Annotated in this window: 153 protein-coding genes, 1 tRNA gene, 4 pseudogenes and 1 riboswitch (1 of these 159 running past the window's edge); of the genes and pseudogenes, 82 read left to right on the top strand and 76 right to left on the bottom strand. The window is 71.5% G+C overall.

Features of this window, described 5'->3' with window-relative positions; genetic code table 11:
- The 3 genes from F7R91_RS13645 to F7R91_RS13635 all read left to right on the top strand — a co-directional run.
- The coding region (locus F7R91_RS13645; protein WP_150948029.1) for a DALR domain-containing protein at positions 1 to 816 on the top strand (816 nt) is incomplete at its 5' end.
- A gap of 111 nt (positions 817 to 927) precedes the next feature.
- On the top strand, positions 928 to 1,869 hold the full coding sequence (gene rlmB, locus F7R91_RS13640; protein ID WP_150948027.1) for a 23S rRNA (guanosine(2251)-2'-O)-methyltransferase RlmB: 942 nt from the start codon (positions 928 to 930) through the stop codon (positions 1,867 to 1,869).
- Positions 1,870 to 1,986: 117 nt separating this feature from the next.
- On the top strand, positions 1,987 to 3,729 hold the full coding sequence (locus F7R91_RS13635) for a DoxX family protein (RefSeq protein WP_191971471.1): 1,743 nt from the start codon (positions 1,987 to 1,989) through the stop codon (positions 3,727 to 3,729).
- Positions 3,730 to 3,893: 164 nt separating this feature from the next.
- Here the strand turns inward: F7R91_RS13635 and F7R91_RS13630 are convergent, their stop codons facing one another.
- The 3 genes from F7R91_RS13630 to F7R91_RS13620 all read right to left on the bottom strand — a co-directional run bounded on the left by F7R91_RS13630 (position 3,894) and on the right by F7R91_RS13620 (position 6,535).
- A complete protein-coding gene (locus F7R91_RS13630) occupies positions 3,894 to 4,625 on the bottom strand; it encodes a nucleotidyltransferase family protein (RefSeq protein WP_150948025.1) in 732 nt (243 codons plus the stop codon).
- A 90-nt stretch (positions 4,626 to 4,715) separates the two neighbouring features.
- Positions 4,716 to 5,171: a hypothetical protein gene (locus tag F7R91_RS13625; RefSeq protein WP_150948023.1), complete on the bottom strand. Its 456-nt coding sequence runs from the start codon at positions 5,169 to 5,171 to the stop codon at positions 4,716 to 4,718.
- Between the two features lie 227 nt (positions 5,172 to 5,398).
- The gene (locus F7R91_RS13620; protein WP_150948020.1) at positions 5,399 to 6,535 is read right to left on the bottom strand and encodes an ABC transporter ATP-binding protein; all 1,137 of its coding nucleotides are present in this window, start codon (positions 6,533 to 6,535) and stop codon (positions 5,399 to 5,401) included.
- A 230-nt stretch (positions 6,536 to 6,765) separates the two neighbouring features.
- On the opposite strand from F7R91_RS13620, the gene F7R91_RS13615 reads away from it, so the two are divergent.
- The 3 genes from F7R91_RS13615 (at position 6,766) to fxsT (ending at position 12,786) form a co-directional block, all read left to right on the top strand.
- Positions 6,766 to 6,839 (top strand) — tRNA-Thr (locus tag F7R91_RS13615).
- Positions 6,840 to 7,005: 166 nt separating this feature from the next.
- The gene (locus F7R91_RS13610) at positions 7,006 to 8,478 is read left to right on the top strand and encodes a VMAP-C domain-containing protein (RefSeq protein ID WP_150948018.1); all 1,473 of its coding nucleotides are present in this window, start codon (positions 7,006 to 7,008) and stop codon (positions 8,476 to 8,478) included.
- Positions 8,479 to 8,889: 411 nt separating this feature from the next.
- Positions 8,890 to 12,786 (top strand): FxSxx-COOH system tetratricopeptide repeat protein, encoded by a 3,897-nt coding sequence (gene fxsT / locus F7R91_RS13605; protein ID WP_191971470.1) that lies wholly within the window; start codon positions 8,890 to 8,892, stop codon positions 12,784 to 12,786.
- 213 nt (positions 12,787 to 12,999) lie between these two features.
- Here fxsT and F7R91_RS13600 read toward each other — a convergent pair whose 3' ends face one another.
- The 3 genes from F7R91_RS13600 to F7R91_RS13595 form a co-directional block, all read right to left on the bottom strand.
- Positions 13,000 to 14,799: an HEXXH motif domain-containing protein gene (locus F7R91_RS13600; protein ID WP_150948015.1), complete on the bottom strand. Its 1,800-nt coding sequence runs from the start codon at positions 14,797 to 14,799 to the stop codon at positions 13,000 to 13,002.
- A gap of 17 nt (positions 14,800 to 14,816) precedes the next feature.
- The gene (locus F7R91_RS41995; protein WP_161068704.1) at positions 14,817 to 14,984 is read right to left on the bottom strand and encodes a hypothetical protein; all 168 of its coding nucleotides are present in this window, start codon (positions 14,982 to 14,984) and stop codon (positions 14,817 to 14,819) included.
- Positions 14,985 to 15,115: 131 nt separating this feature from the next.
- The gene (locus F7R91_RS13595; protein ID WP_150948013.1) at positions 15,116 to 16,177 is read right to left on the bottom strand and encodes an effector-associated domain 2-containing protein; all 1,062 of its coding nucleotides are present in this window, start codon (positions 16,175 to 16,177) and stop codon (positions 15,116 to 15,118) included.
- Positions 16,178 to 16,472: 295 nt separating this feature from the next.
- Between F7R91_RS13595 and F7R91_RS13590 the strand changes: the two genes are divergently transcribed.
- On the top strand, positions 16,473 to 16,652 hold the full coding sequence (locus F7R91_RS13590; RefSeq protein WP_150948012.1) for a hypothetical protein: 180 nt from the start codon (positions 16,473 to 16,475) through the stop codon (positions 16,650 to 16,652).
- A gap of 8 nt (positions 16,653 to 16,660) precedes the next feature.
- Positions 16,661 to 18,373: an HEXXH motif domain-containing protein gene (locus tag F7R91_RS13585; protein WP_150948010.1), complete on the top strand. Its 1,713-nt coding sequence runs from the start codon at positions 16,661 to 16,663 to the stop codon at positions 18,371 to 18,373.
- Positions 18,374 to 18,597: 224 nt separating this feature from the next.
- On the opposite strand, the gene F7R91_RS13580 is transcribed toward F7R91_RS13585, so the two are convergent.
- Positions 18,598 to 19,077, bottom strand: a complete 480-nt coding sequence (locus F7R91_RS13580; RefSeq protein ID WP_150948008.1) for a GNAT family N-acetyltransferase — start codon at positions 19,075 to 19,077, stop codon at positions 18,598 to 18,600.
- A gap of 110 nt (positions 19,078 to 19,187) precedes the next feature.
- On the opposite strand from F7R91_RS13580, the gene F7R91_RS13575 reads away from it, so the two are divergent.
- Positions 19,188 to 20,594 carry an NAD(P)/FAD-dependent oxidoreductase gene (locus F7R91_RS13575; protein WP_150948006.1) on the top strand — a complete coding sequence of 469 codons (1,407 nt, stop codon included), beginning with the start codon at positions 19,188 to 19,190 and terminating at the stop codon, positions 20,592 to 20,594.
- Between the two features lie 64 nt (positions 20,595 to 20,658).
- Here F7R91_RS13575 and F7R91_RS13570 read toward each other — a convergent pair whose 3' ends face one another.
- From F7R91_RS13570 to F7R91_RS13560, 3 genes are read right to left on the bottom strand one after another with little or no spacing between them, the layout of a single operon-like run.
- The gene (locus F7R91_RS13570) at positions 20,659 to 22,161 is read right to left on the bottom strand and encodes an MFS transporter (RefSeq protein WP_225320631.1); all 1,503 of its coding nucleotides are present in this window, start codon (positions 22,159 to 22,161) and stop codon (positions 20,659 to 20,661) included.
- A 56-nt stretch (positions 22,162 to 22,217) separates the two neighbouring features.
- Positions 22,218 to 23,198 carry a zinc-binding dehydrogenase gene (locus F7R91_RS13565; protein WP_150948080.1) on the bottom strand — a complete coding sequence of 327 codons (981 nt, stop codon included), beginning with the start codon at positions 23,196 to 23,198 and terminating at the stop codon, positions 22,218 to 22,220.
- A gap of 44 nt (positions 23,199 to 23,242) precedes the next feature.
- Complete coding sequence (locus F7R91_RS13560) at positions 23,243 to 24,403, bottom strand: FAD-dependent oxidoreductase (RefSeq protein ID WP_150948003.1); 1,161 nt, start codon at positions 24,401 to 24,403, stop codon at positions 23,243 to 23,245.
- Positions 24,404 to 24,567: 164 nt separating this feature from the next.
- Here F7R91_RS13560 and F7R91_RS13555 point away from each other — a divergent pair, with 164 nt between their 5' ends.
- Positions 24,568 to 25,263: a pentapeptide repeat-containing protein gene (locus tag F7R91_RS13555; RefSeq protein WP_191971468.1), complete on the top strand. Its 696-nt coding sequence runs from the start codon at positions 24,568 to 24,570 to the stop codon at positions 25,261 to 25,263.
- Between the two features lie 33 nt (positions 25,264 to 25,296).
- Here F7R91_RS13555 and F7R91_RS13550 read toward each other — a convergent pair whose 3' ends face one another.
- Positions 25,297 to 25,830 (bottom strand): hypothetical protein, encoded by a 534-nt coding sequence (locus F7R91_RS13550; RefSeq protein WP_225320630.1) that lies wholly within the window; start codon positions 25,828 to 25,830, stop codon positions 25,297 to 25,299.
- Between the two features lie 4 nt (positions 25,831 to 25,834).
- On the opposite strand from F7R91_RS13550, the gene F7R91_RS13545 reads away from it, so the two are divergent.
- Positions 25,835 to 27,259 carry a M1 family metallopeptidase gene (locus F7R91_RS13545; protein ID WP_225320629.1) on the top strand — a complete coding sequence of 475 codons (1,425 nt, stop codon included), beginning with the start codon at positions 25,835 to 25,837 and terminating at the stop codon, positions 27,257 to 27,259.
- 43 nt (positions 27,260 to 27,302) lie between these two features.
- Here F7R91_RS13545 and F7R91_RS13540 read toward each other — a convergent pair whose 3' ends face one another.
- The 3 genes from F7R91_RS13540 to F7R91_RS13530 all read right to left on the bottom strand — a co-directional run bounded on the left by F7R91_RS13540 (position 27,303) and on the right by F7R91_RS13530 (position 29,383).
- The gene (locus F7R91_RS13540) at positions 27,303 to 27,764 is read right to left on the bottom strand and encodes a hypothetical protein (RefSeq protein WP_408056031.1); all 462 of its coding nucleotides are present in this window, start codon (positions 27,762 to 27,764) and stop codon (positions 27,303 to 27,305) included.
- Positions 27,761 to 28,726: a bifunctional GNAT family N-acetyltransferase/NUDIX hydrolase gene (locus F7R91_RS13535; RefSeq protein WP_150947994.1), complete on the bottom strand. Its 966-nt coding sequence runs from the start codon at positions 28,724 to 28,726 to the stop codon at positions 27,761 to 27,763. Before F7R91_RS13535 ends, F7R91_RS13540 begins: the two co-directional genes overlap by 4 nt.
- A gap of 81 nt (positions 28,727 to 28,807) precedes the next feature.
- The gene (locus F7R91_RS13530; RefSeq protein ID WP_150947992.1) at positions 28,808 to 29,383 is read right to left on the bottom strand and encodes a TerD family protein; all 576 of its coding nucleotides are present in this window, start codon (positions 29,381 to 29,383) and stop codon (positions 28,808 to 28,810) included.
- 173 nt (positions 29,384 to 29,556) lie between these two features.
- Between F7R91_RS13530 and arfB the strand changes: the two genes are divergently transcribed.
- The gene (gene arfB / locus F7R91_RS13525) at positions 29,557 to 29,991 is read left to right on the top strand and encodes an alternative ribosome rescue aminoacyl-tRNA hydrolase ArfB (RefSeq protein ID WP_150947990.1); all 435 of its coding nucleotides are present in this window, start codon (positions 29,557 to 29,559) and stop codon (positions 29,989 to 29,991) included.
- An 87-nt stretch (positions 29,992 to 30,078) separates the two neighbouring features.
- Positions 30,079 to 30,972: a sigma-70 family RNA polymerase sigma factor gene (locus F7R91_RS13520; RefSeq protein WP_150947988.1), complete on the top strand. Its 894-nt coding sequence runs from the start codon at positions 30,079 to 30,081 to the stop codon at positions 30,970 to 30,972.
- Here F7R91_RS13520 and F7R91_RS13515 read toward each other — a convergent pair.
- Both F7R91_RS13515 and F7R91_RS13510 read right to left on the bottom strand, forming a co-directional pair.
- A pseudogene (locus tag F7R91_RS13515) lies at positions 30,938 to 31,221 on the bottom strand (GNAT family N-acetyltransferase); the annotation flags it as partial. The gene F7R91_RS13520 and the pseudogene F7R91_RS13515 overlap by 35 nt on opposite strands.
- Before the next feature lie 61 nt (positions 31,222 to 31,282).
- A complete protein-coding gene (locus F7R91_RS13510; protein ID WP_150947986.1) occupies positions 31,283 to 31,867 on the bottom strand; it encodes a flavin reductase family protein in 585 nt (194 codons plus the stop codon).
- Between the two features lie 348 nt (positions 31,868 to 32,215).
- On the opposite strand from F7R91_RS13510, the gene cdgB reads away from it, so the two are divergent.
- Complete coding sequence (gene cdgB / locus F7R91_RS13505) at positions 32,216 to 33,868, top strand: diguanylate cyclase CdgB (protein ID WP_150947984.1); 1,653 nt, start codon at positions 32,216 to 32,218, stop codon at positions 33,866 to 33,868.
- Between the two features lie 122 nt (positions 33,869 to 33,990).
- Positions 33,991 to 34,944 carry a CBM35 domain-containing protein gene (locus F7R91_RS13500; protein WP_150947982.1) on the top strand — a complete coding sequence of 318 codons (954 nt, stop codon included), beginning with the start codon at positions 33,991 to 33,993 and terminating at the stop codon, positions 34,942 to 34,944.
- A gap of 45 nt (positions 34,945 to 34,989) precedes the next feature.
- Here F7R91_RS13500 and F7R91_RS13495 read toward each other — a convergent pair whose 3' ends face one another.
- The 3 genes from F7R91_RS13495 to F7R91_RS13485 all read right to left on the bottom strand — a co-directional run bounded on the left by F7R91_RS13495 (position 34,990) and on the right by F7R91_RS13485 (position 38,136).
- A complete protein-coding gene (locus F7R91_RS13495) occupies positions 34,990 to 35,919 on the bottom strand; it encodes a 1-phosphofructokinase family hexose kinase (protein ID WP_150947980.1) in 930 nt (309 codons plus the stop codon).
- A 121-nt stretch (positions 35,920 to 36,040) separates the two neighbouring features.
- Positions 36,041 to 37,192 carry an N-acetylglucosamine-6-phosphate deacetylase gene (gene nagA / locus F7R91_RS13490; RefSeq protein ID WP_191971467.1) on the bottom strand — a complete coding sequence of 384 codons (1,152 nt, stop codon included), beginning with the start codon at positions 37,190 to 37,192 and terminating at the stop codon, positions 36,041 to 36,043.
- Complete coding sequence (locus F7R91_RS13485) at positions 37,192 to 38,136, bottom strand: ROK family protein (protein WP_150947978.1); 945 nt, start codon at positions 38,134 to 38,136, stop codon at positions 37,192 to 37,194. The genes nagA and F7R91_RS13485 overlap by 1 nt, the downstream gene beginning before the upstream one ends.
- Positions 38,137 to 38,242: 106 nt before the next feature.
- Between F7R91_RS13485 and F7R91_RS13480 the strand changes: the two genes are divergently transcribed.
- The 3 genes from F7R91_RS13480 (at position 38,243) to otsB (ending at position 40,738) form a co-directional block, all read left to right on the top strand.
- Positions 38,243 to 39,517, top strand: a complete 1,275-nt coding sequence (locus tag F7R91_RS13480) for an ABC transporter substrate-binding protein (RefSeq protein WP_456243066.1) — start codon at positions 38,243 to 38,245, stop codon at positions 39,515 to 39,517.
- A gap of 17 nt (positions 39,518 to 39,534) precedes the next feature.
- A complete protein-coding gene (locus tag F7R91_RS13475; RefSeq protein WP_150947976.1) occupies positions 39,535 to 39,768 on the top strand; it encodes a DUF3263 domain-containing protein in 234 nt (77 codons plus the stop codon).
- 121 nt (positions 39,769 to 39,889) lie between these two features.
- Positions 39,890 to 40,738, top strand: coding sequence for a trehalose-phosphatase (otsB, locus tag F7R91_RS13470; RefSeq protein WP_150947975.1), 849 nt, complete (start codon positions 39,890 to 39,892; stop codon positions 40,736 to 40,738).
- Here the strand turns inward: otsB and F7R91_RS13465 are convergent.
- Both F7R91_RS13465 and F7R91_RS13460 read right to left on the bottom strand, forming a co-directional pair.
- Entirely contained in the window at positions 40,726 to 42,144 is a 1,419-nt protein-coding gene (locus F7R91_RS13465) for an alpha,alpha-trehalose-phosphate synthase (UDP-forming) (RefSeq protein WP_150947973.1), read from the bottom strand. The two genes, otsB and F7R91_RS13465, sit on opposite strands and share 13 nt — an antisense overlap.
- A gap of 120 nt (positions 42,145 to 42,264) precedes the next feature.
- The gene (locus F7R91_RS13460; protein WP_150947971.1) at positions 42,265 to 43,209 is read right to left on the bottom strand and encodes a glucosyl-3-phosphoglycerate synthase; all 945 of its coding nucleotides are present in this window, start codon (positions 43,207 to 43,209) and stop codon (positions 42,265 to 42,267) included.
- 163 nt (positions 43,210 to 43,372) lie between these two features.
- Positions 43,373 to 43,528, top strand: a riboswitch (SAM riboswitch).
- Positions 43,529 to 43,546: 18 nt separating this feature from the next.
- On the opposite strand from F7R91_RS13460, the gene thrC reads away from it, so the two are divergent.
- The 5 genes from thrC (at position 43,547) to F7R91_RS13435 (ending at position 49,098) form a co-directional block, all read left to right on the top strand.
- On the top strand, positions 43,547 to 44,827 hold the full coding sequence (thrC, locus tag F7R91_RS13455; RefSeq protein WP_150947969.1) for a threonine synthase: 1,281 nt from the start codon (positions 43,547 to 43,549) through the stop codon (positions 44,825 to 44,827).
- A gap of 42 nt (positions 44,828 to 44,869) precedes the next feature.
- Positions 44,870 to 45,145, top strand: a complete 276-nt coding sequence (locus tag F7R91_RS13450) for a MoaD/ThiS family protein (RefSeq protein WP_119103018.1) — start codon at positions 44,870 to 44,872, stop codon at positions 45,143 to 45,145.
- Between the two features lie 441 nt (positions 45,146 to 45,586).
- Positions 45,587 to 45,793: a cold-shock protein gene (locus tag F7R91_RS13445; protein ID WP_007493268.1), complete on the top strand. Its 207-nt coding sequence runs from the start codon at positions 45,587 to 45,589 to the stop codon at positions 45,791 to 45,793.
- 334 nt (positions 45,794 to 46,127) lie between these two features.
- Entirely contained in the window at positions 46,128 to 47,750 is a 1,623-nt protein-coding gene (gene groL, locus F7R91_RS13440) for a chaperonin GroEL (protein ID WP_150947967.1), read from the top strand.
- Positions 47,751 to 47,943: 193 nt separating this feature from the next.
- The gene (locus F7R91_RS13435) at positions 47,944 to 49,098 is read left to right on the top strand and encodes an NADH:flavin oxidoreductase (protein ID WP_150947965.1); all 1,155 of its coding nucleotides are present in this window, start codon (positions 47,944 to 47,946) and stop codon (positions 49,096 to 49,098) included.
- A 27-nt stretch (positions 49,099 to 49,125) separates the two neighbouring features.
- On the opposite strand, the gene F7R91_RS13430 is transcribed toward F7R91_RS13435, so the two are convergent.
- The 4 genes and pseudogenes from F7R91_RS13430 to F7R91_RS13415 form a co-directional block, all read right to left on the bottom strand.
- The gene (locus F7R91_RS13430; RefSeq protein ID WP_150947964.1) at positions 49,126 to 49,695 is read right to left on the bottom strand and encodes a hypothetical protein; all 570 of its coding nucleotides are present in this window, start codon (positions 49,693 to 49,695) and stop codon (positions 49,126 to 49,128) included.
- 263 nt (positions 49,696 to 49,958) lie between these two features.
- Positions 49,959 to 50,634, bottom strand: a pseudogene (locus F7R91_RS13425) (Uma2 family endonuclease).
- Positions 50,635 to 50,693: 59 nt separating this feature from the next.
- The gene (locus F7R91_RS13420; RefSeq protein WP_150948074.1) at positions 50,694 to 51,521 is read right to left on the bottom strand and encodes a hypothetical protein; all 828 of its coding nucleotides are present in this window, start codon (positions 51,519 to 51,521) and stop codon (positions 50,694 to 50,696) included.
- 252 nt (positions 51,522 to 51,773) lie between these two features.
- The gene (locus tag F7R91_RS13415) at positions 51,774 to 52,160 is read right to left on the bottom strand and encodes a MerR family transcriptional regulator (protein ID WP_150947962.1); all 387 of its coding nucleotides are present in this window, start codon (positions 52,158 to 52,160) and stop codon (positions 51,774 to 51,776) included.
- A 107-nt stretch (positions 52,161 to 52,267) separates the two neighbouring features.
- Here F7R91_RS13415 and F7R91_RS13410 point away from each other — a divergent pair, with 107 nt between their 5' ends.
- Entirely contained in the window at positions 52,268 to 52,735 is a 468-nt protein-coding gene (locus tag F7R91_RS13410; RefSeq protein WP_225320628.1) for a hypothetical protein, read from the top strand.
- Here F7R91_RS13410 and F7R91_RS13405 read toward each other — a convergent pair.
- Positions 52,666 to 52,935, bottom strand: coding sequence for a DUF397 domain-containing protein (locus tag F7R91_RS13405; protein ID WP_150947960.1), 270 nt, complete (start codon positions 52,933 to 52,935; stop codon positions 52,666 to 52,668). The genes F7R91_RS13410 and F7R91_RS13405 overlap by 70 nt on opposite strands.
- On the bottom strand, positions 52,916 to 53,758 hold the full coding sequence (locus tag F7R91_RS13400) for a helix-turn-helix domain-containing protein (protein ID WP_150947958.1): 843 nt from the start codon (positions 53,756 to 53,758) through the stop codon (positions 52,916 to 52,918). Before F7R91_RS13400 ends, F7R91_RS13405 begins: the two co-directional genes overlap by 20 nt.
- A gap of 133 nt (positions 53,759 to 53,891) precedes the next feature.
- On the opposite strand from F7R91_RS13400, the gene F7R91_RS13395 reads away from it, so the two are divergent.
- Positions 53,892 to 54,284: a hypothetical protein gene (locus F7R91_RS13395; RefSeq protein WP_150947956.1), complete on the top strand. Its 393-nt coding sequence runs from the start codon at positions 53,892 to 53,894 to the stop codon at positions 54,282 to 54,284.
- Here F7R91_RS13395 and F7R91_RS13390 read toward each other — a convergent pair.
- The 3 genes from F7R91_RS13390 to F7R91_RS13380 form a co-directional block, all read right to left on the bottom strand.
- Entirely contained in the window at positions 54,256 to 55,662 is a 1,407-nt protein-coding gene (locus F7R91_RS13390; RefSeq protein ID WP_150947953.1) for a PTS transporter subunit EIIC, read from the bottom strand. The genes F7R91_RS13395 and F7R91_RS13390 overlap by 29 nt on opposite strands.
- 16 nt (positions 55,663 to 55,678) lie before the next feature.
- Positions 55,679 to 56,614, bottom strand: coding sequence for an N-acetylmuramic acid 6-phosphate etherase (gene murQ / locus F7R91_RS13385; protein ID WP_150947951.1), 936 nt, complete (start codon positions 56,612 to 56,614; stop codon positions 55,679 to 55,681).
- A 69-nt stretch (positions 56,615 to 56,683) separates the two neighbouring features.
- Entirely contained in the window at positions 56,684 to 57,601 is a 918-nt protein-coding gene (locus F7R91_RS13380) for a MurR/RpiR family transcriptional regulator (RefSeq protein WP_150947950.1), read from the bottom strand.
- Between the two features lie 55 nt (positions 57,602 to 57,656).
- Here F7R91_RS13380 and F7R91_RS13375 point away from each other — a divergent pair, with 55 nt between their 5' ends.
- Positions 57,657 to 58,040 (top strand): hypothetical protein, encoded by a 384-nt coding sequence (locus tag F7R91_RS13375; RefSeq protein ID WP_150947947.1) that lies wholly within the window; start codon positions 57,657 to 57,659, stop codon positions 58,038 to 58,040.
- A complete protein-coding gene (locus F7R91_RS13370; protein WP_150947946.1) occupies positions 58,037 to 58,321 on the top strand; it encodes a DUF4031 domain-containing protein in 285 nt (94 codons plus the stop codon). Before F7R91_RS13375 ends, F7R91_RS13370 begins: the two co-directional genes overlap by 4 nt.
- 4 nt (positions 58,322 to 58,325) lie before the next feature.
- Here the strand turns inward: F7R91_RS13370 and F7R91_RS13365 are convergent, their stop codons facing one another.
- Positions 58,326 to 59,420: a GNAT family N-acetyltransferase gene (locus tag F7R91_RS13365; protein WP_191971466.1), complete on the bottom strand. Its 1,095-nt coding sequence runs from the start codon at positions 59,418 to 59,420 to the stop codon at positions 58,326 to 58,328.
- Between the two features lie 26 nt (positions 59,421 to 59,446).
- Positions 59,447 to 60,091: an HD domain-containing protein gene (locus F7R91_RS13360; RefSeq protein ID WP_150947944.1), complete on the bottom strand. Its 645-nt coding sequence runs from the start codon at positions 60,089 to 60,091 to the stop codon at positions 59,447 to 59,449.
- A 47-nt stretch (positions 60,092 to 60,138) separates the two neighbouring features.
- Here F7R91_RS13360 and F7R91_RS13355 point away from each other — a divergent pair, with 47 nt between their 5' ends.
- Complete coding sequence (locus F7R91_RS13355; RefSeq protein ID WP_150947942.1) at positions 60,139 to 60,813, top strand: maleylpyruvate isomerase family mycothiol-dependent enzyme; 675 nt, start codon at positions 60,139 to 60,141, stop codon at positions 60,811 to 60,813.
- Positions 60,814 to 60,893: 80 nt separating this feature from the next.
- On the top strand, positions 60,894 to 61,592 hold the full coding sequence (locus F7R91_RS13350) for a copper homeostasis protein CutC (protein ID WP_150947941.1): 699 nt from the start codon (positions 60,894 to 60,896) through the stop codon (positions 61,590 to 61,592).
- Positions 61,593 to 62,116: 524 nt separating this feature from the next.
- Here the strand turns inward: F7R91_RS13350 and F7R91_RS13345 are convergent.
- The gene (locus F7R91_RS13345; protein WP_225320635.1) at positions 62,117 to 64,081 is read right to left on the bottom strand and encodes a HelD family protein; all 1,965 of its coding nucleotides are present in this window, start codon (positions 64,079 to 64,081) and stop codon (positions 62,117 to 62,119) included.
- 383 nt (positions 64,082 to 64,464) lie between these two features.
- Here F7R91_RS13345 and F7R91_RS13340 point away from each other — a divergent pair, with 383 nt between their 5' ends.
- Entirely contained in the window at positions 64,465 to 64,650 is a 186-nt protein-coding gene (locus tag F7R91_RS13340; RefSeq protein WP_161068743.1) for a hypothetical protein, read from the top strand.
- A 17-nt stretch (positions 64,651 to 64,667) separates the two neighbouring features.
- Here the strand turns inward: F7R91_RS13340 and F7R91_RS13335 are convergent, their stop codons facing one another.
- Positions 64,668 to 66,311, bottom strand: a complete 1,644-nt coding sequence (locus tag F7R91_RS13335) for a DNA repair helicase XPB (RefSeq protein WP_150947935.1) — start codon at positions 66,309 to 66,311, stop codon at positions 64,668 to 64,670.
- A 210-nt stretch (positions 66,312 to 66,521) separates the two neighbouring features.
- Between F7R91_RS13335 and F7R91_RS13330 the strand changes: the two genes are divergently transcribed.
- Positions 66,522 to 67,073, top strand: a complete 552-nt coding sequence (locus F7R91_RS13330; RefSeq protein ID WP_150947933.1) for a hypothetical protein — start codon at positions 66,522 to 66,524, stop codon at positions 67,071 to 67,073.
- 52 nt (positions 67,074 to 67,125) lie between these two features.
- Here F7R91_RS13330 and F7R91_RS13325 read toward each other — a convergent pair whose 3' ends face one another.
- Positions 67,126 to 69,645: a helicase-associated domain-containing protein gene (locus F7R91_RS13325; RefSeq protein ID WP_150947931.1), complete on the bottom strand. Its 2,520-nt coding sequence runs from the start codon at positions 69,643 to 69,645 to the stop codon at positions 67,126 to 67,128.
- A 75-nt stretch (positions 69,646 to 69,720) separates the two neighbouring features.
- Positions 69,721 to 70,734, bottom strand: a complete 1,014-nt coding sequence (locus F7R91_RS13320; RefSeq protein WP_150947929.1) for a hypothetical protein — start codon at positions 70,732 to 70,734, stop codon at positions 69,721 to 69,723.
- Between the two features lie 151 nt (positions 70,735 to 70,885).
- On the opposite strand from F7R91_RS13320, the gene F7R91_RS13315 reads away from it, so the two are divergent.
- Complete coding sequence (locus F7R91_RS13315) at positions 70,886 to 71,518, top strand: HAD family hydrolase (RefSeq protein WP_150947927.1); 633 nt, start codon at positions 70,886 to 70,888, stop codon at positions 71,516 to 71,518.
- Here F7R91_RS13315 and F7R91_RS13310 read toward each other — a convergent pair.
- Entirely contained in the window at positions 71,497 to 71,745 is a 249-nt protein-coding gene (locus tag F7R91_RS13310; RefSeq protein ID WP_150947925.1) for a hypothetical protein, read from the bottom strand. The genes F7R91_RS13315 and F7R91_RS13310 overlap by 22 nt on opposite strands.
- A 164-nt stretch (positions 71,746 to 71,909) precedes the next feature.
- Here F7R91_RS13310 and F7R91_RS44040 point away from each other — a divergent pair, with 164 nt between their 5' ends.
- Positions 71,910 to 72,293: a cold-shock protein gene (locus tag F7R91_RS44040; protein WP_150947923.1), complete on the top strand. Its 384-nt coding sequence runs from the start codon at positions 71,910 to 71,912 to the stop codon at positions 72,291 to 72,293.
- A 61-nt stretch (positions 72,294 to 72,354) separates the two neighbouring features.
- On the opposite strand, the gene F7R91_RS13300 is transcribed toward F7R91_RS44040, so the two are convergent.
- The 4 genes from F7R91_RS13300 to F7R91_RS13285 form a co-directional block, all read right to left on the bottom strand.
- Positions 72,355 to 73,218, bottom strand: coding sequence for a 1,4-dihydroxy-6-naphthoate synthase (locus F7R91_RS13300; protein WP_150947921.1), 864 nt, complete (start codon positions 73,216 to 73,218; stop codon positions 72,355 to 72,357).
- Positions 73,202 to 73,915, bottom strand: coding sequence for a futalosine hydrolase (locus F7R91_RS13295; protein ID WP_150947919.1), 714 nt, complete (start codon positions 73,913 to 73,915; stop codon positions 73,202 to 73,204). The genes F7R91_RS13300 and F7R91_RS13295 overlap by 17 nt, the downstream gene beginning before the upstream one ends.
- Before the next feature lie 25 nt (positions 73,916 to 73,940).
- Positions 73,941 to 74,453 (bottom strand): hypothetical protein, encoded by a 513-nt coding sequence (locus F7R91_RS13290; RefSeq protein WP_150947917.1) that lies wholly within the window; start codon positions 74,451 to 74,453, stop codon positions 73,941 to 73,943.
- Between the two features lie 63 nt (positions 74,454 to 74,516).
- Positions 74,517 to 75,950, bottom strand: a complete 1,434-nt coding sequence (locus F7R91_RS13285; protein ID WP_150947915.1) for an MFS transporter — start codon at positions 75,948 to 75,950, stop codon at positions 74,517 to 74,519.
- A gap of 299 nt (positions 75,951 to 76,249) precedes the next feature.
- On the opposite strand from F7R91_RS13285, the gene F7R91_RS13280 reads away from it, so the two are divergent.
- Together F7R91_RS13280 and F7R91_RS13275 are read left to right on the top strand one after the other, a co-directional pair.
- Positions 76,250 to 77,176: a DUF3027 domain-containing protein gene (locus tag F7R91_RS13280; protein ID WP_150947913.1), complete on the top strand. Its 927-nt coding sequence runs from the start codon at positions 76,250 to 76,252 to the stop codon at positions 77,174 to 77,176.
- A gap of 141 nt (positions 77,177 to 77,317) precedes the next feature.
- Positions 77,318 to 80,464 carry a sacsin N-terminal ATP-binding-like domain-containing protein gene (locus F7R91_RS13275; protein ID WP_150947912.1) on the top strand — a complete coding sequence of 1,049 codons (3,147 nt, stop codon included), beginning with the start codon at positions 77,318 to 77,320 and terminating at the stop codon, positions 80,462 to 80,464.
- Positions 80,465 to 80,566: 102 nt separating this feature from the next.
- Here the strand turns inward: F7R91_RS13275 and F7R91_RS13270 are convergent, their stop codons facing one another.
- Positions 80,567 to 80,956 (bottom strand): hypothetical protein, encoded by a 390-nt coding sequence (locus tag F7R91_RS13270; RefSeq protein WP_150947910.1) that lies wholly within the window; start codon positions 80,954 to 80,956, stop codon positions 80,567 to 80,569.
- Positions 80,957 to 80,963: 7 nt separating this feature from the next.
- The gene (locus F7R91_RS13265; protein ID WP_225320627.1) at positions 80,964 to 84,620 is read right to left on the bottom strand and encodes an ALF repeat-containing protein; all 3,657 of its coding nucleotides are present in this window, start codon (positions 84,618 to 84,620) and stop codon (positions 80,964 to 80,966) included.
- A 507-nt stretch (positions 84,621 to 85,127) separates the two neighbouring features.
- On the opposite strand from F7R91_RS13265, the gene F7R91_RS42670 reads away from it, so the two are divergent.
- Both F7R91_RS42670 and F7R91_RS13255 read left to right on the top strand, forming a co-directional pair.
- A complete protein-coding gene (locus tag F7R91_RS42670; protein WP_225320626.1) occupies positions 85,128 to 85,562 on the top strand; it encodes a hypothetical protein in 435 nt (144 codons plus the stop codon).
- Between the two features lie 121 nt (positions 85,563 to 85,683).
- Entirely contained in the window at positions 85,684 to 87,249 is a 1,566-nt protein-coding gene (locus F7R91_RS13255) for an FG-GAP-like repeat-containing protein (protein WP_150947907.1), read from the top strand.
- 100 nt (positions 87,250 to 87,349) lie between these two features.
- On the opposite strand, the gene F7R91_RS13250 is transcribed toward F7R91_RS13255, so the two are convergent.
- Together F7R91_RS13250 and F7R91_RS13245 are read right to left on the bottom strand one after the other, a co-directional pair.
- Positions 87,350 to 89,746, bottom strand: coding sequence for a cation-translocating P-type ATPase (locus F7R91_RS13250; protein WP_150947905.1), 2,397 nt, complete (start codon positions 89,744 to 89,746; stop codon positions 87,350 to 87,352).
- 113 nt (positions 89,747 to 89,859) lie between these two features.
- Positions 89,860 to 90,144 (bottom strand): DUF2530 domain-containing protein, encoded by a 285-nt coding sequence (locus F7R91_RS13245; RefSeq protein ID WP_150947903.1) that lies wholly within the window; start codon positions 90,142 to 90,144, stop codon positions 89,860 to 89,862.
- Positions 90,145 to 90,295: 151 nt separating this feature from the next.
- Here F7R91_RS13245 and F7R91_RS13240 point away from each other — a divergent pair, with 151 nt between their 5' ends.
- Positions 90,296 to 91,747: an NCS2 family permease gene (locus tag F7R91_RS13240; protein WP_150947901.1), complete on the top strand. Its 1,452-nt coding sequence runs from the start codon at positions 90,296 to 90,298 to the stop codon at positions 91,745 to 91,747.
- A 48-nt stretch (positions 91,748 to 91,795) separates the two neighbouring features.
- On the opposite strand, the gene F7R91_RS13235 is transcribed toward F7R91_RS13240, so the two are convergent.
- Positions 91,796 to 91,978: a ribbon-helix-helix protein, CopG family gene (locus F7R91_RS13235; RefSeq protein WP_150947900.1), complete on the bottom strand. Its 183-nt coding sequence runs from the start codon at positions 91,976 to 91,978 to the stop codon at positions 91,796 to 91,798.
- 152 nt (positions 91,979 to 92,130) lie between these two features.
- Between F7R91_RS13235 and F7R91_RS13230 the strand changes: the two genes are divergently transcribed.
- Both F7R91_RS13230 and F7R91_RS13225 read left to right on the top strand, forming a co-directional pair.
- Positions 92,131 to 92,568 (top strand): MarR family winged helix-turn-helix transcriptional regulator, encoded by a 438-nt coding sequence (locus tag F7R91_RS13230; RefSeq protein WP_150947898.1) that lies wholly within the window; start codon positions 92,131 to 92,133, stop codon positions 92,566 to 92,568.
- Between the two features lie 27 nt (positions 92,569 to 92,595).
- Entirely contained in the window at positions 92,596 to 93,972 is a 1,377-nt protein-coding gene (locus tag F7R91_RS13225) for an MFS transporter (RefSeq protein ID WP_150947896.1), read from the top strand.
- A gap of 12 nt (positions 93,973 to 93,984) precedes the next feature.
- Here F7R91_RS13225 and F7R91_RS13220 read toward each other — a convergent pair whose 3' ends face one another.
- Complete coding sequence (locus F7R91_RS13220; protein WP_150947894.1) at positions 93,985 to 94,572, bottom strand: Uma2 family endonuclease; 588 nt, start codon at positions 94,570 to 94,572, stop codon at positions 93,985 to 93,987.
- A gap of 113 nt (positions 94,573 to 94,685) precedes the next feature.
- Between F7R91_RS13220 and thpR the strand changes: the two genes are divergently transcribed.
- Positions 94,686 to 95,258 (top strand): RNA 2',3'-cyclic phosphodiesterase, encoded by a 573-nt coding sequence (gene thpR, locus F7R91_RS13215; protein ID WP_150947892.1) that lies wholly within the window; start codon positions 94,686 to 94,688, stop codon positions 95,256 to 95,258.
- Positions 95,259 to 95,490: 232 nt separating this feature from the next.
- On the opposite strand, the gene F7R91_RS13210 is transcribed toward thpR, so the two are convergent.
- A complete protein-coding gene (locus F7R91_RS13210; RefSeq protein ID WP_150947890.1) occupies positions 95,491 to 96,486 on the bottom strand; it encodes an aldo/keto reductase in 996 nt (331 codons plus the stop codon).
- A 57-nt stretch (positions 96,487 to 96,543) separates the two neighbouring features.
- On the bottom strand, positions 96,544 to 97,221 hold the full coding sequence (locus F7R91_RS13205; protein WP_150947888.1) for an SGNH/GDSL hydrolase family protein: 678 nt from the start codon (positions 97,219 to 97,221) through the stop codon (positions 96,544 to 96,546).
- A gap of 89 nt (positions 97,222 to 97,310) precedes the next feature.
- Here F7R91_RS13205 and F7R91_RS13200 point away from each other — a divergent pair, with 89 nt between their 5' ends.
- A complete protein-coding gene (locus F7R91_RS13200) occupies positions 97,311 to 98,291 on the top strand; it encodes a WD40 repeat domain-containing protein (protein WP_150947886.1) in 981 nt (326 codons plus the stop codon).
- 64 nt (positions 98,292 to 98,355) lie between these two features.
- On the opposite strand, the gene serC is transcribed toward F7R91_RS13200, so the two are convergent.
- Positions 98,356 to 99,474 carry a phosphoserine transaminase gene (gene serC / locus F7R91_RS13195; RefSeq protein WP_150947885.1) on the bottom strand — a complete coding sequence of 373 codons (1,119 nt, stop codon included), beginning with the start codon at positions 99,472 to 99,474 and terminating at the stop codon, positions 98,356 to 98,358.
- Positions 99,475 to 99,560: 86 nt separating this feature from the next.
- On the opposite strand from serC, the gene F7R91_RS13190 reads away from it, so the two are divergent.
- From F7R91_RS13190 to F7R91_RS13180, 3 genes are all read left to right on the top strand, one after another.
- Entirely contained in the window at positions 99,561 to 102,473 is a 2,913-nt protein-coding gene (locus tag F7R91_RS13190; protein ID WP_150947883.1) for an FAD-binding and (Fe-S)-binding domain-containing protein, read from the top strand.
- A 42-nt stretch (positions 102,474 to 102,515) separates the two neighbouring features.
- Positions 102,516 to 103,637, top strand: coding sequence for a lipid II:glycine glycyltransferase FemX (locus tag F7R91_RS13185; RefSeq protein ID WP_150947881.1), 1,122 nt, complete (start codon positions 102,516 to 102,518; stop codon positions 103,635 to 103,637).
- Between the two features lie 127 nt (positions 103,638 to 103,764).
- Positions 103,765 to 104,694: an EamA family transporter gene (locus F7R91_RS13180; protein ID WP_408056029.1), complete on the top strand. Its 930-nt coding sequence runs from the start codon at positions 103,765 to 103,767 to the stop codon at positions 104,692 to 104,694.
- 99 nt (positions 104,695 to 104,793) lie between these two features.
- On the opposite strand, the gene F7R91_RS13175 is transcribed toward F7R91_RS13180, so the two are convergent.
- The 4 genes and pseudogenes from F7R91_RS13175 to F7R91_RS13155 all read right to left on the bottom strand — a co-directional run bounded on the left by F7R91_RS13175 (position 104,794) and on the right by F7R91_RS13155 (position 107,429).
- A complete protein-coding gene (locus tag F7R91_RS13175) occupies positions 104,794 to 105,567 on the bottom strand; it encodes an SDR family oxidoreductase (protein ID WP_150947876.1) in 774 nt (257 codons plus the stop codon).
- Between the two features lie 469 nt (positions 105,568 to 106,036).
- Entirely contained in the window at positions 106,037 to 106,303 is a 267-nt protein-coding gene (locus F7R91_RS13165) for a DUF397 domain-containing protein (RefSeq protein WP_150947874.1), read from the bottom strand.
- A gap of 47 nt (positions 106,304 to 106,350) precedes the next feature.
- The gene (locus tag F7R91_RS13160) at positions 106,351 to 106,617 is read right to left on the bottom strand and encodes a DUF397 domain-containing protein (protein WP_150947873.1); all 267 of its coding nucleotides are present in this window, start codon (positions 106,615 to 106,617) and stop codon (positions 106,351 to 106,353) included.
- Positions 106,577 to 107,429, bottom strand: a pseudogene (locus tag F7R91_RS13155) (helix-turn-helix domain-containing protein). Before F7R91_RS13155 ends, F7R91_RS13160 begins: the two are co-directional and overlap by 41 nt.
- A gap of 111 nt (positions 107,430 to 107,540) precedes the next feature.
- Here F7R91_RS13155 and F7R91_RS13150 point away from each other — a divergent pair.
- The 8 genes from F7R91_RS13150 (at position 107,541) to F7R91_RS13115 (ending at position 117,635) form a co-directional block, all read left to right on the top strand.
- Positions 107,541 to 108,335, top strand: a complete 795-nt coding sequence (locus F7R91_RS13150) for a TIGR03084 family metal-binding protein (protein WP_150947871.1) — start codon at positions 107,541 to 107,543, stop codon at positions 108,333 to 108,335.
- Entirely contained in the window at positions 108,332 to 110,014 is a 1,683-nt protein-coding gene (locus F7R91_RS13145) for an acyclic terpene utilization AtuA family protein (protein ID WP_150947868.1), read from the top strand. Before F7R91_RS13150 ends, F7R91_RS13145 begins: the two co-directional genes overlap by 4 nt.
- Complete coding sequence (locus F7R91_RS13140; protein WP_150947866.1) at positions 110,011 to 111,609, top strand: acyl-CoA carboxylase subunit beta; 1,599 nt, start codon at positions 110,011 to 110,013, stop codon at positions 111,607 to 111,609. Before F7R91_RS13145 ends, F7R91_RS13140 begins: the two co-directional genes overlap by 4 nt.
- 5 nt (positions 111,610 to 111,614) lie before the next feature.
- A complete protein-coding gene (locus F7R91_RS13135) occupies positions 111,615 to 113,459 on the top strand; it encodes an acetyl/propionyl/methylcrotonyl-CoA carboxylase subunit alpha (RefSeq protein ID WP_150947864.1) in 1,845 nt (614 codons plus the stop codon).
- A gap of 79 nt (positions 113,460 to 113,538) precedes the next feature.
- On the top strand, positions 113,539 to 114,705 hold the full coding sequence (locus F7R91_RS13130) for an acyl-CoA dehydrogenase family protein (RefSeq protein ID WP_150947862.1): 1,167 nt from the start codon (positions 113,539 to 113,541) through the stop codon (positions 114,703 to 114,705).
- Positions 114,706 to 114,742: 37 nt separating this feature from the next.
- A complete protein-coding gene (locus F7R91_RS13125; protein ID WP_150947861.1) occupies positions 114,743 to 116,308 on the top strand; it encodes a 4-coumarate--CoA ligase family protein in 1,566 nt (521 codons plus the stop codon).
- The gene (locus F7R91_RS13120) at positions 116,305 to 117,039 is read left to right on the top strand and encodes an enoyl-CoA hydratase family protein (RefSeq protein ID WP_150947859.1); all 735 of its coding nucleotides are present in this window, start codon (positions 116,305 to 116,307) and stop codon (positions 117,037 to 117,039) included. The genes F7R91_RS13125 and F7R91_RS13120 overlap by 4 nt, the downstream gene beginning before the upstream one ends.
- Entirely contained in the window at positions 117,027 to 117,635 is a 609-nt protein-coding gene (locus tag F7R91_RS13115; RefSeq protein ID WP_150947857.1) for a TetR/AcrR family transcriptional regulator, read from the top strand. The genes F7R91_RS13120 and F7R91_RS13115 overlap by 13 nt, the downstream gene beginning before the upstream one ends.
- Positions 117,636 to 117,675: 40 nt before the next feature.
- On the opposite strand, the gene F7R91_RS13110 is transcribed toward F7R91_RS13115, so the two are convergent.
- Positions 117,676 to 118,776, bottom strand: a complete 1,101-nt coding sequence (locus F7R91_RS13110) for a citrate synthase 2 (RefSeq protein WP_150947855.1) — start codon at positions 118,774 to 118,776, stop codon at positions 117,676 to 117,678.
- 232 nt (positions 118,777 to 119,008) lie between these two features.
- On the opposite strand from F7R91_RS13110, the gene pdxH reads away from it, so the two are divergent.
- The 4 genes and pseudogenes from pdxH to F7R91_RS13090 all read left to right on the top strand — a co-directional run bounded on the left by pdxH (position 119,009) and on the right by F7R91_RS13090 (position 123,621).
- Positions 119,009 to 119,677: a pyridoxamine 5'-phosphate oxidase gene (pdxH, locus tag F7R91_RS13105; protein WP_150947853.1), complete on the top strand. Its 669-nt coding sequence runs from the start codon at positions 119,009 to 119,011 to the stop codon at positions 119,675 to 119,677.
- 371 nt (positions 119,678 to 120,048) lie between these two features.
- Positions 120,049 to 120,507: a GNAT family N-acetyltransferase gene (locus F7R91_RS13100; protein ID WP_225320625.1), complete on the top strand. Its 459-nt coding sequence runs from the start codon at positions 120,049 to 120,051 to the stop codon at positions 120,505 to 120,507.
- Between the two features lie 97 nt (positions 120,508 to 120,604).
- Positions 120,605 to 121,913, top strand: a pseudogene (locus F7R91_RS13095) (IS701 family transposase).
- A gap of 301 nt (positions 121,914 to 122,214) precedes the next feature.
- Entirely contained in the window at positions 122,215 to 123,621 is a 1,407-nt protein-coding gene (locus F7R91_RS13090; RefSeq protein WP_150947849.1) for a PAS domain-containing protein, read from the top strand.
- A gap of 45 nt (positions 123,622 to 123,666) precedes the next feature.
- Here F7R91_RS13090 and F7R91_RS13085 read toward each other — a convergent pair whose 3' ends face one another.
- Entirely contained in the window at positions 123,667 to 124,422 is a 756-nt protein-coding gene (locus F7R91_RS13085; protein WP_150947847.1) for an SIS domain-containing protein, read from the bottom strand.
- A gap of 281 nt (positions 124,423 to 124,703) precedes the next feature.
- On the opposite strand from F7R91_RS13085, the gene F7R91_RS13080 reads away from it, so the two are divergent.
- A complete protein-coding gene (locus F7R91_RS13080; protein ID WP_150947846.1) occupies positions 124,704 to 125,396 on the top strand; it encodes a metal-dependent transcriptional regulator in 693 nt (230 codons plus the stop codon).
- A 533-nt stretch (positions 125,397 to 125,929) separates the two neighbouring features.
- Positions 125,930 to 126,796 carry an alpha/beta fold hydrolase gene (locus tag F7R91_RS13075; RefSeq protein ID WP_150947844.1) on the top strand — a complete coding sequence of 289 codons (867 nt, stop codon included), beginning with the start codon at positions 125,930 to 125,932 and terminating at the stop codon, positions 126,794 to 126,796.
- 12 nt (positions 126,797 to 126,808) lie between these two features.
- Here the strand turns inward: F7R91_RS13075 and F7R91_RS13070 are convergent, their stop codons facing one another.
- The 3 genes from F7R91_RS13070 to F7R91_RS13060 form a co-directional block, all read right to left on the bottom strand.
- On the bottom strand, positions 126,809 to 128,398 hold the full coding sequence (locus F7R91_RS13070; RefSeq protein WP_150947842.1) for a transporter: 1,590 nt from the start codon (positions 128,396 to 128,398) through the stop codon (positions 126,809 to 126,811).
- Complete coding sequence (locus F7R91_RS13065; protein WP_150947840.1) at positions 128,395 to 129,186, bottom strand: ABC transporter ATP-binding protein; 792 nt, start codon at positions 129,184 to 129,186, stop codon at positions 128,395 to 128,397. Before F7R91_RS13065 ends, F7R91_RS13070 begins: the two co-directional genes overlap by 4 nt.
- A gap of 113 nt (positions 129,187 to 129,299) precedes the next feature.
- Positions 129,300 to 129,953, bottom strand: coding sequence for a bifunctional DNA primase/polymerase (locus F7R91_RS13060; RefSeq protein WP_150947838.1), 654 nt, complete (start codon positions 129,951 to 129,953; stop codon positions 129,300 to 129,302).
- A gap of 316 nt (positions 129,954 to 130,269) precedes the next feature.
- Here F7R91_RS13060 and F7R91_RS13055 point away from each other — a divergent pair, with 316 nt between their 5' ends.
- Positions 130,270 to 131,655 (top strand): transcriptional regulator, encoded by a 1,386-nt coding sequence (locus tag F7R91_RS13055; protein ID WP_150947836.1) that lies wholly within the window; start codon positions 130,270 to 130,272, stop codon positions 131,653 to 131,655.
- Between the two features lie 737 nt (positions 131,656 to 132,392).
- Entirely contained in the window at positions 132,393 to 133,967 is a 1,575-nt protein-coding gene (locus F7R91_RS13050; protein WP_456243067.1) for a hypothetical protein, read from the top strand.
- 49 nt (positions 133,968 to 134,016) lie between these two features.
- Here F7R91_RS13050 and F7R91_RS13045 read toward each other — a convergent pair whose 3' ends face one another.
- Positions 134,017 to 135,324 (bottom strand): ABC transporter substrate-binding protein, encoded by a 1,308-nt coding sequence (locus F7R91_RS13045; RefSeq protein WP_150947834.1) that lies wholly within the window; start codon positions 135,322 to 135,324, stop codon positions 134,017 to 134,019.
- 117 nt (positions 135,325 to 135,441) lie between these two features.
- On the opposite strand from F7R91_RS13045, the gene F7R91_RS13040 reads away from it, so the two are divergent.
- Positions 135,442 to 135,942, top strand: a complete 501-nt coding sequence (locus tag F7R91_RS13040) for an SCO4402 family protein (RefSeq protein ID WP_150947831.1) — start codon at positions 135,442 to 135,444, stop codon at positions 135,940 to 135,942.
- A 47-nt stretch (positions 135,943 to 135,989) separates the two neighbouring features.
- Positions 135,990 to 136,871, top strand: coding sequence for a formyltetrahydrofolate deformylase (purU, locus tag F7R91_RS13035; protein ID WP_150947829.1), 882 nt, complete (start codon positions 135,990 to 135,992; stop codon positions 136,869 to 136,871).
- An 86-nt stretch (positions 136,872 to 136,957) separates the two neighbouring features.
- On the opposite strand, the gene F7R91_RS13030 is transcribed toward purU, so the two are convergent.
- Both F7R91_RS13030 and F7R91_RS13025 read right to left on the bottom strand, forming a co-directional pair.
- Positions 136,958 to 138,484 (bottom strand): maleylpyruvate isomerase N-terminal domain-containing protein, encoded by a 1,527-nt coding sequence (locus F7R91_RS13030; protein WP_150947827.1) that lies wholly within the window; start codon positions 138,482 to 138,484, stop codon positions 136,958 to 136,960.
- The gene (locus F7R91_RS13025) at positions 138,481 to 139,062 is read right to left on the bottom strand and encodes a sigma-70 family RNA polymerase sigma factor (RefSeq protein ID WP_150947826.1); all 582 of its coding nucleotides are present in this window, start codon (positions 139,060 to 139,062) and stop codon (positions 138,481 to 138,483) included. Before F7R91_RS13025 ends, F7R91_RS13030 begins: the two co-directional genes overlap by 4 nt.
- A gap of 319 nt (positions 139,063 to 139,381) precedes the next feature.
- Between F7R91_RS13025 and F7R91_RS13020 the strand changes: the two genes are divergently transcribed.
- Both F7R91_RS13020 and F7R91_RS13015 read left to right on the top strand, forming a co-directional pair.
- Entirely contained in the window at positions 139,382 to 139,762 is a 381-nt protein-coding gene (locus F7R91_RS13020) for an STAS domain-containing protein (RefSeq protein WP_150947824.1), read from the top strand.
- 149 nt (positions 139,763 to 139,911) lie between these two features.
- Positions 139,912 to 140,424, top strand: a complete 513-nt coding sequence (locus F7R91_RS13015; RefSeq protein WP_150947821.1) for an EF-hand domain-containing protein — start codon at positions 139,912 to 139,914, stop codon at positions 140,422 to 140,424.
- Here F7R91_RS13015 and F7R91_RS13010 read toward each other — a convergent pair.
- Positions 140,403 to 141,920, bottom strand: coding sequence for a class I adenylate-forming enzyme family protein (locus F7R91_RS13010; protein WP_150947819.1), 1,518 nt, complete (start codon positions 141,918 to 141,920; stop codon positions 140,403 to 140,405). The genes F7R91_RS13015 and F7R91_RS13010 overlap by 22 nt on opposite strands.
- Positions 141,921 to 142,089: 169 nt before the next feature.
- Here F7R91_RS13010 and F7R91_RS13005 point away from each other — a divergent pair, with 169 nt between their 5' ends.
- From F7R91_RS13005 to F7R91_RS12985, 4 genes are all read left to right on the top strand, one after another.
- Entirely contained in the window at positions 142,090 to 143,283 is a 1,194-nt protein-coding gene (locus F7R91_RS13005; protein ID WP_150947816.1) for an amidohydrolase family protein, read from the top strand.
- Positions 143,283 to 144,437, top strand: a complete 1,155-nt coding sequence (locus F7R91_RS13000) for an acyl-CoA dehydrogenase (protein WP_150947814.1) — start codon at positions 143,283 to 143,285, stop codon at positions 144,435 to 144,437. The genes F7R91_RS13005 and F7R91_RS13000 overlap by 1 nt, the downstream gene beginning before the upstream one ends.
- Before the next feature lie 71 nt (positions 144,438 to 144,508).
- A complete protein-coding gene (locus F7R91_RS12995; RefSeq protein ID WP_150947812.1) occupies positions 144,509 to 145,393 on the top strand; it encodes an acyl-CoA dehydrogenase family protein in 885 nt (294 codons plus the stop codon).
- A gap of 518 nt (positions 145,394 to 145,911) precedes the next feature.
- Positions 145,912 to 146,373 (top strand): ATP-binding protein, encoded by a 462-nt coding sequence (locus F7R91_RS12985; protein WP_150947808.1) that lies wholly within the window; start codon positions 145,912 to 145,914, stop codon positions 146,371 to 146,373.
- Between the two features lie 372 nt (positions 146,374 to 146,745).
- Here F7R91_RS12985 and F7R91_RS12980 read toward each other — a convergent pair whose 3' ends face one another.
- Positions 146,746 to 147,681 (bottom strand): cyclase family protein, encoded by a 936-nt coding sequence (locus tag F7R91_RS12980; protein WP_150947806.1) that lies wholly within the window; start codon positions 147,679 to 147,681, stop codon positions 146,746 to 146,748.
- A gap of 84 nt (positions 147,682 to 147,765) precedes the next feature.
- Between F7R91_RS12980 and F7R91_RS12975 the strand changes: the two genes are divergently transcribed.
- From F7R91_RS12975 to F7R91_RS12965, 3 genes are all read left to right on the top strand, one after another.
- Entirely contained in the window at positions 147,766 to 148,677 is a 912-nt protein-coding gene (locus F7R91_RS12975; RefSeq protein WP_150947804.1) for an SDR family NAD(P)-dependent oxidoreductase, read from the top strand.
- Between the two features lie 308 nt (positions 148,678 to 148,985).
- The gene (locus tag F7R91_RS12970) at positions 148,986 to 150,131 is read left to right on the top strand and encodes an acyl-CoA dehydrogenase family protein (RefSeq protein ID WP_150947802.1); all 1,146 of its coding nucleotides are present in this window, start codon (positions 148,986 to 148,988) and stop codon (positions 150,129 to 150,131) included.
- Positions 150,132 to 150,140: 9 nt separating this feature from the next.
- Entirely contained in the window at positions 150,141 to 151,190 is a 1,050-nt protein-coding gene (locus F7R91_RS12965; RefSeq protein WP_150947800.1) for a Zn-dependent alcohol dehydrogenase, read from the top strand.
- A 3-nt stretch (positions 151,191 to 151,193) separates the two neighbouring features.
- Here the strand turns inward: F7R91_RS12965 and F7R91_RS12960 are convergent, their stop codons facing one another.
- Positions 151,194 to 152,189 carry a GlxA family transcriptional regulator gene (locus tag F7R91_RS12960; protein WP_150947798.1) on the bottom strand — a complete coding sequence of 332 codons (996 nt, stop codon included), beginning with the start codon at positions 152,187 to 152,189 and terminating at the stop codon, positions 151,194 to 151,196.
- A gap of 72 nt (positions 152,190 to 152,261) precedes the next feature.
- Between F7R91_RS12960 and F7R91_RS12955 the strand changes: the two genes are divergently transcribed.
- Positions 152,262 to 153,569 (top strand): MFS transporter, encoded by a 1,308-nt coding sequence (locus F7R91_RS12955; protein WP_150947796.1) that lies wholly within the window; start codon positions 152,262 to 152,264, stop codon positions 153,567 to 153,569.
- Between the two features lie 35 nt (positions 153,570 to 153,604).
- On the opposite strand, the gene F7R91_RS12950 is transcribed toward F7R91_RS12955, so the two are convergent.
- From F7R91_RS12950 to F7R91_RS12935, 4 genes are all read right to left on the bottom strand, one after another.
- Positions 153,605 to 154,204 (bottom strand): flavin reductase family protein, encoded by a 600-nt coding sequence (locus F7R91_RS12950; protein WP_150947794.1) that lies wholly within the window; start codon positions 154,202 to 154,204, stop codon positions 153,605 to 153,607.
- Between the two features lie 79 nt (positions 154,205 to 154,283).
- Positions 154,284 to 155,075 (bottom strand): enoyl-CoA hydratase/isomerase family protein, encoded by a 792-nt coding sequence (locus F7R91_RS12945; RefSeq protein ID WP_150947792.1) that lies wholly within the window; start codon positions 155,073 to 155,075, stop codon positions 154,284 to 154,286.
- Between the two features lie 47 nt (positions 155,076 to 155,122).
- On the bottom strand, positions 155,123 to 157,348 hold the full coding sequence (locus tag F7R91_RS12940) for an acetate--CoA ligase family protein (RefSeq protein ID WP_150947790.1): 2,226 nt from the start codon (positions 157,346 to 157,348) through the stop codon (positions 155,123 to 155,125).
- 152 nt (positions 157,349 to 157,500) lie between these two features.
- Positions 157,501 to 158,730 carry a flavin-containing monooxygenase gene (locus tag F7R91_RS12935; protein ID WP_150947788.1) on the bottom strand — a complete coding sequence of 410 codons (1,230 nt, stop codon included), beginning with the start codon at positions 158,728 to 158,730 and terminating at the stop codon, positions 157,501 to 157,503.
- 201 nt (positions 158,731 to 158,931) lie between these two features.
- Between F7R91_RS12935 and F7R91_RS12930 the strand changes: the two genes are divergently transcribed.
- From F7R91_RS12930 to F7R91_RS12920, 3 genes are read left to right on the top strand one after another with little or no spacing between them, the layout of a single operon-like run.
- Positions 158,932 to 159,381 (top strand): DoxX family protein, encoded by a 450-nt coding sequence (locus tag F7R91_RS12930; protein WP_150947786.1) that lies wholly within the window; start codon positions 158,932 to 158,934, stop codon positions 159,379 to 159,381.
- Complete coding sequence (locus tag F7R91_RS12925) at positions 159,381 to 159,800, top strand: Zn-ribbon domain-containing OB-fold protein (protein WP_150947784.1); 420 nt, start codon at positions 159,381 to 159,383, stop codon at positions 159,798 to 159,800. The genes F7R91_RS12930 and F7R91_RS12925 overlap by 1 nt, the downstream gene beginning before the upstream one ends.
- Positions 159,800 to 160,402 (top strand): GNAT family N-acetyltransferase, encoded by a 603-nt coding sequence (locus tag F7R91_RS12920; protein ID WP_150947782.1) that lies wholly within the window; start codon positions 159,800 to 159,802, stop codon positions 160,400 to 160,402. The genes F7R91_RS12925 and F7R91_RS12920 overlap by 1 nt, the downstream gene beginning before the upstream one ends.
- 11 nt (positions 160,403 to 160,413) lie before the next feature.
- Here F7R91_RS12920 and F7R91_RS12915 read toward each other — a convergent pair whose 3' ends face one another.
- Positions 160,414 to 161,079, bottom strand: coding sequence for a pyridoxine/pyridoxamine 5'-phosphate oxidase (locus F7R91_RS12915; protein WP_150947779.1), 666 nt, complete (start codon positions 161,077 to 161,079; stop codon positions 160,414 to 160,416).
- Between the two features lie 50 nt (positions 161,080 to 161,129).
- Positions 161,130 to 162,308 (bottom strand): thiolase C-terminal domain-containing protein, encoded by a 1,179-nt coding sequence (locus F7R91_RS12910; protein ID WP_150947777.1) that lies wholly within the window; start codon positions 162,306 to 162,308, stop codon positions 161,130 to 161,132.
- Positions 162,309 to 162,418: 110 nt separating this feature from the next.
- On the opposite strand from F7R91_RS12910, the gene F7R91_RS12905 reads away from it, so the two are divergent.
- Together F7R91_RS12905 and F7R91_RS12900 are read left to right on the top strand one after the other, a co-directional pair.
- Positions 162,419 to 163,609 carry an acyl-CoA dehydrogenase family protein gene (locus tag F7R91_RS12905; RefSeq protein ID WP_150947774.1) on the top strand — a complete coding sequence of 397 codons (1,191 nt, stop codon included), beginning with the start codon at positions 162,419 to 162,421 and terminating at the stop codon, positions 163,607 to 163,609.
- 17 nt (positions 163,610 to 163,626) lie between these two features.
- Entirely contained in the window at positions 163,627 to 164,091 is a 465-nt protein-coding gene (locus tag F7R91_RS12900) for a nitroreductase family deazaflavin-dependent oxidoreductase (RefSeq protein WP_150948064.1), read from the top strand.
- Positions 164,092 to 164,094: 3 nt separating this feature from the next.
- Here F7R91_RS12900 and F7R91_RS12895 read toward each other — a convergent pair whose 3' ends face one another.
- Positions 164,095 to 164,718 (bottom strand): LysE family translocator, encoded by a 624-nt coding sequence (locus F7R91_RS12895; RefSeq protein ID WP_150947773.1) that lies wholly within the window; start codon positions 164,716 to 164,718, stop codon positions 164,095 to 164,097.
- An 82-nt stretch (positions 164,719 to 164,800) separates the two neighbouring features.
- On the opposite strand from F7R91_RS12895, the gene F7R91_RS12890 reads away from it, so the two are divergent.
- A complete protein-coding gene (locus tag F7R91_RS12890) occupies positions 164,801 to 165,280 on the top strand; it encodes an Lrp/AsnC family transcriptional regulator (protein WP_150947771.1) in 480 nt (159 codons plus the stop codon).
- Between the two features lie 68 nt (positions 165,281 to 165,348).
- Here the strand turns inward: F7R91_RS12890 and F7R91_RS12885 are convergent, their stop codons facing one another.
- Positions 165,349 to 165,984 (bottom strand): TetR family transcriptional regulator, encoded by a 636-nt coding sequence (locus F7R91_RS12885; protein WP_150948062.1) that lies wholly within the window; start codon positions 165,982 to 165,984, stop codon positions 165,349 to 165,351.
- A 134-nt stretch (positions 165,985 to 166,118) separates the two neighbouring features.
- Between F7R91_RS12885 and F7R91_RS12880 the strand changes: the two genes are divergently transcribed.
- The 3 genes from F7R91_RS12880 (at position 166,119) to F7R91_RS12870 (ending at position 170,013) form a co-directional block, all read left to right on the top strand.
- Complete coding sequence (locus F7R91_RS12880) at positions 166,119 to 166,850, top strand: VOC family protein (protein WP_150947768.1); 732 nt, start codon at positions 166,119 to 166,121, stop codon at positions 166,848 to 166,850.
- A gap of 190 nt (positions 166,851 to 167,040) precedes the next feature.
- Complete coding sequence (locus F7R91_RS12875) at positions 167,041 to 169,392, top strand: outer membrane protein assembly factor BamB family protein (RefSeq protein WP_150947766.1); 2,352 nt, start codon at positions 167,041 to 167,043, stop codon at positions 169,390 to 169,392.
- A 102-nt stretch (positions 169,393 to 169,494) separates the two neighbouring features.
- The gene (locus tag F7R91_RS12870; protein WP_150947764.1) at positions 169,495 to 170,013 is read left to right on the top strand and encodes a hypothetical protein; all 519 of its coding nucleotides are present in this window, start codon (positions 169,495 to 169,497) and stop codon (positions 170,011 to 170,013) included.
- Positions 170,014 to 170,025: 12 nt separating this feature from the next.
- Here F7R91_RS12870 and F7R91_RS12865 read toward each other — a convergent pair whose 3' ends face one another.
- The 3 genes in view from F7R91_RS12865 to F7R91_RS12855 are tightly spaced (at most 1 nt apart) and all read right to left on the bottom strand, a layout consistent with a single transcriptional unit that may run on beyond the window.
- Positions 170,026 to 170,799, bottom strand: a complete 774-nt coding sequence (locus tag F7R91_RS12865) for an enoyl-CoA hydratase/isomerase family protein (protein WP_150947762.1) — start codon at positions 170,797 to 170,799, stop codon at positions 170,026 to 170,028.
- Positions 170,796 to 171,212 (bottom strand): Zn-ribbon domain-containing OB-fold protein, encoded by a 417-nt coding sequence (locus F7R91_RS12860; RefSeq protein ID WP_150947760.1) that lies wholly within the window; start codon positions 171,210 to 171,212, stop codon positions 170,796 to 170,798. Before F7R91_RS12860 ends, F7R91_RS12865 begins: the two co-directional genes overlap by 4 nt.
- 1 nt (position 171,213) lies before the next feature.
- On the bottom strand, positions 171,214 to 171,877 hold the 3' portion of the coding sequence (locus F7R91_RS12855) for a lipid-transfer protein (RefSeq protein WP_150947758.1). The gene runs 485 nt beyond the window's last position; the window shows 664 of its 1,149 coding nt (coding positions 486-1,149); the start codon falls outside the window, past its right edge; its stop codon occupies positions 171,214 to 171,216.

Genomic DNA, 171,877 nt, shown 5'->3' with positions numbered 1-171,877 from the left:
ACGCCGTGGGGCCGCGGCCGTCCGGGCTGGCACCTGGAGTGCTCGGCGATGGCGCACCGGTACCTGGGTTCCGCCTTCGACATCCACGGCGGCGGACTGGACCTGGTCTTCCCGCACCACGAGAACGAGATCGCCCAGGCCAAGGCCTTCGGCGACGACTTCGCGCGGTACTGGGTGCACAACGCCTGGGTCACCATGAGCGGCGAGAAGATGTCCAAGTCGCTCGGCAACTCGGTCCTGGTGAGCGAGATGGTCAAGCAGTGGCGTCCGATCGTCCTGCGCTACTACCTCGGCACCCCGCACTACCGCTCGACCATCGAGTACAGCGAGGAGGCCCTGCGCGAGGCCGAGTCGGCGTTCGCGCGCATCGAGGGCTTCATGCAGCGCGTGGTGGAGAAGGCGGGCGTCGTCGAGCCGTCCGCCGAGGTCCCGCCCACCTTCGCCGAGGCCATGGACGACGACCTGGGCGTCCCGCAGGCCCTCGCCGTCGTCCACACCACGGTCCGGCAGGGCAACAGCGCCCTCGCGGCTGACGACAAGGAAGCCGCGGTGGCCTGCCTCGCCGAGGTGCGCGCCATGCTCGGCGTCCTCGGTCTCGACCCGCTCGACCCGCAGTGGGCCGACGAGGAGAGCTGCGGCGAGGATCTGCACGGCGTCGTCGACAGCCTCGTAGGACTCGTCCTCGAGCAGCGCGAGGCCGCCCGCGCCCGCAAGGACTGGGCCACCGCGGACGCCATCCGCGACCAGCTCAACCAGTCGGGACTCGTCATCGAGGACGGGCCGCAGGGACCGCGCTGGAGCCTCGGCCCGCGCTGAGGCCGTCCCGCTTCAGGTGATCGATTGTGCCGTCCGGGCCTCCGGGCGGCACACTTCATAGACGTACGTACTCCTCCAAGCGTCAGCACGCTTCTCACAGACAGGTAGGTCATGGCCGCTAACAACCGCCGCATGTCCGGCAAGAAGGGCGCGCAGGTCGGCAGTGGCGGCCAGCGGCGCAAGGGCCTCGAGGGCAAGGGCCCGACGCCGCCCGCCGAGATGCGCAAGGGGCACAAGAAGAACCGCATCGCCACCGCCAAGGCGAAGCAGACCGCGCGTCGCCCCGCGCCCCGGGGCCGCGGCGGCAAGTCGACCTCCGAGCTCGTCGTCGGGCGCAACCCCGTCGTCGAGGCGCTGCGCGAGGGCGTGCCCGCCTCCACGCTGTACGTCCAGCAGTTCATCGACAACGACGAGCGCGTCCGCGAGGCCCTCCAACTCGCCGCCGAGCGCGGGGGCATCAACCTCATGGAGGCCCCGCGCCCCGAGCTCGACCGCATGACGAACGGCCTCAACCACCAGGGCCTGGTCCTGCAGGTTCCGCCGTACGAGTACGCGCACCCCGAGGACCTCGCCGACGCCGCCTACGACGAGGGCCAGGACCCGCTGATCGTCGCCCTCGACGGGGTGACCGACCCGCGCAACCTCGGCGCCGTCGTCCGCTCCGTCTCCGCCTTCGGCGGCCACGGCGTCGTCGTGCCCGAGCGGCGCGCGGCCGGCATGACCGCCGGCGCCTGGAAGACCTCCGCCGGCACCGCCGCCCGTACGCCCGTCGCCCGTGCCACCAACCTGACGCGCGCCCTGGAGGCGTACAAGAAGGCGGGCATCGTGGTCGTCGGCCTCGCCGCCGACGGCGAGGCCGAACTCGGCGAGCTGGAGGCCCTGGACGGGCCCGTCGTCATCGTCGTCGGCAGCGAGGGCAAGGGGCTGTCCCGGCTGGTGGGCGAGACCTGCGACGTCCGGGTGCGGATTCCGATGCCGGGCGGTGCCGAGTCCCTCAACGCCGGTGTGGCGACGGGGATCGTGCTGTACGAGGCGGCGCGCCGACGCGCCTGAACAGACATCCGCCGCGTCACCTGTGCGGGTCAATCCCGGCGTACAGGGCAAGCTTGACGCGGTCCGGACACTTCCGGCCGGTCAAGGCAGTGTCCTAACCACACATCACTCGGTTAGATGAGTGTGGACACCAGAACACCCCGCACACCCACGGGGGACCGCTCGTCGGGATTCGACGACGCTCCCGCGCTGAGCATGGTGAAGGTGCCGAGCGATCCGGCGCAGATCATCGTCAATCACGCGAGCTTCCGCGTGCAGTTGGGCGCGTCGACGCGGCGCACCCAATCCCTGCGGATCGCACGGCACTTGAGCGGCGCCGACGGCACCGCCCGTATCCCCGTCGTGGGCGCCGCGGCGGGCAGAGCGGGGGCGCCCGCCGGCGCCCGCCGCCGGCCCCTCGTGTGGAGCGGCAGGTCCGCCCCCGACGACACCGGCGCCCACCGGCTGCTCCAGGCGGCGCGGGGCGGCAGCGTCCGCTGGGGCGAGGACCCCACCCCCGACGGAGCCACGCAGGTCATCCCCCGTGTCGACGTCGGCGGCGGATACCACGGCCAGGGGTACGGCGACCCGGACCGGACCGCCGAGAACCCCGCCGTCGGCGCCCAGCGCACCCACGACCCGAGCGGCACCCGCCTCCTGCCGCACATGCGCACCGTGGGCAGCGCCTACGACGAACCCGCCTACGGGGACGAGCGGTTCGCGGACTCCTCGGGCTACCCGGCCTACAGCGGCTACGAGGGATACGAGGGCCACGCCGGCTCCGACTACACGTACTACGCGGATCACACCGACCAGGAGGGTCACGAGGAGTCGCCCGGAACGGCGGCCGAGGACCGGCCCGGCAGACGCCACGCCGACGACCCGGCCGCCCGGCACGCCTACTACCCGAGCCGGCGCCTGAACCTCGGGGTCGTCCTGCTTCCGCTGCGCGTCTTCCTCGGCTTCATCTCCATCTACGCCGGTATGGGCAAACTCTGCGACCCCGTCTACTTCGACGGCGGCGAACGCGGGTCCATGGTCAAGTGGCTCAACACCCTGCACCCCTGGGAAGTGGCCGAGCCACTGCGCCAGTTCGCCCTCCAGCACCCTGTCGGCTCCGGCCTCGTCATCGCCTTCCTCCAGGTCATCGTGGGCGTGCTCACGATCCTGGGCTGCTGGCAGCGGGTCGCCGCGGCGTTCGGCGCGATGCTCTCGGCGGCGCTCATCGTCACCGTCAGCTGGAAGACCGCCCCGGTCTACGACGCCCCCGACATCATCTGCCTCGCCGCCTGGTCCCCGCTGATCATCGCCGGCGCCCCCGTCTACTCCGTCGACGGCCGCCTGGCGGGCAGTGCCTGGCGCCGCCTCGGACCCCGCGCCGACCTCTGGGACCTGCGCCGCTACGTGCTGCGCCGCGGTGCCCTGGTCACCGCGGTCACCATCGGACTCACCCTGCTCATCGGCTCGCTGCTCGGCGGCGCCGTCCGCGACGCCGACCGCGTGGTCGTCCCCGGCCCCGGCGAGGCCCCGCGCAACGAACTGCCGGGCTCGCCCCTGCCCGAGAAGTCCGGCAAGCGGCACAAGAAGACCCCGTCGGCCTCCGGCTCGCCCACCGAGGGCGCCGCGTCGGGTGGGGCCACCCCGTCGGCGGACGCGACCACCCCGGCCGTCACCGGCGGCGCCGGTGCCGTCACCGGCGGCTCGCCCAGCCAGACCCAGGGCACGGTGGGCCAGGTACCGCCCCAGCAGTCCTCCCCGGTCGGCCAGGCCCCGAGCACCAGCTCGGGCCCGACCTCCGGCGGCACGGCCACGGGCGGCGCCTCCGGCACCGGAGGCTCGTCCTCGGGCGAGCCGGGCCTGGTGGGTGGCTTGTTGGGCTAGGCACCCAAAGGAACACCCAAAGGAACACCCAAAGGAAGGGTCCCGCACCACAGGGTGCGGGACCCTTCGGCTTGCGTGAGGGTGGCGCCCTGAAGGGGCGCGGGGAACTGCGCGCCCCGCCCCCACAGCCCGTGCGGTGAGGACGACAGAACCCGCCCGAACGGTCAGCGGCCCAACGCCGCCAATTCCTTCGCCGCCTCCGTGAGGTCCTTGGCCGTGTCGATGGCCCGCCAATAGGCGCCCTGCGGAATAGGGAAACCGGCCAGCCTCCGCTCCCGCGCGAGATGCGGAAACGTCGTCCGCTCATGATCTCCCCGCTCGGGAAGCAGCCCCGCAAACTCAGGCGAGAAGACATACACACCCGCGTTGACCTCGTACGTCGTCGGCGGCGCCTCGATGAAGTCCGTGATGTGACCGAACCCGTCCGTCTTCACCGCCCCCCAGGGAATGCGCGGCCGCGCCAGCGCGAGGGTCGCGACGGCGTCGCGCTCGGTGTGGAAGTCGGCCATGTCGCGCAGCGAGAAGCGCGTCCAGATGTCGCCGTTGGTGGCGTACCAGGGCCGGTCCGGGTGCGGGAGGTGGGCGGCGGCGTACTTGAGGCCGCCGCCGCGGCCCAGCGGCTCCGTCTCGACGACGGTCCGGACGCTGAGCGGCAGGTCGGCGGAGTCCAGCCACTTCTGCAGGACGTCGGCGAGGTGGCCGCAGCTGACCACGACGTCCGTCACACCTTCCTCGGCGAGCCAGGCGAGCTGGTGGCCGATGATCGGCGTCCCCGTGCCGGGGATCTCGACCATCGGCTTGGGCCGGTCGTCGGTGTAGGGACGCAGCCGGGAGCCCTGGCCACCGGCCAGGACAACGGCTTGAACGGGGCGGGACGCGGCGTTCGGATCGGTCATGACCGAACTGTACGTGGCGCCCCGCTCGGGGTGGTGATCGGCAACCGTCCCTTAACCAGCCGTTACCGTGCCGCGCGCGGGAACGGGCGGTCAGCTGCGCGTTGCCGCGACGCCCGCGGCGAAGGACGTGTCGCAGACGGGGCGGGCGTAGGACTGGGCGCGGGAAGGGCCGTACACCTGGACCGCGGCGCGGCCGAGGGCACGGGCGATGGAGACGCAGTGCTCGGCCATCGAGGGGCGGCCGTTGACGGCCCGCTGGAGGTGGGTCAGGGCGACGCCCGGGTCCTTCTCCTGGAGTTCGGTCAGGAGGCGGTCGCGCAGGACGTCCTCCGGGGCACGGGAGGCCGTACGGGAGGAGACTTCGGCGGCCGAGACGTCCGAGGCCGTGAGGATCGAGTCCGAGGGGTTGCCGGACCAGTTGACCCGCGTGACCGCGAGGGTCCCGGAAAGCACCAGGACGACGGGCAGGACAAGGGCGAGCGAGCGGCCGATCCGGCGGGCGGGGCCCCGGCCGCGTCGCGTCTGCTGGTTAGTGGAGTGCTTCACGCGTGTGAGGGTAGCGCGGGGTAATGATTTGGCGACATTTAGTCACCGGTTCGGGGGATGTAGCGGTGCCATGTTTTGGGTAAAGGGTTGACGCACGCCGCTCGAAATGCCCGGTCTGCCGGGGTATTTGTCGACAACGGTCGATACCGGCCGACAACGAGAAGGGCCCCGCAGCAGCCTGCGGGGCCCAATTCGTGTCAGCCGGCGTCAGCCGGCGACCGTCGCCGTCAGTCGGACAGCCGCTCGCCCGTGGACGTCGAGAACACGTGGGTCTCGCCCGGCCGCGGTACGACGTGCAGCGTGGCGCCCTTCTCCGGGACCGAGCGGCCGCTGACGCGGACGACCAGGTCCTTGAGGTCGTCGCCGACCCGCGCGCTGCCGTAGACATAGCCGTCGGCGCCGAGCTCCTCGACGACGTTCACGGAGACCGCGAGACCGGCCGGGGCATCCTCGGTGTCCTTGGAGAGGGACGAGGCGGCGGTGCCGCCCAGCTCGACCACGTCGAAGTGCTCGGGGCGGACGCCGACGGTGACGGTGCGGTCACCCCGGTCGGCGGCGGCCTTGAGGGCCTCGCGGTTGACCGGCACCACGCTGTTGCCGAACTTCACGCCGCCGTCGGTGATCGGGACCTCGACGAGGTTCATGGCGGGCGAGCCGATGAAACCGGCCACGAAGAGGTTCGCGGGCTTGTCGTACATGTTCCGCGGGGTGTCGATCTGCTGCAGCAGACCGTCCTTCAGCACGGCCACACGGTCGCCCATCGTCATGGCCTCGACCTGGTCGTGGGTGACGTAGACGGTGGTGATGCCGAGGCGGCGCTGGAGCGAGGCGATCTGCGTACGCGTGGACACACGGAGCTTGGCGTCCAGGTTGGACAGCGGCTCGTCCATGAGGAACACCTGCGGCTCACGCACGATGGCGCGGCCCATGGCGACACGCTGGCGCTGACCGCCGGAGAGGGCCTTCGGCTTGCGGTCGAGGTACTCGGTGAGGTCGAGGATCTTCGCGGCCTCCTCGACCTTCTGCCGGATCTCCGCCTTGTTGACGCCGGCGATCTTGAGCGCGAAGCCCATGTTGTCGGCGACCGTCATGTGCGGGTAGAGCGCGTAGTTCTGGAACACCATGGCGATGTCCCGGTCCTTGGGCGGCAGGTGGGTGACGTCGCGGTCGCCGATGCGGATGGCGCCGGCGTTCACGTCCTCGAGCCCCGCGAGCATCCGGAGCGAGGTGGACTTGCCGCAGCCGGACGGACCGACCAGGACGAGGAATTCCCCGTCCTCGATCTCGATGTCGAGAGCGTCAACGGCGGGCTTGGTGGAACCCGGGTAAATCCGGGTCGCCTTGTCGAACGAGACAGTGGCCATGGTGAATGGACCCCTTCTACCGGCAGGAACGTGCCGGACGATCCGTTGTGGAAGGTGGTGGGCCACGTCGGGCGGACCCGGCGTGGTGTAGTCCACGAGAGTGAACTGGCTCAGGACGGTACCTGGCGTTCACCTTGTCTGTCAGCACCCCCCGCCCTGTGAACTTCGCCGAAATTTTCGACCGGGGGCCCCTGTGACGTGGGTACACTGCACGGGCACACCACGTGCAGGCCTCCTTAGCTCAGCTGGTCAGAGCGCCGCTCTTGTAAAGCGAAGGTCGTCGGTTCGAATCCGACAGGGGGCTCTTTTGTGTGACCTGGGTCACCTCCCCCTGCGGCCGAGGCCGAGGTGGCAAGAACCGATGGGGGCCGCGACAGCAGAGGGTGACGTTCCTCTGCCACGCCCCGCCCCTCGGCCGTACGCTGGTCGGCACCATCAGGGAACCGCGCCGGTGTCTGGAGGTAACGGGGTTGAGAGCGCGTAGTCCGGAACGGGTCCGCAACGAGCTGGTCGTCTCCATCGTGGACGCGCTTCAGGGCTCGGCGACCGTGAACCATCCGAGCAGCCGGGAGCTGTGGCGGCAGATGCTCGCCGACGAGCTGGGCCTGCCCGTGGAACCCTTCGGGGGAGAGCGGCTGCGGCCCTGGCTGCTGCAGGTGGTCAAGCAGTGCATCGCGGTCGGCGACGGCCTGGCCTGCCTGGTGCGGTCGCTGGAGTACGTGGAGCAGCAGTCCGCGACCGTGGGTGAGATGTGGCCGCTCGTGGACGAGTGGGAGGCCGCCGACTTCTTCGCCGGAGCCGATCTGCGGGACCTGCGGCCCGTACTGCTCTCCATGCGGCATCCGGACCTGTCGTCCATGGCCCGTCGGGCGAGCCGGTCCCGGGTGCAGGAACTGCCCCCCTGGTGCCAGACGGCTTGGCAGGTCTTCCTCCATCTGGCGGGCCAGAACACCCCCGCCGGTGATCTCCCGCCCAGCATGGCGTTCCTCGCCCTGTCCGCCGACCGGCTGGTGGAGGACGGCCGGGCGGACGCCGCCGAGCAGCTGCGCCGCTTCAACCGCCACCAGGCCGTCGGCCTGCACCTGGAGAGCCCGCTGGCGGACTGGCAGCACTCGGAGTTTCCGCAGCCCGCGCCGTCGCTCGTCCCCGCCTATCTGATGATCCAGTTCGATCCGGACCGGATCGAGACCGACCGCTACTACCTCTCGCACTGGCGCCAGTCCGACTCCGAGGGCTGGCACCCCGTGCGCGGCGAGACCGAGCATCTGCACCGCGACGACCTGCCGGGCGCGGTGGAGCAGCTGATCGAGGAGGCCGAGGAGCGGTGGGCCGATCTGCGGCAGCCGGTGATCCTTGAGTTCGTCCTGCCGTGGGAGCTGCTCAACGAGCCCGTCGAGTGGTGGCCTAAGGAGTCCGACTCCGAGGCTCCGACCCCGCTGGCCCTGGACTATCCGGTGGTGGTGCGCAGCCTCGAGCGCTTACAGCGGGCCGCCTGGCACCGGCCCTGGCACACCAAGTGGCGCCAGTTGCGGGAGCGCCCCGCGGACAGCCACTCCCACTGGAGCCGTCCGGCGCAGGACGGGTCGTACTTCTTCCATCTGGAACGTGAGTTGAAAGAGGACCGGCACGCGGTGTGCCTGGTGCTCAGTCAGCCCCCCGGCGACGACTCGGGCATCGGCCGCCGTGAGATCCTCGCCGGGCTGCGGGCCGGGGTGCCCGCGATGATCTGGCACCGCAGCGACTGCGCCGACCCGATGTTCCGGGACGCCATCGGCGAGATCCTCCAGGACCGGGGGCTGGGCAGTCTGGCCGAACGGGTCGGGAAGTGGCGCAAGGAGGCACTGGCCCTCGGCCCCGACGGCTGGGAGCAGCATGTGGGCCGCCATATGGCCATCCTGTTCGACGATCCGGAGCACAAGCCGAGCCCGCCGGGACCGGTGTAGGCCGCCATGGCCCCGCAGCAGGAGGCGCGCCCCGGGACGGGCCCGTTACCGCCGCACGCCGGCCGTCAGGGGGCGGTCTTGCAACCGGCTTTCCGGAGTGCCACGCTGGTGGCGAGACAGGCCCTCGGGCCGTCAGGCTTGCTCGACATCACGCCAGGGGGGCGCGTACCACCCGCCGTTCGACTGTCCTTGCCCTCCCTTCGTCCCCCGTGGCCTGCCGTCTTGCACCGCACGCAGACCACTGCCAGGCTTGGCACGTGGATGTCACGCATGCCCGCGGACTGCGGGACTCCTCCTCGGCACTCCCTCCGTCCTCGGGCACTACCGGACGCTCTGAGAGCGCATATGCAGTGTGACGACGGCCCACGAACAGCACCGGCAACGGCACCTGACGACACGTCGATCGAAGCGGTGCCGCACGCCCTGAACGGACTGGTGCTTCCCGACTCCGCGGACCTGCCCGCGGTCCTGCTCGTCGTGGACGACCACGTGACCATGCGTGTGTGGGACGAGACCGTCGACCGTCTGGCCGACGACCTCGCCCGCCAGGAACGGCTGGGCCCGGTCTCCCGGGTACGGCTGCTGAGTTCGGACGACACCGAGCCGGCCCGCATCCGGCTGGAGCAGCTGCCGCCCGTCGAGACCGGGCACCGGGTGGTGCTGGTGCTGACCGACGGTCTGGCCGCGGGCTGGCGTTCGGACGCGGTGCTGCCGCTGCTGCGTGAGCTCGGCCGGGCCGAGCCGCTGGCGGTGCTGCACATGCTGCCGCAGCGCCTGTGGTACCGCACCGGCCTGGACCCGCACCGGATGCGGCTGCGTGCCGGCGAACCCTGGGCGCCGAACACCTCCCTGACATGGCGTCTGCGCACCTCCCCCCTCGAACCGGTCGAGGACGACGCGGCCGCGCGGGCCGGTGTGGTGCCCGTGCCCGTCCTGGAGCCGGCCGAGCGTTCCCTCACCGCCTGGGTCGGCATGGTGGCCGGGCGCCACGACGACTGGGTGGAGACATCCGGGGTCCGGGCCCGTGACTGGAAGCTGCGGGCGGACGCGGCGCGCGCCGTGCCGTGGATCGACGACGTGCCCGACCCCGCCAGTGCCGTGCCGCCGTGGGAGCGGGTCTCGGAGTTCCGGGCCGCCGCCTCGCCCACCGCATTCGCGCTGGCCACCCGTCTGGCGGCGGCCCCGCTGACGCTGCCCGTGATGAGCGCGCTGACCGCTTCCGTGCCGGGTGCCGGGCCCGCCCATCTCACCGAGCTGCTGATGAGCGGCCTGGTACGGCCCGCCGGCGGGGAAGCGGAGCGCGCGGCCGAGGTGGTCTTCGCCTTCGGCCCGAACATCCGCCAGGAGTTATTGGCGCTGTCCCGCCGCCGGGACACCGCACGTGTGCTGCACGACGTACGGGCGGTGCTGGCGAGGGGGGCGCAGGGCTCCGAGCCGGTGCTGCCGTCCGCCGACGAGCTGTCCGAGACGACCGCGGTCCCGCCGGTGACCCGGCGCAACGTGGCGTTCCTGCGGGTCGAACTGACCGCGCTGCGCGCCCTGTCGGGACGCTTCCTGGCCCGCGCCGAGCGGCTCGCGCGGGCGCTCGCGGAGTACGACCGCCGCCACACCCTCAGCCTGCGCAAGCGCGCGGGCACCCGCACCGGGCGCCGGGACCCTGCCCCCCGAGTCCGCCGGGCTGTCGAACACGTTCCCGGGGGGCCCGAGACAACTCCAGAAGGAGCCAGTGCCATGGCCACCACGCAGCAGCAGCCCGCGGTGGAGAGCGGGCGCTCGACGCAGCCGCGCATCTGGGGCAACATCCCGCCCCGGAACCCGAACTTCACGGGCCGCGTGGACCTTCTGGAACGACTGAGCGAACGCCTCAGGGAAGGCACGACCACCGTGCTGCCCGAGGCCATCCACGGCATGGGCGGCGTCGGCAAGACCCAGCTGGCCATCGAGTACGCCTACCGGCACCAGGCCGAGTACGACATCGTCTGGTGGATCCCCGCCGAGCGCCCCGGCCAGATCGGCCAGGCCCTGGTGGAGCTCGCCCAGCGGCTCGGTCTCGGCACCAGCGCCGAGGCCAACATCGCCGGACCCGCGGTGCGTGAGGCGCTGCGCGAGGGACGGCCGTACTCCCGATGGCTGCTGATCTTCGACAACGCCGACAGTCCGGAACGCGTCCGCGACTACTTCCCCACCGGCGGCAGCGGCACCATCCTCGTCACCTCCCGCAACCGCCGCTGGAGCGTGGTGGGTCACTCGCTCGAGGTCGACGTGTTCACCCGCGAGGAGAGCAAGGAGCTGCTGCGCCGCTCCGGTCCCGCCGGGGACGACCTCGACGACGCCGAGGCGGACCGTCTCGCCGACGCGCTCGGCGACCTTCCGCTCGCGCTGGAACAGGCCGCGGCCTGGCGTGCGGAGACCGGGATGCCGGCGTCGGAGTACCTGCGTCTGTTCGAGCACAAGCGCAACGAACTCCTCGAGGTCTCGCCGCCGCCGGACTACCAGCTTCCGGTCGCCGCCGCGTGGAACGTCTCCCTCGACCACCTGGAGACCCGCAGTCTCACCGCTCTGCGTCTGCTCCAGCTGTGCTCCTACTTCGCGCCGGACCCCATCTCCCGCTCCATCTTCTCCGGCCTCGGTGGCTCCAGCATCGACCCGGAGCTCGACCGTGCCCTCAACGACCCGATGCGCCTCGCCCGCGCCATACGGGAGATCAACCGCTACTCGCTGGCTCGCATCGACCACCGGACCAACTCGATCGAGATGCACCGCCTCGTCCAGGCCGTGCTGATCAACCGCATGACCCCCGAGGAACAGAACCGCATGCGCAATGGGGCCCACACCCTCCTGGCCGCCTCCGACCCGAAGGGGCCCAACCAGGCTGCCAACTGGCCCCGTTACGCCGAGCTGTACGGCCATGTCATCGCCTCGGACGCGATCGAGTCCGACCAGCCGTGGGTGCGCGAGCTCGTGCGGAACGTCGCCCGGTACCTGTGGTACTGGGGTGACCACAAGGTCGCCGTCGAGTTCTCCGAGCAGGCCTGGGGGACCTGGCAGCGGCTGTTCGGCGAGGAGGACCAGCAGACGCGCCTGATGGGCTGGTGGCTGTGCTTCCTCTATCTGAAGGTCGGCCGCCATGCCGAGGCCTCCCGGCTCGTGGCCCAGCTCAAGGACGTCTACGCCCGTACCGCGCCGGAGGGCCGCGAGGACACCCGCGAGGACGCGCTGGAGACGATCAACCTCGAAGCCGCGGTACGACGGGTGGAGGGCGACTTCGCCACCGGTGCGGAACTCGACGAGATGGCCTACGACCGGGCCCGCCGGGCCTTCGGTGAGGACGATCCCACCACGCTGGTCACCGCTCACAACCTCGGCGTGAGCCTGCGCATGGTCGGCAACTTCCAGCGTGCGCTGGAACTCGACCGGCACACGCACGCGATGAAGGCACGGCTGTACGGCCGCGACCACACGCAGTCGCTGATGACCGAGGCGAGCATCTCCATCGACGTGCGCGAGACCGGCGACTACGTCGGCGCGCGATCCCTGCAACAGGCCGTCGTCGACGGCTATCAGGCGGTCCTGGGCGCCGGTAACCCCTCCACCCTGCAGGCCGTCCGGCAGCTGAGCGAGGCCAGCCGCAAGGAGGGCGATCCCGAGACCGCGCTGGAACTGGCGCGCGAGGCGTTCAGCCAGTTCACCCGCCGCTACGGCGACACGCACCCGGAGGCCCTGATGGCCGCGCTCGCCCTGTCGGTGGCGCTGCGGCACAACGGCGAGCTGGAAGCGGCGCGTGATCGTGGCGAGAAGGCGTGCGACCGGTTCCGGAAGATCTTCCTGCCCGACCATCCGCACGTCCTGGCGGCGGACATCGACCTGGCGGTCACGCTGCGGCTGCTGGGCCGGGTGGAGGAGGCAAGGGAGCGGGACGCGACCGCGTTCCGGTCGCTGACCGAACGCCTCGGGGAGAACCATCCGACGGTGCTGTCCTGTGCCATCAACCTGGCGAGCGACCTGAGCGCGCTCGGGCGGGTCGCGGAGGCCCGCGAACAGGGCGAGACGGCGCTGGAGCTGTGCCGGACGAGCATGGGCGAGGACCACCCGACGACGCTGGTGTGCGCGGCCAATCTCGCCCTCGACCTCATCGCCCTCGGTGAGGAGACGGAGGGCGAGGCACTGCACGCGGACACGGTGGAACGCATGGAACGCGTCCTGGACGCACCACGTCTGCGCGCGTCCCAGTCCACGCCCCACCCCGCAACGCAGCAGACACGCTCCCGCGTACGGGCCAACTGCGACATCGACCCACTGCAGCTGTGAACCGGCGCTGAGCGCACCGGAGCTGAGTTTTTTTCATGCCGGGCCGGCCTCCGGTCACGAGCGGTGCCCGGCGCTGCAGGCTGTGCCCACCCGTTCCGCCTTGCGGAACGACTGCCCACAGCGGTGCGGTGCGTGGTTGCGCTGTGGGGACGGGGCGTCCGGCGCGCACCGCGGCCGGGCCTTCCGCCATGGCGGAAGGCCCGGCCTTCCGTGTCACGCCCCTTCCGGCTCCGTCGAGCCCAGCCACGTGGCGAGGGCGAGCGGGTGCGGAGGTGTGGTCATCGCTCGGGACAGGGCCGTATGGACTGTGCGGGCGCGTTCGGGGTGGTGGCCGAGTAAGTGGGCCGCCGTGGGGTGCGTGCCTGTTGACTGCAGGGCTTGGCCCAGGCCTGCCCAGGCCCCCGCGCGGTCGGGGTCCGCCGCCAGCTGGGCCAGGTAGGCGTGCCCCGCGGCCGTCGCGTCGCCCGCCGCCAGCAGCGCGTCGCCGGGCAGGGCGCCGGTGACGTGGGACGCCGCCTTCTCGGGGTCGTCACCGCCGAGGCGGTGGCGGACGAGCATCGCGAGGCTGTCCAGCCAGCGGGCGGAGGGGTCGGGTACGACATCGGGTTCGGCGGCCAGGGACGCGGGCGGAGCGCTCGCACCGTCCAGCCATGCGCGGACGGTCTCCTCCACCGCCGGTGCGGCCGGCCGCAGATGGTGGGCCCGCCAGCGGGCGGCGTGGTCGGCGGCGCACATCCGGGCCAGGGCGAACGGCTCCTCGGGAACCGGCTCCTCCAGCCACCGCGCGCAACGGTCGCGGAGCGTGTCCAGCAGGGCCGAGCCGAGCGGTGTGAAGAGGGGATTGCCGTGGACCTGGTCCGTCGCGGCCCTCACATGGGCCCGCCACAGCGCGAACTCGAAGTGGGCCATGGCGTCCTGCGCGCCGGCGCCCGCGCGGTGGTCGTGCCAGAAGCGGGTGATCCCCACGAACGCGTAGATCCCCTGGAGCAGCCCCCGGATCGGCCTGGGGTCGTCCCGCCAGGGCGCGTACCACCGCTCCGCCCCGCTCTCGGGCCCGTGCGCCACGAGCGGTGTCAGATGCAGCAGCCCGCCCAGTTTGGTGTGCTGGAACTCGTGCACGAGCGTCACGGCCAGCTGGACGGCGTCGTCCGGTTCCGAGACCTCGATACCGCCGAACGCGTCCCCCGTCGTCACGCTGCGCGGCCGAAACCTTTCCCTTGCCGGGGTGGGACTGAGGGAGAACACGCCCCGCCGTATGGCCTCGGCCGTCGCGGGCTGCTCCCGCAGCAGCACGGTCCACGCCCGCTCCAGTACCCGCCGCCACTGCGCCGCCGCCTCGTCGGACAGCGGGCGGGGTTCGGTGGGCTGCGGATACGTGCGGTACGGGTCCACATCGTCCAGCACCACGTCGAGCTCCCGCTCGGCCGGCCCGACCGTAACCCGGCGCACGGCGTGCCATCCCGGTCCCGAAGAGCCCGGCGGGAGCGGTACGGCGACCGTGGCGTCGGCCGTCTCCACCGCTGCGCGGCCGGACTCGGCCCGTACCGTCGCCGTCGTCCACGGCCCGGTCGCCGGAACCGTCGCACAGCCCAGGGTCGGCAGCGGCACCCGGCCGTGCCGCACCGGCACCTCGATGGTGAAGTCCAGTCCCGCGCGCAGCGCGGCCGCGGCGGCGAGCGCGGAGACGTGACCGATATCCACCCACAGCGGCGGCTCGTCGGAGGGTGTCGCGGCACGCAGCCGTCGCAGTGTTCCGGCGAGCCACATGCCCGTCTGCGGATACATCAGCACGTCGTCGACGACGGAGGGAGAGCGCCGCTGTGCCTCGCTGAGGAGGTCCCAGGCGGGGCCGAGGGGGGTCGCGTCGTCGAGGATCCGTAACAGCAGCAGACGGCGGCTTCGTTCGGCTCCGAGGATGTGCTCCACGGCGGCCGGTCCCCCCTCGCCGCGGGCCAGTTCGGCCAGGCTGTCGTGCGGCAGGGAATGACGGGGAAGGGAATGCTCAGCGCGCATCGGCGACCCTGGGGTCGTCAGTCGAAGCGCTGCGCCTCGCCGAAGCCATTGACGCTGGCCATGGGTTGATCGATCCTTTGAAGCAGCTCCTCGAGAGAAGCGGCGAGAATCCGACTGTCCATGGAGCGCAGCGTTTCAAGGGACACCCCCGCGAGATCGACAAGGTTGGACTCGACGGCGGCCACAGATGGCTCCATGACGGCCAAACCCCTTTCCCCCGGCTACATGTGTAGATGCGGGCTGCCTACATCCTCCTGATGATGGCCCGCGGCACCGAGGATGAAACCCCGTACCCGCGCGGCCGTGCCAGATCAGGTCAGCGCCTCTCATCGGCTGGGCGGTGGCGCCGGGCCAACTCCACCGCCTCCTGGTCCATGCGGGCCACCCCGGCGGAGTCGCCCTCCAACAACCGTATCGCTTCTAGCAGTTGGTCCAAGGTTCCCGGATATCGCAAGCACGTCCCGAGGACGCCGAACACATCCGGCCGCAGCGCCGGTGAGCGGGGACTCATCGCCGAGACCATGGGGTCGATGCTGCCCAGGACCAACGCCAGCCCGGCGGGGTCACGCACGGTGGGCAGCATGGTCAACGCGTCGACCAGTCCGCTCAGTTCGCGCAGGGGCAGACGGTCCGGGAGGTGGGTCAGGGCGACCGGTCCCGGTGCGGAGCTTTCCGGGGAGCCGAAGCGGACCAGTTCGGGGGCCGAGCCGGGCAGTCCGGCGCACCACCGCAACAGGTCCAGTTCGGAGCCGGTCAGCAGCTCGTACCAGCGCTCCACGCGGACGGCGGCGAGGCGGCCGAGCCCGTCGTTACGGTGGTGGGCGGCGACGAGTCCGATGAGCGTGCCGTCGTGCCAGACGGCCGCCCCGGACATCCCCTCCCAGGGCGAGCGGTCGGGCTCCGTGTCCGACTCGGGCGGGGTGACCGCGAGTTCGAGGGTGCCCTCGCGACGGTTGGACAGCACGGAGGTCATCCCGGTGGCATGGCACGAGTCGCGGTACTGGGAGGGCGAGCCGTCGTCGAGCAGCCGCATCCGGTCCTCGCGCAGCTTGAACCGCGGAAAGCCCAGGGCGGTGCACGGCAGCACGACGTCCGCGTCGGGCACGGCCCCGTACACGGGCGGCTCGATCCCGACCGCGTGGACGCTCCCGGGCGGCGGCTCCGCGATCTCCAGGAGTGCCACGTCGGCCTTCTCCGCCGCGAGGACGACCCGGGCGGGCACCGTCCACTCGTCGGTCCGGTCGGCCTCGAACCGTACCCGTACGGCGTCCGGTCCGGCATGCCGTACGACATGCGCGGCCGTGACCACCCACCGCGGCCCGACCCAGTATCCGGAACCGCGTCGGCCGGGGCCCCCGGCCGCGGGCGGCCCCACCATGACCTCGGCCACCCGCCGCGGATCCAGTCCGCGCCCTCCGTCTGCCGTCGGCACTCTGCTCGGCCCGCCCTCCTGTGCAACTCCTCGTTCATCCAGGGGAGTTCGACAACCCGGCTCCTACCCTGTTCGGTCATCCGTCACTCGATTCGGGCGGATTCCGGGCTGTGGTCCGGTGTGACGCCTGTGGTGCTGTACGGTTCACTCAAGTGGCCTGAAAACCGCCTGAAAGCGGTGTTTCCGGGCATGTTCGCGGCATTATGTGCAACACCACCTTCACTGTCACGGGGACGGCGCCATGGAGAAGTCCGGAGTCGAGTCGGAGCTGATCGACCTCAGCGACATCCCGTTGGGCGCCTGGCCCTCCCTCGACCTCGGCTCCGCCGGCGACTCGATGCGGCGCCTGCTCGCCCGGATCGACGACCCCGCGAGCAGCCTCGGGGGCTACCAGCCGCAGCGTGACGCGTACGACGAGTAGGTCCTTCCTTGCCTTCCCTGTTCCCCACGCCCCGCTCCCACGTCCTGACCCCGCGGTCCTTCGACGAACTGCTGGGCGGTGGAGGAGGCCCGGCGACCGTGGGCGCGCTGCGCGCGAGTGAGCGCAGCTGGCGGCTGCTCGTCGTACGGGCGCTGCTCGACACGGCCGCCACGGCACCGGTCGGCCCCCTGCCCCCGCCGTCCGACGCCTGGCGCCTGCTGACGCGGGCCTGGGAGGCGTCGAGGCAGGCGGTGGAAGCGCTGCTCGCCTATCCGGCCGTCGGGGTGTGGGCCGCGCACACGCTGCGCCGGCTGCGTGGAAGTGCCGAGGACGACGCGCCCCTGTGGGCGGACACCGGCCACCTCCACGCGCTCGCGACCGCGGCCGCCGTACGGGCGGGGCTGGAGTTCCGTACCGACGTCCCCGTCCGGCACGGGTGGGCGGTGCTGCCCTCGCTCGGGGCGATGCGGGTGCCGGAGGCGGGGGAGTGGGGCGTGGCCGAGGCCGCCGCCCGCGCCGGAGGTGTGCGGATCGCGGGGCGCCCGCTGGAGGGGCCGGACTGGCATCCCCTCGCTGAGCTGCGCGCCGACGGATGCACCCTGCTCCTGGACCCCGTCGACCCCTACCGTGCCCTGCGGAAGAACCTCGCGGCCGCCCCCCTCGACTCGTCCGCCGGCTGGCAGGAGCTGTTCGGCGAGGCCTGGGAGATCCTGCGCGGAACCGACCCCGAGGCGGCCCGGGCCCTCGCCGACGGGCTGGTGGCGCTGGTGCCCCGGCCGCGCAGCGAGCGGTTCCGGCCGCACAGTGCCTCGTCGGGCGACGCGTTCGGCGCGGCGCTGACGTCCTTCCCGGACGACGGCGAGCAGTTCGCGTCGACGCTGGTGCACGAGTTCCAGCACAACAAACTCAGCGCGTTCATGCACCTGTTCACGCTGTACGACGACCGCGGCACGGCCGGGCTGCACTACGCCCCCTGGCGTGACGACCCCCGGCCGCTCGGCGGGCTGCTCCAGGGGGTGTACGCCTTCTTCGGCGTCACCGCGTTCTGGCGGCGCCGCCCGCACCCGCTCGGGCAGTTCGAGTTCGCGCTGTGGCGGTCCCAGACGGCGTACGCGCTGCGGGCGATCGGCCGGTCGGACGCGCTCACCGACCTGGGCCGGCGACTGGTGGCCGAACTGTCCGGCCGACTGGAACCCTGGCTGGCGGAACCCGTGGACCCGCGGGCCCGGTCGGCGGCCGACCTGGCGATCGCGGACCACCGCGCGACCTGGCGCGCCTACCATCTGCGGCCCGGCCCGGAGGAGGTCCGCGCCCGCGTCGAAACCGGCCCGTCTCCCGCCGAGCCGGCACTCGTCCCGGGCACCCCGGAGCGCGGCTTCGACACACGTGCCGTGCTGCTGCGGTGGCTGCTGGCCGACCCGGCGGGTTTCGAGGCTCTGCGCGAGGATCCGGGCGCCACGGTGGACGGGGCCCGCCCCGAGGACGTCGACCTGGTCACGGGCCGTACGACACCGGCACTCGCCGCCTTCCGCGCACGCATCGCCCGGGGCGACGGCGACCCCGAAACCTGGGTCGGCCTCGGCCTCGCGGCCCGAGCGGAAGGCGACCCCGCCGGCGAGGCCCTGCTCGCCCGCCCGGAACTGGCGATGGCGCAGTACGCCGACGCCGGCGGCCGGCCGGATCCCCTGGAACTGGGCCGTCGGCTGGCGTCCCGGGTGTGATCTGGCGTTGCCGCCCGGCGGTGCGCCTTGTGGGGGTGATGGTGTGCGCAGGCGGGCGCGGGCGCAGGCGCTGGGGTCGGGCTCGTTCTCGCGGGGCGGGCGGTAGGGGACCCGCCCGGGATGTCCTGCTCGCGGGCTCGGAGCGGGCGGTGGCCGTGTGCGTCGGCGCCGGCGCGCGGGTCGATTTGCTGGGGCTGGGCCGTCGGCTGGTGTCTCGGGGCCGATCAGGCGCTGCTGCCCAGCCGCTCCAGTGACTCGTCCGTCAGGCGGTACACCGTCCATTCGTCCTGCGGGCGGGCGCCGAGCGATGCGTAGAACTCCATTGCCGGGGTGTTCCAGTTCAGGACGGACCACTCCAGGCGTTGGTAGCCGCGGGTCACACAGATGCGGGCGAGTTCGCCAAGGAGGGCCTTGCCGTGGCCGGCGCCGCGTGCGGCGGGGCGGACGAACAGGTCCTCCAGGTAGATGCCGTGGACACCGCGCCAGGTGGAGAAGTTGAGGAACCAGAGCGCGAAGCCGACCGCCTCGCCGGTCGCGTCGTCCTCCGCGATGTGGGCGTAGGCGGCGGGCCGCTCACCGAAGAGGGCCTCGTGGAGCTGTTCCGGGGTCGCCCTGGCCTCGTGCGGGGCCTTCTCGTACGCGGCGAGTTCGCGGATCAGCGCGTGGATGACGGGGACGTCGGCAGGAGTCGCGGTTCGGATCACGGTGGCAGGCTAACCCGAGCGCGCTCGGCTGTTGTCCGCTGGTCAGAGGCATGGAAAAGCACGGAATCCGAAGGAGACAAGGGCCGTCCCGAGAGGTTAGGTTCCCGGCCATGAGCAGCTCGGCCGGCAGTGTCGTCAACGGCGGTGTCTCCTTCTGGTACGCGGACGACGGTCTCCCGGCGGTGCGGCAGCCGCTCGCCGGGGACACGGCGGCGGACGTCGTGATCGTCGGCGGCGGGTACACGGGACTGTGGACCGCGTACTACCTGAAGAAGGCGGCCCCCTTCCTCCGTATCACCGTCCTGGAGCAGAAGTTCTGCGGGTACGGGGCCTCCGGTCGCAACGGCGGCTGGCTGTACAACGGCATCGCGGGCCGCGACCGGTACGCGAAGCTGCACGGCCACGAGGCGGCCGTACGGCTTCAGCGGGCGATGAACGACACGGTCGACGAGGTCGTCCGGGTGCTGGCCGAGGAGGGCGTCGAGGCCGACGTCCACCAGGGCGGGGTGCTCGAAGTCGCCCGCACTCCCGCGCAGTTGGCGCGGCTGAAGGCCTTCCACCGGGCGGAGCTCGCCTTCGGGGAGAAGGACCGTGAATTGTACGACGCCGGGCAGACCGCCGAGCGGATCAAGGTCGCGGACGCGGTCGGCTCCACCTGGACCCCGCACGGGGCGCGGGTGCACCCGGTGAAGCTGGTGAAGGGGCTCGCGGCGGCCGTGGAGGCGCTCGGGGTCACCGTCCATGAGCTGACCCCGGTGACGGAGATCCGGCCCCAGCACGCGGTGACCCCGTACGGAACCGTCCGCGCGCCCTACATCCTGCGCTGCACGGAGGGCTTCACGGCCGGGCTCAAGGGCCACAAGCGGACCTGGCTGCCGATGAACTCCTCGATGATCGCGACCGAACCGCTGACCGACGCGCAGTGGGAGTCGGTCGGCTGGGACGGGCGGGAGACGCTGGGCGACATGGCGCACGCCTATATGTACGCGCAGCGCACCGCCGACGGCCGGATCGCGCTCGGCGGGCGCGGAGTGCCGTACCGCTTCGGATCGCGGACCGACAACGACGGCCGGACCCAGGAGACCACGATCGAGGCGCTGCGCGAGATCCTCGTCGGTTTCTTCCCCTCGCTCGCCGGGGTGCGGGTCGAGCATGCGTGGTCGGGCGTGCTGGGCGTGCCGCGCGACTGGTGCGCGACGGTCACGCTCGACCGGTCGACGGGGCTCGGCTGGGCGGGCGGATACGTCGGCTCGGGCGTGGCCACCGCGAATCTGGCGGGCCGCACCCTGTGCGACCTGGTGCGGCTCGACTCCGGGCAGGGCGGCCGGACCGAGCTGACCGAGTTGCCATGGGTGGGGCACAAGGTGCGCAAGTGGGAACCGGAGCCGCTGCGCTGGCTGGGCGTGCAGGGCATGTACGCCACCTATCGCACGGCGGACCGCCGCGAGACGGCCACGCACAGCGCCGAGTCGTCGCGGCTGGCGCGGTGGGCGGACCGGGTGGCGGGGCGGCACTGACAGCACGTGGGCGGGGAGGGGCTCCGCGGTCCCCCGGAGGTCCGCGGTCCACGGTTCCCCCTTCTCAGGCCACCGACTCCGGCACCGGCGCACCCGCCGGCGCGCCCTGCTGCGGAGGCCTCGCCGTCACCATCAGGCCCGCGATCAGGCCCGCCAGCAGCATGATGCCGGCGGCCCACCAGATCGCGACCGTGTAGCCGTGGACGATGCCTTCCCGCGCGACCTGGGCCTTCTGCGAGGGGTCGTGGAGGTGGGCGGTGAGGTAGGCCGCGCTGCTGGTGGTGGCGATCGTGTTGAGCAGGGCCGTGCCGATCGAACCGCCCACCTGCTGCGAGGTGTTGACGGTCGCCGAGGTCACCCCGGAGTCGTGCGGGGCGACACCCGCGGTCGCGGTGGCGAACACCGGCATGAAGGTCAGGCCCATGCCGAGGCCCATCAGGAGCAGGGCGGGCAGGATCTCCGTCGTGTACGCGCTGTCCACGGTCATCTGCGTGAGGATCAGCATGCCGCCGGCCGCCAGGATCATGCCGGGGACCATCAGCATGCGCGGCGGCACACGGCTCATCAGCCGGGCCGAGATCTGGGTGGAGCCGATGATGATCGCCACGGTGAGGGGGAGGAAGGCCAGTCCGGTCTTCAGCGGCGAGTACTCGAGGATGACCTGGAGGTAGTAGGTCATGAACAGGAACAGGCCGAACATGCCGATGATCGCGAGCGCCATGGTCAGGAAGCAGCCGGCGCGGTTGCGGTCCTTGACGATGTGGAGCGGCAGCAGCGGCATCGGCGCCCGGGACTGCCACCACACGAACGCCACGAGCAGGGCGACTCCGCCCGCGAACAGGGCCAGCACCAGCGGGTCGGTCCAGCCGCGCGGCTCGGCCTCGCTGAAGCCGTAGACGATCGCGACGAGGCCGCCGCAGCCCAGCACGGCGCCCGGCACGTCGAGGCGGGCGCCCGCGTGGCCGGGACGGTCGTGGAGCAGGGCGAGGGCGCCGAGGAACGCGATGATCGCGATGGGCACGTTGACGTAGAGGCACCAGCGCCAGTTCAGGTACTCGGTGAGCAGCCCGCCGACGATGAAGCCGATCGCGGCGCCGCTGCCCGCGAGGGCGCCGTAGATGCCGAAGGCCTTTCCGCGTTCCTTGGGGTCGGTGAAGGTGGTGGTCAGCAGCGACAGGGCGGAGGGGGCGAGGAGAGCGGCGAAGGCGCCCTGGAGGGCGCGGGCGCCGAAGAGCATGCCCGGGGTGGTGGCCGCGCCGCCGAGCGCGGAGGCCGCGGCGAAGCCGACGAGGCCGATGAGGAAGGTGCGTTTGCGGCCCACCAGGTCGGCTATGCGCCCGCCGAGCAGCAGCAGGCCGCCGAAGGCCAGGGTGTAGGCGGTGATCACCCACTGGCGGTTGCCGTCGGACATGCCGAGGTCCCGCTGGGCGGACGGGAGCGCGATGTTCACGATCGTCGCGTCGAGGACGACCATCAGCTGTGCGAGGGCGATGATCACCAGGCCCCACCAGCGGCGGGGGTCGGCGTCCTCGGCGGCGACCGGTTCACCTTTTCGGGTGACGCTCACCCCGCCAGAAGACCATGGTTCGGGATGCGACGCATCCCCTGCCGCTCCGTGCCTGGTCATGGTTCCAGTACCACCTTTCCGGTCGTTCCGCGCGTTTCCAGCGCCCGGTGCGCGGCCGCCGCCTCGGCGAGCGGGAAGCGCTGCACCGCCGGGGTCAGCCGGCCCTCGGCGGCCTCGGTCAGGGCGCGCAGCTCCAGGGTGCGCAGCGGGTTCGGCCCGCCGGCCTTCCGCAGCATCACCGGGCCGAGGACCCACTCCGACACGCCCTCGACGAAGTAGCCGCTGCCGCCCCGGATGCCCTCGGCCGACCACCCGAAGACGAGGTGCCTGCCGCCCGGTGCCAGCAGCGCGACGGCCTCGCGGGCCACGGCACCGCCGACGCCGTCGAGGACGACGGTGACACCCCGCCCGCCCAGGTGGGCGCGGACCTTGTCCGGCCAGTCGGGGTCCTTGTAGTCGACGGCCAGGTCGGCGCCGCCCGCCTCGACGCGGGCCGTCTTCTCCGGGCCGCCCGCCAGGCCGACGACGGTGGCGCCGGCGTTCCTGGCGTACTGCACGAGCAGGGTGCCGATGCCGCCGGCCGCAGCCGGGATCACGACGACCGAGCCGGGGCCGAGCTCGGCGAACTGCACGATCCCCATCGCCGTACGGCCCGTGCCGATCATGGCGACGGCCTGCGCGGCATCCAGGTTCGCCGGTATCTCATGGACGCGGTCGACGTCGGTGACGGCGAGCTCGGCGTAGCCGCCCGGGGCGAGGCCGAGATGCGCGACCACCCGCTTGCCGAGCCACAGCCCGGCCACGCCCTCGCCGAGCGACTCGACCGTGCCCGCGACCTCCCGGCCCGGGATGGTGGGCAGGGCCGGCGGTTCGGGCAGCGGGCCCCGCTCACCCTCGCGCAGTGCGGTGTCCAGGAGGTGGACACCCGCGGCCTCGACGGCGATACGGACCCGGCCCGGGCCCGGGAGGGGAGCCTCGACCTCCTCGTAGGTGAGGTTCTCGGCCGGGCCGAAGGCGTGGAGGCGGACGGCGTGCATGGCGGCTCCCTGGGCGATGTCCATGAGAAGTCCACTCTTCGACCTCAAGCGTGCTTGAGGTCAAGGCTGTGCCGGCCGAGCGCCAGCGACACCGCGGTGAGGGCGCTGTTGAAGGAGACCTCGGACAGCACACCCGGCGCGGCGACCTGGTCGCCCGCGAGATAGACGCCGTCGCCGCGGTCGATCGCGGGCCGGTCGCGCCAGCTGGTGCCGGGCACATCGACCGCGCCGGTACGGCCACTGGCGACGGCCTCGCGCCGCCAGGTGACACGGGAGCGCCAGCCCTCGAAGGCGAGGTCGAGGAGTTGCTCGGCGCGGGCGGTGCCGTCGGCCTTCGACTCGTGCGGGGCGATGGGGATCTGACCCTGGACGAGCTGCTCGCCGACGGGTGCGAGGGTGCGGTCCTGTGCGGTGAACCGCTCGATCCAGCCGGGAGCGTCGAGATCGGAGACGGCGAAGGCGTCGCCGCGCCGGGTCCGCAGGGCGAGGTCGACGAGGACCGTACGGCCGCTGGTCCAGGTCAGCGAGTCGTCCTTCAGGAGGCGGCGGGCCGCGTCCAGGGAGGTGGCGACGACGACGGGGGTGTCGGTCGGGAGCGTGTCGACCCGGGAGAGAGTCTCCATCCGCACCCCCAGATTCCAGGCCCGGGCGGCCATCCGGTCGATCACGGTGGCCCAGCCGCCGCGCGGATAGTGCGCCTCGGGCGGAAGCTTGGTGGCACGGCGCAGGCGCTCCTGCACGAACGCGGCGGACAGCGCGCCCGGATCGTGGTGGAAGAGGGCGACGGCGGAGTAGTGCGCGGCGGCGCGGGCGCCCTCCTCGCCCGCCTGCTGGGCGGCCCAGGTCAGGAAGTCGGCGTCCTCGGGCGCCTGCCGGGCGCCCCGGCGCAGCAGCTTGAGCATCGCGAAGGGCGGGGTGCGCCGCAGCACTCCGTGGTGGCGGAGTCTGAGCCGGGCCGCCTCCAGGGCCGGGATCGGTGCGAGCGGTCCGATGAGGTCGCGCTGCCGGAGCCAGGCCCAGTGCGGGCCGCCGCTGTAGAGGGCGTGCGGTCCTTCGTTCGTGCGGTACGGGCCCTCGGCGGTCCGCGCCCGCCCGCCGAGGGTGTGGTGGGCTTCGAACACGGTGACCTTGGCGCCTGCCTCGGCGGCGGTGACGGCCGCGGTGAGTCCGGCGAAGCCGCCGCCGATGACGGTGATGCGGTGCATGGCTGGGGGTCTCCCTCGCGTCGGGGTCGCCTTTCACCGAGTAGGACCGCCGGAGGGCCCCGGAATGTGACATGGGGCGGGTTTGCACAGGTCAGAGGGACAGGTCAGAGGGGCCAGAGGGACAGGTCACAGGGATTGTCAGTGGCGGGGTGCAGGATGGGTGCATGGCGAGGAGAGCGACGGGCGGGGCCGGTGGGACCGGCGGAGCCGGAGTGAAGGGGGCGCGGCGGCCGGAGGTGCGGCTGCCGCCGCTGGAGCCGTTCGGCGGCGGTGAGCTGGAGCCCGACGGGGACTACGACGGGCTGGCGTTCCGGGAGGCGGACCTCGCCGGGCAGGACGGCAGGGGCGCCCGTTTCATGGACTGCGCGCTGACGGGGTGCGCGCTGGACGAGACGTCCCTGCACCACGCCCGGCTGCTCGACTCGGTCCTCACCGGCATACGGGGAGTGGGCACGGACCTCGCCGAGGCGACCCTGCGTGATGTCGAGCTGGTCGACGCCCGGCTCGGCGGGGTGCAGCTGCACGGCGCGGTGCTGGAGCGGGTGTGGATCCGCGGCGGCAAGATCGACTACCTGAATCTGCGGTCGGCCCGCCTCAGGGACGTCGTCTTCGAGAACTGTGTGCTGGTCGAGCCGGACTTCGGGGGCGCCCGTCTGGACCGGGTCGAGTTCATCGACTGTGCCCTGAAGGGAGCCGACCTGGCCGGCGCGACACTGACGGACGTCGATCTGCGCGCTGCCGCTGCGCTGGAGATCGCGCGCGGGGTGGACCGGCTGGCGGGAGCGGTGATCAGCACCGGGCAACTGCTGGATCTGGCACCGGTGCTGGCGGCGCAGATGGGGATTCGTGTGGAGGAGTAGGAGGAGGAGTGGGAGCGGGTGGCCCGCGCGGGCTCACCTCAAGCGCGGAAACCGGGCCTGAAGGGTCCAGATCGCCGGGTTCTCGCCCAGGTCCTCGTGCAGATCGATCAGGTCGGCGAGCAGATCGTGCAGGAAGTCCCGGGCCTCGCCGCGCAGTTCGGAGTGGGAGAACGTCAGCGGCGGTTCGTCGGCCGCCATCCAGTCGGCCTCGATGTCCACCCAGCCGAAGCGGCGCTCGAAGAGCATGCGGTCCGTGGACTCGGTGAAGTCGAGTTCCGCGTGCTGGGGGCGGGCGGCACGGGAGCCCGCCGGGTCGCGGTCGAGGCGTTCCACGATGTCGCACAGGGCCCAGGCGAAGTCGAGCACGGGCACCCATCCCCAGGCTGTGGACAGTTCCCGGTCCGCCTTGGTGTCGGCGAGGTAGACGTCACCGCAGAACAGGTCGTGCCGCAGCGCGCGGACGTCGGCGCGGCGGTAGTCCGTCTGCGGAGGGTCCGGAAAGCGGTTGGAGAGGGCGTAGCCGATGTCGAGCACGTAGGTGATGGTGTCACGCCCGCCTAGGATCATTGACGTGTCCCGATCCGCTTCTGCTGTCCCTGCCGCCGTCTGCGCAGCGTCGCTTCTCCTCGCCCTCGCCCTCACCGGGTGCACCGGGGCTTCCGGAGCGAGCGGCGCCCCCGGTGGTTCCGGCCTGCGTGATCCGTACTTCCCGAAGGCGGGCAACGGCGGGTACGACGTGACGCACTACGAACTGAGACTCCGCTACGACCCCGGCCGGAACCGTCTCACCGGCAAGGCCGCGCTCACCGCCCGCGCCACCCGGGACCTGTCCGCCTTCGATCTCGACCTCAAGGGCCTGGACGTCGAGCGGGTCGGCGTCGAGGGCAGACGGGCCCGCTGGAACCGCACCGGGCAGGAACTGACCGTCCGCCCGCACGGCAGCCTCGACAAGGGCGAGACCTTCCGCGTCACGGTCCGCTACTCCGGCACGCCCAAGGCGATCACCGATCCGGACGGGTCCCAGGAGGGCTGGCTGCGCACCCGGGACGGCGCGCTGGCCCTCGGTGAGCCCCTGGGATCCATGACCTGGTTCCCCGGCAACCACCACCCCTCCGACAAGGCGTCGTACGACATCGCCGTCACCGTGCCCGAGGGTCTTCAGGCCGTGTCCAACGGAGAGCTGACGGGACAGGCGACCTCCCGCGGCCGTACAACCTTCACCTGGCACACCGCCGAACCCATGGCGAGTTACGTCGCCACGGTCGCCGTCGGCCGGTACGACATCCGCCGGACCTCCACCGGCGACGGACTGCCCGTGTACGTCGCCGTCGACCCGGCCCGGGCGGAGGAGAGCCGGGCCGTGCTCGCGAAAATCCCCGAGGTCATGGAGTGGGCGGAGAACAACTTCGGCCCCTACCCCTTCTCCTCCACCGGCGCGATCGTCGACGACGCGGACGGCATCGGCTACGCCCTGGAGACCCAGAACCGGCCCGTCTTCCCCGGCACCCCGGACACCGAGACCCTCGTGCATGAACTCGCCCACCAGTGGTACGGCGACTCGGTCACGCCGAAGACCTGGCGGGACATGTGGCTCAACGAGGGCTTCGCCACCTACGCGGAGTGGCTGTGGCAGGAGGACCACGGCGGCGACACGACCGACGAGATCTTCAAGGCCCTCTACCGGGGCGACTACTACGACGACCCCGAGGAGAACCGGGCCATCTGGGCCTTCCCGCCCGCCAGGCCGGACAAGGCCGCGCACCTCTCCGACAGCCCCGTCTACGACCGTGGTGCGATGGTCCTGCACAAGATCCGGCAGAAGGTCGGCGACGACACCTTCTACGACATCGTCCAGGGCTGGGCCGCCGCCCACCGCCACGGCAACGCGGACACCGCCGAGTTCACCGCGTATGTGGAGAAGAAGGCGCCGGACAAGAACTTCGGCCGGATCTGGAAGGACTGGCTGTACGGGAACGGAAAGCCGGACCGCCCCTGACGGACGACCCGGTGCCCGGGTGTCCCACCTGCCGGCCCGTTGCTCACACCTGACGTTCGAGGTCGTGGCGCATCGCCTCGCGGGCCGTGTCCACGCTCCGGGTGTGCGCCCGGCGGGCCTCCTTGTACTCGGCGGAGCCGAGCGGATACCCGGCGGCGAGCACATCGCGCAGGGAACGCAGGCTCAGATAGGCCTCCTCCAGCCTGTCGGCCATCCCGGGCGGCACACAGATGAGGGCCGTCTCACGCGCCTCGTTGCAGCCCGACGTCCGGAACGCCTCACGCACGGCCGCGTCGACGGCTGCCGCCTCCCGCTGCTGGTCCCCGGTCGCCACGGCCCGCATGGACTCGTGCGCCTGACGCAACGTCGTCAGACACGACACGTATATCTCCTTGCGTTCCTGACGCGCCCGGTCCGCCGTGTCCCGGCGCCAGCGCGAACGGTCGGCGAGCAGCGTCGAACCGACACCGACCGCCGCACCGAGGCCCGTACCGGCCAGTGTCATCCACTCCACGTCGGCCCATTCTGCTCCAACTCGTCCAGCAGTCGCGCCAGTTCGGGCGGCCACACCGGCTCCGGCGCCTCGGTGAGCTCCTTGCGGGTCCACCAGCGCCAGGTGAGGATGCCGTCCTCGGCGTGCGCGGCGGCCAGATGCGGGCCGGTGGGTTCCCGGCGGGGGCCGTGGGTGACGTAGATGTGCTCGTGCTGGCGGACCGGGATGCTCGCGTGCGTGAAGTCGTGCTCCCAGGTGCACAGGAGCGGGCCCGGTTCCAGATCCGTCCAGCCGGTTTCCTCGCGCAGTTCCCGCAGGGCGCCCTCGCGCGGGCCCTCCTCCCCTTCGAGACCGCCGCCGGGCAGGGCCCAGTGCACACCGACCTCGACGTTGTCGTAGCGGAAGAGGAACACCGAGCCGTCGGGGTCGAGCACGGCGACACGGGCCGCGCGGCGCGGCGTGCGCAGCACCTTGCGCAGGATGGTGCACGGGCGGCCGAGCCGGCGGTCCGGGCGGCGGGCGACGACCTCGTAGCCGAGGGAGGTCCAGAAGGCGAGGCCCCTGCGGTTGTGGTCGAGGACGGCGAGGCGTACGGCGGTGCGGCCCGCCGCGCGGAAGCGGTCCTCGACGAGCGACGCCAACTCCTTGCCGTGGCCCTGCCGCTGGACCTCCGCATCCACCATCAGCAGCCCGATCCACGGGTCCGGGTCGGCCGGGTCCGGGTGGTGCGCCAGGGTGATCGCCGTCCCGACCAGCCGGCCGGCGCTGCGCGCGAGCAGCACCTCCGCATCCGGGTGAGCCAGTTCGTCGGCCAGCGCCGCCGCCACCTGCTCCGGGCGGATGGCGTCCGGGTCGGGGAAGTCGCCGCTGAGGGCGTGGAACTCGCGGTTGGAGGCGTAGAGCGCGGTGAGTTCCGTGAGCAGGGCGGCCGGAATGTCGTGGTCGGGGGAGAGGCGAAGCGGCTCGAGGATCACACGGGGCAACCTATCGCGGGGCACACCGAAGCCCCCGGCCACGGACATGGCCGGGGGCTTCGCCGCTTCACGGGGTGTCCGTCAGACGCTGACGCCGAAGTCCTGGGCGATGCCCACCAGGCCCGAGGCGTAGCCCTGGCCGACCGCGCGGAACTTCCACTCGGCGCCGTTGCGGTAGAGCTCGCCGAAGACCATCGCCGTCTCCGTCGCCGCGTCCTCCGACAGGTCGTAGCGGGCGATCTCCGCGCCGCCGGCCTGGTTGACGATGCGGATGTAGGCGTTGCGGACCTGGCCGAAGTTCTGCGAGCGGTTCTCGGCGTCGTAGATGGAGACCGGGAAGACGATCTTGTCGATGTCGGCCGGGAGGGCCGCCAGGTTGACGTTGATCGCCTCGTCGTCGCCCGCGCCCTCGCCGGTGCGGTTGTCGCCGGTGTGGACGATCGTGTTGTCCGGGGTCTGCTTGTTGTTGAAGAAGACGAAGTGGGCGTCGGAGTACACCTTGCCCTGTCCGTTGACCGCGATCGCGGAGGCGTCGAGGTCGAAGTCCGTGCCGGTGGTGGTGCGGACGTCCCAGCCGAGGCCCACGGTGACGGCGGTCAGGCCCGGAGCCTCCTTGGTGAGCGAGACGTTGCCACCCTTGGACAGGCTTACAGCCATTGTTGGGAGTCCCTTCCCTCGTTGACGTACGGCAAGAAGCTACAGCTACCCCTATGAACGCTGAGAGGGGTAGGTGAGGTTCCAGGTGTCTTTACTTTCTTTACCCGGGCCCACCCGGACGGCGGTGCCCGATGACGAAAACCGGGTGACGTGGACCGGACAGAGCCGGGAACATGGAGGTCATGTCCGGTCCCTATGTCATCCGCGGCTCCGTCTCCTTGCCCGAGGCCGAGCTCATGTGGCGTTTCTCGCGGTCGTCCGGGCCGGGCGGGCAGCACGTCAACACCAGCGACTCCCAGGTGGAACTGCGCTTCGACCTCGCGAAGACCGAGGCGCTGCCCGAGGTGTGGAAGCAGCGGGCGCTGGAGCGGCTGGCCGGGCGGCTGGTCGACGGGGTCGTCACCGTCCGCGCCTCCGAGCACCGCTCCCAGTGGCGCAACCGCGAGACCGCCGCGGTGCGCCTGGCCGCCCTGCTCGCCGAGGCGACCGCCCCACCGCCGAAGCCCCGCAGACCGACGCGCATCCCCCGGGGGATCAACGAGCGCCGGCTGCGGGAGAAGAAGCAGCGCTCGGAGACCAAGCGGGGGCGGTCCGGGCGGGACTGGTGATCAGCGCGGGCGCCGGTCCCCGCGTCACATCCCCGGCGCGGGATCCGTCAGTCGAGTGACGGTGGACCGCGACGAGGGGTGACCCCGATGAGTGAGAACGACTTCCTGGCCCGGCGCTTCGAAGCCCACCGGGGCCATCTGCGTGCCGTGGCGCACCGGATGCTGGGCTCGCTCGCCGAGGCCGACGACGCCGTCCAGGAGGCCTGGATCCGGCTGAACCGCACCGACATCCGGCAGGTGGAGAACCTCGGGGGCTGGCTGACGACCGTGGTCGGCCGGGTCTGCCTGGACATGCTGCGCTCGCGCAGAAGCCGTGCCGAGGAGCCCCTGGACACCACCCCACCCCTGCCGTCCGCGGCCGCCGGCCCCGAGCAGGATGCGCTGCTCGCCGACTCGGTGGGCGTCGCGCTGCTGGTCGTCCTGGACACGCTGAGCCCCGCCGAACGGCTGTCGTTCGTGCTGCACGACATGTTCGCGGTGCCGTACGAGGAGATCGCGACGATCCTCGGGCGGTCGCCGGAGGCGACACGGCAACTGGCCAGCCGGGCGCGGCGCCGGGTGCGGGGCGCCGAGGCGCCGGACGCCGGGCGGGACCGGCAGCGGGAGGTCGTCGAGGCGTTCCTGGCGGCGGCGCGGGAGGGCGACTTCGACGGGCTGCTGGACGTCCTCGACCCGGACGTGGTGGCCCGCAGCGAGGCCGGGGTGACCACGGGCGCGGCGGCGGTGGCGTCCGGCGCGACAGCCTTCGCCCACCTTGCCCTGGTCGCGCACCCCGCCCTGGTCGACGGCGCGACGGGCCTCGCGGTGCTGTCCGACGGCCGCGTGGAGCGGGCCCTGACCTTCACCTTCGCCCGCGACCGCATCGCCGTGATCGACATCGTGACGGACCCCGCACACTTGTCACGCCTTGATGTGACGCTGATCCAGCAGAGGAGAAGCCCTCCGGGCCGGTCGGGCCGGGCGGGCCGGGGTGCCAGGTGACGTGGAGCTCCGTGCCGCCCCGGCGGCAGATCTCCGTGGCCACGGACTCGACGGCGAAGCGGCCGTAGCCGCGGCCCCGTTCGTCCGCCGCGATGTTCAGGCGCCGGCGTCAGGCGACGCCGGCGGGCGGATGTACGCCTCCGCAAGGGACACCGCGACCGGCTCGACCGCGTGTTCCTGGTCGGAACGGACCCGGATGCCGATGGCGGCATCCACATTTGCGGGGGTGATTACTTCGAGGCGCGGCATGGGTTTCGTCACGCCGGCAACCCCGGGCGGGCAATTTCGCGGTGGGCCACGGAATTCCCGCTCACCCCAACTGCCGGTAACGGCCCCGGAAGTACATCAGCGGCCCGCCGTCCGCGCTCGGTACCCGGGCCGTCAGGACACGGCCGATCACCAGCGTGTGGTCCCCGGCCGGGACCCGCTGCTCGGTGCGGCACTCCAGGATGGCCAGGGCGCCGGCCACCAGGGGAGCGCCGGACACCTCGCCGCGTACGTACGGGATGTCCTCGAACAGCAGCCGGTCGCTGATGCGGCCCTTCATCGCGAAGCGGCCGGCGATGTGCCGCTGGCTCTCGGAGAGGACGGAGACGGCCCAATGGGGCTGCTCGTCGAGCAGGTCGTCCATGCGGGCGCCCTCACGCAGGCTGACCAGCACCAACGGCGGGTCGAGGGAGACCGACATGAACGCTGTGGCCGTCATACCGACGTCCTCGCCGCCCGGAGCGTCGGGGTCGTCGGGGTCGAGCGGCGGCTCTTGCGCGGTCACCAGGACCACGCCCGCGGCCAGCCGGGACATGGCGGCGCGGAACTCGTCGTTGCTCACCCCCTCAGCATGCCCGGCGGTGGCGGGCGGGGCGGCGGAGAGCGTGGCAGAGGGAGTCTTCAGCACGCCGGAAACGCTAATCTCCGGTCCGTGTGCGCCGCATCGGACCCCGGGACGAGAGCGGACCTAGGACCGCCGATGTAGTCTCGGGCGTACGTTCTGTGACCATCTCCGGGCATCTCCACATCAGCCCAAAGTTTGCGTTCAGTAAACGCACAGGAAAATCGCAGAAACTCCGCTCAATTGTTCATGTTTCGCTGTGACTTGAGTCACAAGGGGCATTAATTGTTGACCCTGTGTACCGAGTGGGCAGCGCGCTGTGATTCAGTGGCGGGGAAGATGCAAGAACACCACCGATAAGAAGCGCCGAAGAGGACCCTTGATTCGCTGCGAGGTCTCGGGGGGAGGGCGAGCATGGAGACCGAGTCGGAGCCCTACGTCCGCCTTGCGTCCCTGCGACAGCTGCACCAGGTCATGGCGGACATGAACACCGCCCGCAGCCTCGCGGACACATTGCAGACAGTGGCGGACGGCGTGATCACCGCCCTCGGGTACGAGCTGGCGTGCGTCAACCTCGTCCGCCCGGACGGCGATCTCGTGGTCGCCGCCTTCTCCGGCAACCCGGCCGCCGAGGCCCTCATCACCGGCCGGGTCGGCTCCCGCGAGTCCTGGGAGCGCCGGCTGAACATGGGTGAGCAGTGGGGCGACCTGATCTTCATCCCGCACACCGAGGGCTGGGTTCTCGACGACGACGACGTACCGCAGTGGTACACCGACGGTCCCGCGCCCCGCTTCGAGGACGAGTGGCACCCCTCCGACCGGCTCTTCGCGCCGATGTACATGCCGGGCGGGCCGGGCGGCGGCGTCGGCGAGCTGATCGGCGTGCTGTCCGTGGACCGGCCGCGCAACGGCCGCCGGCCGGGCGCATGGGGGCGTGAAGCGCTTCAGATGTATGCGTTCCAGGCCGCCATCGCGATCAGCAACGCGCGTCTACGTGCAAATATGCAGCGTGCACTGGTCAGGCTCGAAAGGGACCAGCAGGCCCTGCGTGCCAGCGAGGAGAGCTTCCGGCAGGCCTTCGAGTACGCACCCTCCGGCATGGCCATCGCCGAGATGGGCGGCGAGCAGCACGGCCGGATCCTGCGCACCAACGACGCCCTGTGCCGGCTGCTGGGCCGCCCCGCCTCCGCGATGCGCCGCTACTCCTTCTCCGACCTCGTCCACCCCGAGGACATCGGCACGCTGCTGAGGACCTCCGCCGAGGGAGGGCGCGCGGAGCTCAGGCTCGGCCGCCGGGACGGCACCTACGTCTGGGTCAGCCTGCGCAACTCCGTCGTCGCGGACGCCGCCGACGGCCCGCGCTTCCTGCTCACCCACGTCGAGGACATCGAGGACCGCAAGCGCCGCGAGCTCCAGCTCGCCCACCGCGCCTCCCACGACTCGCTCACCGGCCTGCCGAACTCCGCCGAGCTGCGCTCCCGCCTGTCCTCCCGGCTGTGCGCGCGTCCCAGCCACCCCGGCGCCCTGGAGACCCTGGACGCCGCTTACGGACACCCCGTCTACGACGTCGGCGGCCACGGTTTCGACTTCCGCCCGGGGGCGGAGGCCTTCGACGCCTTCGACCACCATGTGCACACCATCGCCCCCGAGGGCGAGCGCGACGACGGCACCAAGGGGCTCGCCGTCCTCTTCTGCGATCTCGACGGCTTCAAGTCGATCAACGACCGGTTCGGGCACAACGCCGGTGACGCGGTCCTCATCGAGGTCGCCCGGCGGCTGACGCACGGGGTGCGCGACGGCGACACCGTGGCCCGGCTCGGCGGCGACGAGTTCGTGATCCTCGCCGACGGGCTCGGCAAGGCCGACGCCCAGGACCTCGCCGTACGCCTGCGTAACGAGATCATCCAGCCGATACGCGCGGAGGGCCGGGCCGTTCGGGTCGGTGCCAGCTTCGGCATCGGCTGGGCGCACTGCGGGATGACGGCGGACGAAGTGCTGAAGTCAGCCGACGAACGCATGTACATAGAGAAACGATCTCGTCCCAAACAGCACAGACGCGCGGGATGATTCCCAGGTCAGCGAGCTGATGCGATCCGAGTCACCCGTTTGGGCGGTCAGGAGCGGGTAGGCTCGCCATTCTGACCACACGCATCGCATCCGACCCGCACCTGTTCGAGGAGTACCAAGGGATGACGTCCGGCAACAACGGCGCGACCACGCCCGAGGACGACGACCCGTTCGGCTACCTCTACGCCGACGGGCAGGCCAACGGGGCGCAGCCGCCCTCCGGAGGCTACGGCTACCCGAACGCCGTCAACCGGGTGCGCGCGGTCGGCCAGCGGCAGTACGGGCAGACGGCGCCGACCGCGCAGCACAGCCAGTCGGCGGTGCCGCAGCAGGGTGCGTACGGTCAGCCGAACGCCCACTATGCCGCGCCCGAGACCCTCCCGGGCGGCGCCCCCACCACCCAGCAGCCGATGCCCGCGGGCGGCGGCGGGGGCGGCCGGGGCCGCGGCCCCAACACCAAGGGCCTGCTGATCGGCGCGATCGCCGTGGTCGCCGCGGTCGTCATCGGCATCACCGTGGCGATCGTGAACGGCAACACGGAGGACGACACCGCGGGTGGTGACAACGGGGCGTCGTCCAAGCCGACCACGTCGAAGAGCGCGCAGCCGAGCCCGTCGAACAGCAACAGCGAGGCGGCCGAGGAAGACCTCCCGACGATCGACGCAAAGGCCCTGCTCCTCGGCGGCGGCGCCGCCACCGCATCCGACATCAAGGGCGCGAAGGCCGACGGCGGCGTCTATGTGACCGGCTTCAACCAGGCGGGCGCGTCGGTCACTTGGAACGTCAGCGGGATCCCGAAGAGCGGCAAGTACAGCGTGTACGTCGGCTACAGCGTCCCCGGCAAGGACGCCAACGCCACGCTCACGGTCAACGGCACGCCCTCCAACACGGGCGTCGACCTGAAGAACTGGGCGAACGCCGACGAGGGCGACTACGAGAAGGGCTGGACGAAGACCTACAACTACATCCAGCTCAACAAGGGCACGAACACGATCAAGATCTCGTGCGAGCAGGGCAACCAGTGCGACGCCCTCATCGACCAGATGTGGCTCGTCAGCGGCTGGGTCGACTCCTAGGGCCAGACCCCGCGACGCCGGGCTGATCCAAACGACAGGCCCTGGTCACGCCGCACTGGCCTCCCCGGTCACCGCGACCCCGTCCAGCAGTTCCTCGTACACGCTGCGGACGAACTCGCCCGCCACCGGCGCCAGTACGCTCGCCGTGGACAGGGCGACCGCGCGGGCCAGCCGGTCCGGCCACGGAAGATGCTCGGCCAGGCCCGACAGCAGGCCCGCGACCGCCGAGTCGCCGGCGCCCGTCGGATTGCCCCGGACCCGGGTGGGCGGGGTGGCCCGCCAGCGGCCCTCCGGGGTCACCGCGAACAGGCCGTCGGCGCCCAGGGAGGCGACCACCGCGTGGGCGCCGCGCCGCCGGGCGTCCATCGCGCCGCGCACCGGCTCGTGGGAGCCGGTGAGTTCGGCCAGTTCCTCGGTGTTCGGCTTCACCACGTCGGGCCGGGCCGCCACCCCGCGGCGCAGCGGCTCGCCGCTGGTGTCCAGCAGCACGGGCACACCGGCGGCCCGCGCCGTCCGTATGAGCCCCGCGTACGCCCCGACCGGCACCCCCGGAGGGAGGCTGCCGCACAGCGCCACCGCCGACACGGACGGAAGCAGCTCCCCGTACACCTCCTGGAAGGCGGCCCACTCGGCCGAAGTGACCGTCGGCCCCGGTTCGTTGAGCTGGGTCGTGTCGCCCGTGCGGTCGTCCACGACGGCGATCGTGCGCCGGGTCGCGCCGGCGACCGGGACGAGCGCATCCACCACCCCCGCCACGGCCGAGAGCTGCTCCTGCACGACACGCCCGGTGGCGCCGCCCGTGAAGCCGGTGACCGTGACCTCGTGGCCCAGGGCCGCCAGGACCCGGGCCACGTTCAGGCCCTTGCCGCCGGGGCGTTCGGTCACCTCGGAGACCCGGTGCGCGGCATGCGTCCGCAGGGCGGGCACGCGATAGGTGATGTCGAGAGCGGTGTTCAGCGTGACCGTGAGGATCACGTGGGCCGACCTCCCCCGATGTGCAGGCGCTTGGCGTCTTGTCCGGAGGCCCGATCATGCCAAAGAGACGGCGGTCCGCCCAGGGGCGGGATCGGCCACCGTCTCCGTACGACCGGACAGATCAGGTCAGTTGGGGATCGACCACCCATTCGCCCCGGCGCATCACGCCCTTGAGGCCGAACTTCGCGTCCAGGACCACCAGGTCGGCGTCCTTGCCCGGCTCCAGGGAGCCCACCCTGTCGTACATCCCCAGGAGCCTGGCCGGGTTGACCGACAGCGCGGTCACCGTGTCCTCGACCGACAGCCCGTCGACCGTGACCGCCCGCCGGAAGGCGCGGTCCAGGGTGAGGGTCGAGCCCGCGATCGAGCCGCCCTCCACCAGACGCGCCACGCCCTCGCTGACCTCGACCTCCAGCGGGCCGAGCATGTAGCGGCCGTCGCCGATGCCGGCCGCGTCCATCGCGTCCGTGATGAACGCGACCCGGCCCGCGCCCGCGTGATGGAACGCCAGCTGGAGGGAGGCCGGGTGCAGATGCGTGCCGTCGTTGATGAGCTCGACCGTGACGCGTTCGTCCTCCAGGAGGGCCGCGATCGGACCGGGGGAGCGGTGGCCGAGGGCGGGCATCGCGTTGAACAGGTGCGTCGCGACCGTCGCGCCCGCGTCGATCGCCTCCACCGTCTGCTCGTACGTCGCGTCCGTGTGCCCGATCGCCGCGATCACCCCGTGCTCCGCGAGCAGCCGTACGGAGTCGATGCCACCGGGGAGTTCGGTGGCGAGCGTGACCATCCTGGCCCGGCCGCGCGCCGCCTCGATCAGTTTGCGGACCTCCGCCGGGTCCGGGTCCCGCAGCAGCTCCTCGGAGTGCGCGCCCTTGCGGCACGGCGAGATGAACGGGCCCTCGAAGTGGATGCCGGCGATCTCGCCCTGCTCCGCCAGCTCGGACAGCAGCCCCGCCTGTCTGACCAGGAAGTCCATGTCGTCGGTGACGGTGGAGGCGACCAGGGTGGTGGTGCCGTGCAGCCGGTGGGTGCGCAGCGCGGTGAGGATGTCCTCGGCGGAGCCGGAGAAGGAGGCTCCGCCTCCGCCGTGGTTGTGGATGTCGATGAATCCCGGGACCACCCAGTGGCCTCGGAGGTCGATCACCTGGGCGTCGGGGGGCGCCGAGCCGACGATCTTCGTGCCGTCGACGACTACCTGGCCGTCGGGGACGGTTCCCGTCGGGAGGACCACCTGAGCACCGGTGAGGATCGTCGGCCGCGGGTCGGTTGCCATCAGGTGGTTACCTCCAAACGGTCCGTGTTGTCGAGGAGATCCCAGGCCATGAGCCCCGCGCCCAGGCAGCCGGCCCTGTCTCCCAGCGCCGCGGGGACGATGGACGGCAGCTTCTGGAACGTGACCCTCCGCCGGACGGCGTCCCGCAGCGGTGTGAACAAGGTTTCCCCCGCCTCGGCGAGCCCGCCACCGATGATGAGGGTGCCGGGGTCCAGCAGGGTGAGCGCGGTGACCAGTCCGTCGGCGAGCGCGTCGACGGCGTCCTGCCACACCCGTACGGCGTGGGGATCGCCGCACTCGACGGCCTTCGCGCAGTCCGCCGCGTCCGCGCCCGGACCTCCGCCCGCCTCGGCCCACGCCTGGCTCACCGCCGCCGCGGACGCGTACCGCTCGAGGCAGCCGCGCTGCCCGCACGGACAGGGGGTGCCCCCGGGTCGTACGACCACATGGCCGATCTCGCCCGCGAAGCCGTGCGCGCCCGCCTCCACCCGGCCGCCGATGCCGATGGCGCCCGCGATGCCGGTGCCCAGCGGCACGAACAGAAAGCGGTCGGCGCCCTGGCCGGCGCCGATCCGGCCCTCGGCGAGACCGCCGGTGCGCACATCGTGGCCCAGGGCGACCGGGACGCCGCCGAGCCGCTCGGCGAGCAGATCGCGCAGCGGTACGTCCCGCCAGCCCAGGTTGGCCGAGTAGGCGGCGATGCCCCGTTCGGCGTCGACGATGCCGGGGACGGCGACGCCGGCGGCGGCCGCGTGCTCGCCGAAGTGCTCGGCGCCGTACGCGCTGAGCTCGGCGGCGAAGCCGAGGACGGCCTCGACGACCGCGTCGGGTCCGCGCTCGCGCCCGGTGGCGCGGCGGGCCTGGTGCAGCAGCTCGCCGTGGGGTCCTGCCAGAGCGGCCTTCATCCCGGTGCCGCCCACGTCGAGGGCGATGACATGTCTCACGGGGACAGTGTGACCTTTTACCTGCAAGAGGTCTAGTCCACTAAGTGGTGTAGACCCTATCGTTCGGCCTGTCGAAAGATTCCGGCCGAGGGTGGGGGCGAGCGAAGTGCAGCGGCGTCGAACAGGAACGATCGCGGCGGTGGCCGCCCTCGGCATGACGGCGGTCCTCGGCGGATGCGGGGTCGTCGACGGCATCGGGGGCAGTGAGGACGTCACCCTCAGGCTGGTGGCCGCCGACTACGGCGACAGCGCGGCGAACAGCTCCGTGAAGTACTGGGACACGCTCGTCGACGAGTACGAGGCCGAGCATCCGGACGTGAAGATCGACGTCACCGTCTACTCCTGGAACGACGTCGACCGCAAGGTCAAGGAGATGGTCGACGCCGGGCACGCGCCCGACCTGGCGCAGATCGGCGCGTACGCCGACTACGCGGCGAAGGGCCTCCTCTACAAGGCCGGCGACCTGCTCTCCATCCGCACGCAGGCCGACTTCGTCCACCAGCTCGCCGGCGCGGGCGAGGTGAAGGACGTGCAGTACGGACTGCCGTTCGCGTCCTCCACACGCCTGCTCTTCTACAACAAGACCCTCTTCAACAAGGCGGGGCTCACCCCGCCGAAGACCTGGAACGACCTCGCCGCCGACGCGGAGGCGCTCAAGGCGCGGGGCGTGACCTACCCGTACGCCCTGCCGCTCGGCCCGGAGGAGGCACAGGCCGAGACCATGCAGTGGCTGCTCAGCGGCGGGGGCGGCTACACCGACCGGGTCGGTACGTACGACATCGACTCCACCGAGAACGCCGACACCCTCACCTGGCTCAGGGACGAGCTGGTCGGCAAGGGGCTGACCGGACCGGTCGCGCCCGGCAAGCTCGACCGGGCCGACGCGTTCGCCGCGTTCGCGGACGGGGACGTCGGGATGCTCAACGGCCATCCCACGCTGATGAAGATCGCCACGGCGAAGGGGGTGAAGGTCGGCATGGTGCCGATGCCCGGCGTGGACGGCGCGAGCGACGTGGCGATGGGTGTCGCCGACTGGATGATGGCCTTCAGGGAGAACGGTCACGCCGAGCAGGCCGGGGACTTCCTCGACTTCGTGTACAGCGAGAAGAACGTGCTCGCCTTCTCCCGCGAGTACGACCTGCTGCCGGTCACCAACTCCGCGTCCGAGATCATGAGCACGGCGCAGCAGGACGCGGACCTCAGGCCGTTCCTCAAGGAACTCCCGCTGTCCGAGCTCTACCCGGTCGGCAAGACCTCCTGGGCCGACGTCAGCGCGCACATCAAACAGCAGATGGGCCAGGCGGTAGCTCCGGGCGGTGATCCGAAGGCGGTCCTCAAGCGCCTCCAGGGAACGGCCTCGGCCGCGCAGGGCACGAGTTAGCCGGTACGGTGCGAGGCATGGACCAGGAACAGCTAGGCCGCCGGGAACAGGACATCCTCGCCCTGGAACGCCGCGGCTTTCCGGGCCCCGGCGCAAAGGAACGAGCCATACGCGAGGAACTGGGCCTGGCCCCGATCCGCTACTACCAACTCCTCAACGCGCTCCTGGACGACGAGCGCGCCTTGGCCCACGACCCGATCACGGTGAACAGACTGAGAAGGGTCCGCGACTCCCACCGCACGGAGCGCTGAGCGCCGAGCGCTCCGCTGGAAGTGCCGCGATGCGTCGTCGGCCGTCCGCGGCGCCATCGTGGCTGGTCGCGCAGTTCCCCGCGCCCCTTCAGGGCGCTGCCGAACCGTATAGGGTCCCCTCATGGGCAGTCACACGGACTCCAAGGACCCGCACCCCACAACCCAGGCCGGCCGCGACGGACTTGCCGCCCTTCTCTCCCGCCCCGAGCGAGCGGTGGTCGCGCTCGACTTCGACGGCACCCTCGCCCCCATCGTCCCCGACCCCGAACAGGCCCGAGCCCACCCCGACGCCGTCCCCGCGCTTGCCGCCCTCGCCCCGAAGGTCGCCTCCATCGCGGTGATCACCGGCCGTCCCGCAGCCGTTGCCGTCCAGCACGGCGGCTTCGCCGGCGTCCCCGGCCTGGAACACCTCGTCGTCCTCGGCCACTACGGCGCCGAACGCTGGGACGCCGTGACCGACACCGTCACCGCCCCCGCCCCCCACCCCGGCCTCACCGCGGTCCGCGCCGAGCTGCCGACGCTGCTGGACAAGTCCGGCGCCGCGCAGGGCGCATGGATCGAGGAGAAGGGCCGCGCCGTCGCCGTGCACACCCGCCGCGCCGCCGACCCGGAGGCCGCCTTCGAGGCCCTGCGCGAGCCCCTCACCGACCTGGCCACCCGCCACGGCCTCATCGTGGAACCCGGCCGCATGGTCCTCGAACTCCGCCCGCCCGGCATGGACAAGGGCGTGGCCCTGCTCAAACACGTACGGGAAACCGACGCGGCCTCGGTCCTCTACGCCGGCGACGACCTGGGCGACCTGCGCGCCTTCGCCGCCGTCGACGAACTCCGCTCGGACGGCACCCCGGGCCTGCTGGTGTGCAGCGGCAGCGACGAGGTCACCGAGCTGACGGAGCGCTCGGACCTGGTGGTCGACGGCCCCGAGGGCGTCGTACGGCTGCTCGCGCGTCTGGCGGCTCAGCTGGGCTGATCGCCGAGCGCGTGCAACTGCTCCAGGAACCACTGCGCCGGAGGCAGCGCGGTCGCCGCCGCGGCCAGCCGCTTCGTGCGCTCGGCCCGCTCGCCGTCCTGCATGGTCAGCGCGCTGCGCAGCGCCCGCGCCGTCTCCACCACGTCGTACGGGTTGACGGCGATCGCATCCTCCCGCAGCTCCTCGTACGCCCCCGCCTCCCGGGACAGCACCAGCACGCACCCCTCGTCGGAGACGACCGGTACCTCCTTCGCCACCAGGTTCATGCCGTCCCGGATGGGGTTCACCAGGGCCACGTCCGCCAGCCGGTAGGCCGCCAGCGACCGCGCGAAGTCGTCCTTCAGGTGGAGCACGACGGGGGTCCAGCCCGGCGTGCCGTACCGGGAGTTGATCTCCTCGGCCACGCGCCGCACATCGGCCATGTAGTCGCGGTAGACGGCGAGATCCTGCCGTGAGGGGTAGGCGAACGCGAGGTGCACCACGCGCTCGCGCCACTCGGGGTGGTCGTCGAGCAGCTGCCGGTACGCCAGCAGCCCGCGCACGATGTTCTTCGACAGCTCGGTCCGGTCGACCCGTACGACGGCCCGGCGGGGACTCCCGTCCGGGCCCGCGCCGATCTCGGCCCGCAGCGCGGCCATCCGCTCCTCGACGTCGGCCTCGTGCGCCCGCTTGCGCAGGAAGTCGGCGTCGGCTCCCAGCCCGTGCACGCCGACCCGGGTCCCGCCGAGCCCGCCGGCGAACTCCGTGGCGCAGGCGGTGAACGCGTCCGCCCAGCGGTGGGTGAGGAAGCCGAGCCGGTCGGCGCCCAGCATTCCGCGCAGCACCTGTGCGGCGATGTCGTCGGGCAGCATCCGGAAGTACTCCGGCGGCGCCCACGGCGTATGGGAGAAGTGGCCGATCCTGAGGTCGGGGCGCAGCTCGCGCAGCATCCCGGGCACCAGCGTGAGGTGGTAGTCCTGGACGACCACCGCCGCCCCTTCGGCCGCCTCCTGCGCCAGCGCCTCGGCGAAGGCGCGGTTGTAGGTCTCGTACGACGCCCACTGCCGCCGGAACTCCGCGTCGAAGACCGGCTCCAGGGGGGTCTGGTACAGCATGTGGTGGACGAACCACAGCACGGAGTTGGCGATGCCGTTGTACGCGTCGGAGTGCACGTCCGCCGGGATGTCCAGCATCCGCACCCCGGCCTCGCCGACCCCTCGGCGCACTGCCTCGCGGTCGCCGTCGCCGAGTGCGGAGCACACCCACAGGGCGCCCGCGTCCGGCCCGATCGCCGACAGACCGGAGACCAGCCCGCCGCCACCGCGCCTGGCGTGCAGCGAGCCGTCCTCCCGGACCTCGTACGAGACGGGGCCGCGGTTGGACGCGACGAGCACCGGGGCACCCTGAGCAGCCTGCGTGGAAGCCATACGCCTCAACCTAGCCCGGCCCGGAAACGCTCAAACGTACGTACGGCCTTGCGGGGGCTGTATACGGACGGCCGGAATCCGTAACAGAACCCCTCGCCCAGACTCGCTCACAGCCCACGGTCAGGCCACTTTTCTGGCGGCGTACTCCGCGATCTCCACCATCGGCGGGCGTTCCTCCGTGTCCACCGAGTAGGTGCGTGGCTCGAAGCCGTCCTCGCCCCGTTCGAACTGGGTGAGGGAGGGGCGGATCAGATGGCCACGGGCCAGCCGGAGCTGGGCCGTGCGGTAGATCGCGGCGGCCATCCGGCCGAGGGCCTGGCCGTCCTGGTGGCGGTGCTTGCGCACCCCGACGTCGACCTGGGCCAGGGCGTCCAGCCCCACCAGGTGCAGCGCGTCGACCAGCATGCCCAGCTCCACCCCGTATCCGACCGGGAAGGGAAGCTGTTCCAGCAGCGAGCGGCGGGCCGCGTACTCCCCGCCGAGCGGCTGCACGAATCCGGCCAGCTGCGGCCAGTGCATGTTCAGCAGCGGGCGGGCCATCAGCTCGGTGACCCGGCCGCCCTGCCCTGCCGCGCCGGCGAGCGGGCGGTCGTACATCGCCTTGACGAGGTCGACACCGGGGTCGGTGAGCAGCGGGCCCACGATCCCGGAGACGAAGTCGGAGGAGAACTCCCTCAGGTCCGCGTCGATGAAGCAGACGATGTCCCCGCTCGTGACCAGGAGCGAGCGCCACAGCACCTCGCCCTTGCCCGGGACGGGCGGGATGCGCGGCAGGATGTCGTCGCGGTGGACGACCCGGGCGCCCGCCGCCGCGGCCACCTCGGAGGTACGGTCGGCCGACCCCGAGTCGACGACGACGATCTCGTCGACGAGGGGGACCTGATGCATGAGGTCGTGACGGATCACGGCGACGATGTCACCGACTGTCTCCTCCTCGTTGAGCGCGGGCAGGACGACGGAGACCGACTGGCCCGTGCGCTGCTTGGCAGCGAGAATCTTGTGCACCGGGCGATCGGTCAGGGACCAGGAGCGGGTGCTCAGCCAGCGCTCGACTTCTTCCAGCACAGTGCGCGGCTCCTCTGCGTTCTCTCGGCGAGTATGTGATCACCATGTGATCCATCTCGCGGTTCGGACGGCTATCTCAACTGTCCTGGCCGTCGGTTACAGTCTTGAACAACGCTGATGACCATCGCATGTCGGTGGCCGTCCCGTGCGTACAACCGAATACCGCTCATCCAGAGGGGCAGAGGGACACGGCCCGATGAAGCCCCGGCAACCCTCCAGCCGGTCTCGTAGATCAGTGTTGATCGTTTCGTGAGGCTCCCCGGCTAGGGAAGGTGCCAAATCCGTCTCACGGCGAGATGCGTCGTGAGGAAGATGAGGAGAAAGGGCCTCGCCTCACATGGCTGTGCAGACTGTTGCAAGCACCACCGACTCCGTCGATCTCGGTCCCGCCGCGGCGCTCTCCTGCCGCGAGTGCGGTCACCGGGTACCCCTCGGGCCGGTCTTCGCATGCGAGGAGTGTTTCGGCCCGCTCGAGATCGCGTACGACTTCTCCGCCTATGACACGGAGGAGCTCCGCAAGCAGATCGAGGCGGGACCCGCGAACATCTGGCGCTACGCGCCGCTGCTGCCCGTTCCCGCGGACGTGGCCGACAAGCCCAACATCAACCCCGGTTGGACGAAGCTCGTCAAGGCCGACAACCTCGCGCGCGAACTCGGCGTGACCGGCGGGCTGTACGTCAAGGACGACTCCGGCAATCCGACCCACTCCTTCAAGGACCGGGTCGTGGCCCAGGCCATCGAGGCCGCGCGCGCCTTCGGCTTCACCACCCTCTCCTGCTCCTCCACCGGCAACCTCGCCGGTGCCGTCGGCGCCGCCGCCGCCCGCGCCGGGTTCCGCTCCTGCGTGTTCATCCCGCACGACCTGGAACAGGGCAAGGTCGTCATGGCCGCGGTGTACGGCGGCGAGCTCGTCGGTATCGAGGGCAACTACGACGACGTGAACCGCTTCTGCTCCGAGCTGATCGGCGACCCGGCCGGCGAGGGCTGGGGCTTCGTCAACGTCAACCTGCGGCCGTACTACGCCGAGGGCTCCAAGACACTGGCGTACGAGATCTGCGAGCAGCTCGGCTGGCGGCTCCCCGACCAGCTGGTGGTTCCCATCGCCTCCGGCTCCCAGCTCACGAAGATCGACAAGGGACTGCAGGAGCTGATCAAGCTCGGGCTCGTCGAGGACAAGCCGTACAAGATCTTCGGTGCGCAGGCGGAGGGCTGCTCCCCGGTGTCCGTCGCCTACAAGGCGGGCCACGACGTCGTCCGGCCGCAGAAGCCGGACACCATCGCCAAGTCGCTGGCCATCGGCAACCCGGCGGACGGTCCGTACGTCCTCGACATCGCGCGCCGTACGGGCGGTGCGGTGGAGGACGTGACCGACGAGCAGATCGTGGACGCGATCAAGCTGCTGGCGCGGACGGAGGGGATCTTCGCGGAGACCGCCGGTGGTGTGACGGTGGGTGTCACGAAGAAGCTGGTCGAGAACGGTCTGCTGGATCCTGCGCTGACGACCGTCGTCCTGAACACCGGCGACGGGCTGAAGACGCTGGACGCGGTGGCCGGTACGGGGCTGACCGCGACCATCCGTCCCAGCCTGGATTCGTTCCGCGAGGCCGGTCTCGTCTAGTTCCGTTTGTCCAGGTCAGCTGCCCTACCGGAGGTCAATAGCATGAGCGTCAACGTCCGCATCCCCACCATCCTGCGCACCTACACCGGTGGCCAGGCCGAGGTGGCCGCCGAGGGGGCCACCCTCGCCGAGGTCATCGCCGATCTGGAGAAGAACCACACGGGTATCGCCGCGCGTGTCCTGGACGATCAGGGCAAGCTGCGCCGGTTCGTCAACGTGTACGTGAACGACGACGACGTCCGGTTCGAGCAGGGGCTGGAGACGGCGACTCCGGACGGCGCGGGCGTCTCCATCATTCCGGCCGTGGCCGGCGGCTGACCGGGGCCGATTGTTACCCTAGGTAATGCCGATTACCAAGAGTTCATGCGATTGCCCCCTCCGTGAGAGAAACGGAGGGGGCAATTCTGCATGGTTGAGCGCGGTACAGTTGGGGAACCCGCTGTCCTTCGCGTGCCGGACGCATATGAGTTCCGGCTCCACGTGCGACGAGAAGTAGCCAAAGTGTGCACGCCTTTTGCGCCATTCGCGCCTTTTGGGTGACCCGACTTGCCCTGAATTCGGGCGAATTCTCCGTACATTCCCGACCGGTCATGCCTGGATTTCTCGTCCGATTGACCTGTTGCAGACGGCAGTTGGACAGATACATTCAGCCGCGGTCGACGCGTTCCGGCGCACGCCCCCAAACCTGTGGGGGGTGAGGTCTGACCCGGATCCGCGAAGTGTGGATCTGTGCAAGGGCCAGTAATAGGGGAGTTAGGCATGGCTCAGGGCACCGTCAAGTGGTTCAACGCGGAGAAGGGGTACGGCTTCATCGCGGTCGACGGTGGTGCGGATGTTTTCGTCCACTACAGTGCGATTCAGATGGACGGCTACCGCACCCTGGAAGAGGGCCAGCGGGTCGATTTCGAGATCTCGCAGGGCCAGAAGGGGCCGCAGGCGGACATGGTCCGTCTGGCGACCGGCTGAAGCACGCGCCGGGTTACTGCAGCGACGTTCTTCTGTTCTTCGAAGGGCTCGCACCCCATGGGTGCGAGCCCTTCGGCATGCCCGGAGCCGGGCACCGGCCCGGGCCGGGCTCCGCGCCACTCAACGAGCCCGCGACGCGGGCGCACCTTGCACTCGGACGGGGCGAGTGCTAATCATTGGCGTTAGCACTCTGAAGGTGAGAGTGACAACGAGGACCGGGTCGGTGAGGCCCGCAGGCCGGGTGGGGCAAGGAACCACGAGGCCGGCGAGCCGTCCGTCGCGGGCGCCAGCGCGGTCCGGAGCAATCCACCCCAGTCCGGGAGGACCACTTCACATGGCCAAGATCATCGCGTTCGACGAGGAGGCGCGGCGTGGCCTCGAGCGCGGCATGAACCAGCTCGCGGACGCCGTCAAGGTGACGCTCGGCCCCAAGGGCCGCAACGTCGTCCTCGAGAAGAAGTGGGGCGCCCCCACGATCACCAACGATGGTGTGTCCATCGCCAAGGAGATCGAGCTCGAGGACCCGTACGAGAAGATCGGCGCCGAGCTGGTCAAGGAAGTCGCCAAGAAGACGGACGACGTCGCCGGTGACGGTACGACCACCGCGACCGTTCTCGCCCAGGCGCTCGTCCGCGAGGGTCTGCGCAACGTGGCCGCCGGTGCCAACCCGATGGCCCTCAAGCGCGGTATCGAGAAGGCCGTCGAGGCCGTCTCCGGTGCCCTGCTGGAGCAGGCGAAGGATGTCGAGACCAAGGAGCAGATCGCTTCCACGGCCTCCATCTCCGCCGCCGACACCCAGATCGGCGAGCTGATCGCCGAGGCCATGGACAAGGTCGGCAAGGAAGGCGTCATCACCGTCGAGGAGTCCCAGACCTTCGGTCTGGAGCTGGAGCTCACCGAGGGTATGCGCTTCGACAAGGGCTACATCTCGGCGTACTTCGCCACCGACATGGAGCGTATGGAGGCCGTCCTCGACGACCCGTACATCCTGATCGCCAACTCCAAGATCTCCTCGGTCAAGGACCTGCTCCCGCTGCTGGAGAAGGTCATGCAGTCGGGCAAGCCGCTGCTGATCATCGCCGAGGACGTCGAGGGCGAGGCCCTGTCGACCCTGGTCGTCAACAAGATCCGCGGCACCTTCAAGTCCGTCGCCGTCAAGGCCCCGGGCTTCGGTGACCGTCGCAAGGCCATGCTCGGCGACATCGCCATCCTCACGGGCGGCGAGGTCATCTCCGAGGAGGTCGGCCTCAAGCTGGAGAACGCGACCCTGGACCTCCTGGGCCGCGCCCGCAAGGTCGTCATCACCAAGGACGAGACCACCATCGTCGACGGCGCCGGCTCCGCCGACCAGGTCGCGGGCCGGGTCAACCAGATCCGCGCCGAGATCGAGAACAGCGACTCCGACTACGACCGCGAGAAGCTGCAGGAGCGCCTGGCGAAGCTCGCCGGCGGTGTCGCGGTCATCAAGGCCGGCGCCGCCACCGAGGTGGAGCTCAAGGAGCGCAAGCACCGCATCGAGGACGCGGTGCGCAACGCCAAGGCGGCCGTTGAGGAGGGCATCGTCGCCGGTGGTGGCGTGGCGCTCATCCAGGCCTCCACCGTCTTCGAGAAGCTGGACCTGGAGGGCGACGAGGCGACCGGCGCCGCCGCCGTCAAGCTCGCGCTCGAGGCCCCGCTGAAGCAGATCGCCGTCAACGCCGGCCTCGAGGGCGGTGTCGTGGTGGAGAAGGTGCGCAACCTGACCCCGGGCCACGGTCTGAACGCCGCGACCGGTGAGTACGTCGACCTGGTCAAGGAAGGCATCATCGATCCGGCGAAGGTGACCCGTTCCGCGCTGCAGAACGCCGCCTCCATCGCCGCGCTGTTCCTCACCACCGAGGCCGTCATCGCCGACAAGCCGGAGAAGGCCGCGGCCCCGGCCGGCGGCGGCATGCCGGGCGGCGACATGGACTTCTGATCCTCCCGAGGATCGGTATTCCTGCCGAGGGCGGCACTCCCTGGAGACAGGGGGTGCCGCCCTCGGGCGTGTCCGGGATCACAGGGGTCGGCGGGGGCTGTCCGGAATGCTGTGGTGGGTGTGGCTGGTTGAGGTGGGCATAGCGTCCATGCGTATGCACATACCGACCGGTTGAATTGCAAGGAGCCCGCCCGTGTCCGTCACCGCCTCCGAATCCGCCTCGCAGTCCGCCTCGCAGTCCGCCTCCCGTGCGGCCCGGATCCTCTCCCGGCCTGCCTCGATCAACGGGCTGACCGTCCCCAACCGCATCGTGATGGCGCCCATGACGCGTCAGTTCTCCCCGGGCGGCATCCCCGGCGCGGATGTGGCGTCGTACTACTCCCGCCGTGCCGCCGCGGGTGTCGGTCTGATCGTCACCGAGGGCACCTACGTCGGTCACGAGTCGGCCGGGCAGAGCAACCGCGTCCCCCGTTTCCACGGCGAGGAGCAGCTGGCGGGCTGGGCGAAGGTCGCCGAGGCGGTGCACGCGGCGGGCGGAAGGATCGTGCCGCAGCTGTGGCACATCGGCATGGTGCGCACGCAGGGCCAGCCGCCGTACGCCGAGGCACCCGCCGTCGGCCCGTCCGGCCTGCGGATCGGCGCCACCGAGCCGACCGGCAGGGCGATGACCCGGCGGGACCTGGACGACGTCGTCGGCGCGTTCGCGGAGGCGGCCGCGGCGGCGGAGCGGATCGGCTTCGACGGCGTCGAACTGCACGGCGCCCACGGCTATCTGCTCGACCAGTTCCTGTGGGCGGGCACCAACCGCCGCACGGACGCCTACGGCGGTGACGCGGTGGCCCGCACGAAGTTCGGGGCGGAGATCGTGGCCGCGGTGCGGGAGTCGGTCTCCCCCGACTTCCCCGTCATTTTCCGCTACTCGCAGTGGAAGCAGGAGGCGTACGACGCTCGCCTCGCCGAGACCCCGGAGGAACTGGAGGCCATCCTCGCGCCGCTGGCCGCGGCCGGCGTGGACGCCTTCCACGCCTCCACGCGCCGCTACTGGCTCCCCGAGTTCGACGACTCCGACCTCAACCTGGCCGGCTGGACGAAGAAGCTGACGGGCAAGCCGGTCATCACGGTGGGCTCGGTCGGCCTCGACGGCGACTTCATCAAGGCGTTCATGGGCGAGGGCTCCCCCCTCAAGAGCATCGACGACCTCCTCGACCGCCTGGAGGCGGAGGAGTTCGACCTCGTCGCCGTGGGCCGCGCCCTGCTCCAGGACCCGGAGTGGGCGGCGAAGGTCCTGGCCGGCCGCTTCGAGGATCTGACGGCGTACGACGCGGCGGCGCTGAAGACGCTGAGCTGACGCTCCTCGTCGTGTTCGCGTGGCCTGCTAGAGGTTGCCGAGTGGTTCGATGTCGACGCGTACCGGAGTGCCCCAGATGCGCAGGACCTCGTAGTCGGTGAACTCGTGGACGAGCCGGTAGGCCATCGCGGCGCGGGGGCCGCGGCGTTGGGCGGCGATGTACAGCTCGGCCTCGTGGCGGTCGCGGCGCGGGGTGCCGCACAGCTGCCATGACTGCCCGTTCCACTGCTCGGGCAGCCAGCGCTGCTGGGGCTGCGGGCGGTCCTCGCGCACGCCGTAGCGGGAGGGGGCCGGGTCGACGGGCCGGGGATGGATGGCGGGACCGTTGATCTCGGCCCGGCGGGCGGCTCTGCGCCGGGTCTCGCACAGCAGACACAGGTCGGGGGCGTTCTCGTCGACGGGCCCGTTGGGGTGCTCGGGGCAGCGGGTGGAGGGGGCGGCCGTGGTGACGCTCTCCTCCAGCAGATCCAGGGCCCGCCGCAGATCGGCCTTGACCTCGTGCAGCCGGGCATCCGGGGTGTCACCGGTCAACGCCTCCCCGTGCTCCCCGAGAAGACGCAGGGCACGGCCCAGGGCGGTGAGCTGGGCGTGGTTCATGGGGTGCGGCTCCGGTTCATGCTGGTTCGTTTGGCGCTCTCCGTCACGACGTCGACTCCTCATGCTGGTGCTCGTCTTCGGCTTTTAGTTGAGCCATGAACTCGTCGTGGGGCACGGGCACAAGGGACGCGCCCGCCTCGCGAGCCCGCGCTTCGGCGATGTCCACGTCATCGTGAAGCCGTTGCAGATTCTCGCGCGTGGGTGATGGGTTCACATTCACCGGGTTGCCTTTGTGCCCGTCCAGATGTGGCTCTGTGCGGACATCAGTCCGCGTAGTCCTTGAGTTTCTCGGTGTCCAGGGTGACGTTCACCGGTGCCGGGAGCTGGACGGAGGCCCCGTACGGGTACGAGGGGTTCTGCTGGTAGACGCCGTTCTTCGGGATGCTGTACACGGTGAGAGTGTCGCTGTCCCGGTCGATGAGCAGGTAGACGGGGATACCGGCCTCCGCGTTGCCGCGGACCTTGTCGACACGGTCGCGTCGGTCGGTGTCGCGGTCGTGGGAGGTGACTTCGACAACCATGAGGACACCCTCGGGGTCGGCCCACTCACCCTCCTGGGCAATGAAGTGGTCGAGCGGCGCCAGCGCTCCGTCCGCGCAGGCGTGCCCCTTGCGATACGCGCCGATCTTGAGGCTCTGCTCCGGACAGGGCCAGTTCGGGGCGCAACTGTACGAACAGCCGGAGGAGCCACATGACGATGCCCCTGTGACGCTGGTCCGGCAACGGCTTGACCTCAAGCTTTCCATCGATGAGTTCGAGTTTGACGCCCTCCGGCGCCCTCTGGGCAAGCTCCTCGAAGTCCTCGACGGAGATGCGGTCGCCCTTGACGTACAGCCGCCCGTTGATGAATTCGAGCTCGACGTTGTGCGGAGCCCTGCGGGCAAGCTCCTCGAAGTCCTCGGCGGACATCTGCGGGCGCTGGGCGGTGCTGGGGGTCATGGCCTCGCCTCCTCCCCTCCATGGTGCCCCGGGGAGGTGTCTGCGGACTGTCGGAGCACTCATTCGCGTGGCCTTTCGGCTCGGGGGGCCATCGCTGCGCGGGCCTCGGCGGCGAGAGTGCGGACCGTGGCAGCGGTGAGCGGTATGGCGGGGCGGGCGGGGGCGTGGCTGTCGCCTCGGCAGGCGCCGCAGATTCCGCCGGGGAGTGCTTCGGGCCGGCCCGGGATGCCGCACTTGGCGCACTCCAGGATGCGGAGGGGCGGGCGCGGGGGCGGTGGTGGGGCCGGTTCCGGCGGGAGTTTGGTGGTCAGACGGTTGCGGACGAGGGCCGCCGGGTGGTGGACCGGGGTGGGCAGGCCGACGGTCAGGGCGCGGAGTACGTCGGTGTCGGTGGCGCCTCGTGCGTACCACTCCGTGACGAGGGGTGCGAGGGCGGCGCAGTCGGCGGCGGAGAGGGAGAGGGTGGGGGCTTCTCGGCCGAGGGCGGCGAGGAGGATGTGGGCGCGGGTGCGGGTGGGGCCGGGAGGAGGTTCGGCCGTGTCGTGTACGTCGCCTCGGGTGAACGCCGCCCACCAAGGGTCGTCCCGTGCGGTACGGGTGAACCACGTTCGGGTGATCCAGCGGGAGCCGCCGCTGTCCGCGGCAAGGTGTTCACGCCCTCGGCGCAAGTGACCTGCCCGTTGAAGGTTGTTGAGGGCGGTGCGGAGGGCGCACTGTCCGTACGGCAGCGTCTTGGCCAGTGTCTTTACGGAGATGTCGGCGCCGTCGGGAAGGCGGTCGAGGTAGGCGGCGATCGCGGCTTCGCGGGGTGGGAGGTGGGCGAAGTCGTGGGGCGAGTGGGGGAGTTGGTGGGGCGCGGAACGCTTGCCGTAGCCCGGATTGGCCATGGGGTGGGGGAAGGCGTGCGCGGGCGGGCAGGCAGGACTAAGGTTGGCTTCAGCCACGGGATCGCCTCTCGATCTCGTTGGTTAAGCCCCCGCAGGTGTTGCTAGCGCCTGACGGGGGCTGTTCGTTATGCGGGCACGCCAGAGGATCGTGACTGTGCGTGGCAAGCCGAACGCGTCAAGTCAACTCGCCGGGTGGGAAGGTGGGTTGAAGCCCTCCACCCGTTCCTTGGAAAGAGGGCTCGGGGCTGGGAGCTAGGAGCTGGAGGCTTGAGCTTCGGGCGGGTGTTCGGCCGGGCGTAGGGGGCAGCCTGTGCCTATGCGGGTGGTCAGGTCCGTGCGTAGCCTGGACAGTTCGGCTATGCGGGCGTCGATCAAGTGGACCTTTTGTTGGAGCAGGTCGGACAGGGCTTCTGCCGAGTCCGGGGCCTCTCGCAGGTCCTCGCCGTGGCGGGCTATCTCCGTGAGGGAGAAGCCGAGCTTCTGGGCTGTGCGGATGTAGTGCAGCCAGGTCACCGTCTCGGGTGGGAAGTCGCGGTAGCCGTTGGGCAGGCGGTGGCCCGTGATGAGGCCGACCTTCTCGTAGAAGCGGATGGTGTCTCTGGTCATCCCCGCCTGTGCGGCCAGCTCTCCGATGCGCATGGTCCTCCCCCGGGCGATCGCTTGACCTTGGACCGTACTCCAGTGTTTAGCGTGAGGCGCGTTGCCGTCCGTCCCAGTGACCAGAGAGCTGCGGGAGCGCTGTTGTGATGCCTCACCTCTATCTTCGTGTTGTGCGTGCGAGCGCCTGGTACGACCTTGTCGTCACGGCGGGATTCGCTACGCCCTGGACTTACATGCTCGTGCATGATGCGTTGAATTCGACGGGGCGAACCTGGGGGCTGGGTGAGCTGCCCGAACTCGATTCGGCTCAGGTCCTGTACGCCAATCTGATGGGGTCTGTCATCGTGGTGTGGGCCCTCCTGCGCATCGTCAGGCCGCTCGCGGTGCACGGGCTGTTCGACGGCGTCGCCCGCGTGCTCTTCACCGCCTGGCAGGCGTACGCCCTCGCCCACGGGGCGCCCCGGTTCCTTTGGCTGTTCCTCGGCGTCGAGGTGGTGTTCTGTGTCGTCCAGCTCGTCCCCTGGTGGCGGGAGGGCGGCCCGTATCAGCGTGCCTTCACCGCTTCGACGAACGCCGACCACGCTTCCGCTCGGAACAGGAGCTTGGGGCCGTGAGAGCCAGCCTTGGAATCGCGTACGGGGACGAGGGCGGGGTGGCAGTCGGCGACTTCGAGGCAGTCGCCGCCCTGACCCCCGCTGTACGTCGACTTGCGCCAGTGGGCGACTTCCAGGCAGTCGCCGCCATCGCCGCCGCTGTAGCTGGACTTGTGCCAGATGACTGGGCTCGGGGCGGGCTCAAGGATGCTGTTCTGCATGCCCGTAATCCTGCGCCACCGACTCGATCAGGGCCAGGGATTCGGACGCGGAAAGGGACTCGGCGAGGAGGAGATTGAACATCCGGGTGTGGCGGGCCACGGTTGCCGGGTCGTCCAACAGCTTCCCCATGTCCGGGGCTTCCACAAAGGAGAGAGGAGGGGCGTCGGCGAACTCCATGAGCTTCAGAGGGCCGTCCATTGCGGAGTGCGCCCCCCGACTGAACGGCAGCACCTGCACGATGATCCTGCGTTGTCGGATGAGCGTCATGACGTGCTGAAGCGTCTGCGCCATCACTCCCGGCCCGCCCGTCTCCCGACGCAGTACGGCCTCGTCAAGCACCACCCACAACATGGGCCTTGTTGGATCGTCAAGGAGGTGGCTGCGTTCGAGGCGGGCCGCCACCAGCGCGTCGATCTCCGCATCCGGTGCCGTCGGCTTGTAGGCGCGGAACACCGCCTCCGCGTATGCCCTTGTCTGGAGCAGCCCCGGAATCAGCAGCGTCGTGTACTGGCTGATGGCCGTAGCTCTCGCTTCCGCCTCCGCCGCCTCCGCAAAGTGATCCGGATACCTCGACTTCGCCGCCGCCCCGCAGTTCCGCCGGAAGAAATCCTCCGCCCCCAGCACCTCGTCCAGCATCCGCGCATACTCCGGCTGCATCCGCCGTGTGCCCGCCTCCAGTTGGCCGATGAACGACCCGCTCACGAACAGCCGTTGGCCCAGTTCCTCCTGGCTCAGGCCCGCCTTCTCGCGGGCGTGGCGTAACTCCGCGCCCAGGAGTGCGCGGGGTGATGACGACGGGTCGAGGTCCTTCGGTCCGGCCATGGCGGCTCCCATGTCTGAACCGACTGAACGCGTCGAACATCAAAGGTTGTTGGGGTGTCCCGTCTGGCCAGGTTAGACGCGCAACGGACACGCTGTGTGGTGAATCACGAACTCAGCGTGGAGGTACGGGACCGTGCGGTCGACCGAAGAAGTCGTGCAGGCGTTGCGGGAGGCACTCGTCGGCGTGGGTGTCGTGCTGCCGTCGCTCGCCGTCGATCCCGTGACCGGCGCGAGCGAGGAGCCGTTCGCGCTGGTCGACCTGGGTCGCTGCAATGTCCGTACGGCGGAGCGGCTGGCGTCCGTGCTGCGCGGCGAGGTGCCGGCGGTCGGGTCGCATGTCGTGGATGTGCGGGACGGGCGGATCGGGGAGGTGATGGGGCACCTGGGTGGCAGGGTGCAGCTGCGGCCTGTCGCCGGGGGCCGGGAGTGGGACTGTTCGCCGGAGTCGACCGGACCGGCACCGCCGGGTGATGTGCTGCGGGCGCAGGTGCGGAAGGTCAACGGCGAGGGGCGGCTTCCCTGCTGACGGGGCGGGACGCGAGTTCGCCGGTGAAGCCGAAGGCGTAGGTCGTCAGGAAGCCCGCCATATAGGCCGTCAGCAAACCGCCCGCGTAGATCGCCGCCGATACCGCCAGGGCTCTGTTGCCCGCCAGCAGGGGGAACAGGGCCCAGCCCGACGGGCCGATCGCCGTCGCGCCCACCGTGTCGCCGAGCATCGCGAAGAAGCCGACGAAGGCGCCGCCTGCCGCGCCGCCCGCGCAGGCGGTGAGGAAGGGGCGGCCGAGCGGGAGGGAGACGCCGTAGATCAGGGGTTCGCCCACGCCGAGCAGTCCCGCCGGAAGCGCCGACCTGATCGTCGTACGGAGGGAGGTGTCGTGGCGCAGGCGGACGTACACCGCCAGTGCCGCGCCCACCTGGCCGGCGCCCGCCATGGCGAGGACGGGGAGCAGGACCGTATGGCCCTGTTGGTCGATGAGGGTGGTGTGGATGGGAATCAGGGCCTGGTGCAGGCCCAGCATCACCAGGGGGAGGAACAGACCGCCGAGGACCAGGCCCGCGAACGCGCCCGTGGTCGTCAGCAGCCAGTTCGCCGCGGTGCCGATCGCCGACGAGACCCCGCCGGCGACGTACATGAGGCCGTACAGCGTCACCAGGCCCGACACGAGGACCGTGAGCGTGGGGGTGACGAGGACGTCCAGGGCCGCCGGGACCCGGCTGCGGCACCACTTCTCCACGTAGGTGCCGAGCAGCGCGGCGGCCAGCGCGCCGAGCACTCCGCCCTGGCCGGGGGCGAGTGTCACCCCGAACGCCGTCACCTTCGCCACGCCCGGATACACCACCACGGCGGCCACCGCACCGCCCAGCACTGGGGTTCCCCCGAACTCCTTCGCCGTGTTGTGGCCGACGAACACCGCGATCAGGGCCATGAAGGCGGAGGCGATGGCGGCGAGCGCCGGGGTCGCGCCGGGCAGCCATCCCAGGTTGACCAGCAGCCCGTTGAGGCCCGCGAGGACGCCGCAGCCGATCAGTGCCGGGATCAGCGGCACGAAGATGTTCGCCAGGCGGCGTAGTGCCCGCTTCAGCGGGGTCGCGTTGCGCTGCTGTTGCGCCGCCTTCAACTCGGTGCCCCGCGCGGCCAGTTCGCCCGCCCGCGTGCGCCCCACCAGTGCCTCGAACTCCGGCGTCACCTTCGCGACCACGCCCGGACCCAGCACGATCTGGTACGTGTCGTCGTCGACGAGACCGAGCACGCCCGGCACCGCCCGCAACGCCTCCTCGTCCACCAGGGAGCGATCGGCCAGGCCCAGACGCAGCCGGGTCATGCAGTGGGCGACGGAGGTGACGTTCGCGGGGCCGCCCACCAGGGGGAGGATCGCGGCGGCGGTGTCATGGGAGGTGTGCACCTCCCGAGCGTGCTGGTCAGCCGCCCGCCGCCGCCAGCGCGGCACGCAGATGGCCGCCGGACTCCTCCAGAAGGCGGTCCGCCGTCGGGCCGTCGACGCCGGCGAGGATCGTCAGGATCGCGTTCTTCACCTCGCCGTCCGTCGCCGCCAGCGCCCGCTCGATCTCCTCGTCGCCCGCGCCGGTGGCCAGAGCGACGATCCGGCGGGAGCGGGCGCGCAGCTTCTCGTTCGAGGCGCGTACGTCGACCATCAGATTCCCGTACGTCTTGCCCAGCCGGATCATCGTGATCGTCGAGAGCATGTTGAGCACCAGCTTCTGTGCCGTGCCCGCCTTCAGCCGGGTGGAACCGGTGAGCAGCTCCGGCCCCACGACGATCTCGATGCCGTGCTCGGCCGCCGCGACGAGGGCGCTGTCCGCGTTGCAGGCCAGGCCGATGGTCAACGCCCCGCGCGCCCGGGCGTGCCGGACCGCGCCGATCGCGTACGGAGTGCGTCCGGAGGCAGAGATCCCGACCACGGTGTCGGTGGCGGTCAGGGCGAGCGCGTCGAGGTCGGCGCGGGCCAGTTCCGCGGAGTCCTCCGCCCCTTCGACGGAGGTCACCATGGCCCCGGGTCCGCCCGCGATGAGCCCCCTGACCTGCTCGGGGTCCGTGTTGAAGGTGGGCGGACACTCGGAGGCGTCCAGCACACCCAGCCGGCCGGCGGTGCCGGCACCGGCGTACACCAGCCGCCCGCCCCGCGCCATCCGCTCCGCCACGGCATCGATCGCCGCGGCGATCTCCGGCAGCCGCGCCGCGACGGCCGCGGGCACGGTGGTGTCCTCACTGTTCATCAGCCGCGCGAGGTCGAGCGTGGGCAACTGGTCGATGTCGGCGAGTTCCGGCCGGAAGGCTTCGGTGGTCAGGGTCTCCAACTGGGCCTGGAGTTCACGGTGCGGGGAGGTGGACGCCATGAGGGAGCAGCTCTTTCCGGATTACGGTGATCTTTTGTACCTGCGGACTACCTGCCGACTGCCTGCGGACTACCGGCGATGCCGATGCGCCAGCGCCTCATAGGACGCTGCCAGCGCCTCCGCCGCCCGGTCATAGGTCCGCTGCGCCACCCCCACGAACAGACAATCCACGACCAGCAGCTGACTCGTCCGTGAGGACATCGCCGCCGGCCGCAGCTCACTCTCCCGCGCCGTGGACGTGGTCAGTACATGATCGGCGTACTGGGTCACCGCACCGTCGGGCCGCCCGGTGATCGCCACCGTCGTCGCCCCGTGCTCGAACGCCACCCGCAGCGGCTCGATGACATCCCCGGTCGACCCGGAGTGCGTGATCGCGATCGCCACATCGCCCGCGCGCAGCTGCACCGCGTTGGTGACGGCGAGGTGCGGATCGCTGTGCGCGTGGGCTATGAGCCCTATGCGCAGCAGCTTCTGGGTGAGGTCCTGGGCGACCAGCCCCGACGCCCCGACGCCGTACACATCGATCCGCCGTGCGGCCGCCGCCGCCGTGACGGCCGCGGTGAGCTGGACGGTGTCGAGGCCGGCCGCGGTGTCGGCGAGGGTCTGCTGTTCGTCGTAGGCGAGTTTCGCGACCACGTCGGCGATGGGGTCGTCCACCGCGATGTCCGTGGTGATCGCGGGTGCGCGGCCGGACTGCTGCTGGGCGGCGAGCCCGGCGAGGGCGAGGCGCAGGTCCCGGTAGCCGGGGTAGCCGAGCAGCCGGGCGGTGCGCACGACCGTGGCCTCGCTGGTGCCGGTGAGTTCGGCGAGGCCGGTGACCGTGAGGGCCGCGCAGCCGGCCGGGTCGTTCGCCACGGCCTCGGCGACCCGTTGCATGGAACGGGTCATGGAGGGCGCGAGCATGCGCACCTTGGCGGCGAGGGCGGCGGGTGCGGGTGGTGTGCGCCCCGCAGCGGGCCCGAAAATTTCCTTCACTTTCTGGCTCACAAATGAAAGATATTTTCGGCTCCGCCGTGTGGTCAAGAGTGCGCACAATGGAAGCATGGATCCCGTCAGTCCGCTTGAGCAGGCGCTGCACGCCGCCCGCGCCCGGGTGCTCTCCGACCTCGCGGCAGGCGATGTCGCCGCGGCGGACGTGGTGTCCATGGTCGAGGCGTCCGTCGTACAGCGGCGCTGGTGGGTCGAGCAGTGGCCGGAGGGTGCCGCGTATGTGGCCGGGCTGGTCGCCCAGGACGTGCAGGACGCGCTCCTGGAGCGGTACGGCCGCTGGCCCCTGTGCCCGGTGTGCGGCTCCGGCGACCCGCACGCGCTGGACGTCGAACCGGAACTCGGCCCCGACCCGCACTGGGTGTGCCACAAGGCGGGCGTGAAGGTCGCCGCGGTCGGATCGCTGGGGTCGGCGGCCGGCGGGGCGGCGCCCTCGTGACGGTGTACATCGACCCGCCCGCCTGGCCGGGGCACGGGCGGATGTGGTCGCACCTCGTCAGCGACGTCTCCTTCGACGAACTCCACAAGTTCGCCGACGAGTTGGAAGTCCCTCGGCGCGCCTTCGAGCGGGACCACTACGACATCCCCTCCCACCGGTACGCGGACGCGGTGCGCGCCGGAGCGGTGGAGGTCAGCAGCCGCGAGGTGGTGCGGCTGCTGACGGAGGCGGGGTTGCGGCGGCCGAAGGGGCGCCGGGCCGCCCGGCCGCCCGCTTCCTGAGTCTTCAGCCGCGCAGTTCGTAGGCGAGGAGCCCCTCGTCGCCGTAGTCCTCGCTCACCTGCACGAAGCCGGCGCGGGAGATCACGGCCTGCGACGGGGAGTTGTCGTGTTCGATGGTCGCGAACAGGGTCGTCACGTCGTCCCGTGCGAGCGCCCACTCGGCCAGCGTGCGCAGGGCCTCGGTGGCATAGCCGTTGCCTCGGGCGGCCTCGGCCAGGTCGTAGCCGATCTCCGTGCGGCCGTCCTCGTCCGGGGCGCCGTGGAAGCCGAGGCCGCCGACCGCGCGGCCGTCCTCGTGCCGTACCACGACGAACAGGCCGAACTCCGGCCGGTGTACGCCCGCCTCGTACGCCTTGACCATCATCCCGGCGGCCTCCCGCGTGCCCTCGTAGGGGCCGTCCCCGACCCACTCGAAGCCGCCGTCACCGCCCGCGCTCAGGTCGGCGGCGGCCGCGGGTGTCACGCCCTGGAGGCCGACCCGGTCGGCCGGGACGACCAGGTTGTTGTTCCAGCGCCATGCGGTGACCGGGGCGCGGCCGGGGAGTTCGCCGCGGCCGGTGGCCCACAGCAGGGTGCGCCAGTGGTCGGGGCCGGGCGGGACGTGCGGGAAGATCCGGGTCAGGACGTACTCGGGGAGGTGGGCGGGGGGTTCGTACGGGAGGTCCATGCCCTCGGCGATGTCGTGCGTGTGCAGCAGGACCTCGGCGATGCCCATCGCGGCGAAGCCCGCGCGGTCCGCGCTGCGGAAGGGGAACGGGTGAAAGGCGCGCACCTCGCGCGGGGTGGTGCGGAGGGTGGCGGCGAACAGCGCGCCGGTCGTCTCCACGACCTGGACGACGCCCGCGTTGTCGGCGCGGTCCAGGCCGTCCTCGGTGCCGTCGAGGGTGATCTCGAAGGGGACGTACGCGTCCTGTGCGCGCCCGGCGAGCTGTCCCGCGTACGCGAGGAGATCGCTCGCGATGTGCGCCGCCGTCTTCTGGCAACTCCACTCCAGCCGGCCGGCGCCCACCTGCTCCCAGTCCCGGTCCACCACCGCCCGCAGTACGTCCGCACAGCCCGCGACGGCTTCTTCCACCCGTTCCCCGCCCATGAATCGCATGCGGGCAGGGTAGGCGGCCCGGACCCTCAGAGCGACAGCATTTCCAGCTCGGAGCGGAGGTTGTAGCGCGCCGTCGCCTCCCACTCCGCCTGCCCGTGCGGCGTTCTGAACAGCCGTGGCAGGTCGAGGAGTTGGCGCAGAATCGCGGCGCGGCCCGCGCGGAAGGCGTCGCTGTGGACGAAGTGGTACTCCTCGCGGACGGCGGCGGTGTAGGCGGCGTACACGGAGGGGGGCGAGGCGAGAATCGCCAGGTCGGCGTCGCACAGGACCTGTCCGTCGCGGTCGTCGTCGGCCGGGTCGTGGCCGACGGTGAGCCGGATCAGACGGGCGACCTCGGCGGTCCTGTCCGCCGGCACCCCGGCCTCGGGAAGGGCGCGCTCGGCGAGGCGGGCCGAGCGCTCCTCGTTCTCCGAGCGGTCGGGCAGGTACACCGCGTCGTGGAACCAGGCGGCCAGCCGCACGACGTCCGGGGCGGCGGCGTACTTCTCCAGTACGTCGATGTGGTCGAGGACCGCGGTGAGGTGCGCGAGCGTGTGGTACCGGCGCTGCGGCTCCTGCCAGCGGGCGAGCAGGTTGTCGGCGTACGGGGCCGGGTCCGGGCCGGCGCCGGGGGCGCGGGCGCCTTCGAGGGCGCGGGCGAAACGGGTGCGCAGGGTGTCTGGATCGACCATGTGCTCATTCTCCCGCCGCGCGTCGTACGGACCCTAGTTTGGAACTCATGACGACTGCTGACGTACACGAGGCACGTGACCCCGAGCAGCCCGGCCGGCTGCTCGCCACCGAGCGCGACGCGCTCATTCCGCTGCTGCGGGCCCGGCCCGACGCCGATTTCGCGCTGCCGACCGAGGCGTGTCCCGGGTGGACCGTGCGGGATGTGCTCGCGCACTGCTCCGCCGCGCTGACGCGGGTGGTGGAGAGCCGCTACGAGGAGGGGGTGTTCTCGCCCGAGTCGAACGACCGGGACATCGCCGAGCGGGCCGAATGGACGAACGCGCAGGTCGTGGACGAGCTGGAGCGCGGGATGAGCGAGGCGGGGCCCGTGATTGCCAAGGCGGGCGGGGTGCTGGACATGATCGCGCTGGGGGAGTGGGTGCACGCGGGGGACGTCCGTGAGGTCCTCGGGGAGCCGGGGGCCTACGCGGGGGCGGGGCTGCCGGACGCGCTGGCGCTGCTTGCGCGGATCACCCGGGACAAGGGGCAGGTACCGCTGCATGCCGACCTCGACGACAGGGACGAGCCGCTGCGGCTGGGGGACGTGAGCGGGGAGCGGCCTCCGGCGCGGTTCATCGGGGACGCGGCGACCCTCGTACGGCTGTATGCCGGGCGGCCAGCGCGGGGGGCGTCCTACGAGCTGGCCGGGGTGGAGGCGGAGGAGCTGAACATCTTCGGGTGAGTGGGCGAGGCCCTCTACGTACGTGGCGTGGGCATGGTCTAAATTGGACTAGACCTGTTAGCCGCGACGAATGGGGTCCCATGAGCAAGCGTGCAGTCCTGGAGGTGATCGCCCTCGACGTCGAGGACGCGGTTGCCGCCCAGGCCGGAGGCGCGGACCGCCTCGAACTGATCACCGACATGGCGGCCGACGGACTCACCCCGCCGGTGGCGACCTTCGTCGCGATCCGGGCCGCCGTCGACATTCCGCTGCGGGTGATGCTGCGGCTGGAGGACGGGTTCGCGGCGAGGGAAACGGACCGGCTGGTGGCCGTCGCGCGGGAGCTGCGGGCCGCCGGGGCCGAGGAGTTCGTGCTCGGGTTCCTCGACGCGGCGGGCGGGGTGGATCTCGGGGCCGTGGAGCGGGTGGTCGATGAGCTGGCCGGGTCCGGGTGCCGGTGGACGTTTCACCGGGCGATCGACCACGCGGCCGACCGGGATGCGCTGCGCAAGCAACTGGATGGGGTGCCGGGCCTCGACACCTACCTCACGGCAGGCTCCTCCGCGGGGGTGGACGACGGACTCCCCACGCTTCTCGCGGAGGCGGCGCGGCGTGGGGAGCCGGGGTACGAGCAGCGGATTCTCGTGGGCGGGGGGCTGCGGCTCGACCACGTGCCAGGGCTCCTGGCCGGGGGGATCGACGCGTTCCACATCGGCGGGGCGGCTCGGCCGGGGGGCTGGGGCGAGCGTGTGTCGGCGGCTGCGGTGGAGGAGTGGCGGGGGGCTCTGGACGGGGGGTGAGCGGTGTGGGGGGATCGCGCGGCGCGGGGGTGGGTCGCGCGGCCCGGCGCTGGCGGGGTGCCGCCCGTGTCCGCCTGTGCCGTCCCGGCGTGGGAGTGGCTTGCGGGGTTGGTGCGCGGGCGTGGGTCGCGCGGCCCTGCGCTGACGGGGTGCCGCCCGCGCCCACCCGTGCCGCCCCAGCGGCACGACTGCCCGCGGTGAGGGCGGGTGCGTGGCCCGGCGTTGGCGGGGGCGGCCCGCGCCCGTCCGTGCCGTCTCGGCGGCGCGACTGTGCACGGTGAAGCGGGTGCGTGGCCCGGCGTTGGCGGGGGGCGGCCCGCGCCCGTCCGTGCGCCCCAGCGGCGCGACTGGCCGCGGGATGGCGGTCTGGGCTGCCCGGCGCTGATGGGTTATCGCCCGCGCGCGTCCGTGCCGTCTCGGCGGCGCGACCCACCGCGGTGATGCGGGTGCGTGGCCCGGCGTCGGGGTGCCGCCCGCGCCCGCCCGTGTCGCCCCGGCGGCGCGACTGCCCGAGGTGATGCGGGCTAGGTGAGCTGGGGTGGGAGTGGGGACATGTGGGTGATGATCAGGCCTGATACCGCTCGGGTCAGGGTTACGTACAGGCGGCGCAGGCCTGTGCGTTCGTCCGGTTCGGCGGTTACCACTGCCTGGGGTTCGTCCAGGACCACGTAGTCGTACTCCAGGCCCTTTGCCAGGGAGGCCGGGACCAGGGTCAGGCGGGTCGTGTGCGTCGTCTCCTCGCCGGGGGGCAGATAGCCGATGCCTGCCGCCGTCAGCGCCTCCGCCAGGGGCGGGATGCGGGCGTCGGCGGCGATCAGGCCGATCGAGCCCTCGTTGCGCAGCAACTCCTCACAGGCGGCCACCACTTCCGCGGTGTCCTCGATCGCGCGGAGGTCGAAGAAGCCCGGGTTCTCACGGACCGAGGCGACCGGCGTCAGTCCCGGGGCGATGTGCGGGAGCAGACGCGAGGCGTAGGTGATGACGTCCGTCGGCACGCGGAAACCGGCCGTCAGCTCCTCGATGACGCCGTCCGCCTTCCCCAGGTGGGCCAGGGCTTGGTCCCAACTCCGGGTCGCCCAGGGCGTGGTGCCCTGCGCGAGATCGCCGAGCACGGTCGCGGAACCGGTGGTGCAGCGCCGGCCCACCGCCCGGTACTGCATCGGGGAGAGATCCTGCGCCTCGTCCAGCACCACATGCCCGAGCGAGTGCGTGCGCTGGACCAGGTCCTGCGCCTCGTCGATCAGCACCGCGTCCGCGGGCGACCACTGCGCGGACTTCACCGACCGCGCCGGCTTCGTCCACAGGATCGTCTTCTGCTCCTCCTCGCTGAGGACGTCTTCCGCATGCAGCGCGAGGAAGTCCGCGTCCGTCAGCAGCCGCAGCACCAGCTTGGCCGGGTCGACCGGCGGCCAGATCTGTTTGACGGCCGCCTTCACCGCGGAGTTGCGGGCGACGGCGTCCTGCACACGGTCGTCCGGGGCCTCGCCCGACCGCTCCATCTGCACCAGCACGGCATGCGCGATACGCTGCGGCAGGGCCTCGCGGGCGGCGCCGTAGCGGATGCCGCGGTCCAGCAGTTCCCGGACGATGTCCTCGAGTTCGTACGCCGGGACCCGCCAGCGGCGCGAGCCGCGCACCACCACGACAGGTTCGGTGGGCATGCTCACGTGCGCGTGGACGGCCCTTCGCAGGACCTCCGCCATCCGCGCGTCGCCCTTCACGAGCGCGGCGGCCGCGTCGTCCGTGCCGCGGACCTCCACATGCGCGACCAGGTCGTCGACCGTGGCCTGTTTGACCGTCAACTCGCCCAGCGCGGGCAGCACCTGCTCGATGTAGTGCAGGAAGGACCTGTTCGGCCCGATGACCAGCGTGCCGGTGCGGGCCAGCCGCTCGCGGTGGGCGTAGAGGAGGTAGGCGACCCGGTGCAGGCCGACGGCGGTCTTCCCGGTGCCCGGACCTCCCTGCACGCACACGGTCCCGCCCAGCCCGCTGCGTACGATCTCGTCCTGCTCGGGCTGGATCGTGGCCACGATGTCGCGCATCGGGCCGACGCGGGGCCGCTCGATCTCCTGCTGGAGCAGCTTGCTCGTGGCGGCAGCCTCAGCGGGATCGGACAGGTGCTCGTCCTCGTACGCCGTGAGGTCGCCGCCCGTGTAGCCGAAGCGGCGGCGCAGCGCGATGTCCAGCGGGTCCTTCTTGGAGGCCCGGTAGAACGGCTGCGAGACCGGCGCACGCCAGTCGATCACCATCGGATCGCCGTCGCCGTCGTGCACATGCCGGCGCCCGATGTAGAACCGCTCCCCCTCCGCGCCCTCGGCCCGGTCCGCGCCCGGAGCGTGCAGATAGTCGAGGCGACCGAAGAACAGCGGGGTGTGGCTGAGGTCGGCGAGGGCCTTGATGCGCTCCCCGATCTGCCGCTGCAGGATCTGCGCGTTGACCCAGTTCGCGGTGACATCGCTGATGTCGAGCGACTCGACGTCCTCCCGCATGGCCCGCAGCGCCGCGCGGGACGAGGCGAGGTGGGCGCGTTCGCGGGCCAGGGGGTCGTCGTCGACGGGCGTGGACAAGGGGGTGCCTCCGGGGGACCTGCGGGTGGACGCTGTGATGCCGGCCGGTTTCCGTCCGGGCGGCGGCGCTCCGTGGAGGAGGCGGGCAAGAGCGGAGATTCTAGGTGAGCGGGAGTGGCGCCTGCCAACGCTTTTCCCCGAGGGTCCCGATCCCCGATGGCCCCGATCCCCGAGGGCCCCGACCCCTAGGGGACGCGCCCTCCGCCCTGGGGGTGGCGAGTCAATCCGGAGTACTACGCGGCGGCCGGTGAGGTTAGCCCCTCAGACCGATGCCGCTCACGCCCCGGGCGAGCAACCATGGAGACATGAGCGCAGCAACCGTCACCCCAGCTCCGCGCCCGCCGCGCCCGGCCGGCGCCACCCCTGTCCTGGGCAGCCACCGTCACATCCTCGGCGAGGCCCTGCGAGCCGTGAAGGTGTTCGCGGGCGCCGCCTTCGACGTGGTCATACTCGGCGAGTACGGCGAGGAAGCGGGCGTCCGCCGCAAGTAGATCCCCGCGCGCCCCGCTCACCCCTCCGCCAGCAACTCGTCCGCGTCCATGATCCGGTAGGCATACCCCTGCTCCGCCAGGAACCGCTGCCGATGCGCGGCGAAGTCCTGGTCGATCGTGTCGCGGGCGACGACCGAGTAGAAGTGAGCCTGATGGCCGTCGGCCTTGGGGCGCAGGACACGACCGAGACGCTGCGCCTCCTCCTGCCGGGAGCCGAAGGTGCCCGACACCTGCACCGCGACCGTCGCCTCCGGCAGGTCGACCGAGAAGTTCGCGACCTTCGACACCACCAGCACGCTGATCTCGCCCTCCCGGAACGCGTCGAAGAGCTTCTCGCGCTGCGCGTTGCTGGTCTCGCCCTTGATCACCGGTGCGTTCAGATGCTCGCCCAGCTCGTCGAGCTGGTCGATGTACTGCCCGATGACAAGGATCTGCTGCCCGGCGAACCGGCGCACGATCGCCTCCGTCACCTTGCGCTTGGTGTCGGTGGTCGCGCAGTAGCGGTACTTCTCCTCGGTCTCTGCGGTGGCGTAGGCGAGCCGCTCGGACTCGGTGAGATTGACCCGCACCTCCACACAGTCCGCGGGCGCGATGTACCCCTGGGCCTCGATCTCCTTCCACGGCGCGTCGAACCGCTTCGGCCCGATGAGCGAGAAGACGTCCGACTCGCGTCCGTCCTCGCGCACCAGCGTCGCGGTCAGGCCCAGCCGCCGCCGCGCCTGGAGGTCCGCCGTGAACTTGAAGACGGGCGCGGGCAGCAGATGCACCTCGTCGTAGACGATCAGCCCCCAGTCCCGGGAGTCGAACAGCTCCAGGTGGGCGTAGATGCCCTTCCGCTTCGTCGTCAGCACCTGGTACGTGGCGATCGTGACGGGCCGGATCTCCTTCCTCGTCCCGCTGTACTCGCCGATCTCGTCCTCGGTGAGACTCGTCCGCTTCACCAGCTCGTGCTTCCACTGCCGGGCGGAGACGGTGTTGGTGACCAGGATCAGCGTGGTCGACTTCGCCTGCGCCATGGACCCGGCACCGACGAGGGTCTTGCCCGCACCGCAGGGCAGCACGACGACTCCCGAGCCGCCGTGCCAGAAGTTCTCCACGGCCTGCTTCTGGTAGGGCCGCAGCGCCCACCCGTCCTCGGCCAGCTCGATGGGGTGCGCCTCGCCGTCGACGTACCCCGCGAGATCCTCGGCGGGCCAGCCCAGTTTCAGCAGCGTCTGCTTGATCTGCCCGCGCTCGGAGGGGTGGACGACGACCGTGTCGGGGTCGATCCGGGCCCCGACGAGCGGGGCGATCCGCTTTGACCTCAGGATCTCCTCCAGGACCGGCCGGTCCGTGGTGGTCAGGACGAGTCCGTGCGCCGGGTGCTTGCTGAGGGTCAGCCGCCCGTACCGGTCCATCGTGTCGGCGATGTCGACGAGCAGCGCGTGCGGCACGGGATACCGGCTGTACTGCACCAGCGCGTCCACGACCTGCTCCGCGTCGTGCCCGGCCGCCCGCGCGTTCCACAGGCCCAGCGGGGTCACCCGGTAGGTGTGGATGTGCTCAGGCGCCCGCTCCAGCTCCGCGAACGGCGCGATCGCCCGACGGCAGTCGTCGGCCCGCTCGTGGTCGACCTCCAGGAGCAGGGTCTTGTCGGACTGGACGATCAGCGGACCATTCACGCGCGGCTGCCTTTCTGCACGGACCTGCTCGGCTCTCCACGGCTCTGCACGGCCAAACGTCCAGTGTGCCGCACCGGTCGCCGATCGGGTGGGGCGCAGCTCACAGCGGACGGAGCGGACGGATGCCCCAGGGCAACCCTGTGGCCCGGTCGTCCGTCTTGACCTGCGGGAGCGGCGCGCTGCGCGCGGCACGGTGGGGAGCTCGCTGTGATGTCGGTACGCATATGGGGGCCCGGCGTAGGGGCCGCGATGGTGCTGGTGGTGACGGGGGCCTGGGTGATGTGGCCGGCGGACGCCGGCGCCCGGCCGGTCGACGCCCGGCTGTGGGGCGCGGTGCGGCCCGTGATCGAGGCGCGGCTCGTGGCGGAGTCACGGGGGAGCGGATACGGCGAGGCCGTGCCCGAGTACGAGGCGCGCTGGTTCTGCCGGGCGGAGGCACTCGAACTGCAGGAGCGTGGGGACCGCGTACAGGCGGGGGTCAACACCTTGTGCATGGAGTACGGGGTGCACGACGGCACGCTGATGGAGTGCAGCGGTGCGCGGTTCCCGCAGGTGGTGGTGCTGAAGCGGGACGCGGACGGCGGCTACCGTGTCGTGTCACGGGAGGAACCGCCCGACGGCGAGGGGTACGGAGAGTGGACGAGGTCCCACTTCGGTGTCCTGGCCTCCGCCGCCGAGGACCCCGTGTCGTCCCACGCCCTGGAGACCGCGGCCCGTGCCCACTTCGGCCTGCCTGCGGACGCGGCCGTCGGCGACTGCTGAAGGCGGGCCGTCAGTCGTCAGCGGTCAGCGGTCCGCGGTCAGCACTCAGCCCTCAGTCGTCCGCCAGCTCTGCCACCCCGGTCACCCGGTGCAGCGGATACGTCCGTACCTCGTCCGCCGTGTGGTCGTACGCCGTGACGAAGCCGCCCTCCACGCGGATCGGGGTGATGACGCGCTGGCTCGCGGCGCCCTCGGCGTTGACGTAGCCGATCCACAGGGCCTCGCCGGTGAGAACGGCGGCCTGCATGGTGGCGAGGGTCTCGGCGGGGGTGGTGCGGGGGAGTTCACCGGCCGTCGCCGGGGCGGTGGTGGGCTTGAGCGGGGCCGTGGAGGCCCGGTCGCCCGCCCGGACGGCGCGGATCGCGGCCGCGAGGAGCGTGGCGTCCGGGACCGGCGGGCCCTCCGGGACCGGCTCGGGCGCGGTACGCGGCGGGGTGCGGTGGGCGTGCGTGCGGGTGATCAGCACATCGCCCTCGGCGGACTCCGCGGCCGGCGCGAAGCCCATCGCCCGCAGCCCCTCCAGAAGCGCGGCCGGGTCGGTCTGCGCGGCCAGGACCGTCGGGGCCAGCCGGCGCAGACCGAGACCCGCGGAGCGCTTGTCGGCGAGGATCTCGTTGAGCAGCGCGTCGTCGTCGCAGCGCACATACGCCGAGGCAGCGCCGACGCGCAGATGCCCGTGCTTGCGGGCGACGTCGTCGATCAGATACGCGAGCGGCTGCGGGACCGGCGTACGGGAGTGGGCGGCGAGGAAGGCGTGCAGGTCGGAGGCGGACCGGCCGGCGTCCAGGGCACGGCGTACCGAACCGGGCGTGAAGCGGTAGACGGTCGCCCCGCCCTTCGACTCGATGTCCGCGAGGACGCCCAGCATGTCGGCCAGGGGGCGTTCGAGCGGGCCCGGCGCCACCGCCGTCAGGTCGGCCTGAAGGAGGACGTGGTCCAGGGGCTCCGGCAGCAGCGGGGTGAGGAGACGGGCGGCCGCGGCCGACGCGGTGGCCTGTTCGATGGGCGCCAATGGCTCGACGGGGACCGGTACATGGTGCACAGGCAGCTTGTCGCCGGGGCCCCGCGGCTCCTCCTCCGGCGGCTTCGGCGCGGGTGCGCCGAGCAGCGCCCGCCCGTGGGCCGAGAGCGCGCCCCGGCCGGTGACGCCCAGCAGCTCCGCCTCGGTCAGCGTCCACCGGGCGAGCCGGCCGCGCAGATCGTCGCCCTGCTGCTGCGGGCCGCGCAGCGGGCGCTCCCAGCGCAGCCGGGCCAGCACGGAGTCGGCGGACGGCGAGGTCCCCTGCGGCAGCCCGGCCAGCAGGGTCAGCACCCGGTGCCGTACCTCCGGCGCGGCGGAGCGGTCGAGGCCCGGCCCCAGCGCCGACAGGGTGCGCTCCTTCGCGTCCCGCCCGCCGACCACTCCCGACGTGCGTGTCGCGTGCAGCCACACTGCGGCGAGCCGCGCCCAGCGCTGCGCGGCGGGCTGCTCCAGCCACTCGTCGTACGCCGGAGTCGCGGCGTACCGCTCGTCCGCCTCCCCGTCGGACGCCAGCAGCCCGGCCGCGTAGGCGAGCTCGACCCAGAACGCGGCGACGGGTTCGGACACGTCGAGGGCGACGGCCGTGCGCTTCAGGTCGCGGACGCTGAGCCCGCCGGCCCGCAGCACCGCCGGGCCGCCCTCGTCCCAGTCCTTCAGCAGCTCCTCGACGGTCGCCAGCGCCGTGTACGCCTGCCCGGCCGCCGTCGCGTCCACAACCTGTGGACGGTGCGTCCCGGCGGCCTCCACGGTCGGCGGGACCGGCTCGACCGTGCGGTGCGCGCGACCGTCGCGCAGATGCAGCGCCACCTCCCGCGGCAGGGCCACCGTCCCGGGCGTCGCCGGCAGCAGCAGCCCCCGGTTAAGCAGCCGGCGCAGATGGGGCGCCGGGTCGGGGGTGATCTGTCCGTACGGCGGCCCCCAGACGAGCCGCGACAGCACCTCCCGCGACTCCTCCGGAACCTCGGCGAGCAGCTTCGCCATCCGCCTGCGGTCCCTGAACAGGGCGGAGAGCGCATCCACGGCCGAGACCGAGTCATGGGTCGACGGCAGGCCCGCGGTCGTGACGATGTCCTGGATACGGCCGGGCGACATGCCCGAGGTGGCCTCGGCGACCGTGGGCCCGAGCCCCGTCGGCGACGGGTGCTGCGGCGACGGCGCGAGCAGTTCGCGGGCCGTGCGCACCAGACGCATCCGGTCGTCGTCCCCCCACACCAGGGCCTGGTCCCGCAGGGTCGCCACGGCCCGCGGCAGCGCGGCGGCGACGGCCGGGTCGCCCTCGTCGCCGGTCATCAGCCCGAGCAGCTCGTCGTACGACGCCGGGTCCGCGGCGACGGCGAGGGCCTCCGCGGTCTGCAACGCGAAACGGTCCAGGCGCTCCAGGGCGCGGACGGCCGAGGCGCGGGTGCCGGCGCGGGTGGCGAGCTGGGTGAGGTCGGTGGGGACGGGGGTGATGAGGTCGGGACGGGCGCGCAGGAGTACGGCCAGGGAGGCGTCATCCCTGCCGCGGAGCGCTTCCGCGAGGGAGCGGGGCGATGGTGCCGGGCTGCTCATCCTGCCCACGGTAGCGGGTGGGCCCGACGGCTCGGTGGGTGTGCGGTGCTCGGAACCGGTGCCCGGGGGCGCGCGTCACCGCTGCCGCTGCGACCGCCACACCAGAAACAGCGCCGATGCCACGGCCGCCCCGCGGATCACCCACGGCCAGGTCTGGGCGACGGCCTCGTTCATGTGCCCCTCGGTGATGGGGTCGCCCCAGCGGCCGTCCGTCCGGCCCCACAGCCACAACACGCCGGCCACGACCGCCAGCCCCGGCAGGAACATGACCGCCCACTTGGTCTCGGCGTCGGTCAGCCGCCGCGAGGCATAGGCGATGAGCCAGCCCACCAGCAGCACGACCAGGTTGCCGAGCACCGCGCCCGCGACGAGGAGGCCCGCGGCGAGCAGCAGGAGCGGGTTGCTCCAGCTTCGGGAGCCGCCGGAGCCTCCCGGGCCTTCGGCCCGCCTCGGCAGGAGACGCAGCCGGCGCCGGGCCTGGGTGTCCACGACGGCCTTGGCCTCCACCACCGGCTCGGCCTTCCCCACGACGGCCGCCGTCTCCTCGGCCGTCTCCTTCGGCGGCGGGGGCTTGAGCAGTTCCGGGATCTCCACACCGCCGACGAACCCCGGCACGCTGTCCCCGACCCCGAAGGGACTGCTGTCCACCCGCCACCAGTCCGGCTGCGAAGCGCTGTCCCCGAGCTCGTGCGTGCTTGCGAGATGCGGCGGAGAGGGCGCGTCGGACGCGGCGGGGCCGGGCGACTGGGCCGGGCGCGGGCGGGGGACGATCCGGCGCAGCCCCTTCGGCCGCTGCTCCGCCTCCGGCTCGGCGTCCCGCTGTACGGGCACGGCGGCGGCCGGTGCCTGCGGTGCCCCGCCGGTACCGCCCGCGGCCGCGACGACCTCGTCCGGGCTGCCGAGCCGGTCGAGAATGCGGCGGACGGCGGCGGGACTGTCGACGGGAGCCCTGGCACGCCGCCGGTCGATCTCGTTGCGCAGCTCCGCGACGAGCCGCATCCGGGTGGCCGACGGCAGCTGCCGCTGGTGGGCCACGTCACCGACGCGGCTCAGATACTCGTAGACGACCTGGTCGCTCTCGATACCCACGAAGTCCCCTCGGGGGTCGGTGCGTTGAAAACCCCGTGGTGACAGACGTTACCGCCTGACCGACCCGGCCCGCGGCCGGCCGTGCCACGCAGCCCGCGGGCAGCGGTGCCGCTGAACATGCAGGGCACACCGGCTCGGCACAATGACCCATATGGCCCTCACGACCTCCTCCGCGCTGACCGTCGGCTTCGACCTGGACATGACCCTCATCGACTCCCGCCCCGGCATACACGCCTGCTACGTGGCGCTCGCCGAGCGGACGGGTACGTACATCGACGCGGACCTGGCGGTCACCCGGCTCGGTCCGCCGCTCGCGGAGGAGCTGGTCAACTGGTTCCCGGCGGAAGCGGTGGACGCCATGGGCGACCTGTACCGCTCGATGTACCCGACGATCGCGATCGTGCCCACGCCCGCGATGCCGGGCGCCCGTGAGGCGATCGCGGCCGTGCGGGCGGCCGGCGGGCGGGCGATCGTGGTCACCGCCAAGCACGAGCCCAACGCCGAGCTGCACCTGGAACACCTGGGCATCGAGCCCGACGCGGTCATCGGCGACCTGTGGGCCGAGCAGAAGGCAGGGGCGCTGCGTGAGCACGGGGCGGGGATCTACGTCGGCGACCACGTCGGGGACGTACGCGGAGCCCGTACGGCCGGCGCCGTCGCGGTGACCGTGGCCACCGGGCCGTGCGACGCGGCCGAGCTGAGGTCGGCGGGCGCGGACGTCGTCCTCGGTGACCTCACCGAGTTCCCGGCGTGGCTGTCGGACTACTGTCCGGCCCGCGCCTGACGGCGGCCCGCCGCGATGGACCGCAGGACTCCCGCACCGGCCAGCAGGAAGCCGACGCCCATCAGCATGCTCAATCCGAACATGTAGGGAGGAAAAGGCGTCGTTCCGAGGAACAGCGGGGCCACGGTGACGAGTGTGGCCACGGCACCGATGAAGAACACGACGGCACCGGCACGGATCAGTCGGTCACCGGGTACGGCGGAATTCGTTTGGGTTTTGTCACGCACCGGACCAGGGTAGTTCCCTGCGCGAAGGAACAACACGGTGACGTCTTGTCTCCGGCCTGAAGAGCATTAGCCTTGGTACCGGCGGGTCCCGACGACCCGCCCGAGTGCTATCAAGAGCCGTTTTCAGAAGCAGTTTTCCGACGAGTACGAGGACGAGGACAGACGTGCCTACCGGCAAGGTCAAGTGGTTCAACAGTGAGAAAGGCTTCGGCTTTCTCTCCCGCGACGACGGCGGCGACGTCTTCGTCCATTCCTCGGTCCTCCCCGCCGGAGTCGAGACACTCAAGCCGGGACAGCGGGTGGAGTTCGGAGTGGTCGCCGGTCAGCGCGGCGACCAGGCACTTTCGGTCACCGTTCTCGACCCGACCCCCTCGGTCGCGGCCGCGACCCGCAAGAAGCCGGACGAACTGGCGTCCATCGTCCAGGATTTGACGACCCTCCTGGAGAACATCACCCCGATGCTCGAGAAGGGCCGCTACCCCGACAAGGTCTCCGGCAAGAAGATCGCGGGCCTGCTGCGCGCGGTCGCCGACCAGCTGGACGTATAGCGACGCGTTCACGCAGGCGCACCCGGACCGAGGGGCGGCATCGGCCCCTCGGCCGGCCGGTTCACGGAAACGACAGGGACTCGGGACGGTGCGGGGGGAGCAGGCCCTCTGCTGCGGCTCGGGTCAGGAGGCCGCGTACCGCTGCGTAGCCGTCCTCGCCCAGGTCGTGTGTGAATTCGTTGACGTACAGGCCGATGTGCTGGTCGGCGACGGACGGGTCCATTTCCTGGGCGTGTTCCAGGACGTACGGGCGGGAGACCTCGGGGTCGTCCCAGGCGGCGCGTACGGAGGCGCGGATCGAGTCGGCCAGGCCCGTGAGGGCCTCGGCGCCCAGTGAGCGTTTGGCGATGATCGCGCCCAGCGGAATCGGCAGCCCGGTCGTGTTCTCCCAGTGCTCGCCCATGTCGGCGAGCTTGTGCAGCCCGTAGTTCTGGTACGTGAAGCGCGCCTCGTGGATGACGAGACCCGCCTCCACCTTCCCGTCCCGTACGGCGGGCATGATCTCGTGGAAGGGCATGACCACGATCTGCCCGACCCGGCCCGGCAGCGTGTCCGCCGCCCACAGCCGGAACAGCAGGTACGCCGTCGACTTCTCGCTCGGCACGGCCACCGTACGGCCGGTGAGGTCGATGCCCGCCTCCCGGGTGAGCACCAGCGGCCCGCAGCCGCGGCCCAGCGCGCCCCCGCAGGGCAGCAGGGCGTACTCGTCGAGGACGTACGGCAGTACGGCGTACGACACCTTCAGCACGTCGAACTCGCCGCGCTCGGCCATGCCGTTGGTGAGGTCGATGTCCGCGAACGTCACGTCCAGCGCGGGCGCGCCCGGCACGCGGCCGTGGACCACGGCGTCGAAGACGAAGGTGTCGTTCGGGCAGGGGGAGTAGGCGATCCGCAGGGGCTGCCGGTGCTCAGTGTGGGCGGTCATGTGAGTTCCAACTCTTCAGGACGGGCGTCAGCTTCCCGAAGGCCTCCGTCAGGGCCGTGAGCGCGTCGCCGATGCGCCAGCCGGCGCGGTCGCGCGGGCCCACCGGGTTGGAGACGGCGCGGATCTCCAGCACGGGCACCCCGTGCGCGGCGGCCGCCTCGGCGACCCCGAAGCCCTCCATGGCCTCGGCGAGGGCGCGCGGGTGACGGGCGCGGAGCGCGTCGGCGCGGGCGGCCGTGCCGGTGACGGTCGACACGGTGAGGACGGCACCGGGGCGCGCTCCGGTCGCGGCCACCACCCCCCGTACGAGTGGTTCCGGTGGACGATGGGTGACGGTTCCGAAGCCGAGCTCGGTCACCGGCGCAAAACCGTCGGCCGTCTCGGCGCCCAGATCGGCGGCGGTGATCTCGTTGGCGACGACGAGCGACCCGACGGGCGCGTCCGGCTGGAAGCCGCCCGCGATGCCGGCGGAGACGGCCAGGTCGTAGGGGGCGCCGTCCAGGGCCGCGGCGGTGAGGGCGGCGGCGGTGGAGGCGGCGGCGAGGGCGGGGCCGACACCGGCGGCGACGAGGTCGTAGCCGCCGGTGGCCTGATGCAGGGTCACCCCCGGGAGGCGCACCTCATGCACCGGCCCCTCGAACGCGCGGGCCACCGCGTCCCGTTCGACGGGGACCGCGGTGGCTACGAGGACGCGCATGGACGGATCCGGATACGGCCGCGGATCAGGCGTTCTCGTTCTTGAGCTTGAAGTTCCACACGCCCTTGAACTGCGAGCCGGCCTTGTTCTGCTCGACGATGCTGATGTACAGCTGCTTCGGCGCGGGCTGGCCCTGCTGCTCGGAGAAGAGGTCGACGCCCTGGAAGGAGTAGTACGTCTTCTTGTAGACGGGGGTGACCTGCTGGCCGTTGATCCACAGGGCCCAGCCGGTGTCCGCGATCTCGGGGTCGACACCGATGCGCAGCGTCTCGCCCTGCGGGACCTCGATCGAGTCCGACGCCTTCTTCAGGGCGCACCTGGTGGCCTCGGCGCGGCCGATGTTCTCACCGTTGTCGTAGCAGGCGGCCTCGGCGCTCACCGAGTTCTTGCCGACCGTCACGGTGGCGCGCGGCGTCGGCTTGTCGCAGGCCGACAGGACGAGCAGTCCGGCGGCGACGGCGCCGGCGGCGGCGACGGCGCGGCGGCGTCGCACAGCACGGTATCCAGGAGCGGCGGTGCCGCGGGGCAGCAAGGTCATGGCCGAAAGGCTATCGGGCGCCTTCGGCCGTCCCTTTACCTGGGGTGCGGCGTGGCCCATTCGTTAGGCCACACGCGGCTGGGTGGCCCCGCCGTGCCGGGCCGAGCTCAGCAGGCCCCTCAGGGTGGTCAGCCAGCCCGCGGCGACGATCGCGGCGGCCACGGTCATGCCGAGCGGGCCGTTCAGCGGCAGCACGATGCCGATCGCGCCGCCCAGCACCCACGCCATCTGCAGCATCGTCTCGGAGCGCGCGAACGCCGAGGTACGCACCAACTCGGGCACGTCCCGCTGGATCAGCGCGTCCAGGGACAGCTTGGCGAGCGCCTGCGCGAACCCGGCGATCGCCGCCAGGCACGCCACCAGGAACGCGCCGAAGAAGATCGCGGCGGTGATCGCCGCGCCCAGCACGAACGCCACGACGGTCACGATGATGATCTCCGGTGCCCTCGATCTGAGCCACGCCCCGACCGCCGTACCGAGCGCGTTGCCCACGCCCGCCGCGACGATCACTATCCCCAGCGACACCGCCGCGCTCTCGCCGGTCAGCGGATGCTCCCGCAGCAGGAAGGCGAGGAAGAAGATCAGGAAGCCGGAGAGGCAGCGCAGGGCGGCGTTGGCGCCGAGGGCGTGGGTGACGGCGAGACCGACCGTGCGCAGCCCGGGGCGCTTGACCGGCTGCCGGTGCGGCCCGTGCAGATGCTGTTCGTCCGCGGCGAGCAGCGCCGTGTCCTCGCCCTTCGCCGAGTCGACCTTGTGCGGCAGGGAGAAGGACAGGAACGTACCCACGAGGAAGATCACGAAGGCGCCGTACAGCGGCAAGCGATCCCCGACGGCCTGCAGGCCCGCCGCGGCCGGCCCCGCCACGGCGGTCGCGAGGAGACCGCCCAGCGTGACCCGCGAGTTGGCCTTCACCAGCGAGAACTTGGGCGGCAGAAGCCGGGGCACCACGGCGCTTCTGACGACGCCGTACGCCTTCGAGGCGACCAGCACGCCCAGCGCCGCGGGATACAGCTCCAGACTGCCGCTGGCGACCGCCCCGGAGATGATCAGCGCGAGCATCGCCCGGGCGAGCATCGCGCCCGCCATCGCCGCCCGGCGGCCGTGCGGAAGGCGGTCGAGGAGCGGACCGATCACCGGTGCGAGGACCGTGAAGGGCGCCATCGTGATCGCGAGGTACAGCGCGACGCGCCCACGGGCCTCGTCGGTCGGCACGGAGAAGAAGACGGTGGAGGCGAGGGCGACGGTGATCATGACATCGCCGGCGCCGTTCACCCCGTGCAGCTCGATCAGCTTGCCGAGACCGGACTCACCGGCGCCCTGCGCATGGGTCGCCTTGCGGATTCCGCGGGCCGGACCGGTCACCGGCAGGTGCAGGACACGGCCGACGGAGCGGAGGGAACCGCGCACCCGGCCCGTCCCGCCGTCCCGGCTGCTCCCCTTGATCCCTTTGGATCCACCGACCCCGGTGGCTCCTTGGGGTGTCCTTGCGCCTGCCACGACGTCATAGTGCCCCGAGAACGGCGTACGTAGTGCGGTTTACGGCGCGTTTGGCACCGAGCGAGTCGGTTGGGAGCACAGGAATCACGGCCCCGGAGCGGCGAAGAGGTCGGTCGGTGTAGGCCGAGCGCCGACGAACAGGTAGCGTGCGTATCTCAGCCATCCCGCAGAATGGGTGGTACAGGTGCGCCCGAGAGCGATCGGGCGCGGACGTCGACGCGGTCCCCGGGTCCGCTCCGTCCGCCCCGCCGCCAAAGGCAGCCGCACCAGAGAGACGGCGTAGGAGAGAAGCGATACCTGTGAGCGCAGCGACCACGCGAAGCCGCACCCCCGACCGCCTGTGCGCCGAGGCAGTCGACCTCGCGCGGGCCGCAGCCGAGGAGGCCGCCGCGCCCGGCGTCGTCGGCGAGCACGCGGGACTGGAGTCCGAGGGCGACCGCGTCGTCACGCACTTCTTCGAGTGCAAGGAGCTCGGGTACCGCGGCTGGCGCTGGGCCGTCACGGTGGCCCGGGCCTCGCGCGCCAAGATCGTCACGCTGGACGAGGCCGTCCTGCTGCCCGGCCCGGACGCGCTGCTCGCCCCCGAGTGGGTGCCGTGGAGCGAGCGGCTGCGCCCCGGCGACATGGGCCCCGGCGACCTGCTGCCCACCGATGCCGAGGATCTGCGTCTGGAGCCCGGCTACACCGGTGAGGACGAGCCGCTGCCCGACTCCGCCGTCTCGGAGGAGATGGCCGAGCTGGTCGAGGCGGAGGACCTGGAGGTCACCGAGGCGCCTCCGGCCCGCCTTCCCGTCGCCCCCGTGCGCGGATCGATCGCCGCGCTCGCCGAGGAACTCGGCATGCGGCGCGCCCGCGTTCTGTCCCGCTACGGGCTGCATGTCTCCGCCGACCGCTGGGAGGACGCGTACGGCTCCAAGACCCCGATGGCCCAGGCGGCCCCGGCGTCCTGCGTGAGCTGCGGCTTCCTCGTCCCGATCGGCGGATCGCTGGGGCAGGCCTTCGGTGTCTGCGCCAACGAGTTCTCGCCGGCCGACGGGCGTGTGGTGTCCCTGGCGTACGGGTGCGGCGGGCACTCCGAGGCGGCGGTCATGCCCAAGCCGCCGCAGCCTGCTCCGCCGGTGATCGACGAGACGAAGGTGGACCCGTTCCCGCTGCGGCCGGCGGCGGACTCCGGGTCCGTGCCGGTCGTCTCCGACGAGGATGCGGCGGAGCTGGGGCACTCGTAGGTCTGCGGGTGCCTGGTGGTGCGCGGCCCTGGGGACCCCCGGACCCCGTCGGCCGGAAAGGCCTCGTCCTCAAACGCCGGACGGGCTGGTTGGCTTCCTCGCGGTACCTTCAGTCGCGTCACGCCGATGAGGAGAGTAAACGTGAGCAAGTTCGTGCGGCCCGCGGCCGAGGGGGCCGATCCGTTCGGGACGGACCGTCTGCGTCGCGGCGTGCTGGACGCCTGGGCCACCAGCCCGGCACGGTTCCGCGAGGACGCCAACGCCGAGGAGGATCTTGTCCTCGGCGGCTACCGGGACCGGCTGGTCGTCGAGCTCGCCCAGAACGCCGCGGACGCCGCAGCGCGGGCGGGCGTGCCCGGACGGCTCCGGCTCACCCTCCGCGACGGAGTCCTCGTCGCCGCCAACACCGGCGCGCCCCTCGACGCGGCCGGTGTGGAGTCGCTGTCCACCCTGCGTGCCTCAGCAAAGCGGAACTCCGCCGACAGCGCGGTCGGCCGCTTCGGCGTCGGTTTCGCCGCCGTCCTCGCCGTCACCGACGAGCCCGCGGTCGTGGGCCGCCACGGCGGTGTCCGCTGGTCCCTCGCCGAGGCCCGTGAACTGGCCGCCGACGCCGCCCGGCACAGCCCGGGGCTCGGCGACGAGATCCGCCGCCGCGACGGTCACGTCCCGCTGCTGAGGCTCCCCTTCGCCGCCGAGGGCACCGCCCCCGACCCGTACGACACGGCCGTCATCCTGCCGCTGCGCGACACGGCCGCCGCCGACCTCGCCGAGAGGCTCCTCGACGCCGTCGACGACGCCCTGCTGCTCGCCCTCCCCGGCCTCGAAGAGGTCGTGATCGAGACCGACGGCCTCCGTACCCTGCGCCGCCGCGCCGAGGGCGCCCACACGGTCGTGGAGGACTCACGGGACGGCACCACCCGCTGGCGTACCGCCGCCGCGCACGGCCCCCTCACCCCCGACCTCCTCGCCGACCGTCCCGTGGAGGAGCGGCTGCGCCCCCACTGGTCGGTCACCTGGGCCGTGCCCACCGCCGACGACGGCACCCCGGCCCGTCCCCGCACCAGCCCGTACGTCCACGCCCCCACCCCCAGCGACGAGCCCCTGGGCGTCCCCGCCCTGCTCATCGCGTCCTTCCCGCTGGACACCACCCGCCGGCACGCCGCTCCCGGCCCGCTGACCGACTTCCTCGTCCAGCGCGCGGCGGACGCGTACGCCGAACTCCTCGCCGACTGGCGGCCGGTGAGCGAGGGCATCATCGCTCTCGTGCCCGGCCCGCTGGGCAAGGGCGAACTGGACGGCGCGCTGCGGCAGGCGATCCTCGAACGGCTGCCCCGCACCTCCTTTCTCCCGCCCGCCCACCCGGCGTTTCTCCCGCCCGCCGTGCAGCCTGGCGGCCACGACACCGACGACCTGCCCGAATCCCTGCGCCCCCGCGACGCCGAGGTGGTGGAGGGCGCGGGCGCCGACACCGTGCGCGTGCTCGCCGAGGTGCTGCCCACCCTGCTGCCCGCCGGGCTCGAACGGCGCGTCGAGCTGCGCACACTGGGCGTGGCCCGGGTCCCGCTGACGGACGCGATCGACCGGCTCGCGGGACTGGAGAAGGACCCCGGCTGGTGGCGGAGGCTGTACGACAGCCTCGCCGGCGTCGACCCCGACCGGCTCTCCGGCCTGCCCGTGCCGCTCGCCGACGGGCGTACGACGATCGGGCCCCGTCAGATCCTCCTGCCCACCCCGGACGCCGCCGGCATCGACGCCGAGGTGCTTGCCCGGCTCGGCCTCAAGGTCGCCCACGAGGACGCCGCCCACCCGCTGCTGGAAAAGCTCGGCGCGCTGCCCGCGACTCCCCGGGCCGTGCTGACCACCCCCCAGGTGCGGGCCGCGGTCGCCGCCTCCCTCGACGACGGGGGCGGCGTGGCCTGGGAGGAGGACGCGCCCGACGCCGAGGAGCTGGCCGACACCGTCCTCGCCCTGGTCCGGGACGCGGGCCTGGAGCCCGGCGAGGAGCCCTGGCTCGGCGCGCTCGCCCTCCCCGACGAGGACGGGGAGCTGTCCCCCGCGGGCGAACTCGTCCTTCCCGGCAGCCCGTTCGCCGAGGTCATGCGGGAGGACGAGCTGGCCTTCGTGGACGCCGAGCTGGCCGGGAAATGGGGCGAACAGCCGCTGGCCGCCTGCGGGGTGCTCGCCGACTTCGCCCTCGTCCGCGCCACGGACGTCGTCCTCGACCCGGACGAACTGGAGCCGCGGGACGGTGACTTCGCCGAACCGGACGACGCGGGGCTGCTGGACGCGGTGGACGTCTGGTGCGAGGACGTCCTGGACCGCTTCCCGGACACCCCGGTACCGCCGGTCGCCACCGAACTGGTCGCCGTACGCGATCTGGACCTCGTGGACGACGAGAAGTGGCCGCAGGCGCTCGCCCTGCTGTCACGGCCCCCGTTGCGCGACGCGATCATCCAGCCCGTGCGGATGCTGCTGCCCGACGGTACGCACGAGGTCGTACGCCCGTACACGGCCTGGTGGCTGCGCGGCCACCCGGTCCTGGACGGCCGCCGCCCGGCGGGCCTGCTCGCGGCCGGCGGCGACCCGCTCCTGCGCGGCCTGTACGACGAGGCCGACGCGACCGGCTTCGACGACGAGCAGGTGCTGCGGGCGCTGGGGGTGAGGACGTCGGTGGCCGCGCTGCTCGACGAGCCGGGCGGCGCCGCCGAACTCCTGGACCGCCTGGCCGACCCGGACCGCGAGGTCACCGCCGCCCAGCTGCACGCCCTCTACGGCGCGCTGGCCGAACTCGACCCCGAGCAGGTGACCCTGCCGGACGAGCTGCGGGTCGTCGTCGACGGCCGGGTGGAGGTCGTGGACGCGGCCGACGCGGTGGTCGTCGACTCGCCGGACCTGCTGCCGTTCACGGAGGGCGTCCCGCTCCTTCCCGTACGACCCTCACGGGCCTCGGAGCTGGCCGAACTGTTCCAGGTACGGCGCCTGAGCGAGTCCGTCACGGGGGAGGTCGACTCCGAGGGCACCGAGCACGACGTACCGGAGTCGGTGCACGTCCTGCTCGGTCCGCGCACCCCGGACACCTACGTCGAACACGAGGAACTCGTCGTCGACGGCGTGGAGATCGACTGGCGCCTGACCGGCGACGGCGCCCTGCACGCCGCCACCCTGGAAGGCGTGGCCGCGGGCCTCGCCTGGGCGGCGGGCCAGTGGCCCCGCCGCTTCGAGGTGGCGGCCCTCCTGGAGGACCCGTCACGGACGGGGGAGCTGGCGCGGGACCGCTGGTTCGACTGAGCCCACCGAAACGAACGGCCGCCCAAGAAACGAACGGCCGCCCCACCGGAGGATTTCCGGTGGGGCGGCCTTCTTCACGGTCGGACCTCCGACCGCTTCCGCCTATCCCTGGATATGCGCGTACATGGCCTCGTACTGCGTGTACATGCGGCCCAGCTGGCGCGGATCGCTCCGTACGTCCAGGAATTCGAGGACGAGCGAGAACAGGTGCTCCACGGCCTCGTGGTGCTGGTCCGGGGTCAGGTGGTCCGGGTTCTTCCAGCCCTGGAGCCTCATGTCGGGGAACACATCCAGGAGGACGAGCTGATGCCAGTAGAGGCTGTTGAGCTCGCCCCTGCGCACCACCAGCCACTCCCTGAAGCCGCGGAACAGCCCGCCCGACCTGCCGATGTCGATCCCCGTGAGGAAGATGGCGGTCGGGTAGTAGGTGCCGTTCAGGCCGAATCCTTCCGGGTGGTCGCGGATCGCCTCGATGAACTCCTTGTCGTTCACTTGTCTCCTAGAAACCGAAGTCGATCTTGTCCGGCCGTGTCCATTGTGCTTTGTACTCTGCAATGGTCTCGCCGCCCCGCCCGGTCCAGGCGTCGTAGACCCGGCCGTTGTAGACCACCACCACGTGGTGATACCAGCCCGCGTCCTTGCCCCGGTACTTGGGAAGGATCAACTCCTCCGTCGGTTTGATGGTGACGAGCTTGCCGCCCCCGAGACTCCTCTTGATCTTCTGGGCGCAGGCCTCACAGCCGAAGGAGTCGGGGATCTCCGAGACATCCCGGGGCAGCCCCGGGACCTTGTGCTCCCCGCACGGCACTCCCCCCGCCGCCGCGGCGGCAGCGGTGCTGAAGCCGGCCCTCGTTCCCTTCCGCAGGGGCGCCTTCCGCAGGGGCGCCTTGTCGACGATCTTGCAGCCGCGCTTCAGCAGCTTCAGTTCGTCGTACAGACGGTCCAGCACCTTCAGCTTGCCGCTGAGGAGGGCGTCCACCGCGAGGCCCTTGCAGGAGTCGAAGTCCTTGTTCTGGAGGCAATCGTCGAGCTGGCTGATGCCCAGGAGCTCCTTCTCGGCGTTCCAGAGCTCCTCCATCGCGTCGCCGAACTCCTTGCCGTGCGCCAGGATGTCGCAGTAGACCTCCTGGTGCTGGCACCAGCGGGCGAAACCCTGCGGGTCGCACGGGATGAACGCCTGCCCGCAGCGGTAGATCTCGGCGGCGCTCGGCCCGTTCTCGGCCTTCTCGGCCTTCTCCTTGGCCTCGACGGCGGCCTTGCGCCGCGCCTCCTCCTCCTCGCGGTACTTCTTGACCGCGACGGTGAAGGCATCCGTGGCCGCCTTGAGCGCGGCGTCCGCGTCCTTGCCCGCCGCGACCGCCGACTTGCGTGCCTCGTCGGCGTAGTACGCCGCGGTCGAAGCGGAGGCCTGGGCGGACTCGGACGAGAGCGTGGCGTCGGCCGCCGACTTCGCGGCCCTCGACGCGTCGGCGTCCGCGCGGTTGGCGGCGTCCCGAGCCGTCCTGGCGGACGCGGCGGCCTGCGCCGCGGACGCCTCGGCGTCCTTGGCGTACTTGTCGGCCTGATCGGCGTACCCCTTGGCCTTGGTCGCGGAGTCGTTGGCCTTCTTGGCCCATTCCTTGGCCTGGTCGGCCGCCTTGCGTGCGGTGGCGGCGACCTTCTGGGCGGTCGCGGCGTTCTGCTGCGCGGTGGCCGCGACCTTCGCCGCGTCCGAGATCAGCTTCTGGACCTGGGCCACATGCGTGGCGGCCAGATAGTCCTTGCGCTGGGCCTTGTACTGGCCGGAGACGATGAACGCGTGCAGCACCTGGGGCGAGCCCTCCAGCGCGATCCGCGCCGCCGACCTCACCTCGGGACTGCCGCTGTCGATCAGCTGCGCGGCCCGGACCCGCTCGTCCTGGGTCCGTGCGGTGTGCTGTGTCGTGACCAGGAACTCGCTGTACTTCTTCGGGTCCCCGGTGGCGAGGGCCGTGCGGCCGGTCTCGGTGAGGATGGGACCGGCGTTCGAGAGGACCTGGGCGACGGCGACGCGCATGCCTTCGGCGCCGGCCTGGTACTGCCCGTTGTCGATGAACTCGGTGACGGCGGCGGCATCGCCGTCGAGGGCGGCCTCGGCAGCCTCGCGCACGCCCTTGTCCGCGCTCTCCTCGGCGAGGCGCTCGACGTAGGAGCGGTCGTCCTGCTGCTCGGCGGTCTTCCAGCCGTTGCGCAGATAGTCGACGACGACCTCGTCGGGGCCGCCCAGGGCGGCCTCTGCCGTGGCGCGGCCCCAGGCCGTGCCGTTCTTCATCACGAGGACGGCCAGGTCGCGGCCCTGGTCGGCGACGGCCGCGAGGTCGGCGCCGGGCTTGTCGGCCGCGGCCACCAGCCGGTCCCGTTCGCTGTCCCGGTCCTTGGCGGCCTTCACCCGCTCCGACTGGGCGGCGGTGCGGGCGTCGTACCCGGCCTTGTCGTCCTTGGCCCGTTCGATGCCCGCGTTGGTGCGGCCGAGCAGTTCCTCGGCCTCTACCTCGCGGGCGAGCTTGAACACGTTCTGGGCCTTGGTCACGGCGGTGGTGGCAGCGTTCGCGGCCGTGGTGGCGGCGTTGGCGTGCTCCGTGGACCTGGCTGCCGCCTTCGCCGCGTCAACGCCGTGTTCGGCCGCGTCCCTGGCCGCCTTGGCCGCGTTGGTGGCGTGCGTGGACGCCGACTTCGCGGCGTCGCGGGCTTCACGGGCCGCGGTGGCCGCCTTGCGGGCCAGGGCCTCGGCGGCGGCAGCGGCACGGTTGGCCTCGGCCGCGTGGCGCCTGGCCGCTGCGGCCGCGGCGCGCGCCTCGGCTGCGGCCGCGCTCGACTGGCCCGCATAGTTGCCGGCCTCGACCGCGGCGTTGGCGGCGGCGTTGGCATTGGCGCCGGCGCTGGCCGCGGAACTGGCGGCGTCGCCCGCCGCGTCGGCTGCCTTGGCCGCCTCGTCGGCGGCGTCGGCGGCGAGGTCGGCGCCCTTGGCGGCCTTCTCGGCGTCCTCGGCCGCCTTGCGCGCGGCATTCGCGTTCCTGGCGTCCACGGCGGCGTCGGCGGCGGCGCTGCGGGCCCGGGAGGCGGCCTGCGAGGCACCGGCCGCGGCGGCGGCCGCCTGCGCGGCCGCATTGGCGGCCACCCGTGCCGAGTTGTTCGCGGCGCTGGCCGCGTCGATCGCCCGCTGCGCGGAGGCGGCGGCCTGGGACGCCGCGGTGGCGGCCCGTTTGGCGGCACGGGCGGCCCTGCCGGTGTCGTTCTTGGCGGCCTTCGCCTCCGCCTCGGCCTCCAGCGCGGCCTCCTTCGCGAGCTGCGAGGCCTTCACCGCCTTGGCGGACTCGGTCCTGGCCGCCGCGGTCTCCTTGGCGGCCTGCCTGCCCGCCTCCTTCGCCTGCTGGGCGAGTTCGGCGACGGTCGCGTGCTCCTGGTCCTTGGCCCGGGCGACGAACTGGCCGACCTCCAGGAACTCCCGGATGTCGGCGGCGCTGCCGGCCAGCGCGATGCGCCCGGCCGCGCGCACATTGGTGCCGCCCACGCTGACGATCTGGACGAGCTGGACCCGCTCGTCCTGCTCACGCTGGAGGTACTGGCCCTCGGTGAGGAACGTCCTGACGTCGTCGGGCGAGCCCTTCAGCGCGGCCCGTCCGGCGTCCTGCACATTGGGGCCGCCGGTGTCGATGATCTGGGCGACCCGGACCCGGTTGTCCTGTTGCATCGGGGCTTCCCAGCCCCAGCTCAGGAATGTCTCCAGCTCCTCGCGGGTTCCCCCGAGCGCCGCACGGGCCGCGGTCAGCAGCTCCGGACCGCCCACCGAGGCGAGTTGGGCCGTGCTGACCCGCTCGTCCTGGAAGGCCAGGTCGTCCACGCTCGAGAGGAATGCCCGTACGTCGGCGTCGCTCCCGGTGAGCGCCGCCTCGGCGGCCGCCTTGACGCCCGGGCCGCCCGCCTTCCAGTAGTCGACGACCAGGCCGCGGTCGGCGGCGCCGGCCGCGGCGCCGGCCGCGGCGGTGATCCGGACGCTGTCCTGGGGAGCCGCGGCAGCGGCGGGCGGCGAGCCCAGGAGGCCGACGGCGAGGGCGAGGGGAAGCAGAGTCAGTGCGGTTCTGCGTACGACGCGTGTCGCTTTCCCGGTGGTATCGAGCTGGTCAGTTCTTCGATTCACTGAACACCCGTCCAAGTAATCGGCGACGACCCCCGAAAAGCGAGTCGCCGAATGGTCGACGGGTAAGCATAGTCCTGGCTTCACGACGTGAGACGCCCAATATCCGGGAGGTTCGCAGATCGGGCGAAACGGGATTTTTTGGCGTGGGTCACGGGCTTCGGTGAGGCGGCCGGCAAATGCATGTTGACGTTGGCTATCGCTATGTCTAAGCTATGCCTTGACTTTGCTTTGGTGGCGTCGGCCTGACCAGCCGAAGGCTTCACCGGGCCTTAATCTTCAGGGGGTTGAACGGGGGTCCGACGCGCCTGCGCGCGCTCGGCTGATCAGGGCATATCTGGCGACCGTCGACGGTCGCGGCCCATGTATTTCTCTTTTCCAATAGCATCCTGGCGGGGGCCTCGCCATGCGAGGAGCCGCGCCGGAAGGGACTCTTCGGTGCCTTTCCGCGCCCGAAATATCATTGTCTCCGGAATCGTGGTCGCGTGCGCCACGCTAACCGGAATTTCCGTGGCCTCCGCCGACGATCCACCGCAATCTCCGGGGGGCTCGACCCCGCCTGCCGCGGTAGAGGATTACAGTTATCCCGGCGCCGACCGAATACTGACCGAAAAAGGCATCAAGCTGAAGAAGGGCGACGGCCGCATTCTGCTGGCCGACTGCGATCGGGCCGCTCAGCAGATCCGGGTGCTGACGGTGGAGGACACCTCCGCCAACCGTGCGGGCACCTACTGCTTCCGGGCCATCGGCAAGAGCGGCCGCCTCACTCTGGAACTCCCGAGGGTCTTCGCCGTGGAGGCCGCGGATCACCCGGTACGCGCCGATCTCACGGCCAACGGCCAGACCACCTCGGTCAACGTTCCCCAGGGCGGATGGGAGTCCGTCGGCGAAGGGATTCCCGGCGGAGCCCGGTCGGTGCTCGTCGAACTCCGGGTGACCGGGTGATCCGCCGGACGCCCCCGGCGCGTGCGTCGCACCACGAGGGCTCCGACAGGCACGTCCGCAGCTTCTTCCGCACGGCCATCGCCGCACGCGGAGACAGACACTCCGATGCGAGGAAATCGTGATGAACGCCCGTCCGCGCGGGATGCGCATGGTGTGGCTCACCGGAGTCGTGGCGGCCGGCCTCACCACCGGCCTGCTGGCCGCGGCCCCGGCCCAGTCCGTTGTCGGCGACCAAGTTGCCGACAACGCCGACCAGTTCGCGGTGAAGCTCCACATCGCGGGCGGCACCGACAACGAACGCAGCTGCTCCGGTACCCTGGTCGACGGCCAGTGGGTGCTCACCGCCGCGAGCTGCTTCGCCGCCGACCCCCAGCACGCGACCACCCTCACCAAGGGCGCTCCTCCCTTCCTCACCCTGGTGACCATCGACGGCAACAAGCCCACGGCCGCGGCCGAGGTCAGACAGCGGGTCATGGAGATCGTCCCGTACCCGGGGCGGGACCTGGTCATGGCGCGCCTCGACAATCTGGCCACCACCGACAACCCGCTGGACGGACCGTTCCCCGACGCCTCCACCGCCCATGTCTCCGGTGCCGCTCCGGTCCAGGGCGACCGGCTCCGGGCGATCGGCTATGGCCGCACCAAGCTCGAGTGGACACCCGAGCGCGCTCACACCGGCTCCTTCGGCGTGGACCTCGTGAATCCCACGAGCCTTGCGATGTCGCCCGCCGCGACCGGTGGCGCCCTGTGCAAGGGAGACGCCGGCGGTCCGGTGCTCGACGCCGACGGCGGGGTCGTCGGCGTCGTCAGCGCCGCCTGGGACGGCGGGTGCTTCAACTCGGAGGAGACCCGCACCGGAGCCGTCGCCACCCGCGTCGACGACATCGCCGGCTGGGTGCAGCAGGTCCGGCTGTCGAGCCGTCAGAAGTACATCACCGACGTCATGACCGCCGGTGACTTCAACGACGACGGCCGTACGGACATCGCCACACGCCTCGTGAACGACACGGTCCAGGCCTTCTACGGCCGTCCCGACGGCACGCTGGAGTACGGCGCGTTCCTGCCCATCGTCGGACGCGGCGCCCAGAAGGACCTCGTCGCCGGGGACTTCGACACGGCGCGCGGGCTCGAAATGATCTCGGTCGCGGGCGACGGCAGCCTCACCCTGCTGAAGCGGCGTGTGGGGCCCTTTGTCTGGGACCGGACCGCACTGTGGACGGACGCCACCTGGAAGAACGGCCTGCCCGTCGCCGCCCTGCGCACCGGCACCGCAGGCCGCGACACCCTGCTCTTCCAGTGGCCCGACGGCTCCCTCTACACCTACAAGCGGGACGCCAACGGCAAACTGGTGAACCAGAAGAAGGCGATGTGGCCGGACAAGACATGGAAGAAGAAGCACATCGCCACGGCCGACTTCACCGGTGACGGGCGCGACGACATCGCCGCCGTCGCAGCCGACGGGGCCCTGCACCTCTACTCGGGCAAGGCCGACGGCACCTTCGACAAGGCCCGCTCCATGTGGCCGGACAAGAGCTGGGGCACCATGCGCTCCGTGATGGGCGGTGACTTCAACGGCGACGGCAAGGCCGACGTCGCCGCAGTGTGGGCCAACGGCGACCTGCGCCTGTACGCAGGCGACGGCAAGGGCGCACTGGCGGCCGGCAAGAGCATGTGGCCGACGGTCTAGTCCGCTCAGGCCTCGAGGGGCGCGGGGAACTGCGCGACCAGCCACAGCGGTCGCGCAGGGAACCGACGACATCAGCCCCCGGCCGGTGAGCAGCCGAGCGCTATGCGGCACCGCGGCGGTCGACCCACTTCCACACCACCTCCAGGCCGACCGCCGCCACCACCGAGATCCCGACCGCGATCCACGGCATCGTCATCCCCACCAGCTTCAGCGCGAAGAAGTGCTGCAGCGACGGCACCACCAGCACCAGCAGAAACGCCCCGCCCATCGACGCCACCAGGGCGATCCGCCACCAGGTGTAGGGGCGGGCGATGATCGCCAGCACCCACATCGAGATCAGGAACAGCGTCAGCGTGGCGACGCTGGTCTCCGCGTCCAGCGCACCGCTGCCGGTGTAGTAGTGACGGGCGATCAGGTAGGTGACGAAGGTCGCCACTCCGGCCACCACTCCACCCGGCACCGAGTAGCGCATGACCCGTCGTACGAAGTTGGGTTTCGCCCGCTCCTTGTTGGGGGCGAGGGCGAGGAAGAACGCGGGGACGCCGATGGTGAGGGTGGACAGCAGGGTCAGATGGCGCGGCAGGAACGGGTACTCGACCTGCCAGGACACCACGAGGATCGCCAGCAGTACCGAGTACACGGTCTTCACCAGGAACAGCGTGGCCACCCGGGTGATGTTGCCGATGACCCGCCGGCCCTCCGCGACCACCGAGGGAAGCGTCGCGAAGCTGTTGTTGAGCAGCACGATCTGCGCGACGGCCCGGGTCGCCTCGGAGCCCGACCCCATGGACACCCCGATGTCGGCGTCCTTGAGCGCCAGTACGTCGTTCACGCCGTCGCCGGTCATCGCGACCGTGTGGCCGCGTGACTGAAGCGCGCCCACCATGTCCCGCTTCTGCTGCGGGGTGACCCGCCCGAACACCGTGCCCTTGTCCAGGGCCTTGCCCATGTCGTCCTGTTCGCCGGGCAGCCGGCGCGCGTCGACGGTGCTGCCGGTCAGCCCGAGCTTCGAGGCCACCGCGCCCACGGAGACCGCGTTGTCCCCGGAGATCACCTTGGCGTGGACGTTCTGTTCGGCGAAGTAGCGCAGGGTGTCGGCCGCGTCGGGGCGCAGCCGCTGCTCCAGTACGACGAGAGCGGTGGGCCGGGCGTCCTTGCCGACCTCGGGATCGTCGAGGTCGCGTGCGGCGCGGGAGAGCAGCAGCACCCTGAGGCCCTGTTCGTTGAGCCGCTCGGTCTCGGCGAGGGCGGGGTCGTCCGTGTCCAGCAGCACGTCCGGCGCCCCGAGCAGCCAGGTGCTGGCCTCGCCGTTGCCCTCGCTGAAGGCGGCGCCGCTGTACTTGCGGGCGGAGGAGAAGGGGAGGGACTCGGTGCAGCGCCAGTCGTCGGCGTCCGGGTAGGCGGCGATGATGGCCTGGAGGGAGGCGTTCGGCCGCGGATCGGACTCACCGAGGGCGCCGAGGACCTTCCGTACGTAGGTCTCGTCGCTGCCGCCGAGGGACCGCAGTTCGGTGACGTCCATGCCGCCCTCGGTGAGGGTGCCCGTCTTGTCGAGGCAGACCGTGTCGACGCGGGCGAGGCCCTCGATGGCGGGCAGTTCCTGGACGAGGCACTGTTTCCGGCCGAGCCGGATGACGCCGATGGCGAAGGCGACGGAGGTGAGCAGCACCAGCCCCTCGGGGACCATGGGCACGATGCCTCCGACGGTGCGGGCGACGGAGTCCTTGAGGTCGTTGTTCTTGACGAAGAGCTGGCTGATGATCAGGCCGATCGCGGTCGGGACCATCATCCACGTCACGTACTTGAGGATCGTGGAGATGCCGGAGCGCAGCTCGGAGTGGACGAGGGTGAAGCGGGAGGCCTCCTCGGCGAGCTGGGCGGCGTAGGCCTCGCGTCCGACCTTGGTCGCCTGGAAGGCACCTGAGCCCGCCACGACGAAACTCCCGGACATGACCTGGTCGCCGGGCTTCTTGACGACCGGGTCGGCCTCGCCGGTGAGCAGTGACTCGTCGATCTCCAGCCCGTCCGCCTCCATGCACACGCCGTCGACGACGGCCTTGTCCCCGGGCCCGATCTCGATCAGGTCGTCCAGCACGATCTCGGAGGTGGCGACCGCGGAGGCGACCCCGTCCCGCCGTACCGTGGGCCGGGCCTCGCCTATCACGGCCAGCGAGTCGAGGGTCTTCTTCGCCCGCCACTCCTGCACGATGCCGATACCGGTGTTGGCGATGATCACGAAGCCGAAGAGGCTGTCCTGGATCGGCGCGACGACCAGCATGATCAGCCAGAGCACACCGATGATCGCGTTGAAGCGGGTGAAGACGTTCGCGCGGACGATCTCGCCCATGGAGCGGCTGCTGCGCACCGGCACATCGTTGACGCGGCCCCGCGCGACCCGTTCCGCGACCTCGGTGGCGGTCAGCCCGGTGGAGGCGACCGCCCGGACCGGGGCAGGGTGCACAGGATCGAGTTCGGCGCCCGCGTCGATGTGCGTCATGCATTCGACGGTACGTGCGGATGTGCGGCTTCACCCGCCGAGTGGGCAGAAGATCCGACCAGGGGATGAGGGGGAACGGGCCTGTGTGGTGCCGCGGTTGTACGGCGTGACGGTCAGTCGGCGGCAGGGGCCTTGGCGCCCTCGGCCTGCCTCTCGGCCGCCGCCCTCTTGATCGCCGCGTCGCGCTTGCGGACGTACCAGATGCCGATCAGTCCGAGGCCTCCGCCCGCCAGACAGGTCCACAGCCACCAGGTGTGGCCGTGGTCGTCGAACCAGCCGTAGAAGGGGAGCTGTACCAGGAAGAGGACGAACCAGACGATCGTGCCGCCGGTGATGGTGGCGACAACGGGGCCCTCAAGGGGCTCCGGCGCCTCGTGCTTGGGGGTCCACTTCGCCATGGGAACAGCTTACGAGGCGATCAGATCTACGCGCGGAGATGGCTTTCCCGGGGTCATCTCTTCATACTGAAACGGTTTGTTTTCGACCGCTTCTGTTCGCATGAAACACCGACGGCGCCTGGGGAAAGTGCGCTGGTGATGAGGTTCCTGCATGTCCACCTCGGCCCCCGCCAAGGTCCCCGCGCCCGAACAGCCGGGTGAGGCGTCGGCGTACGGCACCCTCGACCGCTACTTCAAGATCTCCGAGCGTGGCAGCACACTGCCCCGGGAGATCCGTGGCGGATTCGCCACCTTCTTCGCGATGGCCTACATCATCGTGCTGAACCCGATCATTCTCGGCAGTGCGAAGGACATCTACGGACACCAGCTCGACAACGGGCAGCTGGTCACCGCCACAGCTGTGACAGCGGCGTTCACCACACTGCTCATGGGTGTCATCGGCAATGTGCCGATCGCGCTGGCCGCCGGCCTCGGTGTGAACTCGGTCGTCGCGCTCCAGCTGGCCCCGCGGATGTCCTGGCCCGACGCCATGGGCATGGTGGTCCTGGCCGGCTTCGTCGTGATGCTGCTCGTCGCCACCGGCCTGCGCGAGCGGGTCATGAACGCCGTGCCCTTCGGACTGCGCAAGGCGATCTCCATCGGCATCGGCCTGTTCATCATGCTGATCGGCCTGGTCGACGCCGGTTTCGTCTCCCGTATCCCGGATGCCGCCCACACCACCGTCCCGCTCCAGCTCGGCGGTGACGGTCACCTCAGCGGCTGGCCGGTGCTCGTCTTCGTCCTGGGCGCGCTGCTCACCCTCGCGCTCATCGTGCGCAAGGTGCCCGGCGCGATCCTCATCTCCATCGTCACGATGACCGTCCTCGCGGTGGTCATCGACGCGGTCGCGAAGGTGCCGAGCTGGGGCCTCACCGCCCCCCAGTGGCCCGGCAACCCCGTCGCCACCCCCGACTTCGGCCTCGTCGGCCAGGTCAGCCTGCTCGGCGGCTTCGGCAAGGTCGGCCTGCTGACCGGTGTCCTCTTCGTCTTCACCGTCCTGCTGTCGTGCTTCTTCGACGCGATGGGCACGATCATGGGCGTCAGCGACGAGGCCGGGCTCACCGACGCACAGGGCCAGATGCCCGGCGTCAACAAGGTGCTGTTCGTCGACGGTCTCGCCGTCGCCGCGGGCGGCGCGAGCTCCTCCTCGGCCACCACGGCCTTCGTGGAGTCCACGGCCGGCGTCGGCGAGGGCGCCCGCACCGGCTTCGCCAACCTCGTCACCGGCGGTCTGTTCGCCGTCGCCCTCTTCCTGACGCCGGTCGCCACGATGGTCCCGTCCCAGGCGGCGACCCCGGCCCTGCTCGCGGTCGGCTTCCTGATCCTGGCCGGCTCGGTCAAGGAGATCGACTGGGCCGACCACACGATCGCGATGCCGGCCTTCGTCACGATGGTGATGATGCCGTTCACCTACTCGATCACCAACGGCATCGGCATGGGCTTCATCACCTTCGTGGTGCTGCGCCTGGCGGCCGGGCGCGCCAAGGAGATCCCGGTCGCGATGTACGTCGTCTCGGCGGTGTTCGCCTTCTACTACCTGATGCCGGCGCTGGGCCTGACCTGAGCGACGGCCGGATCGCGCCGCGGGACCCCGCGGGATCGCCCGAGCCGCTCAGGTGACCCCGTAGAACTTCTCCGTCTCCTCGACGGCGGCCTGGAACCGCTCGTCGAAGTCATCGCGAATGAGCGTCCGGACGACATAGTCCTGGACGCTCATTCCCCTCTTCTCCGCACGGTGCCGGAGCCGTTCGAGCAGCTCCCCGTCCATCCGCAGGCTGAGCACGCTGGTCCCCATGAACACGAGGGTCGCCGGACCGCTGCCCGTCACGCGTCACTTTCCGCAGCCGACTCACTCGTACGGGTGATGATCCGTTGCAGTGGCGGGCGTCACGGGAATCCTGGCGTGGCCCAGCTTGTTTAGGGAGGGTAATGAGTTACGCTAAAGAGATGCCGGACCTCACCCATGGCGACGACGCTGCCGCCGTGAACTCCCTCCGCTCCGCCGTGATGCGGCTCTCCCGTCGGCTCAAGCACCAGCGGGTCGACGAGTCGCTGAGCCCCACCGAGATGTCGGTACTGGGCACGCTGTCCCTGTGCGGCCAGGCCACCCCGGGCGAACTCGCCCGCAAGGAGCACGTCCAGCCGCCGTCGATGACCCGGATCGTGGCGCTGCTCGAAGCCAAGGGCCTGGTCCGCCTGGAGCCGCATCCCGAGGACCGGCGCCAGAAGGTCGTCACCAAGACGGAGCAGGCCGAGGCGATGCTCGAGGAGAGCCGCCGCAAGCGCAACGCCTTCCTGGCCACGCTGGTCGACGGCCTCGACGAGGACGAGTGGGCGAAACTCCGCGCCGCCGCCCCCGTACTGGAGAAGCTCGCACATTTGTAAGCAACAACAAGTAGGGAGGCGAACCCTTTGAGTACGGGAACCGGAGCAGATTCCGCACCCGCACCGACCGCCCACGACTCCCAGCCCACCACTCGACCGGCCGGAACCGCCGGTACCGGCCGCAACTCCTCGATGTTCAGCTCACTGAAGATCCGGAACTACCGCCTCTTCTTCATGGGCCAGGTCGTCTCGAACATCGGCACCTGGATGCAGCGCATCGCCCAGGACTGGCTGGTCCTCAGCCTCACCGGCTCCTCCACCGCCGTCGGCGTCACCACGGCCCTGCAGTTTCTCCCGATGCTGCTCTTCGGTCTGTACGGCGGCGTCCTGGTCGACCGGCTGCGCAAGCGCCCCGTACTGCTCGTCACCCAGGCGGCGATGGCCCTCACCGCGCTCGCGCTCGCCGTCCTCACCCTCTCCGGCAGCGTCCAGATCTGGCACGTGTACGTCGCCGCCCTCGCGGTCGGCCTCGCCACCGTCGTCGACAACCCGGCCCGCCAGACCTTCGTCTCCGAGCTCGTCGGCCCGGGCCAGCTGCAGAACGCGGTCAGCCTGAACTCCGCGAACTTCCAGTCGGCCCGCCTGGTCGGCCCCGCCGTGGCCGGCCTGATGATCACCGGCGTCGGCACGGGCTGGGCGTTCCTCTTCAACGGCCTGTCCTTCGTCGCCCCCATCGCCGGTCTGCTGCTGATGCGCGCGCGTGACCTGCACGTCGTCGAGCGCGCCCCGCGCGGCAAGGGACAGCTGCGGGAGGGCCTGCACTACGTCGCCGGCCGCCCCGAGCTCCTGTGGACCGTCGTCCTGGTCGGGTTCATCGGCACCTTCGGCTTCAACTTCCCCGTCTACCTCTCCGCCTTCGCCGACGACGTCTTCCACGCGGGCGCCGGCTCCTACAGCCTCTTCAACACCCTGATGGCGATCGGCTCCCTGGCGGGCGCCCTGCTGGCGGCCCGCCGCGGCACTTCCCGGATGCGGGTGCTGATCGGGGCGGCGGTGGCCTTCGGCGCGATGGAACTGGTGGCCGCGACCGCGCCCAGCCTCTGGCTGTTCGCCCTGATCATGGTCCCGATCGGCATGTTCGGCATGACGGTCAACGTCACCGCGAACACCGGCATCCAGATGACCACCGACCCGGCCATGCGCGGCCGTGTCATGGCCCTCTACATGATGGTCTTCCTCGGCGGCTCGCCGGTGGGCGCGCCGATCGCCGGCTGGATCACGGACGCGTACGGCGTCCGGGCGGGCCTCGCAGCCGGCGGCGCGGTGGCGGCGGCCGCGGCGGTCACGATCGGCCTGATCCTGGCCCGCGTCGGCAACCTGCGGCTGTCGGTGGTCTGGAACCACGGGCACCCGCGGGTGCGATTCGTTCGGCGGGAGAAGGAGGAGCTGGCGGCGGTGGCATAGCAGGCGGGCCGGTCAGCCTCGGGGGAACTCGTGGGTCTTGAGGGTCAGGCCGAGCACCGTGTCGGTGAGATCCACGGCTTCCCCGAAGGAGATCTTCGTCTCGATCGCGTAGGCGCCGTCTCTGGGGTGGACGTGGAGACGGCACTCGCCCTGATAGGGGTCGACGATGAGGTACACGGGGACCTCGGCCAGCGCGTACGCGGTCCTTTTGGGGCCGTAGTCGTTGGCGGCCGTGCCCCGGGAGATGACCTCGGCGACGAACTCGACGTCCTCATGGCGCCAACGACCCTCGTCGTCCTTCGCGGCGGAGGCGCTGAGCATGGCCACGTCCGGGCAGAAGCCGTTCTCGTGGCCGGGGAAGTCGATGCGTACGTCCGAGAGGACCTTGACGTCCATGCCGAACCTGTCCTCGACGACCCGTACGATCCGGCGAATGATCTCCCAGTGGGTGTCCCGTTGCGGCGTCATGTAGATGTTGCCCCCGACGATCTCGACCCTGAATCCTTCGGGGACGGGCATCCGTTCAAGCCGCTCGAACCACTCGTCCAAGCGCTTGGTGTTGGCGTCGGCCATGGCGATCCTGTCGTCTACGACGGTCATCGTGGCGCTCCTCCCCGGCCGCCCTGTCGACGAGTGCAGCCGCGCAGTACAACGATACGCACGGTGACCAGGACACGCCCGGACGCGAGGGGCACGGCGGGCAGACTGGCCCCATGAGACTCTTCGCCGCCGTGCTGCCCCCCGAAGCCGTGAACAGGGAACTCGACGCCGAAGTGGCCGCGTTGAAGAGGCTGCCCGGGGCGGACGGGCTGCGCTGGACCGACCGCCCCGGCTGGCACTTCACGCTCGCGTTCTACGGCGAGGTCGACGACGGCCTCGTACCGGACCTGTCGGAGCGGCTGGAACGCGCGGCCCACCGGACGGAGCCCTTCCGGCTGGCGCTGCGGGATGGCGGACAGTTCGGGCGGGGCCGTGCGCTGTGGGTCGGCGCGGACGGCGACGTACCGGCGATGCGTCTGCTGGCCGGCCGCGCGGAGGCGGCAGGGCGCAAGGCGGGTGTGTCCATGGGGGACCACCGCCGGTACAAGGCGCATCTGACGGTGGCCCGCAGCAGGGACGCGGTCGACGTACGGGCGTACGTCGACGCGCTTCACGCGTTCACCAGCCGGGCGTGGACGGTGTCGGAGCTGGTGCTGATGCGCAGCAGTCTGCCGAGGTCCGGGGTGGCGGGGGAGCAGCCCCATTACGAGGCGGTCGCCCGCCGGGCCCTCGGGACGGGCGGTTAGTCTCGGGTACGTGGACCCGAAAACCCGGAACCGGATCATGGCCGGTGCGCTTGTTCTTCTGTTCGTCGTTGTTGCGCTGGCCGCTGCGCTCGGTAGGTAGCGCTGCGCGGAGAGCGGCGGGGGACTGCGCGGTTTCGCCGGGTGCGGGCCGTATGTGGCTTGTCGTGCCCACGCGGCGGAGCCGCATATCGACAGGGCCCCGCGCCCCTCAGGGGCGCTTGCCCTCACGGTGTTACCAGGCGAAGGCCTCCGGGGACGGGCCCGGGCCCGGGAAGATCTCGTCCAGGGCTGCCAGCAGTTCCTCGTTCAGGTCCAGGTCGACCGCCCGGATCGCCGACTCCAGCTGGTCCGCGGTGCGGGGGCCGATGATCGGGCCCGTCACTCCGGGGCGGGTGAGCAGCCAGGCCAGCGCTGCCTCGCCGGGCTCCAGGCCGTGCTTGTCCAGCAGGTCCTCGTACGCCTGGATCCGGGCGCGTGCGGTGGGGTCGGCCAGGGTGTCCGCGGCCCGGCCGGAGGCGCGGCGGCCGCCCTCGGCCTCCTTCTTGATCACCCCGCCGAGCAGTCCGCCGTGCAGCGGTGACCAGGGGATGACGCCGAGGCCGTACTCCTGAGCGGCCGGGATGACCTCCATCTCGGCGCGGCGCTCGGCCAGGTTGTAGAGGCACTGCTCGCTGACGAGTCCGATGGTGCCGCCTCGCCTGGCGGCGACCTCGTTGGCCTGGGCGATCTTGTAGCCGGGGAAGTTGCTGGACCCCACGTAGAGGATCTTCCCCTGCTGCACGAGCACGTCGATCGCCTGCCAGATCTCCTCGAAGGGAGTGGCGCGGTCGATGTGATGGAACTGGTAGACGTCGATGCGGTCCGTCCGCAGCCGCTGCAGCGAGGCGTCGACGGCCCGCCGGATGTTGAGCGCGGAGAGCTTGTCGTGGTTCGGCCAGGCGGGGGCGCCGTCCCCGGCCATGTTGCCGTAGACCTTGGTGGCGAGCACCACCTTGTCGCGCCGCTCGCCCCCCTTGGCGAACCAGTTGCCGATGATGCTCTCGGTACGGCCCTTGTTCTCTCCCCAGCCGTACACGTTGGCGGTGTCGACGTAGTTGATGCCCGCGTCCAGCGCCGCGTCCATGATCGAGTGGCTGTCGGCCTCGTCGGTCTGCGGGCCGAAGTTCATGGTGCCGAGGACGAGTCGGCTGACCTTGAGTCCGGTGCGTCCGAGCTGCGTGTACTCCATGGTCCTCAAGCCAACGGCTTGAAGTGCGCTCTATGCAAGCGGCTTTACGGAACCGGATCAGACCGCGGCGTACGGCTCGCCCAGGTCCCATGCCTGGTGCATCGCGTCCGCGAAAGCCGCCGCGATCTTGTGTTCGCCGCGCGCGTTGGGATGCGTTCCGTCGTAGGTGTCCCGGTGGATGTCGTACGACTCCGGCGGCGACGCCAGCAGCAGGGGCGACCGGCGTTCGTCCAGGTCCGCCGCCGTCTTGGCGAGCAGTTCGTTGAAGCGGGCGACCTGCGCGGCGAAGGCGGTGTCCGACTCGGCGCGTACGTTCGGGATCACCGGCAGCAGCACCAAGCGCATGCGCGGGTTGGCCGCCCGCGCCTGTGCGACGAAGCTCCGTGCGTTGTCGGCCGTCTGCTCGGCGTTCGTGTAGAAGCCCAGGTCGATCAGGCCGAGGGAGACCAGGAGGATGTCGGCCCGGTGCGCCCGGACCGCCTCGCCGATCAGCGGGGCCATGTGCAGCCAGCCCTCGCCCCACCCCGCGAGGTGGGCGCGCGGGAAGCCGGGGTCGGCGTACTCGTACGAGGTGGGGGTGTCCGTCGCCTTGTCGTACAGCGTCTCGCGCGGGCCGACGAGGGCGAACGGGCCGCCGTACGTCTCGCGCAGGTGCTGCCACATTCGGTAACGCCATGTGTGTTCGCCCGCGCTTCCGATCGTCATGGAGTCGCCGACGGGCATGAACCTGAGCATCCGCTCATGATGGACGATCAGCGCGGGGGGCGGGGTGTGAGGCCTGCCACGCCCGCTGAACGCACGGCGGGGATGGCAGGCTTGGGGGCATGCGTCGCTCTTTTGCGTTCCTTGTCGCGGGCCTCCTCGCCGGTGTGCTCGCCCTGCCGGCCGCCGCCACCGCCGCCGCGGACGGAGACGAGGGGTTCACCATCTCCGACCCCCGTATCACCGAGTCCAGCGGGCTGGCCGCCTCGCGTCTCCACCCGGGCATCTACTGGACGCACAACGACAGCGACGACGGCCCGTACCTCTACGCCGTCGACAGCGCCACCGGCGAGACGGTCGCCCGGATCACCCTCACCGGCGTGGGCACCCCGCGCGACGTCGAGGCGATCTCCATCGGGCCGGACAACCAGATCTATGTCGGTGACATCGGCGACAATCTCGGCGGCAGCTGGGCCTACGTGTGGGTCTACCGGCTGACGGAGCCCAAGGAGCTCAAGGACCAATCGATCCGGGCCACGCAGTACGTGGTGAAGTACTCCGACGGGGCCCGGGACGCCGAGTCGCTGGTCGTGCACCCCAGGACCGGGCGCGTCTACATCATCGACAAGAACGAGGACGGCGGGCATCTCTACGAGGGGCCCGCGACCCTCTCCCCCTCCGGCACGAACGTCTTCAAGCCGGTCGCCCCCGTCGACCTGTGGGCCACGGACGCCGCGTTCTCCCCGGACGGCAAGCAGTTGGCCGTACGGGGCTACTTCGGCGGCATCTGGTACGACTGGAACGGCGGCAAGATCAAGCGGAAGGGCCGGCTCAGCGTGCCCCTGGGGCAGGGGGAGTCCGTCAGCTACTCCGCCGACGGCACGAAGCTGATGCTCGGCAGCGAGGGCGCGGACAGCGCGGTGGAGGCGGAGGACGCGCCCGGCGACAGCGGCGCCGGCGGATCCAAGTCGCCCTCGGGGAACGGGAGTTCCGCGGACTCGGCGAGCGACGGCGGCAGCGACGGCTACAAGGTCGGTGCTCTCGCCGTGGCGGTTGCCTTCGCGGCCGTGTTCGGCCTGCGGCGGCTGTTCCGCCGCTCCTGACGTGCGGACGAAGAAGGGGCGCCCGGTGTTCGCCGGGCGCCCTTCACCGTCGTACCGGAGAGGACTACAGCCTCTCGATCACGTAGTCGACGCACTTCGTCAGCGCCTCGACGTCCGCCGGGTCGACCGACGGGAACATCGCGATACGGAGCTGGTTGCGGCCGAGCTTGCGGTAGGGCTCGGTGTCGACGATGCCGTTGGCGCGCAGGACCTTGGCGACCGCGGCGGCGTCGATCTCGTCGGCGAAGTCGATCGTGCCGATGACCTGGGAGCGCTTGGCCGGGTCGGCGACGAACGGGGTCGCGTACTTGCTCTCCTCCGCCCAGCCGTACAGGCGGGTCGAGGAGTCCTTCGTGCGGGCCGTGGACCAGGCGAGGCCGCCCTGGCCGTTGAACCACTCCAGCTGCTCGTTCAGCAGGAACAGGGTGGCCAGCGCGGGCGTGTTGTACGTCTGGTTCTTGCGGGAGTTGTCGATCGCCGTCGGGAGCGAGAAGAACTCCGGGACGTGGCGGCCGGACGCGTGGACGCGCTCGGCGCGCTCGATCGCCGCCGGGGAGAAGACGCCGATCCACAGGCCGCCGTCGGAGGCGAAGGACTTCTGCGGGGCGAAGTAGTAGACGTCCGTCTCGGCGATGTCGACCGGGAGACCGCCGGCGCCGGAGGTGGCGTCCACCAGGACGAGGGCGCCCTCGTCGGCGCCCGGCACCCGCTTGATCGGGGTGGCGACACCGGTGGAGGTCTCGTTGTGGGTGAAGGCGTAGACGTCGACGCCCGCCTCGGCCTGCGGCTCCGGGTGTGTGCCGGGGTCGGAGGCGATCACGGTGGGCTCGGCCAGCCAGGGGGCCAGCTTGGCGGCCTTGGCGAACTTGGAGCTGAACTCGCCGAAGCTGAGGTGCTGCGACTTGTTGTCGATCAGGCCGTGCGTCGCGATGTCCCAGAAGGCGGTGGAGCCGCCGTTGCCGAGGACGACCTCGTAGCCCTCGGGGAGGGAGAACAGCTCGGAGATGCCCTCACGGACCTTGCCGACCAGGTTCTTGACCGGGGCCTGGCGGTGGGAGGTGCCGAGCAGGGAGGTGCCGGTGGCGGCCAGCGCGTCCAGCGCTTCCGTCCGCACCTTGGAGGGACCCGCGCCGAAACGACCGTCCGCGGGCTTGATGTCAGCAGGAATCTGGATCTCAGCCACGAGGCGAGCGTAGCCGCTGGGGAAACCTGTCCAAAACATAGTCCGTCCGGTGAGACGGGGTTTCTCACGGCTGGTTTGCTGAACGCATGACGGATCTCGAGGCGGAGGTACGCAGGGTCGTCCGGGGTGACGTCGGCTTCGACATCACCTCCAGGGCGCTGACCACCATGGACGCGTCCAACTACCGGCGTGTCCCGCTGGGGGTCGTCGCGCCGAAGGACGCGGACGACGTGGCGGCCGTACTGGAGGTGTGCCGGGCGCGCGGTGTGCCGGTCGTGGCGCGCGGCGGGGGTACGTCGATCGCCGGCCAGGCGACCGGCACGGGTGTGGTGCTGGACTTCACCCGCCATATGAACCGCGTGCTGTCCCTCGACCCCGAGGCGCGCACCGCCGTCGTCGAGCCGGGCCTCGTCCTCGACCGCCTCCAGGAGGCCGCCGACCCGCATGGGCTCCTCTTCGGCCCGGACCCCTCCACCCACAGCCGCTGCACGCTCGGAGGGATGATCGGCAACAACGCGTGCGGCTCCCACTCGGTGGCCTGGGGGACGACGGCGGACAGCGTGCGCGAGCTGTCGGTGGTCACCGCCCGCGGGGAGCGGCTGCGGCTCGGGCGGGGCTGGGCCGGGGCGCCGGGCGGCCTGCGGGAACTGGTGGAGGGCGAGCTGGCGCTGCTGCGCACCGGCTTTCCCGGGCTGCCCCGCCGTATCTCCGGCTATGCGCTGGACGCCCTGCTGCCGGAGCGGGGTGCCGATGTGGCCCGCTCCTTCTGCGGTGCGGAGGGCACGCTGGGCGTGCTGACGGAGGCCGTCGTACGACTGGTCGAGGCACCCCGCGCGCGTGCGCTCGCCGTGCTGGCGTACCCCGACGAGAGCGCGGCGGCCGAGGCCGCGGCCGGACTGCTGCCGCACGGGCCGCTCACGGTGGAGGGGATGGCCGCGGATCTGGTGCCGTCCGCGGCCGTGCTGCCGAGGGGCGGGGCCTGGCTGTTCGTGGAGACCGGCGGCGCTACGGCGGCGGAGGCACGCGCGCGTGCGGAGGCGGTCGTGCGGGCGGCCGATGTCGTCGACTCGCTGGTGGTGACCGATCCGGCCGGGCAGCGGGCGCTGTGGCGCATCCGCGAGGACGCGAGCGGTACGGCGACCCGGATGCCGGACGGCACGGAGGCGTGGCCCGGCTGGGAGGACTGCGCGGTGCCGCCGGCCCGGCTGGGCGCGTATCTGCGCGAGTTCAGGGGGCTGATGGCCGCTCACGGTCTGCGCGGCACGCCGTACGGTCACTTCGGGGACGGCTGCATCCACGTCCGTATCGACTTCGACCTGATGACACCGGCGGGGATCGCCCGCTTCCGGCGCTTCTCGGAGGAGCTCGCCGACCTGGTCGTCTCGCACGGCGGTTCACTGTCCGGGGAGCACGGGGACGGGCAGGCGCGCGCCGAACTGCTGCCCAGGATGTACGGCGCGCAGACGGTGGCCCTCTTCGAGCGGGCCAAGGGGGTCTGGGACCCGGACGACCTGCTCAACCCCGGGATGCTGGTGCGCCCCGCGCCCCTCGACACCAACCTCCGCTTCTCCGTCCTGCCCCGCGAACCCGTGGCCGTCGCCTTCGGCTACCCGGAGGACGGCGGGGACTTCTCGGCGGCGGTGCGCCGCTGTGTGGGGGTGGCGAAATGCCGTACGACGTCGGTGTCCGGCCCGGCGGTGATGTGCCCCTCCTTCCGGGCGACCGGTGAGGAGGAGCACTCCACGCGCGGACGGGCCCGGCTGCTGCACGAGATGCTCGCGGGCGAGCTGGTGACGGACGGCTGGCGGTCGGCCGAGGTCCGGGACGCACTGGACCTGTGCCTGTCCTGCAAGGGCTGCCGGTCCGACTGTCCGGTCGAGGTCGACATGGCCACGTACAAGGCGGAGTTCCTGCACCACCACTACGCGGGACGGCGTCGCCCGGCCGCCCATTACACGATGGGCCGGCTGCCGGTGTGGCTGCGCTGGGTGGCGCGGCTGCGCGCGGGGCGGATGGTCAACGCGCTCGCTTCGGTACGGCTGTTCGCGCGGGCGGCGAAGACGCTCGGCGGGATCGATCCCGCGCGGGAGATTCCGGAGGTGGCGGGGGAGACGTTCAGCCGGTGGTGGGGGAGGAGGCTCGCCGAGCAGATGCGGCGGCTCGCGGTGGAGGGGCGGCGGCCGTTCGGTGACGGGCCGCGCGCGACCGTGCTGCTGTGGCCGGACACCTTCACCGAGCATCTGTCGCCGTCCGTGGGGCAGGCGGCCGTGCGGGTGCTGGAGGCGGCGGGCATCGCGGCGGTCCTCCCGCCGACGCTGCGGATGGGGACCTCATCGGACGGCACATCGGTCCGCTTCAACCCGCTGAGGGCGCGCCGCGGCCGGGTCTGCTGCGGGCTGACGTACGTCTCCACGGGCCAGCTCGACCATGCCCGTACGGTGATGCGCCGCACCCTCGATCTGATGGCGCCGCTGCTGGAGACCGATGTCCCGGTCGTCGTCCTGGAGCCCAGCTGCGCCGCCGCCCTCCGCACGGACCTGCCCGAGCTGCTGCACGACGACCCGCGCGCGGCCCGCCTCGCCGCGCGGGTCCTCACGTTCGCTCAGGCGCTGGAGCGGCTGGCTCCCGACTGGGCGCCGCCCTCGCTGAACCGTCCGGTCGTCGGCCAGACGCATTGCCATCAGCACGCGGTCCTGGGCGACGCGGCCGACCGCCGCCTGCGCGAGGCGGCGGGCCTGACCGGCGAGCTGAGCGGCGGCTGCTGCGGCCTGGCGGGCAACTTCGGCTTCGAGAAAGGGCACTTCGAGGTGTCCAGGGCCTGCGCGGAGGACCAGCTGCTGCCGTCGGTACGGGGCGCGGCGAACGGGACGGCGGTCCTGGCGGACGGCTACTCCTGCCGTACCCAGCTGGAGCAGCTGGCGGGGGTGCGGGGGAGGCATCTGGCGGAGGTGCTGGCGGAGGGACTGGACGCCTCGGAATCCAAGGACGGCCGGGGCTGACGGCCTACGCTGACAAGATCATCCACTGCAAGGAGCCCGCCCATGACCCTCCGTCTGAGGCCCATCTCCCGCGAGGAGCATCTGGCGTTCGTCGCGGCCCGCCCGTCCGCCAGCCCCATGCAGGTTCCGTCCTGGGGCGATGTGAAGCCGGACTGGCGGGCGGAGAGCCTCGGGTGGTTCGACGAGGGCGGGACGCCGGTCGGGGCGGGCCTGGTGCTGCTCCGGCCGCTGCCGAGACTGAAGAGGTACCTCGCGTATCTGCCCGAGGGCCCGCTGATCGACTGGTCCGACCCGGACCTCGGCCGCTGGCTGGAGCCGATGCTCGCGTACCTCAAGGGACGGGGTGCCTTCTCGGTGAAGATGGGCCCGCCCGTCGTCGTACGCCGCTGGAGCCCCGAGGCGGTCAAGGCGGCGATCGCCGACCCGGAGGCGCGGCGCCTGCGGGACGTGGAGCCGACCTCGTACGAGCCGGCCGCCGCCGCGGTCGCCGACCGGCTGCGGGGCGCGGGCTGGCGGCAGAGCGAGCCGGGCGGCGAGGACGGCTTCGCCGTGGGACAGCCCCGGTACGTCTGCCAGGTGCCGTTCGCCGGACGGTCGCTGGAGGACATCCGGCACGGGCTCAACCAGCAGTGGCGGCGCAACATCAAGAAGGCGGAGAAGGCGGGCGTGCAGATCGTCCGCGGCGGCCACGAGGACCTGCCCGCCTTCTACGAGCTGTACGCCGAGACGGCCGAGCGCGACCGTTTCATCCCGCGCCCGCTGCCCTACTTCCAGCGGATGTGGACCGCGCTCACCGCCGAGGACCCCGACCGTATGCGGCTCTACCTCGCACGCCACGACGGCGACGTCCTCGCCGCGGCCACGATGCTGACCGTCGGCGACCATGTCTGGTACTCCTACGGCGCGTCCACCGGCCGCCGGCGCGAGGTCCAGCCCAGCAACGCCATGCAGTGGCGGATGATGACGGACGCCCATGAACTCGGCGCCGCCGTCTACGACTTCCGGGGCATCACCGACACACTGGAGGAGTCGAACCATCTGCTGGGCCTGCTGCGGTTCAAGGTGGGCGCGGGCGGAGAGGCCGTCGAATACCTCGGGGAGTGGGACTTCCCGCTGAACAAACTGCTCCACAAGGCGCTGGACCTGTACATGGCACGCCGTTAGCCGCGGCGGCGCCCCACCATCTGGGACAGCTGCAAAAAGGGTTCACACACCTGTTGAAGTCTATTACCCTGGACTCGGCAGTACATCGCGATGAACGAATCCTGACCCGAGCCACCTGGACCGCCCCGTGACCACGCCCAGCGCCGCCACCTCAGCCACTGAGCCCGACCTCGCACCCATGGGTACCTCGCGTCGCCGGGGTTCCCTCGGTCCCGTCGGGCTGGTGCTGGCCGGCGGCATCTCGGTCCAGTTCGGCGCGGCGCTCGCCGTGACCCTGATGCCGAGGGCCGGAGCCCTCGGCGTGGTGACCCTGCGGCTGATGGCGGCGGCCGTGGTGCTGCTCGTGATCTGCCGCCCCCGGCTGCGCGGACACTCCCGCACCGACTGGGGCACGGTGATCGTCTTCGGTGTCACGATGGGCGCGATGAACGGCCTGTTCTACCAGGCCGTGGACCGCATCCCGCTCGGCCCCGCGGTCACCCTCGAAGTCCTCGGCCCCCTGGCCCTGTCGGTCCTCGCCTCCCGCCGCGCGATCAACTTGGTATGGGCCTCACTCGCCCTCGCCGGCGTCTTCCTCCTCAGCGGGGGAGGCTTCGGCGACCTCGACCCGATCGGAGTCGCCTTCGCCCTGGGCGCGGGCGCCATGTGGGCGGCGTACATCGTCTTCAGCGCCCGCACGGGCCGACGGTTCCCGCAGGCCGACGGGCTCGCGCTGGCGATGGCGATCGGGGCGCTGCTCATGCTGCCGCTCGGCATCGCCGAGTCGGGAGCGAAGCTCATCGACCCGACGACGATCGCCCTGGGCTCGGCGGTGGCGGTCCTCTCCTCCGTCCTCCCCTACACCCTCGAACTCCTCGCCCTGCGCCGCCTGCCCGCCTCCACCTTCGCCATCCTGATGAGCCTGGAACCGGCCCTCGCCGCGACGGCCGGCTTCCTGATCCTCGACCAGGCGCTGTCCGCGGTGCAGGCCGCCGCGATCGCGCTGGTCATCGCAGCGAGCATCGGCGCGGTGCGGACGCAGGTGGGGCGGGGGAGGCCGCGGCCTCCGGAGGTCTGAGGGGCTGCGTTGGCGGCCACCTGCTCCTTGTGCGGGGCGAGGGACGCTACGGCCCCCGGAGGCCTGAGCGGACGCTGAGGCGTCATGCTGCCTGACGCGTCACGCCGCCTCCGCGGCCACCCACTCCTCGTACGTCGGCCCCGCCAGCCGTGCCCCGGCGCCCGGCAGCAGCCCGCCCCCCTCGAACAGCTCCCGCTGCGAGTCGTCCGTGTCGCTCACGGCGGCCACCTTCACCGACGGCTCCCGCCGGGCCAGCAGCAGCCGCACCGCATCCTCCAGGCGCTCCTCGCGCGGCCCGGCCACCTCCGGGAAGGGTGCCCGCGCCCCCGGCGCGTCCTCGGCCTCCGCCAGGTCGACCAACGCCTCGGCGACAGCCCGCGCCGCCACCAGCTGCGTCCGCATCTTCGGCACGTACACGGTGTCGCCCTGCCGCCCCCACTGCACCAGCTGCTCCACGAACTCATGGAACTGCGCGGCCCGCAGCACCCGCGTCGGCACAGGCCCGGCGAGTACGGCCCGCTCGTGCTCCAGCTTCGCCGCGTTGTAACCCGTCGTCGAGCCGTCGATCCCGATGATCGACACGACGACCATCCGGCGGACCCCGGCCTTCTGCCCTGCCTCGTGCAGATTGCGGGCTGCGGCCGTGAAGAACTCCGTGGCCTCCTGCCGGTCGGGCGAGGGGGTGCTCGCGGCGTCGATCACGACGTCCACGCCTGCGAGCGCGTCCGCCAGCCCCGCACCGGTCACGATGTCGACACCGGTCGCCCGGGACATCGGTACGACGTCATGCCCACGCTCCTTGAGCACGTCCGCCACATGCCGTCCGAGCCGCCCGGTCGCCCCGGCCACCGCGATCTTCTTCTCTGCGCTCATGGTCACGTCTCCCACTTCTTGATCCCGAATGTGCGTCGTCATCGGTCTGACGGGCGGGGGGAGGGATGTGTGACAGCTCGGGGGAGGAGTTTTCGCGGGGTGGGGCAGGACGGGGTGCGGTGGGACTGGCGTCGGGCGAGTGCACGAAGAGTTGATCCCCCGCCCGGAGCGCACTCCGGCTGCCCTGCGCGCCGCCTGCGCTGTTGTCGCCCCGCAGCTTCTGGCCGCCTACGACCAGGCTAGGGACCAAGCGCTCGCGGAAGCGGTCGGCATGGTTCTCTCGGTCCCGTCCACGCCTGTCTCAACCACTGGGCGGCTCTGATCGAGATCGAGCGCCACCCGGAGACGGCGAAGGAGTACCGCCGAGCCGCATACCTGGCGCAGGTGGCGGCTGCGCCGGAGGGGGCACGCGAACATCTGGCGGCAGCCAGCATCATCTACCGCGCCGCTGCCAACGCGGAGCGGTGACTCAGCGGACGAAGTGGCCGAGGAACGCGGAGAAGGCGTCCGGGGTGACCGTGAGGATTCCGCCTTCGGGGTTCTTGGAGTCGCGGACGGCTATGTGGGGGGCGAGGTCGGCGACCTCGATGCATTCGCCGCCGCTGCTGCCGCTGTAGGAGGACTTTCGCCAGGCGACGCTGCCGAGTGGCGCGCACTCGATGCAATCACCACCACTGCTGCCGCTGTACGACGATTTACGCCACTGCGCGCGCGTCAGGTCCAGGCTGCTCCCCATAGCGTTCCTCCGTCACGCGGGCGATCAAGGCAAGGCGGAGCGGTGACTCAGCGGACGAAGTGTCCGACGAATGCGGAGAAGGCCTCGGGGGTGACCGTGAGGATTCCGGCGTCGGGGTTCTTGGAGTCGCGGACGGCTATGTGGGGGGCGAGGTCGGCGACCTCGATGCATTCGCCGCCGGTGTCGCCGCTGTACGACGACTTACGCCAGGACGCGGCGCCGAGAGGGGTGCATTCGACACAATCGCCGCCCGTGTCGCCGCTGTACGACGACTTACGCCACGTCGCGCCCGTCACGTTCAGGTTCGATCCCATAGCGTTCCTCCATCACGCGGGCGATCAGGGCCGCCGAGTCGTCCACGGAGTGCGCGGCCGCTTGCAGATGATCGTATCGAACCGAACCCTCCCTGACTGCTTCCGGATTGGCCGTCATGTGCCCCTGGACGAAGTCCTCGGTATAGACGACATCCGGGTCCTTGTCGAAGCGGAGGAGCGTGAACGAGCCCATCAGCCCCGTGTGCGCCCCCGCCTCGAACGGCAGCACCTGGATCTCCAGCCACCGGCGCTTCTGCAGTGTCAGGAGATGTGCCAGCTGCTCGCGCATGACCTCCCGGCCGCCGACCTCCTGATGCAGCACCGCCTCGCTCAGCACCACCCACATCACCGGTGGTTGGTCTCGTTGCAGGATGTGCTGGCGGTCCAGTCGGGCGGCCACCTTGCCGTCGAGGTCGTCCTCGCCCCTCGTGCCGAGCACCGCGCGCGTACGCCTCCGTCTGAAGGAGCCCGTACACCAACTGCGCCTGGTACGTGGAGATATAGGCCGCCCTCGCCTCCATCTCCGCATACGGCTGAAACCACCCCGGCAACTGGCTCCGTAGGACCAGCCCCACCAACCGTGAGAACAACCCGTCCGTTCCCAGCGCCGCATCCACCCGCTCCGAGAACTCCCGGGTCGGCACCCTGGCCGTCGTCTCGATCTGCCCGATCAACGACCCCGTACAGAAGACAACCGAGCCGAGCTGCGCCAGCGTCAGCCCCGCCGCTTCCCGCGCCCGGCGCAACTCGAACCCGTAGTAGTCCAACGGTGAAGCCCCGGGGTCAAGCACACGGCTTCGCAAGCCAACCACCTCCCCTCACCGAGCGTAGCCACCCATAAGCACACAGGTGCCGGAGTTGTGGAAAAACAAATTAATGCAAGCATGCTTGCTTGTTTCCTGGGCCGGTGCCATGCTCACCCCATGGCTGACCCGACGCCCGTGATCGACGAACTGTGTGCGGAGAGCGAGGAACTCGACCGGCTCGTGGCCGGGTTGAGCGCGGAGCGGTGGGCGCTCGAAACCCCCGCCCCCGGCTGGACCATCGCCCACCAGATCGCCCACCTCGCCTGGACCGACCACTCCTCCCTGCTCGCCGTGACCGATCAGGACGCCTTCGCCCGTGAGGTCGAGGCCGCGCTGACCGCGCCCGGGGACTTCGTGGACAAAGGCGCGGAGGAATGGGCCGCCAAGCCGCCCGCGCAGCTGCTCGCGGACTGGCGGAGCGGGCGCAAGGCCCTGGAGGACGCCCTGCGGGCCGCGCCCGACGGTGCGCGTTTTCCCTGGTACGGGCCGCCCATGTCCACCGCCTCCATGGCGAGCGCACGGCTGATGGAGACCTGGGCCCACGGACAGGACGTCGCCGACGCCCTGGGTGTGGTCCGGACCCCGACCGACCGGATCCGGCACATCACCCGCCTCGGCGTCCGCACCCGCGACTTCTCCTTCGGCGTGCACGGACTGCCCGCGCCCTTTGAGGAGTTCCGCGTGGAACTCACCGCGCCTTCGGGCGAGTTGTGGGTGTACGGCCCCGAAGACGCCCCCGAACGCGTCACCGGCCCCGCCCTCGACTTCTGTCTCCTGGTCACCCAGCGGGCGCACCGCGCCGACCTCGCCCTGCACGCCGTCGGCCTGGAAGCGGACCGCTGGCTGGACATCGCCCAGGCCTTCGCCGGCCCGCCGGGCACGGGACGTGAGCCGAAGGGAACGGACCGATGACCCTCCGCATCGGCAACGCCTCCGGCTTCTACGGCGACCGTTTCGACGCCCTGCGCGAGATGCTCACCGGCGGCGAACTCGACGTCCTCACCGGTGACTACCTCGCCGAGCTGACGATGCTCATCCTGGGCCGGGACCGGATGAAGGACCCCGGCGCCGGGTACGCCCGCACCTTCCTGAGGCAGCTGGAGGAGTGTCTCGGGCCGGCCCACGAGCGGGGCGTCCGGATCGTCACCAACGCAGGTGGGCTCAACCCCGCCGGACTTGCCGATCGCGTACGGGAGTTGGCCGGCCGTCTCGGCATCCCCCTCCGCGTGGCGCATGTCGAGGGCGACGACCTCACGGCTGCCCACCCCGGCAGCCTCGCCGCCCACGCCTACCTCGGCGGCTTCGGTATCGCGGCCTGTCTCAGTGAGGGCGCCGATGTCGTGATCACCGGGCGGGTCACGGACGCCGCCCTGGTCACCGGCCCCGCCGCGGCCCACTTCGGCTGGGCCCGGGACGACTACGACCGGCTCGCGGGCGCCGTCGTCGCCGGGCATGTGCTGGAGTGCGGGACGCAGGCCACCGGCGGCAATTACGCGTTCTTCAACGACGGCCACCGTGACGTCCGCCGCCCCGGCTTCCCCCTCGCCGAACTCCACGAGGACGGCACCGCCGTCATCACCAAGCACCCCGGCACCGGCGGTTTCGTCGACGTCGGCACGGTGACCGCCCAGCTCCTGTACGAGACCGCGGGCGCCCGGTACGCGGGACCCGACGTCACCGCCCGTCTGGACACCGTACGGCTCACCCAGGACGGCCCCGACCGGGTACGGATCGAGGGGGTGCGCGGAGAGGCCCCGCTGCCGACCCTGAAGGTCGGGCTCAATCGCCTGGGCGGCTTCCGCAACGAGGTCACCTTCGTTCTGACCGGACTCGACATCGAGGCCAAGGCCGCGCTCGTGCGGGAGCAGATGACCGACGCGCTCGCCAAGTCCCTTCCCGCGGACGTCCGTTGGGACCTGGTCCGCACCGACCGGCCCGATGCGCCGACCGAGGAGACCGCCAGCGCACTGCTGCGGCTCGTCGTACGGGACCCCGATCAGGCGGCGGTGGGGCGGGCGCTCAGCGGGGCCGCCATCGAGCTGGCGCTCGCCAGTTACCCCGGCTTCCATGTGGTGGCGCCACCTGGAAAGGGCGCACCCTTTGGGGTCTTCGAGGATGTGTACGTTCCCCATGGTGAGGTAGACCATGTGGCCGTCCTCCATGACGGGCGCCGGGTCGCCGTGCCTCCGGCCCACGACACCCTCGTACTGGACGACGTGCCGCAGCCGTCCCTGCCCCAGCCGCTGCCGCCGGGTGGACCGACCCGCCGCGCGCCTCTCGGTCTTGTCGCGGGTGCCCGCAGCGGGGACAAGGGCGGGAACGCCAACGTCGGCGTCTGGGCCCGCACCGACGACGCCTGGCGGTGGCTCGCCCACACCCTCACCGTCGACCGGCTGCGTGAACTCCTGCCGGAGACGGCCGGCCTGAACGTGGTCCGGCACGCCCTGCCCGACCTCCGCGCGCTCAACTTCGTCGTCGAGGGCATCCTCGGCGAGGGCGTCGCCGCCCAGCACCGATTCGATCCGCAGGCCAAGGCCCTCGGCGAATGGCTGCGCTCCCGCCACCTGGACATTCCGGAGGCCCTGCTGTGACGGTACTTGCGACCACCCTGGACACCGCAGGCCCGGACTACCGGGCCCACCGCGAGGCCATGCTCGCCAAGCTCGCCGACCTCGACGCCGAGCACGCCAAGGCCCTCGCGGGCGGCGGCGAGAAGTACCTCGCCCGGCACCGGGGGCGCGGCAAGCTTCTCGCCCGTGAGCGCATCGAGCTGCTTCTCGATCCCGACACCCCGTTCCTGGAGCTGTCGCCGCTGGCGGCCTGGGGCAGCGACTACACGGTGGGCGCCTCGCTCGTCACCGGCATCGGGGTCGTCGAGGGCGTGGAGTGCCTGATCACCGCCAATGATCCGACGGTGCGCGGTGGTGCAAGCAACCCCTGGTCGCTGAAGAAGGCCCTGCGGGCCAACGACATCGCGCTCGCCAACCGGCTGCCCTGCATCAGCCTCGTCGAGTCCGGGGGTGCCGACCTGCCGTCCCAGAAGGAGATCTTCATCCCCGGGGGCGCGATCTTCCGCGATCTCACCCGTCTGTCCGCCGCCGGCATCCCCACCGTCGCCGTCGTCTTCGGGAACTCGACAGCGGGCGGTGCCTACGTCCCCGGCATGTCCGACCACGTGATCATGGTCAAGGAGCGGGCGAAGGTGTTCCTCGGCGGGCCGCCGCTGGTGAAGATGGCCACCGGCGAGGAGAGCGACGACGAGTCGCTCGGCGGCGCCGAGATGCACGCGCGTGTGTCGGGTCTCGCGGACTACTTCGCGGTCGACGAGCAGGACGCTCTGCGGCAGGCCCGCCGGGTGGTCGCCCGCCTCAACCACCGCAAGGCGTACGGCGATCCGGGTCCGGCGGCGCCCCCCAAGTACGACGAGGAGGAACTTCTCGGCATCGTCCCGGGTGACCTCAAGACCCCCTTCGATCCGCGCGAGGTCATCGCCCGGGTCGTCGACGCCTCCGACTTCGACGAGTTCAAGCCGCTGTACGGGACGAGCCTGACGACGGGGTGGGCGGCCCTCCACGGCTACCCGGTCGGCATCCTGGCGAACGCCCAAGGGGTCCTCTTCAGCGAGGAGTCCCAGAAGGCCGCCCAGTTCATCCAGCTCGCCAACCAGTGCGACATCCCGCTGCTCTTCCTGCACAACACCACCGGCTACATGGTCGGCAAGGAGTACGAGCAGGGCGGCATCATCAAGCACGGCGCGATGATGATCAACGCGGTCTCCAACTCGCGCGTGCCCCACCTCTCCGTCCTCATGGGGGCCTCGTACGGCGCCGGTCACTACGGCATGTGCGGTCGCGCCTACGACCCCCGCTTCCTGTTCGCCTGGCCCAGCGCCAAGTCGGCCGTCATGGGCCCGCAGCAGCTCGCCGGCGTGCTCTCCATCGTCGCCCGGCAGTCGGCGGCCGCGAAGGGACAGCCGTACGACGAGGAGGCGGACGCCGCCCTGCGGGCCATGGTGGAGCAGCAGATCGAGTCCGAGTCGCTGCCGATGTTCCTGTCGGGGCGGCTGTACGACGACGGCGTCATCGACCCGCGCGACACCCGAACCGTCCTCGGCCTGTGCCTGTCCGCGATCCACACGGCGCCCTACGAGGGCGCGCGCGGTGGCTTCGGCGTCTTCCGGATGTGAGGCTCATGATTACTTCCGTACTGGTGGCGAACCGCGGCGAGATCGCCTGCCGTGTCTTCCGCACCTGCCGTGAGTGGGGAATCCGGACGGTCGCCGTGCACTCGGACGCCGACGAGAACGCCCTCCACGCGCGCGTGGCCGACACGGCGGTACGACTGCCGGGGGCGGCGCCCGCGGAGACGTATCTGCGCGGCGATCTGATCGTGAAGGCGGCGGTCGCGGCCGGCGCGGACGCCGTGCACCCGGGCTACGGCTTCCTCTCCGAGAACGCGGACTTCGCGCGAGCCGTCCTCGACGCGGGCCTGGTTTGGATCGGGCCGCCGCCGGAGGCGATCGAGGCCATGGCGTCCAAGACGCGGGCGAAGAAGCTGATGGGGATCTCGTCGCTGCGCGAGGTCACCGAGGGCGACCTGCCGGTGCTGGTGAAGGCGGCTGCCGGCGGCGGAGGGCGCGGGATGCGGATCGTGCGCCGTCTGGCGGAGCTCGACGCCGCGCTGGAGGGCGCGCGCGCCGAGGCGGCGAGCGCCTTCGGTGACGGCGAGGTCTTCCTGGAGCCCTATGTGGAGAACGGCCGGCATGTCGAGGTCCAGATCCTCGCCGACACCCACGGCACCGTCTGGGCGCTCGGCACCCGTGACTGCTCCCTCCAGCGCCGCCACCAGAAGGTGATCGAGGAGGCCCCGGCGCCCGGCCTGTCCGAGGAGCTCACGGAAGAGCTGCACACGCTGTCCGTACGCGCCGCCCGCGCCGTCGACTACGTCGGCGCCGGTACGGTCGAGTTCCTGGTGGCCGGTGACAAGGCCCACTTCCTGGAGATGAACACCCGCCTCCAGGTGGAACACCCCGTGACCGAAGCGGTGTTCGGCCTCGACCTGGTGGCGGAGCAGATCCGCATCGCCGAGGGCCGCACCCTCGCCCAGGACCCCCCACGCGCGCGTGGCCATGCGATCGAGGCCCGCCTCTACGCCGAGGACCCGGCGAGCGACTGGACCCCGCAGACCGGCACGCTGCACCGCCTGACCATGCCCGGCGTGCGCCTGGACACGGGCTACGAGGACGGCGACGAGATCGGCGTCCACTACGACCCCATGCTCGCCAAGGCCGTCGCCCACGCCCCCACGCGCGCGGAGGCGATCCGCAGGCTGGCCGGCGCCCTGGAGCGGGCGGCGATCCACGGCCCGCTCACCAACCGGGACCTCCTCGTACGCTCCCTGCGGCACAAGGAGTTCACGACCGCCGCGATGGACACGGGCTTCTACGACCGCCACCTCCCGGACCTGACCGCTGCGGCCCCCGACCCGCACGCCCCGCTGGCCGCGGCGCTCGCCGACGCCCGCTCCCGCTCCCGCTTCGGCGGCTGGCGCAACGTCCCGTCCCAGCCGCAGACGAAGCGCTACGGGATGGCGGGCGAGGAACACGAGGCTCGCTACCACCACACCCGCGGGGGCGGCCTGGCGGCGGACGGGGTGCGGGTGGTGCACGCCGACGCCGGTGTCGTCGTACTGGAAGTGGACGGCGTGCAAAGGAGGTTCGAGGTCGCGCGGTACGGCGACGACCAGGTCTACGTCAACACCACCACCCTCACGGCCCTGCCCCGCTTCCCCGACCCCACGACCCAGCACGCCCCCGGCTCCCTGCTGGCCCCGATGCCGGGCACGGTCGTCAGAATCGCCGAGGGCCTGGCAGTAGGGGCCGCCGTCGAAGCCGGTGAGCCCCTGTTGTGGCTGGAGGCGATGAAGATGGAGCACAAGGTCACAGCCCCGGCCACAGGAGTCCTGAGCGCCCTGCACGCAGCACCCGGCCAACAGGTGGAGCCCGGCATGTTGCTGGCGGTAGTGCAACCCGCCTAGGGGCGCGGGGCTGTATCAATTGCGGCTCCGCCGCGTGAGCGCGACCAGCCACATACAACCCGCATCCGGAGGAGTCCCCATGACGACCCTCATCGAATCCGAGGAACACAAGGACCTTCGAGCAGCCGTCGCGGCCTTCGGCAAGCGCTACGGCCGCGACTACATAACCCAGCTGGTGGACCAGGGCGCCTACCCCACCGACCTCTGGCAGGAAGCCGCCAAGCTCGGCTACATCGGCGTCAACCTGCCCGAGGAATACGGCGGAGGCGGCGGCGGAATCGCCGAACTCTCCATCGTCCTGGAAGAACTCGGCGCAGCCGGCGCCCCCCTGCTCATGATGATCGTCTCTCCCGCAATCTGCGGCACAGTGATCGCCCGCTTCGGCACCGACAAGCAAAAACAGGACTGGCTCCCCGCCCTGGCGGACGGCACCCGCACCATGGCGTTCGGCATCACGGAACCCGACGCGGGCTCCAACTCCCACCGCATCACCACCACCGCCCGCCGCGACCCGGACACCGGGGACTGGCTGCTCACGGGCCGGAAAGTCTTCGTCTCGGGCGTCGACATCGCCGACGCCACCCTCATCGTCGGCCGCACCGAGGACTCCCGTACCGGCCGCCTCAAGCCCTGCCTGTTCATCGTCCCGCGCGACGCGGACGGCTTCACCAGGCGCCGTATCGACATGGAACTGCGCGGCGCGGAGAAGCAGTTCGAGCTGACCCTCGACGACGTACGGCTGCCCGCCGACGCGCTCGTCGGCGACGAGGACGCGGGCCTGCTCCAGCTGTTCGCCGGTCTCAACCCCGAACGCATCATGACGGCCGCCTTCGCGATCGGCATGGGCCGCTACGCGCTGGCGAAGGCGATCGAGTACGCCCGTGACCGCACGGTCTTCGAGGTCCCCATCGGCGCCCACCAGGCCATCGCCCACCCCCTCGCCCAGGCGCACATCGACCTCGAACTCGCCCGTCTGATGATGCAGAAAGCGGCTCTCCTGTACGACGCGGGCGACGACGCGGGGGCCGGAGAGGCCGCCAACATGGCCAAGTACGCGGCCGGGGAAGCCTGTGTGAAGGCCGTCGACCAGGCCGTGCACACCCTCGGCGGCAACGGCCTCACGCGGGAGTTCGGGCTTGCCTCGCTGATAACGGCCGCGCGCGTGTCTCGTATTGCTCCGGTGAGCCGGGAGATGATTCTCAACTACGTCTCCCACCAGACCCTGGGTCTGCCCAAGTCGTACTAGACAGCGCTTGACGCACCGAGTCGTGCCAGGAGGAACCGTGTTCCGAAGCGAGTACGAAGACGTTGCGCCCGTCGAACTCCCCATCCACGAGGCGGTGCTCGGCCGGGCCGCCGAGTTCGGTGACGCGCCCGCCCTGATCGACGGCACCGACGGCACCACCCTCACGTACGAACAGCTGGACCGCTTCCACCGGCGCATCGCTGCCGCGCTCGCCGACGCCGGCGTGCGCAAGGGCGACGTCCTCGCCCTGCACAGCCCCAACACGATCGCCTTCCCGACCGCCTTCTACGCCGCCACGCGCGCGGGTGCCTCCGTCACCACCGTGCACCCGCTCGCCACGCCCGAGGAGTTTGCCAAGCAGCTCGCCGACTCGGCGGCCCGCTGGATCGTCACCGTCTCGCCGCTGCTGGACATCGCGCGCCGGGCCGCGGAGATCGCGGGCGGCGTCCAGGAGATCTTCGTCTGCGACAGCGCCCCCGGACATCGCTCGCTCATCGACATGCTGGCCTCGGCGGCCCCCGAGCCTCAGGTCGCCATCGACCCGGTGGAGGACGTGGCGGCCCTCCCGTACTCCTCGGGCACCACCGGCGTGCCCAAGGGCGTGATGCTCACGCACCGGCAGATCGCCACCAACCTCGCCCAGCTGGAACCCGTCATCGCGATGGGGCCCGGCGACCGCATCCTGGCCGTGCTGCCCTTCTTCCACATCTACGGTCTGACGGCCCTGATGAACGCGCCCCTGCGCCAGGGCGCCACCGTCGTGCTCCTGCCGCGCTTCGAACTGGACACGTTCCTCGCGGCCATCCAGAACCACCGCATCACCGGCCTGTACGTGGCCCCGCCGATCGTCCTGGCCCTGGCCAAGCATCCGGCGGTCGCGCAGTACGACCTGTCGTCGCTGGAGTACATCATCAGCGCCGCGGCCCCCCTGGACGCCCAGCTGGCGGCCGCCTGCTCCCGGCGGCTCGGTCTGCCGCCGGTCGGCCAGGCGTACGGCATGACGGAACTGTCGCCGGGCACACATGTCGTCCCCGTCGGCGCCGATAACCCGCCGCCGGGGACGGTCGGCAAGCTCATCGCCGGCACCGAGATGCGGATCGTCTCCCTCGACGAGCCCGACAAGGACCTCGGCATCGGCGAGTCCGGGGAGATCCTCATCCGCGGACCCCAGGTCATGAAGGGCTACCTCGGCCGCCCCGACGCCACCGCCGCCATGATCGACCCCGACGGCTGGCTGCACACCGGCGACGTCGGCCATGCCGACGCCGACGGCTGGCTGTTCGTCGTGGACCGGGTCAAGGAGCTCATCAAGTACAAGGGCTTCCAGGTGGCCCCCGCCGAACTGGAGGCCCTGCTGCTCACCCACCCCGGCATCGCGGACGCCGCCGTCATCGGCGTCTACAACGACGAGGGCAACGAGATCCCGCACGCCTACGTCGTCCGCCAGCCGGCCGCCGCCGACCTCTCCGAAGGAGAGATCATGATGTACGTCGCCGAACGCGTCTCCCCCTACAAACGCGTCCGCCAGGTCACCTTCATCGACGGGGTGCCGAGGGCGGCCTCCGGCAAGATCCTGCGCCGGCAGCTCAGGGAACAGTCGTGACCCTGATCCAGCGCACACGCGCGCGTGCCGTCGAGACGCTCACGCTCGACTCGGCGCACAACCGCAACGCCCTGTCCGCCGCGCTCGTGGGCGACCTGGCGGACGCGCTGACCCGCGCCGCCGAGGACGGCGAGGTACGCGCGATCGTCCTCACCCACACCGGCAACACCTTCAGCGCGGGCGCCGACCTGCGCGACCCGCCGCCGCCGGACGCGATGGCCGGTCTGCTGCGGCAGATCGTCGAGCTGCCCAAGCCGGTCGTCGCGCGGGTCACCGGGCACGTCCGCGCGGGCGGCCTCGGTCTGCTGGGCGCGTGCGACATCGCGGCCGCGTCGGGCGCGGCGTCGTTCGCGTTCACGGAGGTACGGATCGGGGTGGCCCCCGCGGTCATCTCGCTGCCGCTGCTGCCCCGTACGGACCCGCGCGCACTGGCCCGCTACTACCTCACCGGCGAACGCTTCGACGCCGCCGAGGCCGCCCGTATCGGCTTGCTGACCGCGGCCGGCGACGACGTCGACGAGGTACTGGCACCCGTCCTGGACGGGCTGCGCCGGTCCGCGCCCCAGGCCCTGGCCGAGACGAAACGGCTGCTCACGGCTAAGGTGCTGGAGGCATTCGACCAGGACAAGGGCGAACTGGGCAGACTCTCCGCCCGGCTGTTCGCCTCCGCCGACGCCCGCGAGGGAATGTCGGCCTTCCTTGAACGACGGGACCCCACATGGGCGGTGTGACCACACCCGAACGCGAACGCGTCCCCAAACAGGACCGCAGCCGGGCCACCCGGCAGCGGCTCCTGGAAGCCGCCGTGGCCTGCCTCGCCGAGCACGGCTGGGCGGGCTCCACGGTCTCCGTCGTCGCCGAACGCGCCGGCGTCTCCCGCGGCGCCGCCCAGCACCACTTCCCGACCCGCGAGGACCTGTTCACCGCAGCCGTCGAGTACGTCGCCGAGGAACGCTCGACCGCCCTGCGCGCCCTGTTCCCCGAGGGCGCGGGGCAGGACCGGCGCGCTGTGGTGACGGCCCTCGTCGACCTCTACACCGGCCCGCTCTTCCGCGCCGCACTGCATCTGTGGGTCGCCGCCTCCAACGAGGACCAGCTGCGCCCGCGGGTCACCGAGCTGGAGGCCCGCGTGGGCCGCGAGACCCACCGCATCGCCGTCGACCTCCTCGGCGCCGACGAGTCCCGGCCCGGCGTACGCGAAACCGTCCAGGGCCTCCTCGACATGGCCCGCGGCCTCGGTCTCGCCAACCTCCTCACCGACGACACGGGCCGCCGCGACCGGGTCGTCGCCCAGTGGGCGGCCCTGCTGGACGAGGCGCTGGACTGAATCGCGCTCGGTGTTCTGGTCCCGCTCGTGATCAATACACCTAGTGCGCGATCTCCTCGTAGCCCTCGATCTCCCGCGGGCTGCGCGGAGCGGGGCCGACATAGCGGGCGGACGGGCGCACCAGGCGGCCCGTCCGCTTCTGCTCCAGGATGTGCGCCGACCAGCCGGCCGTACGGGCACAGGTGAACATCGACGTGAACATGTGCGCCGGGATCTCGGCGAAGTCCAGCATGATCGCCGCCCAGAACTCCACGTTCGTCGCCAGAACCCGGTCCGGGCGGCGGTTGTGCAGCTCCTCCAGGGCCGCCTTCTCCAGCGCCTCGGCGATCTCGAAGCGGGGCGCGCCGAGTTCACGGGCGGTACGGCGCAACACGCGCGCGCGTGGGTCCTCCGCGCGGTACACCCGGTGACCGAAGCCCATCAGGCGCTCACCCCGGTCCAGGGCGCCCTTGACGTACGCCTCCGCGTCCCCCGTCCGCTCGATCTCCTCGATCATGCCGAGGACACGGGAGGGCGCCCCGCCGTGCAGCGGCCCCGACATGGCGCCGACGGCACCCGACAGAGCGGCCGCGACATCCGCGCCCGTGGACGCGATCACACGGGCGGTGAAGGTGGAGGCGTTCATGCCGTGCTCGGCGGCGGACGTCCAGTAGGCGTCGACGGCGGCCACGTGCTTGGGATCGGGCTCGCCCCGCCAGCGGATCATGAACCGCTCGACCACGGACTGCGCCTTGTCGATCTCACGCTGCGGCACCATCGGCAGACCCTGACCGCGCGCCGACTGGGCGACGTACGACAGGGCCATCACGGCCGCACGGGCCAGATCGTCCCGGGCCTGCTCGATGTCGATGTCCAGCAGCGGTTTCAGGCCCCACACCGGCGCGAGCATGGCCAGCGCCGACTGGACGTCCACGCGGATGTCACCGGAGTGCACCGGAATGGGGAACGGCTCGGCGGGCGGCAGTCCGGGATTGAAGGCACCGTCGACGAGCAGCCCCCACACGTTGCCGAAGGAGACATGGCCGACCAGGTCCTCGATGTCGACGCCCCGGTAGCGGAGGGCGCCGCCCTCCTTGTCCGGTTCGGCGATCTCCGTTTCGAACGCGATGACTCCTTCGAGTCCGGGTACGAAGTCGGACATCAGGCGGCTCCTCATGATGTGTGCGACCGAAGCCTCAGGTCGAAGGACTCGCGGTCCCGAGCGGTCACCCCTGTGATGCCCGGTACGGCAGGCGGTCACCCAATCGGGATGGGATGGCAGCAGCACAATATCCCCGAGTGCCACCTTTGGGGAGTGCTTGGTGGCACTGAGTGCCACCTCCAGGACCGGGGACGGCCCACGCCGGCGGCCGTCCATACGGCAAGATGATCGCGTGACCGACCGAGACGCCGTCCACCCCGATCCCGCCTCGATGCGCAAGCAGTACCGGGACGAGGGCCTCGCCGAGGCCGACCTGCCCGCCACGCCGGTGGCGCAGTTCGCGCGCTGGTTCAAGCAGGCCGCGACGGAGGCCCACCTCTACGAGCCGAACGCGATGATCGTCTCCACGGCCGACGCGCAGGGCCGCCTCAGCTCCCGCACGGTGCTGCTGAAGCACTTCGACGAGCAGGGCTTCGTCTTCTACACCAACTACGGCTCCCGCAAGGCCCGCGACCTCGCCGAGAACCCGTACGTCTCGCTGCTGTTCCCCTGGCATCCGATGGCACGCCAGGTCATCGTCACGGGCATCGCCCGGCGCACGGGCCGCGACGAGACCGCCGCGTACTTCCGCACCCGCCCGCACGGCTCCCAGCTCGGCGCCTGGGCCAGCGCCCAGTCCTCGGTCATCGCCACCCGCAGCGACCTCGAGGCCGCCTACGCCGAACTGGCGGCCCGCTACCCCGAGGGCGAGCAGGTCCCCGTGCCGCCGAACTGGGGCGGCTTCCGGGTGGCCCCGCAGACGGTCGAGTTCTGGCAGGGCCGCGAGAACCGTCTGCACGACAGGCTGCGCTATGTGGCGGAGCCCGACGGCAGCTGGCGTGTGGAACGCCTCAGCCCCTGAGCGTGCCTGAACGCAGACGACCCGCGAGCTCGGGTTCCCTCCGCCCAAGGCGGGGGAGCCGGCCGGACGTACCGGCGAGCTCGCGGGTCGGGTGACTGCTGGGATTGGGCCGGCTGCACGCGTCTGTCACGTGCTGGTCCGGCACCGCACTGAGTGTGGTGGCGGGCCGCTAGCCCGCAGTCACCTCACGCGTCCGGTTTTCATACATCTGCCGAACCACCTCCCTTCTCGTGTAGCCGACACCTTAGAAACCGATCGGCGCACGATCAACCGTTTTTCCGGGATGTTTGAAGTCGCCACATCTGTGCTGGTCACCGGCCGTGCCGCCGAACTCCGTTGACGCTCGGCGCGGTGTGCGGTTGTCTGCTGCGGTGTCTGATCTTCGTACAGAGACGGTCGTCGGCGACGCCATGCTCGAGCAGTGGCGGCAGGTGCACAACGTCATCGTGCCGCCCGCCGCGATGAACCTCGCAGAGGTACGGGAGCGCAGCGGCCGCTTCCATCTGGAGAACGCCTATCTCGGGGACGTCCTGGTCGGCTGCTCGACCGTGCGGCCGCCGGTGGACGAGGAGGCCGTGGCGACGGTCATCGCGCGCGTGCTGCCCGAGTTCCGCAGACAGGGCTTCGGGGCGGTGATCTACGAGAAGGGGCTCGCGCACGCGCGCGTGCTCGGCGCCCGGGCGATCGAGACCTGTGTGCTGGCCGTCAACGAGGACGGACTGCGGTTCGCACGGGCACGCGGGTTCGTGGAGGTCGACCGGTATGTGCTGGACGGGGAGACCGTGGAATGGGTGGATCTGCGCCTGGAGCAGGGCGGGAGCGCTTTCTAACGGTAGTTCGTTAAATTCGGCGCTGGTGTGGGTTGACGGCAGGCCGGGTTGGTCGTAGGCCGGTGGTAGGAATCAACTTCCTTGCAGGGGGCTGAAGATGACCGCTCGCCGTCCGTGTCCGCCTGCGCCGGGTCCGTTGGAGGACTACGCGGCCCGGTTCGACGACCTCTTCTTCAGCCTGGCCCAGAGGCGAGGTTTTCGCGAGTATCTGACCGGGCTGCTGGCGCCGAGGGAGCGGAACAAGACGATCACCTGCCTGGCAGGGGCGGAGCCGGTGGCAGGTGCGCGAATGCCGGGGGTGCAGCGGCTGCAGTTCTTCCTGTCCGAGTCCCCGTGGGAGGCCGAACGGGTCAACGACCGGCGGCTTGAGCTGCTACGCGAGCAGTCGGCGACGGCTCCGCACGACGGCGGGGTCATCGTGATCGACGACTCCGGGGACCGCAAGGACGGCACGGCGACCGCGCACGTGGGCCGGCAGTGGCTGGGCCGGTACGGCAAGACCGACAGCGGCATCGTCACGGTGACCACGTTGTGGACCGACGGCCGCGTGTACTACCCGCTGCACGCCACTCCCTACACCCCCGCCCACCACTTCACCCGCGGCCGCTCCGATCCGGCCTTCCGCACGAAACCGCAGCTGGCCGCTGCCCTCGCGGCCCGCGCGAAGGAGGCGGGCTTCGGCTGCCGGGCGGTGGTCGCCGACTGCGCCTACTCCGTCAGCGACGACTGGTACCTCGCGCTACGCGAGGCCGGCCTGGCCTACGTCGTCGCCCTCAAACCGCACCGCGGCACCTGGGCCCCGGCCGACCAGCCACACACCCCCATCGAAGCCGCCCACGCCCTGACCTGGAAGAATGCCAAGCATCCCGGCGACTGGACACCCGTTAAGCGTCACTTCCGCGACGGGCACACCGAGACCTGGTGGGCCGCCGACGCCCGCCTGGCCGGCTACGGCCCCGACTCACCCTGCCGCCTGGTCGTGGCCACCACCGACCCAGCCAGCCTGCCGGAGAAGGCCACCTGGTACCTGGCCACCAACCTGCCCCACCCTGATGCACTCCACGCCACCACCAGCCCACACCCGCCGGCCGACCTCGCCGAGATCGTCCGCCTCTACGGCCTGCGGCCGTGGATCGAGCAGAGCTACAAACAGGTCAAGGACGAACTCGGCTGGGCCGACTTCCAAGTCCGCGCCGGACCCCTGCCCCGACGAGGTGCCAGAGAGGGGGACCCGCCCCGTCCCACCAGCCCCAACAGCCTTGCTGGCCCAGGGCCTTACGAGCCATCCGTTCCTGGCTCACCCCCGCCGTCACCCTCAATCGGTGGTGGCAAGCCTGGACGGACAAGGACCCTCCCTCCGAGCTCCAGGCCCTGATCGACGCGGTCACCACCGGACACGGCATTGACCTCTACTGCCGGATTTAACGAACTACCACTAAGCAGGTCGGGCTAAGTCCGCTGCGGTTCGGCAGCGCCCTGCAGGGGCGCGGGGAACTGCGCGACCAGCCACGATGGCGCCGCAGACGGCCGACGACGCATCGCGGCACTTCCGGCGGAGCGCTTAGCTGCCGATGCGCGTCTCCGGCGCGCAACGATTCCTTCAATCTTGGGGAACTCGATGTGTGCTGCGTCACGTTCCAGTTAGATGATGACAAGTGAGCGAACCGACGCGCCGTAGGTGCGGACGCAGCTTGGCAGGGGGTCCAGGTGAGTGCTTCCCGGCGTAGTGGGACCACGGACGAGCTCGGACCGGACGAACCCGGGCGGGACGGTCCGGAGGGCTCGGGTGGTTCGGATCTCCTTGCCGCGCTGCTCGACGGCATGGACGCGGCGCTGTGCGCCTTCGACGCGGACGGGGCGGTGACCCACTGGAACCGGGAGGCCGAACGGATCCTGGGGTGGACCGCCGCCGAGGCCGTGGGCCGTCAGGGGTTCGCCGGATGGGCCGTACGCCCCGCGGACGCCGAGGAGGTCGAGGGGCGGCTGATGTCCGCCATGCAGGCCCCCGGGCGGCAGGTGCACGAGTTCGCGCTGCTGACGAAGGACGGCGGGCGGGTGCTGGTGCGCACGCAGTCCGCGGCCGTGCGCGGCCCGGACGGGAAGCCGGCCGGTGTGTACTGCGCCTTCAGCGAGGTGCACGCGCAGATAGACCTGGAGCGGTCCATCGCGCTGAGCGAGGCGCTGTTCGAGGACGCGAGCTGGGGCGTTGTCCTGGTCGACGCCGATCTGCGGCCCGCCGTCGTGAACGCGCACGCGGCCCGTGCCCTCGGGATCGGGCGCACGTCCGTGCTCGGCCGGCCGCTCGGGGAGTTGCTCGCCCAGGGTGTGGAGGAGCTGGAGAGCGCGCTCACCCATGTGCTCGCGGAGGGCGCGCCGCCTGCGCCCGCCGAGATCTGGGTGAGCGTGCGCATGCCCGAGGGCGAACAGCGGCGGTGCTGGCGCAGCGGCTTCCTGCGGCTGGCGTCGCCGCTCGCGGAGGAGCCCGTTCCACTGGGCGTCGGCTGGCTGTTCCAGGACGTGACCGAGACCAAGCAGGGCGAGCAGGAGGCGGCGCTGCTGCGGTTCCGGACCAATCAGCTGCACCGGGCCGCGCGGGCCGCCGCCGAGTGCGAGGACCCGCGCGAGGCGGCCACCGTCCACCTGGACTTCGCGCTCGCCGGGTTCGCCGACCACGCCCTGATCGACCGGGTGGCGGGCGGCGCGCTGTCCGACGCGGAAGGGGCGGCGCCGGTGCGGCTGGTACGAGCCGCGGCCACGCCTTCCGGTGCGCCCGGGCCGAGCCTGCTCACGGGGCAGGCCGGGCTGCCGGTGCGCTACGGGCAGGGGCATCCGGCGCTCCAGTGCGTGGAGCGGGCCGGGTCGGTGCGGGCGAGCGCGGGGTCGGTGCCCGCCGAGCAGGCGCGGGAGTGGGCGCTGGGCCGGCAATGGCCCGCGGATGCGGTGCATGTGCTGTGCGCGGTGCTGCGCAGCCGGGGGCGGACGCTGGGCGTGGTGACGTTCCTGCGCGGGGCCGGCCGGAGCTCGTTCGAGCGGTCCGACGCGACCTACGCGGAGGACGTGGCCGTACGGATCGCGGCGGCACTGGACCTGGCGGGCGTGGTCGGGACGGAGTAACGGAGTGGCTGGATGCCCGCGCCGCAGAGCAGGTGACACAGGCGCTCAGTGGCGGTAGAAGATCCGGTCCCCGTACTCCTCCATCACCCGGCCGTTCCACTCGTGGCCGCCGTCCACGTTCCCGGAGCGCAGGAGCGGGGGTTCGATCCCGCGGCCGGACAGGGAGCCGGCCGCCGTCGCCATGACCGCCTGGAGGAGGGCCGAGGTGACGACGGTGGAGGCGGGGGCGAAGGGCGCCGGGACGGTGTCGAGGGTGAGGACCGCGTCCCCGATCGCGATCTTCGAGTCCACGACGATGTCGCAGTGGTCCTTCAGATAGGTCCCGGAGACGTGCCGGGACGTCGTCTCCGTGGCGTACGCGACCGAGGTCACGCCGATGACCTTCACACCGAGGGCGCGGGCGCTCATTGCCATCTCCACGGGGAGCGCGTTGCGGCCCGAGAGCGAGACGATCACGAGGACATCGCCGGCTCGGAGCGGGGAGGAGTCCAGTACGGCGCTCGCGAGACCGTCGACGCGTTCCAGGGCCGAGCCGAGCGTGGCCGGAACGACATCGACACCGACGGCGCCCGGCACGGTCAGCAGGTTCATCAGGGCGAGGCCGCCGGCGCGGTAGACGACGTCCTGGGCGGCGAGCGAGGAGTGCCCGGCGCCGAAGGCGAAGAGACGGCCGCCGGCGGCGACGGTGTCGGCGAGGAGGGTGCCCGCGGCGTCGATGCTGTCGGCCTCCTCGTCGCGTACCCGTTGCAGCAGGCCGATCGCCGCGTCGAAGAACTGGCCGGCCAGCGTGCGGTCGCTCATACGGGGCCCTTCCGAGCGTCGGAGGTCTGTGCCGCGGATCACGGTGCGGTCTGGACCAGTGCGGTGTCAATACGGCCGCACGGGTCCGCCTGCCGAGGAGGTGCGCTCCGGGGCGTACGCCCTGGCCGGGAATCGGCGGACACGCGCGCATACACACGCGTAACTCGCTGGTTTCACCGGCGCGGCACGGTTGTCAGTGGTATGCGTCAGAATTGAAGCCAGGGCCAGCGCACGCGCCGCGGAGCCGTCGTGCTTCCGGCAGAGCTAATCGAGGGGCACGAATGTCCGGACTGATCGACACCACGGAGATGTATCTCCGCACCATCCTCGAGCTGGAGGAGGAAGGCGTGGTCCCCATGCGCGCCCGGATCGCCGAGCGGCTCGACCAGAGCGGGCCGACGGTCAGCCAGACGGTGGCCCGGATGGAGCGGGACGGCCTGGTGTCCGTGGCCAGCGACCGCCACCTGGAGCTCACGGACGAGGGGCGCCGGCTGGCCACGCGCGTGATGCGCAAGCACCGGCTCGCGGAGTGCCTGCTCGTCGACGTGATCGGGCTGGAGTGGGAGCAGGTGCACGCCGAGGCCTGCCGCTGGGAGCACGTGATGAGCGAGGCCGTGGAGCGGCGCGTGCTGGAGCTGCTGAGGCACCCCACGGAGTCGCCGTACGGCAACCCGATCCCGGGCCTGGAGGAGCTGGGCGAGAAGGACGGCGCGGACCCGTTCCTGGACGAGGGCATGGTGTCGCTGGCCGATCTCGACCCGGGCAGCGAAGGCAAGACGGTCGTCGTGCGCCGTATCGGCGAGCCGATCCAGACGGACGCGCAGCTGATGTACACACTGCGCCGCGCGGGTGTGCAGCCCGGCTCGGTGGTGAGCGTGACGGAGTCGGCGGGCGGTGTGCTGGTGGGCAGCGGCGGTGAGGCGGCCGAGCTGGAGGCGGATGTCGCCTCGCACGTGTTCGTCGCCAAGCGCTGAGCGGTACCGGCGGCCGAGCGGGACGGGCGGGTGCCGGGCAGCCGCAGCATGGCCCGCGGATCGTCAACTTCCGTTGATCTTGGGGCAGTTGGGGCGCGCGCTGTTCTCGCCGAATCCAAGATTCACTGCTCCGAATCGCAGCGCTCGGACGCTTCGCGTGCAAGGCTGTCGCGTGAGGCATATGACCTGAGGGGGCCGGGAGGATGTGCCGCAGACGTGTCGAAGGCCCCGGCGCCTTGTGGCGCCGGGGCCTGTCCTCCCCTGTGCTGACCCGGAGCCCCGAGCTCTCAGGGTCATCCCCCACGGACCGGTTTCCCCGAGCGGTCCACCTCCCGCTGAAGATCTCCCCTCGGCGGCGGCGATCATGCCTGGCGGGGGGTCACTCGAACGAGGGGTGTTGTCCGCAGAGACGCTATTTTCGAATACCCATTCGATAGTCTGCGAGTGACGGGTCGTGCGGGACGTGCGCTGATGGGATGTGCACACAGCACCGGCAGGACAGCGGTTCGTGAAGCCAGGGGGGTGCCAGGACCATGGTGCGACGCATCGACGTGACCGGGGCGGGCGGCGTACGTCTCGCCGCCTGGGAGTTCGGCGACCCTCCCAAGGGGGATCCGGCCGAAAGCACCCCCGGCGTGCTGTTACTGCACGGCCTGATGGGCCGCGCCTCGCACTGGGCCTCCACCGCCCGCTGGCTCTCCGAACGGCACCGCGCCGTGGCCCTCGACCAGCGGGGCCACGGCCAGAGCGACAAACCCCCGCCGGCGTCCTCCACACGCGAGGCGTACGTCGAGGACGCCGAGGCCGCCCTGGAACATCTCGGCCTCGCCCCGGCCCTCCTGATCGGCCATGCCATGGGCGCCCTCACCGCCTGGCAGCTCGCCGCCAAACGCCCCGACCTGGTGCGCGGGGTGATCATCTGCGATATGCGGGCCTCCGCGCTCGGCGCCGCCTCACAGCGCGAGTGGGGCGACTGGTTCAAGGCCTGGCCGGTTCCCTTCGCCACGCTCGCCGACGTACGCAAATGGTTCGGCGGGGACGACCCCTGGGTGGAGCGCCCGAACCCCTCCCGCGGCGAGTTCTACGCCGAAGTGATGCACGAGTCCCCGGACGGCTGGCGCCCGGTCTTCGACCCGGAGCAGATGCTCGAATCCCGCGAGACCTGGGTGTACGACGCGCACTGGGAGGAGCTCGCCCAGGTCCGGTGCCCCGCCCTGGTCGTCCGCGGCCTCGACGGCGAGCTCGGCCGCGCCGAGGCCCAGGAGATGGTCCGCGTCCTGCCCCGCGGGGAGTACGCGGAGGTCGCCGACGCCGGCCACCTCGTGCACTACGACCAGCCGGAGGCCTGGCGGACGGCCATCGAACCGTTCGTCGACGCGGTGCTCATCTCAGGGCACTGATATGGGCCCCTGTCATCCCCGGCTGACCGCCGCCAGGATCTCCGGCAGCCGCCGTGCCGTGCGTGGGGCGGCCAGCCGGAGGCCGAGCAGGGTGATCGCCGCCCCGTAGGCCGCGCCGGCCGGCAGCATCAGCCAGGACCAGGGGTCACCGCTCTCGCTGGCGTTCAGCAGGATCGTCCCGACGATGACGGGGGCGCACAGCAGGGCGGCCGCGATCATGCCGCCGAAGATCGAGACCCAGGCGAGCCCGACCTGCCCGGGAGCGACGTTCTTGTAGCCCTCCTGCGGAATGGAGTAGGGGAAGCGGGCGGACGTCCACGCACCGGTCGCCAGCATCGCGCCGAGCAGCGCGAAGGACAGCCCGAGCGCCTCGGGCAGCGTCGGCCAGTCGCCGAGCATCGCCGTCGTGAGCACGGTCACGAGGGTGGCGTACGGCAGGGTGATCACCAGCAGGGCCAGTGCTCGCGCGCGCAGTTCGACGTAGGCGTCGCGGGTGGTGGAGATCGTCAGCGCGACCATCCAGAACGCCGATGTGTCCTGCCCGAACTGGTTGTACATCTGGATGCCGAGCATCCCCGCGGCGAAGCACGCGAAGTAGATCGAGCCCGTGCCCTGCCACGCGTTGAACACCGGCACGATCAACCCGATGGCCAGGGAGGTCACCCAGGCCGCCTTGGTCTTGGGGTCGCGCCAGATGTAGCGCAGGCTGCGCTCCATGACGGTGCCGGTGCGCCCGGCGGGCAGCAGCCGGGCGAGCCCCGTCGACGTCCGCTCGCGCACCGCTGACCCCTCGGTCTGGAGGGTGGATCCGTCGGGCGCGGTCATCAGCCGGGTCAGATGCCGCGACCACACCGCCAGCAGCGCCACCAACGCACCGGCGCTCAGGGCGAGTTGGGCCACCGCCCTGCCGTACGACCCCTCGCTCACCGAGTCCACCGCGCCGATCGCCGAGGCGGGCGGCACCCAGCGCAGCACCTCCGCCGCCGGGTCGAGCTGCGCCAGCCCGGACGAACCCAGCCGCTGCGCCCCGAAGTTCACCAGCTGCGCCCCGATCGCGATGACCAGACCGCTCAGCACCGCGAGATCACGGCCCTTGCGGCTGGTCAGCAGCCGCACATTGGCCGCGGCGACGGCCCGTGCGAGGGCCACGCACACCAGCAGCGCCAGCACGACGGCGATGACCCCGACGGCGTACGCTGCGCCGCCATGGGCGACCGACACCACCGAACCGGCCAGCAGGCACAGCGTGAACAGCGGCCCGATGCCCACCAGCGAGGCCACCAGCAGCGCCCGCACCATCGGCCGGGGCCGCAGCGGCAGCATCACCAGACGGGTCGGGTCCAGGGTCTCGTCACCGCCGGGGAAGAACAGCGGCATCACGGCCCAGCCCAGTGCCAGCACCGCCACCAGCAGCACCACGACGGATGCGGCGTGCGCATGCCCGCGCAGCGCGATCAGACCGATCAGCTGGAGCGCGGCGAAGAGAAAGGTGACGATGGCCGACGCGACATACGCAGCCCGCCGCCCCCCGGACTGTCTGAGCCCGTTCCGCAGGAGCGACAGTTTCAGCCGTACGACGACGGGAGTGATGTCGCCGGTCATCGCGCCCCGCCGCCCAGCCAGTCGAGATCGGAACCGGCGTCGCGGCCGTTCGCCCCGACGAGTTCGAGAAACGCAGCCTGCAGCGAGGGCGCGTCCCCGCGCACCTCGGCGAGCGTGCCCTGGGCGCGGATACGGCCGGCCGCCATCACGGCCACCCAGTCGCACAGCGACTCGACGAGCTCCATCACATGGGAGGAGAAGACAACGGTGGCGCCGGAGTCCGTGTACCGCTCCAGAACGCCCCGGATCGTCTGCGCGGACACCGGGTCGACGCCCTCGAACGGCTCGTCCAGGAACAGCACTTCCGGATTGTGGAGGAGAGCGGCCGCGAGCCCGATCTTCTTGCGCATACCGGTCGAGTAGTCGACCACGAGCTTGTGCTGGGCCCCGGCCAGATCAAGAACGTCGAGGAGCTGGGTGGCCCGCTTGTCGACCTCGGCGCCCGGCAGCCCCCGCAGCCGCCCCGAGTAGGCGAGCAGTTCACGCCCCGACAACCGGTCGAAGAGCCTGAGCCCTTCCGGCAGCACCCCGATCCGTGCCTTCACGGCCACCGGATCCCGCCACACGTCGTGCCCGACGACCTCGACGGTCCCCTGATCGGGCCGCAGCAACCCGGTCACCATCGACAACGTGGTGGTCTTCCCGGCACCGTTGGGCCCCACCAGCCCGATGAACTTCCCCGCGGGCAACTCCAGATCGATCCCGGCAACAGCAACCTGCTCCCCGAACCGCTTCCAGAGCCCTTGCACGCGTACGGCGGCTCTCTTCGCGAGTGTTCCCTCCGTCATGGGATCACCCTACGGTCGGGCAGCCCGCCCGAGGGGCGCGGGGAACCGCGCGACGGGCCACGAACCACCCGCAGCCGCCGCACAGCAGACACCACGCCGGTCAGCGGGCACCGCTACCTGTCCCTGCCGCACGCATACGCCAACGCAGAGATCAACTCCTCGACATCCGGCAACCACCGATTCACCGCGGTGGGCCGGCAGGCCCACTGCACGGCCCCCCGCGACCCGTACCGCGTAGGCGGCCCCGCGACATACCCCCCTTCCCCGACCGCGACCAGATCGAGAGAGGAGGGCGACCAGCCCAGCCCGCGCACCAGCTCCGGCACCTTCACCGCACCGCCCGGCAGGACGAAGAACCGCATCCGCCGGTCCGGCGACAACGTCACGGGCCCGAGCGTCAGCTCCATCCGCTGCATCCGCGCGAGCGCGAGAAACCCCGCGGTCTCGGGGACGTCGACCGCGTCGAACGTACGCCCCGTCGGCAGCAGGATCGACGCCCTCGGCTGCCTCGACCACATCGCGCGGACCGCGACCGCACTGCCGGTGGCCTGTGCCGCCCAGTCCTCACGCGCCGGATGTGCGCCGGGGGCGGCACACGCGGCATCGCCGCACGAGCAGCGCTGCACCCCGCCCACGGCCTCCAGCCAGGCGCCGGGGAAGACGTCCCAGTGGCGGTCCTCGACGTAGCGTACGGCTGTCTCCAACAGCGGTTCCCCGCGCTGCTTCGGAATCTGAGCGGCTTCGGTGACCGCGAACGTCTCTTCCACGCTCCACTCAACTCTCGCGTCCACCTTGAGTTACGGGGGTAATGCGCGCGGGGGAGGAGCATCGATTCGGCATCTGGGGCGCATGGATGCATGTGTGGGGGCGCGCGGGAGGAAGGACGGCGTGAGCGGGGTAGCCACGTGGGGGGTCGGTATCTGCCGGTACCTCGGCAATCCTCGCATGTCCCGCATTTTCGGTATGTCCGCGGGGCATTGATCTTCACGGCCGGAACTTTTCGCCGAACGCGACTGGGTCCGGCCCCGGAAGACACGTCAACTCGGTGCGCGGGCAGGCACCGCAGCCACAGGGGGTTAAGCCATGGCCGCAAGGCCTCTCGTCGCGCGGCAGCCGAACGAACGGCTGCAGGCGCTCATCCAGGAAGCGGGTTGCTCCAACGCGGGGCTCGCCCGCCGGGTCAACATGTGCGGCGCCGAGCACGGCCTCGATCTGCGCTACGACAAGACGTCCGTGGCCCGCTGGCTGCGCGGACAGCAGCCGCGCGGGCGCGCCCCGGCGATCATCGCGGAGGCGCTCGGCCGCAAGCTGGGCCGTACGGTCACGATCGACGAGATCGGCATGGCCAACGGCAAGAACCTCGCCTCGGGCGTCGGCCTCCAGTTCTCGCCGACGGTACTGGGAGCCATCGAGCAGGTGTGTGAGCTGTGGCGCAGCGACGTCGGGCGGCGCGACTTCCTCTCCGGCTCGTCCGTCGCCGCGTCCGCGCTCGTCGAGCCCAGCCGCGACTGGCTGATCTCCTCGCCCGACTCGCAGGTGGCACGGGCGGCGGGACCGCGGGTGGGACAGTCGGACGTGGCGGCCGTGCGCGCGATGACCCAGGCGCTGGTCGATCTGGACCACCAGTACGGCAGCGGGCATGTGCGCCCGGTCGTCGTGCACTACCTCAACAGCGTGGTCTCCGGACTGCTGGCCGGCTCCTACCGGGAGGCCGTCGGGCGGGACCTCTTCGCCGCCGTGGCCCGGCTGACCGAGCTCGCGGGCTACATGGCCGTCGACACCGGACAGCCGGGTCTCGCCCAGCGTTACTACATCCAGGCGCTGCGCCTCGCACAGGCGGCGGGGGACCGGGGATACGGCGGCTATGTGCTCGCCGCGTCCATGAGCCACCTCGCTGCACAGCTCGGAAACCCCCGCGAGATCGCCCAGTTGGCCCGGGCGGCGCAGGAGGGGGCGCGAGGGCGCGTGACACCGCGCGCGGAGGCGATGTTCCACGCCGCGGAGGCACGCGGGCACGCCCTGCTGGGTGACGCGCGGGCCGCCGAGGCGGCCTCCGGGCGGGCCGTGAGGGCGCTGGAGGCGGTGAATCCGTCCTCGGGGGACGACCCGGCGTGGATCGCCCACTTCGACGAGGCGTATCTCGCCGACGAACTGGCCCACTGCCACCGCGACTTGGGGCAGGCCGAAGCAGCCGCGCGGTGCGCGCAGGAGTCCTTGGCCGGGCATCCCAAGTCCCGTGCGCGCAGGCGGGCCATCGGCTATGTGCTCCTGGCCACGGCGCAGGCGCAGCAGCGCGAGGTGGAACAGGCCTGCAACACCGGTCTGAAAGCTGTGGAGTTGCTCGAGTCCCTCCGGTCCAACCGGGGCGCCGAGTACCTCGATGACTTCCAGCAGCGGCTCGATCCGTACCGGGACGAGCCGGTGGTGCGCGAGTTCGGGGCACGGCTGGAGTTGCAGGCGGCAGCATGACGCAGGGTCCGCGGACGCGGGAACGTGCGGGAAACAGCCGGTTTACGCGCACCAGGTGACATGTACAGCGCTCCGCGGACCGGAATTGTTACAGCGGTCACAAGGCGAGGGGTCGCGCCCTGAGCTGCGTGGCATCGGGCTCAGGGGACCCGGTAGCGTGAGCCGACGATTCCGACAGTCCCCCATTCGTAGGAGCCCCGGTGACGCAGAGTGGACAGGGCGAGGAGCCCTCGGCGCGCCCCGCGCGCGAAGGCATCGTGCTGCCCTCCGACGGCGGAGAACCCCTGCTGCCGGGCATGACGGGCGGGCAAGCGAGCGCGTACGACGGTCAGCAGCCGTCGGCCGCGGCGCCGGCCGGCGGCCAGGCCTGGGGCACTCCGTGGGGCCCCGACGAGCAATCGGCTCCGGCCCCGCAGCAGGGACAGAGCTGGAACACGCCGCCGGCGCAGCCCGACTCGTGGGGCACACCGCAGACCCCGGGCGCCCAGCCGCTGCCCGCGGAGGGGGCACAGGCTCCGGCCTACGGCTCGCCCGCGGCGGGAGGCTTCGGCGCACCTGGGGCTGACGGGGCCGGCGCTGCCGCTGGAGGGGCTGCGCCGCCCGCGGGCGGCTTCGGCTCACCGCCCGCGGGAGCGGCTCCGCCGCCCGCGGACGCTCTCGGCTTGCCCGCTGCCGGAGGTGCTTTGCCGTCGGGGGGTGGGTTCGGTTCTTCTGCTGGGGGTGCGGGGCAGGCGTCTGTGGATGGTCTTGGCTTGCCCGCTGCTGGAGGTGCTTTGCCGTCGGGGGGTGGGTTCGGTTCTTCTGCTGGGGGTGCGGGGCAGGCGTCTGTGGATGGTCTTGGCTCGCCCGCTGCGGGAGCAGCGCAGGCGCCCGATGACGGTCTCGGCTCTCCTGCCGGGGGAGCAGCGCAGGCGCCCGTGGGCGGTCTCGGGCCTGGCGCCGCCGGAGGGGCCCTGCCGCCCGGGGACTGGTTCGGTTCCCCTGCCGCCCGATCGCCCTTGCCGCCCGCGGATGGGTATGGTTCTCCGGCCTCCGGAGCCCCGCGCCCGCCCGCGGACGGGTTTGGTGTGCCCGGCGCCGACGCCGGCGCTCAGCCCCGGCCGCCCGCCGGCGGGTTCGGCGGTCACGGTGCCCCTGGTGCGCCGCTGCCCCCCGCCGACGAAGGCGCCACCCAGTTCATTCCGCCTGTCTCCGGCGCTCCTGCTTCCGCCCCCGCTCACGGGCCGGAGGGAGCCACCCAGTTCCTGCCGCCCGTCGCCGCCCCGGCGGACGAGGGTGCGACCCAGTACATCCCGCCGGTGCGGCCCGGCGCGCTGCCGCCCGAGATGCCCGCCGAGTCCGCCGCCGAGTCGACGTACTTCCTGGGCCGATCCCCCCAGGGCGCCCCGGCCGCGGCCGACCCCGACGCCCAGGCCACGCAGTACATCGCGCCCGTTCCCGGCCAGCCCGCTTCGGCGCCGTACGGCAGGGGACCGGGCGGGGCGCAGGACCGGCAGCCGCACTCCGACTTCGACAACCTCTTCCGCAGCGGGCCGGCCGCCGAGAGCCCGGCCGGGTCCACGCAGCAGCTGCCGCGCTTCACCCAGCACGAGGCCCCGTACTCCGGGCCCGCGTACACCCCGCCGGGCGCGGGCCGCGGCCATGGCGCGTACGACGACGGTGGCGGCGACGGCCGGGGCAGCCGTACCGGTTCGCGTCTGCCGGTGATCGCCGCCGTCGGCATCGGCCTCGCCGTCATCGGTATCGGCGCGGGCGCGCTGCTCGGCGGAGGCGGGGGCGACCAGGGCGACGACAAGAACCAGACCGTCTCGGCGACGGCCCCGGCGGCCGAGGACTCCCCCTCGCCGTCCGCCGATCCGGCCGAGCAGCAGGCCATCGCCCTGGACAAGCTGCTCGCCGACAGCGGCAACAGCCGGGCCTCCGTGATCAAGGCGGTGGCCGATGTGAAGTCCTGCAACAACCTCGCCCAGGCTGCGAAGGACCTGCGGGCCGCGGCCGGCCAGCGAAGCCAGCTGGTGACGCGACTGTCCGGACTCCAGGTCGACAAGCTGCCCGACCACGCCGCGCTGACCGCCGCCCTCACCAAGGCCTGGCAGGCCTCCGCGTCCGCCGACAACCACTACGCGGCCTGGGCCGACCAGAACGCCGGGCGGAAGGGCTGCCGGAAGGGCCAGGCCCGCATCACCCCGCAGACCCAGGCCGGAAACCGGGCGAGTGCCACCGCCAGCACCGAGAAGGCCAAGGCCGCCCCACTGTGGAACGCCATCGCGCAGACGTACGGCCTGACCCAGCGCCAGCCCACCCAGCTCTAGACGGGCCCGGGCCGGCACTGCCGGCCCGGATCGGGTGACTCGGTTCGGTTCAGTTCAGCTCGGCGTTGGACAGGGTCTTCGTCACATCAGTGAAGCCCTTGCCCGCCGCGACCAGGCGGCCCTGGCGTACGACCTGGAGGGTCACATCGGCGTTGACCAGGCGCGGGAAGCCGACGGCCGCGAGCTTGCTCCGGAACGTCCACTTGAGGGTCGGGGTGAGCCCGCCCGTGGAGACCTTGAGCCCGTCGTCGAGCGTCTGCGACACGGTGTGGCCGGTGACCTCGCTGTCGCCGAGCGACTCGACGACCTGCCGGAACACGGTGTAGGCGATCCAGGTGGTCTGCACTCCGGCGTCCGCGGGGTCGATGCGGTTGTCGCCGAAGGCATGCTTGCTGATCACCTGCTTCATGCCGTCCCAGCGCTTGTCACTGGCCACCGGGTACCAGCCGGTGATGTACGCCCCCTCGTACGGCCCCGACGGCCCGCCGGACGTGTTGATCACCGTCTGGTCGACGCTGCCCAGCGTCATCGCGGTGCGCACCGCCGGATAGTCCTCGCGGGCCCGCCGGAACGAGTCCATGAAAGTGCCGGTGCGGTCGCCGAGGGCGGGGATCACACAGCCCTTCTTCACCGGGTCGGTGGTCGAGGCCTCCAGGGCCCGGCCCGCCGGCACCGTGTACTCGGTGGCGTCCTCCTGCGCCCGCTGGTCGCTCGTGACCCCGTGCCCACCGGTCTTCAGCCCCGAGTTGAGCAGGCCGGGGAGCTCGTCGCCCGCGATGGTGTCGGGGCGGACGAGGGTCACGGGGCCGCAGCTCCCGGCGAGCTCCTTGCCGAGGCCGGCCAGAAGGGTGGGCTGGCCGCCGTTGACGGGGTAGGAGAGCGGGCTGGTGAACTCCGCGTTGGTGACGCCGTAGCCGCCGATGTACGGGATGCCCGCGCCCTCCAGCGGTGAGAGGAAGGAGTCGCTGTACTGGCTGTAGGAACCGACGACGGCGACGACGTTCTCGTCGACGGCGCGCCGGGCGCACTTCGCCGCTTCCACGCTGTCGTTGTGGTCGTTGCAGGTCAGGACCCTGAGCTTGTGGCCCTTGATGCCGCCCTTGGAGTTGATCCAGCGGGCATAGGCCTGCGCGAAGGCGGGCATGCCCGGCTTGTTGGTCGCGTTGGTGTCGCTCGGGGCCCAGGTCATGACGGTGATGTAGCCATCCCCGGAGCCCCCCGTGACACCGGGGATGGCCCCGCAACCGGCCACGAGCGACGCACACGCCATCAGTGCCGCCGCGCTCGAGGCGGTGGCTCTGACGGGCCTGGTGAACGTGGAGTGGGGGGTCCTGCGGAAGCGTCGCCTGCCGGTCATGAAACCGCACGATTCCCTCACACGACTAACCAGGGAGTGACCCTCGGTCAACGGAAGGTGACGTAAAGGTGAATTACAGGGGCCGGTGAGACACGTGTGATGGAGAACGTACGATCGATGACCGTGCAAGGTGCGGAGAACTCTTCCCGTCGCGGCCGTCGCTCATCCACCATGGGCGGCATGCCACTGAACGACATGCCGTGGTGGCGCTGGCGCAGCAATGTGCGCTCCGCGCTGCACATGCTTTCCGATCCGGTGTTCCAGCAGAACGTCTGGCTGGCCGGCGTCGACGGCTACGGAGACGTCACCGACGCCGTGTACCGCCTGGTCGAGGACACCTGGCTGGACAACTGGTCCGCCGAGAAGTACGTCGGCACGATCTTCCGCGACTCGCAGGAGGCGGCGCTGGTCGACACCGCCGTGCTCCGGGTGCTGCGGATCATGCACCAGGTCGGGCCGGACGCCCACGTCGCCGCCTATGTCGACCACCAGGAGTGGCCGGAGGCGGTGCGTGCGGCGCGGGACGCGCACGTACGGATGGCCGTGGCCGACGGCGAGGACCCGGACGCGCCGCCGCGCACGCTCGAGGTGCTGCGGATTCTTACCCGGTCTGCGTGACGAACCCTTCGTTCGACGGGGCCGCCGGATATGGGACCCTGTGCTGCATGAACGCGCAGTCCCGCCAGACCGTGGCCCTCGCCGACCAGTACGTCCTCACGCTGTCCTGCCCCGACAAGCAGGGCATCGTGCACGCCGTGTCGAGCTACCTCTTCATGACCGGCTGCAATATCGAGGACAGCCAGCAGTTCGGCGACCATGACACGGGTCTGTTCTTCATGCGGGTGCACTTCTCGGCGGAGGCGCCGGTGTCCCTGGAGAAGCTGCGGGCGAGCTTCGCGGCGATCGGTGACTCCTTCCACATGGACTGGCAGATCAGCGGGGCCGACGACAAGATGCGCATCGTGCTGATGGTCAGCAAGTTCGGGCACTGCCTGAACGACCTGCTGTTCCGCGCCCGGATCGGCGCGCTGCCGGTGGAGATCGCGGCCGTGGTGTCCAACCACACCGACTTCGCCGAGCTGGTGGGGTCGTACAACATTCCCTTCCACCACATTCCGGTGACGAAGGAGAACAAGTCGCAGGCCGAGGCGCAGTTGCTCGACCTCGTGCGCGAGGAGAAGGTGGAGCTGGTCGTCCTGGCCCGCTATATGCAGGTGCTCTCCGACGACCTGTGCAAGGAGCTCAACGGGCGGATCATCAACATCCACCACTCCTTCCTGCCGAGCTTCAAGGGCGCGAAGCCGTACCACCAGGCGCATGCGCGGGGCGTGAAGCTGATCGGCGCGACCGCGCACTACGTCACCGCCGACCTCGACGAGGGCCCGATCATCGAGCAGGAGGTCGAACGCGTCGGGCACGACGTGACCCCGGACCAGCTGGTGGCGGTAGGCCGGGACGTGGAGTGCCAGGCCCTGGCCCGAGCGGTGAAGTGGCATGCAGAACGCAGAATCCTCCTGAACGGCCGCAGGACGGTCGTGTTCGCGTAGGCCGAGGGCGGCACCCCGTCAGTGCCGGGCGGCGCGGCCCACCCACCTGGGTCCCGACGCCGGGCGCCCCAGCGACCGGCGGTGACCTACATCCGGCTCAGCGACGCCGCAGCGAACAGCACGGCCCTGATCGCCTCCCGGTCCCCGTCCTGCCCGGCGGCAGCTTCCTCCGGGGACACATGGCCCGCGGCCAGCCGGCAGAACTCGACTCCGTCGAGCGCGACATGGGCCACCTCATGCTCCGCGGAGCCCTTCGCCGCGGGGGAGTCCAGCGGGACCATCCACTCCCCGCCGCCCGAGCCCTCGATCTCCAGCCGCAGGCTGCGGCCGGGCTCACCCGCCGGGACGAGGTGCCGGCCCTTGCCGGGCGCGGCGCGCCCAGCCTGCCGGCGCGCGGCCAGCACAGTGGGCAGCATCCGCGCGCCGAGGTCGATCATGCCGTGCAGATGGCGCGGGGACGGCGGCTCGTAGGGGTAGTCCACCGCCTCGGCGATGTCCTCCGCGTGCACCCAGCACTCGAACGCGCGGTCCAGCAGCGCGTCCTGCAGCGACAGCTCGAAGTCGCCGTACGAGACAGGTGACGTCCTGGAGCCGGTGAAGGACACCGTGCGGACGAGGTCGTGGCTCTGTTCCCGCCAGGGCCTGCGCACAGCACGGTTGTACGGGCGCTGGGAGGCACCCCAGTACGCCTCGGTGCGTGCGGACGGGGTGGGCGCGTCCGCGGTCACCTCGCCGAGCGGGTCGTCGAGGCCGAGCGCGACCGCGACCAGCCCGTCGACGCTCAGCAGATGCGCGATGACTCCGGCGACGGTCGTACGACGGCTCGTCGGCCGGTCCGCCTCGAACCAGCGCAGCCGCACGGGTGCGTGCCACTCGGAGTCCCCTATGTCCTGGAGCAGCGCGTCCAGACGCGCGGTCTCCGCGTCGTACGGGTCGGCCCAGCCGGGTACCGGGATGCGCGGCGGCCGCCGGTCGAGGCACCCGTCCAGGACGCGGGTGCGCAGCGCCGGGTCCAGATCGAGGCTCTCGGGCGGGTGCAGCAGACCCACCGCCTCCCGCAGCCGCAGCGCCTCGTCGGCGCAGGGGCCGCAGCTGCCCAGGTGCTCCTCGACGGCCGCCGTCTCCTCCGGTGCGCAGGCGGCCAGCGCCCATGCCCCGAGCAGGGACTTCAGAACGTGGTGCGGCAGGTCGGGAGGCAGGGGAGGGAGGGGAGGAGCCGCCGGATTCCCCGGGTCTCCCAGGTCGCCCAGGCCTCCCAGGCCTCCCAGGCCTCCAAGGTCTCCCAGCTCGTGCAGCGAGGGCAGCGGTCGTCCGCTGTCCTCGACGGAGGAACGGGGCATGGGGATACGGGGCTTCCGCGCGGGGTCCGGGCCTTTGCCGGTCCCGTTCGGAGGGCTGCCCGGACCGCCAGGGCCGCCCGGACCGGCGGACCCGTCCGCACCGCCTCCGTGATCACCGCCCTCTGCGCCCGCCGCCGCGTCCCCCGCCTCGCGCGACTCGTACGATTCCTGCCTGCCCTTGTCGTCCCCGGCGTCCCCCGCGCCCCCGGCGTCCTCGCCGCCGTCGAACCCCTCGTGCTCTCCGTACGCCTCGTACGGGTGCGCGTCACTCACACCGCACCCCCGTAGCCGGGCGGCGCCCCGGGCGCTGCCGTGTCATGGGCGGTGGACAGCAGCTGGAGGCCCAGACGGAGGCGGCGGCGGGCCTCGTCCTCGGTGACGCCGAGGTCGGCGGCGGTCTGGCGGTAGTCACGGCGCTGGAAGTAGGCCAGCTCCAGGGCGGCGCGCAGCGGCACGGGCATGGACTGGACGATGTAGTCGGCGCGGGCGGCGACCGAGGCGTGGCGCACCTTGCGCTCCAGTTCCTCGGTGGAGCCGTGCCCGGCCCGGGCCAGGGCGGCGGTCTCGGTGGCGCGCAGCCGCTGCACGGCGAGGCGGTGGGTCAGCGTGGCGACCCAGGTGCGCAGGGGACCCTGCTTGGGGTCGTAGGCGTCGGGATGTTCCCAGACGTGGGCGAAGACGTCCCGGGTGATGCCGTCGGCGGCACGCTCGTCTCCGAGCACTCGGTGGGCAAGACCGTGCACGAGTGAAGCGAAACGGTCGTAGAGCTCGCCGAGGGCGGCCGCCTCACCTCGCGCGAGCCGCTGCTGCATCTTGCGGTCCCAGCGGGGAGGTGCGTCCCTCTTCGCCATACGGCCCCCTCACCCTGCCTGTGCCCGAGTCAAGCCTCCGCCCACTGTCATATCGAATGTAGTCGGCACCCATCACAGCGCACGCCCCTTTATGTCAATGTGCGCCCCCTGGAGGGCCGCGAGTGGTAGTGGACCTTCGATTCCCGGCGCCTGCCCCTTTCGTTTGATGAGCAGACCCGATCGAACAGGATCGAAGGTGACTAGAACAAGCCCTTTTTGATCGGTTTCTGTTTTTCCTACAGCGTTTCGGGGAACGGCCGCTGGGCAGTCGCGCTGCAAGGAAGCGTAGGGACTGCTTCCGTTTCCCGCGGCGAAGGGCATGGTGGTGGCGTTCAAAGTGACCGACGGTGAGCGGGGCCAGTGGTCCGTGCTCCATGTGTCGGGCGAGCTGGACCTGATGACGTCACCGGCGCTGCGTCAGCGGGTGCACGACGCGGTGGCCGAGGGCCGCCACAGCCTCGTCCTCGACCTCTCCGAGGTCTTCTTCTGCGACTCCAGCGGTGTCGGCGTGCTGATCGCGGCCCGCCGCCTCATCCGCTCCTGCCAGGGCCGGCTGCGTCTGATCCTCCCCGCCCAAGGAGCCGTCGACGGTTCGCATGTCAACCGGGTCCTCGGCGCCCTGGGGGTCCGCCGGCTGTTCGACGTGTACACCGACCTCGACGAGGCGGTCGACGAGGAGGCGGGACCGTTGTCGGCATGAGCAGGGTCCGGGTCCGCTCTGCCACACAGTTGTCGCAAAATTCCCCCGGTCTTGGCACAAGCGCAGCTTTCCCGCTCCCGGACGGCCGCCGGCGTCGTACGCTCCGTGCCAGATACACCTCCACGTGACGTAAGGCGGCCCGAAAAGACATGGTCAGCAGCGAGTACGAGCGCAGGATCGCCGACCGGTTCGCCACCTTCGACCAGGACGGCAACGGCTATATCGACCGGGAGGACTTCAGCGCGGCGGCCAAGGCGCTGCTCGCGGAGTTCGGCATGGCGGCCCGGTCCGACAAGGGCCAGGCCCTGTATCTCGGGGCGGAAGCGTTCTGGCAGGGCATGGCGGGCATCGCGGACCGGGACGGCGACCAGCGCATCAACCGGGACGAGTTCGTGAACGGCGCGGTCAAGCGCCTGCGCGACAACCCGGACCGGTTCGCCGAGATCGCCCGCCCCTTCCTGCACGCGGCCCTCGCCGTCGCGGGCACGGACGGGGACGGCCGGGCCGCTGTCGATGACACCGTACGGGTGCTCAGGGTCCTCGGCGCGAACGAGGAGGTCGCCGCCGCGGCGGCCGCGGCCCTCGACTCCGACGCGGACGGCAGGGTGGGGGAGGCGGAGGTCGTGTCGGCCTTCGCCCGCTACTTCACGGTCCCCGAATAGCGTTCCCGCAGCTTGTACTTGAGGACCTTGCGCAGGGTCTCGCCTCGCGGAAGGGCGTCCACCACCTCCAGCTGCTCCGGCAGCTTGTGCACCGACAACCCTTCCGCGCGCAGATACGAGGTCACCGCCTCCAGGGTCAACTCCTCGGCCTCCGGGGGCTGTTCGACGGTTTCGATCACGGCGCAGACCCGTTCCCCGCGCTCGGCGTCCGGCAGCCCCACGACGGCCACGTCCGCGACCGCCGGGTGCCCGTGCAGCAGGTCCTCGATCTCCTTCGCCGAGATGTTCTCGCCCTTGCGGATGATCACGTCCTTGAGCCGGCCGGTCAGCATCAGATGCCCGCCGTCGGTGAGCCGCCCGAGGTCACCGGTGCGCAGGAACCCCTCCTCGTCGAAGGCTTCCGCCGTCTGCGCCGGATCGAGGTAGCCCCGGCACACGGCCTCCCCGCGCAGCCGCACCTCCCCGTCCACGATCCGTATCTCCATCCCCTCCGGCGGCCGTCCCTCCGTCGTCGCCAGGTTCTCGGCCGTGTCGTCCGGCGACCCCATCGTGATCATCGGCACCTCGGTCATGCCGTAGCCGTGGGTGAGCTGCACCCCCATCTCCCGTACGACGGCGTGGTGCAGTTCCTCAGGCTTGGGCGCCCCGCCGCCCGCCAGCAGCCGGAGTGTCGGAATGACCGGACGGCCGGGCTGCTTGCGCTGCTCCGCCAGGAACATCGAGTAGAACGCCGTCGATCCGCCCGCGATGGTCACCCCGTGCCGGCGGTACCCGTCCAGCGCGTCCGGCAGCGCGAACTGCTCGAACATCACCGCCGGGAAGCCGTACAGCAGCAGCATCACCGTGTAGTCGGGGCCGCCGATATGGGCGTACGGGAACGCGATCGAGCCGACGTCGGCGGCCGAGGGGCGCAGGGCGTGGGCGAGACAGGACCCGCCCGCGATCAGTGAACGGTCCGTGTGCAGCACGCCCTTGGGGTCGGAGGTGGTCCCCGAGGTCCAGTAGATCCAGCGGACCGAGGTGCCCTCGGAGGGCGGGGCGGGGAGCACCCGCGGATCTCCCTCGGGCAGGGTGTCGTACGCCTCGAAGATCCCCTTCGCGCCGAGCCGCCGTGCCATCTCCGTGTGGTCGAAGCCCCGCCACTCGCCCGGCACCGCGAAGAACTCTGCCTTCGACTCCCTGAGCGCGAATCCGACCTCGCGGTCCCGGTAGAAGGGGATGACCGGCGTCTGTACGGCACCCACGCGGGCCAGCGCGAACGACAGCAGGGCCGTCTCGATGCGGGTCGGCAACTGCCAGGCGACGACGGTGCCGGGGCGTACGCCCATGCCGTACAGCCCCGCCGCCACCCGCTCGGCGCGCTCGCGCAGCTCGCCGAAGGTCAGGGTGCGGTCGTCCTGGAGGAGGACGGGACGGTGCGGGGTGAGGTCCGCGCGTCGGCCGACCAGTTCCCACAGGGTGCGGGACGAGCTGAGCGCGTGGGCGGTGTCGTTCACGGCCTTGCCCCCTTCAGAGCTGACGGACAGTCAGATCGTGGCAGAGCGTAAGCCTCGTCGCCTTGTCGGTCCAGGGGGCGGGGGCTAGCCTTCCCGTAGCATGCAATCTGACGGGCCATCAGATACGGATCGGATACGGATCGGATTCGGCACTCCGGCGGAGGGGACCATGACCGAACTGCCCCGCATCATCAGCGTCGACGACCATGTGATCGAGCCCGCGCACCTGTTCGAGAGGTGGCTGCCTGCCAAGTACCGCGACCGCGGGCCGCAGCCCCTCACCGCGGGCATCGGCGAGCTCGCCTACATCGGCGGCAAGTACCAGATCACGATGGATCCGGACGGCCCCCCGACCGACTGGTGGATCTACGAGGACCTGAAGTTCCCGTACAAGCGCAACATCGCCGCCGTCGGCTTCGACCGCGACGAGATGACCCTGGAGGGGATCACCCGGGAGGAGATGCGGCGCGGGTGCTGGGACCCCGCCGAGCGCCTCAGGGACATGGACCTCAACCATGTCGAGGCATCCCTCTGCTTCCCCACCTTCCCGCGCTTTTGCGGACAGACCTTCGCCGAGGCCCACGACAAGGAGGTCGCGCTCGCCTGTGTGCGCGCCTACAACGACTGGATGGTGGAGGAGTGGTGCGGGGACAGCGGCGGGCGTCTCATCCCGCTGTGCCTGATCCCGCTGTGGGACGTGGAGCTCGCGGTCGCCGAGATCCGGCGCAACGCCGCGCGCGGCGTGAAGGCGGTGACCTTCTCCGAGATCCCCACCCATCTGGGCCTGCCCTCCATCCATTCCGGCTACTGGGACCCGTTCTTCGCGGTCTGCGAGGAGACCGGCACCGTCGTCAACATGCACATCGGCAGCAGCTCCCAGATGCCCGCCGCCTCCCCGGACGCACCGCCCGCCGTGCAGGCCTCGCTCTCCTTCAACAACGCGATGGCCTCGATGATGGACTTCCTGTTCAGCGGCGTCCTGGTCACGTTCCCGCGCCTCAAACTCGCCTACTCCGAAGGACAGATGGGCTGGATCCCGTACGCCCTGGAACGTGCCGACGACGTGTGGGAGGAGCACCGTGCCTGGGGCGGGGTCCGCGACACGATCCCCGAGCCGCCGTCGACGTACTACTACCGGCAGATCTTCTGCTGTTTCTTCCGCGACAAGCACGGCGTGGCCTCGCTGGACGTCGTCGGCCGCGACAACGCCACCTTCGAGACCGACTACCCGCACGTCGACTCGACCTTCCCGCACACCAAGGAGGTCGCCCTGGACCATGTGAAGGGCCTCGACGACGAGACGGTCCACAAGCTGATGCGGGGCAACGCGATCCGCATGCTGGAACTCGACCTGGACGACTAGTGGATCTCTCCTACGCGCCCGAAGAGGAGGAGTTCCGGGCCCGGTTGAGACAGTGGCTCGCGAAGGTCCTGCCGTTCCTGCCGCCGAAGCCGTCCCCCGGCGACTGGCCCGCCCGCCGGGCCTACGACCTCGGCTGGCAGCGGATGCTGTACGACGCGGGATACGCCGGACTGCACTGGCCCGCCGACGCGGGCGGCCGGGGCGCGACCCCCACCCAGCATCTGATCTTCCTGGAGGAGACGGAGAAGGCGGGCGCCCCCTACGTGGGCGCCAACTTCGTCGGGCTGCTGCACGCCGGGCCGACGATCGCCGCCGAGGGGAGCGCGGGGCAGCGGACGCGCTGGCTGCCGCCGATCCTGCGCGGCGAGGAGGTCTGGTGCCAGGGCTTCAGCGAACCGGACGCCGGAAGCGACCTCGCGGCACTGCGCACGCGCGCGTGCAGGGACGGCGACGACTATGTGGTCAGCGGATCCAAGATCTGGACCTCCCACGCCGAAGTCGCCGACTGGTGCGAACTGTTGGTACGCACCGACCCCGGTGCGCCCAGGCACCGCGGGATCACCTGGCTGGCCATGCCCATGGACGCGCCCGGCATCACCGTACGGCCGCTGAGGACCCTGGCCGGGTCCGCCGAGTTCGCCGAGGTCTTCCTCGACGAGGTGCGGGTGCCCGTCGCCAACCGGGTCGGGGAGGAGAACGACGGCTGGCGGGTGACGATGGTGACGCTGTCCTTCGAACGCGGTACGGCCTTCGTGGGCGAGGTCGTCGCCTGTCGGCGTGTGCTCGGCGAACTCGCCCGCGCGGCACAGCAGAACGGACAGTGGGACGACCCGGTGCTCAGACGGCGGCTCGGGAGGCTGAACGCCGAGTTCCGGGCGCTGTGGCGGCTGACCCAGTGGAACGTGAGCGAGGCGGAGGCCGGCGGGGGAGTGCCGGGCGTCGGCGGTTCGGTTTTCAAACTCGGGTACTCGCACGCCCGGCAGGAGCTCTACGACACCGCCGCCGACGTGCTCGGCCCCGACAGTCTCGACCTCGGCCGGCCATGGATGCTCGAGCGGCTGTCCTCGCTGTCGTACACCATCGCCGCCGGCACCTCGCAGATCCAGCGGAACATCGTGGCCGAGCGGATCCTCGGACTGCCGAAGGGGCGGTGACGGCGGCCATGAGATGCACGAAGGGGCGGTGACGACGGCCATGAGTTGCACGAAGGGGCGGTGGCACGGCCGTGAGATTCCAACTCACCGAGGACCAACGAGCCTTGCGGGACGGCGTACGGGGGCTGCTGGCACGCCGCTTCGACAGCGAGGCGCTGCGGGCCGCGGCCGGCACACCCGGCCTGGACCGGGCCCTGTGGCGTGAGCTCGGTGCGGCCGGGTTCTTCGCGCTGCGGCTGCCGGAGGCGGACGGCGGGGTCGGCCTCGGCCTGCCCGAGGCGGTGTTGGCCTTCGAGGAGGCGGGCCGGGTGCTGCTGCCCGGGCCGCTGGTGGCTTCGCATCTCGCGGCGGGGGAGGTGGCGGGCGCCGCCGCCGGGGAGACGGTCGTGGCCGCCGTCGACGGCGGACTGGTGGAGTGGCTGGCGGAGGCGGACATCGTGCGGGGGGACGCCGAGGGGGCCCGGCCGCTGCGGTCGGTGGACCCGCTGACCCCGCTGCACCGGGTGCCCGCGGACACGACGGGAGGTGCGGCGGCCGGGCCCGCCGATCCCGTCGCCGTCCTGCTGACCGCCGCGGAGCAGCTCGGCACGGCGGGCCGTACCTGCGAGCTGGCGGTGCAACACGCCCGGACCCGCGAGCAGTTCGGGCAGCCGATCGGGGCCTTCCAGGCGGTCAAGCACCTGTGCGCACAGATGCTTGTGCGGACCGAGGTGGCCCGCGCCGCGGTCTACGCGGCGGCTGTCACCGCCGGGCCGGCCGACATCGCGGCGGCCCGGCTGCTCGCCGACGAGGCCGCCGTGCGCGGCGCCCGCGACTGCCTTCAGGTGCACGGCGGAATGGGGTTCACCTGGGAGTCCGAGGTGCATCTGCATCTGAAGCGGGCCTGGGTGCGGGCCCAACGTACCGGTGGTGCCACGGAGAGTGAGGAACTGTTGGCTGCCGACCTGGTGGCCTGAGCGGCGCCCGCGCTGGGCTGGTCTGCGGCGACACGGGACGGCCGGTACGGATGTCGCGGATTGTGGCATACCGGAATTACGCAGCGTTGATATCGGCTTGTGTCCTAGGTGTGACTCGTCACGTCCTGGAGTCGGTGTCCCACTCGGGTACCTTGTGTGAGATGCGAGTGGTTCCGAGCACGAGCCATGCCGGTGTTGCCCCTGGGGCGACTCCGGATCCGGCCTTGCGCGCCGCTGCTCGCAAGGTGGGAGAGCCTTCAACCCCCGCCTGTTCGACTCCCCGCAGCGAGCGTCGCACAGTATGCCGCACGGGTACTCCTTCGCGCTGGAATATGCCTGAAGCGCTTGTTGGGGTGACTGTACGTCAACCATGCTGTCTCGTAAGGGACTCACGTTCTGTGACCCTGGCTCTGGCCGTTGTTCTGGTCATGCAAAAAATGGCTACGATCGTGGCCCTCGTGAGGCGCGAGGCTATGTGTCCGCCGGTTCGGATGGTGTGAGCGGTGCAGGTGCTTCAAGTGCAGCTGGAAGTGCGGCCCGACCCCGCTGAGGTGGGGCGGGCCCGGAGATGGGCCCTTTCCCGGCTCCTCGGGTCCGGGATAGGGGCCGACGAACCGCTCGCCGAGACACTCGTCCTGCTCGTGTCCGAACTCGTCACCAACGCCGTGGTGCACACCGGCTGTCCGGCCGTGCTGCGGCTCTCCCTGTCCGGTGGTGCGGCCGAGCCGGCCACCCTCCGCCTCGAGGTGGCCGACAGCAGCGACCGTGCCCCCGTGCCCCGGTGCGTGGACGGCGAGTCGACCGGCGGCCGTGGACTCGCCCTCGTCGACGGCCTCGCCGACCGCTGGGGCTGGAACAAGGAAGGCGCGGGCAAGCGCATCTGGTGCGAACTCGACCACTGCACACAGCCCGCCAAGTCCGCCGCGGCCTACGGGGGCGGCGCTTCGGCGTATGAGGGACTGGCGTTCGAGGCGGTGTGAGGCGGGCGCGGCGGCCGGGCGCTGTGCGCGGTACGGCCGGCACGGCGGCGCGGCCGGGGCACGGTTGCAGCGGACCGGCCGATCTCGCGTCGAACGAGGGGCGGTGCGCCGGGACATGCATCCATGCGCGCCCGTAACAAATACGGCGTAAGTAATAAATCACCGAACGGGTGTTGACGCGACGTGTCCGTTTGATCACGCTTGTGTTCAGCGATTCGCCGCGAGGGGACGGCGAGGGTTTCGGTGACGGGTGCCCTCGGCGAGTGTGGGTCGTGGTCCGGCGTCGGCTCCCCGACGGGCCAGGGGAGCCTGGGCGGGAACGCCGGAGCCGGTTGGCGGCGCGCGATGCCGTGCGCCGCCAACGACACTTCCTCACAACACGGCGACGGGCGCCACCGGGGTCCCTGTCGCGCCGGCGAAGGGCTCGGGCATCGCCGACAGCAGGAAGCTGTGGCGGCCCGCTTCTCCACAGGCTGTGGACAACTCTTCGAGATTCCAGTTCTGGCCCTGGAGCATCCCCATTTCCACGAGGTCGAGCGCGTGCACGGGCAGCCACAGGTCCTCGATCTCCGGCGGGAAGATCTCGAAGGTGAGGGTGTCGTTCGCGACCGCCGCGACATCCCGCGCGTGGAACCACTCCGGCGTACGGATCGACAGTCCGGGCGACGGATAGCCGTACGCGTCCTTGTCGCCGGCCAGGTAGACCTGGATCTGCCCGGTCCGTACGAGCACGATGTCGCCCGCACGCACGCGCGTACCGGAGAGTTCCTCGGCGGCCTGAAGATCCTCCGGGGTGACGGCGTACCCGCCGTCGAGCCGGTCGACGCCACGCGCGCGTGCCACATCCAGCAGCACTCCGCGCGAGACGATGTGCCGCGCCTTGTCGATGCCGCTGAACTCGGCGCCGCCGTGCGGGGTGATGGTGCCGGCCGGGCGGCCGTTGTAGAGCCGTCCAGAGTGCGAGACATGGGTGAGCGCGTCCCAGTGGGTGGCGGCCTGAAGCCCCATGGTCACCGCGTCGTCGCTGCACGCCACCGTTCCCGGGCCGAAGATCTCCTGGTTGATCTGCACCATCGTGTGCAGGGGGTTGACCCGCCCCGGCATCAGCCCGGTCTGCACCCCGTCCTGCCGCAGCGGCAGCGCGAGCGGCACCCGACGGCCGCTGCGGACGCCTGCGGCGGCCTCCCGCACCACCTCGTCGGTGATCAGGTTGAGGGTGCCGATCTCGTCGTCGTCCCCCCAGCGGCCCCAGTTGCTGACGCGCTTGGCGATGTCGTGGAACGCGGGATGGAGCGCAGGCGGCGACATCTGTCCTCCCCGGGGCTTGTCTCCTACTGTCTGACGGGTCATAAAATCTAACGGACCGTCAGAAACCGCGGGAAGGGGCCGGGCGTGGGGAACTTCTTGGCAGGCAAGGCCGTCGCCGTGACGGGCGCCGGACGGGGCATCGGCCGTGCGGTGGCGCTGGCTGCGGCGGCCGAGGGCGCACGGGTCGTCGTCAACGACTACGGAGTGTCGGTGGACGGCGGCTCACCCACCAGCGAGGTCGCCGAGGCCGTCGTCAAGGAGATAGAGGCGGCGGGCGGGCAGGCGGTCGCGGTCGCCGACGACGTGTCCACGATGGCGGGCGGGCAGCGGATCGTGGACACCGCGTTGTCGACGTACGGGCGGCTCGACGGAGTCGTGTGCGTGGCCGGGATCCTGCGCGAGCGGATGCTGTTCAACATGACCGAGCAGGAGTGGGACCCGGTCGTGGCGACCCATCTGAAGGGCACCTTCACCGTGTTCCGGGCGGCGTCGGCCGTCATGCGCGCACAACGCTCCGGCACACTGATCGGCTTCACCAGCGGCAACCACCAGGGATCGGTGTCGCAGGCCAACTACAGCGCCGCGAAGGGCGGGATCATCTCACTGGTGCGCAGCGCGGCACTGGGCCTGCACAAGTACGGGGTGACCGCGAACGCCGTCGCGCCGGTCGCACGCACCCGGATGTCGGCGAACGTCCCCATGGAGCTCACCGAGATCGGCGATCCGGAGGACGTCGCCGCTCTGGTGGTCTACCTGCTCTCGGACCGGGCTCGGGAGCAGGGGATCACCGGGCAGGTGTACACGATCGCGGGGCCGAAGCTGGCGGTGTGGGCGCAGCCGAGGGAGCTGCGCTCGGCGTATGCGGAGGGGGCTTGGACGCCGGAGCGGATTGCGGAGTTCCTCCCGGGGAGTGTGGGGGTGGATCCGATGCCTTTGCTGGAGCGGGTGGCTGGGATGGAGCGGGCTGCGCGGGAGGGGGGTCGACCGAACGCCTAATAGCTCGGGGACCGAACGCCTAGCAGCTCGGCGGATGCGTTGGATGGCGGCTGCGGGTGTGTCCGTGGCTGGTCGCGCAGTTCCCCGCGCCCCTAGGCCCTGTCGTCAAATGCCCGCCTGCCTGGCGACGCCTGGCACGCACGCTCGCCGCGTTGCCGAACCGCCCACGTGGCTCCGCCACGAGGGCGCTCCGGCGCCTTGCGATCGCACGCACCAGACGCCGCCAGGCCCGCCCTCCGGGCGCACGACGGGCATTTGACGACAGGGCCTAGGTGGGCTGACGGGGCCGGTGTTGAGAGGAGATGCCTGTGGACTTCGGGTTCACTGCCGAGGACGAGACCTTTCGGGCAGAGGCCAGGGAATGGCTGGCGACGCACGCCGAGGGTGCCGGGGACCGCCGTACCTGGGAGCGCCACCTCGGGAAAGCCGGGTGGATCGGGCTCGGGTGGGGTGAGACCGGGTACGGCAACCGCACCGCCACCCTCACCCAACAGGTCGCCTGGGCCGAGGAGTACGCCCGCTCGCCCGCACCCCCGCGTTCCGGCCACATCGGCGAGAACCTCCTCGCCCCCACCCTCCTCGCCCACGGCACCGACGACCAGAAGTCCCGCTTCCTCCCCCCGATCGCCGCCGGCGACGAACTCTGGTGCCAGGGCTACAGCGAACCGGACGCGGGCTCGGACCTGGCCGGCGTGCGCACCACCGCCGTACGCGAGCCGCAGGGGACGTACCGGATCACCGGCCAGAAGATCTGGACGTCGCTCGCGCACGAGGCGGACTGGTGCTTCGTGCTCGCCCGTACGGACCCCGGCTCCCGGCGCCACCACGGTCTGAGTTTTCTGCTCGTTCCCATGGACCAGCCGGGCCGTATCGAAGTCCGGCCCATCCGTCAGCTGACGGGCACGAGCGACTTCAACGAGGTCTTCTTCGACGGGGCACGCGCACGCGTGGAGCACCTCGTCGGCGGAGAGGGCGCGGGCTGGCGCGTCGCGATGAGCCTGCTCGGCTTCGAACGCGGGGTCTCCACGCTCGCCCAGCAGATCGGCTTCGCCCAGGAGCTGGCGGACGTCGTGCGGACGGCCGTGGCGACCGGCGCGGTCCACGACCCCGTCCTGCGGGACCGGCTCGTACGCCAGTGGGCCGAGCTGCGCACCATGCGCTTCAACGCCCTGCGCACCCTGGGACGTCCGGGCGACGCGGGCGCCCCCAGTGCGGCCAAGCTGCTGTGGGGCGGCTGGCACCAGCGGCTCGGTGAGCTGGCGATGCAGGTGCGGGGCGCGGCGGCGAGCGCCGGCCCGGTGGACTGGACGCCCTCGGCGCCGTATGAACTCGACGCATCGCAGCACCTGTTCCTGTTCTCCCGGGCCGACACGATCTACGGCGGCTCGGACCAGATCCAGCGCACGATCATCGCCGAGCGCGTGCTCGGTCTGCCGAGAGAACTCAAGGGCTGAGGGAGCGTCATGCGAGGCGTGCTGTACGACGGGACACGGACCGACGTGGTGGACGATCTGGAGGTGCGGGACCCGGGGCCCGGTGAGGTGCGGGTCGCGATCTCGGCGGCCGGGCTGTGCCACAGCGATCTGTCCGTGGTGGACGGGACCATACCGTTCCCCGTTCCTGTGGTGCTGGGGCATGAGGGGGCCGGGGTGGTGGAGGCCGTCGGTGCCGGTGTCACACATGTCGTGCCCGGTGACCATGTCGCCCTGTCCACGCTCGCGAACTGCGGTACGTGCCCGGAGTGCGACCGGGGCCGGCCGACGATGTGCCGGCAGGCGATCGGGCGGCCGGGACAGCCCTTCACCCGGAACGGCACGCCGGTGTACCAGTTCGCGTCCAACTCCGCCTTCGCGGAACGGACCGTGGTGAAGGCCGTCCAGGCGGTCCGGATCCCGAAGGACATCCCGATGCCGTCGGCCGCGCTCATCGGCTGCGGGGTGCTGACCGGGGTGGGCGCCGTCCTCAACCGGGCGAAAGTGGACCGCGGGGACAGTGTGCTGGTGATCGGCACCGGTGGGATCGGGCTCAACGTCCTCCAGGGCGCGCGGATCGCGGGCGCCCTGCGGATCGTCGCCGTCGACGCCAACCCGGCGAAGGAGGCGGTGGCCCGCCGGTTCGGCGCGACCGACTTCCTGACCTCGGCGGAGGGCGTGAAGGAGATCCTGCCGACCGGGGCCGACCATGCCTTCGAGTGCGTCGGCCGGGTGGAGCTGATCCGCCGGGCGATCGACCTGCTCGACCGGCACGGTCAGGCGGTGCTGCTGGGGGTGCCGCCGGCGACCGCCGAGGCCTCCTTCCGCGTCTCCTCCCTGTACCTGGACAAGTCGATCCTGGGCTGCCGGTACGGCTCCTCGCGGCCGCAGCGGGACATCGCGCTGTACGCCGAGCTGTACCGGGACGGGCGGCTGCTGCTGGACGAGCTGGTGACGGAGACGTATCCGGTCGAGGACTTCGAGAAGGCGAAGGCGGACGCGGAGGCGGGGCGGGTGGCACGCGGGGTGCTCACGTTCTGACGCTCACGTTCTGAGGCCGCTCCGGAACGTCCGCCGGTACGTCGTCGGTGTCACCCCGAGCGCCGCCTGAAGGTGCTGCCGCATCGACTGGGCGGTGCCGAAGCCCGCGTCCTGGGCCACCTGGTCCACGGACAGATCGGTGGACTCCAGCAGGTGCCGGGCCCGCTCCACCCGCTGCTGGGCGAGCCACTGGCCCGGACTGACGCCCGCCTCCTCCCGGAAGCGACGGGTGAAGGTGCGTACGGACATGGCCTCCTGCTCCGCCATGTCGCGCAGCTGGATCGGTTCGTGCAGACGGCTCAGCGCCCAGGCGCGGGCGGCGGCCGTGGTGGACAGCTGCGGGTCGGGCACCGGGCGGTGGATGTACTGCGCCTGCCCGCCGTCGCGGTGCGGCGGTACGACGGTACTGCGGGCCACGTCGTTGGCCAGCGCCGTGCCGTGGTCGCTGCGTACGATGTGCAGACACAGGTCGATCCCGGCCGCGACGCCCGCGGAGGTGAGGACGTCGCCGTCGTCGATGAACAGCACGTCCGCGTCGACGTCGATCTTCGGGAAGAGCCGCTGGAAGTGCTCGGCGTGGGCCCAGTGCGTGGCCGCCCGGCGGCCGTCGAGACAGCCGGCGGCGGCCAGGACGTAACCGCCGGTGCAGATGGCGGTGAGCCGGGTGCCGGGGCGGATGTGGGCGAGGGCGACGGCCAGCTCGGGGGTGAGCACGCCCTCTTCGTAGACCGGGCCGAGCTCGTACGACGCCGGGACGACAACGGTGTCGGCGGTGGCCAGGACCTCCGGGCCGTGCTCGATGAGGACGGAGAAGTCGGCGTCGGTCCGGACGGGGCCCGGCGGGCGGATCGAGCAGGTGACGACCTCGTACAGCTGCCGTCCCTCGGCGTCCTTGGGGCGCCCGAAGATGCGGTGCGGGATGCCCAGCTCGAAGGGGAGCAGTCCGTCGAGCGCGAGGACGACGACGCGGTGGGGGCGGAAGCCGGTTTCTGGGCTCATGGCCCGATCCTAACGAATACTGTCCTTCGGGCCACTCGTTGAACGGGGGACGGGCATCGGATCCTTTATGGCGTGACCCAGACAAGCGAGTCTCCCGTTGCAGTGGAGGACCAGAAGCCCGCCACCCGCACACGCATCCACCGCGCCTGGTTCGTCGCCGCCGTCACCTTCGTGACGATCACCGGCGCCGCCGCCTTCCGTTCTCTGCCCGGGCTGCTCATCGATCCGCTGCACCAGGAGTTCGGCTGGTCACGCGGCACGATCGGCGCCGCGGTCTCGATCAACCTCGCGCTGTACGGGCTCACCGCGCCCTTCGCAGCGGCGCTGATGGACCGCTTCGGCATCCGGCGGGTGGTCGCGGTCGCGCTGACCATGATCGCGCTCGGCTCGGGCCTGACCGTGTGGATGACGGCGGCCTGGCAGCTGCTGATGTGCTGGGGCCTGCTGGTCGGGCTGGGCACCGGATCGATGGCCCTGGCCTTCGCCGCGACGGTCACCAACCGCTGGTTCACCGAGCGGCGCGGCCTGGTCACCGGCATCCTCACCGCCGCCTCGGCCTCCGGCCAGCTGATCTTCCTGCCGGTGCTGTCCTTGATGGTGCAACGGCACGACTGGCGCCCGGCGGCCGTCACGGTGGCCCTCGCCGCCCTCGCGGTCGTCCCCTTCGTCTGGCTCCTGCTGCGCGACCACCCGGCCGACGTGGACCTGAAGCCGTACGGCGCGAAGGAGTTCGTGCCGAAGCCCGAGCCGGTCCCCGGCGCCGCCCGGCGTGCGGTCACCGTTCTCTTCGAGGCCGCCCGCACCGGCCCCTTCTGGCTGCTCGCCGGCACCTTCGCGATCTGCGGCGCCTCCACCAACGGCCTGATCCAGACCCACTTCGTGCCCGCCGCCCACGATCACGGCATGCCCGTCACGGCGGCGGCCTCCCTGCTCGCGGTCATAGGCCTGTTCGACGTGGCCGGCACGGTGGCCTCCGGCTGGTTCACCGACCGCTACGAACCGCGCCGTCTGCTCGCCGTCTACTACGCGCTGCGCGGCATCTCCCTGCTTTTCCTGCCGATGCTGCTCGCGCCGAGCGTGCATCCGCCGATGCTGTTCTTCATCGTCTTCTACGGTCTGGACTGGGTCGCCACCGTCCCGCCCACCGTGGCGCTGTGCCGCGAGCACTACGGCGAGGACAGCGCGATCGTCTTCGGCTGGGTCCTCGCCTCCCACCAGGTCGGCGCCGCACTCGTGGCCTTCCTCGGAGGCGTCGCGCGGGACGTGTTCGGCTCGTACGACATGGTCTGGTACGCCTCCGGGGCACTGTGCGCGGCGGCGGCCCTGATGGCACTGGTCATCCGGCGGCGGCCGGCGGCTGTCCACCCGGGCCTGGCCTAGAAGCTGACGGCCGTGCCCGGGTCCGCGGCTTGGGGTCAGGTGCTGGGCAGTCCGAACCGTCCCCGATGGAACAGCAACGGCGCCGTGTCCTCGTCGCCCGTTCCCAGGGCGTTCACCCGGCCCACGACGATGAGGTGGTCGCCGCCCGTGTGCACCGCGTGGATCGTGCAGTCGATCCAGGCGAGCGTGTCCGCGAGGCGCGGGGAGCCCGAGACCGGTGCCGCGTCGTAGGCGACGCCCGCGAACTTGTCCGCGCCGCTGACCGCGAACGCCCGGCACAACTCGCCCTGCCCAGCGCTCAGGACATTGATGCAGCAGACGCCGGACCGGGCGATGCGCGGCCACGTCGTCGACGTACGGCCGACCATGAAGGCGACGAGCGGTGGGTCGAGCGAGAGGGAGGAGAAGGACTGGCAGGCGAACCCGGCGGGGGAGTCCTCACCGTCGGCGGCGGGTGCGGTGACAATGGTCACGCCGGTCGCGAAGTTTCCCAGCACACGGCGGAACTCCCGCTGGTCGACCGGCGCGCGCTCGTCCTCGCGGACGCACCGCAGCTCCGGGCGCGGCAGCGCCGCGACCGGCCCTGCCGGCCTGAGGTAGCGGACTGCCGCTTCCGCTGTTCCTGCTTGTCCCATCACACCTTTCATTGAAGCTGACGGGATGTCAGATGGGAAGGGCCGGCGGGCATTCGGCGTCTTCGTTCAGCGCCCTCGTTCAGCGTCCTCGGAACTCAGGGCTCCGCCGCTCCACAAAACTCCGTACGCCTTCCCGGGCGTCCTCCGTCGTCATGTTGATCTCCTGAGCGGCGGCCTCCGCGGCGAACGCGGTCCCGCGGTCGGTGTCGAGGGAGGCGTTGACGAGTTGTTTGGTGAGGGCGAGGGCGCGGGTGGGGCCGGCAGCGAGGCGTGCGGCCCACTCGCTCGCCGTCTTGCTCAAGTCGGCGTCCGGCACAACGCGGTTGACCAGGCCCAGCCGCGCAGCGTCCGGCGCCGTCAGCGCGTCGCCGAAGAACATCAGCTCCTTGGCGCGCTGGGGGCCGAGCAGGCGGGGGAGGAGGTAGGCGCCGCCTCCGTCGGGCACCAGCCCGCGGCGCACGAACACCTCCATGAACCTGGCCGATTCGGCGGCGAGTACGAGGTCGCAGGCGAGGGCCAGATGCGCGCCGAGGCCGGCCGCCGTGCCGTTCACCGCCGCGATCACCGGCTTCTCGCAGTCGAGGACGGCGGCGATCAGACGCTGGGCGCCGAGGCGGAGGACACGGGCCACGTCACCGGCGATCCGCTCGCCGACCCCGGGGGCGCCCCGCAGGTCCGCGCCCGCGCAGAAGCCGCGGCCGGTCCCGGTGAGGATCACCGCCCGTACGTCCGGGTCGGCGGAGGCGGCGGAGAGAAGGTGGATCAGATGGTCACGGTCGTCGGGAGTGAGGGCGTTGAGAGTGTCGGGGCGGTCGAGGGCGAGGTGGGTGACGTGGTGGTCGGTCCTGATCCGGATCCTCGGCTCGGGCATGGGTGGGCTCCGTTTCGTCGGTCGCCCGCCGCAGCGGGGCGAGATCCTCAGCTGCACACCACCAACGCGTCCAGCGCCACGGCCCCCTGCCCCCGCGGCAGCACCATCAGCGGGTTGATGTCGAGTTCGGCCAGGTCGCCGCCGAGTTCCAGGGCGATGCGCTGGACGCGCAGCACGACCTCGACCAGGGCGTCCACATCGGCCGCGGGCCGCCCCCGGACACCGTCGAGCAGGGCCCGCCCCCGCAGTTCGGCGAGCATGGTCCGCGCCTGCTCCTCGCCGAAGGGCGGCACCCGCACGGCCGCGTCCCGCAGCACCTCCACGAGCACCCCGCCGAGCCCGACCGTCACCGTCGGCCCGAACAGCTCGTCGTGGGTGATGCCGACGACCATCTCGACGCCCCGCTCGACCATCTGGCACACCAGCACGCCGTCCAGCGCGACCCCTTCATAGCGCGCGATGTCGGTCAGCTCGCGGTAGGCGTCGCGGACCTGGCTGGCCGAGGTCAGCCCGGTCTTCACCAGCCCGAGCTCGGTCTTGTGGGCGATCTGTGCGCCCGACGCCTTCATCACCACGGGGTAGCCCACCAGCCCGGCCGCCCGCACGGCCGCCGCCGCGCTGGTCACCAGCTGCTCGCGCGGCACGCGGATCCCGTAGGTCCGCAACAGCTGCTTCGCCGCGTGCTCGCTCAGCTGCCGGCCCGGGCGCATCAGCTCCTGCGCCTTGCGGAAGGAGGGCGAGGCGGTGCGCGGCGCCTCGTCGAAGGGGGAGCGGTAGCCGCTCACGAAACGGTGGTGGTCGAGGTGGGCGCGGACCGCGGTGATGCAGTTGGCGACGGTGCGGAAGGTGGCCACGCGCGAGGAGCCCAGCAGCACCTCGCGGTACGCCGGCTCGGTGCCGACCGGCGACCCCCACACCACGCACACCAGCTTGTCCGACCGCTCGGCGGCGTCCACCAGATCCTGCACGAGCCGGTCGCTCAGCGGCGGAAAGGGCCCGGTGACCGGGCAGATCAGCACGCCGACCTCGGGGTCGTCCAGGATCGCATCGATGATCTTCCGCCCGCGCCAGTCGCCCACCGGATGGCCGCCGTTGTCGACCGGGTTGGCCACGCTCAGATACTCGGGTATCCACTGGTGCAGCTCGGCCTGTTTGGCCCGGGACAGCACCGGCAGCCGGAGCCCCGCCTCGGCCGCCAGGTCCGCGAAGTGGGCGCCCGTGCCGCCCGAGATCGAACAGACGACGACCCCGTCGGCGCGCGGCGGCCTGGCCCTGGCCAACAGGGCGGCGGTGTCCTGGAGTTCGTCGAGTCCGTCGACGCGGATCACCCCGTACTGCCGCATCGCCGCGTCCACCACCGCGTCCGCGCCGGTCAGCTTGCCGGTGTGTGAGGCGGCCGTGCGGGCGCCGGTCTCGGTGCGGCCCACCTTGACGGCGACGACGGGCACCTTGCGCCGGGCGGCCCGGTCGGCGGCGAGCAGAAAGGAGCGGCCGTCCTTCAGCCCCTCGACGTAGCAGGCGATGGCTCCCACCTCCGGCTGCTCGGCGAAGTAGGAGATGAAGTCGGCGGTCTCCAGGTCGGCCTCGTTGCCGGTGGGCGCCCAGTGGGAGAGGCGGACTCCGAGTTCCTGGAGGGTGAAGACGGGCCGACCCTGGTGCCCGGACTGGGTGATGAGGGCGATCGCGGGCCCGTCGAGATCGTCCCGGAACCGCTCGAAGGCGTTGAGGTTGGTGTTGGGGCCCAGCATCCGCATCCCGGACCTCCGCACGGCGGCGGCGAGCCGCGCCTGGACGGCGGCGCCCTCCTCGCCCGTCTCGGCGAAGCCGGAGGCGAAGACGACCGCGAACTTCACCTTGGCCTCGGCCAGTTCCCCGATCAGTGCGAGCGGATCGGCGACCAGCAGCACGGCGAGGTCGACCTGCTCGGGCAGTTCGGCGACGGAAGGAGAGCACGGGATGCCGAAGACGGAAGGGCGGCTCGGATGCACGGGGTGCAGCCGTGCCCCGACGCGCTCGGCCCAGGAGATCAGCTGCCGGGTGATACCGGTGGTGGGCCGTCCCTCGGCGTCCGAGGCGCCGACCACGGCGACGGACTCGGGCCGGAAGAAGCGGTCCAGATCGGGGACGTCGGCGTACAGCGGCCGGCCGCTGACGTCGAGGTCGCCGGCCTCGGCGGGCCGGCCGTGGACGGCGGGCCCGGGCTGTTCGCCACAGGCGATGACCCGGGCCGGGCGGGAGTCGGTGGTGAGGGTGCCGTGGGTTGATCCAAGCATCGGTCCGCCCGCTCCTGTGTGACTGCCAAGTAACTGACGCACTGTCAGATTACAGAACTGACAGGATGTCAGGAATGGTTGCGGCGCAGAAAGGAACGGACCGGGCGGGGCGGGTCTGCGGAATCCGCTCGTGGCGGCTCACCCCGACGCGTTCACGTCCGTCGTGGTTCCCGGAACGTCCCGATGACCGGGGCGGGCCGGCTGTCGCCGGTCTGTGCACGGGCCACCGCACGGGCGATCTTCGGTGCCTCCAGGGCGAGTTCGCGGAATGTGCCGCTGATGGGGGTGGTGAAGCCAGTGAAGTACAGGCCCGGCGCGTTCTCCGGGGAGCGGGAACCGTGGGCGACCGGTCTGCCGCGCTCGTCGAGGACGCCGAGATGGCCGACCAGGTCTTCGAGGGCACGGACGTAACCGGTGGCTGCGATCACGGCGTCCGGGGAGACGCGTTCGCCGTCGGCCAGGACGACCTTGCCGTCCTCGAAACCGTCGACGGCGGCCACGATCTCGACCCGGCCCATGCGCACGGCGTCGATCAGCCCGACGTCGCACACCGGGATCGCGCCCGCCTTGACCCGGCTGTAGAGGCCGGTGTCGGGGCGGGGCAGTCCCTGCGCCGACAGGTCGGGCACGCTGAGTCTCGCCAGCGCTCCGGCCAGCCGGTCGACGAGGCCCACCGGAAGCCGTCGTACCAGCAGGCCCGTGTGCTGGGCGGTCCAGCCGGCCGTGGAGCGGCGCACGATGTGCGGAACGGTGCGCACGGCCAGCCGCACCCGTGCGGCGCCGCCCTCCACCAGGTCGACGGCGATCTCGGCGCCGGTGTTGCCGACCCCGACGACGAGGACGTCCCGGCCGGCGTACGGCTCGGCGTTGCGGTAGCTGCCGGCGTGCAGAAGCTCCCCGGTGTACGTGTCGCGCCCCGGCCAGTCGGGCACATGGGGCGTGTGGTTGTAGCCGGTGGCGACGACGACCGCGGCGCCGGTCAGCTCCCGGCCACCGGTGGCGTGCAGCAGCCAGCCGGTGCCGTCGGGGGAGCGCTCGACGCGGGAGACCTCGACGCCGGTCACGATCTCCAGTTCGTGGACCTCGGTGTACTTCTCCAGGTACCGCACCACGTCGTCCCGGGACACCCACCGTCCGAACCGGCGCGGGATCGGCAGCCCGGGCAGGGCCGACAGCCGGCGGGTGGTGTGCAGATGCAGCCGGTCGTAGTGGCGCCGCCAGGACGCCCCGACGCGGTCGGACCTCTCCAGTACGACGGCCCGTATGCCCCGGGCACGCAGGGCGTGGGCGGCGGCGAGCCCGCCGGGTCCGCCGCCGATGACGTACACGGGGCGGTCCGCCTGGTGCGCGGGCGCGGGGGAGGACGCTGTGGAGTCGGCCATGAGCGCGAGCGTAATCACGCAGGTCATTGATGGGTCTCGGTCAAGACCGGAATTGGTTGCGGATTGATCACGCATGTAGGAGATGTGGGTGGGACTTGTGGCGTAGGTCACCTGGTTGTGTGCGTGGTGTGGATGCGGCCGGAGTCCCTCATGCCTCCTGCGGGCTTCCCGGAGTCATGGATCTGACGTACCGTCAGATTCATGGATTCCATCTGGCTCACCGGAGCGCAGTGGCTGGCCGTGCTGCGCATAGGACTCGGCCTGTGGTGGCTGGAGAGCTGGCGGCACAAGGACAAGAAGGGCTGGTTCGAGCGCGGCACCGGGATCGCATGGGCGGCGGACGTGGCGGCCAGGCACCGCTGGAACGCCGTACGGTCGGGCTTCGAGGTCGTGGTCGCGCCCCGGCCGCGCACGATGGCGTACGTCGTCGTCTACGCGGAACTCGCGGTGGGACTCGGGCTGGTCGCGGGGTTCCTGACCCCGGTCGCCCTGCTCGGCGGACTGGCCCTGAACGTCCTGTACTTCACGCTCATGATCCACGACTGGGCCGAGCAGGGGCAGAACGCGATGATGGCGCTGATCTCCGCCGTCGCGCTGCTCGGGATGTCCTGGCAGACCTGGTCGTTCGACAGCGCGCTGGGGTTGTTCTGATGGGCGGCGCGCGCCATGACCTCCCCGAGCCCGACGCCTTCACCCGGCCCTACTGGGACGCGGCGGCCGAAGGGCGGCTGCTGCTGCGCCGGTGCGGCGCGTGCGGACGGGCGCACCACTACCCGCGGGAGTTCTGCCCGCACTGCTGGAGCGAGGACGTGACCTGGCAGGACGCGAGCGGCCGCGCGACGCTGTACACCTGGTCCGTCGTCCACCGCAACGACCTGCCGCCCTTCGGGGAGCGGACACCGTACGTCGCCGCCGTCGTCGATCTCGCCGAGGGCCCGCGGATGATGACCCAGGTCGTGGAGGCCGCCGAGGGAGAGCTGCGGGCCGGGGCGGAGCTGGAGGCCGTGTTCCGGGACGGGGTCCCGGTATTCCGGCCACGCCGGTCGCGGGGAGCGGCTTCAATGGCCTGATGGCCTCTGTCGACGCTCAGCACACCGCCGGCCCGCTCCCCGACCTGTACGGCCACGGCCTGCGCCTGCGCCGCTGGGACGCCGGCTCCGACGCCGACGTCGAGGCATGGCTGCGCGGTACGACCGACCCGGAGTTCCTGCGCTGGAACACGCCCCTGAACGCGATCACCGACGCCGGCAGCGCCCGGGCCACCCTGCGCGCCAAGGCCGCGCGCGACGGGGACGGCACCAGCGCGTCGTTCCGCATCACGGACGCGGAAAGCGGTACGACACTGGGGCACATAGGCGTCAACGAGATCACCCGCGTCTTCCACCGCGCCATCGTCGGCTACTGGGTCCTCCCCGAGGCCCGCGGGCAGGGCGTCGCGACCCGGGCCCTCACCCTCGCCGCGCGCTGGGCCTTCGGGGAACTGGGTCTGCACCGCCTGGAGCTGGACCACGCCCTCGGCCACGCCGCCTCCTGTCACGTGGCCGAGCGCTGCGGTTTCCGCTACGAGGGGACGCTGCGGGGCGCGATGTGGGAGGCGGGCCGGCACGACACCTACCGCGACGCACATCTGCACGCCCGCCTGGCAACGGACCCGGAGCCGGGCAGCGTCTGAACCACAGGCTCTCAGGGCCACAGCAGCTCCTTGAGCCAGCCCCCGCCCTCCCTCCGGTAGCTGAGCCGGACGTGCCTGCGGTGCTCGTCGCCCTGGAAGAACTCCACCTCGTCCGGCCGGAGGCGGTACAGCGTCCAGGACGGCACCGGGGCGCCCGGGTCCCGCTGAGCGTGCTCCCAGGCGGCCTCCGAGGCCCGCGCCAACTCCTCGACCGAGCCGAGGACCTCGCTCTGCCGGCCGGTCAGCGCAGCGGCCAGGGCGCCGGTGGACCGGGCGTGCAGGTCCGCCTGGCCCTCCTCGGACGCGGCCGCGGTGACCGGGCCGCGCAGCCGGACCTGGCGGCCCCGCACCGGCCAGTAGAAGGTGAGGGCCGCGTAAGGGCGGGCCGCGAGCTGCCGGCCCTTGCGGCTGGTCGCATGGGTGGCGAACGTCCAGCCGTCCGGACCGGCGCCGTGCAGCATCACGATCCGTACGTCCGGACGCCCCTCCTCGTCCACCGTCGCCAGCGACATGGTGTGCGGCTCCCCCTGCCCGGCCGCCACCACCTCGGCGAACCACGCGCTGAACAGGGCCAGCGGCTCGGCGGGCGCGGTGGCCGGGTCGAAGGGCGGCAGTTCGGTGACGGCCGGGTCCCACACCCGCAGCGACCTCAGCACCATATGAAGCTCGGTTTCCATGGCCCGATTGTCGTCTGTCGTCGCCCACGTGCCGATCACCCCACAGGCTCTCAGCCCCGCCCCAGCACCACCGTCCCCGACGAGCAGAACCAGCCGCCCGTCCCGCAGGCCACTCCGAGTCGGGGCAACGCCCCGGCCGGGCCGCGGACTTGGCGGGCGCCCGCCTCTCCCCGGAGCTGGCGTACCGCCTCCACCAGCAGGAACAGGCCCCGCATGCCCGGATGCTGGGCCGACAGGCCGCCGCCGTCCGTGTTGACCGGCAACTCCCCGCCCCGTACCAGCAGCCGGCCCTTCTCCACGAACGCGCCGCCCTCGCCCTTTCCGCAGAAGCCCAGGTCCTCCAGGGTCACCAGGGTCATGTAGGTGAACGCGTCGTAGATCTCCGCGAAGTCGATCTCCTCGGGTCGCACTCCGGCACGTGCGAAGGCGAGCCGGCCGCTGACCGCCGCCGGGGACGTGGTGAAGTCGGGCCACTCGGACATCGCGGCGTGGGAGACGTGCTCACCGGTGCCGAGGACCCACACCGGGGCCGTACGGCAGTCCCGTACGTACTCCTCGGCGGCCAGCAGCACCGCCGCCCCGCCGTCGGAGCGCAGGCAGCAGTGCAGCTTGGTGAAGGGGTCCGCGATCATCGGGCCGGACAGGACGTCGTCCACCGTGACCGGCTCCCGGAACATCGCCTCGGGGTTCAGCGCCGCGTTGGCCCGCGCCTGGACCGCCACCTGCGCCAACTGGTCGACGGTCGTGCCGTGTTCGAGCATATGGCGGCGGGCAGCCATCGCGTACTTGGCGATCAGTGTGTGGCCGTAGGGGACCTCGAACTGGAGGGGGCCGCGGGCGCCGAAGGACAGGTTCCCCGTGCGGCGGCCCGCTTTGATGTCCGCGCGCGCCGTCGAGCCGTACACCAGCAGCACCGCGTTCGCATGTCCCGCGGCGATCGCGTCCGCCGCGTGGGCTGCCATGACCTCCCAGGTGGAACCGCCCACGGAGGTGGAGTCGACCCAGGCGGGGCGCAGCCCCAGATACTCGGCGACCTCGACGGGCGCGAGGGTTCCGGTGCCGGCCGAGGCGAGGCCGTCGACCGTCCGCCGGTCCAGTCCGGCGTCGGCCAGGGCCCGGCGGGCCGCCTGGGCGTGCAGGGTGTAGGGGGTCGCGTTCTCCACGCGGCCGCAGTCGGAGAGGGCGACGCCGACGACCGCGACTTTCCTGCCACTTGATCCCGTCGTCATATATCTGACGGTACATCAGATTGGAGCGCCGGCGGCAGGTGTCGTACCTCTGGGCATCCCGGCCTCCCCGCCCTAACATGACGGGCCGTCAGATCTGGAAGGAGGTCCCCATGGACGCCGGCTTCACCGCCGAGCAGGACGAGATCCGCCGCACCCTGCGCGAGCTCCTCGGCAAACGCTGCGGCACGGCGGAGCAGGTACGGGCCGCCGTCGACAGCCCCGCCGGGCACGACCCCGCCCTGTGGGACACCCTCGCGGGGCGGCTCGGACTGCCCGGACTCGCGCTTCCCGAGGCATACGGCGGTGTCGGCTGCTCCGTCACCGAGCTCGCCCTCGCCGCGGAGGAGACGGGCCGGTTCCTCGCCCCCTCGCCGCTGCTTGCCACCGCCGGCCTCGCCGCCCCCCTGCTGCTCGCCCTGGGGACACCGGCCCAGCGGGCGGCGCTGCTGCCGCGTATCGCCTCCGGCGGGCTCACCGCCGCCCTCGCGGTGCCCGGCGCGGCCCTCGCCACCGCCCTCGCGCTGACCGGCACCAACGGCGGTGACTGGGCCGGCGGAGGACGGGCAGGCGGCGTACAGGCCCGGAAGGCCGGGGACGGCTGGCGGCTGTACGGGCAGGCCGACCAGGTGCTCGACGGGCACAGCGCGGGGCTGCTCGTGGTCGCCGCCCACGCCGGGGGCTTCGCCCGGTCCCGGACCTTGCTCTTCCTCGTCCACGGGGACGCGGAGGGAGTCGTAGGGACCCGGCAGACCGCGCTGGACGCGACGCGACCGCAGGCGCGCGTCCAACTCCGCGACGTCGCAGCCGAGTTGCTGGGCGACGAGGGGGGCGCGGAGGTTCCGGACGGTCTCGCCCGGGTCGGTGACGGCGCCGCCGCCCTGCTCGCCTGCGAGGCCGTCGGGGCCGCGGACCGGGCGCTGGAGCGGACCGTGGAGTATGTCCGGCAGCGCGAGCAGTTCGGCCGGGCCGTCGGCTCCTTCCAGGCCGTCAAGCACCGGCTGGCCGATGTGTACGTCCAGGTGCAGGCCGCACGCTCGGCCGCCTACTACGCGGCCTGGGCCGCCGCCGACTCGGAGCGCGTGGGCGGGCTCGCCCTCGCCCAGGCCCTGGAGGCGCTGCGCCATGCCTCCGCGGAGGGCATCCAGCTGCACGGCGGCATCGGGTTCACCTGGGAGCACGAGGCCCATCTGTACTTCAAGCGCGCCTCGGGCGACGAGCTGCTGTTCGGGCCGGTCCACCGGCTCCGGGCACACGCCGCCGAAGGGGCCGGGCTGTTCGAGACGACGGAGGTGCGGATGTGACGGCCGTCGGTGTGCGTATGGTGCAGAAGGTGTCCTCGACCCGCGGCTTCGCCAAGGTGGCGCCGTATGTCATCCCGGCGCTGGACCGGGCCGTCCACCGGCTCACACGCGGAAAAGTGCTGCTCAGCGCGCAGCTGCTGCCGGGGGTCGTGCTGACCTCGACCGGCGCGCGCAGCGGCCTCGAACGGCGTACACCGCTCGCCTGCATGCCCGAGGAGGGCGGCCGGAGCTGGATTCTCGTCGGCTCCAACTTCGGGCGGACCGGCCATCCCGCCTGGACCCACAACCTCCTCGCCCGTCCCGATGTCTCGATCAGCTGGAAGGGCGAGGACATCGCGGTCACGGCCCGGCTGCTGGAGGGCGAGGAGCGGGCGGCGGCCTGGAAGGCGCTGCTGGGGTTCTGGCCGCCGTATGCGACCTATCAGGCCCGGGTGGAGCGGGAGATCCGGGTCTTCAGGCTCCTGCGGAAGCAGGCGCGGTAGACCTCACAGCGTTGCCAGCCGCTGTACCAGCAGGAACGCGCCGATTCCGAGCATCGCCGCCCCCGAGGTGCGGACGACCGCGAGGGCGGCGGCCGGGCGGGCGCCGAGGACCGCGCGGGCCGTGACACCCACCGTCAGATAGACGGCGGCGCAGCACGCCATGTGGAGCAGCCCGAGGACGGCGGTCTGCGCGGCCACCGGCAGCCGCGCGCCGCCGGTGACGAGGAACTGCGGGAGGAGGGAGAAGTAGAGCAGCAGGCCCTTGGGGTTGAGGCCGCTGATCGTGGCGCCGCGCAGGAAGACCCGGGCCCGTGCCGTCTCCTCGGCGTCGACCGACGCTCCCGGGGTGCCCGGCCGGCGCAGCACGCCCCATCCCAGCCACACCAGATACGCCGCCCCCGTCGCCGTCAGCGCGGTGAGCAGCCCCGGTGAGCCCGCCACCAGGACCGCCAGACCGGCCACCGCCAGCACCGTGTGCAGCGCATAGCCGGCGACCAGGCCCGCCACCGCGATGGCCGCCGAGCGGTCGCGCAGCCCGGCCGAGATCGCGTACGCCCAGTCGGCGCCCGGCACGCACACCAGCAGCAGGTCCAGCGCGAGGAAGGAGAGGAGGGTTCCGGAGTCCATGATGGGGACAATACGAGCGGATGGCCCGAAAGTGTTCCTTAAGTTTGCTCATGATCGTGGATTTCGGGGGAAGATCTACCCCATGGATGACATGGACCGGAAGATTCTTTCCGAGCTTCAGCAGGACGGGCGGCTGACCGTGACCGAACTGGCCGCGCGGGTGCGGCTCAGTGTCTCGCCGTGTCACCGGCGGCTGCGCGAGCTGGAGCGCTCCGGCGCCGTGCGCGGCTATCGCGCGGTCGTCGACCCGGCCGCCGTCGGCCTGAACTTCGAGGCGCTGGTCTTCGTCTCGATGCGGCAGGAGGACCGGGACACGGTCGCCGAGTTCGAGCGGGCGCTGAGCGAGGTGGAGGAGGTGCTGGAGGCGCAGCGGCTGTTCGGGGAGCCCGACTATCTGCTGCGGGTCGTCGCCGCCGATCTCAGCGCCTACCAGCGGCTGTACGACGAACGCCTCGCCTCGCTGCCGGGCGTGCAGCGGCTGACCTCCACGCTCGTGATGAAGCACGTCGTCAAGGACCGCCCCCTCCCCGCACAGACGGCAGGCGGCCGTCCACCTCGGTGAACAGCCGCCCGCCTGACAGGACTTGGACCCGGGAAAGAGCGCGACCCGGTGGGGTCGCCGATGTGCGTCTATTTGGTCGGCTTCTTGCCGGTCACCCCCAGGTGGACCAACAGCGCCAGATTCGGCTTGAGTTCGGCCTGCTTGACGCCCCAGGTCTGGAAGCCCTTCTGGTGCGAGGCCACGGCCGCGAGCATCGCGACCAGCGAACCCGCGACCGCGGCGGGGTTCACGTCCTTGTCGACCCTGCCCTTGGCCTGGAGTTCGGCGACCGCGTCCGCGAGGGAGTTGTTCACGGAGTTCAGGATCTTCATGCGGATCTTGTAGAACCGCTTGTCGCCCTCGGCCGCACCGAGGTCGACGACCCTGAGGATGGCGTCGTTCTTGCGCCAGAACTCCAGGAATCCGTCCACGAGTTCCTGCGCGGTCTGCCAGCCCGCCTTGCCGACCCACGACCTGCCCTCCAGCAGCTCGGTCAACCCGGCGCCCTCGGCCGCCATTTGCTCGGCGATCTCCAGGACGGCGCCTTCGACGTCCGGGAAGTACTGGTAGAAGGTGGCGGGCGAAGTGCCCGCCTTCCGGGCGACATCGATGACTTTGACGTCCCGGTACGGGGAGGAGCTGAGCATCTCGCTGAGGCAGTCGAGCAGCTTCTGCCGGGTCGCCTGCCCACGCCTGCCGGCCACGCGGCCGTCGACGGTACGCACTTGTCCTGTCATGCCGTCAGCTTACCGAGGGGTGATCGGAGCGCGATTCGGCCGACTGCAAATGGGGTGCACGGGTGGGGAAAGGGTGGTGCGCCTGGTCTGCGGGGCGCGTGAGACACGGTTACGTTGGCGGCATGGCCGAAAACAGGGCATCCGCATACGGAGAGGGCGTCCCGTGCTGGATCGACGCCCAGCTTCCCGACCTGGCGGCGGGCAGGCGGTTCTACGGTGAGCTCTTCGGGTGGACCTTCGAGGACCAGCCGGCGGCGTACACGGCCACCGTCTGGGCGCTGAAGGACGGCGAGCCCGTCGCCGCGCTCGCACACAAGACGGACGGCCGTATGCCCACCGTCTGGACGGTGTACTTCGCCACTCCGGACGCCAAGGTGCTGGCCGGCCGGATCCGGGCCGCCGGCGGACAGGTCGTCATCCCCCCGACGCCGGTCGGCGGCCTGGGCACGGCCGCGCTGGCCACCGACCCCGAGGGCGCCGTCTTCGCCCTCTGGCAGCCGGAGAGTCATCCCGGCTTCGGCCGGCGGCACGAGCCGGGCAGCTTCGCCTGGGTCCAGCTCTACGCCCGGGACACCGAGGCCGCCAACACCTTCTACGGCGAGCTCTTCTACGACGCCCTGTTCGGGCCGGACGCCGAGCCCGACTTCGGCCGCGCGCCCGTCTCCGAGGTCTTCGCGGCCGAGATGCCGCCGCACCTCCTCGTCCATTTCGGTGTCGACGACTGCGAGGCCGCACTCGGGACGGTGAACCGGCTCGGCGGGCGGGTCCGGGTGCCGCCCTTCGACACCTCGTACGGAAAGGTGGCCGTGGTCTCCGACAATCAGGGGGCGTCCTTCGCGCTGCTGGAGCCCTGAACGGACGCTTTATGTCCTCAGATGTACGGAGATGTAAAGAGACACCCCGATATTTCCGCGGGTTCGCAACCAGTGCCGCGGACAGGAAGAATCGGGGTGCGTGCCGCCATTGCCGGGGCGGTGGTGAGACGCTGCACGGGGTCGCGTACATATGTGGGTGACGTGGCCCGTACGGGGAGGTGGCAGGCAAGTGGTGGATCAGCTGACGCAGCACGATCCGCGGCGGATCGGGCCGTTCGAGGTGCTGGGACGGCTGGGCGCCGGCGGCATGGGGCTGGTCTATCTCGCGCGCTCGGCGTCCGGCCGGCGCGTGGCGATCAAGACGGTCCGCACGGAGCTCGCCGAGGACCAGCTCTTCCGCGTGCGCTTCACCCGTGAGGTGGAGGCGGCCCGGGCGGTCTCCGGCTTCTACACGGCGGCCGTGGTCGACGCCGACCCGCGCGCCGCCGTGCCGTGGCTGGCCACCGCGTACGTCCCCGCGCCCTCCCTCGAGGAGATAGTGAACGAGTGCGGGCCGCTGCCGGCCCAGGCCGTGCGCTGGCTGGCCGCGGGCGTGGCCGAGGCCCTCCAGTCGATCCACGGTGCCGGGCTCGTCCACCGCGACCTCAAGCCCTCCAACGTCCTGGTGGTCGAGGACGGACCGCGGGTCATCGACTTCGGTATCGCCTCCGGCGTCTCGAACACGCGTTTGACCATGACGAACGTGGCCGTCGGTACGCCCGCCTACATGTCCCCCGAGCAGGCCAAGGACTCACGGAGCGTGACGGGCGCGAGCGATGTGTTCTCGCTCGGCTCCATGCTGGTCTTCGCCGCCACCGGACACGCCCCCTTCCACGGGGCGAACCCCGTCGAGACCGTGTTCATGCTGCTGCGCGAGGGCCCCGACCTGGAGGGCCTGCCGGACGAGCTCCGGCCGCTCATCGAGTCCTGTATGCAGATGGACGCCACGGCCCGCCCGAACCCGGCCGACCTCCAGGCCCAGCTGGCCCCCCACCTCTTCGGCTCCGGCTCCGACGACAGCGGTACGGCGTCGGCGTGGCTGCCCGAGCGCGCGGTGGGCCTGATCGAGTCGCGCCGCGGCGGCCGTCCGGCGGCGAAGCCCGCGCACGGCGGCGGCCGCAGCGCAGGCGGCCGGCCGGCGCTGCCGCCCCCGCCCCCGCACGACCCTGTCGTCCCGGCCGCCGTGTCCGCCCCGCCCGTGCCCGTGGGCGCCCCCGACACCGGCCCCGTGCGGCTGGCGGGCGCCCAGGTGCCGATCGGGCCCGGTCCGCGCGTCGCCGACGCCCGCGCGGCCGCCGTGAAGGCACCCCCGCCGGAGGCCGGCCTGGCGGCCTCCTGGTCCAAGCCCCGCCCCGGCGTCAACGGTGCCGACCCGGTCGTACCGGTGCCCGCGGCGCCCCCGGAGACCGCGGCCGGCTGGCGCCCGTGGCGGTTCCGTATGTCGAACGACGTGTGGGGCACCCCGTCGGTCGCCGACGACCTCGTCTACGTCACGTCCTTCGAGGTCCACGCCCTGGACGTGGCCACCGGCCGGCGCCGCTTCAAGACGCGGGACGTGGCCTGGTCGATGGCGGTCGCGGACGGCCGTATCCACGCCTCCGACGGACCCACGCTGTTCGCCCTGGAGGCCCGCGAGGGCGGCGACCTGTGGCGGCTGTCCACGGATGCCTGGGTGTACTCGCTGCAGGCCGACCGGGGGACGGTGGTCACCGGCACCCGCGGCGGCGGCGTCCAGGCCTGGGAGGCCTCCAACGGACACAAGCTGTGGGAGATCACCGGCGCCCAGAGCGACTTCGAGTCCCCCGAGGCCGGACCCACCCTCCACGACGGCACCGTGTACGTCTGGCAGGACGCCCGGCTGCGCGCCCTGGACGCCCGCAGCGGCGACGAGCGCTGGTCGTACCCGATCGGCGACGCGGCCTCCTGCGGCGGGGTGCCGGTCCGGGTGGCGCCCGCGCAGGACGGCTACGTGTACGTGTCCGCCGGCACCCGGATCCTGGCCGTCGATGTGGCGAGCGGCCATGTCCGCTGGCACTTCGAGGCGCCCGCGGTCTTCCTGTGCCCGCCGGCCTTCGTGCCCGGCCCCGCGGTGACCGGCGGCGGCGTCTACCTGGCCGACTACCTCGGCACCGTGTACGCCCTGGACGCCACCGACGGCCGCGACCGCTGGCGCATCGCCACCGAGTCCCGGGCGTCGACGGAGCCCGTGCTGGTGGCGGCGGGCCATGTGCACGTGGGCAGCGGCAAGGGCCTCTACACCCTGGACGCGGTCACCGGCACCCCGAAGTGGCGCTTCCAGGCGGGCGGCGACGTCGTGGGCGCCCCCGCGGTCGCGGAGGGCCGTATCCACTTCGGCTCCACGGACCATCTGCTGTACACCCTCAAGGCCGACGACGGCCGTCTGAGATGGAAGCTCGCCACCGGCGGCGAGATCACCGGCTCCCCGGTCGTCAAGGACGGGGTCGTGTACGCGTGTAGCAAGGACCGCTGCGTCTACGCCCTGGACGCGGAGAAGGGGACCGGGACGGCCAGGACGGCGTAGGGGGGCCCTCCGGGCCGCCCGGTGACCGCCACGCCTGTGATCTCCACACACTGGTCGATTCACAGTGACATGATCGTGACAGGCGGTCCCTAGCCTGAGGGCATGCATCTACGGGGGCGCAGTCTCAGGTTCACAGCGGTCACGGCGTTGGTGGTCCTCGCACTGACCGGTTTCTCCACGAGTCGTGGCCACGGCCACAAGAGCAGCGACGGTGACGGCGGCGGCTGCAGCAGCTCCAGCCAGGACCACGGCAGTTCGTCGGGCGGCCATCGCGACTACGACGATGACGACGACTCCAGCGGAAGTGGCGGCGGGTCGGGCGGATCCGACGCCACGCCGACGACGGTGCTGCAGAGCGCCGAGGTCCGGCTGATCAGCTGCGCGACCGAGAAGACCCCGTACGCGACGGTCACGGTCACCAACCCGAACGCCACCGCCGGCACGTTCTCCTTCGACGTCACCTTCGTGGACGAGCAGGCCGACACGGTCGCCCGGCGGAGCATGCAGGCGTACGTCCCGGCGAACAACTCGACCAGGGTGAACGTGGACGTGGACGACATCGGTCTGCTCGCCCGGATCGACCACTGCCAGACCGACTCGGACGCCGAGCCGGTGAGTTGAGGAACGCCGCCGTCATCTGACCCGGAACTCCCCGGACCGCCGCCCGGCGAACAACTCGGCCTGGCGGTCCGGGGGCAGGTTCCCCAGCGAGATCAGAGGCGGCGCCTGCGCGAACCCCTGCGCGACGGACGCCTCCTTGGCGGACCACAGGGCCCGCACGGTTCCCTGAACCCCCTCGGCCGGGTACCCGGCGATCACCGTGGCGCAGGCGACCGCCGCCGCCAACGCCCCGCCCGGCTCCGTGACTTCGCAGACCAGCCCGAACTCATGGGCCCGACGGGCGCCGATCCGCTCGGCCGTCCCCATCAGCATCATCCGCGCGACCTCCCCGAACGGCATCCGCTGCGCCATCAGCACCGACTCGTACGCGCTGACCATGCCGTAGGTGGTGTGCGGGTCGAAGAAGACGGCCGTCGGGTCGGCGACGACGAACTCCGACTCCCCGAGGAGGTAAAAGGCGCCCCCGCAGGCCATCCCGCACACGGCGGCGACGACGGGCTTCCACAGGTCGTTGGCCTTGGGCCCGACCCGCAGCAGCGGATCGTCCGTCATGTACGGCGAGTTCGGCTGCGGCACCACGGCGTCCCGGTCGAGCCCCGTGCAGAACGCCCGCTCCCCGGCGCCGGTCAGAACGACGGCTCGTACGGAGTCGTCGAACCGCAACTCCCGCCAGAGCTCGACGAGTTCGTCACGCATTCCCAGGTCGATGGCGTTGAGCCGATCCGGCCGGTCGAGGGTGATGACGGCGACACCGGAGTCCTTGTCGGCGGTGAGAAGCACGCTCATGACCGCTCCAGAATCCACTGGGGCAGCCCGGCCCCGGTGAAGACGACCTGCACCCTGGCACCGATGCGGACACGCTCGGGCGGCACGGAGCCGAGTGGTGCACCTGCTTCCGTCACCAGATTCCCGACGACCCGTATCCGGGGAGCGTCGGCGAGCTCGACCAGCACGACGTGGTACGGCGCCTGCTCCGCGTACTCCGGCAGGAGCGGCGGGTGGGGAACGACGTACGACCAGATACGACCGCGCCCCGAGGTGATGCGCCACTCGCTGCCGAAGGACCGGCAGTGGGGGCAGCAGGGCCGGGGCGGGAAGCGGACCTCGCCGCACGCGGCGCAGGCCTGGACGCGGAGTTCGCCCTCGGCGGCGTACCGCCAGAAGGCGGCGCCTTCGGGGTCGATGACGGGGGAGAGCATCTCAACTCCTCAGCAGCAGCGCGGACGTGGGAACTCCCTCGCCTGCGGTGACCAGGCAGGTCGAGGCGCCCGGGACCTGGGCGGTGCTGGTCCCGCGCAGTTGCTTCACGCCCTCGGTGATCAGGTTGAAGCCGTGGACATACGCCTCGGAGAGCCCACCCCCGCCCGTGTTGACGGGCAGCCGCCCGCCGATCTCCAGGGCGCCGCCCTCGGTGAACGCCCCGCCCTCCCCTCGCCCGCAGAAGCCGTACCCCTCCAGGGACAGCGGTATGAGCGGGGTGAACGCGTCGTAGATCTGGGCGACGTCCACATCCTGGGGGATGAAGTCGGCGTGCTTCCACAGATGCCGGGCGGCGGTCCAGGAGGGTCCGGTGAGGGGATCGTCGTTCCAGTAGTTGACCATGCCGTGGTGCTGGGCCGGGAGCCCCTGGGCAGCGGAGTGGACGTACACGGGCGGGCGGCGGCAGTCCCGGGCGCGCTCCCGTGAGACGACCACGCAGGCCAATGCCCCGTCCGTCTCCAAGCAGTTGTCGAAGAGGCAGAGGGGTTCGCTGATCCAGCGGGAGGTCATGTACATCTCGCGGGTCAGCGGGCGGTCGTACATGATCGCGGCGGGGTTCTGGTTGGCCCGGTTGCGGGAGGCGAGGGCGACGTTGAAGAGGTGG

The organism is Streptomyces luteolifulvus, assembly GCF_008806595.1.
Classification (GTDB): Bacteria; Actinomycetota; Actinomycetes; order Streptomycetales; family Streptomycetaceae; genus Streptomyces; species Streptomyces luteolifulvus.
Note: the sequence above shows the minus strand (reverse complement) of the source record. Positions and strands in the feature narration are given on the sequence as shown.

Excerpts from the sequence above, each read along its gene's own strand:
- thpR (WP_150947892.1), top strand. The coding sequence starts at position 94,686 with ATGAGACTCTTCGCCGCCGTGCTGCCCCCCGAAGCCGTGAACAGGGAA.
- F7R91_RS13550 (WP_225320630.1), bottom strand. The coding sequence starts at position 25,830 with ATGATCCTAGGCGGGCGTGACACCATCACCTACGTGCTCGACATCGGC.
- F7R91_RS13405 (WP_150947960.1), bottom strand. The coding sequence starts at position 52,935 with ATGCAGAACAGCATCCTTGAGCCCGCCCCGAGCCCAGTCATCTGGCAC.
- F7R91_RS13015 (WP_150947821.1), top strand. The coding sequence starts at position 139,912 with ATGGTCAGCAGCGAGTACGAGCGCAGGATCGCCGACCGGTTCGCCACC.
- F7R91_RS13375 (WP_150947947.1), top strand. The coding sequence starts at position 57,657 with ATGGATCCCGTCAGTCCGCTTGAGCAGGCGCTGCACGCCGCCCGCGCC.
- F7R91_RS13350 (WP_150947941.1), top strand. The coding sequence starts at position 60,894 with ATGAGCAAGCGTGCAGTCCTGGAGGTGATCGCCCTCGACGTCGAGGAC.
- cdgB (WP_150947984.1), top strand. The coding sequence starts at position 32,216 with ATGGAGACCGAGTCGGAGCCCTACGTCCGCCTTGCGTCCCTGCGACAG.
- F7R91_RS13165 (WP_150947874.1), bottom strand. The coding sequence starts at position 106,303 with ATGGGGAGCAGCCTGGACCTGACGCGCGCGCAGTGGCGTAAATCGTCG.
- F7R91_RS13345 (WP_225320635.1), bottom strand. The coding sequence starts at position 64,081 with ATGCGGGAGGACGTCGAGTCGCTCGACATCAGCGATGTCACCGCGAAC.
- F7R91_RS13465 (WP_150947973.1), bottom strand. The coding sequence starts at position 42,144 with ATGGCTTCCACGCAGGCTGCTCAGGGTGCCCCGGTGCTCGTCGCGTCC.
- F7R91_RS13130 (WP_150947862.1), top strand. The coding sequence starts at position 113,539 with ATGACGACCCTCATCGAATCCGAGGAACACAAGGACCTTCGAGCAGCC.
- F7R91_RS13235 (WP_150947900.1), bottom strand. The coding sequence starts at position 91,978 with ATGGGGACCAGCGTGCTCAGCCTGCGGATGGACGGGGAGCTGCTCGAA.
- F7R91_RS13255 (WP_150947907.1), top strand. The coding sequence starts at position 85,684 with ATGAACGCCCGTCCGCGCGGGATGCGCATGGTGTGGCTCACCGGAGTC.
- F7R91_RS13045 (WP_150947834.1), bottom strand. The coding sequence starts at position 135,324 with ATGACCGGCAGGCGACGCTTCCGCAGGACCCCCCACTCCACGTTCACC.
- F7R91_RS13500 (WP_150947982.1), top strand. The coding sequence starts at position 33,991 with ATGACGTCCGGCAACAACGGCGCGACCACGCCCGAGGACGACGACCCG.
- F7R91_RS13075 (WP_150947844.1), top strand. The coding sequence starts at position 125,930 with ATGGTGCGACGCATCGACGTGACCGGGGCGGGCGGCGTACGTCTCGCC.
- F7R91_RS13210 (WP_150947890.1), bottom strand. The coding sequence starts at position 96,486 with ATGGAGTACACGCAGCTCGGACGCACCGGACTCAAGGTCAGCCGACTC.
- F7R91_RS13630 (WP_150948025.1), bottom strand. The coding sequence starts at position 4,625 with ATGACCGATCCGAACGCCGCGTCCCGCCCCGTTCAAGCCGTTGTCCTG.
- F7R91_RS13055 (WP_150947836.1), top strand. The coding sequence starts at position 130,270 with ATGGCCGCAAGGCCTCTCGTCGCGCGGCAGCCGAACGAACGGCTGCAG.
- F7R91_RS13355 (WP_150947942.1), top strand. The coding sequence starts at position 60,139 with ATGACGACTGCTGACGTACACGAGGCACGTGACCCCGAGCAGCCCGGC.
- F7R91_RS12865 (WP_150947762.1), bottom strand. The coding sequence starts at position 170,799 with ATGAGCGTGCTTCTCACCGCCGACAAGGACTCCGGTGTCGCCGTCATC.
- F7R91_RS13600 (WP_150948015.1), bottom strand. The coding sequence starts at position 14,799 with ATGCGCGCTGAGCATTCCCTTCCCCGTCATTCCCTGCCGCACGACAGC.
- F7R91_RS13420 (WP_150948074.1), bottom strand. The coding sequence starts at position 51,521 with ATGGCCAATCCGGGCTACGGCAAGCGTTCCGCGCCCCACCAACTCCCC.
- F7R91_RS13365 (WP_191971466.1), bottom strand. The coding sequence starts at position 59,420 with ATGCGATTCATGGGCGGGGAACGGGTGGAAGAAGCCGTCGCGGGCTGT.
- F7R91_RS13110 (WP_150947855.1), bottom strand. The coding sequence starts at position 118,776 with ATGTCCGACTTCGTACCCGGACTCGAAGGAGTCATCGCGTTCGAAACG.
- F7R91_RS13295 (WP_150947919.1), bottom strand. The coding sequence starts at position 73,915 with ATGCGCGTCCTCGTAGCCACCGCGGTCCCCGTCGAACGGGACGCGGTG.
- F7R91_RS13450 (WP_119103018.1), top strand. The coding sequence starts at position 44,870 with ATGAGCGTCAACGTCCGCATCCCCACCATCCTGCGCACCTACACCGGT.
- F7R91_RS12965 (WP_150947800.1), top strand. The coding sequence starts at position 150,141 with ATGCGAGGCGTGCTGTACGACGGGACACGGACCGACGTGGTGGACGAT.
- F7R91_RS12945 (WP_150947792.1), bottom strand. The coding sequence starts at position 155,075 with ATGCCCGAGCCGAGGATCCGGATCAGGACCGACCACCACGTCACCCAC.
- purU (WP_150947829.1), top strand. The coding sequence starts at position 135,990 with ATGAACGCGCAGTCCCGCCAGACCGTGGCCCTCGCCGACCAGTACGTC.
- F7R91_RS13565 (WP_150948080.1), bottom strand. The coding sequence starts at position 23,198 with ATGCACGCCGTCCGCCTCCACGCCTTCGGCCCGGCCGAGAACCTCACC.
- murQ (WP_150947951.1), bottom strand. The coding sequence starts at position 56,614 with ATGGCGTCCACCTCCCCGCACCGTGAACTCCAGGCCCAGTTGGAGACC.
- F7R91_RS13635 (WP_191971471.1), top strand. The coding sequence starts at position 1,987 with ATGAGTGTGGACACCAGAACACCCCGCACACCCACGGGGGACCGCTCG.
- F7R91_RS13135 (WP_150947864.1), top strand. The coding sequence starts at position 111,615 with ATGATTACTTCCGTACTGGTGGCGAACCGCGGCGAGATCGCCTGCCGT.
- F7R91_RS12920 (WP_150947782.1), top strand. The coding sequence starts at position 159,800 with ATGGCCTCTGTCGACGCTCAGCACACCGCCGGCCCGCTCCCCGACCTG.
- F7R91_RS13475 (WP_150947976.1), top strand. The coding sequence starts at position 39,535 with ATGGACCAGGAACAGCTAGGCCGCCGGGAACAGGACATCCTCGCCCTG.
- F7R91_RS12980 (WP_150947806.1), bottom strand. The coding sequence starts at position 147,681 with ATGTCGCCGCCTGCGCTCCATCCCGCGTTCCACGACATCGCCAAGCGC.
- F7R91_RS12930 (WP_150947786.1), top strand. The coding sequence starts at position 158,932 with ATGGATTCCATCTGGCTCACCGGAGCGCAGTGGCTGGCCGTGCTGCGC.
- F7R91_RS12960 (WP_150947798.1), bottom strand. The coding sequence starts at position 152,189 with ATGAGCCCAGAAACCGGCTTCCGCCCCCACCGCGTCGTCGTCCTCGCG.
- F7R91_RS13540 (WP_408056031.1), bottom strand. The coding sequence starts at position 27,764 with ATGACACTGGCCGGTACGGGCCTCGGTGCGGCGGTCGGTGTCGGTTCG.
- F7R91_RS12905 (WP_150947774.1), top strand. The coding sequence starts at position 162,419 with ATGGACGCCGGCTTCACCGCCGAGCAGGACGAGATCCGCCGCACCCTG.
- F7R91_RS13415 (WP_150947962.1), bottom strand. The coding sequence starts at position 52,160 with ATGCGCATCGGAGAGCTGGCCGCACAGGCGGGGATGACCAGAGACACC.
- F7R91_RS13595 (WP_150948013.1), bottom strand. The coding sequence starts at position 16,177 with ATGGTGGGGCCGCCCGCGGCCGGGGGCCCCGGCCGACGCGGTTCCGGA.
- F7R91_RS12935 (WP_150947788.1), bottom strand. The coding sequence starts at position 158,730 with ATGGCCGACTCCACAGCGTCCTCCCCCGCGCCCGCGCACCAGGCGGAC.
- F7R91_RS12880 (WP_150947768.1), top strand. The coding sequence starts at position 166,119 with ATGGCCGAAAACAGGGCATCCGCATACGGAGAGGGCGTCCCGTGCTGG.
- arfB (WP_150947990.1), top strand. The coding sequence starts at position 29,557 with ATGGAGGTCATGTCCGGTCCCTATGTCATCCGCGGCTCCGTCTCCTTG.
- F7R91_RS13300 (WP_150947921.1), bottom strand. The coding sequence starts at position 73,218 with ATGACCGCCCACACTGAGCACCGGCAGCCCCTGCGGATCGCCTACTCC.
- F7R91_RS12915 (WP_150947779.1), bottom strand. The coding sequence starts at position 161,079 with ATGGAAACCGAGCTTCATATGGTGCTGAGGTCGCTGCGGGTGTGGGAC.
- F7R91_RS13230 (WP_150947898.1), top strand. The coding sequence starts at position 92,131 with ATGCCGGACCTCACCCATGGCGACGACGCTGCCGCCGTGAACTCCCTC.
- F7R91_RS13520 (WP_150947988.1), top strand. The coding sequence starts at position 30,079 with ATGAGTGAGAACGACTTCCTGGCCCGGCGCTTCGAAGCCCACCGGGGC.
- F7R91_RS13430 (WP_150947964.1), bottom strand. The coding sequence starts at position 49,695 with ATGAACCACGCCCAGCTCACCGCCCTGGGCCGTGCCCTGCGTCTTCTC.
- F7R91_RS13360 (WP_150947944.1), bottom strand. The coding sequence starts at position 60,091 with ATGGTCGATCCAGACACCCTGCGCACCCGTTTCGCCCGCGCCCTCGAA.
- F7R91_RS13220 (WP_150947894.1), bottom strand. The coding sequence starts at position 94,572 with ATGACCGTCGTAGACGACAGGATCGCCATGGCCGACGCCAACACCAAG.
- F7R91_RS13250 (WP_150947905.1), bottom strand. The coding sequence starts at position 89,746 with ATGACGCACATCGACGCGGGCGCCGAACTCGATCCTGTGCACCCTGCC.
- F7R91_RS12890 (WP_150947771.1), top strand. The coding sequence starts at position 164,801 with ATGGATGACATGGACCGGAAGATTCTTTCCGAGCTTCAGCAGGACGGG.
- F7R91_RS13410 (WP_225320628.1), top strand. The coding sequence starts at position 52,268 with ATGCCTCACCTCTATCTTCGTGTTGTGCGTGCGAGCGCCTGGTACGAC.
- F7R91_RS13445 (WP_007493268.1), top strand. The coding sequence starts at position 45,587 with ATGGCTCAGGGCACCGTCAAGTGGTTCAACGCGGAGAAGGGGTACGGC.
- F7R91_RS13070 (WP_150947842.1), bottom strand. The coding sequence starts at position 128,398 with ATGACCGGCGACATCACTCCCGTCGTCGTACGGCTGAAACTGTCGCTC.
- F7R91_RS13205 (WP_150947888.1), bottom strand. The coding sequence starts at position 97,221 with ATGCTCAGGTTCATGCCCGTCGGCGACTCCATGACGATCGGAAGCGCG.
- rlmB (WP_150948027.1), top strand. The coding sequence starts at position 928 with ATGGCCGCTAACAACCGCCGCATGTCCGGCAAGAAGGGCGCGCAGGTC.
- F7R91_RS13040 (WP_150947831.1), top strand. The coding sequence starts at position 135,442 with ATGACCGTGCAAGGTGCGGAGAACTCTTCCCGTCGCGGCCGTCGCTCA.
- F7R91_RS12910 (WP_150947777.1), bottom strand. The coding sequence starts at position 162,308 with ATGACGACGGGATCAAGTGGCAGGAAAGTCGCGGTCGTCGGCGTCGCC.
- F7R91_RS13080 (WP_150947846.1), top strand. The coding sequence starts at position 124,704 with ATGTCCGGACTGATCGACACCACGGAGATGTATCTCCGCACCATCCTC.
- F7R91_RS12895 (WP_150947773.1), bottom strand. The coding sequence starts at position 164,718 with ATGGACTCCGGAACCCTCCTCTCCTTCCTCGCGCTGGACCTGCTGCTG.
- F7R91_RS13620 (WP_150948020.1), bottom strand. The coding sequence starts at position 6,535 with ATGGCCACTGTCTCGTTCGACAAGGCGACCCGGATTTACCCGGGTTCC.
- groL (WP_150947967.1), top strand. The coding sequence starts at position 46,128 with ATGGCCAAGATCATCGCGTTCGACGAGGAGGCGCGGCGTGGCCTCGAG.
- F7R91_RS13555 (WP_191971468.1), top strand. The coding sequence starts at position 24,568 with ATGGCGAGGAGAGCGACGGGCGGGGCCGGTGGGACCGGCGGAGCCGGA.
- F7R91_RS13315 (WP_150947927.1), top strand. The coding sequence starts at position 70,886 with ATGGCCCTCACGACCTCCTCCGCGCTGACCGTCGGCTTCGACCTGGAC.
- F7R91_RS13200 (WP_150947886.1), top strand. The coding sequence starts at position 97,311 with ATGCGTCGCTCTTTTGCGTTCCTTGTCGCGGGCCTCCTCGCCGGTGTG.
- F7R91_RS13160 (WP_150947873.1), bottom strand. The coding sequence starts at position 106,617 with ATGGGATCGAACCTGAACGTGACGGGCGCGACGTGGCGTAAGTCGTCG.
- F7R91_RS12925 (WP_150947784.1), top strand. The coding sequence starts at position 159,381 with ATGGGCGGCGCGCGCCATGACCTCCCCGAGCCCGACGCCTTCACCCGG.
- F7R91_RS12950 (WP_150947794.1), bottom strand. The coding sequence starts at position 154,204 with ATGGGACAAGCAGGAACAGCGGAAGCGGCAGTCCGCTACCTCAGGCCG.
- F7R91_RS13400 (WP_150947958.1), bottom strand. The coding sequence starts at position 53,758 with ATGGCCGGACCGAAGGACCTCGACCCGTCGTCATCACCCCGCGCACTC.
- F7R91_RS12870 (WP_150947764.1), top strand. The coding sequence starts at position 169,495 with ATGCATCTACGGGGGCGCAGTCTCAGGTTCACAGCGGTCACGGCGTTG.
- F7R91_RS13245 (WP_150947903.1), bottom strand. The coding sequence starts at position 90,144 with ATGGCGAAGTGGACCCCCAAGCACGAGGCGCCGGAGCCCCTTGAGGGC.
- F7R91_RS13190 (WP_150947883.1), top strand. The coding sequence starts at position 99,561 with ATGACGGATCTCGAGGCGGAGGTACGCAGGGTCGTCCGGGGTGACGTC.
- F7R91_RS13175 (WP_150947876.1), bottom strand. The coding sequence starts at position 105,567 with ATGAGCGCAGAGAAGAAGATCGCGGTGGCCGGGGCGACCGGGCGGCTC.
- F7R91_RS13145 (WP_150947868.1), top strand. The coding sequence starts at position 108,332 with ATGACCCTCCGCATCGGCAACGCCTCCGGCTTCTACGGCGACCGTTTC.
- F7R91_RS13025 (WP_150947826.1), bottom strand. The coding sequence starts at position 139,062 with ATGGCGAAGAGGGACGCACCTCCCCGCTGGGACCGCAAGATGCAGCAG.
- F7R91_RS13065 (WP_150947840.1), bottom strand. The coding sequence starts at position 129,186 with ATGACGGAGGGAACACTCGCGAAGAGAGCCGCCGTACGCGTGCAAGGG.
- F7R91_RS13330 (WP_150947933.1), top strand. The coding sequence starts at position 66,522 with ATGTCGGTACGCATATGGGGGCCCGGCGTAGGGGCCGCGATGGTGCTG.
- F7R91_RS13325 (WP_150947931.1), bottom strand. The coding sequence starts at position 69,645 with ATGAGCAGCCCGGCACCATCGCCCCGCTCCCTCGCGGAAGCGCTCCGC.
- F7R91_RS13560 (WP_150948003.1), bottom strand. The coding sequence starts at position 24,403 with ATGCACCGCATCACCGTCATCGGCGGCGGCTTCGCCGGACTCACCGCG.
- F7R91_RS13575 (WP_150948006.1), top strand. The coding sequence starts at position 19,188 with ATGAGCAGCTCGGCCGGCAGTGTCGTCAACGGCGGTGTCTCCTTCTGG.
- F7R91_RS13530 (WP_150947992.1), bottom strand. The coding sequence starts at position 29,383 with ATGGCTGTAAGCCTGTCCAAGGGTGGCAACGTCTCGCTCACCAAGGAG.
- F7R91_RS13115 (WP_150947857.1), top strand. The coding sequence starts at position 117,027 with ATGGGCGGTGTGACCACACCCGAACGCGAACGCGTCCCCAAACAGGAC.
- otsB (WP_150947975.1), top strand. The coding sequence starts at position 39,890 with ATGGGCAGTCACACGGACTCCAAGGACCCGCACCCCACAACCCAGGCC.
- F7R91_RS13150 (WP_150947871.1), top strand. The coding sequence starts at position 107,541 with ATGGCTGACCCGACGCCCGTGATCGACGAACTGTGTGCGGAGAGCGAG.
- F7R91_RS13185 (WP_150947881.1), top strand. The coding sequence starts at position 102,516 with ATGACCCTCCGTCTGAGGCCCATCTCCCGCGAGGAGCATCTGGCGTTC.
- F7R91_RS13005 (WP_150947816.1), top strand. The coding sequence starts at position 142,090 with ATGACCGAACTGCCCCGCATCATCAGCGTCGACGACCATGTGATCGAG.
- F7R91_RS12900 (WP_150948064.1), top strand. The coding sequence starts at position 163,627 with ATGGTGCAGAAGGTGTCCTCGACCCGCGGCTTCGCCAAGGTGGCGCCG.
- F7R91_RS13020 (WP_150947824.1), top strand. The coding sequence starts at position 139,382 with ATGGTGGTGGCGTTCAAAGTGACCGACGGTGAGCGGGGCCAGTGGTCC.
- F7R91_RS13290 (WP_150947917.1), bottom strand. The coding sequence starts at position 74,453 with ATGACCTTGCTGCCCCGCGGCACCGCCGCTCCTGGATACCGTGCTGTG.
- F7R91_RS13590 (WP_150948012.1), top strand. The coding sequence starts at position 16,473 with ATGGAGAAGTCCGGAGTCGAGTCGGAGCTGATCGACCTCAGCGACATC.
- F7R91_RS12860 (WP_150947760.1), bottom strand. The coding sequence starts at position 171,212 with ATGCTCTCCCCCGTCATCGACCCCGAAGGCGCCGCCTTCTGGCGGTAC.
- F7R91_RS13340 (WP_161068743.1), top strand. The coding sequence starts at position 64,465 with ATGAGCGCAGCAACCGTCACCCCAGCTCCGCGCCCGCCGCGCCCGGCC.
- F7R91_RS13085 (WP_150947847.1), bottom strand. The coding sequence starts at position 124,422 with ATGAGCGACCGCACGCTGGCCGGCCAGTTCTTCGACGCGGCGATCGGC.
- thrC (WP_150947969.1), top strand. The coding sequence starts at position 43,547 with ATGGCTGTGCAGACTGTTGCAAGCACCACCGACTCCGTCGATCTCGGT.
- F7R91_RS13240 (WP_150947901.1), top strand. The coding sequence starts at position 90,296 with ATGTCCACCTCGGCCCCCGCCAAGGTCCCCGCGCCCGAACAGCCGGGT.
- F7R91_RS12940 (WP_150947790.1), bottom strand. The coding sequence starts at position 157,348 with ATGCTTGGATCAACCCACGGCACCCTCACCACCGACTCCCGCCCGGCC.
- nagA (WP_191971467.1), bottom strand. The coding sequence starts at position 37,192 with ATGGCAACCGACCCGCGGCCGACGATCCTCACCGGTGCTCAGGTGGTC.